A 228,575-nucleotide genomic window follows, 5' to 3' on the forward strand; every position below is an offset into this window, starting at 1 on the left:
CCTGTTTGGGGTTCGCCGGCCCCCCCCACGATCGCCTGCACCCGTTTACCGAGCGGGGCGAGGTCGAGATCGAGGTCACCGACCACCGTCACGCCGGTTTGCTGCTGGTATCCCGCCTTGAGCATGGCGCGGTAGGCACCCCACCGCAGCCGATGCCACACGCCCGGCTCTTCCAAGCCGACGCGCGGGAGGTGCCCCAGGAAGGCGGTCAGCACTTCGGACTCGATGTCGTGGCGCGCGGTGTTACTCGGTGTCGCGTATTCGCGTGCGGTTCGCGACAGCATCGGTGCGGCCAGTGCGGCGCACACCAGCATCGCGTCCTCGTCCTCGGCGCGGACTCGTTCAAGCAGCCACACCCAGATCGCGTCGACCTCATCCATCGGTGTCACCGGATCCCACAGCCGCTCGCGCAGCTGCGCCCACGTGCGCACCGGACCGGCGGCGGTGGCCTGCGCTGTTGGTACCGGGCGCGGATCGATGGGCAGCGCCTGCGCGGCGATCCGGTCGAAGCCCGCCCGGACTACTGCCAGCGGTGAGCCCGGCTTACCACCCGGTCCCGGATATTTCGCGACGTTCGAATTCGTCACCACAAATCTCCTTGCTCAATCGAAAACTTCCGACCTCGCAAGGACACCGGAGACCCATATCCAAAACGCACCCAAATCACCCCGAAACCACACCAGAAACACATCCGCATAACACCCAAAACGCACCCGCGCCGAGATGGCGAATATTTGGCTACCTGTCGCAACCCAATCACCACCTGAGTCGCCGCCGCCAAACGGAGGTGCATCTACCTGCGAATATGTATGCGCGGGTGTGGTTTGGGTGCGTTCCGGGTGTGGTTTGGGTGCGGCGCGGGTGCGGCTCGGATACACCTCCGTCCACCTTGGCAAACGGTCGTGAAAATTCTTGAAAAAAGTTTCGCCCAACCCTGATCCGGCGACCGTTTTCCGCTCAGGAAGTTCTCAGAAAATAATTGCTTTCGAGGTGTCCCGAAAACGGCTTTTTGGCGGAAGTAAGCGAGTACACACCGCTCTCTCGTCAGGAGGCCGTAATGACCCCCAGTTCCCGCCGACCCCGCTCCACCTCCGCGCCGGTGCGCGTCCCTTCGACCCTGTGGGCGCTCGGTCCCAAGCCGCTCGATCCCGACGACCGCTGGCCCGAACCGGTCCTGGCTCACACGATCGCCGAGTTCTCCGAGCCCGGTTCGCGGGTGATGCTGGTCGGTTGGCCTGCCCCCACCGCCCGAGGCAACCTCCGGGTGCTCGAGCCCGACACCGCTGCTGCTGTGGCCGAGATCGGTGATTTGGACCGCCACGGCCTCGACGCCCCCACCGACCGAAACCGGTCCGGGGAGCCGGTGGATCTGGTCATCGCGAGCCTGCTGGCCGAGCACTTCGACCCGATCGCCGCCGCCGAGCACGTCGCCGCACTCGCGACCGAGGTGATGGCGATGGGCGGTTTGCTCGTCGTTCTCTCCCGCTGCCGCCACAGCGACTCCGGAGTCCTGACCGACCCGGCCGGTTCGGTCGTGGCCGCCGCCCAGGCCGCCGACCTGCTTTACCTCCAGCACATCATCGCCGCGCCGGTCTCCGGGACCGCCGTCACCGCGCCGCCTGCCGACCCGGCTTCCTCCGGCACCGCGCCCCATGTCGTCGCGCACACCGACGTCTTCGTCTTCCTCCAGCCCGCCCATGGCTGAGCCGACACAACCCTCGCCCACCCGAACTCTCACGCGAAGGACGCCCGCATGACTCTCGATCCCGCCGCGACCAACACCACGAACCTCGACTCCGCGATTGCCCCACAGACCCCTCCGGCCGCGCGGCTGGTGTCGGTGTGGGCGACGGCCCAGAACGCCCCGGCCGCGCAGCGGCGGGGCCGCTATGTCCCCGACAGCGTCAAGCACCCGGCCAAGATGTTCCCGGCGATCGTGGCCCACGCCGTCGCCACCTACACCCGTCCCGGCGACCTCGTCCTGGATCCGATGTGCGGGATCGGCACCACTCTGGTCGAGGCCCTGCATCTAGGCCGCCGCGCGGTCGGCGTCGAATACGAGTCACGCTGGGCCGAGTTGGCCCGCGCCAACATCGCCCTGGCCCGTGACGCCGGGATCGATCTCGACGCGAACGTCTACCACGGAGACGCGCGCAAGCTGCCCGACTTGATCCCGGCCGAGTTGCGGGGCCGGGCGAGTCTGGTGATCACCTCTCCGCCCTACGGCGATTCCGTGCACGGCCACGTCCGCGCAAACCGCACGCAACCGGTGCTCAAGTCCAATCACCGCTACGGCGCGGTCCTGGACCGGGGCAATTTGGCCAACGTCGGACTCGGCCGCCTGCTCTCGGGATTCACCAAGATCCTCGCCGGGGCCGCCGAATACCTCGCCCCGGGCGGGTATGTCGTGGTCACCGCGCGGCCGTGGCGTCAGCACGCCGAGCTCGTGCCTTTACCCGCCCACTTGTTCACCTGCGCCGAGCTGGCCGGGTTGGTCCCGGTCGAGCGGTGCGTGGCGCTGCTCGGTCGCCTCAGCGAGGGCGAACTCGTCGCCCGCAGCTCGTTCTTCCAGCGCGACTTCATCGTCAAACAGCGCGCCGCCGGACTGCCGATGCACCTCATCGCCCACGAGGACGTCGTCATCCTGCGCAAGCCCGACACCACCGGTGTGGCTGAGCGGCGTCGCGCGAGCGGGGGGTTCCCCTTCGGCACCGTCGCGACGCTGCCGACCAGCGATGCCACCGGGACCGGATCGGTGGCCGCGTGAACACCACGCACAACCCCGAGCAGGGGTGGCTGGGCCGGGCGCTTCTCGCGCCCGGCACGGCCCTGCGCGATCTCACCGAGACGATCGAACACGCACTCGGGTCCGGCTCCGGGCTGGGCGTGATCGCGGCTGTGCTCGGGGTGCTCGCCGCGGTGCGGGTTCTGGCCCGGTGGCGTCGGCGCCGGCTGAGTGCGCGTGCTCGCCAGATCACCGTGCTCACCCCACCCGAGGTCGACGCCAAAGGCGCACTGGCCTTCTGGGCTCACCTGATCGGGCAGCTGCGCCCGGCCTGGGCCCGAACGCTGCTGGGACAGCCGCATCTCGGGTTCGAATACACCGTCACCCCGGAGGAGGGGGCCGCGATCCGGCTCTGGGTACCCGGCGCGATCCCACCCGGGCTCATCGAACGGGCCATCGCCTCGGCATGGCCGGGCGCGCACACCGACACCCTCGAACCCGCCCGACCTCCGCTACCGGCCCCAGTGAAGGGCGTGCGGCGGGTCGTGGCCGGAGGCGAGCTGCGACTCGGCCGCCGGGAGGGGTTGCCGTTGAGCACCGATCACTCCGGTGATCTCGTTCGGAACCTGATCACCGCCGCCGACGACCTCGCTCCCGGGCAGGCCGCGTGCGTGCAGATCCTCGCTCGCCCGGTCACCGGCCGCCGCGTCGCCCGAGCCACCCGCGCCGCGGCGAGCACCAGCACCCGGGCAGGCGTCGTGGCGGGGTTGCTGCGGGAGGCCCTGAATCTGCTCACTCCCGGCACGAGCACCGCCCGCGCCTCCCACACCGCCGCTGGTTTGGGAGGCGGGCGGGCCACCGACCGCCAAACCTCGCTGGAATACAGCGCCGCCGCCCGCGCGGCAGCGGCCAAAGCGCGTGGCGCGCACTGGGAAACGGTCGTGCGCTACGCCGCCTCGATCCCGGTCTCCACCGACCTTGACGACACCGACCCGAAAGCACAGGCGCGAGTCGTGGCACGCGGGCGCGCTGACGCGCTCGCCACCGTGTTCGGGGCGTGCACCGATCACAACTACTACCGGCGTCGGCGTCGCCTGCGCCTCGAGCGGTTGATCCGGCAGCGGCGTCTCGGGCGCGGGGATGTGCTGTCGGTGCCGGAGCTGGCGACGATCGCGCATCTGCCCACCGACGACGGGCTACCCGGCCTGCAACGCGCCGGGGCTCGCGCCTTGTCTCCCGCCCCGGAGATCCCTGTCGGCGGGGAGTTCACGAAACCATTGGGGATGGCCGACACCGGGACTCGCCGCCCGGTCGCGGTCAAGATCTCCGATGCCCGCCATCACCTGCACATTCTCGGCCCGACCGGTGTCGGCAAGTCGACATTGCTGGCTCGGACGATCCTCGATGATGCCGAGGCCGGGCGCGGGGTGATCGTGATCGACCCGAAGGGCGATCTCGTCACCGATGTGCTGTCGCGGTTGCCCTCGCGCATGGGTAAGCGGGTGGTGCTGTTCGACGCCGACTCTGCCGCCCCGCCGCCGTGCGTGAACCCCCTCGACATCGGCCGGATCGGTCGCGCGGGAATGGATCTCGCGGTCGACAACCTCGTGACGGTCTTTCACCGGATCTTTCACCAGTGGTGGGGGCCGCGCACCGACGACATCATGCGCGCCAGCCTGCTCACCCTGTGCGCCCAGCCAGGGACCGCAACCCTGGCCGATCTGCCCCGGCTGCTCACCGAGCCCGCGTTCCGGGCCCGGGTCACCCGCACTGCGAAAGACCCGGTCCTGCGGGGGTTCTGGGACAGCTACGAGACGCTGTCCGACACCGGCCGAGCTCAGCTCACCGGGCCGCTGCTGAACAAACTGCGGGCCTTCCTCTTGAGGCCGTTCGTGCGCTCGGCAATCGCGGGCGGCCCCTCGACGGTCGAGTTCGCCGACATCCTCGACAACGGCGGCATCTGCCTGGCCCGGCTGCCGAAAGGCTCACTCGGAGAGGAAACCTCGCGTCTGGTCGGGTCGCTGCTGGTGGCGCGGACGTGGCAGGCGGTGACCGCGCGGGCGCGGGTGCCCGCCGCCGACCGGCCCGACGCGGCACTCGTGCTCGACGAGGCGCAGAACTTCCTCAACCTGTCGACGCCGATCGAGGACATGCTCGCCGAAGCCCGAGGACTGCGCTTGTCGCTGCTGCTGGCGCACCAGAACCTCGGCCAGCTCTCCCGAGAGCTGCGCGACGGCATCTCGGCCAATGCCCGCAACAAGATCGTGTTCGCTGTCAGCCCTGATGACGCCCGGGACCTGGCCCGCCACACCGAGCCCTGGTTGTCCGAGCACGACCTGTCCCATCTCGACGCCTTCCACGCCGCCGCCCGCCTGCTAGTCGACGGCCGCAACGCACGCCCGTTCACCCTCACCACCCGTCCTCTGGACCCGCCGATCCCGGGTCGCGCCCGCGAGATCGCCGCCGCTGCACGCGCTCGCCTCACCACAGCACCGGGCAGCTCCCCGTCTCGTGGTGGCCCGTCCGACGACGACGGGCCGGACCCGGTCCGGCCGGATCCCCAGCTGCCCTAGCCCGAGATTTCCCGAGAAAGGTTCTTGCACCGATGATCTCCAATCCTGACCGGCAAGCCGACACCCGCACACCCCGCCCTGCCCGACCGCGAGACCCGAGCCCGGTAGTGCGGGGGTTGACCGGGCGTGATCGCTGGATTCTGCGGATGGTGCACGAGCACCGGGTCCTGACCACCGACCAGCTCGCCGCGCTGGCGTTCTCGACCGCCAAGATCGCGCGCCGCCGCCTGGCGATCCTGCACACCTACCGGCTCCTGGACCGGTTCCGGCCCCTGCGCATTCGGGGCAGCGCCCCCTACCACTGGACCCTCGCCCCCGCCGGAGCATCGATCCTTGCCGCCGAGGCCGGAACGAGCGTGCGCGAGCTCGGCTACAACCACCAAGCTGCGCTCTCGGTCGCCCACAGCCTGCACCTGACCCACACTCTCGGCGTCGCCGAATGGTTCACCGCCCTGGTCACCCACCCCCACGGCGGGCAGGTGTCGCGGTGGTGGTCCCAGACCCGATGCCAACGGCTCTGGGGCGACCTCGCACGTCCCGACGCCCACGGCCGCTACACCCACGGCGAGGACCTGCTCGACTTCTTCGTCGAATACGACCTCGGCACCACAGCCCTGTCCCGAGTCGCGGCCAAGCTGCACGGATTCGCCGAATTGGCCCGCACCACCGGGGTCATCACGCCGGTCCTGTTGTGGGTGCCGACGACCGCGCGAGAGGCCAACGCTCGCGCGGCTTTGCGCCGGACGTGGGAGCGGCTGCCCGATCCCGAGGCGGTGCCCGTCGCCACCGCCGCCGCCGAGTTCCTCGCCTCGGTCACCGCGGCGAGTCCGGCCGGTCAGGTGTGGCTGCCACTGGACACCGACTCCGGCCGCAGGCGCCTGCACGAACTCGCCGCCGTCTGGCCGAGGCGTACGCCGCCGTCCAGCGAGGTCGACCCGGAGCCGACCTGGGCACCGCTTAGCGGGGTCGTCGCCCTCGCCCCGCCCCCGCCCCAGCCACCGACCTCGGAATACCAGTGAGGTAGCGATGCTGGTCAAGGCACTCGGAGCGGGCTGCGCGGCGTTCGTGTTCTGCGTGGTCGTGATCGCGGCCGTGGTCAGCGCCGTCGTCGTGTTCGACCAAGCGCTCATCGCGCCCGCCCCGGGGACCTCGACCGGCACCGGCTCGACCCCGAGTGCCGAAGCGCAACAGGACATCCCGGCGGAGATGCTCGTGCTCTACCAGGCTGCCGCCGGGGACTGTCCCGGGCTGGACTGGTCGGTGCTCGCCGCGATCGGCAAGATCGAAACCGACCACGGCCGCTCCACCCTGCCCGGGGTGTCCTCCGGCGAGAACAGCTCCGGTGCTGGCGGTCCGATGCAGTTCCTGGCCTCGACCTTCGACTCGGTGACCGCGCGCCATCCTCTGCCTGCCGGTGGTGCGAGCCCGCCCTCGCGCTACAACCCCTCCGACGCGATCCACGCTGCCGCGTTCTACCTGTGCGACTCCGGCGCACCCGAGGACATGTACAGCGCGATCTTCGCCTACAACCACGCCGACTGGTATGTGCGTGACGTCCTGGACCAGGCGGCCCGCTACCGAGCCACCGACACCACCTCCGGCGGCGACTGCCACACCGCCTCACCACCGAACCCGACTGCCGCGCAAGTGATCTCCTTCGCCTGCGCCCAGCTCGGCCTGCCGTACGTGTGGGGCGGCAACGGACCCGAGGTCAACGGCGGCTGGGACTGCTCCGGGCTCACCCAAGCCGCCTACCGCGCCGCCGGAATCTCCATCCCCCGCACCACCTACGACCAAGTCCACACCGGCACACCGGTTTCCGAGGACCAGCTCGCCCCCGGAGACCTGCTGTTCTACGGCACCGATGCCGACGTCCACCACGTCGGCATCTACCTCGGCGGCGGCCAGATGGTGCACGCACCCACCTTCAACGAGCCCGTTCAGATCTCGTCCTACCGCTGGTCCGGCGACGACTACTACGCCGCCACCCGACCCACACCCGCCCAAAACGACTCCCGCGCCGCCCCGTGACCACCCGCCACGAGAACGGAGAAATCTCATGCACCGCAACCACACTCGAACCGCCCGCGCTCGGCGCGCCGCACACGCGGCACTGTGCGCGGCCATCGCCACCACCACCGTGACGGCCGGTGTCGCCGCCGCCGAACCCACCACCGGCCCGACCGGTACCCAGTGCCCGCGCTGGACCGCGCTGCTGGTACAGGGCACCTACGAGACAACTCCGACCACCGGCGAGGCTACCGCCGTGATCCTCACCCAGCTCGGGGAATCGCTGACCGCCCGCTACGGCAGCGACATCGAGGTCCGCACACTCGCCGCGCCGACCATAGGTGCCGGGTCCGTGAGCGGACAGGAGCTCACCGCGGCGGTCTCGGCGCTGTGCTCGGACACGCGAGTCGTTTTGGCCGGCTACGGCCAGGGCGCCGAGGTCGCCGGTGACCTCGCCACGAGCATCGGCAACAAGGCGGGCCCGATCCCGGCCTCGCGCGTCGTTGCCGTCGCGCTCGTCTCCGACCCTCGCCGAGACCCCGCCACCACCCAGCTCGGCACCCCGGTCTCGGGGCAGGGCGTCACCGGTCCGCGCCCGAAGAGCTTCGGCGACCTGACCGACCTGGTTCGTACGCTCTGCGCCGAGGGCGACAGCTACTGCTCGACCACCGCGGAGTCGTCTCCGGTGCTCGCCGCGGTGAGCCGCGCTCTCGCCACCGCCACCTCCGCCTCGGCCACATCCACCCCGGCCCCGACGCGGGCCTCGACCACGACCGCAGCCCCCACGACCTCGGCGAAGGTCCCCACCGCCACGACGAGCGCACCGGCCACGACCACCAGCACAACCTCGACCGGGCAGCTCAGTGCTTCGCAGGTTCTCGCGCAGGTGGTCACCGTGCTCAACGGGCTGGCCAGCTTCACCGCGAACGTGCCCGCGATCGTGGCCGACCTCGCCCAGCTGCCGGGCCTGCTCACCGCTGGGGACCTGCGTGGCCTGCACCGCGTCTCGGGCGACCTGAACAACCAGTTCGCCCCGCTGGTGCAGTTGGCGGCCGGACTCGACCTGCGCCTGGTGGCTCGCGCGCTGACGATCGCGGCCCCGCTGGACAGCTCCGGGGTCGCCACGATCGCCGCCGAGATCGTCGGTGTCCTGGCCGGTCTCGACATCACCCGCATCGCCACCGACATCGGCCACGCGCAGGAGATCGCCTGGACCGCCGCCGAAACCCTCGCCTACGGCGACCCCGTCGCCGCCGTCCTGGCGCTGACCGGACTGGCACCGATCGCCGCCGATCTCCTTTCGGCCACCGCCAGCGCGTTCACCGGCACCCAGTTCCCGATCCTCACCCAGACCTACAACACCGCCACCACCGCCGGGGCGGGCACCACCACGGGCACAGGCGTTGCTGCCCCGCAGAACGGCGACACGGCCGTGTTCCCGGCCACCGGCTACGACACCGCCGCGCCCGTGCTGACCCACTGGATCGTCGGGGCCATCGACCGCACGAAGTAGCCGCCGCACCGCCCCCGTACAGCGCACAGCGCACAGCGAAACGGCCGGTGGTGCCGAGCAATTCGCTCGGCACCACCGGCCGTTTCAGTGCGTGGGCGGGCTAGGAGATGAGCGGGGGCACGGTGGACCGGAACCGCCACGACGGCAACACCTTCCGCACCGCGTCGGTGTCGTCACTGGTGTCGCCCTCGGCGCGTCCGGTCACCGGGGCCGGGGTCGCGGCGACGACCGCGCGGGCGGCGGCATCGGGATCGGAGAACGAGGTGCCGGTCAGCGCCCCCGTCAGGATCCGCACCGAACCGGTGTAGGGGAAGAACTCGCCCTCGGTCCGGTGGAGCCGGTAGCGCAGCATCACCGGCACCCACGGCATCAGCGCCGGGGGAACGGGCATGCTGAGCTCACGCACGGCCACGTCGGCGATCTCGAGCCACAATGCGAGGCTGTCGGGTGCGTATGTGGAGTTGGCGAACACCTTGTGCAGGGACGAGGCCAGGATGGCCGGGGTGGGAGTGGAGTACATGGTCGGGCACCTTTCTCAGGAGATAGATTGAGTGGCGCGGTGTCGGACTCCCCGGAGGTAAGAGCTCCGGGGATTCCGGCATCGCCCCGTCGTCAGGACGCGAGGGTGAATTTCTTGGGGGCCGTGCTGGTCTGGTGAGCGGTCCCCTGCTTGGTCAGGGTGACCAGGGCGTTGTGGACCGCGCCGCTGGACCGGTCGAGGGCCTTGCCGATCTGGTGCGGGGTGAACTCCTTTCCGGGGTTGTCGCGCAGGAAATCCTCGACCTGTCCCCGCAACGCCCCGGCGGGCAACCGCTCCACCGCCGACTCCGCCTTGGCCGCTGCCGCGTCGTCGTCCGGGACCGGTGCCGCCGGGACAGGGTCGGCGGAATCGTCGCCCGTGGGGGCAGCTACCGCCGTCTCCGGCGCACTGTCCGGCACGGGGTCGGCCGGTGCCGCCTCCTCGGCGGAGGCGGCCGGTTCGGGCGAAACGGGTTCCGGCGCGGCGGGATCAGCCGGGGCGGGTTCCGGGGTGGCCGGTTCCGGTTCGGCGGGTTCGGGCGCGGCCGGTTCGGCGGCGGGTTCGGGGGCGGCGGATCCGGCGGTCCAGGTTTTCGCCGCCCGGGGCGATGCGGGGTCGGTGGCCGACCGCGCGGCCCCCGCGGTTTCCCACCCCGCCAGCACGCGCCGGGCAGTCGACACCCCGATGCCCGCCGCGTCGGCCAGCGCGGCGGGGTTGCTGCCGGGGTTGCTGCCCAGCGCCGCCCACAACGCCCGGTCTGTGTCGGTGCGCAGCACGGGCACACGCGCCGCCCCCGAACCGCTGTCCGGGGCAGCAGGGGCGGCATCCGGGGCGGGCGCGGCCGGTGCCGGGGGCGCGGTGGTGGTGTTCTTCTTTTTGGACATGGCGGATCCTTCCAACAATGGGTTTCGGTGAATTCGGTGATGTCCCGGTCGGGACGGAAACCACACCGATCGGGGCGTTTCCCCCGGGGGGTCGGTGCCGTTCCGGGTTCCATGGACGCTCGATACGGTGTGCGATGTCAAGCGGAACGTAGAAACAAATTCCGGCCCCGAATTCCTCTCGTCGAATTCCGGAATGCGAACAGCACGAGAGGAATTCGACTCGCGGGCAATTGTTGCGACAGTGCGAGGGCGACTCACGCCGGGCGGCCTCGCCGCGGGTCACGGCGGGCGAGCACACCGCGCAGAACGAGGGCGGTCGGTGGCGGTGTGCCGATCTGGTTCTGGCACACCGCCACCTCTCGCGCGGGTTGTGCCTGCCACGAGTCGGCCTCGGCGGTGTCGGCCTCGGCGGGCTGGGTACCGCCGGTGTCGGTTTCGGCGGTGTCGGCGATGGCGGGCGGTGTGTCGAGGGCTTTGCGCAGCCGTCGTCCGCCGCCGGTGAGGTCGTAGTGGACGTGGTGGTCGAGTTCCCAGCTGTCGGCGCACTCGACGCAGATGGTGTAGCCGTGGTTGCAGCGGTGGGGGTTCCACACCAGCAGGATCCGGCCGTAGGGGTCGTCGGTGTCGCGCAGCGTCACCATGACGTAGGCGTTGCCGCTGAGTTGGGCGTCGGGTTTGATCACGCCGTCCTCGTCGTGACTCTTGGTGTTCTTCATCGGGCGCATGTGGTTCGCCTGTTCGCGGTCCGGGTTCGAGTTCGGGTTCGGTTGTGTCGCTGGCGGGTTCATCGGGTCAGGTGCTCGTGGAGGGGGCCGGTGGTGCGGTCGAGCCACACGCTCACCGCGTGCCCGTGCCCGCCCCGGCGCATCCGGTCGACGGCACCGGTGGCGTAGGCGGCGATGTCGTCGGGGTGCACGAGGTGAATGCGCGGGGCGGTGTAACCGCCCGTGCCGCCGGTCACGTGGGCAACGGTGTACATGCCGCGCTCGTCGTGGGGGCCGGGGGCGTAGATGACGAACTGGTCGCCGGTTATGGCGTTGGCGATCACGTAGATCGAGTCGAGGGCGGCCGTGGTGGCGATCGGGTAGGCGGTGCCGGTCATGGTGTCGTTTCCTGTCGTTGCTGCCCCGGGTGGGGCGGGCAGTGGTGTTCGGTCCGGGTGCCGCCCCTCGCCGGTGGCCCGGGGCGGCACCCGGGGGGCTAGGAGGCGCGTACGGCGGCGGTGGCAGCGCGGCCGATGGCGGCGGCGGTGGCGGCCGGGTCGGTAACCAAGTGCAGGGTCACTCCGTCCAGCGGCTCCGGCTTTCTGTTGGCCGGTGCCAGCCACAGCACCGCGCATCCGGCCGCGCGCAGCGCGTTCACGCGGGCCTGGGCACGGCGACGGTTGCGGCCCCGGTATTGGCCGTCGGAGATGATCACCAACAGCCGGGTCGCGTCGGGCCGGGCCAGGTCGAGGGCACCGTCGAGGGCCTCGACAGCGGTATCGATGGCGTGGAGGTAGTCCGGGCAACTGAATTCGGTGACCCTCTTGGGCGCGGTGCCGGGGTAGGTGATCGGTTTGACCGAGGCCCCGAATGTCACGGTCGCGGTCGTAGCGGGCATGGTGGCCAGCTCGGCCGCGCGGGCGATGATCCACGCGGCCGAGGTCACCGGGGCGGCGTAGCTGCCCATCGAGGAGGACACGTCACACGCGACACCGACTCGCAACGGCGGCACCGGAGGGGTTTTGCGGGTGGTGCGGGTGAACGGTTCGGCGGTGGGGATCGCCCCGGCGGCGCGTTGGGCCTCCCGGGCCAGCGCGCCGCGCATCCGCAACCGGCCCGGCGGCAGCGCGGAAGTCGTTTTCACGGCGGTCCGTTCGCGGGTGGCGGCGGTGTTGAGGGCGCGGGCGAGCACCCGCGCGGCGGTGTGCTCCTCCGGGCGGGCGGTGCGTGTCCGTCGCGTGCTCGCGGTCCGGCCTCGGCCCGACCCGTCGCCGAACACCTTTCGTGCTTGCGTGGCAGCGTCTTTGGCGTCGCGTTCGGCGGCCCGCCGGGCGGCGGCGGCGATCTCGGCCGGGTCGGGGTCCACCGGCGAGGCGGCGACCGCGTTGCCGATGTTGGTCACGGTGTCGCCGATCGCGGCCCCCAGCGGCGAGGACGGCACGGGGTCGGTGTGGGGGTCGGGGCCGACGATATCGAGCCAGCGTTGCCCGAGCTCGAGCATGGCGGCGGCGTCGGTGTCGGCCAAGGTGTGGGCCTCGCGCCAGATGGCTCGCAACTGGTCGAGGGTGTCGGTGCCGAGGATGGCCTCGATCGCGGTGGCGGCGGGCGCGACCTCGGTCGCGTCGAGGATGCCGCCGTCGTGCCGTGCCAGGATGAGCGCGGCGTTGAGGGCGGCGTTGTAGGGAGTCGGGGGGATCTGGGCGGCGGCGATCGCGCCGCCGTTGTCCCCGATCACGATCTCGGTGGCGCTGGCGCGCAACCAGTGCCGGTCGTCGGGGCGGCGGCGAATCTGGGCGGCCTCGATGCGGGACTCCTCGAGCAGCATCGCGGCATCGACCACCTCCGGGTGCGCCACCGGCGGCGGGTCCCACGTCGAGTGCTTGGCGTGCGCGCATTCGTGTACCAGCGCGCCCCACACCGCCGGGTAGCGGTTGCGGTCGCTGTTGCGTTCGGGGTGGGCGGTGGCGGGGTCGATTTTCAGGCGGGTGCCGTCGATTTCGATGGCCGCGCGGCCCGGCATGAACACCGCCGGGTTCCCGAAAGCAGCGCCGGGGGCGATCATCACGGTCAAGTCCTCGCGGTCGGCGATCGGCGGGGCCTCGGCGGTCATGGCAGCCGAGAGCGTGGCCCACCCATCGGTGACAGGCACAGAGGCCGAGGCGGGGGTGGTCGTCGGGGCGGCGGGGGCCGGGGTGGTGATCACGTGGCCGGTCATGGCGGGTGGTCCCTTTCGTAGCGGGGTGGGTGCTCAGATGCGGGGGCCGAGGGCCAGCGGGGCGTGGTTGGTGCCGTACACGGTGCGCACCACGGCGGCCACGATGTCGCGGTCGTCCTCGGGTGCGGCCCCGATCAAATTGGCGGTGGCGGTGGCGGAGTCGGTGGCGGCGGCGATCTTGCGGAACGCCAACAGCTCGCGCAGCTGCGGTGCCCACCCGACCTCGCCTTTGGCCTGTCGGGCGGCCAGCTCCCGCGCCACCTTCACCGCCCCCCGTTCCACTCCGAGCTGGGCGGCGAGGTCGTAGTCGCTGCCCACCTGCACCTGGAACGCGAACCGGCTCGCCAACGCATCGGACAGGATCGCCCCGTGCACCCCCGGGTTGTGCCCGGCCACCACGAAAAACCCGGGCGCGGCTTTCACGATCTCGCTGCCGTGGGCTTTGATCACGATCTCGCGGCGGCCGTCCATGGCCGGGTACACCACCGACAGCACGGTCGGCGGGATGAGGGTCGCGTCATCGATGAACAGCACCCGGCCCTCACGCATGGCCCGGACCAGCGGGCCGTGCACGAAAACGAAAGTGCCGTCCGGGTTCTGGGTGTACTCGCCCACCAGATCGGCGACCGTGGTGTCCCCGTCGCCCTGCACGGTCAGCAGGTCACCGTAGGCGGCCTCGATGAGCGAGGTCTTCCCGGTACCGGGCGGGCCGTACAGCAGCACCGGCACCTCGGCCGCGCGCATGGTCTGCAACACATCGACATCGGCGCGCCCGGCCAACTTCCGCACGTGGTAGTCCTGTCCGTTCGGGCGGGCCACCGTGTTGCCGGTGCGCGCCGGGGCGGCCGGGGCGGTGGCCGCTTTCGGTGCCCGGCGGCGGCGCGGGGCCGGGTTCGCCGCCGTACCGGCCGCCGGGACCGCCGGGGCCGGGGCGGCGGTGGCGGCCGGGGCGGTGGCGGCGGTGGCGGTGGCGGCGTTGGCGCGGTAGCGGCGGGGGGAGGCCGAGGTGCGGTCGGCGTGCCCGGCGGCGGTCAGCGCCTCGAGGGCGTTGCCGACCGCACCGGACGAACGCACGAGGGTTTTCGCGATCTCCCGGGGGGACAGCTCCCGGCCCGCATTGGCGGCCAATTCGGCGGCCACCATGCGCCGCAATTCACCATTGCCCAAACGGGCACCGGACAAGGTCACCGGGGAAGTGCTGTTTGCCATTTCATCTCCTGAAACTACGAACCCAAAACGCAAAACCACGGCGGATCGTGGCATACGTGCGGCGAGGCTGCCAATGGGAATTCGGGGAATGTCCCGGCGATTTCCGGGAACGGCTCGACGCTAGCTCGACCGACAACGACCTCTCAACCCAATTCGCCGAAATTCCCCGAATTCGCCGCGAGTCCGCCTCGCGCGACAAGACAAGGCAGAAATGAAATGCGCACGACCCCGCCGAATTCACCTCGGCCTGGCACGCGACCAGCCGAAGCGTGAAGACAATTCAAAGAAATAGAAAGAGGAGAAAGAGGGGAACGGAACGATGGGGAGATAATGAAGCCGGAGCGAATGCCGAGTGAGACGATCGACCAGGACAACCGGCGGCGACGCATGTCTATATAGCTTTGTATATAGACAATCCTGGATGACACCCGGTCATGGGTGTGCCTTCCTAGCTGCGGGTATGCCTGGGTGCGGTGGGGCCTTTTGAGCGCCCCACGGATGGCCCTACACGTTTCCCCACAGAAAACCCCACGGATTGACCACGCCGAGATAGCCAACCGCCATCCGGCCGAAATAGAAGAGCACTCCGCACACTTCTCGATACGATTCGAGCCTCGCGGACATATTCATCGGAGACCGAGTAATTCGCATCGCCCGCCCGTGAATATCGCTGGCCGAATACGAATATTACCAGCAATGAAATGCATCGAATCCGATAACGCTGGCGATTTAGTTGCATTTCTCCACCGGGCGCGGTCAGGGGCCTGGCCGGGGAGTATTGCGGTCTTCTCCTCGGCGTAGGTATTCGAGGAGTTGGCGTGTTTCTCGGCTCGGGGTTTCGCCGATCTCGCCGAGTTTGCGGGTCAGGAGAGTGTAGGTGCGGGCGAGGGCGGCGTATTCGCCCAGGCGTGCGTGCTGGCGGAGGATGTCACGCCAGAGCGCTTCGTTGTAGGGGTCGGTTTGGGCGGTGGTCTCGAGGAGTTCGAGGGTGGCGCGGGGGTCGTGGTCGGCGTCGTGGGTGGCCAGCCATTGCAGGGCGTTGTGGGTGTCGCGGCGTGCCGATTCGCGTACCGGTTCGGTCCAGGAGTCGGTGAGGTCGGCGGCCAGGTCCGTGGTGGCGATCGCGGCGATCGCCCGGCACGCGGCGGTTCGCTCGCTGTCGTTGCTGGCGCGACGGCGCGCGGTGACGGCGGCGTTGAACTCCCAATAGTCGACACTCACCGCGGTCACGGACAGGCGGTAGTGCGCTCGGTCGTCGGCGAGGAGTTCGGTGATCTGGCCGCCGGTGGCCGCACCGAGGGAGGTGCGCAGTCGGCTCAGGGTGTTGGTGAGCACGCCTGATGCCCGCTCGATCGGGCGCTCGCCCCACAGCAGCTCGGTCAGCTGGCCTCGCGACAGCCCGTCCGGATGCAAGGCGAGCACCGCGACGAGTTCGCGGATGCGGGGCTGCAACTGCGAGGTGATCTCCACGCTCTCATCGGTTTCGGGCTCACGCCAGAAGATCCGTGTCGGCCCGAATACCCGCAATGCCAGGGCAGGTCCAGCCTGCTCCGGCATCGGGGCCGTTGGGGAGCCCGCGATCTCGGTCTCGGGGCGGAGGCTGGGCTCGGGCGCCGCAGCGAGGCCGCCCTCGCCGGGTTGGCCGGCATCCTCGGCCTCCACCACGAGCACAGGCTCAGAGGCGGGAGGCGGCGGGACGGGCTCTGCGGCTTCCACAACCACGGGCTCCGGTGTGCGAGGGCGTGGTGTGGGGACAGGCGGCTGCTCGATGCGGTAGATCCTGGGCCCGCCCTCGTCACGGCGTCTTGGGCGGTCCTGGCGGGCAGCGCGGGGTGTGGAGGGCTGGGCGAGGCGTTCGTGGCGGCCGTCGGCGCGGAGCTGGATTTCCACGGCGGTGGTGATGCGGCGGGCGGGCTGGGTCAGGTGCCGTCGTGCGCGGCGGCCCGTCAGCAGTGCCTGGGCTCCGGCGCGGGTGGCGGGCAGGGTGCCCACTACCGGGAACTTGATCGCGGCGACGTAGGCGCGGCTGCCGCCGATGACCACGATGCCCCGGGGGCGTCTGCGGCGGGTGAGGTCGAGGATGCGCTGTGCGGCGGGCTCGGGGTCGATGTGCTCGGCGCGCACGACGAACAGGGCGGCGTCGGCGGCGGCGATGACTGGATGTGCGGGCGAGTCCGGCTCGGGGACACCGCAATCGGCGAACACGGTCGCGCCGAGGGCTCGCCAGCCCGCGTGTGGATCGGTGAGCAGTTCGGCGGCCGGGAGGGCTTGCGTGGGGTCGTGGTGGGGTGGGGCGGCCAGAAGTGCCTCGCCTCCGGGTAGGTGCTGAACATGCTGGGCGAGCAGGTTCGGGGTGATGGGCTGGCCGGGGGTGGTCCGCCGGGCCAGGCTCGCCAGCCCGAGGTGGGGGTCCGCGCCGACCATGTCGGCGAGCTGTCCGCCTGCGGAGTCGGCTTCCACGATCAGGGCGGCTTCCGGGCCTGGCCAGGCGTGGGCGAGTGCAACGGTGGTCGTGGTGGTACCGGCGCGGGGACTCAGTCCGGCGACGGCGATCAGAAACGGCGCCTGCGAGCCTGTCCTCATCCTGATTCCTATCCCTGCTTCTGGAAGTTGGAGATCAGCAACGCGCTACCGGTATCGGCGGGGCGGGTGTTGATCAGCTGGAGGTAGTCGATCCGCTTGAGGTCCGGACGCACTTCGGCGATATGGACGTTCGCCGTGGTCGGGGTGATCGGGGTGATCGCCACGCAGTGCCGGGTGCCCGGCGGGATGGTCGCGATGCCCGCGGCGAGGCCCTCGGCGGTGATCCCGGTCTCGGGCGCAACCAACAACATCGCCTTCGAAGCGTCGCGGTCGATGTAGTAGGCCGCCTCGAAAGAAGCGATCACCCCGGCCAGGGTGGCGGGGTCCCCGGCGCGGTCGGTGACCACGGTGCCCGAGAGCCCGGCACACGGGCCCTGGGCTGTGGCGGTCGAGTTGGGTGGCGCGGCGGTGGCCTGCACATGCTGGGCGGTGCCGCCGGTGTCATCGGCGGCGACCACCACGACACCGATCAGGATGGAGATGGTGGCCCCCAGTGCGGCCCAGGCCCCGCCCGGCATCCGGTATCGGATACTGACCCACCATCGGGAGGGTGTGTCGGTGACGGACGTGTGGGGAGGCTCGGGGAACTGGAAGATCCAGTCGTCCTCGGGCGAGGGCGACTGGTCGGGATCGTTGACGTCGGGGCCGGTGCTGTGACCGAGGACGACCTGAAGGTCCGGCCGAGTCTGCGGCAGGTCAACCCATGCTTCGGCGTCGTCGTCATCGGACGGGTTGTTGTGGGGTACCTCGCCATTCATCTCGCCTCGGATCGGGTTGTCTCCGGGCCTGCCCGCACCCCGAGGGGGAAGGTGGGGGAGTCGCGGGGTGCGGGCAGGTTCCCCCGGAGGGGTCAGGGGTGGCTCACGCGCCCGGCCTCACCTCGGCGTCGGCTGACGCCGAGGTGGGTTGGGACACGGGGCCGTTGGCGATGTCCTCGGTGAGCCGGGCCAGGACATCGGAGAGGGCCCAGTGCGCGGTGCTGCGGTGATCGCCGTCGTACTCGTGCCAGTCGACCTTCGTGCCGCGTTGGCGGTAGGCGATGAGGGTGCGACGTCCCGCCGACACGGGAACGATGGTGTCGAGCCCGCCGTGGTAGAGGTGCAGCGGCATCCCGGGGCGGGTGTGGGCGAGGGTCTCCATCGCCAGTACCCGCCGCCACCAGTGATCGTTCCAGGGCTCGGGACGACGGCACCAGTGCGCCACCGGCTGCGGGAACTGTTGCAGCAGTTCGGCGGCGGTGAGGTGCTGGGCCTGCTCGACGGCGCGCGCCCCGTCCTCGGACAGCACCTGGCGCAGCGGCAGGTGCTCATAAGCGTGGGAGAGGCCGACCATGGCGGCGAGCCCGAGGCCGGTGGCCTCGCCGCGGTTGAACGCCGGTGCCAGGGCGGCGAGGTCGGAAGCCACGGCTCCGGCAGCGATACCGCACAAGTCCAGCTCCGGCGCATACCAGGGATGCAGCTCCCCGGCGGCGGCGACCGCCCGCCCGCCATCGGCGTATCCCCAGGCCACCACCGGTGCGACCGCGACACCGAGGTTCGCGCCCCGATACACCGCTCGCGCGAGGTCCAGCGCCACCCGGCCCCCGGCGCGCGCGGCGAGGAAGGTGTGCGGTCCGCCTCCGATGATGCCCAGGCCCTCCCCGTCGGGGATCGCCACCACCCACCCTCGCCGCAATGCGGCCTCGATCGCGGTGGTGTCGGGTTCGGCACCGATCGCCAGCAGTTGCGAGGGCGCACAGACACCGCCCAGGCCGCGAAACCCGGGGCAGTACACCAGGATCGCGGTCGTGCCCGGGGCGGCGACCGCCTCGGGGATTAGCACGATCCCCGAGGCGGCGATGGGTTCGGAGCGGGAATTGGCCGAGACGTAGACGACCTGCCACGCCCCCCGCGCCTGGCTCAGCTGGGCAACGAACACCGGCCGTGTGCGCACCAGGTCTCCGGGGCGGTGGCCGTCGAGGGTCGGCGGGTGGTAGAAGTCGCTGGTCATGGTTGGCTCCCGGCGAGGTCGTGGGCTAGTGCGGTCAGCCACGCGATGCCGCTGGCGAGTTGACCGGTGGCGGCGTAGCTGGTGTGGCGGCCGTTTATGTCGGCGTAGTTAAGCCACACAACGGGATTGGTCAGATCGGCGTTGTCGGCCATCAGCTGCCCCCAGGCACCCGAGAGTTGCCCGGCCAGTTTCGGCAAATGCCCGACCGGGTCGGAGGCCACGATCGCGGTGATCTGCCCCCACCGCGCTGAGGCGGCAGCGGTGGCGTCCGGGCCGGGTGGCGGGGTGCGGGGGTCGGAGGCGTCGATGAGGCGCTCGGCCAGACTCGCCGCGGGCGCGTAATCGACGAACCCGGCCCCGATCTGAAAGTCGTTGTTGACCACTGTGGTCCACGCCTCACCCAGCGCTCCCGACAGCAGGGTCTGGATCGAGCCGAGTGCGGCGATCGGATCACGTAGATCGGCTTGGGCGGCGAGCTGCGCGGCCATCCGGAGCAGGGCGGCGCGTTCGGGTGCCGCGCAGCTGAGGTCGCCTTCGACGCAGACGTCGGTCACCCGGCCGGTCAGCGCCCCGTACTCGACACCCGAACTGGTGGCGATCCCGCCGCCGGAGGCCGGGGCGGTGGTGATCGCCACCCCCGACACCGCCGCCCCGGACGTGCCCGGGGCCGGGTCGGGACTGAGTTGGCCTGGGCGGCCGGGGATCACCGGTGAGCCCGGGGCGCGGTCGGGATCGGAGTAGAGGGCGATCCCCGCTACCCGCTCGGGCGTGACGGGTCCCTCGCCCGCGCCGACAGCACGGGCGAATTCCGAGACCACCTGCGCGCCCTGGGAATACCCGACCACCGCCAACGCCGTGTCGGGGCAGTCAGCGGCGACCCTCTCCGCGGTCGCCTCCAGTGCGGCCAGGCCCTCGCCGACCGAGGACGTGTACGGGGCGCTGCCGCCGCCGGTGCCTACCGCGCCACCGAATGCTGCCGAGTACGGAATGTAGGTGCGTTGCACCAGATTCGGCACCGCCGCGACCACCGGGCCGAGTATCGCGCCCAGCATTCCGGTGTCGGCGGTCTCGGACGCGGCGGGGGAGGACTCGCCGGTGCCCTGCACCCCGAGGACCCACAACACCGGGCAGTCCGGCCCGGCCGGTGGTTGCGCCGACCCCGTGCCGGGCGCGCAGAGCGCGCTCATGCAGGCGGTCAGGACAGCGGCGGTCAAGACGTGGATGCGGATTCCGGTCACGGCTGACCCACCCCCACCCCGGCCCCGAAGCCCGCGCCCACGGTGCCACCGGCGAGCGCGCCGACCACGGCGGCGGGGACACCGGCGACCAATGCGCCCGCGACGGCACCGGCCGCTGCGCCGATCGCGGTTCCGGCGACACCGGAGGTGATCGTGCCGATGACCGGCACCGCCACCACCGTGCCGATCGCGGCACCGGCGATACCGCCGATCGTGCCCCCGGCCAGCCCGCCCACCACGGCACCGGCTGCCGCTGCCGGGGCACCCGCGAGCGCGCCGCCGATCGCGCCACCGGCCCCGGCCCCGGCGATCGTGGAACCGGCGACCCGGTCCGAGCGCCCGGCTGGGATCCCGACCGAGTCCAGGAACGTCGCCGCTTGGGCCTCGGCGTCGGCGGCGACGTCGTTGATGGTGTCGCGGACCTCCGGCGGGACCCAGTCCGGCGAGGGTGTCTGCCATTGGCCGATCCGGATCGTGTTGGGGGGTGGCTCGATCGGCGCGACCGGGGGCACGGGCTCCGGTGAGTGCAGCTCGATCACCTGGATCGAGGGGGCGGGACCCGGCTGGGGGGCCGGGCGCGGGGCCGGGCCGTTGCGGACCTCGGGCGGCTGCACCGCATACTCAGGCGGCTCGGGCGGCGGTGGGTCCGGTGGCGGGGGCGGGGCAGGAGCGGCGGTGCCGGGCTGGACCGGGGCGGTGACCCCGGGCTGGTCGGCGATCGGATCCAGCGTCACCGCAACGGCTTCGGGTGTGGTGATCATCATCACCACCGGTAGGACACCGGTAGCCAACATGCGGCCACCCCACAGCAGCCTCCCGCCGCACACCTGGCGGGAGTGACGGGTGTCTGGGCCGCAACCTCGCCCCGAAAGTGGGGCGGTCCGGGGTAGTTTCCCGTTTTCGGGCATGACGAATAACCCTTCGATCGAAGGAGAAAAAGGTGGGAGAGAAAGAGTCGGGGAATGCGCGTGAATATGTGTGAGAAATGCTGGGCGTCCCCGGCTGCCCGACCTCAGCCGGGGACCCGTGACCCTATTCCTCATCTGGAGAGGAATGGTGTGAGGTGTCAGAGGTAGGTCAGGACCAGACCCAGTCCCTGCGAGACGATCGTCAGCACGTTCGAGACCAGCGAGGCCCCGGCATCGAGTAGCGACAGAATGTTGTAGATATCCATGGGTTTGCCTTTCGGAGCAGGTGTGATTGCTCCACCATCACAGCCCCGAAAACCGCTGCCGCGCTACCCCTTCGAGGGGTAAGGATTGTGCTATCACTTTTCTTACCCCTCCGAATCGGTGCAGTGGCCTGCGCCTATGCGTGGAAGGGGTAAAGAAAGTGCTAGTCGAGAAAGTCTGCGGGTGCGTGTCCCCTCCGGCGGGCGAGCGCAGCGAATACTCCGCGCCGCCACCTTCGATGCCTTCGGCTATTCGTCGGCTAGCTCACGGAAAACGCTGTTTGCCGGGATGATCTCTCTCTGGTAGGAACGAATCATCTAGGGGGAGTGAACCTTTCACCGTACCCCACCCGGAGGGGGATACGGAATACCGTAGTAGGAGGGGATTTGGATGAACCCGACGACGAACCCGGCCCGCCGTCCACGACGACGCCGCCAGGACCGCACCGGGCCGGAGATACCCGACCTGGGCGGCTGGGCACGCCGGATCCGTGAGCGCCGCAAGCTTTCTCGCCCGCGCGCCGCCGCCCACCTCCACATCAGCAAGGAGCTGCTCAAGATGATCGAGCGCGGCGACGCCGGATGCACGGCGACAGTTCTGAACAACCTCGTCGCCACCTACCACCTCGATCGTGCTCAGGAACGCTACACCCGCGACCTCGCCCGCCCGCCGGTCCCGCTCTCACCGCTCGAGGAGCTGCGCGCCCGCACCCTCACCCCCGATCGCCGGGCGAAACTTGCTCGCCTGGACGACCGCGACGTCGCCGCCGCCTACATCGATCCCCTGTGGAACCTCGTGCTCGCGAACCAGCGTTTCCGCGCGGCTCTGCCCGGTGTCGAGCAGTTCGGCGACAACATCTGCTTGTGGTTCTTCCACCCCGAATCCGCCGCCCCGACCGCCGAACACCTCGTCGTCGACCACCACAGCGCCGCCACCTACCTCGTCGCGACCCTGCGCGGTGCACTCGGGCGCCACCGCGAGACCCCGCACGCCCGCACCCTCTTCCGGGATTTGCGCGGTTCAGCCCTGTTCAGCCAGATGTGGGACACCAGCATCGCGATCGCCTACGGCCGCCGCCCCGATGACCCCATCCACCTGCGCGACCCCACCACCGGCGAGCCTTACACCGCACGCATCCAACTCGGCGACGCCCCAGGCTCACCCGACGCCCGATTCTGCCTGTGCTACCGACAGCCCTACACCGGGCCTGAATCGCCCTGACCGCCCCGTCCCGATCCCCCAACCCGCACCACCGACAAGGAGTCCCCGATGCCAAGCAGTCCCCCCGAACACACCCGCCACCGCGACGTCGAACCGGCAGCTCGTCGTTCGCACGCTGGACAGATCGCACACGCGCTACCTCCGCACAGACGGGAAAGGTGAGATGCAGGAAGCACCCATCCTGGACGGGATGCCCGACTTCCACGACACGCTGGAATTCCTGCGCCTGCGCGATCGCCGCTCCCGCGCCGACGTCGCCAGAGTCGCCGACATCAGCACTTCCCACCTGGACAAGCTCGTCGCGAATCGAATCACCCCCGGCCCCACCAGCTTCGACAAGCTGACACATGCCTTCGACCTCGACCCCGACCAGCGCCGACACCTGCGCGAACTGTGGCAACCCTCCCGCGGCCTGCCACACGCCCACGAGCTACGCCAGCGCCTCACCAGCCAGAGCGTCCAAACCTACCTCGACGACCTCGACACCCGCGATGTCCTCGCCGTCTGCTTCGATCCCCTCCGGACCGTGCTGCAGGGCAACCAGATCTTCCACCGCACCGTGCCCGGCCTCGCCGAAGCCGACAACAACTACACCCTGTGGATGTTCTCCCCCGCCGCCCGCGACAACATCGACAACTGGGAGACCGAAATCCCTTACACCGTCGCCATCTTGCGCGGCACGCTCGGGCGATACCGAGACCTCCCCCGAGCACGATCGCTGTTCCGGAAACTGCGCGCCACCCCCGAATTCCCCCGCATCTGGGACTCCACCCCCATGCAGGTCGCCTACGAGTGCCGCCGCCTGGCCCCGATCAACCTGCACGCACCCTGGACCAACCAACCCCGCTCACTGAGCCTCGGGATCAGCGAATATGGCGAATCCCCCGACGTTCTCATCGGGTACGGCGTCTCCGACACACCCGCCATCGCCTGCTGAGAACACCACCCCCGGAACACAACCAAGACCAGGCCAGTCGCGGTGAGACCTGTGGGTTACGTATCCGAACGGTCTCACCGCACGACGCCGACGTCGACAAGGTCGTCGGCCGCACGGGGCGTGATCAGTAGGCTGAGCCGCGCCGCATAGTGCCGTGTCTCGCCGCCGCCTCGTTGCTGCCCCGGTGATTCTCGGATCCCACCAGTACCCGCACGCCGAGCCCACGCCGCACGGTGCACCTTCCCGACGCCTCCGGGGAGCCAGTTCGTCAAGCAGCCCTCCAGCTCACTGCCGAGGGCTGCATCTGTCAGTCCTGCCACACCGGATGGACACCTGCCCTGGAGGGGGCTGCCGGATTCCAGCGGCGGGTGTCCTGGAATGAACAGCCGGAGCCGGATCTAGCGGGGCGGATCCCGCCACAGCCATGGCGGCAGCGTGTACTGCTCGACCGCCTCGTCATCAGTCAGTTCCCCGTTGGGGCCGCGATATTCCGGCCTGTCGAGCATGATTGCCCGCAGCAGGCGCGCGAGCAACGTGCGGGTGCGGGCCAATACTGTTGGCTGCGAGGTCATTTGCCCTCCCCGCGCTGGGCGAGCCGCTGGTAATCGCGGAGCCTGTCGGCCAGCTGGACATCGAGTTCGCCGAACTCTGCCGCCGAAGACACGTCGGTGGCGGGCGGGTAGCCGTAGGCATCGTCGAGGGTGTCCAGAGCCCGGCCCTGGACCTGACATCGGGGTGGGCAGGCGTGATGCAGGCTCACTGCCGTGATCGCGGCGTCGGTGGTGAGTTCACCGGGATCGGTGAGGCAGTCGCCGAAGCCGGTCACCTCGTCGGGCTCTCGCGGGTGCCGGTGGGTCATGACACCACCTGCCCTACGCGGTCGTCTACGATTCGCCATCCACTCCATGGGCAGGGGCGGGCGTCCCAGGTCAGGTGTTCACGAATTCTGTTGTCGGCCACTGTGACCGACCCGCACAGCACGGCCGGGCATGCCACCGCAATCAGCCGGTCGGCGTCATCGAATCGCGCGCGTCCGCAATCGGCATACAGCCGCAGCCAGCTGGTCGCAGGCGGCAGCGCGGTGGCGGGGTCCGGGTGCGTGGGTGTGTTGAGCCAACGTCGCCAGTTCACGCGCGCACCGCCTCGTGCATCCAGTCGAGGAACCCGTCGTAGTCGACCTCGACGGACACCTCGATCGGTCGACCGTTGGGGTCGCGGTGCAGGCGGGCGTCGCGGCCGATGCGGATCGGTTCGCGGCCGAAGGTGACGAACGGCATTCCGAGGGCGGCGCTGAGGGTGAGCGGGTCGTGCATCCACGACCCGGGTCGGCGGGTGGACCACATGCGAAAGTGGGCCGCCAGCAGGCTCGCCCATGTCGGTGCGGTCGGTGCGGTCGGTGCGGACAGGCGGCGCACCAGCGCCCACTCGGGGGTGACGTGGATGAGTGGGGAGTTGGTGTGCTCGGACAGGACCAGCCGAGGCGCTGCCAGCATGCGCAGGGCGAGTCCCGCTGAGGTGGGGTCGGTGTGGAAGTTGTGCGAGGCGCGTGTCTGGTCGCGGTAGTGATCCAGCCATCCGCCCATCTGCGTCACCGTCAGACGCTCGGCCATGTCGGGGACATGGGAAAGGACGGCGTTGAGGTTGGACATCGGGCCCATCCCAACCCAGCGGATCGAGCCGGTCGCGGTCGTGCACAGTCGCGCGATGTCGTCGGTGAGCTGATCGATCCGGTCGTTGCGCTCCTCGCCCGTCGTGTCGGAATAGCGCGGGATTCCCGCACCATGATCGGCCAGGAACCGATGCTCGCCGCCGAGGTCGAGCCCGGCGATGACCGGGACATCGGTGCGGTCGAGCAGGTCCAACAGGTGGCGGGCCAACCGGGCTCGGCGTCCACGGGTCTCATCGGCGGTGACGACCGCGAGGTTGGTCACCGTGCGGGCCGCGATCACCACAGCCACCAAATCGTCAGGGTCGTAACCGATGTCGGTGTCCAGGATCACCAGAGCATCGGCCGAGTCGGTGTCAGACGGTGTGCGTTGTTCCGGTGGCTGAATACCGGGAATGTTCGTGTCATCGAACATGCGGTGCGTGCTCCATTTTCGCGCGATGTGTTCGGCCCAGCACAGGGGTGTGCCCGGTGGCTCAGTGCCCCATCCAGTGCCATGTGGAGTGAAATGTGTAGACAGCGAGCGGGTGTCGGGTTAACCGTTGGGGTGGCTGGTGGCCGAAGTCGTTCCGTCCCGGTGCCAGCTGTCGGGGTCGCAGTCCGGGAAGATCTGCCGGATTCCGCCGCGCGGGTCGGGCACGTCGTCGTGCCAGCGCGGGATGATGTGCAGGTGTAGGTGGGCGATGCTGCGCCCGGCGGCGGCACCGTCGTTGACGCCGATGGTGTAGCCGTCGGGGCGTAGGAGTTGCAGGTGTTCGCGCATGTCCTTGGCCAGGCGGTGCAGGTCGCGGACTTCGCGTGCGGTCAACTCGAAGAAGGACTCGACGTGCCGGAACGGGACGAGTTCGAGGTGGCCGGGGCTGGCGGGGAAGTTGTCCCAGCGGGCATATATCGACCTGCGGTGTTGAATCACCGTGTTCACCAGCGGGTCCGAAGGTCGGCAGAAGATACACGCGGAATCCGCCTGCTGCCGCCGCCCGCCCGGATAAGGGAGCCTTCGTCTCAGTTGCGTGAGAAGTGTTGGTGGAGAATTAGTTTGCCTGTTCATGCCATCAGCGGGTTGTGGCGTGCCGGGCACGCGGGTTGGGTCGGACATTGATCGTTGGCTCCGTTTCGGTGATGCGGGCACGGGGAGGGTCTATTCCCTGTGGCCCTGTGGCACTGCTCATGGGAAGGTCGTGGTCACGGGTAGTCGGCGGATGCCTTGGGCGAGTTCCTCGGCCAGGTCCTCATATCCGTCGGCGAGTTCTGCGAGGAAGTCGGTGGAGTCGTAGAACACCTCGTCGTGCGCGGCCGACAGCGCGGTATAGGTGAGGACGGTCAGCTGGGCGAGGCGGTCGATCACCTGTCCCATCGTGTGGGTATGCACTCGTGCCGCCGCGAACGGCACCGGCGTCACCATCCGCACCCAGCAATCGATGCTCGACATCAACCTCCCGCGATGCCCGTCGATGGCTTCCAGTTCGCAGATGGGGGTGTGCTCGCGAGTCCGATGCAGCACCGCCAGCTCGGCGGCGGCGTCGAGGATCGGGTCGTCTTCGATCGGCGGGAAGCCCCGGCAGGCGGCCAGGATCGCGTCCTTACTGGGAAGTCTCGACCCCATCAGTGATCGGCTCCCAGCGCGGGAAGCCGCCGCGCCCGCCGCATCACCTCGGTGGTCAGGTCGGTGTAGCCGTCGACCAACTCGGCCAGCCGATACCAGGCCGCATGCACCCGTGCATCGGCCGGATCGATCGTCATCAACAGGTGATACGCACGCACCTGCGCTTCGGCGAGCCGGTCGATCACCGTGCCGAGGGTTTCGGTGTGCAGCGTCGCGGCCGGATGCGGGTGTGGCAGATGCTCACCCACCCACACATCGACAGCGAGGATGAGTTCGGTTCTGCAGCAACGACACTCACGACCCGCACCGAGCAGCAGCCATTGCTGCATTCGCCCGAACTGACGCGCCAGCCGCGTCAGTGGGTGGCGCCCGAGGTGATGCCCGCGTATCGCCGACAACAACGCCTCCCCCGAAGGGAACAGCGTCTCCGGTGCCAGCCGGTCGCCGGTATCACTGGACTGGGGTGGGGTATCCATCGGTCAAACCCACGCCAAGGACATCCGTCGGCGTTCGAGCAGTCCACGAGCAGCGGAAATCAGCGTGGTACGCGCGGGAACCAGCTTCGCGTCCTGCGGCGGCGACACCCAAAACCACCCCGTCTGGTTATCGGTCATCGGAAGCCAGATCCGCTGACCGGACTCCAAGACCCGCACCCCGTGGTTCTCGAGGTCGGCAACCCGACGCGCGCGACCTGGCGAGAGCGGGCGGCCCCAGGCCGGGCCGACCAGGAACACCCACTCACGACGAGCCCGCGCATAACTCAGGATCGGCATCCCCTCGCTCCAGTCCTGCTCCTCCGCCAAGACCTCGCACACCTGCTTACCCAGCTCGGCAGGCATCGCCACCGCACCGAACCTGTCGTCGGCGACCAATGAAACCCGGTCGTGCGCGCACGACACCGCGAACCCCAACCGGCGATACACATACGCCACCTCAGTGACGGAATGGCAGCTCTCGAACATCACGGCTCCTTCCGGTGACGCCCACCAGACCCCGGCAGCGCCCGCAGAGGAGATATGGACGTCTGTCGCGACTCCGCCGCCGCGCGACGACCGCGTGCCGCGCCAGCACTGAACAACACGATCGTGCGAGCCCGAGCCAACGCCTGCTGATCGGTCACCTCGCAACCCCCAGCCACGAGGCAACGCGCGCGCCGAACCCACCTGCGGATGGTCGCGGGTTCAGCTCGTCGGAATGTCTCATGCGCGGGCCTCCCTGGTGACGCTTCCAACAACGAGGGGCGTCCGGCGGCTTTGCCACGGATTCCCCGAAAACGGGTTCTGGTTCAGATCGTGGCCCGCCAACAGCATTGGCAGGAACCGCACAGGGGTGGGGTGCCGTAGGCGTACCGTAGGTATTTCCCAGGTCAGGCACTGGAAGATAGGGGGCGGCGGTGATACGAGGGCGGGAATGGACCGGGTTCGAAGCTGCTGCGTTGCAAGAGGCAATGCGTGAGTCGATCCGAAAGTTCGCCGCACTGCTGGGCGTCGAGACGACCACAGCCAACAGTTGGCGCTCGGGCCTGAGCAGGTCAAACCCCGCGCTGTGACGCAAGCAATCCTCGACACGACCCACTCGACGTGCTGCTGAGGGCCGAAAGCATTGCGCCAGAGCACGTCCGGAACACGGATAGGGTGCAAGAGGTGGTCGGACAGAAGATGCGCAAAGCCAAACGCGGCCTCACGGCTGGCGATCTGGGCAAATGCGCTCAGCGTGTAGGTGTAATGGTGGCTTAGCTCGGGACAGATCCTGAGCAAGACTGCCATGATCGCACTGGCCCAAGCGGGGCAGGCAGCGCCTCACCACCCAAACACCTGCAGCCCGGCCGCCTACGAAGTATTGAATCCGTAAGACTTCCCGCGCGTCGAAGCTGGGCGCACCACTCGGGGGCGCGCGGGAGATGGGAGAGGAGTCCGGCCGCTGCAACCCGTGTCCGTGGGGCCGGACTCCTCTTTCCAAGCAGCTCGGATGTCGTTGCCCCGTTGGCCCATTCACACCTGGGCACTCTCGACCACCTCGCCTATCACTCGCGGGCCGGCGAGGGCCGAATGGGCGAGGCCAGCGGTGCCCACCGAGTCACGTTGTGCGTGCGGTGATTTACGTGGTGCACGGTTGCCATTGGTGCGCGCGATCGCGTACCGGTCAGGTAGTGTCGGGGTAACGCGCGTCATTACCAAGGTCAGGCGGCTAATGGTGAGGTAGAGGCATGGTCAGAGGGCGGGCATGGACCGGGTTCGAAGCGGCAGTTCTTCAAGAAGCGATGCGAAAGTCTGTCCGGGACTTCGCAGCCCTACTCGGGGTGGAATCCACCACGGTTACAAACTGGCGAGCGGGTCTGAGTTCAGTCAGGCCGCGCTCAAACACGCAGGCCATACTCGACACGACCTTTGATCTACGGGCTACGCCGGATGATAAGGCGCGATTCGAGCAGATCGTGTCCGAAGGAGAGGCGGCGTGGCGGAAAAGACACCGGCCACAAACTCGAAAACCAGCTGCGGTGATTAACGATCCCGGCGACTCAATTTCGGATAGCTCGGATAACGCCGGTCGCGAGGGCAATATGTTTCATTTGCGGCGGGTACTCATGGGATGCATTCCGAATACACCACCGGGCGCCAAGCCAGAGTTCACCTCCTCGGTAATGCACGTGTGGGATTTGTTCTTTTCGGCCCAGTTCAGCGAAATGGAGCGGACGCTCCCGACCGTTCTAGTGAGCGCATACAACGCCATTGAGGACAGTGGGGGCGAGTTACGACGGCAGGCCAGCATTTCACTGGCCCAATTATTGCATGCTTCATCCAATCTGTTGGGCTACGCGGGGCAGACGGACCTGGCATCGTTGGCACTTCTCCGCGCCGATATTCTTGCAGCGGAAAGCGGCGATGAACTGACCCGAGCCGCGATAAAAGGTTCGCAGTCATGGCTTTTGGCGAAAAATAGCATGTACGACGATGCGGCAGCATGCGCCGAAAATGCGGCTGCCGAAATAGAACCGCGTTTGTCCACGGCTACACCACGCCAGGTCGCCATCTGGGGCGAACTTCTGTGCTACGCGGCGTTCGCCGCCTCTCGATCGGGCGACTACCACGAAGCGCAAAGATATCTGCGTCTATGCGACGCAGCCGGGACGCAGTTGGATGACGAGTATGTAGGTAGGCCCGAGGTATCTAACGTGTTCGGTCGCACCTCGGCCGCTAGCTTTGGCGTTATCAATGAGACCGTGGCCAGTCGGCCGCGTGAAGCCCTGAAACTCGCGGCTGTTGTCAGTGGTGGTGGTGCTGGAATTCCGCCCACGCTGCAAAGCCGCAGGCTCATCAATGTTGCCCAAGCGCAGATCCACAATCGAGACGATGCGGAAGCTGTTGACACACTCCGCGACGCGTACTCGATGGCACCGGAATTCGTTGGCCACATTCCCCTTTTTCACACGCTGACCCATGAGCTGTTGACCCGCCACGGTCGACAACGACTGGACGGGCTTGTCGATGTTGTCAAATATCTCGGTGCATCCATCCAACCCGTAGGAATCCAACCTTGATTGTCAACCCCACCGCCTTTACTGTCCTCTGCTTTGGCGACTCCAACACCTTCGGACAGCCCGACGAAGGGCGCGGCCGGTGGCCAGCCGACGTGCGATGGACGGGGCGGCTACAACAACTCCTCGGTACTGGATACGCCATTATCGAGGAAGGTTTAGGTGGTCGCACCACCGACTTGAACGACCCCGATCGCGACGACCGTAACGGCCGTAAATACTTTCAACCATGCCTGCGCAGCCACTCACCCCTGGACATGGTGGTCATCATGCTTGGGAACAATGATCTAAAAACGAAATTTGGTCGAGAAATAGATGATGTCGCCACAGCACTTGAGGGCTACATAGACAACATCGAGCGCACAGCGTGGACCCGCACCGGCGGAGTTCCTGCGGTACTGCTGGTCAGCCCGATCCATCTTGATGCAAGCCAGCCTGCGTTTGCAGAGCAGAGTTCCGAATACGACGCCGACTCCGTGCGCAAATCGCGCGCACTTGGTGATGCCATACGCCGCGTCGCTGGCAGGCGCGGAGCTTTGTTCGTCGACGCAGCGACAGTCGCGCACCCGGGAATCGACGGCGTACACCTCAGTCATGAGTCACACGAACGGCTTTCAAAGTTGATCGCCCAGACTATCGCAGGCTGAGAACAGTTCGGCGAACGCTAACCGACGCGTCGGGCGTCCCCTGATGCGCTGGCCCGCACCGGTCGTTTCGGCGTGTATACGGGCTAGGAGATGAGCGGGGACACAGCGGACGGTGTCTGCGCCGGGCCGACTTTCTCATCGCCTGTTGCAGCGCGGAAGCTTCGACGCCGGTCCGTTCCCGCGCGCTCATATCATGCCGCGCCCTACTTTCCAGCGCCTGACCTGGGAAATGCCGACGGTACGCCTACGGTATGCCACCACTGTGCCGTTCCTGCCGATGCTGTTTGCGGGCCAAGATTTTCACCAGAACCCGTCTTCGGGGGAAGCCATGGCGAAGCCGCCGGACCGGCTTTCCCTCGTTGTTGGAAGTGTCATCTTGGAGGCCCGCGCAGAGACATCTCAACGAGCTGAACTCGCACCCGTCCGCGGCGGGGCGTAACCAGCCCGGCGACGAAGGCCAAACGGCCCGCGCCCGAGTGGTCTCCGCGCGCCGACCACCCGAGTAGCGCCACGACGTGGTGGCGCATCGATTGGCAATAGTTCGACCCCGTGCGGTCATCCGGTCGTTCGTCCCGGACCGACGGCGAGCATGATCGTGGCGCACAACTGATCTCGCCTCCCGCGCAGGGTCTCGCCCGGCTCTCGAGACTTCCAGTGGTAACTGAAATCGAAAGGTTGGAATCCATGATCCCCATGACCCTCGCCGAGGTCGCCCGCGCGGTTCGCGGTCGGCTCGACGGTGTCGATGATGCCCAGGTGACCGTCACCGCCCCGACTGCGTTCGATTCCCGCCAAGTCGAGCACGGCGGCCTGTTCGCCGCGCTGTCCGGCAACCGAGTCGACGGCCACGACTTCGCCACCGCCGCGATCGAGGCAGGCGCGATCGCGGTCCTCGCCTCGCGCCCGACCGGCACCCCAGCAGTCATCGTTGAGAACGTGGTGACCGCGATGAGCGATCTCGCCCACGCCGTAGCCACCAGCTACACCGGCCGGGTGCTGGCGATCACGGGGTCGGCGGGCAAGACTTCCACCAAGGACCTGCTCACTCAGATCCTGTCCCGCGAGGGCAGTGTCGTGGCCACCCAGCGGTCGTTCAACAACGAGATCGGGTTTCCGCACACCGTGATGCGGGTCCAGGCCGACACCGACTACCTCGTGCTGGAAATGGGTGCACGCGGACGCGGCCACATCGCCCACCTCACCGCCATCGCCCGCCCGCAGATCGGCGCGGTCCTGGGCATCGGCTCGGCCCACCTCGGCGAGTTCGGCAGCCGCGAGGCGATCGCGGTCGCCAAACGCGAACTCGTCGAAGCTCTCGACACTGCGGGTATCGCGGTCCTCAACGCCGACGACCCGCTGGTCTCGGCCATGGCAGGACACACCCGCGCCCAGGTCCTGCGATTCGGCACCGGCCCGGAGGGCGATGTGCGCGCCACCAACATCACCCTCGACGCCAGCGCCCGCGCGCAGTTCATCCTGCGCCACGGTGACGACGCCGCACAGGTCACCCTCGGCGTGGTGGGCGAGCACCATGTGACCAACGCCCTCGCCGCGGCTGCGCTGGCGTTGAGCGCCGGTGTCGGATTCGCCACCGTCGCCGAAGGACTCAACGGCGCGGCGCTGGTGTCGGGCAGCCGGATGGAGGTCACCGAACGCCCCGACGGGGTGACCGTGATCAACGACGCGTTCAACGCCTCACCGGAAAGCGTCGACGCCGCACTCCGGTCACTGGCCACCATCGCCGCCGCAACACGGCCCACCGTCGCGGTGCTCGGAGAGATGCGTGAACTCGGCACCACCGCACCGGCCCTGCACGCCAGGATCGGGCGTCGCGTCGCCGACCTCGGCATTGACACCCTGATCACCGTCGGCGGCCACCACGCCGAACTCATGGCCGCCGCCGCTCGCGAGGCGGGCTCCGCGCAGGTCACCCACGTCGAGACCAAGGACCAGGTGCTCGCGCTGATCAACGAGGGTCTGCGCGGGCGCGATGTCGTCCTGATCAAGGGCGCGAACTCCGCTGGCCTGTTCGAGACCGCCGCTGCCCTGGCCACCGGTCATTGACCCGAAGAAGCGAAACACCATGAGAAGCAAAGACATCGTGGCCCTGGCCCGAGCGGCCTGTACCCAGGCCGAGGTTCCCGCTGCCCGGATCGACCCGATCCGGTTGCGCGACAACGCCATGCTGCGCACCGACTCCGCCACCATCATCCGCGTGCACCAACGCGGGGAACTGGCCACTGCGGTCCGCGAGCTGCGCGCGGCGGACTGGCTGCGCTCTCACCACGTCCGCGCACCCGAACCCCTGGTCCCCGACCCGGTCGTGGTGGCCGAACGGCCGGTCACCTTCTGGGAAGACCTCGGATCCGGCGGGCCGGCAGAGGCCGCCGAAACCGGGACGATGCTCGCGCGGCTGCACTCACTGCGAGTACCCACCCACCTCGGGCTGCCGCGCTTCAGCATGCCCGACTTCACCGGCCGTATCGACCAATGCCTCACCGGCGACTCCGAGAAGGACTGGTTGCGTCACTACGCCGAAAACCTCGCGGAACGGTGGGACGCGCTGGATTGGCCGAGCCCGTGGTGCGTCATCCACGGCGACCCGTCACCGGCCAACACCATTGCCGCCGCAACCGGCGGTCACGTTGTGGACCTGGAACGCTGCTGCATCGGTCCACCGCAATGGGATCAGGCCACCGTCGCGTTCCAGTCCGACACCCTTTCGGACCCACCAGCACGGTGGGAGCAGTTCGCCGACGCCTACGGCTCCGACGTCACCGAGTGGCAGGGCTATCCGGTGATCCGCGATGTCCGCTCCTTCGAGCTGTGTCTGTTCGCACTACGCCATGCGGCCGTCTCCGACCACGCCCGCCGCCAGGCTGACTACCGGCTGGCCTGCCTGCACGGGCAACGGGGCGAACGGCCGTGGGGATGGGTCGCGCCCTGAAACGAGCAAACCGGGTCCGGTCCAAGTTGGAACCGGTCTCGGGTCCTCGAGACGACCACGCGGCACAACAGACCCACGCCCGCCCGCGCCGAGTTCGACACCGCGAATCGGCTGATCGCAGTGGCGTGCCCAGCGGTGCTGTACGGGTCGGTCTCCATGGCCGAGAACAGAATTCGTGAACACAAGGTTCGCAGAACGGGATCACCACCTCGCCGACTGGCTCCGCGAATATCACCGGCTCGCGGAGCGCGGAGGAAGCAAATGACCTCGCAGCCAACAACATTGGGGCGCACACGAAGGCTGCTCACACGCCTGCTTCAAGCCATCGTGCTCGACAGGCCGGAATACCGAGGCCCACGCGGCGAGTTCGCCGACGACGACGAGACCGCTCGGCACACGCTGCCCCCTAGTCTGTGGCCGGACGCTCCTGGGTGAGACCGACTCCAAAACCTAGTCCAGACCCCGAAAGCTGGCATCACAGCGCCGCAACGACGACTGGGCGGTACCCCTCGTTATCCGGTGTTATCTACCGCTCGACTCCATCGAGACAACCCTCGAGTCAGGAAACTATGCGAACGCCTTTGCCCTCGAAAGACATGGTCTTGAGCGCCTGCGCCGGGACCATCATCCTCGCCCACCCGATTCTGCATGCCGCTGAGCAGTTGGCCAGTCTGCACGAGGCACGAGACCGTTCAAACGCTGGCGTGCGCGACCGTGAGCGTGCGCGACTGGTGTCGCTGATCGATGAATGGGTGGCCGCCGAGAAGCCACCCGCCTTCGGTGCCGCGTACCTGCACTCCGAGACCGTCGGCATGATCATCGATCGCCTCGCCCAACTTTCCGTCGACGCCCGCGAGGCCGCCCAAGGGACGATCTCGGGGTCGGGGCTCCGTCATGCCCGGCATCGACTTACCGAACTTGCAAACGCCTACAGTGACCTCGCTTTCGAGATCGCGAGGGGAACTCGTCGACTGCCGGAGTTCTCACACCGACCGTTGCCAAATCCGCCATCGCAGTGACCGCCCAGCCTGGCCTGGACCGGGCTGGATGACGATGTCGCCGCTCAACGAGATCTCCGCCCCGCCGCCGATGGCGTAGCGATGCACCTGGGTGATGATCGGCACCCGGCATTCACGCATCGCGACGGCCACGCGCTGCATGCGTTCTAGCCTCGGTGCTGCTACGAACGAACAGAACCGTAGTGTCTGGTCCTGCCAGGCCGTATCCAGAATGGCTCGATGAGAGGTTGCCCAACAATCAGCCTCATCAGTGAGGCTCTGGGCGCATTGGTTCGAGCTACCGGTCCCGAACTGACTGGCTGATACCCTCGTTCAAGCACACTGGATTGGGGGTTCTCGATGGCACTAACCCAGCTCGACTACGGCGAAGCCGAGATCGCGGCATTCAACGAGGCGGCGCGCGCCGGGCTGATCCACTATGAGGAAGCGGCCGTCCGTGAAGCTGTCGGACTGTATGACGCAGCGATCCAATCTCTGCTGAAGGTGCAGGAACGAATACGAGCCGCGACCCAAGCCACAGGATTTGGGGGGTTTCAGTCAGGCAAAGAGCTCAACGATGGCTTCTCCAGGAAGGCCGAAGAGGGAATCGAGGTGATCAATCAACTCGTGCAGGGAGCGATGCGTCTGCAAGAGGCATACTTGCGTGCTGGAAACTTGATCACCGAGGCCGACCAGACGAATGCCGCCGCTATTCGATTCGCTACTCAGAACGCCGGATTGGATGACCCCCGCCCATGATCAGGAAACAGGCAGCGATTCAGATCGTTGCGGCCGTTCTGGCGCTCAGCGCTTGCGGAACCGACGCTTCCGTCAATCAGCCGACGACAACCGCAGCAACGCCGACAAGTCGGCCAAGCCTCGCTGTCTCGATATCGCCAGCGCCGACTCAAATAAATCGAGGCCGGCAACCAGTAACCTACGATCCATGCACTGAGATCGACGACGAGACAGTAGCTGAACTCGGGTACGATCCAAAGAGTCGCGAACGTGCGGACTTCATTTTCGAAACGTATTCATTTATTGGATGCAGATTCGCACGAAATGCCCAGGTCCGAAGCAAGCCAACAACGATAGGCTATCTGACTATATCGTCAACAAACATAGCTCTTGACGACTTCAAGATTCGGGACGGTGTCGAGTCAAAACAGATCACGATCAATGGACGCGATGCGCTCACCCGGGTTCAGCCGTCGGCCAGTGCATGCTATGTAACCGTCGGGAATACCGGTGGAGCCGTAGACATCTCCAAAACTGTGAGCGCAGTTTACTCGGACGAGCAGCCTTGCGAAGGTATTAATCGAATAGCCGAGACAATCGAATCCAAACTTCCTCAGCGTTAGTGGACGGAGCTGGACCAGCCCAGCCCTACAAGATATCTCCGCCGCCGGGATGCACGTGCGCCATTCAACCGTGCTGTCGAGCAACGATTCGCGGCGGTGAGCGGTCGCTGTCGCCGGTCGGGTCGATGGACCGGCATGGATCGAATCCAAGCCCGTCCAGTCCCCCAGCGGTAAGTCACGGCGAAGGCTCCAGCTCGTCCCGACATGCTGTTTGCGCTTCACATTCTGAAACCAAAAGGACCACTCACTTTCAGCTATCCGATGTCACCAATGTCACGCGCCCGAACAAATAGCAGCTTCGGACTACTTCCACGCTCCGGAGGAGCGGATCAGCTCGATGAGGAACTCGATACAAGCCTTGACCGCTTCGTCAGTTATCAAAATCGGGCCGCTTGGAGTGACCAAACCGTCGGCGTTTAAGGCCAAAGAGCCATGCCATCCATCTATTACAGCCCTAAACTGCCTTTCCGGGAGACTGATCCTCTCCCACACAGGCACCGAGAATCCCCGCACCACATTCCAGCCTGCGGGCTGAGCGACCGGCACGTCAGGGTCGAAATCCGGCAAACGTCGAAGCTCCGCTATCAGCGCCATGCCTTTGCCGCCGTCCGGTAGAGGGCGACTGACGACACAGTACGCTCTATCTCGGATCGGACGCTCGTCATCCTCGCCCTTAGATCGCGTAAGGTCGAGAGCGCCAAGGTTATCCCGGCCGAACGCAAGGACGCTGTCGCAGACGTCCTTTCCAGTCCGACTGGACTCGACTGGAGCCGGTACGCCTTCATCAGCGTTGCATCCGGCCACTAGAAGAACAACTCCGACGGCAGCCGCGGCGAGTCGTGCAGTATAAGGCGGCATCAGTTACCTCCGCCTGCTCCAGGCGTGTACTTGCCATCGAGGAAAGAATTCAACACGTCCTCGCCGGTAAAGAACTTATCCTCCGCCTGCTCTCCGTACGAAAGTGCAAAGGCATCATCGAAAAATGAAAATCCTCGGTCCTGGAATATCTCATTGGCCTGCGCTTGGCTACTAGCAGTAAGTGCCGTCCACGGCAACGGTCGTCCATCTTGCCCCAACAAACCGGGTGGCAGAGTACCGGTCGCCTGCCATTCGGCGGATAGGATTTGCGACTTCATGTTCTCGACTTGCGTGTTCCGGAGGTCTTCCCAGTTCTGGACCGCGACTGCTTTGTAGTCGGGTTCCTTGATGACGCTGTTTATTAGTGCATCAGCAGCTTCGCCGACGGCGATCGGGCCTGCAATCTCTCCTGCTGGCCCTAGACGTCTGAAGGGAATTGCTTCCTGGATAAGCTCGGATGCAATCTCGGCGCCCTTCATCTTGCTTTCGTATGAGGACGCCAAGCGGCCGTTCTCGTCAAGAATCCTCATGTGTTCCTGATAGAGCAGCGCGTTGTTCATTCCCGCGTCCACTCGCCCAGATAGCGTTCCGAGGTAGGTACCCACTTGCTGGTTGTAGCTCGAGTCGCCACTCAGCGCGTTGTTGATCATCTCCTGCTGCATCAGGTTCACTGCTGTCTGCAGACCGACGCGACCTTCTTCGCTTTGATTGGCAAGCATCAGCAGCCGGTCTGCCTCACTTGCCTGGAGCGTGACACGATCGGGTGCACCGGCTTCTGGAACGACATCGGTTATGGAGTACCCGTTCGGATTGTTGATATCTCCGAGCGCACCGAGGTTGCCTTGCAGCGCCTTGCTAAGCGCAGTCGCCAGTTCCGGGTTCTTCGCGAAGTTCTCGTTGTACTCCCGGAAGTCTTCCGTGAGCACGTTGTTCTCTTCTGGAGCAAGAAGCCCCGGCAGCTGCTCCAGCGCGGCACGTGCGCGGTCGGCCTGTAGTTCGTCCGTGCTGTGTGAGTCGGTGCCGATCCAGTCGAGCAACTGTGATGCGCCATGTCCCTGGTCGACGTTGCTCCAGTCGTTGCCGAGCAGGGCACTGACGGCCTTTTCGGGTTTGTAGTCGTCGGGCATGCCGTCCCCGGTCAGGATCTGGTACGCGGACTCCTCGTTGCGTCCGCCGACATCGACGAGACGCGCGGCGGTTGACTCGAACTGCTTTGAGACGTCACCAACGTACGGCACGCCCTTGAGGTCATCCTTGACATCCGACATCAGATACGCGGACTGCTCGATCATCTCGGTGCCCATCTTGGTCCCGGGCTGGTATCCCGGATTCGATTGACCGAGTAGATCCGATAGCGATGCGATCTCACCGAGGCGGGCTGATTCTGCTGGCTGCCGGTACGGCCGCGGGCCGTTCCGCGGATCTGCGTCGTCGTTCTCGGAGACTGGGAATCGTGTCTCGATCAGATCGCGTACCGGCTTGGGTACGTTCTCATAGCCACCGGGTGAGCGCAGTGTCCCGTCAGGGTTTCGGCCTGTTCCGATCTTCTCGTTCGATACCACAAGCAAGCCGTTGGCCAGCGCATCTCGCCGACCTGCGGCGAGTGGATTGCCGGGTTCTTCCTGTTTGCGTAGGTGCTCGTTCATCGCCAGAAGGCCGTCTTTACCAGCGTTCTGATAGAACTCGCGGTAGTAGTCCTGCACCGAGGCAGGCAATGTGGAGACCTCGCCGCCCTCAGCGAGAATCTTGAGATCGTTCTCACTGAGAATGCCCGCGGGTAGTTGACTGGCGATGCGATCCAGAACGGCTCTGTCGACAGTGCCATTCGGGTTGAGTGCGTCAGCGACGGCTTTACCGTCCTCGGCACCGAGCCTCCCGGCCTCACTGAAGTCGGTTGCCGGAGCGTCGATTCCGTTTGCCAGTTGATCACCACGGACACGGATCTCCTGCGAGGCCGCAGTGACGCTGGTCGCCGCCTCGCTGGCGGCGTTGACAAGGCTGTAGTAGGCCGCGTTGATCAGACCCTGGTGATGGTCGATCCTCTCCCTGACCTTTACGAGATCTTCCTCGCTGACGTTGCCTACGAAGACCAGGGTGCTCTCGACAACCCAGTTATCAGCGACCCGCAGTGTCAGTGGCGATGTCGTGTCTGCCTCGGCATCCGCGACCCTCCCGAGTAGCGCATTGCGCTCTACCGCGAGGCGAGCATCGGCCGCCCGCAGTGCCGTTGCGACATCGAGGATTTCTTGGGTAAGCCGTCGCCCCTGGTCGTGCTCTTCAGAGAATCGATCGGATGCGGCGTCTTTCGCCTTGCCGGACCAGGCGGTGTTGGTGAAGTGGACGAGCATGCGCCCCAGCTGGGCTTCATAGAGCTGGGTGGATTTCTCCAGCTCGCCGGCCCACTCCGACAGCTTCCCGAGCTGCCAGTCGTTGACCTGCGTGCGTGTCGGCATCAGAGCTCACCTCGAACCTGGAAGTCCATAGCCTTCAGGCGGAGTTCGAACTCCTCATCGGTCGTCTGGAAGACGGTGGTACTCAAGTTGACGATCGAGGAGAGTCGTTGCAGGCGTTCGGAAATCCGCATCCATGCGCCTTCGATGAACTCGCCCGATTGCACACATACCGGCCCGAGCGCACATCCGGGAAGAGCCTCCGGGATCTTGTTGCCATTGGTTCGGACATCGATCTTGTCGATCTCAGCCGCGACGCTGTCAACCGTGCTGACCAGCCAGCGCAGCTGCTGGATATCGGCTTCGAACATGATGCGCTTAATCCCCCTGAGGCGGTGCAAACTCCCGGCAGCGGGAGTGGCAGGCAACTGACGCCCGGGAGCAGCGGCTCGGGCTGCGGCCGATTCTGCCACACCGTCCACATTGGAGGCTTCCGGGTAGTGGACCAGTTGACCACCTGCGCTGCCGACGCCGGAAGTGGTTGCGCTGCAACGGAAACGCGCAAAGCCCTGGAAGGAACCGAAGAGCTCCTTCGACCGGGAGTGATAGGCTCGCCGAATCGAAGTCTGCGATTTTTCGAGGGGGATCCGGTGGGCGGAGCCAACGAGCCGACAGCGCCAACACTACCCGGGCAGGTGACGCTGCCACCCGGTCTCGCGGCCGTCGGACTTCAGGACACTACGGCAGCGCTGAACTCCCAGCAGGCGCAGCAGCGTGCGAACGACGCACAGACCCGCATCCAGAACACCGACGATCACCTCGATGACCTCGGATACGGATCCGACCCGGACTTCGCGAAGACCGAGGATCGCTTCGAGGGAATGACCCATGAGCAGCTGTATGCCGCGGTGCATGGCGAGGGCGGGTTGGACCCTGCGGGTCTCCAGACTCTTCGTAGAGTCTGGATAGACAGCTACTCCGATTTGGTGAACATTTCCACCGTGACATTGGGAATGGGCATGAGCCGAATCTTCGGCAACGGTCTCTGGAAGGGTGCCAGCGCCGACGCAGCCCAAGTTGCCTCCGAACAGTTCAAGCGCGTCACCAACCAGGTCGGGCAGGTGTTCAATTCGGTAGGGAATCGACTGGACGCGGCCGCATGGGCGGCCGAAGCGGTGCGGCTTGCGGTGCAGGCGCCGCCCGCCTCGGTAACGGACGTGACGCCTGATCCGGACAACCAGGTCGAGTCGATTCTGCCAGGACTGATCAACCCGGCGTTCGCCGATCAGGTCGCGACCGAGCGAGAACGCGCTCGGCAGGAGGCCATTCAGGCCCTGAACACCGTGTACAAAGGATCGATACCTCCCCAAGGATCCGGTGTCCCCAGCTATGCAGATGTCCCTCAATCGACCGGCGACAACGGCGTTCCGCCGACCGGCGATCGTCCTGTCTCGAGCGGACCAGGAACGAATTCGCCTACTGAGAACGGCCCGCAACCCCAGGATCCAACCGCCCCAGGAAACGGTCCAGACGACACCACCCCCGCCAGCTCTGCGCCGACCGCGACGACCCCGCCCGGCCTCGCGGGGCAACCTCCCACCACAAACACATCTCCTGTCACCACATCGACGACACCTTCGGCGACGAATACCGGTCCAGGCGGCCCAAGCCTGACCTCGCCCGGCCCGAGGCTCGGCGATGGGTCGAATGGGCCCGGCAACATCGGTTCACGCCCCGGTGGTCCGGGTTCATCCATCCCTGGTCTTCCCGGATCCGGCTTGCCCGGCGTCAACAGCCCGAATGCGACCGGTCCCGGTGCTCGCGGGGGGATGGGCGCTCGGGCAGGGATGGGCGGCTCGATGGGACCGATGGCTCCAGGTGCGGGTGCTCAGCGACGCAAGGAAGACGAGTCCGAACATCGTGCGCCCGACTACCTTCGCAGGGTGCACTCCGACTGGACCGACAACCTCGAGGTTCCAGTCGGAGTTGTCGGCGACGATCAGGTTCCTGGAGCCGACAACCCGTTCCCATCCGTCGGCTCGGCTACCTCACCTGCACCCAACGCTGTCGCGCCAGCCCGGTACGCGCATCAGTACGCCGACGATTACGCCACGCCCAGTTCGGCGAACTCATCGTCTGCACCTGCGGCGGAACCGAGCCGTCCAGTGCCTGTGATGTATCCAGGCAGCGCACAACCCGCACCATCGAATTCCGGCCTGCCGGAAGTCCGGCAACAGGGAGGTGCCGCCGACTCCCCCGGCCAGCACGGTCAGAACGACTCGGCCGGCACTTCGCACGGACCGCGACCGGCGGCGCTCAGCGGCAACGGACCCACGATGGACGACACCCCCGAGACAACCGAGAACACTACCGAGTCCCAGCCCATCAGGCTGTCGGGCACCGGACCAATCATGGACGACGACCCAGCCACGCCCGACAGCAGCAACCAGCCTCAGCCCGTGAGACTGTCAGGCACCGGACCAATCATGGACGACGATCCAGCGGCGGGCACCGGCCGGTGAAAACTCAAACCGTGTGGGAGTTCACTCCCGACGAGTTCGCATGGGTGTGGTCGGAAACCGGACTCGACACTTACCCATACCCCATCAGCATCATCGAAACTCCTACTACCGGAGACGAATACGCCCAGTTGCGCACCGAGATCAGCGCACGCTATCCACACGGAAGCAACCCTGATCTGACCGGCCCACTTCGCGTGCTTGCGAACCCAGACCTGCGTATCGTCTGCGCCGGACAGTTCCACAACTCCGTCAGGCGCCTTCGCTCCCTCGCAGCCGCCATCGGCGACCTCGGAGTTATCCTGTTCCAAAAATCCGGCGCCACAGCAGATTTCGGCGGTTCGATCAAGCTCGTCGTGACGCAACGCCACAGTCTCGGCAAACATATCGCCGCCACCATGCCAAACGTGTCGGCAGGCGCCGCCGGACACATGGTCGGCTACACACCACGAGTCCGCGGCGAACAGCCACCCAGCTCCTGGAAAACCGCGAATACCGGGCAGCAGCCGAGCGAGGAACGAATCCGAACGCTGCTGCGGCTACCGCGAACCGCCGAGGGATACTTTCGTATCGAGCAGTACCTCCACGACCGACGCCCCTACCCTCCAGCCCATGTGAGCTGGATCGACGTCACCGATGCCAATCCCGCCGCCGCCGGTCGGTACTTGATCGACGTCACCCACCACGACACGACGGTTACCCCCGCCTCCGCCGAAGTCATCGCACGGGAGTTGGAACGCCGTGCCGAATTGAACCACCTCTCGTGAATCCAATCCGAACATCAGCTGTGGCTATCTTTCGCACCGACGTCCCGTCGGCGCGGCCGATTTGACTGTGCGGTCAGCTCTCCCGGTACCGTGTGTTTCACCACCCGGACGAATGCATCGTGCATTCGGCGAGGGGACGCATGCAACCGAACGTGCAGCTCCAGCAGCGACGGGAAGCAACACCGTCGCGGGTGGCACCTGGTCAGGTGATGGGCCGCGCCGAGCTAACCAAGGCCGTCAACGCATACATCTGGCGCCAGTTCGGTCAGCGGCGCGAACTCGACGCCCGCACTATCGCCCGTTACGAACGCGGGACCGTCCGCTGGCCCAACAAGCTTTACCGGGAAGCCTTCCGCGCCTGTCGACGTTCACGATATTCCCGGCGCGTTCGTTCACGGAGTTGGGCAGGTGATGGGGTCCTGGGTGATGTTCTACCCGACCTCTTTCTTCGGTGTCTTGGATTCGTCTGCGCCGCCGGGGCGCTTGTTTGGCCGGTAGGACGGCCCGTTCATGAACACCTGATGACTGGTGTTGATCAACCGGTCCAACAGTGACTCTGCGACATCGGGATTCGGGACAGCGGATACCAGTCGACCGGTGATCTGTTCGAGGTCAGGATCAGCGATCCGCCCGAGGTCGACCGTTTGGAGATCAGCTCGTAGAGGTCATCGGCCTGGGTCGCGGTCAACTCCCGCATGCCAAAGTCGTCGAGGATCAACACCGGCGGGTGCACGAATTCACGCAACCGTTTGTCCCAGGTGCGATCGGCGTAACCACCGGCCAACATCGCCAGCAGCCGACTGGTCTTGGTGGACCTCACCTCAGCACCCTGACGGATCGCCAGATGTCCAAGTCCTTGCGCCACATGGGTTCTGCGTACTCCGACCAGGCCATACAGGACTACCGACTCGCCGACCGGCAGCCACCGCAGCGCCGCGAGATCACGGATCTGCGCCGCCGGGAGTTTCGGGCTGGCGGCGAAGTCGAATTCCTCCAACGTGACTTGCTGTTCGAAATGGGCGCGGCGGATCCGGCGGGCGATCGCTTGGGACTCGCGGCGGGCGATCTCGTCGTGACAGAGCACTTGCAGGAACTCGATATGCCCGAGGTCGCCGGTTGCGGCGACGTCGCTGCGTTTGACGATCTCGATGGTGTAACCGAGTGTGTGTTGGGCACGGGTCACGAGTTTGCCGGTTTCGAAGTTATCCCACGCAGGTGGGTGGTCGAGCGCACACTGGCCTGGATCTTCCAGCACCGCCGCTGTGTTCGCGACTACGAACGCCTGCCTGAACACCACGAAGCCATGGTCCAGTGGGCCATGATCATCCTCGGCCGTCGCCGATCATCACCAGCAGACACAGTTTCTCCTGCTCCAGACGGACTTGGTGTGGATGCCGTCGACTCATAGATGGACATAGTCCGTGCCCGACAGATCCCGGGCCGCGAAGGCACCGGCCTCGTCCTGCCACTGGCCGCTCATCCGGGTAATCGACGCCGCCGACAGCCCGGCACCCGAGCCCAGGAACTGTTCCAAGGCCGGGCCGAAGTCGCCGGTCGAGCGCCCGTGCAGATACAACAGCGACAGCACCTCGCTGATCTGCGGCGATTTGCGTGCCAGGCGGGCAGGATCGCCGAGGAAAACCGTTTACGCTCACCGGTTTCCGCGTCGGTGCGCTTGTCGTTCACGCGCGGCGCGCGGACGGTGACCGCGCCGGGCGGCGGTGAACACCTGCCGTTCGCCGTGGTAGCCGTTGCGCACCACCAGCCGGTGCCCGTTCGGGCGACGGTAGCCACAGCGGGTACACAACCGCCCAGGTGGCACCAGGCCGAACAGAATCCAGAACCAAAACGGGGGGTAAACGGGGGGCCCGACACAAAAACAGGTCAGGCCCGGTCTGAGACCGGGCCTGACCTGCTATTTCTGTGGAGCTAAGGGGACTCGAACCCCTGACCCCCACTCAGCAGTTCGGGTATCTCATGATCACCGCTGGACCAGCCTACAGTTGATAGTCGGCTTCGATCCTCAGCTGACCGCGCGAAAAACGCAGGTCGTCCCCGTTCCCATCTTCGATGTGCCCCGCCGAGGGCACCAACCCGCGCATCATTTGCGCAGGTCAGGGCAATGCAAGCGGAGTTTAGGTAACTGGACCTCACAAGAAACCCCAGGTCACGCGTCGCAGGTTCGAGCCCTAGGCGCGCACGACACACCGACCAAACTGCCATGACACGCCGATCAACCAAATCGCCTGCCTGGCCAGCACCGCCCGGATTCAGCTCACACCGCCGCCGTCTCCATGATCGCGGAGCCAGACCAACAGCTCGGCAATCGCCTTGGCCTGCACCGCGGCGAGGCGCTCTCCTTCCGCGCCGTCGACATAGCGAATCTCGAACGACGCCGAGACGCCACCGTGCGCACCAGGTAGCTCGCCCAGACAACCACGACTGACATCCTGGCCTTCCGCTCTTGTGGTACCAGCCAACCCCTGACTCGGCGATACTTCCGACCCCGATGTCGTCGAGTCGGCGGGATCGACCTGTTCCTCGCCAGCCATACCGACAATTGTCGGCCATCCACGCACCGAGCGCGGGCAACTACACGAACGTTCTCGCCGACAAGCTCACACAACGCGGTCCGACTACCCACACTTCGCGACGGCAGCCGATGACCGTCGTGAACCCGGCTCCATGCAAGTAACCGAACTCGACGCTGTGCTGAATGCCTGGAGTAGACCAGGCTTTCGACGCTCGCGGCCATCCACCGAAGGCCCTACGATCAGCGGCACGGGTTGCGTGCCGCTTCGCCTGTGGCAGGCGAACCAGGGATGCACGAGGGGAGCCCACTGTGGAGAACATCGACATCGAAGCCCTGCGGTCGGCATTCCGGAGCACCGTTGGTGACGAGGCAGATCCGGTGCTATTTGCCGCAGCAGCGATCGCTCAACGGGCGTGGCGCAACTCCGAGGTCGAGCTCGCTCACGCCAGTGGCGGATTCAACCGGATCGGCGACGGCGAGATGTTCGCCGCGAACGTCGTGATGTTCCGGATCGTGCGTGATCATCTGGGCATGCCCGGGAGTGAGTGGTCAGAGCTGGCATTGGAATTGATTCGGACAGACAGAGTGATCGCTGGCCGCACGGTCGCCGACCTCCTCGGCACCCTCTACGAGCCTTGGACCCACACCGTCACCAGCGTGTTCGACACCTGTTCGCAGATCGAGTGCCAGCACGGACGCGACTACTTGATCGCTATGAACGCCGCGCTGGCGTCCGTCAGCGTCCGTGACACGGACTGGGGGATGCCGCGATGGCCCGCTGTGGTCGAGGCTTTCGTCAACGACCTCGACAGTACGCCGCCAGTGAACACTGAGGATCTCCGTCGCGGGTTACTGACGGCTCCTGACACGCTTGGAGGCACAGTTCTTCAGTGGTGTATCGACAAAGGAATCGGATTCACCCGTACCTGAGACCCGCGCGGGGCACTCACATCTTCGGCGCAGTGAACCCGCGCGCCGATGCGCGCGCTTCGGGCAGATGGTGCGGGCCTTGCGGATTCCCCTTGACGACTGGCAATTCTGCCTCCGAACGGCGCCGCCTGGGGCATCGGCTCGGGGTGCAGCAGCGTTTCGCGGTGAGCAAGTGCCCTTTTCGGGCTCGTACGGCTCAGTCATGGCGAACTCCTGAAAAGGGGATCCAGGGAGGGAGGCACTCAGGCGACGTCGGTGTTGACCATGCCCAAGGGCGTCGGCCCGGCGCTGATGGTGAGGGCGGTGACCGCTTCGGCGAGCACCAATTCGACCTCGGTCGCGAAGTCGGTCACGGTCTTGTCGATCTTGGTGGCCTCACGCCGAATCAGGTCGGCGGATTTCTTTGCGATAGCGAGCTTTTCAAGCTTGGACAGTGCGCTCTGCACCTTCTCGGCAGCGGTCGCCAACTGTTCGCCGCCACTGCGCGCGACCACCGTCACGCTCGCTGTGCGCATCAGCAACACACACGCGCGCAACAGGTCCGGCTCGTCCGTGTCGGGATCGAAGGCGAGCACCACCCGACGCGGGCCGAGCACCCGCAGCGTCTCGCCGCCGTTCTGTTCCGGCGACCGCACGATGCCCAGGGATGCGGCGGCCTGGCGGTTGCGTTCGGCTTCGACGAGGTAGTCGCTCCAGCCCGACCGCAGGGAGTCGGTCATCTCGACCACCACGCGCGCGCCCTCGGCGGTGGTCAGCAGGCCATCGCCCTTCTTGCAGCGCGGCAGCGCTCCGACCATCGCGCCGGTGTCGTAGTACTCGTCACCGAGACCGGCCGCGATGGGTTCCATGAACCGGTGAATTCCCGCGGCGAACGAGTCGCCCTTACGCGGGGTCATCGAGATGAGAGCCGCTTTCGCCTCCCGCACCTTCAGCGCGGCTGTCATCTCCTCGAACCGCTTGGCCAGGTCGGCGTGGTTGGCCATCAGCAGATCGCTCATCTGGAGCTGGCGAGCATCGAGCGCGGCCGTGTGCTTGGCGATCGGCGAAGTCGGGTCATTCAAGTCGAACTGCTTGGTCGCGGTCGTGATCAGTTCCTGAGTGCCGACGGCGGCTTTCATCGTCAGATCGGCGCTGAACTGCTTGAGTACCGGTTCCAGGCGAGCAACCAACTCCGGATCCGACCCGCCAAAGAGCCGATTGACCTGATCGGTGATGTTGGCGGTGGCTGAGTTGACGGTTGCCACCATCTCCTTGCGGCAGTTCGCATCAGCCTCGGCCAACGCCTTCTTGGCGGAATCGACTGTCTTGGTCATCACCGCCGAGGCGTCCTTGGCGGCCTGGCCGGTCAACTCCGCCGCCCTGGCCGCCGATGCGGCGGCTTTCTCACCCACCTCGGCGATCATCCGTTCGAGTTCCTTGGCATCGCTGGCCTGACCGGTGGCGGCGAGCGCGACGGCTCCGCATTTGACCACCTCGGTGATGAACGCCGACAGGTCGGCGGCGGCCAGGGTCTCGGTGTCGTCGACGATCGGACCGCGATGCCCGCTCGTCCAGCGCTGAGCCTCACGCAGGACGTCTCGATCACGCAGGATCAGCTGCTCGATGGCCAGGGCGGTGTTGTTGTCGGTGAAGTGCGCGTTGTGGTTCATGGTTCTCCTCGCGAGGGCGCGTTGGGGAGCGGCGCGACTGGTTGTCGCACCGCACGGTGATAAGCGGGCTTCTCGATCTAGGACAGGCCGAGGGTGAATGTTGTTCTTAGACTGAATCTTCCGTCGCTGCTGCCTGACCATGGCGGTCCTGGCTGGTGAGATGCCAGCCCTGACACAGCGGGCACGGATAGACCCGCTGTTCGCGCCGGTTTGGGTTCGATGCGTCGATCCCGGCGAGCGCGAGGTCGGCGTCGGCGAAGGTGAAGTACTTCAGCTTCCCCGACCCACATCGAGCGATCCGGACCAGCGGCGGCAGCTGCGCCAGATCCGCGCCGGTGTGCAGGTCGAGCTTTCGGCGCACCGCCGCCAATCGGGGCGGGTACTGCCGACAGGGACGGTATGCGCGATGTCCGCTCATGGTGACCTCCTCGCTCGGTGTGCGGTGTGAGATCACCATCAGCTGGCCCACAACAATTGTCGATGCATTTCACTGATAAGCCCATTTATCAGCGCTATAGCTCGATACCGTTCATTGCAGAGGCGTAGTTTCGGTGCCGATCCACGAGGAAGTGAGGGGTACCCATGGACCAGCCGACCACCGAACCAACGCTCACGCTGCAAGACATCGCCGACCTGGCAAAAGTCGAGCGGGCTGTGGTGTCGATGTGGCGTAACCGGGAGTCGGTTCGTGGGCAGCTCATCCCGTTTCCGCAGCCGGTTGCCGAGGTCGGCGGCATCGCTCGCTTCGACCGATCCGAGGTGGTCGACTATCTCGAACGCACTGGCCGGGGCAAGAACGCCGAAGCCCGCTTGGACGCCGCGACTGTCGGCGCTCCCGAAGGCTGGTCCTTGGAAGACCTGGTGACGTTGCTGTGCGTGCGACACCTGGTCGGCGACCTGGCCCACCTGACCGACGAGGAATGCGTCGACCTCGCCCAGGAGCTCGATCCCGCCGACGAGTCATTCGCCAGCGAGATCGCGGCCCTCGCCGACACCGGCGCGGCACGGGTGTTCATCGACGGCTTGATGGCGGCGAGCTTCGGTGGGGTGGACGCCCTCGCCAAGCTCGAATCCTCCCGTGCCGGACGTGAACTCGCGCTTCGGGACCTCACCTCGGACACGATCGAACTGCTTGGCACCATTATCGGCGCGTGTCGAACCGAACTGGGTACCGACGGTGTGCACCTGGTCTCCGGCGGTGACGCACCGACGATGGTACTGGCTCTGTCCGACGCGGACCCCGAACTTGAGATCCACGCGATCGGCGACAGTCACGACGCACGTGCTTTGCGACGCCGCATGGTGATTCGCGAACAGGAACACACCATCGAGGTCGGTCCCCGAGTCCGGTTGCTGTCGGTGGTCGGCACCGAGTCAGCTCAGGCCATCGACGACGTCGACTACACGCTCCTTGGGCTCGAGTACGATGAGATCGCGGTGATCATCGGCTCGGCCGCAGTATTGTGCGACGCGATTCCGCGCGTCGGGAAACGGCAGAACACCCTGGAGGGTAAGCGGGCGGAAACCCTAGGTTCTGGTGGCCTGATCGCCGCGTTCAAGCTGCCCCGCGGGCTGTGGAAGGAGGCTCACCGGCAAGCACTCGGCGTCTGGGTATTCCACGGTGGCGCCAAGACCAGCCTTCCCACCGTCGCCGACCTCAGCACCGTGCGGCCAACTGAGCTCGACCACGACGCTCTCGCCGCTGACTTGGCCGCAGCGTTCGGCGATCGCACCGACCGGGAAGCGCGTGCCTACCGTTACGGCAAGGAAGTCCCGCTCAGCGACATCCGAGCCGGACACGCGGTGGTGGCACCGGGTGCTTTGGCGGGGCGACTGCGCGCGCCTGAGACGATCGACGACCTGAACCGCGTCTATACCGCCACCTTGGTCACCTCCGAACCCGATCCGGGTTTCGACGTGCACGCCCGCGCCGCGGCGAGCTCACGCGAGATCGTCCAGCGACCACTCAGTGAGCTGTCGAGACTTGGACTGGTACACCTTCGCACCGGCAATCGGATCGACCCGTCACACGGCAGCCCGGAAGGCACTATGACAGTGTTGTCAGCACACAACGGCGTCGAAGCGTTCCGGCTCGACCCGTTGGATGCGCAACGTCTCTATCCGCGCGCGAACCGCACCGAACCCGGCGATGTCGTCTTCAGCGATCACCCGCCGCGCGCGATCGTCGACCCTACTGGCGGAAGTCGGGTGCTGTCACCGTCGCGGATCCTCCGACTGGCACCGGGGGCCGGGATCGGGCCGTATACCTTGGCCGCGCTCATCAACGATGTGCCAGCCCACCACACCGACTGGCGTGCCTGGGCGGTGCCACGTCTGCCCGACGAGGAATCCGAGCGTCTGGAGTCGGTGCTCGCCGAGGCCGCCGATTACACCAGACGCCTGCGCGCGCGGCAGGATGCGATGGAGGATCTGTGCCGCGCCCTGATCAGCGGGATCGGCGCTGGCACGGTGAGCCTGGATGTCCCGGCAACAAAGGCTGGAACCCGGGCATGAAAGACATTGTCGGACAACGAGGAGAGGAGTCCCGGGTGCCCCCGAGGACGAGGAAAACCGATGTGGCGCAAGCACCGTCGACCATGAAGGAGCTCAAGGACACGCTATGGAAGGCGGCCGACAAGCTCCGCGGGTCGCTGTCGGCGGCGCAGTACAAAGACGTGATCCTCGGTCTGGTGTTCCTCAAGTACGTCTCCGACGCCTACGACGAACGTCGTGAGGTCCTGCGTACCGAACTCGGCGGCGACAATGCCGATCCCGTACAACTCGAGATGGACCTCGACGACCCCGACGAATACCAGGGCTACGGGGTGTTCCTGGTGCCCGACAACGCGCACTGGGACTACCTGTCGAAGTACGCGAAGGGCCGCAACGAGCCCGGCGAGTCGCCGAAGTCGATCGGCCTGCTCATCGACGAGGCCATGGACGCGATCATGGGAGCCAACGAGTCGCTGCTCGGCACCCTCCCCCGCATCTACAACCGCGACAACATCGACCAGCGACGCCTGGGCGAGCTGGTCGACCTGTTCAACAGCGCCAAATTCAGCCGCCACGGCGACCAGAAGGCCCGCGACCTGATGGGCGAGGTATATGAGTACTTCCTCGGCAACTTCGCCCGCGCCGAAGGCAAACGCGGCGGCGAGTTCTTCACCCCACCCAGCGTGGTCCGCACCATCGTGGAAGTACTCGAACCGAGCAGTGGCCGCATCTACGACCCGTGCTGCGGATCGGGCGGCATGTTCGTGCAGTCGGAGAAATTCGTCGAATACCACGAGGGCGACGCCCAAGACCTCGCCGTCTACGGCCAGGAAGCCATCGAGGAAACCTGGCGACTGGCGAAAATGAACCTCGCCATCCACGGCATGGACAACAAGGGCCTCGGCGCCCGCTGGGGCGACACCTTCGCCCGCGACCAACACCCCGGCGTAGCCATGGACTACGTCATGACCAACCCCCCGTTCAACATCAAGGACTGGACCCGCAATATCGAAGACCCCCGCTGGGTCTTCGGCGTGCCACCAGCCAATAACGCCAACTACGCCTGGATCCAACACGTGCTCTACAAGCTCGCCCCGAATGGGTCCGCCGGCGTGGTGATGGCGAACGGGTCGATGTCGTCGAACTCGAACGGAGAGGGCGACATTCGCGCTCGCATCATCGAAGCCGATCTAGTGTCGTGCATGGTCGCCATGCCAACCCAGCTGTTCCGGTCGACCGGGATTCCGGTGTGCGTGTGGTTCTTCGCCAAGGACAAGAAGGCGGGGCGTAGCGGGGCCGTGGATCGGCGCGGGGAGGTGCTGTTCATCGACGCCAGGGAGCTCGGGTACATGGTGGACCGGGCCGAGCGGGCGTTGTCGGAGGAGGACATCGCGAAGATCGCGGATACGTATCACGCTTGGCGCGGGACGCAGTCGGCGATAACCAAAGGCCTGACGTACGAGGATGTGCCGGGGCTCTGCAAGTCGGTGACGACCGACGACATCAAAACCGCCGAGTACACCTTGACTCCCGGACGGTACATCGACGTCGCCGACGATTCAGCTGATGGCGAGCTGATTGACGTGAAGATCGACCGCCTGAAGCGCGAACTAATCACCGCACTGGATCACTCCGAAACGATTTCTGGTGCTATTCGTGATCAGTTGGAGCGTATCGATGCCTGATCGATCAGTTCGCCTTTCTGAACTGGCACAAAAGAACTGGATTGAAGTTGGCGCAGGTCGGCCTAGGTCAGCTGTTCTGGATGGATACTCACTACCGATACTTCGGGTTGCGGATGTCCTTGACGGCACTATAGCTGCGACCCTCCGAGGCGCGGAAGACATACCTGAAGAACGGCTGAGCAATCCGAAGATTTCCCGCCCAGGCGATGTCGTTTTGACCGTCAAAGGAACTGTGGGCAGGGTTGCTATCATGCCCGCTGAAGGCGTGCATTTTGCTTACAGTCCGCAACTATGCTACTTCCGCCCATCGAATGACGGGCCGTTGATAGCGCGGTACCTGTACTACTGGTTCAAGAGCACTGAATTCTGGAAACAGGCCAACGCATTAAAGGGGCAGACTGATATGGCGGACTATATCAGCCTGTCGGATATTCTGTCACTAAAGATTTCGCTCCCGAACATTTCGGAGCAGCGGGCGATTGCGGAGGTGTTGGGGGCGCTCGATGACAAGATTGTCGTCAACAATCGCACTTCCGGCATCGCATCCGATCTAGCTGCATCCCTGTTCCAATCGACGATCGGCGAGCCGGATGCCACCACGCAGTCCAGCATCCGCGCACTTGCCACCGAGGGATTGCTGACTTACGGCGATGGCTACCGCACGAAACGACCCGAACATGGCCAGCCGGGAATGCAGATTATTCGTGCTGGCGACGTCCGCGATGGACGTTTAGTTCTCAGTGGTGACGACTTCGTCAGTAACGACTATTCGGACAAGGTCCGAGCAAAGATATGCCATCCCGGCGATATTGTTCTGACAACCAAGGGAACAGTTGGACGCGTCGCTACCGTGCAGGACAATATTCGCCCCAGCGTGTACAGTCCTCAGCTCTGCTACTTCCGAGTTGCCAAAGATCATAGCTGGCTACAGCCGTGGCTTGCGGAGTGGTTTCGCAGCGCTGACAGGGTTCGCCAGACCGATATCGCGATGCACAAGAGCGACATGGCTCCGTACGTCAACCTTCAGGATGTCGGCTCTCTTCAAGTCCCAATGCCCGCTGAGGGTCCCCATGAGCCAGTAATCGAGCGGCTGAGTTCCCTGCAAAGCCTGGGTCACGTTATCGCGCGAGAAAATGAAGTCCTCGCGACCACTCGCGATGAACTCCTCCCCCTACTCATGTCCGGAAAACTCCGCGTCAAGGATGCGGAAAAGAAAGTGGAAGCGATAGCCTAATGACCGAAAATGTCGGTGTCAGTGAGAACCAGCTCGAGCAGATGATGGTCGAGCGGTTGGGGGATATACACGGGTGGCAGCCGTTGGCTGGCACCGACATTGCCCCGGGTAAAGATTTGGGCCGGGAATCCTGGCAGGATCTCGTGCTGCAGGGTCGACTGTTGGAGCGGATGCGGCTGCTGAATCCTGGTGTGCCGGTCGAGTTTCTGGAGCAGGCGCGGTCGGAGGTGTTGGCACCGAAGTCGCAGGGGGCGATCGAGGAGAACTTCCGGCTGCATCAGATCCTGATCAACGGGTACACCGGGATCAGCTATGTCGATCATCGTGGGGTGGAACAGAATCCGACCATCCACTTCATCGGTGGGCAGGTCGAAGACAACGAGTTCCTCGCGGTCCGGCAGGTCGATGTGCGGTCGCGTGAGCACCGGCGGCGATTTGACGTGGTGCTCTACCTCAACGGTCTGCCGGTGGTGATCGTCGAGTTGAAGAACCCCGGTGCGCAGGCGGCCGACCTGGCGTCCGCGCACGCCCAGCTGGCGACCTATCTCGACGAGTTCCCGATGGCGTTCCGGTTCACTGTGCTCACCGTGATCAGCGACGGTGTCACCGCCCGCTACGGCACCCCGTTCACCCCGTTGAACCACTATTCGCCGTGGAATGTCGACGACAGCGGGGAGCCATTGGCATTCGGCACGCGCATCGAGGACGAGGACGCGGGCATCCAATTGGAGTACCTTGTCGACGGGGTGCTGCAGACCGAACGGTTCCTGCAATTGCAGCGCGACTACGTCGCCTTCGACAAGACCCCGCAGGGCCTGCTGAAGCGAATTGCCAAGCCGCACCAGTACTTCGCGGTTTCCAAGGCTGTCGGCTGCACCATCGAGGCGATGCGCAGCAACGGCAAGGCCGGGGTCGTGTGGCATACGCAGGGCTCGGGCAAGTCGATGGAGATGGAGCTCTACACCCATCTCGTCGGCACCAAGCCACCGTTGAAGAATCCGACCATCGTGTTGGTCACCGACCGCACCGAACTCGACGGTCAGCTTTTCGCCGCGTTCTCGAAATCCGCACTGTTGCAAGAGGAACCGAAGCAGATCAGCAGCCGGGCGGAATTGCGGACCGCGCTGGCGGACCGGCAGACCGGCGGAATCCTGTTCACGACCTTGCAGAAGTTCGGGTTGTCCAAGCAGGAGAAGGAATCCGGGCTCGAGCACCCGCTGCTCTCGGACCGACGCAACGTCATCGTGATCGTCGATGAAGCCCACCGCAGCCACTACGACGACCTCGACGGGTACGCCGCGCACCTGAAGTCGGCGCTGCCCAACACGACGCTGATCGCGTTCACCGGCACCCCGATCTCGTTCGAGGACCGCAACACTCGCCATGTCTTCGGCGAGTACATCGACATCTACGACCTCGCCCGCGCCGTCGACGACGGTGCGACAGTGCGGGTTATCTTCGAACCACGGCTGCCCGAGGTGAAAGTTGCTGCCGAGGTCACCGATGCCGAGATCGACGGTGCCGCCGACGCCGCGGTGGTCGGCTTGGACGACATCGAACGCCGACGCATCGAACAGTCGGTGACCGTGCTCAACGCCCTCTACGGGGCACCCGAACGGTTGAAGAAGGTCGCCAAAGACCTCGTCGAGCACTGGAAGAACCGCCGCGCGGTCATGGACGAGTACATCGGCGGCAACGGCAAAGCGCTGATCGTGTGCGCTACCCGTGAGATCGCGGCGAATCTCTACGAGGAGATCGTCGCGCTCGAACCCGAGTGGGAATCCGACGCGCTGGACCAGGGCGTGATCAAGGTCGTGTACTCCGGCAGCGCCAAGGACCCGCAACCGATCCAGAAGCACGTGCGGCGCGAGTCGCAGAACAAGGCGATCACCAACCGACTCAAAGACGAGAACGACCCCCTCGAGCTGGTGATCGTGCAGAACATGCTGCTCACCGGTTTCGACGCCCCGCCCCTGCACACCCTCTACCTCGACCGGCCGATCCAAGGCGCGCTACTCATGCAGACCCTGGCCCGGGTCAACCGAACCTTCGCCGGAAAACAGGACGGCCTAGTCGTCGCCTACGCGCCAATCGCCGACAATCTGGAAGCCGCGCTCAAGGAGTACACCCGCACCGCAGGCCGCGAACAGCCCGTTCAGTCGACACCCGATCAAGTCGTCGAACTCACCCGGCAACTAGTCGCCCAAATGGACGCTCTGTGCGCCGGTTACCCGTGGTGGACGAAACTCGTCGAAAAGCCCGGACAATTCATGCGCGTCGTCACCAGCACTCTCGAGTACCTTCGATCCCCCACCACACCTGGCAACCAGGTCCCCGCCGGTGACCCGACCCTCGCCGACCGGTTCCGCGATCTCGCCAACCAACTCGGCCGCGCCTGGGCGGTGAGCCGAGGCTCGGAAACCCTGACCGACCTGCGACCCAAAATCCAGTTCTACGAACAGGTTCGGGTCTGGATGGCCAAATACGATGCCGAACAACGCAAAGCCGAAGGCCGACCGTTGCCCGCCGACATCAAACGCGCCCTCGACAAGCTGCTCGCCGACTCGACCGCCTCCGGCCAGATCATCGACATCTACGCAGCGGCGGGCATGCCAAAACCGTCGCTCACCGACCTCACCATCGACTTCGAGCAGCAGGCACGCGAAGCCGAACATCCCCACCTGGCTATCGAGGCTCTCCGCGACGCTCTGACCGCTGAGGTCGGCCACAGCACCCGCAACAACCTGGTCCGACAGAAGGCTTTCTCCGAACGCCTGCGCGAACTGATGAACAAGTACACCAACCAGCAACTCACCTCCGCTCAGGTCATCTCCGCGCTGATCGAGCTGGCCCGGGAAGCGGCGAAAGAGCGCGACCGCGGGGCGACCTTCAACCCACGCCTGGACGAAGACGAACTCGCCTTCTACGACGCCGTCCACGAAAACGAGTCCGCTGTCATCGAATTGGGCGACGATGTTCTTGGCGATATCGCCCGAGAACTGGTCGCCGTGATGAAGCGTGACGTGAAGACCGACTGGACCGTCCGCGACGACGTCCGCGCCAAACTCCGCTCGACCATCAAACGCCTACTCCGCAAGTACGGCTACCCGCCGGACAAGCAGCCCGCCGCCATTCGCCAGGTCATCGACCAAATGGAAGTACTGGCACCGAAGTACGTCGAGGACAAGCGCCTGGCGACGCCATGAGGACCCAAGAGCGCGGCGGGTCAGCGGGCGTGATGACCTCAAGGCTGCGGACGACGATCACGGCGCGTAACAACTACGCCTGTAGGCACTGCTCCATCTCGCTCGCAATCGAGTCTCACCTACTGCTCGAGGTTGACCACATCATGCCGTGTCCAAAGGCGGATTGACTGCGCCCGACAACCCTCCAGCCACTGTGCTGGCGGTGCAACCGCAGCAAGTCGAACAAGGTCATCGCCAGCTGATCATTGACCGACGCGGCAAGCTATCGCGCACCGCTCGACAGAGTGCCACGCAAGGCCCTTCTCGCTGCTGGTGACACCATGACGTGCCGTGCAGGGGTCGATTTCATATCGATGATCGCCGGTAACGTGCTGTACTGATCACTCGATGGGCTTGACGAACGGCGCGATGTCTACCGAGCGCCTCATCCGACCGGGGGGAGGTTACTGCCGATGTCTCAGGGCACAGCCACAACGGCCGAAGCGTCACCCGCTGGAGTGCCTGCTGGCGAGGCACGCATCAACTTCGCTGCACATCAGGTTCGAGCAAACACGCATGGTGCCCGGCAGGACTTCGAGGAGATGATCGGTCAGCTCGTCAAAGCAGTCCGGCCGGGGGTGGTAGCGCCGCCCAGGGTTGTTGCGGCGAATCCAGGCGACTGGGGCGTCGATGTCTTCGTCGGGGATCTTGGCGGGGCGGTGACGGTGTGGCAGTCGAAGTACTTTTTCCCCGAAACGACCAAAAACCATCAAACGCAGATCCGTGAATCCTTCAGCTCGGTAATAAAAAACGCCGCCAAGGAGGGGTTCACCCTGACACAGTGGATCCTGTGCGTTCCATCGAGCATGGATGCTCCCACCACGAAATGGTGGGACACCTGGAAGAAAAAGCAGGAACGCGCGTTTCAGATCGTGATCGAGTTGTGGGACGAAACCGAGTTGCGCAGTTTGCTGATCTCGCCCGATGCCAATGCGGTGCGCAGGTATTACTACGAGCCAGCTCAGCTGGCGCGGCCCTGTGCTGAAGTCATTGGCCTTGCTGACGAGGATGCTGATCGGTTGGAGACGGCTCTGTTCGTCCGCCAGCTGCGGGAAGCTGGCCACGTTGAGGTCACGACGTCCAAGCAACAGTTCTTCAACGCCGAACTCATGGCACGGGAGATTGTGGACAAGGGCGTCCCCGGCGAAGTCGCAGCACTCTCGTCAGCCGACGCCGTGGTGAACGGTCTGTGGGAGGATCATTTCAACGAGGCGTGCCAAACCCACGAAGGTGCACATCTGCCTGGTTTGCACAGGTCAGTGATGGGCGAAATCCGGGCGCAGCACGCCACTTTGGGGGCTGGCCTCCCCGGCGGTCCTGTACACACCTGCGGACTGATGCATCGCGTGGTCGACAACCGCAGGGCGGGGTGGGTAAGGCACTGGCGTCAGGTCGCCGACGAACATGAGCGTCCCGACGAAACTCAGCCACCCGCTGACACCACCAGCGCGTCCACATCGACTGCGACGGAGACGTCATGACGCCACCTCACGTTCTCGCCGAGGACACCTGTCCCACACCGGTCGTCGTGCCCGAGGACGACGTCGTCTTCCGCCTTGCGCAGTTACTTCTTCTGCTCGCCTCGCTGCAACATCTGCGCCAGCCTGGTATCTCGCTGGAACGGTTGGGTTGCTACGACTTCTTGGTCGCCAACCCACTTCTCGTGCTCACTGACGAGAACGACGCAGATCGTAAACGCCTTCTGCTGGCCGGTTTCGATGGTCGTGCACTCAGCTACGCGAGCCCGGCGCACCGTTTCACCACCCGCCGAGAACGTCTCCAGCACGATCTGGCGCTGCTCATCGCCTACGGCTTGGTCGCGCCCACCGTCGACAAACACGTCCTATATCTGGTCACTCCGGCAGGGGAGGATCTCGCAGGAAGGTTCACTGCCGTTTATGCACGTTCCTACCGCTTGTCGGCGGACCTCCTCATCCGCAAGCTGGCACGCTTGAGCGACAAGCGACTTCGCGAAGCAGTCCGTGCATGGACCACCGTAGAAGCCAACGGCCCACGACCTGAAGCGCTCAACCTCCTCGACGCCGTCGACCTGATGCATGACCGCCGAGAGATCGAGCCGCAGCTCGAAAGCACGGCAGCGTCAAACTCTGTCGACGGACAGATCACATGAGCACGACAGACGAGCCAGCAGAGACCGAGGCAGAGCCAGCTCCCAGCACACAGCAGGAACCGGGTCAGAAGCGGGGCATCCGAGTGCTACGACTTCGCCTGAAAGGCATCGATCGGGACTACGAGGTCGACTTCCAGGACAAAGAGGTGGGAGGACCGAAGGCCCTTTCAGTGATCGCTGGGGCGTTCAGTACAGGCAAGTCCTCCGTACTGGAGTTCATCGCCTACTGCCTCGGTACCGGAAGCCACCCGCAGCACCCCGAAATCCTGCGCAAAGTCAGGTCAGCATTGCTTGAGGTAGAACTCAGCGGCCAACCACACGTCATCGAGCGCGCTGTTGGTGAACCCTCGACCGCCGCCTTCGTCCGGCCAGGACGTCTTGGCGAAATAGAAACGCCGCCGATGGAAAAGCGTGTGCTCAAACCCGTCGGCGATCCCCAGAGTCTGTCCAGTCTGCTGCTTTCCTACTGCGGCCTGGAGGGAGTCCAGCTGCGAGAAGCACCCAAGCAGGCTGAGTCGGGTACCGACCCGCTGAGTATCCGAGACCTGCTGTGGCTGTGCTTCATGCCCAACGAACGCCTCGACGACAAGAACCTCTTGTTCGAGAAAAGCGCCCACATGAAACGGTTCAAGTTACGCCAGGTTGTGGACGTGGTATTCGGGGTTCACGACGACAAAGCGGTCGAACTCGGTCGGCGCATCAAAGAGTTGGAAACGCGGCTGAGCCGCGCGCGAAATGAGCACCTCACGGCCCAGAATTTCCTCGACGAGCAGGAACTCGGCACTCGTATACAACTCGAACTGACCCGCGACGAAGCCGAGAGAGCGTTCGCAGCAACGATCCGCGCGCTCAGTGATCTGGATAGTCGGGTGCGCGCCGCGTCAACTTTCGCTACCGAGTTGCGCGCGCGGCACCGCGACGCCGCGCGCCGCGCGCAACGCTCTGCTGCCCTGCTCCGTGACCGGGAGACACAACTACGCAGATTCATCCCCCTACGCGCTCAGTACGCCGACGACATCACCAAACTCACGATGCTCGCCGAAGCGCGGATGCTGTTCGACCCGCTTCTGGTCAAGGTGTGTCCGGCGTGCCTGACCACTCTTCGGGATGCACCCCATATCGCCGAAGGGCACTGCACACTGTGCACCTCCGATGTCACAACCCAGCAAACCGATCAAGTCGAACCGGACAACGCCCACAACGGGAACGCCCCGGCAACCCACACCGGCTCTGACCGCGCTGTAACGGAGGCCAAGTTCGATGTCTCGTCGGAACTGAGAGCAACGAAGAACCGTCTGACAGAAATCACTCAATACGTAGGGGAACTCAACGCAGAGCTAGGCAACCTGCGGACCGCAGCCGAGGAAGATGATGCCGCCGAGGCCGAACTCGCGCGGGCAGTCGACTCGGCCACCAACGAGACCGTCAGCCCGTTCCTCAGCCAACGCGATGACCTGATGCGTCAACAACAAGCCGCAGCCACCAACCTGGAACGAGCACGAACAGCGATCAAGATGCTCGACAGCCTCGACCGCCGCGCGATGGCTGTGACACGACTCGAAAACGCCCTACGTGCCCTCCGCGGCGAGCTGGACCAAGCCACAGTGCAACCCGACCGCAATGACGTCATCCACCGCATCAGCGATCGATACGCCGCGATCCTGTTGTCTTGGCGGTTCCCCAAACTCGAACAGGCTTTCATCGACAACAACCTCGTCCCACACATGCGGGGCCAAAGCTATATCCACACCTCATCGGGCGCGCGCACCTTGATCTCCCTAGCCTGGATCTTGGCCGTCTTCGAAATCGCCTGGGAAACCGGCAGCGCACATCCCGGTTTCCTCATGATCGACAGCCCGCAGAAGAACCTCGGCCAAGGCGGCGACCGTGACGCCGAATTCGCTGACAGCGTCGCTGTGACGGACTTCTACAAGCACCTACACGACTGGCTGACAGGGCCAGGCGAAGGCGCTCAAATCCTCGTCGTCGACAACGCCCCACCGGCCACCGCTGATGACGACATCGTCGCCCGATTCTCACGACGAGCCGACCAACCACCGTATGGGCTGATCGAAGACGAGGTGGCCTGAGCAACCCACACTTGCGCGTCCTGCCCGAAACGAGCGGATGAGATCACTCCGACTTCGGATATCCGAATCCAGCTTCGATCGTCAGCGTTCCCCAGCAAAATCGCTGTTCAGCGCCGGTCCCATCCTTGTGGTGCCCCGCCGAGGGCTCGAACCTGCGACGCAACCCCCGTGCACCCCAGGCCGCGCAGGAGTGCACGATCTCGTCGGGCTTGTCCGGTTTGAACCTGGACGTCGCGCAAGTCGAAACAATGCGGTGGCCGCCAGGTTTCGTACCTCTGCCGAGCAGTGCCGACCTCCGAGAACCGCACAGGCTACCGGCGGTCAGTCCGATGTCGGCGCGAGCGGTCACGTCTGTGATTGGTGAGCCTGATTCAGTGAGCGAGATTTGGACGGCCTCCATCGGCTATGCTGGCAGACAACGAGTTTGCGTGCGTATGCCGGATCAGGGTTGGGACCGAATTGGGACCACACGGAATGCGCGGTAGTGAACGACTAGCGCATAAGGCGCGAGAATAGCTGCGGCACATCGTTTTGCACGTGCGCAAATGCCAAATTCCCGCAGCTGGGGGTCAAGTGGTCGCAGGTTCAAATCCTGTCAGCCCGACAGAGAAAACCCCTTCCGACCAGGTCGGAAGGGGTTTTCTGTTGTTAATGCCACGGCTGTGATTCGAGACCACTCCACAGGTAAGTCACATTTTGGCTGCTCACCAACCTCTGGCCCATCGTTCGAGCACCTCCCTGCTGTAGGGCACGGTCTCGGGGGTGTCTCCGGGCGATCGCCTCGGTGTTGCCCAGTTGGCGGGTGGCCCGGCTCGGGTCGTCGTAGGCGTGGTCGACCTCGGTACCTGCGCCTCGGCGGACCGAACGCCGTCAGCCTGCACCAGGACCAACCCACCGGCAGCCAGCGAAACAGTTGGCCCGTCATCGTCACCGGACTCGAACAACGCGCCCACACCACCCGCGTCCGCCTCGACGGCAGCCCACCGATCCTCGCCGACTTCACCCCCGCGACCGTCGCCGAACTCCGCATCCAACCGGGCGCCCGCCTCTGGGCTTCCCTCGAAGCCGCCGAAATCCACACCTACCCCGCTTGATCGGACCGAGCGGACCCCAAGCTTCGCGAAGGCTCCTTGCACACAGCCGCCCCGGCGCTCACCTGTCCACGGATCGGGAGCCGATCACACGTCCCCGGCCCCGGGACGTGCGGTGATGGGCTTCGGCAGGCGCGCATGAGTTTTCGTACTCGATCGCCCGATGTCGGTCTGCGTTAAGTGCCCCGTCAAGCCGTGTTCACGGCGTATTTACGATGTCCGAATGCTTATTCACGACGCGCACGGCAGTTCGACCTCACCCCCGGAGCCAGCGGGAGTTGAGCGACTCCAGGAGCGTCGATTTCGGCCGTTCGTGGTGTGGGGCGGCATTGCCGCCGCGGTGCTGGTGCTTGTCGCGGGTCAGCTCATGGCCGTTCACATCCATGCTCTCGGCCCATTGACCAGCCTCTTTCGCGACTACGCCGGGACACCCAAGTCGGCGACGACACCGTGGGCGGGTTTCCTGCTGGCACTGATCGGTGTCACTGTCCGGGTACGGGTGAGCGCCCTCGCCGCCGCGGTCGCCATCGATCTGATCTTCGTGGCGGTTCGGACATTCGACGGTCGGCCGTTCACCGTCGGCAACGGACCGACGATTGTGCTGACGGCGCTGGCGGTGATCGCCGCCCTACGGTGGAGCGGTGTGCGACGCCAGACGGCACTGCACACGATCGCGCTCGGAGCGCTGCTCATCCTCGCGACGAAGGTCGGCGAAATCTGGTTGGACATCACGGCTTGGTCCTGTCCGCAGGTCCTCGACCCGTATGTGGAGCTGGCCGATCGAGCGCTCGGCAATCCGTCCTGGGTCGTCGGGCATGCGCTCGATCTGGCTGGGCCGGTACCGGTGGGGCTGGTGCGCTGGGTGTACTTCGAGCTTCCGGTGGCGGCCATCGTCGTCGCCATCTGGCAGTTGCGCGGTGTGACCACGGGTTCGTGGCCGCGGCACCACTTGGTGCGCACGTTCTTGGTACTCGGCCTCATCGGCCCGATCTTTTACGTGATCTTCCCGGTGGTGGGGCCTGTGCTCGCGTTCGGACCGCAGGGGCACGGCATGGAACTCGCCGACGTCTGGCCGAATCTCGTTCCGGCGCTTCCCGCCTCGGTCGAATCGATGCCCTTCGACGGCATCACACCGCGCAACTGTATGCCGTCGCTGCATACGGCGTGGGCACTCGCGCTGTTCATCCACTCACGACGCGGGCCTGGCTGGTTGCGCTGGGGCGGTGCTTTCTGGCTGGTGTGCACTCTCATCGCGACGCTCGGCCTCGGGGCACACTACGGCGTCGACCTCGTGGCGGGCGCCGCACTCTGCCTGACGATCGAGTCCGCCCTGCGCGACCCCGACCGAGGCTGGGACCGTCCGCGTGTGCGGGTGGTGGCGATGGGGATCGCCACGTTCGCGGGAGTGCTGCTGTGCATCCGCTACTTCGCGATGCCGATGGCGACCTACCCGGTCCCCTTCGGCATCGCGATCCTCGGCATTCTCACCGCACTGTCTGTCGTGTTCTACCGAACCTGGTTCGCTCCGCAACGTCCAGAAGTCGTTGCCCGCGAGGCCGAGCAGGTCGAACTCGAGCGTTGCTGAAGCGAGCGGCCACTCAACCCCTGATCACCAGAACCACACCCGCGGCGAGCGCCACAATTCGGCGCGCTGCCGCTCCGACCGAGCCCGCCTCGGCGTCCACGCTCTGGTCCTTCTCGAACTCCGGTGTCACGGTGGAATCCGCCGGTGGGCGTGAATACCGCTTCGGCCGAACAGCTTTCGGAGGCGGGCCCGAGGCCGCGTGACCGCACCTCGGGCCCGGGGCCGGAAGCTCGATCGGGGATTCCGAGCGACGTGCCCGCCGATTCCTTGCGCTTGGCGCGGGTTCTCACTGTCACAGCGGCCGAGGGTCCGAGCCCGTGTGCCCGCACCACGCCCCGACCTCGGCAAACCCGCCGAACAACCGGTCACCACAGACCAAGCGGGAGGTTGAATCGAACGACAAGTCGAGCAATCGGCCGAAAGCCGGGGTAGCCCCAGGCGCCGAGTGGCCCGCGGGTGATTCCTGGTTCCCGCTGGGGTGGGGATTTCCGCACCCAAGGAGTGGTGTCGGCGTGACGGCATGCAGGAGACGATTGAGCAGTTCGTCGATGCATCGATAGCGGTCGATACGAGGAGTTGGAGATGTCGAATATGCCTGTTGTGGTAGTAGGTGCCGGACCGCAGGGGCCGGCCGCGGCGTCGCACCTGCTCGAGCACGGGTTGCAATTCTCGGCATCGTCGACGGAGCAGTCGTACCGATGAGTATTCCGACACCCGACGACGCCATCGTCATCGGCGCCGGCCAATCCGGTCTCGCCGCGGCATGGGCGCTGCGGCGGCGCGGATTGCACCCGGTGGTGCTGGAAGCCCATGACGAACCGGGCGGGTCGTGGCCGCGCTACTACGACAGCCTCACCCTGTTCAGCCCCGCCCGCTACAGCGCCCTGCCCGGCTTGCCCTTCCCCGGCGACCCGGACCGCTATCCGCACCGCGACGAGGTCACCGACTACCTACGCAGCTACGCCGACCGGCTCGACGTCGGAATTCGCACCGGTTGCCATGTCACCGCTGTCGAGCAGCATGGGGACCTGTTCGCGGTCACCACCGCCGACGGCGAGCAGCTGTCTGCACCAATCCTCATCGCCGCCTCCGGCGGCTTCGGAAACCCCTACACCCCAGCACTTTCCGGGCTCGATACATTCACCGGACAGCTGTTGCACGCCAGCCGATACCGCGAGCCCCGTGCCTTCGCCGGGCAACGGATCGTGATCGTCGGAGCCGGGAACTCGGCGGTGCAAATCGGCGCCGAACTCGCCGAGGTCGCCGACGTCACCATCGCCAGCCGCACACCGGTCAGGTTTGTGCCGCAGCGCCCGCTGGGCCGCGATATGCATTTCTGGTACTCCGTCACCGGCGTGGACACTGCACCCGTGGGGCCGTGGCTGCGGCGTGCGCCCACCGCCCCGGTCTTCGATGAGGGTCGCTACCGTGGCGCCCTGCGCGCTGGGCTGCCCGATCGGCGACCGATGTTCGGTCGCATCGACGGGGATACCGTGGTGTGGCCGGACGGCTCGCGAGAACGCGTCGGCACGCTGTTGTTCGCCACCGGCTACCGACCCGCCGTGGACTACCTCACCCACCTGGCTGCGTGCGACGAGACAGGTACGCCACGGCAGCGCCGCGGCCTGTCCACCACCCACCGCGGGCTGGGCTACGTCGGGCTGGAATGGCAGCGCTCGCTGTCGTCGGCATCACTGCGCGGAGTCGGCCGCGACGCGGCCTACGTCGTCGACAAACTGCTGCACCACAACGCTTCTCGACGCAGGGCGCCGGCACGAGCCACGTGACGTCGCTGGTACTGCGGCTCGAGACGCTGCGAGGATCCGGCTCATGTCGATCCTGCCGACCACCGGGCTCACATCGCCGCGTTGGAGGCGTTACGCGGCGGCTTGGTCTTCTGCTGCTGAACGTAGCGGGGCATTACAGGCAAATAAAAAGCATCATCGAGAAGGAGTAGTTCTATGAGAACGTTCGTTGCAACCGATTCGTCGTCGGTGTGGACGCCGACCGACTTCCCCGACGAGACCACCTGGTCCTTCGACCTGTCCGCCGATGACCGGCAAGCCTTGATCGACTACGGTCGTGGCGGGGCGAGCCAAGTCCTGTCCCACCAGTTCGGCCCCGCGGTGGCCCGTTGGACGGATCTGCTCAACGACGGACCGGGGTTTCTCCGGCTGCGTAACTTCCCGACCGACGCACTCACCGAACCCGAGATCGAACACGCATACCTCGGACTGGGAACACTGCTCGGCCAACCCGTTGGGCAGGACCGCGACGCCAGCATCATCACGCACATCCGCGACGAGCGAATCACGCCGGGACCCGGCGTGCGTAAGTACCGGACCAATCTGCGACAGGACTTCCACAGCGACGGATCCGACCTCGTCGGACTGCTGTGTCTACATCCGGCCAAGACGGGCGGCGAGTCGAAGATCGTCAGCGCGCACGCCGTCTACAACGAGATGCTGCGCCGAGCCCCGCACCTGGTCGACGTCATGTACCAGCCGATGCCATGGTCACGCAACGGCGAGGAGAGCCCGGGGCAAGCACCGTTCTTCGAGCTCGCGCCGTTCACTGATATCAACCGGGTGCCCCGGCTCTTCTTCATCGCCTGGTACATCCGTGACTCGCAACACCATTCGAGTGCGCCCCGGCTCACCGATGACCAGTCAGCAGCGCTCGATCTGGTAGAGACCATCGCCAACGATCCGGCCTTCTATATCGAAATGGACTTCCATCCAGGTGATATTCAGCTGCTCAACAACAGCACGGTGCTGCACTCGCGCGAACAGTACACAGATCATGACGACCCCGTTCGCCGACGGCATCTACTTCGACTCTGGCTCACCACAGACACACCCTCGGCGCATGAACTCCTCCGAGGCGGCATCCCGAGGCAGAACGCACGCTAGGGTCGATGCCGCGCAGTCCCCTGCCTCCCCGGGGGAGGTCGCCGACTGGATGTGGGTGGGACCGCGCAAGGAATCAGCTGGCTCGCGGCAGGCTCGAGCGTGCGCCGACTGCCCTGGCGATCCGTTGGGCTCAGTGCGCGACGAAGTGCCAGCGCGCACGTGAGAGGGGACTGTGGTTGGTCGATCCGCGTTTCGCCCGTTTATCCGCCGCAAGGCGCACACCACTCGGATCGATCACCCGCTCCAGGGCTCGCAGGTCGGCCTCCAGCGCGCGGAACAGCAGGTAGGCGGCCACGAACGCGACGATTCCGCCGACGCAGACCACGCGGACCGCGACGATCACCGCTGGAATATCCGTCGGCGGCAGGAATGTCGCGCCGGCCACCGTCAGCAACGGCACCGATGCCGCGATCGCCAGGTAGCCGGTGCACCGCTGGTCCAAGTGGCGCAACCACCCGACATCCTCTGCGCTGATGTCCCCATGTTGGAGGAACACCGGATAGATGCTGCGCACCACGTAGAACGTCACCAGGAAGAACGGGTACGCCACCGCGATGCCGCCGCACACCGCCAGCGACACGAGGAAGTGCACGACGGCGTTTGCCGGAATGTGGCCTGCTGCCAGTTGCAGGCTGATCGGGAAGGTAATGCCGGACACTGTCCATAGCGAGAACCCCACGACCACGATCCGTTCGCTCAGGGCCAGCGCATCGGCGCGGGCCCGTTGCAGTGTTTGCGGGTCGTAACTTCTGCCCTTGCGCAGTCCCCGCGGAACCGAGATCACATACCGGGCCAGGTAGATGATCACAGCCGTGCCCAAGGGGAAGAACACCGCATTGATGACCGCCCGGTCGACCAGGAACGCGTGTTGCGCGTCCGCGGTGAGCCGGCTGGTGATCAGCGACTGGTTGTGCTGGATGTTGTACAACGAGGCAATCGCATTCGGCAGCCCGACGGCCAGCACCAGCACCGGAATCAGCCACGGCCGCAGTCGCAGCCGCCAGCTGCGTGCGGGCGGGTCGACCAGGTCCCGAGCTCGCTCGTCCAGGCACACATGGAGCTGTTTGGCCAATAGTCCGCCGTTGTCCCAGCGTGCTTCGCGCTCCGGCGCCAGGCAGGTCAGCAGCACGCGGCGCAGCGCGGCCGGGCACTCCGGGGGCACCCGCTCCTGCGCCTGCACCCCACCGCGCCGGCGCTCCAGCATCGCCTCCAGGGTCGTCTCGTCGCTGCGTCCGTCCGCGCCCGCAGTACTGTCGTCGAACGGCTTCGCTCCGGTGAGCAATTCCCACAGCACCACCCCCAGTGAGTAGATGTCGGAGCGAGTGTCCAGGTCGGCGGCGTCGCGGTGGTGACGGGAATGGCAGGCCTCCAGCTGTTCGGGCGACATGTACGACAGCGAGCCACCGAAGTACGCAACGGGGCTGGTGCCCTCGACGTTTCGGCTGAAGCTGATGTTGAAGTCGGCCAGTTTCGGCACCGCCTCCGCGGTGAGCAGCACGTTCGCCGGCTTCACATCGCGGTGCAACACCCCGCGCGCGTCCGCGTACTCGAGCGCCTCGGCGAGCCGGCGCCCCAGCCACGCAACGGTTTCCGGCCAACTCAATGCCGCGATCTCGGCGCGCATGCTGGAATCGGTCGGACGGATCTCGCCCTTCTCCTCCATCGCCGCGTCGACCGCGTCCAGCAGCAGTTGCCCGCTGCGCTCGGCGGGCGAGGTCGTGCGCACCCAGCGCAGCACGTCGAGCAGTGTGCCGCCGGGCAGGAATTGCATGTAGAGCAATCGCAGCCGCCGGGCCGAAGCCCCGCCGAGAGTCGCGCCGGCCAGCAGCCGCTGGTCGAAGACCCGGACGATGTAGTCATGGTCCAGCTGCGCGAGGGTCTGCGGTTCGGTGCCGTGGTCGGCGGAAATCTTCACCGCGACCATCCGCTGGAGGGACCGCTGCCGGGCCAGGAAGACTCGGGCGAAGGCTCCGCTGCCCAGGTTGGTGAGCAGATCGAAATCCTCGATTCGCTGACCGACATCGATGCGGTCGAGTGTCTCGTCGATGCCGGGCGCGGTGCCGATCGATGCGGTGAAGTCGGAGGTATCCCGAGTCTCGTCCGCGCCGACGGTGACGTTGCCCTGTGCCACGGTGCGGTCCGGGAGGGCGAACATCACCGAGGAGTCGTCGGGTGTCGCACGGCGGGTGCTCTGGCCCTCGCCGTCCGCGTCGAGCATCTCGCTCAGCTCATCTGCCTGATACGGATACTCCTGCAGGTAGGTCCGCGGATCCACCCGCTCGCCGCTGCGCCGGCGGATCGCGAACTCTTCGAACACCAGCCCGGCCGGAATGCTGCGCACATCGAGTTCCGCAAATTCGGCACAGTAGTCGATCAGCCTCTTGCACAGTGCGGGCTGTTCGCCCACCGGCAACGCCTGCCGCCTCGGGCCCAGCCAGCGATGCCGCATATCCGCCCGGATCAATTCGATCAGCGCGGCTACTCGCAACGTGCGCTCATCGGGCATGTACGCGGCGATCTCGGGCGGATGCGCGCTGGTTTCCCAGGCGGTGTCGAAGGCGGCCACCGCACCGAGTTCGATTCCGTTCGCCGACCGACCTCCGCCGGAGGCGCTGGAACTCAATTCGGACCTGGAACTCATTGTTCGCACCTATCCGGCTCGGCACGGATGCCGGAGACCGCATTGGCCGGTCGCAAGGCGGAGCGGATACAAATCTGCCACACCCGACACCACCATTATCCCCCGAGCGGTTGCGAGCCAATCTCACTGGCCGTTGTCACAGCACCGTCGTCCGGAACCACCAGGTTTGTGGCGGCCGTCAGTACGGGGCGTCATGCCCTGCGAGGACGCGGTGACCTTCAGGAAGTCGTGCGCAGGCGTGGGCGGATCGTGTGCATCTTGCTCGGACTGCTCGTCACCGGCTTCGCCGAAGGCTTCGTTCTAGTTGAAGTAGACCGCGAGTTCTCGGCGGAGTGTGGTGTCCTCGTTGAGGGCGTTCCGTCGCAGCTCGATCACGTACACGGTGAGCCAGCTCGGCGCCGCCGCGCTTCGTCCCTCACGGAACTCAGAGGGTGAGGCCGACGAGGATCAGCACACACCCGGCGATGATGGACACTGCCACTGAGATGAGCAATATGCGGATCACGCGCTCCTGTGATGCGCTACCCATGCGGTCTGCCGCAGCGATCGGCATCAGCGGGGCCCCGGCACCCCAGGCCGCTGCGAGCAGCGTGGCCAACCAGTTGGCGTATGCGGCGTACACAACGAGCCAGAAGGTCACAATCAACCACGCGTGCGACAGCTCGAGCCGCGACCAGATCAGACCGACAATCACCAGGAAGGTGCCGTTCATGGCTCCTTCGAGGTGGCTGGACAAGCCCATTCGCGGGTTCTTCAGTTTCGGCACGGCCAGTCCGGTGAGCAGGCCGAGCAGGAACAGCAGGATGCCGAGTCGAATCAGGTGCATATCCATTGCCGGCTCCGGGTCCGTTGGTGTAACGAGGGTACGCCTCGGGCGGGCGCTCAGGCCATTGCTTGGAGGTCGCACTCGTCAGAGTGGCCGCGCCAAGATGTTCATTCAGGACCTGATCGCGGGCAAACCCGATGTCGAGCATGCGCGGACCGCCGCCGAGGCTGAATCGACGCGGAAGGTGGTACCGGCCCCGCTCTCGCTGCATCTGCCGTGGGAGCCGGAGTGCAAGTCCGACCGCTGACCATCGACAGCGCGAATATGCCGGTCGCGAGATGTGTTGTGTATCACGGATTTCGGGTGCGTGTTCACACTTTCGGCGCGCCGCCCAATTACGAGAGAGCGCGTCGTGGGGGCGCGCAGTGTGGAGAAGGGATATCCAAGGTGCGCTACGAAGATGTGCGCGAGGTTGTGCGGGGCCGGGTGCTGCTGGCCGGGGATGCGGGATTCGAGGCCGCCGCCATGCCGTGGAATGTGACGGTCGCGCAGCCGGTGGCTGCGGTGGTCGAGGCCCTGGATGCGGTCGATGTGGCGGCGCTGGTCGGCTACGCGAGGCGGGCCGGACTCACCGTCGCGACCCAGCCCACCGGTCACGGTGCCTCCGGCGACGTCGACGGTGTGATCCTGTTGCGCACCGGTCGCCTCGACGACATCGAAATCGATGCCGAACGGCGGGTGGCGCGGGTCGGTGCGGGCGCGAACTGGGCGCAGGTGCAGGCCGCGGCGGGTGCGCACGGACTCACCGGCCTGCCGGGCAGCAGCGCGGTGGTCGGGGTGACGGGTTATGTCCTCGGCGGTGGGCTCAGCTGGTTCGGCCGCGCGCACGGCTTGGCCTCGGATGCAGTGCGCGCCTTCGAGATCGTGGATGTGGACGGCAATGCCGCGCGCGTCGACCCCGGCACCGACCCGGAAATGTTCTGGGCCCTGCGTGGCGGCGGCGGCGACTTCGCGATAGTGACCGCGCTGGAGCTCGACCTGTTCGCGGCCCCCGGTCTGTACGGCGGCCGGGTGCTGTGGCCGGGCGACCGGACCCGCGATGTATTCGATGCCTTCGTCGCTCTCGCCGCGACCGCGCCCGACGCGCTGTCCCTCTGGTTCCAGCGGGTCCAGTTCCCGGACGCGCCGCCCATGGTGGGCATCGACGCCGCCCATCTCGGCGATCCGGCCGAGGGTAAGTCCTTGCTCGCCGCCCTGGACACCCTCGGCGGCGCGGTGCTCGACACGCGCGGCGTGTTGCCGGTCGCGAGTGTCGGCGATATCTGTGCCGAGCCTACCGATCCCAGCCCGGCGCTGTGTCGCGGCGCCCTGCTCAGCGACCTCGGCAGTACGGTCACCGATCTCCTGATCGACGGCCCGGTCGCCCCGCTCACGGTCATCCAAATCCGCCACCTGGGCGGTGCTTTCGCCGAACCGGCAGTGGTCCCGGGCGCGCGTGGCCCGATCGGGGAGCCGTTCGTTCTCAATCTGCTCGGCCTCGGACTTCCACATCTCACCGACGCGGTGCTGGCTCGGCAGGGCGAGATCCTGGGCGAATTGCGCGGCCACATCGGTGCCACCAAGCCACTCACCTTCCTCGCCCCGGGGGAACGGGCGGCCGAGGCATTCGACGAGACGACTCTGGCCCGCCTACGTGAGCTCAAGCGAGTTCGCGACCCGCACAACATGTTCCGATCGAACTTCCCGGTCCTCGGTTAACGCGAGCTCGACGCGGGGTCGGACACCGGTCGGGAAGCATCCCGGAGGCCTCGACGCGATCGCCGCGGAACTCAACCACCGGCCCCGCAAGATCCACGGCTACCGCAATCCCGCGGAGGTCTACAGTGGACACCTCAACAGCGTTGATGCGCTGAGCATTTGAGCGCAGCACCATCCGCCGAACTCGGCGGGCGCGAGCGCCTGGCTACGTCGCGGCGTTCGCAAGCTGCCGATAGAGCCGTGCCAGTTTCGCGGCGTCCTTGCGATCGACCCCGAACCCCTCGTCGATCTCGCGGGACAGGAGTTCGAGCCAGTCCGCGATCGCCGCGTGCTGTGCGGGGCGGAGGCCGCGCAGGGTCGTCTCGTCGTCTCGTCGCGCACTGCCGAGAAAGCTGCTGAGATGGATCCAGAGCTCGAAGTCGGACGGTTGGATCAGCATCAGCTTCAGCACCGCCGGGAGGTAGTACTCGACGGCCTGCGCGGTCATGTACGCGAAGTCTTCCATGTGCAGGCCGGGCAGAAAGCTCGAGCGGTCGATGTCCGCCCGCGAGCGGCCGTGAAAATGCGCGATGACGTAGGGCGCATCGATGCTCGGCGGTGCGAGTTCGTCCTCGGTGAGCGGCATCGAGCCCGTGAACACCTGATCGATGCGGTGCGTGATTTCGTCGCGACTCCTCATTGCCGCCACAGCCTACCTCGCCATTGCTGCAGGCCGGCAACACATTTGGTGACCAGTCTCGGTGGTGAGCTGGCCGGCGTGGCCATCGCTATCCAGCTTCGACGAACGATGCCGACCCATGAATCCACAGTGATGAACGCGTTGTCGGACGCTTTGAACCCGTCGATCCGCGCCTTGCTGTTTCGGCGAAGGTGTTGCTCGCGCGATCCGCATGGCAAGCCGAGCAGGCGGTCTGTTGGGATCTCCGGATCGCTTCTCGGCTACGGCTGTCCCGGATTTCCAGCTGATGCTCCCGACCCGATAGCCGTCGGCGGGCAGTGTGATCCTTCAGTCGAATTGGGCGAATCGGATAGTGATCCGCCATGATTCGTCGGGTTCATATCCGCCCTTCATGTTCACAGAGGAAAGTGCTTGATGAAGCTCATGGGTAAGACCGCCGTCGCTGTCGCGGCAGTGGGTCTTGCGACCGGGTCGGTGATCGGTGCAGCCACGGCGAATGCGGCCGGTCTCCACGGGGCGATCGCGTTCAGTGCCGAGGACTGGAGCTACAGCACCAGCATCGATGCGTTCAGCCGCGACGAGGCCGTCGACGAGGCGATCGCCGCGTGCAGTCTGGACGGCGCCTCCGACTGCGTCGTCTTGGTGGACTGGTCGGACGGCTGCGGCGCGCTCGTCTACAGCGATGACGCGGTGGGCACCGGTGCGGGCCCCGACCGCTCGACCGCGCTGGCCTATGCCTACGCCAGCCTCGCCCAGTACCACCCGCCGGCGATGCTGGCCAATGTCGGTTCCGCGGACAAGTCGGGAACGGAGATCAGCGAAGTGCTCTGCACCGCCAACGTGTACTGACCGGCCCGTGGGGTCCAGGCGGACCAGAAGTCACCGAGAAGCTCGCATCCGATTACAGGGATTCCTACCATCCGATCGATTCGGAACATCGTCTACCGCAGATAGTCTCGGTGCAGATGCCCTGGCGTGTTCAGCCGAGTCGACACGAGAGTTGCCGCAGATGGTGGAGTCACGATCTGCGGTAACTCGTCAGCGTGACTCTCGCGAATGTTCCCCGACCTGGCTAGGAGGTGAATGTCGATGTCGTTTGTCGGTGAATCCTGTTGTCGTCGACCGGCTTCGGGGTCGCGTTGTGTCGGTGGAAAGTGATGTCACCTGCTCGGCGTGTCGCAGACCTCAGGCTTTGAACGAGTGCAGGCTGGCCAGGCACAGGGACTGCTCGGCGTCGAACCATTCGAAGGTGCTGACGGGCTGGAATCCCAGGCGGACCGCGAGTCTGAGTGAGCGTTTGTTGGCCGTCTGGGTCGCGATGAGGACCGGCTGGTCGGGGAGTTCGTCTGCGGCTGAGCGTAATACGGCGGTGGCGGCTTCGAACGCCAGTCCCGCGCCCCAGGCGTCGGGCCGCATCAGGTAACCCAGTTCCAGTTCCTCGCCGTCTTCGGTGACATGACCGGGCTGGTCGGCGGCGCGCCGTTTGAGCTCGAATGTTCCGAGGAGGTCGTCGGTGGTTTTGTCGGCGATGACGAAGGTGCCGGGAGTGGCGGTGGCGTTGGCTGTGCCGCCGATCGCGTCGAGGAACTGCTCGACATCCTCCCGCAGACGCGGGCCTCCGATGTAGGTCCCGACCTCCGGGTCGGTGCGTAGCTCGATGAGTCTTTCCCGATCGGCGTCGCGCGCCTTGCGCAGCAGGACCCGGTCGGTTGCGATCTGGACGGCGGACAGCATCGGCAACTGGTTCATGTGGCCCTCCCCTTGCTGGACGTTGATCCATCAGATCATGTCGTCGCCTCGTGGACACCTTCGACGATGCGGTTGATGCCGGCCGCAGTGAGTGCGCCGTGCTGGCACTCGGGATGCTGATCGCGAGTAGAGGGTCTCGTGAACGATCGTTGGCGAGGCACCGCGCGGTGCGCTGTTCCGGGTGCGGGCGGATGATCGGGCGGTGCTACTCGGTCACTTTTCCCAGACTGGGATCGGTGGCAGCCCTCGCTCTGCGCGTGCTCGGTCGGTGAGTTCTTGAATGAGTCCTGTCTTCGCCCGCGCATAATCTTGCGGTGGGATGCCCGCGGCCACGATGCGACGTTTCAGGTCGGCGTACCGCGCAGCGTCTCGCGGGTGTTCACGCAGATAGTCGCGCAGTAGGCGCTGATTTCGATGTGGCCAGCTCACGAGGTCGACGACATGCAGGATATGGGTCCGAACCCCCGCGCGGGTTCGCACATACAGCATCCTGTCCTTCATGCCGTTGCGGTGGCGCCGATAGCCCAGTGCCGCGAGTTCGGTCTCTCGGTTTTGCACCTCGGTCAGATCGACAACCGCGGCCATGAGGTCGATGACAGGCTTTGCCGCCAAGCCGGGGACCGCGGTCGAACCGATGTGCTCGACTTCGCTCAACAGGTCGGGCCACACGGCGCACAGCTCCGAAATCGCTTCTGCCGCCTGCACAGGCCACGACGGGTCGTAGTCGACGATACTGACACGCTCGATGTGCACCACTTGATCATGCCGACATACCGATCCATGAGTTCGGCCGACTAGGGGCCACGGGTTGCATGACTACCGGCGAGTTCGGCCCCACTTGGCGGGCTCGGTCGAGGACTCGGCGTAGGTAGGATCCTCGGCGATGATGGGAGTCGGATGTCGGAGGTTGTGCACCTGACGGCGGTTGATTCTGCGGGCGTGCTCTGGCCGGTCGTGCTTCGTCTGGGTGAGCCGTCGGTGACGCGGGTGGAGTTGGCGGGGCAGGGCGCGTTGCCAACCCTACGCGCGGCATCCCTCTGGCCGGATTGCAAGACGGGGTCGACATCGGGTTCGAGGTCATTGCCGACCACGCGAGCGCTGACAGTGCGCGGGAAATCTGGGAGAAGGCGGTAGCAGCGCCCGTCTGGCAGGGCGCGCCGCTGTGGCTGCACGGTGACCTGCATCCGGCGAACGTGATCTTCCGGGACGGGTTGCTCGCCGGGGTGATCGACTTCGGCGAAATGTGCGCGGGCGACCCCGCGACCGATCTTTCAGCCGCCTGGATCCTGTTGCCTGCCGCAGCGGCGAGCCGGTTCTTCGACGCCTATGGACAGGCCGACGAAGCGACCATCACCCGGGCCCGTGGCTGGGCTGTCCTGCGCGCCCTGGGCCTGATCAGGATTGGGCAGAACGGTAGGCGTGGTCTGCCCGGGGGCAAACCGACCTGGGAGCCAGCAGGCTACGCAACGCTCGAGCGGGTAGCTCCTCCGGCTCGAACCAGCTGCCCAAACCTCCACGGCCACCGCGACATTGCCTCTGGGTGAAGGTCGGGTGAGCGCGGCCGCAGCGAAGGCCACCTCCCGGCGCAGCGGGAGGTGGCCTTCGGCATTTCGAGGTGGGACGGACAGCTGCTACGGCTGTGGGGCTAGCTGCTGCCGAACGATCCGGTGGGCGGGAGCGCCTGCCGGAAGATGCGGGGGCCTGGGCCGGGGAAGCCGGGGTCCGGCCCGCGGAACTCCACCCGCGGTCCGCCCGGGCCAGGGTGGCCGGGGAATTCGTGGGGCCCCGGATGCGGACGGCTGACGTCGTCCAGCGCGATGCCCTCCGACACTTGCGTGACTTGCGTATCGGCGGGCGCTTCGGCACTGGCCGTCGCGGCCACGGCGGCCATCGGAATCGTCACCAGGGCACCGGCCACGGCGACCCGGACCGCTCCTCGGCGCATGTTCGTCTTGGAAAGCACTCGGAATCCCTTCTCTCGGAGCGTGAGTCGCGGTGACTCACGCCTTCTATCGAAGGCCGCAGTGCTGTGACCGCGGTGCGACGAGTCTGGTAGTCGGCTGTGAGCGGCGGGCTTTCCTGCGAATCAGCGGCCCATGGTGCGCGGCAACAACATATCCCACACATGCCCCCGTTCTCGTTCACTGGCCATCGAACGACTCGGCGCCGCGACTGGTGAAGTCGAAGGATCCGCCGTCGATGCCCCAGGAGATGACCCGTTCGGGGTGAATTCGGATGACCGCACGTTCCTGGTGTTGGAACGGTGGCTCCTCGTCATCGAGCGCCTCGGCCGTGCCGCGTATCTCGATGCCGCGAATCACGTATGGCTCCAATGAAACCTGTTGGTCGATGACGAACGACACCCGGCTGCCCGCCTCGACATTGCGGTACTTTCGACTGGCACGCATCCGCATGCCCCCGATGTCGATCGTGCCGTCGGCGTTCACCCGATAGCTGGTCGGGTTGTTCTGCACAACGCCGTCGGGCGACACCGTGGCCAGCCGACCGATCCCGGCCTCCGCGAGGAACTGCTGTTCGTTGATGGTGAAGGTCATGTCAGTTACTCCTCGGTGAATTCGATATCGGTTCTGAGATCAGAACAGGATCAGTGCGGCGCACAGTCCGGCGATGGCAATGAACTGCAGGGTGACCCGGTATTTCAGGATGCTGTCCCACTTGTCTTGCAGCGCACGGGCATTGGCCGGGATGATGCCGCTCTGGGCGGCGGCGGTCTGCTGGGAATTGATCGGCTTGGCGATGCGGACGTAGAAGGCGAGCCAGGTGAGCAGCGCCGCCACCGTGATCCCCGCCGCGACAGCGGCGCCGATCTGCCCGGCCAACACTGCGATCAGCAGCGTGAGCACTGCGGTGACCACACCGCCCGCACCGACAACCGGCATGCGCTTGTCGCCGTAATAGTGACCCCATCCCGCGCTGATGGTCACGGTCGCGTCATCGAGCTTGCGGTACACGGACCGGGTGATCACGGCTCCGCAGACATCGGTGCCATAGACGACGGCATTGGCGAGAACGGCGGCGGCGGCAATGATCTGGCCGGTGACAATGAGCATTTTCGGCTTCCCTTCCAAAATCTAGCATCGCTAGAAACTGGAGCAACGATAACATCCGCCCGCTAGCCTGTCTAGCGTTGCTAGATTTCGGATCGCTACCGCGGGATCGCGCTCGAATCGGCAAGCTGCACATGCCCGTTCCGGCCGGGCGGATGCTGATCACGGCCTCGACGAGCCTGTCGGCCTGTGCCAGGCATAGGGCCCGGAAGGAAAGACAACGTTGGTACAGCCCCAGATGCAGGGCGCCCGTGAACCCTCCCGTGGCGTGGCGGCCCGCGGCGCAGGACGCCTCGCACTATGACAGCACCTGCTCGACGTCGACTTCGTCTTCGGGCAGGCTGAGTTCGATCGCCAGCCCCAGATAGAAGGTGGCGATCCTCGCCATGACCTCTGAATGGAGGGTCGTCGTGAACGGCGGCCGCCGTAGATCGATCACATGACGGATCCGGTCGGCTATGGCGAGGGCCTGATCCACCTCGCCCTCGGGGTATCTCGCGCCGAGCGGGACGCGGTCGAGCCAATCGAGGAGCGAATAGTAGTCGTAGAGGTGCTTTCTCAGCCACGAGACGCTGACCACTGAAGTCACAGCGAGCCACACGGAGGGCCCGACAACCAACGCGCTCACCACGGCTACGGGCCAGAACCAGGGCGATCCGCCCAGAAGCTCGCTTGCCACCGCGACGGTCACCGCAATCCCGGCCAGGATGAACATCCATCCGGCCAGCACGGCCACCCGGCGTCGCTCGGCCGCCAGCACGTACCAGACCGGGGGTCGGATCCGGCCCACCAACCAGAGACCGGGCACCACCGTGAGGGCATACCACGCATTTCCGGTCACCATCACAAGCGGTACGACGAGAGCGCTGACGACGACGAGGTTGATCACAGGTGCGCCGGAACCGCCAGGACTGCGATCGGTCATAGACCCGACCATTGCATGGAACCTTCACGCCTGCATCGATGTTCGGCTATTTGTCTGCCTGCTGAGGTTCGATTCGGAGTCGGCTTGCTCCCCGCCTCCTGCAGGGAAGCCGGCGACCTAGCGCAGTTCGAAGGTGTGCTCGGGGCGGACGTCGACCGCTTCGTAGCGCCCGGATGGCCCGATCGTCCGCGATCAGAATGTGCGGGCGGGCAGTGGCTTGATCAGCGGGGCCAGCAGGATGCTGGACTGCTCGATCGTGAGCACCTCCGACGGGTCGAGTTCGATGATCTCGCGCTGGGATTCGTCGATCTCCCACACGTCCTCTCCGACCAGACGGCCCTGGTCGTCGTAGGGCCAGATCATGTGCTCGACGTTCTTGACGAGATAGGTGGCGTCCGTGTTCACGTCCGCGCCGGCCTCGGCGAGGATGACGCCGGGTGTCTGCTGATAGATCGCCGCGGTCGAGCAGATCGTGTTGTCGCCGACCGCGAGCTTTTCGTCGTCGACGTAGAAGACGCACTGTCCGGTGGCGGCCCATTCGTTGTAGACGGCCTGTACTGCTTCGGCCCCGTCCAAGACGGTGTTGATGCCGAACACGTTGAAGTGGTAGACGGGGTGCGCGACGGTCATCTCCGGGTCGAAGATCTCTTTCCAGCGGCCGGCCATCTCCAGGTAGCGGTGCCGGTTGTAGGCGTGCAGCAGGTACAGGTGGCGCGGGTTGTCGGTGATCTCGATCAGCCGCTCCACAGCGAGGTTGGTCTTGGTGATGTCGAACCGGCTCATGTCGTGGTTCCTTCCTGCCACCGATCAACGGCGTCATGCGAGGGTCTGCGGGCCGCAGGACATCTGCGTGAGACCTTCGAAGAGAACGTGACCGATCGGCCACGACACGCCACAGTAGGAGACGCAGTTCGCAATCCGCTCGTTGCGGGAAAACAATCTTCCCGATGTAAATTGTGCTCGCATCACACATCCTGCTCGCAAAACCACATCTGTCCACATACAGCGCCAAGAAGCTCGCCGTCCTCGGCCTATCCGGGAAATTGTGAACCGAACTTCGGAGCGGCGCACGAAGGAAATCGAGCTGCTGCCGGTGCCGATGCCCAATCCGCTGGCTTGTGGCGCGGGCACAACGTTGGCGCCGAATTTTGGCGCAAAGCGCCGAGACAATTGGTATACGGCCACCTACCTTCGGGTCGGCGGCCAATAGCCGCCGTGAAACAGAAGCAAGGAGAATTCGATGCATATCGTGGACAAGCCTGCCGACCTGGTTCGGCCATGCTGACGCTGCGCACCCCCGAGGAGCGGTTCGCCGAGCTGCCCGACTTTCCCTACCCTCCTCGGTATTGCGAGGTCGACGACACCGAGGGTGGATCGTTGCGTATGGCGTGGGTCGAGGCCGGCCCCGAGGACGCAGACCCGGTCCTGATGCTGCACGGCGAGCCGTCGTGGTCGTTCTTGTACAGGCGAATGATCCCGATCGTGGCTGCGGCCGGTCATCGGGTCATCTGCCCCGATCTGGTCGGCTTCGGTCGCTCCGACAAACCGGCCCGCCTCGAAGATCACACCTACGCCCGGCATGTCGAATGGGTGCGCGCGCTCGCCTTCGACACGTTGGACCTGCGTAACGTCACCCTGGTCGGCCAGGACTGGGGTGGATTGATCGGGTTGCGGCTGGCCGCCGAACATCCCGAACGGTTTTCGCGCATCGTGACCGCCAACACCGGTCTGCCGACCGGTGACTTCCCGATGCCCGAGATCTGGTGGCAGTTCAGGAAAGCCATCCAGAGCCAACCGGCAATTGATGTCGGCGGATTCATCCAGTGGGGTTGCACCCAGGTGATGCGCGACGAGGTACGCGCCGCATACGACGCGCCGTTCCCCGACGACAGCTACTGCGCGGGCCCGCGGGCGATGCCCGGCCTGGTGCCCACCTCACCCGATGACCCGGCCGCGCCTGCCAACCGGGCGGCCTGGGCGACGCTGTGCCAGAGCGCCACACCGATGTTGGTGGCGTTCAGCGACTCCGATCCGATCACCGGCCCGATGGGGGGCATCCTGCAAACCGAGATGCGTGGCGCTCACGGCATCGAACACCCGGTCATCCGTGGTGCGGGCCATTTCCTGCAGGAGGACGCCGGTGAGGAACTCGCCAGGCACGTCGTCGAGTTTTTGGCGACCGTTTCATCAGCCTGACCACCATCCCGCCGTGAGCTCGACATCAAACAATAATCCGGCACAAAGGAATCGATAAATGAGCCGCTTCGATATCACCCAGACCAACATCGCCGTGGAGCGACTGATCGAGACCACGGAGAACCCCCGCCACCTGTACCTGCTGCACGCCTACAACCGGCACCGATATTTGGAGATGGCGGGCCGCTTCGAAGAGATCTTCGCCGCCGACATGACGGTCGAGGAGCCCGTCTACCACTTCAACTTGTTCGGCATGAACACCACGCTCGTCGGAGCCGAGGCCGTCAAAGAGGTCTATCGCGACTGGACCGGCACGGCGCAGTGCGTCTTCTACACCGGGGGCGACGAGAAATTGGCGGTAAGCGACACCATGATCGTCTCGTCGGCCACGCTGTACCAGCAGACGCCGGGCAGCATCCTCCAGGCCGCGGGCGTCCCAGCCGACCCCGACGCCACCTATTTGATGAAAACCCGGGAGCACATGATCTGGCCCTACGACGACGAGGGCCGGTTGGTCGGCGAGGACGTCTGGGAATACGACGAGTCGCTGCGCGAAGTCATCCCGCTCGACCCGAGTGAGGTCCTCACCGTCGAGCAGTCCGGCAGACTGCTCGCCCCGCTCATCAAGCCACTCCCGGCCTACAATCCCTTCACCGGCCGGACGCAACCACTCGCGTCGTAACCGAGGCCGGGTTCGGGGCCGCTTCTTTTCGTGAGGCGGATGGTCGCCATCCTGTCGAAGCGCTACCCGCCCGAGATTCGTGAGAAGGCCGATCGTTTGGTCTCGAGGCGCCTGAATGAGTTCCGTGCGCTCGTGCGATCGGCCCGCGAATTTCGGGGCGGAGCACTCGTGTGCCGGCGTGGTCACGGCTGATTGTCGTGGCGCGACAACGGTGACTATATTCGGCCGTCATGGAGGTCGAATGGCCGCCGGCGCGTGAGCCGTCTGCGCAGCGGGTCTGGCGGGAGGTGTTGCGGCCGATGGCGGCGCAGATGCGTGCGTCCGCCAAGGACCTCGCGCAGCGGGCGGTCGCTCGGATGCAGACCGAGTTGCCGGAACTGTTCCCGGATCTGCAGAACGTCCAGGAGAACCTCGTCAGCACGGAGGCGAGCCTGCGGCAGCTGGCTCAGATCATCGAACTCGCAGGCGACCCCCGGCAGGTCGAATTACCGCCGTCGACTCTGGCCATCGCACGGTCAGCTGTGCACCGACAGGTCGCGCTCGCGGATTTGATGCGGCTCTACCGGCTGGCTCAGGAACGGGTGTGGCAGTGGATGTTCGCGCACATTGTCGACAAAGCGTCGGACGCAGCCGATCAGGCGGTAGGGCTGGATCTGGCCACGGGGTGGCTGTTCGCCTACGTCGACGAGGCGATGGTCCGAGTCGAGAGAGCGTACGAGGTCGAGCGCGACGCCTGGCTACGCAGTGCCGCCGCGGTCCGCGCGGCCGCGGTCGAGGAGATTCTGGCCGACCGTGAGCGCAATGAACAGCGGGCATCGAAACGACTGCGCTACGACGTGAATCGGCGTCACGTCGGGGCCATCGCCTGGGTCGAGCAGGCTTCCGAAGGCGGCGAAACCCACGCAGCTCTGGGCGAGGCTCTCACGGGGCTCGCCCACACGCTGGGCGCCGAGACCACCCTCATCCATTCCCTGGGCTCGCTTGCCGTCGCGGGCTGGATGAGCCGCAGGGACTCCTTCACCTCCGACAAGCTCGATGCTGTGGGTCGTGGTGACCGGGTGCCGGGTGTGAAGCCCGGTGTCAGGATTGCCGTGGGCGAGCAGGGCCGCGGCCTGGAGGGCTTTCGCCGCACCCATCTCGAAGCAGACCACGCGCGGCGGGTCGCGTCGCTGGCGGGGCCGCGCGGGGCAACGATCACTTGCTACCGCAGCGTCGCCGTTGCGGCGCTCGGCATCGCCGACCGCGATCACGCACTGTCGTTCATCACCCGGGTGCTCGGGCCGCTGGCCGCCGACGACGAAGCCACATTCCGGCTGGCGATGACGCTGTCGGTCTATCTCGACGAAAATCGCAGCCGCAGTCGCGCTGCCGAGCGGCTCATGGTTCATCCCAACACGGTCAGCTACCGAGTCCACCAAGCCGAGGCACTGCTCGGACGCAGCGTCGCCACCGACTTCTTGGACGTTCAGGTCGCGCTGGCGATGCTCCCCGCTCGCCCCGGCCTCGCGCGTCCCCGTCCCGACGAACTGTGACGTGAGCACAACGAGTGAGGTGGGAATCCTGTTGGGCGCATTGGCAACAGCCACGATGCTGTTGTCACGCACTGCGGCCGATGTGGCGTGGGAGCGGGCCACCGCGGTAGAACTTCTGCGGTCGACCATTCACCGGAATCGGCCCCGGCGATGGTTCGCCGGGGCCGGGGATGTTCCTCTGTCGTCAGCGCGCAGAACCGGAGGACGACCCGGTGCGGATGCCGCTCGCGGACCCGCTCGGTAACCGCAGGTTGGCGTCGGGGATGACGACGCCATCCGGTGTGTTCACCGTGCTGTCGGCGTAAGGACTCTGCCCGGGCGGTGACTGAATGGTCGTGAGGTACTTCCACAGGCCGTCGGCCAGCGCGACGCCGCCGCCGACCAGCGTGCCGGCCACCCCGCCCGCGGCGGCGAAAGCCAGCGCGGCCGCCGGGACGGTGGCGAGGCAGGCGGGTCCGACGACGAGGCACGAGGCGGCGCCGATCGCCGCGCCGACCACAGCGCCGACCACGGTCCCCACCACTGTTCCGAGCAGTGGGCCGCGGGTGAGCGAGTTGGACAGTTCGGTCAGGGCGCGCTGTTCCTCCAACGGGGACGCGACGGTTCGTGGCGCACGTTCGACCTGGCTCACATCGGGTCTCAGCGTCAGGGTGCGCGCGTCGTCGGAGATCGACTCCGCAAGGGGATGAACCACACCGTCGATCGAATAGGCCATCGGCAGCGACTCCAGCACTCGACCGGCGGAGTCGCGCAGTTCGATCTGGTGACGACTCTCCGCGACAGCGAAGTGGGCGTTGTCGACCGTGGTCATCACACGGTCGCCCACGACCTCGATGCGGTACTGCACCGATGGCGGCGCCGGTGCCTCGGCGAGTGCGGGCGGTGCGGCGATCCCCGAAGCGACGACGGCCATCAGGACACCCAGCCAACACGCGCGTTGTGAGACAGGGTGCCCCTCGTTTCGCGCGATCATCGCGTGGCTCCTGTTGTGGCTGAGGGGGATTCGGCACGAGCTTGCAGGTCCGGTGCGTACTTGCTGGTTCCAGGCGGGGCGTTGAGTGTGGTGAGGTACTGGTACACCGCGATCGCCGTCGTCGGACCGCCGCCGAGGACGAGGCCCGCCATCCCGCCGACGCCTCCGGCGAGGGCGACGATGGGCAGGACGGCGACAACACATCCGAGGCTCAGCACCACACAGGACGCGCCCGCGAGCGCGACGCCGACGCCCACGCCGAGAACCGCTCCGACGGCGGTGCCGATCAGGCTTCCCACCGACGTGCCGATGCTGACGGCATTGATGAGGTCGTTCATCGCAAGCTGATTCTCGACCGGTGACGCCACGGGTTTCAGTTCGTCGCGTCGAATTGCGGCGACGTCCGGGGTCAGCGTGAGAGTGCGACCGTCAGGCGCGATCAGGTGCCGGACCGGTAGCGTTTGGTCGTCGATTCGGACCCGCAACGGCAGAGCGTCCAGGACGCGTCCCGCAGTGTCGAAGACCGAGACCGCGCTGCCATCGTCCGACAGCGCGAAGGTCCCGTTCTCCAGGCTGGTGACCACCGATCGGTCGGTTGTCAGTTGTGCCCGGTACGACACCGCGGGAATGTCGGTCGGCGCGGCTGTCGCGGTCGCTCCTGTCAGCGCGATGCCGACGACTGTCGAGGCGGCCCCGAGGGCTGACCATCGGATTCTCATTGCTTGTTTCCTCATCTTGGATCGGAGGGGTCGACGAAGGCGGGCGCCGCGGCGGTTGTCACCGTGCCGCCCGATGCCTCTGTGGGGGGATCTGATGAACGAGTGCGAACGCGCACCCGTGACGTTCAGCGCTCGGCGACTACTGCCGGGCCATGGCCGCGCGCAGTTCGCTTGCGGCATCGCTGATCGGCGTGCCGGAGATGTCGACGGTCACGCTGTGCAAGGTGCCGGTGAATCGGAACGGCGCGCGGTACTCGGACGTCACCACCGACCCCGGGTTGGCGCCGCAGCGCAGGCCGCCCGGGTTGAAGATGATCGGTGTGGTGACCGGGAAATCGGCCTGGCCGACAAGGCGGTCGTCGAGGTACAGCAACGCACGACCGGGCGCGCCTTTACCTTGCGTGAAGTCGGGGAGTCCGGTGGGTTGGAACTCGAAGCCGAGCCTGTGACGCCCGGCCGGAATCTCTTCCTCGGAGGACACGGTGAGCCAGGACCGGCGCACATAGTTGTGCGTGTAGTGCAGTCGGCCGTGCTGCAGGTAGAACGACCAACCGCCGGTGTAGCCGCCCTCGCACAGCAGCACTCCCTCCGCCCCGTCGGTGGAGATGGTCACCTCGGCGGTGATGCTGTGCGGCCGGTTGAACAGCCGGGGTGCGACCGCCGCGGGCAGCATCTGGGTGCCAGGCCGGAGGGTGTAGCTGGTGCGGTTCTCGGTGAGTTGAGGTCGCTCGTCGAGCAGTCGGGCCATCGCTCTGCCGTCGACGGGAAGGACCTGGTACTTGCCTGCCTCGGCGTACCACAGCCGGATCAGTTCGGCGAGCTTGTCGGGGTGCTGGGCGGCCACATCGTGGTTCTCGGCGAAGTCCTCGGCCACGTGGTACAGCTCCCAGTGTCCGGCATCCAGGTCGGTGAGGTCCTCGGCCGTGATCGGGGTGCCGAACGGTCGCTCGGACTCGGCGAAAGACGGACCGGGCCAAGGACATACCGCTCGCCAGCCGTCGTGATCGATCGCGCGGTGGCCGAGCATCTCGAAGTACTGGGTGTGGCGGCGGGTCGGCGCGGTGGGATCGTCGAGGGTGTGGGCGAAGCTGATGCCGTGCAGCGGGGTTTGCCCCACACCGTTGATCGTCTCGGGCGGCTCGAGGTCGAGCAGGTCGAGCACGGTGGGCACGATGTCGATCAGATGCGCGTACTGGGTGCGCACCTCGCCGCGAGACGCGATGCCGCGCGGCCAGTGGATCAGGAACGGGTCGCTGGTGCCGCCGCGGTAGGTCTCACGCTTCCACCGCCGGAACGGGGTATTGCCCGCCCAGGTCCAGCCCCACGGATAGTGGTTGAAGGTGGCGGGGCCGCCGAGTTCGTCGATGTCCCTGAGGCTTTCCTGGAGTGTCTCCTGCGCGTTGTTGAAGAACTGCAGCTCGTTGGTCGTGCCGGTGACACCGCCCTCCGAGCTGGCGCCATTGTCGGAAACCACGGCGACGATCGTGTTGTCGAATTCGCCGATCTCCTTCAGGAAGTCCAGCACGCGGCCGATGTGGTGGTCGGTGTGGGTGAGGAACCCGGCGTACACCTCCATCATCCGGGCTGCCAGCCGGCGCGCGTCGGGACTCAGTGAGTTCCATTCCGGCACATCGGGATCCCGTTCGGACAGCTCGGCATCGGCGGGGATGACGCCCAGTTGCTTCTGCCGGTCGAACACCATTTCCCGATAGGCCTCCCAGCCCTCGTCGAATCGGCCCTTGTAGCGGTCGGCCCACTCCCTGGGCACATGGTGCGGAGCATGTGCGGCGGCAGGACAGAAGTAGAGGAAGAACGGCTTGTCCGGTGCGGCCTGTTTGGCGTCGGCGACGAACTGGATTGCCTTGTCCGCCAAGTCCTCGCTCAGGTGGTATCCCTCCTCGGGAGTGCGTTCCGGCTCGACCTGGTGGTTGTCGTGGACCAGATCCGGGTACCACTGACTGGTGTCGCCGCCGAGGAAGCCGTAGAAGCGTTCGAAGCCGCGTCCCAGCGGCCAGCGGTTGTAGGGGCCTGCGGCCGATTCCTGGTCGGCGGGTGTCAGATGCCACTTGCCGACCGCGTACGTGTTGTAACCGCGCGCCAGCAGCATCTCCGAGAGAAACCCATTGGAGAACGGGATGTTTCCGTCGTATCCGGGGTATCCGGTGGCGAACTCGGTGACCGCCGCCATCCCGTTGGCGTGATGATTGCGTCCGGTGATGATGCACGAGCGCGACGGTGAGCACAGCGCGGTGGTGTGCATGTTGCTGTAGAGCAGGCCATCGGCAGCCAGCGCATCGAGGTGGGGCGTCGCGATCGGGCTGCCGTAACACCCCAATTGTCCGTAGCCGACGTCGTCGAACACGATCAGCAGCACATTCGGTGCGCCCGGAGCGGCACGGACCGGCCTCGGCCAGGCGGGACTCGATTGGTCGATGGTGGTTCCGACCGCTCCCGGAAAGGCGGTGCCAGGGGTGTACTCGTTCAATGCCATTCATTGCTCCTCTGGTCAGCGCTGGCGAAAACGCTGTCGAAATGGGTTCTTTGCGCGATGGGCGCGTCAGTCGACGGGCCGAACCGGGTGCTGACGATCCGTGCGACTGTCCGGCGTCAGTTCCCGCCCACTGGGACCGCGCTCTCGGAGTCGGCATGTTCATCGGACCGTTCGAGGGAGCCGCTCGTCGACTCCCCGAGGGACACCATGACCATGGCGAGGATGAACATGAGGGCAGCGATGAAGTAGAAGACCGCGGGGATTCCCCAGTGATCCAGAATCGCTGTGATGGCGAAGGCGCCGACGATGTTGCCGATCCGGGCCGAGGCGCTGGCCCAGCCCGAGCCTATCGATCGGAAGCGGGTGGGGAAGACCTCGGCCGAATACGTCTGCGTGAGCGGTACGACCAACTGGAACAGGACCTGGAGCACGCAACCGATTGCCAGGACGTAGGAGGTCGAGCTTCCCGCGGTGAACAGCAATGCGACTACGCCCAACACGGTGCCGACGACGGCGAGGGAATACTTGCGTTGCCAGCGATCGGTCACCACGGTGCTGGCGAAGAATCCCAGCAGGCCGACGGTGGTGACGACCGCGGTGATCAGTGTTGATTGACCGAGGTCGTACCCCTGCAGTTTCAGCAGCGTCGACAGCCATCCGGTGAACCCGAAGTAGGCGACCACACCGAGCGTCCACAGTGCGCCGGTGACCACGAATCGTCGGCCGTGTCCCTCCCGGAAAAGCGCCCGAATTCCGCTACCGCGATCGTCTACCTGGGTGGAGGTCGCACTCTTGGCGGGCGCAGGTGCAGGCACGGGCGCGATCGTGTGTCCGGCTGCGCGCACCGCTTCCTCGATGTCGTTCATGATCGAATCGGCGCGGGCCAGGTGCGCGCGGGACTCGAGCCAGCGCGGTGATTCCGGCAGGTGCCGAAGGAAGGGGACCACCAGCACCAGCCCCAACCCACCGAGGACGAACAGCGCACGCCATCCCCAGTCGAAGTTGGGTACCAGGGCGAATGCGAGCCACGCGAGCAACGTAGGACCGACTCCGGCGATGGTGATCACCCACGCGATGGCGCGGCCACGCACCCGGCCGGGGACGAGCTCTGTCAGCAGGACCGCACCGACCACCGTCATCCCCTGATACCCGATTCCGGTGAGGAACCTCAGGACCAGGAACCACTCGGGTGCCGAGACTGCGGCGTTGATCAATGACGGCGCCGAGAACAGCACCAGGCAGGCGACGAGTGCCGGTTTGCGGCCGAACCGACCGGCCGCCCATCCACCGGCGAACGCTCCGACGAACGAACCGATGCCGGTGGCGGCGGTAATGGCGCCGACATCACGCACCGTGAATCCATGGTGCTCGATCAGTGCCGGCGCGCTGAACGCGAACGAATAGAGGTCGATCAACTCGAACATGAAAGCGCCGATCATCAGGGCACAGACCATGTAGTGCCAGCGACATACCGGCAGACGTTCGAGCCGATCGGATACCGAAACACGCAGGGGCGGAGAGGAGATCGGTCTCACTGCGCGCTCACTCGGCGACGGCGGCGAGCTTCGCCGCGACCCATCGGGCCACCGGCGGGGTGGCACGGGACAGCGCGTACATGATGTGGGCCTCCGCGGCGACCGGGGCGACAGCGCGGTTGCGGTCGACGGCGCGCAGGATGTTGCGAGCGACGCGCTCGGCGGTGTAGCCGCGCTTCCGGTAGACCGCGGCCATGTTCTTGCGCCGCTCATCGGCGTCTCCACCCCGGATCGGGCTGGTCTGGGTGATCGCCGTGTCGATGACACCGGGACAGATCGCGGTAACCCCGATTCCGTGCGGCGCGAGTTCCATGCGCAGCGCCTCGGACAGGCCGAGGACAGCGAATTTGGTTGCGCTGTAGGCAGAGAGCTGGGGGTTGGCGAGCAAGCCCGCCGCCGACGAGAGGTTGACGATGTGGCCACCGCGGCCGCGGTCGACCATCGACGGCACGAATGCGTGGCAGCCGTGCACGACGCCCATCACGTTGATCGAGACCAGCCACTCCCAGTCCTCGAGGCTGGTGTCGAGGAACCCGCCGACGAGACCGACCCCGGCGTTGTTGACCACCATGTCCACGCCACCGAAATGGTCGTCGGTGGCTTCGGCGAACGTGGCCATCTGCTCGGCGTCGGCAATGTCCACCCGGCTGGTGAAGACCTCACTGCCGGCGGATCGCACCGCGTCGGCGGTGTCGACAAGCCCGGCCTCGTTGATGTCGCACAGCGAGAGGTACGCGCCGCGGGCGGCGCACAGTATGGCGAGCTCACGCCCGATTCCGCTGCCGGCTCCGGTGATGGCCACGACCCGGCCGGACAGGTCCGGGGCTTTGGTTCGCGAAGGTACCGTGATCATGGTCACAAGTTAGGGTGGGTGTGCGGGGGAGCGCTCGTGAGCGCGCGCCAACGTGTGCGCGACTCGTTGTGACCGCACGACAAAGGTGAGTAGGTTTTCCCGGCATGAAGATCGAGTGGCCGCCGGCTCGGGAGCCATCAGCACAGCGGGTGTGGCGGGAGGTGTTGCGGCCGATTGCGGCCGAGATGCGATCGTCAGCCGCGGACCTGGCCGAAAGCGCAGTCGCCAGGATGCAGGAGGAACTGCCCGAGCTGTTCTCGGATCCGCAGACCGTCACGGAGAATCTCGTCAGCACCGAGGCGAGCCTGCGACAGCTCGCGCAGATCATGGAGCTCGGCGCGGATCCGCGCGGAGTGGAGCTGCCGCCGTCGACTCTGGAGATTGCCAGGTCCGGGGCGCGTCACCACGTCGCGCTCGCGGATCTGATGCGGTTCTATCGGCTGGCTCAGGAACGGGTGTGGCAGTGGGCGTTCGGCCGGATCACCGCCACCGCGCGGGATTCGGCAGAGCAGGCTGTTGCGGCCGAACTGGTCACGGGATGGATCTTCGCCTTCGCGGATGGGGCGATGGTGCGGGCCGAGCAGGCGTACGAGGTGGAGCGCGAGGCGTGGGTGCGCAGTGCCACAGCGGCCCGCGCCGCGGCCATCGAAGAGGTCCTCGCCGGCCGGGAGCGCGACGGGCAGCGAGCGTCGAGGCGGTTGCGGTACGAGGTGAATCGGCATCACATCGGGGCTATTGCCTGGGTCGACCGCGCCCCGGACAGCGGCGACGCCCTCGACGTGCTCAACGAGTCCATCGCCGAACTGGCCCGCACCTTGTCGGCCGAGAGCACCCTCAGTCAGCCGTTGGGGTCGCTCGCCGTGGCGGCCTGGGCCAGCCGTCGCAGCGCCTTCACCGCCACTGACCTCGACGCTGTCCGTCCGCGCCGAGGTCGGCGCACCGTGACGCCCGGGGTCACTATCGCCATCGGCGAGCCGGGCCGGGCGCTGGACGGATTTCGTCGCACCCATTTCGAGGCGGCCCACGCGCGCCGAGTCGCCTCGATGGTTCTGTCTCGCGGGGAGGCACTGACGCGATACCGCGACATCGCTGTCGCCGCGCTCGGCACCGCGGACCGCGATCACGCGCTCGCATTCGTCACCCGTGTACTGGGGCCCCTGGCTGCCGACGACGAGACCACCTATCGGTTGGCGATGACATTGGCGGTGTATCTCGACGAGAACTCCAGTCGCATCCGCGCCGCCGAACGGCTCACCGTCCATCCCAACACGGTCACCTATCGGGTTCGTCAGGCCGAAGCGCTCCTCGGTCGGAGCATCGGCTCCCAGACGCTGGAGCTGCGGGTCGCGCTGGCGCTGCTGCCCACCCTGCCCGGCCTGACGCATTCCCGGCCCACGGAATTGTGACGTGACGACAATCCGTGCTTCGAATGTTGGCGCGGAGCGCCGAGAGAATGTGATCCGGCTCTCCTAGCGTGACGTGGCAGTGGCCCGCCGGTCCGCAGCCTTCCCACGCAACGAGGAGCCCTCCGTGCAGACCCAGCAGATCGATGCTCTGACCATGGACGATTACCCACTCACGCTGACCCATGTGGTCGAGCGCGCCGAGCGGTTCCACGGCGGGAGGGAGGTGATCTCGCGACGGCCCGACGGCAGCATCGCCCGGACCACCCTCGGTGCCTGCGCGAGGCGGGCGCGGCGGTTGGCGTCCGCGCTGGCCGGGCTGGGCGTCGGCGACGGAGATCGAGTGGCCACCCTGCTGTGGAACCAGGCCGAGCACCTCGAGCTGTACTTCGCGGTCCCGGCGATGGGGGCGGTGGTGCACACACTGAACCCGAGACTGCACCCGGACGGGCTCGCGTTCATCGCGGCCGACGCGCAGGACCGGGTCATCGTGGTCGACGAGTCTCTGCTCGAGGTCTTCGCAGGCTTCGGCGATACGCACCCCTTCGAGCACGTCATCGTCGTCACGCACGGCGGGGCGGTGCCCGACGGGATGGCGGACTACGAGGACTTGATCGGCAGGGGGGCGCCGGTGGCGTGGCCGGTGCTCGATGAACGACGCGCCGCCGCACTGTGTTACACCTCGGGCACCACGGGCAGGCCGAAGGGGGTGATCTATTCGCATCGCGCTCTGGTGCTGCATTCGATGGCGGCGGCGTTGCCCGACCAACTGGGCGTGTCGGCCCGCGACACGCTGCTGCCGGTGGTGCCGATGTTCCACGCCAACGCATGGGGTCTGCCCTATGCGGCGGCGCTGATCGGGGCCCGGCTGGTGCTGCCCGGGCCGCGCCTCGATCCGGGCAGCGTGCTCGATCTGCTTGCCGGCGAACGGGTTACGGTGACCGCAGGCGTCCCGACGGTGTGGATGGGAATGCTGGCCGCTCTCGACGCCGAGCCGCGGCGATGGGACCTCGGTCGCCTCGACCGGCTGATCGTCGGCGGCGCCGCGGTGCCGCGCAGCCTCCTGGAAGGGTACGACCGGCATGGCCTCACGGTGATCCAGGCGTGGGGCATGACCGAGACGGCGCCACTGGGCAGCGTCGGCCGCCTGCCCGAGGATCTCGACGCCGGGGAATCGGATGAGCGGTACGCGTTCCGGGCACGTCAGGGGATCGCTGTGCCGTTCATGGATATCCGCGCCCGTGATGACGACGGCGAGCTGGTCGCGTGGGACGACACGGCGATGGGCGAGCTCGAGGTGCGTGGTCCCTGGGTGGCGGCGGCCTATCACAACGGACAAGCCCCCGACAGCTTCACGCCGGACGGATGGTTCCGCACCGGCGACATCGTCCGCATCGACCACCGCGGCTGCCTGCGCATCTGCGACCGGGCCAAGGACCTCGTCAAGTCCGGTGGGGAGTGGATCTCCTCGGTCGATCTGGAGAACCACCTCATGGCGCATCCGGCGGTGGCCGAGGCCGCGGTGGTGGCGGTACCCGACGAGCGGTGGGGTGAGCGTCCCCTGGCGGTTCTGACGCTGAAGGACGGGGCGCGGACCGATCCCGAAGAACTACGTGAGCATCTGGCCACCGACTTCGCGCGATGGCAGCTGCCGGAACGCTTCGAGTTCGTCGATGTCATCCCGCGCACGGCCACCGGCAAGTTCAAGAAGTCCGTACTACGCGAACGCTACTCGGCCACCCACCTGGAAGATCACGATTCGAACGGCCATGGACCCGACGGCGGCTCAGACCTACTGTGAGGATGTGATCGTGGCAGATACGCCTCTCGCCGAACACAATTCGCGACCGGATGAGCGCTTCACGCTCGCCAGCGAGCGGACCTTTCTGGCCTGGATTCGCACCTCGCTCGGTCTACTCGCCGGTGGGATCGCCATGGTGCATCTGGTCCCCGAATTCAGCACCGGGTGGGCACGGACCCTGCTGGGTACCATGATGATCCTGCTGGCGGTCGTCGCGCCGATCGCCGGTTTGCGCCGGTGGTTGCAGGTGCGGCAAGCCCTGGAATCCGGTGCCGAGATGCCCGATGAGCGCGACCTGTGGGTGCTCACTGTCGGTATCACCGCTGTCGCGATCCTCGCAGGCACCGTCACCGTCGTCGGCGCTCTACACTGATTCGCCGCGTCACTGATCCGCCGTGTCCGGGCGCGAGCTCCCTCGTTGCGGAGGACCCTCGCGAAGGTCGCGACAACCCGTTCCCCTCGAAACACCTGTGACGCAGGAACTCTCGGATCGACCAGGTTGTCTCGAGGTCGACGAGACGGGACGCTCGTGCGTCCCGGAGCGGGTCGCCTGCGGTCGGAAGCCAGTGGGGTGTACTGGTTTTCGGCCGCAGGCGGGTCTCCGGATCGGTCGGGTGGATCGCGGCTCGCTCGGTTGATACGTGCGACCGGTCCTAGCGGGCGAAAACCTTCGCGTGGGCGGCGGTGAGCAGGGTGGTGAGTTCCGTGCTCGCGGCGCCGTCGAGGACGGCGAAGGCGGGGGCGATGAGGGTGTCGGTCAGGGCTTCGGCGCGTTGCCAGCGGTCGTGCACCGTGGGGGTGAGGTCTTCGAAGGGTTCGGGCCAGCCGTACCAGCGGGCCTGGCCGGGGCCGTCGTTGAACGGGGAGCCCGAGATCAGGACAGCTTGCAGCGGGGTGATGCCGCTGGCGCGGATCGCGAGCAGGTGCAGTCCGCCGCGGAGTTCGCGCAGGATGTGCGTGAGTTGCGTGACTCGCGCGGGCGCGTCGGTGGCCAGCGGCAGGGCGCGCCAGCCGGCGAACAGTGGCAGACCGGCCGGATCGGCCGCGGCGACAACGACTTCCAGCAATTGCGCGAGACGATCGGCCTGCTCGAAATCGCCGAGTTTGCGGCGGCCGAAGTCCTGACAAGCGGCCAGGTAGCCGTCGGCGGCCTTGGCGGCGGGCATGGGGACCGACTCCCAGGCCTTGCGGATGGAATGGGCGGGGAAGAAGCCGAAGGCCGCGGTGACGACGTCGGCGTCCACGTCGCCGAGCACGCCGCCCCTGCCGCGGGTGTACGGACCGAAGAACCCGTCGACTCCGGTGCTGTGCCCGAATTCCTTGGTCTCCCGGGAGAACATGAATCCCCCGCCGAGTTCCTGGACCTGCTTCTTGACCGCGGCGGCGACCGACACGTGCGCTTCCTTTCGACGGACTGTATCCGCCGCCACACTATGCGATTCTTACACCGTACGGAACACCCGTGTCACACTCCGGGAAGAACCTGGCGCAAGAAGTCGGTCTGGTCGGCGAGGACCTTGTCGCGGTGGTACGGGCGGTAGATTTCGAAGTGGCTGAAGGGGAGGTCGGCCCAGGGGTGTTTGGCGCGACGCCGACCGGTAACCCGGTAACTGAGCGAGGTGTCGAGGAGAGAACCGTGAACGGTGTGCGCGCCGTATCGACCGAGACCTTCGCCGAGACCGTGCTCGGTGCCGGTAAGCCGGTGCTGGTCGTGTTCTCCGCGCCGTGGTGCGGCCCATGCCGTCGGTCGACGCCGCGGCTGCGCCTGCTCGCCGACGAGCTCTCCGATCAGCTCGTCGTCGTCAGCGTGAACGTGGAAGAGCACCCCGAGCTGGCCGAGCGGTACCGGGTGCGGGCTTTCCCCACCCTGGGCCTGTTCGTCGGCGGCCGCCTCGTCCACCACAGTGTGGGCGTCGACCCGGTACCGGACTTCCTGGACGAGTTCGGGGACTACCTTCCCGGGTGCTGACCGGGGCCCGATCGCCACAGCCTCGCGATCGCTGAGCGTCGCCTGATTGCCGAGTGCCGTCCGGTTGCTCGATACCGCCTGCGGTAGTAGCCCTTTCGGCACGGGCGGACATCGTGGTGATGAGGGCGATCTTTCCGCCGCGCCCGCCGCGGCCGGGTATCCCGACCGCGACGGGCCTCGATCAAACGAACCGCTGGACGAACCGCAACGCCGTCTCGGCGACCTCGCGCCACCCGGAATCGATCGTCAACGCGTGACCCCGCCCCGGCAGCTCGACGAACTCGGTGACGCCGGGATTGCGCTTCTGCTTGACGTATTCGGCATGCGTGATCGCCCGTGGCACCGTGTTGTCCTTCTCGCCCGAGAGGATCAACAGCGGTCCCCGCTCGGGATTCTCGGTATCGACCCGGGTCTCCGACCACGGGTTGAGGTTCGCGGCCGCGGCCTGGAACAGCGGCGCCCCCGGCGCGGCGACGGCGTATATCTCGAACAGGCTCCTGGCTTCGTCCTCGTCCACCGCATTGGCGAAGCTGTAGCGGAACTGTTCGTAGGTCAACGGCACCGCGCGGCGCCGATTCGCCGGATTGCTCAGCACCGGCGCGGCGGCGCGCAGCGAAGAGATCGGCAGCGCAAGGACCCCGCGGAACGGTGCGGCGTCGATGGCCACCGAAGCCGCGGACAGCCCGCGCCCGGCCAGGATCTGGGTGAGCAACCCGCCGAAGGAATGCCCGATCACCGCGGGCTTGCGGTCGAGTGCGCGAATCACCGATGCATAGTGATCGGCGACCTGGCCGACGGTCTTGCCCGCGAACACCTCGGGATGTTCACGCGCCTCCGCCACCGTCCGCGGGTCGTCGGGCCAGCCCGCGGTCACCGGCGCGTAGCCAGCGTCGGCGAAGACCGCGGCCCAGCGGTCCCAGCTGCCTGCGAGCAACCACAGCCCGTGGATGAACACCACCGGCGTGCGCCCGCTCGCATTGGCCTGGTCGATCTGGGCGCGGGCCTGCTCGTCGATGGAGGTCGAGGCAGTCGACATCGTGAATCGTCCTGTCGATCGAAAGGATTCGGAAGTCGTGGCGGATGCCGCGACTCAGCCGTGCAGCGCCGCGGACAAGGTCGCGACGGCTTGGGCGATCGCGGCCTTGGCCGCGTGGGTGTCGTGCAGGGCGTTGACCATCACGAAGTCGTGGACGATCCCGCCGTAGCGGGTCTGCGTCACCGGGACGCCCGCCCGGCGCAGCTTGCCCGCGAAGGCCTCGCCCTCGTCGCGCAGCACGTCGGCCTCCGCGGTGATGACCAGCGCGGGCGGCAGTCCGGCCAGCTGTTCGGTGCTCGCGCGCAACGGCGACGCGGTGATCTGCGCCCGATCCGCTTCGCTGGTGGTGTACTGATCCCAGAACCAGCGCATTCCGTCCAGGGTCAGGAAGTACCCCTCGGCGAACTCGCGGTACGAGCCGGTATCGAAGTTCGCGTCGGTCACCGGGTAGAACAGCACCTGCTGCACGAAGGAGACGTCGCCGCGCTCCTTGGCCATCAGCGTCAGCGCGATGGCCATATTGCCGCCGACCGAGTCGCCCGCGACCGCGAGGCGCGAGGAATCCAGGCCCTTCGCGCCGCCCGCCGTGGTGATCCACTGGGCGACCCGGTAGGACTGTTCGTTCGCCACCGGGTAGCGCACCTCCGGCGAGCGGTCGTACTCGGGGAACACCACGGCGGCGTTCACCCCGACCGCGAGGTCACGCACGAGCCGATCGTGGGTGTGCGCGTCACCGAAGACCCAGCCCGCGCCGTGCGTGTAGAGGATGACGGGGAGCGGTCCGGTCGCGCCGACCGGTTTCACGATCCGCACCGGGACCGAGCCGGTGGGGCCGCCGTCGACGGTGATCCACTCCTCGTCGATCTCCGGCTTGAAGATCGGGCTGTCCTGGACGCCGTCGACCGCTTTGCGGCCCTCTTCCGGGGGCAGCTGGTACAGGAACGGCGGTTCGGAGGTCGCGTCGACGAACTCCTGGGCGGCCGGCTCCAGCGATAGACCGAGGGGGTTCCCTGCCATGGTTCCTACCTTTTCGGCGTCGTTGTTGAGGGGAGCCTCCAGTTTTCGTGAACCGGGCGTCCGCGCGCCCCACCCATCGGGCCAAGTATCCGCACGATTTGAGACACCGGACAGCAAATCCGCGACCGGGATCAGCCGCCGGTCGCGTACGCCGTCGAGCGGAAGCGCTGCTGGTACTTGCGCGGCGAGACGCCCAGGCGCGCGATGAAGGCGCGGCGCATCGCCTCGCCGCTGCCGTATCCGGCGGCCATCGCGGCCTCGGTCACGCTGTAGCCCGCGTCGAGTTTGTCTCTGGCGTAAGCGAATCGGACGAAGGCGACGTACTCCGCGGGTGTGCTTTCCAGTTCCGCCCTGAACAGCCGGGTCAGGTGTCGCGGGCTCACCCCGGCGTGTGCGGCGAGCGTTCGCACCGTGTACGGCTGGGCCGGATCGGCGCAGATCAGGTTGGCGACCGCGCGGACGAGCGGGCTGCGCGGAACCGGTCCGCTGAGCGCCGCCGAGAATTGCGACTGGCCGCCGGCCCGCTGCATGTACACCAGCAACGACTGGGCGACCCGGCGCGCCACCGCGGCGCCGTGGTCCTCCTCGACGAGCGCGAGCGCGAGATCGATGCCCGCGGCGACGCCCGCGGAGCTGTAGATGTGCCCGTCGCGCACGAAGATCGCGTCGGGGTCCACGTCGACCGCGGGAAACTGGCGGCCGAGATCCTTGACGAATTTCCAGTGCGTGGTGGCGCGGCGTCCATCCAGCAGGCCGAGGTGGGCGAGGATGGCGGCCCCGCTGCAGATCGACGCGAGCCTGCGGGTGTGCTCGGCGAGATGGCGGGTGGCCCGCAGCACCTCCGGCGTCACGAACTCGGCGGCGGGCAGCTCGCTGCCGGGGATGACGACGGTGTCGAAGCGGCCCGCGTCCGCCGCCGCGTGCGCCACGGCGACGCGCGCGCCGATCGAGGTCTGCACGTCGTTGCCGTCGGCCGAGACCAGCACCACGTCGTAGGCGGGCAGCGACTGATTCGCCTCGACGAACACCTCGGCCGGACCCGCGAAATCGAGCATCTTCACGCCGTCGAAGACCAAGATCCCGATCCGCCGCCGCGACGAGGTGACCGCTCTGGAATTCATCCGCCGATTATTGTGGAGGCGCGACTCCATAATCAAACGAGGCGGCCCGCGTGTGCCGCGTTTCATGCTCGCTCGGGCCTCGCGCGCGGTCTAGTGATGGCGTTGCTAGCGTGGACGAATGGGGCGTCCACGGCAGTTCGACGAGTCGGCGCTGCTCGACGTCGCCATCGAACTGTTCTGGACCGACGGGTTCGACAGCACTTCGGTGGAGGGCGTGTCCAGCGTCTCGGGTGTCGGCAACGGCAGTATCTACGCCGCCTACGGCAGCAAGATGGGCCTGTTTCTCACGGCTTTCCGCCGATACTGCGAGCGGCGAGCCGAGTATGTGCACGCCGCGCTGCACGCCGCTCCCGGCCCGCCGCGCACGGTGGTGCGCGCGTTCTTCGACGCGGTGATCGCCGACTGTCTCGCGTACCCGAACCGGCGCGGGTGCCTGATGATCAACAGCGTCGCCCAGCTGGGGCATCGGGTCCCCGAGGTCGTCGCCATCGGCGACCGGACGACCGCGCGGATGGAGACCCACGTCGCCGAACGGCTCGGCGCCGATATTCCGCGAAAAGTCCTGGACGAGAACGAACTAGCGACGCTCAGCGCTCACATCGTGCTGGTGTCCCAGGGGCTGATCCAGCTGAGCCGCCTCGGCGCGTCTCGGCAGCGTCTGCACGATGTCGCCGAAATCTCGTGTGCCGCTGTCCCGCAATGACTACGCGACATCGCCGGTAGCGTCGTAGGGCCGAACGGTCCGGCGGCGGATCGCCCAGGGAGATCGAAAATTTTCCGGCTTGTCCGGAAAGTTCCGCGCGGTCGCGTTTCACATCGCTATAACAGGTTCCAATCAAAATCTCGATGAGGAGCCTGCGTTGCCTGTTCGCACTCATGAAATGCCTGTTGGTAATCGGTCCTGGGGGGTGAGCAGGCGCGGATTTCTAGCTGCAACAGGTTTCACCTTTGCTGGCGCGCTGGTGGGGAGGTCGATGGCGCGGGCAACCGCGGCACCGCTGGCGGATGGGGAGAAGGTTCCCGCGCTCGTCATCGGCAGCGGATACGGGGGATCGGTCGCCGCACTGCGGCTCGCGCAGGCGGGTGTGGAGGTGACCGTGGTGGAGATGGGCAGGTCGTGGACGACGCCCGGCTCCGACGGCAAGATCTTCTGTCCCGTGCTGAAACCCGATGGGCGGTCCTACTGGCTGCGCGACCGCACCGATCAGCCGGTCGGCTACTTCGCGGGCAGCAGCTACAACAAAGACATCGAAAGGTACACGGGCGTCTTGGATTCCGAGCGCTTCAGCGGGATTCGCGTCTACCAGGGCCGGGGCGTCGGCGGTGGCTCGTTGGTCAACGGCGGTATGGCGGTGACGCCCAAGCGGGAGAACTTCGCGGCCATCTTGCCCTCGGTGAACGCCGATGAGATGTACGACATCTACTACCCGCGCGCCAATGCCGGTCTCGGCGTGAACAATATCGACCAGACCTGGTTCGAGAGTGCGGAGTGCTACCAGTTCGCCCGCGTGGGGCGCAAACACGCGGAACGCTCCGGCCTCGGCTGGACCTTCGTGCCGAATGTCTACGACTTCGAGTACATGAAGAAGGAACAGGCCAAGCAGGTCACCCGGTCGGCACTGGCTGGTGAGGTCATCTACGGCAACAACCACGGCAAGCGGTCGCTGGACAAGACCTATCTGGCCGCGGCCACCGGGACCGGCAAGGTGCGTATCACGCCCATGCATATCGTCACCGCCGTATCGCCCGCGGAGGGCGGCTATCGGGTGGAGATGAACGAGATCGACACCAGCGGTGCCACGGTGGCGACCAAAGCCGTTGTGGCGCAGAAGGTGTTCTTCGCGGCGGGCAGTATCGGCACCTCGAAGCTGCTGGTGGCCATGAAGGCGCAGGGCAAACTGCCGGACCTGCCCGATGCCGTCGGCAAGAAGTGGGGCAACAACGGCAATGTGATGGTGGGCCGCGCCAATCACATGTGGGACGGCACCGGCGTACTGCAATCCAGCATGCCGTGCCTGGGTATCGACAACTGGGCCGATGCGGGTGGCCCGGCCTTCGCCGAGGTCGCGCCCTTCCCTGCGGGGCTGGAGACCTACGTCAGCCTGTACCTGGCGATCACCAAGAACCCCAATCGCGGGCAGTTCACCTTCGACTCCGGTACCGGCAAGGTCGATCTGAGCTGGCAGACCGCGCAGAACCAGTACGCCATCGATGCCGCCAAGCGCATCTTCGACAAGATCAACAAGAAGGAGGGGACGATCTACCGGACCGACCTCTTCGGCGTCTACAAGACCTGGGGCGACGACTTCACCTATCACCCGCTCGGCGGTTGCGTGCTGAACGAGGCGACCGACAACTACGGTCGGCTCCCCGGCTACACCGGGCTCTACGTCATCGACGGTTCGCTGATCCCGGGCAATACCAGCGTCAATCCATTCGTCACCATTACAGCTCTGGCGGAACGCAATATCGCGAACATCGTCGCAGGCGATCTGTAGCCTCGGCGTCGAGGGCGTGGCGGCAGGCGTCATCGATCCCCGGCTGGCCGTCGATGCGAACAAGGCCGAGCAGCCGATAGAGCTGCAGTGTCTTTCGTTTAGGGCAAATGAAGGCTCCGACATGTCCGGATGCCTTGCAGTGCAAGGTATCCGGACACGTTGGCGAGTAGGCTCAGCCGGCCACGGATGCCTACCCTGTCGCCGCCGCGGACGACGCTTCCGCAGCAGCCGATTGGGACCAAACCCCCGACCACCGCGGAGCGCGGTGGTCTCGGCGGCGGATCCAATGGCGGCAGCGGCAGCTGACTGGTTGGAGGACTTACTCGTTCAGGAGAGTCGCTCGAAGACGGCGGCCAGGCCTTGTCCGCCGCCGATGCACATCGTCTCGAGGCCGTATCGCGCCTCGCGCCGGTCCATTTCGCGCAGCAGGGTCGCGAGGATGCGGGCTCCGGTCGCGCCGACGGGATGGCCGAGGGAGATGCCGGAACCGTTGGGGTTCAGGCGGGGATCGTCGGGCTCGACGTCCCACCGGCGCAGTACGGCGAGCACCTGGGCTGCGAAGGCTTCGTTCAGTTCGATGACATCCATATCCGCGAGGGTGAGCCCGGCCTGGGCGAGAGCCCGCTCGGTCGCGGGAACCGGACCGATTCCCATGGTGCGCGGCGCGACGCCCGCCACCGCCCAGGAGGCCAAGCGGGCGAGGGGGCGCAGACCGAGCTTGCGGGCGTGCTCCGGGGTGGTGACGAGGCACAGTGCCGCGCCGTCGTTCTGGCCGCTGGCATTGCCCGCGGTGACGGTGGCGTCGGGGTCGACGGAGGCTCGGATCGGACGCAGTGCGGACAGCGCCGCGACCGTGGTGTCGGCGCGTGGGTGCTCGTCGGTGTCGACCAGCAAAGGTGCCGAGCGGCGCTGTGGAACAGGAATTCCGACGATCTCGTCGGCGAATCGTCCTTCGCCCTGGGCGGCGACGGCGCGGTGATGCGAGAGCGCGGCCAGCTCGTCCTGATCCGCCCGGCTGATCGCGAATTCGGCGCGCAGGTTTTCCGCGGTCTCGATCATGCCTCCCGGCACAGGGAAGTCACGTCCGCCCGCGGTGACGCGCGCCCGTGCGAGCCGGTCCGCGAGCGCGACGCCGTCGCCTTTGACGCCCCACCGCATTCCGGTCGCGTAGAACTCGGTCTGGCTCATCGACTCCACGCCGCCCGCCAACACGAGATCGCTTCCGCCGGAACCGACTTGCAGGCACGCCTGGATGACCGCCTGGAGTCCGGAGCCGCAGCGCCGGTCGACTTGCAGGCCGGGCACATCGATGCCGAGGCCCGCGTCGAGCGCGGCGATCCGGCCGATGGCGGGCGCCTCGCCGTTGGGCGAGGCCTGCCCGAGAATCACGTCGTCGACCCGGCTGCCGTCGATGCCGGTGCGCTGCACCAGTTCCGCGACGAGCGTGCTGGCGAGCTGTTGCGGCGGAATGTCTTTCAACACGCCGCCGAAGCGGCCGACGGGAGTGCGGAGCGGTTCGCAGATGACTGCGTCGGGCATGGGTTGTCCTTCGGGAGTGGCGGTCACATCGCGTCGACGCCGGTGAGAGCGCGGCCGATGATGAGCTTCTGGAGCTGGCTGGTGCCTTCGTAGAGGGTGAGCACGCGCGCGTCGCGCAGGTACTTGCCCACTGGGTACTCATCGATGAAGCCGTAGCCGCCGAACACCTGCAGGCAGTTGTTGCTCACCCGCACGGCGGTCTCGCCCGCGGCGAGCTTGGCCATGGACGAGGCGAGCTGCACCTCCTCCCGCGACGCCCCGGCGTCGACCAGCGCGGCGGCCTTCCAGGTCAGCAGGCGCGCCGATTCGATGTCCACCGCGGAGTCGGCGAGCAGTTCCTGCACAAGCTGTTTGGCGGCGATGGGTTGTCCGAACTGGATGCGCTCGGTCGAGTAGCGCACCGCGGCGTCGAGGGCCGCCTGCGCGACACCGACGCTGCCCGCCGCCACGGAGATGCGGCCTTTGGCCAAGGCGCCCAAGGCGATGCCGAGACCCTTGCCCACCGCGCCGAGCCGCGCCGAGTCGGGCACCCGGACGTCCTGGAGCGTCAGCGCCGCTGTCGCTTGCCCGCGCAGTCCGAGTTTGCCGTGGATGGTCGTCGCCGTGAAACCCGGTGTGTCCGTGGGGACGAGGAAGGCGGTGAGGCCTTTGCCGCCGTCGGCCGAGGTGCGCGCGAAGACCAGGGCGACCTCGGCCCAGGTGCCGTTGGTGATGAACATCTTCTCGCCGGAGAGCACCCAGTCGTCGCCGTCGCGCACCGCCCTGGTGCGCAGCGAGGCCGCGTCGGAGCCGCTGTCGGGTTCGGTGAGCGCGAAACAGCCGAGCGCGCGTCCCGCGGTGAGCCGCGGAAGCCAGGCGCGTTTCTGCTCCTCGGTGCCGTGCGCGGCGATGGACTTGGTGACCAGGCCGAGCGACACCGAGACGATGCCGCGCACGGCTGAATCGCCCCGTCCCAGTTCCTCGCAGACCAGGACGTAGGAGAGCATGTCGACCTCGGTGCCGCCGTATTCCTCGGCGATGCCGAGCCCGAGGAATCCGAGCTCGCCCAGCTGTTCGACGATGGACAGGTCGACGCTTTCGGCGAGGTCCCAGTCGCGGGCGCGCGGGGTGATCTCGCTGTCGACGAAATCGGCGGCCATCGCCCGGATTTCGCGGTGCATGTCATCGAGAACGAACATCGGTTCCTCGGTTCGGGAGCAGGTCTTCGGGGCGGGTGCCCCTGGTGTGCAGGGGAATTCGCTGCTCGGCGCGGGCGCGCAGCCAGCTGCTCACCCGATAGCGTGGATCGCGGGTGTAGGCGTAGAGGCCGTCGAGTATCGCGGTGACGCGCTCGCTTCCGGTGGATTCGCCGAGTTCCAGCGGTCCGATCGGGTAGCCGAGGCCGAGGCGCGCGCCGCGGTCGATGTCCTCGGGGGTGCCGATGCCGTGTTCGGCGAGGGCGCAGGAGAGGTTCACGATGGCGGCCAGAATCCGTTGCGCCACAGGGGCGGTGACGTCCGCAGTCGGCGTCGGGAGGTAACCGGCGGCGGCCAGGACGCGCAATACGGGCGCGGCGACGACCGGGTCGACAGCGCCGGGCACGATCACGGTGAGGCGGCGGCGATCGATCCCGAGCGGATCGATGCCGAGGGTGCGGGCGGGGTCGAGACCGTAGCGGGCGGCGACCCGATAAGTCGGTTCGCCGATCGGCAGGACGAGGGAAACCGCCTCGGCATCGGGAGATTCGAGCACCGTCGCGCCGGATCGGCGCAGCGCCGCCGCGAAATCGGGGTGATTGTGGACGTGGACCGGGGTGGCCTCGGCATCCGGCACGATCAAGGGCTCGGCGGGCAGCGCAGGCGCGCCGTCCTGGTAGCGGTAGAACCCTTCGCCCGTTTTGCGGCCGAGCAGACCGGCGGCGACGCGGGCGGCCGCGATCGGGGAGGGCCGCAGCCGCGGATCACCGTAGAACCCCGCGGAGACGGTCTCCATCACGGTATGGCTGACGTCCAATCCGGTGAGATCCATCAGCTCGAACGGGCCCATCCGCAAGCCGAGCGTGTCGCGGACGATGCGGTCGATATCGGCCGGCGCGGCGATCTGTTCGGACAGGATGGCCAGCGCCTCGCTGGGCAGGGCGCGCCCGAGGTGGTTGACGAGGAACCCGGGGGTGTCTCGCGCCAGGATCGGGGTGTGGCCCAGGCGTGTCACGAAAGACGTTGCGGTGTCGACCAATTCGGGCGCGGTGCGCAGGCCGGAAACGACCTCCACCAGCGACATGAGCGGCACCGGGTTGAAGAAGTGCAGCCCGATCAGCCGCGAGGGGTCGTGCAGCGCCGACGCGATCGCGGTGATGGACAGCGAACTGGTGTTGGAAGCGAGCACGGCGTTCGGCGTCGCGGTCTCCAGTTCGGCGAAGATCGCCTGCTTCACCGGAAGTCTCTCGACCACGGCCTCGATCACCAGATCGATGTCGGCGGCGGGTGCGGTCGGGGCCGCGCCCGCCGTGAGCCGTGCCAGGATGGCCGCGCCCTCGTCGGCGTCGCGTATGCCTTTGTCGACGGACCGGTGAATCATCGCCGCGACGAACTCGAGCGCGGCGCGCACCGCGGCGTCGTCGGTGTCGGTCAGCTCGACTCGGTATCCGGCGGTCGCGGCGACCTGCGCGATGCCGCGGCCCATCGCGCCCGCGCCGACGATGCGGATGCGTTCGATCGGTTCCATCAGTGTCCTTCGTAGGTCGGGGAGCGTTTGCCGAGGAAGGCGGCGATGCCCTCGGCGTGGTCGGCGGTGTCGAACAACACCTGAAAAGTCGTGCGTTCCAAAGCGATCGCGGTGTTCAGCGGGGCGTTCTCCGCGTGCCGCGCCACACCGCGAATGGCGCGGATGTTCAACGGGGGCTGACGCAGGATGGTCGCCGCGATGTCGACGGCGGCGTCGAGCGCGGCGCCGTCGGGCACGATGTCGGCGACGATCCCGATCTGCTGCGCGGTGACGGCGTCGATCGGCTCGCCGGTCAGCACCATGCGCAGCGCGCGGGCGCGTCCGGCTCGCTGCACCAGGCGGCTCAGCCCGCCCGCGCCCGGGATGAGCCCGACCCGGATCTCCGGCTGCCCGAACCGCGCCGACGCGCCGGCGACCACGAGATCGCACGCCATCGCGAGTTCGCATCCGCCGCCGAACGCATAGCCTTCGACGGCGGCGAGCACCGGCGTGCCGAGCTCGTCGAGCACCGAGAACACCTTGCCGGTCTCGCCCGCGAGCAGATCGGTGGGCCGGTACGTGCTCATCTCCTTCAGGTCCGTTCCGGCGACGAACACACCGGCGTCGCCGGTGAGGACGATGACGCGCACGGCCGGATCCGCGTCGGCGTACGAAAGCTCCTCGGCAAGAAGGATTTTCGTGGCAGAGTTCAATGCGTTGCGGGCCTGCGGCCGGGAGATGCGCAGAATGCGGATGCCTGCGTGCTCGCCGGACAGATCGGTGCGCAGGACGGTGGATTCGTTCATCGGAGATACACCCTGGTCGGATCGATGGTGGTGCGCAGCAGATCGAGTTCCGCCGCGGTAGGTGGTGCGGTGACGGTGACGGTGTCGCCGACGCGGAGCGGCCAGCCGGTGGCATCCAGCACCCGGTCGACGGAGACGCCGGGATGGACTGCGCCGAGCCGCAATTCGCCGTCGGCGTCCGCGGTGAGCACGCCGAGCGGGGTGATCACGGTCGCCACGCCGCGGCCGCGGGTGCGTACCCGCGGTTCGGCCCGGCGCGCCACCGCGGGCGCCGGGCTGGTGGTGAAATCGAGCCGGTCGACGAACGATCGCCGGTCGTGGCGCCGCAGCACCACGAAGACCTCGTCCGCGTTCGCCATCACCTCGGCGGCGCCGCCCGCGCCGGGCAACCGGGCGGCCGGGGCCGCGTAGTCGCCGATCACGGTGCTGTTGAGGCTGCCGAAGCGATCGATCTGGGCCGCGCCGAGAAAGCCGACGTCGATATAGCCGCCCTGCAGAACGTATCCGAAGAGCGCGTGCATCCCGAGGATCGCCTCGGCCCCGGTGGCCAACGGGGCGTCGCCGATGGTCTGCGGCAGGCGCGGGGGATGCGCGCCGCAGACGCCGGATTCGTACACCTGCTCGAGGTCGGGCGAGGTGGTCGCCTGCGCGAGCGCGACGGCGAGGGTCGGCAGGCCGATACCGGCGAAGACTCGCCGTTTGCCGTGCAGGTGGCGGGCGCTGAGGACGGTGAGCAGCTCGCTCGTGGTGTGGGCCCGATCGGTGGGGCGCGCGGTCGTCACAGTGTGCATCCGTAGTCGACGGGGTGGGACATCGCGGGCTCGGGAACCAGGCGGTCGAAGTAGCCGGGGCCGAGCTTGTCCAGGTAGGCGGCGTGATCGGGCAGGTCGTGGATCCATTCGTGCAGCCAGCGGTCCAGCGCGGCCGGATCCTTGCTGATCGCGGGCCAGGACCGGTAGAAGTCGTTGTCGCGGTCGTAGTAGCCCTGCACGAAGGAGGGATGCGCGCCGCGCGGGCACTCCACGACCGCGTCGACCGCGAAGCCGGGGATCACGGTGCGGTTCGGGTCGGCGCGGATCACCTCGTCGTCGACGATCTCCTCGACCACCACGATGGTGCGGGTCGATGCGAACGCCACCTCCTGCAGCGGGCCGAGGATGCCCCACGCCTGGACGTTGCCCGCGCGGTCGGCGCGCTGCGCGTGCAGGATCGCGACATCGGGCCGGATCGGCGGCACCACATAGATCTCCTCGACCCCGCCGTCCGGTGCGGGGAACGGCGACACCACCTTGGCGATGCGTGGATTGTGCGCGGGCAGATCGCTGCCCGCGTACGAATGCAGCGGGTAGAAGGGAAGATTCGCGGCTCCGGCGAGATAGCGGGTGAGCAGGCCGAAGTGGCTGTACTCCTCGATCTCGATGCCGCGCGGTTCACGGTGCTCCACGGCCCGGCGGATGGCGTGCAGCGAGCCGACCGAGCTGTTGCCGGTGAACGAGAAGATCATCTTTCGTGCCGCGCCCGCCGCGATCAGCTGGTCGAAGACGATATCGGGCGTCATGCGGACCAGCGTCAGATCTCGCCTGCGCTGGCGAATCAGCTCGTGACCAGCGGCGACCGGGATCAGATGGGTGAATCCTTCCAAGGCCACGGTCGCGCCGTCGTCGACGAACGCGGCGACGGCCTCGCGCATCGTCAGCTGTTTGGACCGGGGCATCGGGCTCCTTCGCTCGGAACTGTCCTCACCGTGCCCTGTTCGACCGATATAGTCCAATACTCAATTCGCAATGCAGTGATACCGTTTCTTACCGAATGGGGACGTCGTGGAGTTCCGTCATCTCGCCGGGTTCGTCGCGGTCGCCGAGGAGTTGCACTTCGGCCGCGCGGCCGAGCGCCTGCACATGGCCCAGCCGCCGCTGAGCCAGCAGATCCGCGCGTTGGAGAAGGAACTCGGGGTCGCGCTGTTCGAGCGGAACACCCGCTCGGTGCGGCTCACCGCCGCGGGCGAGGTGCTGTTGCCGCACGCGCGCAAGGTGCTCGACGACCTCGAGCTGGCCAGGCGGGCGGCGGTCGCCTCCGGCCGCGGCGAGGTCGGCCGGGTCTCGATCGGCTTCGCGGGCGCCAGCAGCCACGAGTCGCTGCCGACGCTGACCAGGGCGGTGCGCGCGGCGCACCCCGGCATCGAGGTGCGCCTGCGCGGCCAGACCTACGCGGGCGCCGCGCTGAACCTCGTCGCGGCGCGCGAGCTGGATCTCGGCTTCGTCCGGCTGCCGGTGCGGCGCGAGGGCGTCGCTGTGCGGGTGATCCAGTACGAGCGGCTGGTCGCGGCGCTGCCCGCGGAGCATCCGCTCGCCGACGCCCCCGACATCGATGTCGCCGACCTCGCCGACGACGCCTTCGTCACCTTCCCCGGCACGCAGGGATCGAGCGTGCGCGACCACCTGGTGCGCACGGCGCTCGACGCCGGGTTCACACCGCGCATCGTGCAGGAGGCGCCGGACTCGTACACCATCCTCGACCTGGTCGCCGCCGGCGTCGGCGTGACGTTGACCGTCTCCTCGGTGCAGCACATCCACCGGTCCGGCATGGTCTACAAGGAATTGCGCGGCGATGTGCCCGCGCTCGCCTCCGCATTGGCCTGGCGGGCCGACAACACCTCGCGCGCGCTGGCCGCCGTGCTCGAGGTGGCCGAAGAGGTGCTGCCGACCCCGCCCGAGCCGACGGCGGGCGCGCGCTGAAAACCGTTACAGACCCATGTCTTTGGCGATGATCATGCGCATCACCTCGCTGGTCCCGCCGTAGATCCGGTTGACGCGGTTGTCGGCGTAGAGCCGGGCGATCGGATACTCGGTGATGTAGCCGTAGCCGCCGTGCAACTGGAGGCAGCGGTCGATCACGCGGGAGGCGGTCTCGGTGCAGAACAGCTTGGCCGAGGCGGCGTCGGCGGGGGTCAGCTCGCCGCGGTCGTGCGCGGCCAATGCCCGATCGACGACTGCTTCGGCTGCGTCCACCTCGGCGCGGCAGGCGGCCAGCTCGAACTTGGTGTTCTGGAAACTGGCCACCGGCTTGGCGAATACCAAACGGTCCCTGGTGTATTGGTGCGCGAAGCGCACGGCGGCCTTGGCCTGGGCGTAGGCGCCGACGGCGATGCTGAGCCGTTCCTGCGGCAGGTTCTGGCCCAGGTAGGAGAAGCCGCGGTGCTCCTCGCCGAGCAGATCCTCGACAGGCACCCGGACATCGGTGAAGGTCAGCTCGGCGGTGTCGGAGACCTTCAGGCCCAGCTTGTCCAGCTTGCGGCCGACGGAGTAGCCGGGCGAGGCGGTGTCCACCACGAGCAGAGACAGGCCGTAGCGGCGGTCCTCCGCCTTGGTCGGAGCGGTGCGCGCGCACACGATGACCCGGTCCGCGTGCACGCCGCCGGTGATGAAGGTCTTGGAGCCGTTGAGCACGTAGTGCGTGCCGTCCTCGGACAGGGTCGCGGTGGTGCGGATGCCCGCGAGATCCGAGCCGGTGCCCGGTTCGGTCATGGCGATGGCGAACATGATGTCGCCGCTGACGAATCCGGGCAGCCAGCGCTGCTTCTGCTCCTCGGTGGCCAGTGCTTTCAGGTACGGAAGGCACAGCGACACATGCACGCTGGAGCCGCCGAAGGACACCGCGGCGCGCGCGATCTCCTCGGTCAGGACCGCCTGGAAGGAGAACGACTCGATCCCGGCGCCGCCGTATTCGGTGGGGACCTCGATGCCGAACACGCCGAGTTCGCCGAGCTTGCGGTAGAAGTCGCGCGGCACGATGCCGTCGGCGTACCACTTGTCGTACTCCGGGACGACCTCGGATTCGATGAAGGACCGGACGGTCTCCCGGAACGCCTCGTGGTCGGCCTCGAAAACTGTTCTGCGCACGATGATTTCCTTCCTCGTCGGGCGGCGCCTGGCACCGCCGCGCAGGCCTGCCCGGTTGTGCGCCGGACAGGCCTGCGGGATCTTTTCTTGCGGTGTTACTTCGGGGGAGCCGGAACCGAGGGGTCCTTGCAGTAGGGCAGTTCCGCCGGGCAGGGGGCGATGATGGTGGAGAAGTACTGGAACGCCGAGAACAGCGCGATCGGACCGCCCACCGTGATCAGACCGACCATGGCGCCCACCGCGCCCAGCGTCGCTGCGCCGAGCACGCACCCGGCGATGGTGGCGCCGACCCAGGGGAGCAGCAGCGCGATCACCGGGCTGGCGACCGTCGCGCCCGCCGCGCCGCCCAGCAGGCAGCCGACGCCGCCGCCGAGCACCGCGCCGACGACGGCGCTCACCGCGGCGCTGATGGTCATCCGCTGAGCGAACACGCCGAGCGCGGATTGGTCACGCGGGGTGAAGGATTCGGCGACCTGCTTGGCCGCTTGATCCGTGCTGATGACCTCGTTCGGCGACACGGCGGCCACCGGCGTTCCGCCCTCGCGGGACGGCGTCAGGATCGCGCGGTCACCCTCGACCCGCGCCGCGATCGGGTACGCCATGGCGTCCATGCGGTAGGTGAGCGGCACGGCCGCGACCGGGGTGTCGTGCGTGTCGGTGACCACCAGCTGGTCCGCGACGACGCGCAACTTGCCGTCGCCGATGGTCACCACGGCGGAATCACCCTGGCGGGTGACCTCGTAGCGCACCGCAGCCTGTTCCTCGGCGGGCTGGGCGTTGGTGACGCCCGCGCCGCAGACACCGACGGCAACGGCCGCCATAGCTGCGGTCACGACGCTGTTTCGCAGTTTCATTGTTGATCCTCATCGATCGGTTTTCTTCGTGCTTGCCGACGACGCCGGAGTGCGCCGCGGCACGTAGTGGGGGAGTGTTACCTGCCGGTGTTGATGACGTCGCCGGTCAGCACCCAGTGGTCACCCTCGAACCTCTGGATGCGCAGGGACTCCATCGGGAAGGCGTCGCCTTCGCCGGTCTTCAGCGTGATGCCGGGCAGCAGCAGGTCGATGCCGACATCGTTCAGCGAGCGCATGGCGTCCCGAAGTCCCTCGCGGGTGGGGCATTTCGCGGCTTCCATCGTCTTGTGGAAGCTCTCGGCGGCCGACCAGCCGACCAGGGTGTACTGGTTGGTCGGGTCGGCGCCGGGCGCGTACTTGGCCAGCTTCTCCTGGTAGCCGCGCATCGCGGGGTCGCCGGCCCACTGCGGGTCGGACGGGTCCTTGGTGAACGCCGCCGACACCACGCCCTGGGCGTTCTCCAGGCCGACCGGCTTCAGCGTGCTGACGGTGTTCGCGACCTGGGTCAGGATGTGCAGCGGGTTCCACTCGGCGTTGCGACGCTCGGCGGCCAGCGCCTGCGAAGCGAACTTCGGTGTGGAGAAGTTCAGCAGCACATCGGCTTTCGAGCTGGCCAAATTGCGCACCTGCGGTTCCACGGTCGGGTCGGTGACTTCGTAGCTCTGCTCGGCCACCACCCGGACGCCGCTGCCCGCGACGGCCTCGGTGAAGCTGTTCAGCAGATCTTTGCCGAAGTCGTCGTTCTGGTAGAGCACCGCCACCGTCGCGTCGGCGCGCTGCTGCCTGACGTACTGCGCGAAGGCGCGGCCTTCGGCGCGGTAGCTGGGCTGCCAGCCGATGGTCCACGGATGCTTCTCGTCCGCACCCCACTTCGTCGCACCGCCCGCGACGAACACCTGCGGCACCGTGCGCTGGTTCAGGTAGTCCCACACCGCGGAGGAGGTGGGGGTGCCCAGCGTCTGGAAGACGGCGAACACCTGGTCCTGCTCCACCAGCCGCCGGGTTTCCTCGACGGTCTTCGGCGGCTGGTAGCCGTCGTCGCGAACCAGGTACTCGACGGTGCGGCCGCCGATGCCGCCGTGTTCGGCATTCAGGTAGTCGAAGTAGGCGCGGACGCCCTTGGGCAGTTCGCCGTATGCCGAGGCGGGTCCCGACAGTGGGTAGACCCCGCCCAGCTTGATGCTGCTGTCGGTGATGCCGGTGGTCTGCTGACCGCTGCACTCGCCCTGCCCGACGGTGCTGCCCGTATCGCCGCGGCCGCCGCAGCCGGAGACCGCGAGTAGGACGGCGACCGCGACGCCGGCGGCGCGGATTGCCTTAGTACGCATTGTTCTTCCCTTTCCGAACGAGACGTTCGAGCCAGCGCGCCGTGCGGCCGAGGAGTCCGGCCAATCCGTTCGGCGCGAGGTACATGACCGCGATGATCAGCAGTCCGAAGATCACTCCCGGTGCGGCCTGGTTCAGGTCCTGGGCGAAGCTCGGGACGTACATCACGAACAGCCCGCCGAGGAGCGGTCCCCACAGGCCGCCGAGCCCGCCGACGACCAGTCCGGCCAGCAGCGTGATGGACAACCCGACGGCGAAGGAGTCCGGCGAGACGAACCCGATCACCCAGGTGTAGACGCAGCCCGCCGCTCCGGCGAGCATGGCGCCACACGCGAAGGCGAGCGTCTTGTAGAAGGCCAAGCGCACGCCCATCACCTCGGCGGCGATCTCGTTGTCGCGGATCGCGTGCAGCGCACGGCCGACCCGCGACCGCAGCAACCCGGCCACCAGGAGGAAGCTGACGACGGTGACGAGCAGCGCCAGGAAGTACAGCCACTGATCCTCGGCCAGTTCGGTCCACGCGGGCGGCGCGGGTTTGGTCAGCGTGAGTCCCATGGAACCGCCGGTGAGCGACTCGAAACGCTTGAGCAGCGGCACCAGGAAGATCGCGATCGCGAGGGTGACCAGTGCCAGATACAGTCCGCGCAGCCGCAGCGCCGGGATGCCGAGGGCGAAGCCGAGCGCGAAGGCCACCGCCGCCGCGACCGGCAGCGTCGCGAAATACGGTGTGTCCCAACGGTCGAGCAGCACGGCGCTGGTGTACGCGCCGACGGCGAAGAACGCGCCGTGCCCCAGCGAGATCTGGCCGGTGTGCCCGACCAGCAGGTTCAAGCCGAGCAGTGCGACCGCGTAGATCATCGCGAGCGCCAGCTGGAAGGTGCGGAACGGCACCAGCTGGAACGGTGCGAGACAGGCGAGCAGGAGCAGTGCTCCGATCCCGAGCCACGACCAGTGCGGCAACGGAAGACGCCGCGACGCGGTGCGCGAGGGGGCTTCGGGCGTCGGAGTCGCTTCCTCCGCCGCGAGTGCAGTGTGTTGAGTTCCCATGTCACTCATACCCGTTCCACCACCGCGTGACCGAAGAGACCCTGCGGCCGGAGCAGCAGGACGCCGAGGATGATCACCAGCGGCACGCCGATCTTGAGTTCGGTGCCGATGACGTCGAGATAAGCGCCGGTGAGGGTTTCGGCGACGCCGACGATCAGTCCGCCCGCCACCGCGCCGCCCGGGCTGTCGAAGCCGCCGAGCGTCGCCGCCGCGAAGGCGTAGATCAGCACGCCGCCCATCATGTTCGGCTCGAGGAACAGCAGCGGCGCCGACAGCACGCCGGACACCGCGCCGACCAGTGCGGCCAGGCCCCAGCCCAGCGCGAGCACCGTGCCCACTTTGATGCCGACCAAGCGCGCCGACTGCGGGTTGCAGGCGACCGCCCGCATCGCCAGGCCGATCTTGGTGTAGCGGAACAGCAAGTACAGCAGCCCCATCACCGCGGCGACCACCGCGAGCACGCCGATGCTGCCGTACCCGGCGGTGACCCCGCCTGCGCGGAAAGCGCCCTCCGGGAACGGGTTCGGGAAGGACTTGACCTGATAGGACCAGATCCAGCCCGCCGCGGCGTTGACGAAGAAGAACAGGCCGACGGTGACGATCACCAGCGTCAATTCCGGCGCGCCCTCGACGGGCCGGATGATCACGCGTTCGATCAGCATGCCGCCGAGGAACGACACCACCAGTGTGGCGGGCAGCGCCAGCCAGAACGGCAATCCGCTCTGGACGAACTGCCAGGCCAGGAAGGCCGAGAACATGGCGAGCTCGCCCTGTGCGAAATTGACGATGCCGGTGAACCGATAGATGAGCACGAGCGCGAGAGCGAGTCCGGCGTAGATCGCCCCGGTCGTGAGGCCTTCGATGAGTTGTTGCAGAAATCCGGCCACGGTCACACCCGATATCCGAGATAGGATTCGGCGACCTGCTTGTCGGCCTTGATCTGGGCCGCGGTGCCGGACAAGACGATTCGGCCCGTTTCCAGGACGTGCGCCCGGTGCGCGGTGCCGAGCGCGAGATGCGCGTTCTGCTCGACGACGATCACGGTGGTGCGCTCCTCTTCGTTGATGGTGTGCACGATCTGAAAAAGCTCCTGGGTGACCAGCGGCGAGAGGCCGAGCGATGGCTCGTCCAGCAACAGCAGCCGGGGCCGCGACATGAGCGCCCTGCCGATCGCCAGCATTTGCTGCTGACCGCCGGACAGTCCGCCCGCGGTCTCGCGCAGCTTGTCGCGCAGGATGGGGAAGAAGTCGAAGACCCGGCGCAGGTCGGCCTCGGTGCGGACGCGGTCGCGGTGCTGATAGGCGCCGAGGCGCAGGTTGTCCTCAACGGTCAGCGGCAGGAAGGTGCCGCGGCCCTCGGGCACGTGCGCGACGCCGAGGCGCGCGATCGCCTCGGGGGTGCGGCCGGTGATCTCGGCATCGTCGAGCCGGACCGCCCCGCGGACCCGGATCATCCCGCACAGCGCGCGCAACAAGGTGGTCTTGCCCGCGCCGTTGGGACCGAGGATCGCGCAGACCTCGCCGCGGGCCACCGAGAAGCTCAACCCGTGCAGCACCTTGGCGGCGCCATAGCCCGCGCGCAGGTCGGTGACGGTGAGGAACGCTTCGTCGCTCATGCCGCCGTCCCCAGGTAGGCCCGGATGACCGCCGGATCGCGTTGCACCGCTTCGGGTTCGCCCTCGGCGATGACCTTGCCGAACTCCAGGCAGATCACGCGGTCGCAGGTGCCCATCACGAATCCCATGTGGTGTTCGACGACGATCACCGTCAGGTCGAACTCGGCGCGCAGGGCGCGCAGGCGTTCGGCGAACACGTCGACCTCGCCGTGGCTGAGTCCATTGACCGGCTCGTCCAGCAGCAGCAGTCGCGGTCCGACGGCCAGTGCGCGCGCCAGTTCGATCCGCTTGAGCGTGCCGAACGGCAGTCCTTCGGCCGGATGGTCCGCGACGTCGGCGAGGTCCAAGCGCTCCAGCAGGGCGTCGACCTCGGCGCGCAGCCGCCGCTCCTCCCGGCGCACCCCCGGCAGGCGCAGGCTCGCGGAGACGAAACCGGCGCGGGCCCGGTGGTGGGCGCCGACCAGGACGTTGTCCCGGACCGACATGCGGGGGAACAGGCCGAGGTTCTGGAAGGTGCGGGCGATGCCGAGCCCGGCCAGCGCGTCGGGACGGACCGTCAGCAGGTCGTCGCCCCGGTAGCGCATGGCGCCTTCGGTGGGCTGGTAGCGCCTGGTCAGGCAGTTGAACAAGGTGGTCTTGCCCGCGCCGTTCGGACCGATCAGGCCGACCATCTCGCCCGGCGCCACGGCGAAGCCGACGTCGTGCAGGGCGGTGATGCCGCCGAAGCGAACGGTCAGGTGGGATATCTCGAGCATGCGTCCTCCGACCCGCGTCCGAGACGTGGGTGAAAAATTCCGAGCGGGTCGGCGCAGTCTTCGCAGACTGGCCTGTGGATCGTGGTCAGCGTAAAGACGCTGGTCAGGGCGCACATCGGACGCGGAGGCCCAATCTCGGCCGTCCGGTTTGTCCGGCGTGGACAGGGGTGGATGTCTCGTTCGGGCCGGTTGACACCCCCGACGAGGGCCGTGGAGTATGCCGGGTTATGTCAGCTGGATCACATTCGATCGGGGTTTCCGCACCGGTCCACGCCGAGCGCACGCGGATCGTCGGCAGCGTCTTCGAGCACGCGCACGACATCGCCGACGCGGGCATGTCCGCGATCCTGGCGCAGGTCCCCGGCTACGCGGCGCGCGACACCGCCTTCCACGCCGACGTGCACGACCAGCTGACCCGCCTGTGCCGGACCGGGCTCGGCGCGCTGCTGGACAAGCGCCGCGTCACAGCCGCCGACATCGCCTACGCCAGGCGGGCCGCGGCGCGCCGGGCGCAGTCGGGGCTGACGCTGGTCGACTACATCTCCGCGTTCCGGCTCGGACAGCAGGCGATCTGGAAATCGCTGGTCGCGCACGCGGGCGATTCGGAGGCCGGGCGCGACGCCGCGCTCTCGATGGTCGTTCCGCTCACCCGCTACTGCGATTTGATCAGCACCCAGGCGGCCAACGCCTACCTCGAATTCCAGCAGTACCTTTCCGCCGAGGCCGGTCGCGACAGCCGGGAGCTGGTCGAGTGCCTGCTGGACGGCGTCCTGCCCGACCGGGGTCCGCAGCTGGCCACCGCGCACGCGCACGGCCTCGGCACGGAGCGGAACACGGCCATGGTGGCGGTGACGGCGGTCGTGTTGCGGACGGCGGATCGCGGGCAGCCGGGTGATTCCGAAGCGGCGGCCAGGCACATCGCCTCGGCCGCGCTGGCGCGCACCGGGGTCAACGGGCTGCGCACCCTGTCTGTGGTGCGCGGGCCGGAGATCGTCGCGATTCCCGCGCTCGGTCGCGACGGCGCCGCCGACGAGCTGTGCGCGCGGTTGCGGCGGACCCGCGACAAACTGCACGCCGAGGGCATCACCCTGGCCATCGGCATCAGCACCGCGTTCACCGAGGTCGCCCAGCTACCGCGGGCCTACCAGCAGGCCCGCTCCGCGCTGGACCTGCTGCCCGAGGGCGGCGGCGTGCTGGCCCTGCCGCATCTGTCGCCGTTCCGATACCTCATGCTGCGCGCCGACGACACCGTCCGTCAGCTGGTGGATCCGCGGATCGCCGCCGCGCTGGCCGAGGACCGGATGCGGGGCGGGATGCTGGCCGACACCATCCGTGCCTTCGCCGCCGCCGACATGAACCTGCGCGAAGCCGCCGACGCGCTGCGCATCCATCACAACACCGCCAAGTACCGCCTGCGGCGGATCCAGGAACTCACCGGCCGCAACGTCCGCAGCGTGCACGATCTGGTCGAGTTGCTCGTCGCGATCGAGCTGCACGCCGCCCCGAAGTAACGCGCCAAAGAGAAACTTGCACCGCTAGTTTCACTGCTCTACGGTGGCAGAAACTTGCATCGTTAGTTTTGGAGGTGGCATGAACGCCACGCTGTCGTTGGCGAGCATTCTGGCCGAGCAGGCGCGCCGCCGCCCGGACCGGATCGCGTTGATCGAGGGCCCGCAGCGCATCACATTCGCCGAATTGTGGGCGCAGGCCCGCGAACAGGCCGGCGCTCTTGTCGAACTCGGGGTACGCCCCGGCGATCGCGTCGCGCTCATGTGCCCCAACACCGCCGAGTTCCCCCGCGCCTACTACGCCATCCTCGCCGCGGGCGCGGTGGTGATCCCGGTGCATCTGCTCCTGACGGCCGACGAGACCGCGCACGTGCTGCGCGACAGCGGGGCGACGCTGCTGGTGTGCCACGAGCAGTTCGCCGGTGTCGGGCAGGTTGCGGCGGCCGCGGCGGGCATCGGCTGTCACGATCCGAATACCCTTGTGGCGGAACCGATCGGCTCGTTCGTCTCGCGCGCACCTGGCGACCCGGCCGTGGTGTTCTACACCAGCGGCACCACAGGCAAGCCGAAGGGCGCCGAGCTCAGCCATCTGAACATGGTCATGAACGCGACGGTGAACGCCTTCGACGCGAACGATGTGCGGAGCGACGATGTGGCGCTCGGCGCGCTCCCGCTGTTCCATATCTTCGGCCAGACCGTCTCCATGAACTCCACCTGGCGCGCGGGCGCGACGCTGGTGTTGCAGCCCCGCTTCGACCCCGACGCGGCGATCCGGCTGATGCACGCCGAGGGCGTCAACACCTTTCACGGCGTGCCGACGATGTACGTCCGGTTGATCACCGCCGCCACGAAACTCGGTGCGCCGCACCTGCGTTTGTGCATCTCGGGCGGTGCGTCGCTGCCGCAGCCGGTGCTGGAGACCTTTCACGACCTGTTCGGCACCCGGATTCTGGAGGGATACGGGCTCTCGGAGACCTCGCCGACCGCCGCGGTGAACCAGCCGGACTTCGGTCCGCGCGCGGGCACCGTCGGGCACGCGGTGTGGGGCGTGGAGGTGGAGATCGCCGACCCCGGAGTGCCGGACGAGATCGTCCTGCTGCCCAGCGGAGAACTCGGCGAGATCGTGATCCGCGGGCACAACGTGTTCAACGGATACATCGGCAACCCGGGCGCCACCGCCCGCGCCGTGGTGCAGGGCTGGTTCCGGACCGGCGATCTCGGCGTGAAGGACGCCGACGGGTACGTGACCATCGCCGACCGGATCAAGGACATGATCATTCGCGGCGGCTTCAACGTGTACCCCAGCGAGGTGGAAGAGGCGCTGCTGTACCACCCCGCGGTCGAGGCGGTCGCGGTGATCGGCCTGCCCGACGAGACCTACGGCGAGGAGATCTGCGCGGTCGTCGTCGCAGGCGGACCGCTGACCGCGGAGGAGGTCGTCGCCTTCGGCCGCGAGCGCCTGGCCAAGCACAAATATCCGCGCCGCGTGGAGTTCGTCGACCAGTTGCCCCTCGGCCCGAGTCACAAGGTTCTCAAGCGCGAACTCGTGCGTCGCTACGGCTGAAACCCCCTGGTAGCCGGATGTCATCCGAAGGCATGTCCGTTACCGATCCGGGTAGGCGAGGAGCGGGTGGAGGATGACGCCGGAGAGGAGGTGTTCGCCGTGATGATGGACATGTTCGGGCAGCTGATCGAGATGCTGCGCGGATTGTGGACCGACATGTTCCCCGGCATGCCGATGATGATGTGACGCAGCGTCGAAGAAGGGGGTCCATGACGAAGAAGGGGGTTCATGACGGGTTGGCAGCCGAACCGCAGGGGGATCCCAGGGGGTTTCCAGCAACGGCCCCGGCGAGCAAGCGCAGGTAGACAGGTCCTTCGCCGCAACAGGTGAAAGTCGATCGGCTACCGGCCTATGCTTGGAGCACAACAAAGGAGGGCGGCCGGGGCCGCGGATCGTGGCTACGATCGCGCGACGCCGAGGATCGAAGGACAGGACCGGCCGCAGGCTGAGATCTTCAGACGAGCACAGTTCCACGCGGTTCTCGGGCGAATCGCACCGACCAGGTGACGCCGTTCGACGGCGCCGTTCGGTCGACAGGTGGGACACCATCCCGTTGGGAGGTTCTGCGATGTCGACGAAAATCGTTGTGCGGTCCGGCGTCGGGCGAACGCACCACCACATGCGCGACAAGCGGCGGCCTGGGGGACGCTCGGTGGCCATGCGCGGCAATTGCGTGGTGATGGTGGTGGACGGCGAACTGGATCTCGCCGGGCTTCCCGAACTGTGCGCCGCGCTCGACGCCATTCCCGAGCGTGGCTGTAGCGCGGTCGTAGTCGACTTCCGTGCCACTCGTTTCGTCGGGATACGCGCCGCCCTCGCGTTGGGGGAGTACAAGCGACAGCTCGCCGAACAGGGCATCGACCTGCGCCTGGTGTCGGGTCACGCCGAGATCGACCGGGTGCTCGACCTGGTCGGAGTGCGCGCGCTGTTCTGCTACTACGTCAGTTTGGACGAAGCACTCGGATCGTGAGTCGCCCGCGCTGAATCCCTCCGGGCGCATGCGCTTCGTTTTCTGGACAGCGTCCCGCCGCGACTTCGTTCTCTGTGTTGTGGGCTCCGATCACGCATTGACAGGCTTGACTTCGGTGGTCGAGCCGCGTCGTCGGCGCGGTGGTCGCCGACAGTCGATCCCGCGCGGCCCAACGCTCGGGCGTGCGAAGGAGTTGCCATGCTCGAGACGAGCTTGTGGGCGTCCGAGCCCACCGCCGCGCAGCCCGTCGAGCAGCCCACGGCGGCGGTGCGGGATCTGCATGCGGTTGTCCGGGAACTGGCCAAGGCCTTTCCCGCGGGTGTACTCGCCGGGCTCACCGTCCGCTCGGGTGGCGAGATCGGGGTCAGGGCGTGGTCGTCACCGCGGGCGAAGCTGGCCGAAGAAGCGCAGCTCATCAGCGAGTCCGCGCCGAATCGGCTGGCGCTGAACGAGGAATCCGCCGTGATCGTCGCCGATCTGGAGGCCGAGACCCGCTGGAGCGAGTGCCGTGCGCAGTTGCGGCTGCTCGGTCTGCGGTCGCTGCACTGCCGCAGGGTGCCGGGAGCGAACGGCCGGGTCGCGGTGCTCGCGCTCTACGCCGACCGGGTGAACGTCCTCGACGGAGACCTGGACGACGCGGTGGAGCGCGCCTGCCGCGAGATCGCGGCAATGCTGGACGGCGGCGCGTGACCCCTCAGTTGTGCAACGTCGTCTGCGGCGAGACGCCGTAGGTCTGGCGGTAGGTGCTCGCGAACCGGCCGGGATGCGCGAAACCCCAGTCGGCGGCGACGCTCGTGACGGTGTGCCCGCTGCCGGGCGCGGCCGCGAGCAATTGCTCGTGCGCGCCCGCCAACCGCACCATTCGCAGATACGCCATGGGCGTCGAGTCCAGGTGCCTGCGGAAGGCGAGCTGGACGGCACGGATCGTCACGTGCGCGCCCGCCGCGATGTCGGCCACGGTGATCGGCTCGGTGGCGTGCGCATCGATGTAGGCGATGGCGCGGCGCAGGGTGTCCGGGTGGGCATCCCTGCGATCGACGATGGTCGGATCCGGCGACGCGTTGTTCGGGAAGGCTTGCAGCACGCTCGCGGCTAGGCACTGATCGGCCGAGGCAGCGATGAGCGGCGATTCCCGCGCCTCGGGCACGGTGAGGACGTGCTGGTGCAGCCACCGGATCACCTGGCGCAATTGGGCGACCGCGGTGTCCGAGACCGGACGATGGTGCAGCAAGCGCACCGGCTCGGCGCCGCGGCCGGGGATCGCCGCGGCCACCTGGGCGAGCAGTTTCGGGTCGAACATGGTGAGCCGGTAGCGCGCCCGGCGCACCACGCCGGAATACGGTTCGTCCGGCGGCGCGATCAGCGCGAAGTCGCCGGGCACGAAGGTGTCGGTCGCGCCGTCGGCGAAGGTTTCCTCGATGGCGCCGCTTTCCATGTCGCACAGGCACACGCGCCCGAGCGGATCGGCACGGTAGGCCATGTCGAATCCCAGCTCCAGCTGGTCGACGCTGATCGTGCCGAGCACGTCACGGGCCAGCTGCGCGCGCGTCCGCTCCTGACTGCTGCCGATCCGCATCTTCGTGTAGGCCGCGTTCAGCATGGCTTCGGTCGCGGCGAGATCCTCGCTGTCGAAAACGAACGTGTCCATCGCTGCTCCGCCTCGGCCGTGCCCGCTGGGGGCGACTGCGTCGAATCATCGCCCGCAGCGGGTCGTCGCGCGATCGCACCGGGGTGAGACCCACCAATGTAGTCCGATTCTGGTGCGGCCGTGCCGAAGCGTGGACGGGTCGGCGGATGTGTCAGGGTTGCGGGTTGTCCGGTGGGGCCGGGCGCGGGAGTTTGGGGCGAGGGGTCAGGACGTCCTCGTCGGACGGTTCGGGATCGCGCCATTCGTCGGCGTGGTTCGACGGGCTGGCGTGCAATGCGCCGTGTAGCTCGCGGACGAGTTCGTCATCGCGCTTGGGTCCGTGCTTGCTGTTTCCGCGTTCCATCGTGTCCTCCTCTCGCGCTGGCCGATGGTGCCGCAGCGGTACTTCGCCGGTTACCCAGCGTCGCGGCAGCGAATCCGGCGGACCGGATCCCGGCGATCTAAGTCGTTCGAATTGATGGATTAAGCGAAGTCGCTTAACGTCGGTTCATGAACGACAGGTATTCACGAGCCGACCCGACGATCGAACACAGGACCCGGTATGGGTTTCAGTGAGGGACCGATCACCCAGATCGCGTGGGTGACCGCCGATATCGAGAAGGCGGAACGCTTCTTCGTCACGCATTTCGGCGTGCGGAAATGGACACGCATCCCCGGCGTCGAATTCGGCCCGCGCACGTGCACCTACCGGGACCGTCCCGCCGATTTCACCGCGCACATCGCGCTGTCGTATCTCGACGACATGCAGCTCGAATTGATCGAACCGGTACGCGGGGAGAGCATCTACGCCGACTTCCTCGCCCGCTGCGGTCCCGGCCTGCACCACGTGTGCTTCGAGCCGGACGACTTCGACGCCGCCGTGGACGCGGCTGCCCGCGACGGCCTCCCGGTGTTGCAGAGCGGCGACATGGGCGGGGACATGCGTTTCGCCTACATCGACGGCGCCTCCGAGGGCGTGCCGTATATAGAACTGGCCGCCATCGGAGACGGCATGCGCGCGTTCTTCGACGAGGTGAAGCGCTCGGCGTCCTGACTCAGAGCCGCCAGCCCGCGCGCACCGATCGGCGGCAGCGCGTCCGCTCGTCGCCGGCCGCGACGAACAGGGCGGTCAGCAGGGGAACGCCGTTCGCCAGGGTCGCGCGCGGGAGCGGGCCGGTGGCGACGAGCGAAGCGAGGCCGTGGCCTATGGTCCAGCTCTGGGTGGCCAGCTCCAGCGAGTCGACGCCGGATCGGAGGCGGCCCACGTCTTTCGCGCGGTCCACGGCGACCACCAGGCGATGCAGCGTCTCGTCGGCGGCGGCCGAATCCTCCAGTTCGAAGCCGGCGTCGAACATGACGCGATAGAGGTCGGGATTCTCCAGGGCGTTCACGACATAGGCGGCGCCGAGCGCCGCGAGATCCCGTACCGGATCCGATGTCTCGGCCACCTCGGCGAGGGTGGCCGAGAGTCGGGTGAAGCCCTCCTGCCGCAGCGCGCGCCACAGGCCGTCCATGCCGTCGAAATAGGTGTAGACGGCCATGGTCGACACGCTCGTGCCCGCCACCAACCCGCGCAAGGTGACCGGCTCCCGCCTGCGGAGCATCTGCGCGGCGCGCTCGAGCAGCATCGACCGCACGTGCGGATTCTTGGTGCGCGCCATGGCGCAACAATACATAGCATTGTTATGGTTTGGTCGGCCGCAGCCGCGGAACCGAACGACGTGGAGGAGTAGCCATGGCCGTGACGCTGGTCAATCCCGAGGGGTTGCCCAAACCCGAGGTGTACCGCCAGCTTTCGATCGCCCAGGGCAGCAGGCTGGTGTTCCTGGCCGGGCAGGTGGCCCGAGACGCCGAGGGCAACAAAGTGGGAGAGGGGGATTTCGCGGCGCAGGTCGAGCAGGCCTACCTCAATGTGGCCATCGCGCTCACCGAGATCGGCGGCTCGTTCGACGACGTCGCGAAGCTGACCATCTACGTGGTCGACTGGAATGAGGAGAAATACCCGCTGCTCGGCGAGGGCGTGGCGCGGGCGGCGGCGAAACTGGGTATCGACCCGGTCAAGCCGATCACGCTGCTCGGTGTCGCCGCGCTGGGCGAGCCCGACCTGATGGTCGAGGTCGAGGCGACCGCCGTCCTCGACTGACCCGCCGTGCGCGCCACATCGGCGCGCGCGTCCGGCAACATCGACCCCGGGCACTGTTTCGATCACGGCGAATCGGGAAATCCGCGGGCACCGGCTGCTCGTAGGGGGCGGCTAGGACCCGGAGGTGATGCCCATGACGCCTGCACGGTCGGGAACTGCGAGCTGGTCGCGCGGGACGGTGGCGTGGTTCGACGCGCCGAAAGGGTTCGGTTTCATCGAACCCGCGTCGGACCCACGCGCATTGGTGTACGTGGACTATTCGAGTATCGAGATGGTCGGCTATCGCACCCTCGTGGAGGGGCAGCCGGTCGCGTTCATCCGATCGCGGGAACGGCCCGAGGCCGTTGTCGTGCGTGTGCTGGCCGAGGGCGTCCGCAAAGGGCGAGTGGCGGCCTGAACGCGAGCGCTCGGACGGGCCGGCGGCAGTGGCCGGCCCGTCCGAGCGTTCGCGTGTGCGGTCAGGCTCGCGCTACCTGCGCGTTGCTGTAGCGCCGCCGGTATCCCGGCGGGCGGGCGCTGTCGAACAGCCGGTTCGACCGCTCGGTGACTCCGACGCCTCGGCGGCCGGGACGCGAACCCGGTCGCTGATTTCGATGCGGCCGACCAACTCTCGACATCGCCGTTCCCGTATTTCCCCTGGTAGCGGCTGTAGCGTCGGGGATAGCACTCGGCAATCGAGTGGCGAACCGGGCCGACACGCCGCGCTTGCGGGCGGGCTCCGATTAGCTCGATCATTGCCGTCGCTGCCCGTTATTCTGCGAGGCAATCGGTCGCCCAGCCGGTTCGACGCCGGTGCACCGCGGTGCCCGACGTGCCCGGGAGGATTGCTGTGGTCGAACGGCCGAGCGGAGACGGCGACCGGCATACGGTGCGCCCGCCGACATTCGGTGGATGGCTTCGGCAGCTGCGCGACGATCGCCGCATCTCCCGGGAGAAGCTCGCCACCGTCACCGGCATGAGCGCCAGCTACGTCACCCACCTGGAGAAGGGCGAGCGCGATCACCCGACGCGGTCGGTCGTCGAGGCGCTGGCCCGCTCGCTGGACGGCGTGTGTGCCCTGAGCCGAGCCGAGCGCAGGCATCTGTTCGATCTGGCGGGGCTGGCCGACACCGTGATTCCCACGGTGGCCCAGTTGCGCGCCGACATCACCCCGGCGATGCGGCGCGGGCTGGAGCTGCACGACCCCAATCCGGCGGGCTATGTCGACTCCCGCTGCAATCTGTTGGCCTGCAACGCCGTCGCCTCCGCCATGCTGCACGACCTGCCCGAGGGCGCCAATCTGCTGCACTGGATCTTCGGCGACCCGGTGGCCGAAGACGTCCTCGTCGACTGGGAACAAGCCGCGCGACTGTCGGTCGCGACGCTGCGGGCGCGCATGGGCCGCACACCGCCCGGCGAATGGTCGGCCGCGCTGCTCGACGAGCTCGGCAGGTATCCGGACTTCCGCCGCATGTGGGGCGACGGCGTGGTGGATTTCGCCGACGCCTCGGCGGTCCTGCGTCTGCGTGAGCGCGTGACCCGCCGGCCGATCGTCGTCGACTTCCAGATGTACGAGGTGGACACCGGAGGCTATCCGGGGTGGGTTCGCTTCTTCGTCGGCCTGCGCCGCGCGGCCTGACGGGCGGCGGACCGAGTCCGCCCGCGCACTGTGGGTGCGCGGGCGGAGCTACGCCAGTGGCGCTTTCCGGTGCGAGGCTGTCGGTCAGCTCGGCGTCGGCGGCTGGCCGACGGCGCGAGTCGGATCGATGACCGCGAACACCTCGCCCTGCTGTCCCCGGAGCACGCCCATCCTGCCGAAGGGACTGTCGTCGGGTCCCGCCAGCACGGCGGCGCCGAGCTCGGCCGCCTTGGCGAGCGCGGCGTCGGTGTCGTCCACCTGGAACCAGGCCAGCCAGTGCGGGGGCGCTTCGGTCTGCCGCCCCTTGGTGTCGTCGTTGATGCCGCCCGCGACGTCGCTGCCCGACGGCACGGTGAACGTCGAGTAGACGAAGTTCTGGCCGTCGCCGATCTCCTGGTAGGTGTAGCCGAACACCGAGGAGTAGAACTGCTGCGCCTGCTGGTAGCCGGGGGTGTGCAGCTCGTTCCAGCAGTACGCGCCGTGCTCGTTGTAGATCCGCGCGCCGGTGTGCTGCTTGGCTTCCCACACGCCGAAGGCCGCGCCGGTCGGGTCGGTGGCGACGAACATGCGGCCGACATCGAGCACGTCGAACGGCGGCATCAGGACGGTGCCGCCCGCGGCGGTCACCTTCTGCGCCACATCGTCGGCGCGATCGGCGGCGAAGTAAGTCGTCCACACCGAGGGCATCGCCATGTTCTCCGGCTTGGGTCCGATGCCCGCCGCCGCGGATCCGTTGCGCATCGCCATCAGATAACCACCCGCTTCCGGCGGGCCCTCGTCGATCTCCCAGCCGAACAGCGCTGAGTAGAACTCCTTGGCCCGAGCGGGGTCGTCGACCTGGCAGTCGACCCAGCACGGCGTGCCCTGCGGCCAAGCGGTGTCACGAGTAGGCATATCCGTTCCTCCTACTGATCGAAGATCAATGAGTGGATGTCAGCATTGCCTTGGCAACCGGTCAGTCACCCAGCGTAAACCGATCCGTCGCGCCGGCTGGCGCGAATGCCGGGGGAGGAATCGCCGGGAGCGGCCGGACTCTCGCCGCGAACCGAATCCATACCCAGCTGGATCAGGCAGGCAGCTCCAGGCCACGCGCCAGTACCGGCCAGGACAGCTTCAGCGCGTCGAGCCAGTAACCCCAGGAATGTGTTCCGGTCGGCGGGAAGTCGTAGGTCGCCGGGATGCCGAGCGAATTCAGCTTGGCTTGCAGATTGTGGCTGCAGTAGTTGACGCCCGCCTCGATCAGGCCGCCGAGGAGCACCTGGTTCGCCAGTCCGCCCACGCCGGGCAGCGCGAACGGGCCGTCGAGCGTCTCGTAAGGGCCGGGCAGCCCGCTGCCGCTGGAGATGAACAACTCCACCCCGCGCAATTTCTCGGCGTTCACGTACGGGTCGTTGGCCGCCCACATCGGATCGCCCTCCGGGCCGTACATGTTGTCGGTGTTGCCGCCGCCCCACACCCCGACGGACAGGTTGACGAACGAGTACCCGATCGGATCGCTGATCTGCGCGCATCCGCTGTAGGCCGCCGCCGCGCGAAAGAGACCGGGCGCCGCGATCGGCAGTTGCAGCACCGAGGTACCCGAAGTCGACAGTCCCGCAATCGCATTGAGACCGTTGGTGCCCAGCGCGCCGTCGATCAGCGGCGGCAGTTCCTGGGTGAAGAAGGTCTGCCATTTGTTCACACCGAGCTTCGGATCCGGCTCCCGCCAATCGGCGTAGTAGCTCCACGCGCCACCGATGGGCTGCACGACGTTGACGTCCTTGGTGCCGAGGAATTCCAGCGCCTGCGGTGTGCGGTGATCCCAGTTCGCGGTGCCCTCGCCGCCGTCCGCGCCGGAGAGCAGATACAGCGTCGGGCGCGGTACGGACGTGTCGGCCGGTCGCTGCACGGTGATGGTGACCGGCTTGTCCATGGCCGCGGAGTACACGCTCAGCGTCAGGTGCCGGTCGTCCACGACGGTGTAATCCACTATGCGCGAACCGCCCGCCGCCACCGGGTGCGCGAACAAGACGTGGTTCGCCGTGATCGGATCGGTGTTCTGGGCGTGCGCAGTGCCGGGGACGAGCGTGCCGACCGTCGCCGCGGCGACCGCCGCAAGCACGATCGCGGGCCTGCCGAGCGCTCGCCGCGCCATGGTGTACCTCCGTGACTCGTCGGTGGTCCGTCGCACACGTTCAGGCACACCGTACTGGCTATCGAGTAACCACTCGGCTATCTCCGCGCGGCGTGCCGCACCGTCTCAGTGCTCGGTGAGGCAGTCGACGAACAGAGCGGTGGCCGGTCGCGTGTCGTCGCGGCGCCACGCGACGGCCAGCTCGGCCGGATCGAGACCGTCCACCGGGCGATACACCAGGCCGGGCCGTCGATACAGGTCGGCGTTGCCCGCCGCCACCAAGGCGACGCCGAGCCCCGAGGCGATGGCCTCGAACGTCTCGTCCGCCCCGGTGGTTTCGGCGCCGATGCGGACCGGATGCCCGCCGCGTGCCTCGATCGCCAGCCAGTGATCGCGCAGCGACCCGGCTGCGCTCGGCAGCGCGACGAACGGTTCGTCGAGCAGATCGGTGAACGCGATCGTGGCGAGGTCGGCGAGGGGGTGACCCTCGGGCAGCATCACGCCGCGGGATTCGCGACGCAGGATTCGGGTGCTCAGCCCGTCGAGCGGGATGGGCAGCCAGACGATGCCGACATCACTGGAGGCGTCGGCGAGCCCGGCCGTCGGATCCGACCAGCCGACCAGGCGCAGCGAGACGGTCCAGTCCGGCGCGGTCGCGCGGAACCGGGTGATCGCGCGGCGCTGCAAGTCCCGTCCCACCGCAGTCTGCATGCCGACCACGAGGGTCCGCGGGCGGCCGATCGCCTGGGCGCGCGGGTAGGCGCGGTCCCATCGTTCGAGGATCTCGCGCGCGGCAGGCAGGAGTTCGGCGCCCTGCGCGGTGAGCGTGACGCCGCGCGGCGTGCGGTCGAAGAGGTCGAAGCCGAGGCGGCGTTCCAGTGCCCGGATCTGCTTGGACAGCGCGGGTTGCGAGACGAAGACGCGTGCCGCGGCCCTGGTGAAGTTGGCCTCCTCCGCCACCACGACGAGGTAGCGCAGGTCCCGCAGATCGACGTCCATAACGGTTGGTTATACCAACATGACTTGGACGGCGCGGTGCGTCGTCGGCGAGAGTGGTGTCATGACCAAGATCCCCGTGCGCCACCTCGGCGAAATCCCGGTATCCGCAGTCGGTTTCGGCGCAATGGTGCTCTCGCCGGGCATGTACGGAGCCGTCGACGACGACCGCGGCCGCACCGCGCTCCGGCACGCCTTCGACCAGGGCGCCACGCTCGTCGACACCAGCGACGGCTACGGCGCCGACGGCCACAACGAACAACTGATCGGTCGCGCGCTCCGCGGCCGCCGCGACGAGGTCACCGTCGCCACCAAGTTCGGCTTCCGCATCCCCGAAGGCGCCGCGGCGCACAAATTTCCGGTCGGCTTCGCGTTCGGCGAGCTGGCCGTCAACGCCGAGCCACGCTACGTGCGCGGCTACGCCGAGCAGAGCTTGCGCAATCTCGGCACCGACGTGATCGACCTGTACTACCCGCACTTCCCCGATCCCGAGGTGCCGATCGAGGACACCGCGGGCGCGGTCGGTGAGCTGGTGGCCGACGGCCTCGTGCGCTATCTCGGCCTGTCCAACGTCACCGCCGAGCAGTTGCGCCGCGCGCACGCCGCGCATCCGGTCCAGGCGGTGCAGGCGGAATGGTCCATGTGGCGTCCGGTCGATCCCGAATTGCTCGCGACCGCACGGGAATTGGGTGTCGGTGTGGTCGCGTGGAGCCCGTTGGGCGCCGGATTCCTCACCGGCACGGTGGATCGTGTCGGCGACGACGATTTCCGCGCCAATCTGCCCCGGTTCGACGCGGCCAATCTCGCCGCGAACAACGATTCCTACGCCGCGCTGCACGCGATCGCGACCGAGCTCGGCATCAGCCGGAGTCAGTTGGCGCTCGCCTGGCTGCTGCACCAGGATCCGCACGTGGTCCCGATTCCGGGCAGCCGCACTCCCTCCCATATCGAGGACAATCTGTTCGCGGCGAACATCGGCCTGCACGCCGATACGCTGCGTCGCGTCGACGAGGTCCTCGGCGGCGTGCAAGCGGTGGGTGCGACGCTGCTGGAGAACTGATCTCGGCAGAGCGGTCGATCTTCGTGGACCGCGCGCCCGCGGACATCTCGGTGGCGGTTCCGCGTCAGCGCGAGCGCGAACGCGCCGTCCATGATTCGATGGGACATCCTTATCCCCGTCGTGTCGGACCCGGCGCGCCGACTGGATTCGCGACGCGGCAAATCTATAGTTTTGCTGGCAACGACGCATCGACTATGAATGTGGGGTGTTGTTCACACTCGTGATCACTTGCCTGCCATCGGATCTCCACGGTCGGAGGTCGATTTGACCATAGAGCACCCCATCGAGGACGAGGTCACGCAGCTGGCGCGACGGGTCGAAAAGGCCCGCGGACGGCTTGCCTATCAGTTCGACCCGGCTCTGACCGAGGCGTTGTCCGAAGACGAACTACACGCCGAACGCGACCTCGCCGAGCGAATTCGCGAACAGGACCGTGGACAGCGGTGGAAAGAGGTACAGGCCGCCGCGGTCGCCTCCGACCGCGCCAGGCACACGGCGGAGGAAATCGCGAAGGCCGATATGCGAGATCTGTTGCTCGCCCGCAAGGCGATTGCCGCGCAGCGGCGCGAATCCAGTCCGCACGCGAAGCTCGCCTCGCTGTACCGACACCGCGCCTGGTCGCTGCGCGCGCTGGCCGGTGTGGTCGGTGCGGGCATGCTGTGGTCCGCGGTCAACGTGCAGCACAATATCGCGCCGGGCGGAGCGAAGGATCCGCTCTACTGGTTCAGTTATCTGCTGGAAGGGATGATCAGCGTCTGTCTGATCATCATCATGATCGGCACCAACAAGGTGGCCGAGTGGGGCGTCATCGACAACCGGCGTCAGGTCGCCGCCGCCGAGATGGCGCTGCTGACACTGACCGTCGGTCTCAACACCTACCCGTACCTGCGGGGCGGCCAGTGGTACGAGGTGGCCGTGCACGCGATCGCCCCGGTGATGATCGGTGTGGCTCTGCTGATTCACGACGCCGCCAGCGCGCGGTACGGCCTCGCCATCCATCGGGCCACCGAACAGGTCCGCGAACTGCCCGATCCGGCCGAGCAGATTCGGCGCAGCTTGCCCGCGGTCGTCAATCTGCGGGCGGCTGCGGCGGCCGCGGCAGCGGGTGCTCCCGTGGTGCACGTCGCCGAGCGGGAGATCGTCGAGGAGCAGTACGCGCAGCCCGAGGTCGACGTCGAGCAGATCGTGCCCGATGTCGAGGACGCCTTCGCCGAAGCCCCGCGGGCCGCGAGCGGCAACGGGAAGGTATCGGTCAACGGGGTGGCAGCCCCGGCCCTGACCCCGAAGAAGCCCGAGCCGAAGAAGGTCGAAAAGCCCGCCGCGGCAGCGAAGGTGACCAAGCCGGTGGCCGAGCCCACCCCGGCGCGGACGCCGGAGCCGGTGGCCGCCAAGGTGGTCGTCCGGCAGACTCCGCCGCCGCCGACCAAGCCGATCGAGATCGACAAGCCGACCGCGGCGCGCCCGGTCAAGGAGAAGGCGAGCGCGAAGGAGCGCAACGCGGCGCCGCCGGATCCGGACGGCGCCCTCCACGAGGTGGTTCGCTCGTCGGGCATCTACGACACCGGCCAGTTCCGCATCGCCGAGGCGCTCGAACAGGAGCTCGCCGAGATGCAGGAGGCACGGCGGCGGGCGCGCGCAACCGCGAGGCGCTCGGCGCTCAGCTCGGACTAGCGGCGGGGGTGAGCGAGCGGCGCAGCTTCTCGTCGAGTTCGTCGCGATAGAACTCGAGGAAGCCGTCCGGGTCCGGTCCGGCGTTCTGGAGGACGAGATGGTCGAATCCGGCGTCGGTGTAGGCACGGACGGCTTCGACGTAGCGCTCCGGATCGGAGCCGCAGGTGAAGTGGTCGCGAATGTCCTCTTCGCGCACGGTGGCGCTGGCGGCGGCGAAGTTGACCGGATTGGGTAGTTCGCTCATGACCTTCCAGCCGGACAGCGCCCAGCGGGTCGTCTCCAGCGCGGCCTGCGCGCCGGTGTGCTCGTCGGGGGCCCAGGCCAGCGGCACCTCGGCGTAGCGCGGCCCCGTGCCGCCGTTCTCGCGGTAGTGCCGGACGATCCCGGGGTCGGCGGTGGTCGCGAAAAGGCCGTCGCCGAGTTCGGCCGCGAGCTTGGCGGACGACGAGCCGCCCGCCGCGACCGCGATCCGCGGCGGCTCGTCGGGCAGATCGAAGATCCGCGCGTCCGAGAGATGCAGGTACTGGCCCTCGTAGGACCGATAGCCGCCGCTCCAGAGCAGCCGGATGATGTCGAGCGCCTCGCGCAGCATGTCGTGGCGCACCCGCACCGAGTCGGGGAACTCCAGGCCGACGATGTGCTCGTTGAGCCGTTCGCCCGAACCGACGCCGAGGGTGAAGCGTCCGTCGGACACCAGCGCCATGGTGGCGGCGGCCTGCGCCACGATCGCCGGGTGGTAACGCAGGATCGGACAGGTCACGCCGGTGGCCATGCCGATGCGGTCGGTCCGCGCCGCGATGGCGCCGAGCACCGTCCAGGCGAACGGGGAGTGGCCCTGATTGTCGAGCCAGGGGTGGAAGTGGTCGCTGATCTCGACGAAATCGAAGCCGGCGCGCTCGGCCTGCACGGCCTGGCGGATCAGCTCGGCGGGGCCGAATCCCTCTGCCGCCAGCTTGTATCCGATCTGCATCGCTGCCTCCTCGGCTCGGTGGTGTCGCTGGTGGACCACCGACCGCCTACCCTCGTCCGCTTTCGGCAAACGAAGCGCCGAGGTCAGCGGGGGCGAACGTGATCTAGGTTTGTCCCGCCCGCAGCCGGGTAGATCCGCATCATCGCAGGTAACAGCAGTTCCGCCGGGAGGTCCGATGGCCACAACGGAAACCGGCGCGTGGCCCACCGGACAGTGGAGGGCCACGTGATCGGCTACTACATCCACCATCACGGCTCGGGTCATCTGCTCCGCGCTCGCCGTATCCGCGCCTGCCTCGCCCAGCCGGTGACCGCGCTGTCCGCGCTGACCGTGTCCGGCGACGAGGTCTTCGACGACGTCGTCCACCTGCCCGCCGACAACCCCGCCGCGGTGACCGCCGACCCCACTGCCGCCGGGGTTCTGCACTGGGCACCCCGCCACGACCGGGGGCTCGTCGAGCGGATGGCGACGATCGCGGCGTGGCTCGCCGACACCCGGCCGGATGCGGTGGTGGTGGACGCGTCCGTCGAGGTCGCGCTGCTGGCCCGGCTGCACGGCGTGCCTGTCGTCTGCATGGCGCTGCCCGGCGCCCGCGGTGATCCCGCCCACCAGCTGATGTACCGCGTCGCCGACCGGTTGATCGCCGGGTGGACGCGCGATCTCTACGATCCGCTGTGGCTGCGCCCCTACGCGGACAAGACCCGCTACGTCGGCGGCATCACCCGATTCGACGGCCGCCCCCCGGCGTTCCCGCCACCCGACGGGCGGCCGACCGTGCTGGTCGTCGGCGGTGCGTGCGGCGGGGCGTTCACCGCGGCGAAGGTGCGCGCCTGCGCCCTGCGGCACCACGAATACCATTGGCGCAGTGTCGGATTGGGTGATCTGGTGGACGATCCGTGGCCGGAGCTGTGCCGGGCCGACGTTATCGTGACGCACGCGGGGCAGGGCGCGGTCGCCGATGTCGCCGCCGCCGCCAAACCCGCCGTCGTGGTGCCCGCGCCGCGCCCGTTCGGCGAACAGGAAGCCATTGCGCACACGCTCGCCTCGGCCGGGATGGCGATCACGGTGGACGGCTGGCCGGATCTCGACGACTGGCCCGCCCTGCTGGCACGGGCGCGCGACCTGGACACCGGCCGCTGGCGTGCGTGGCAGACGCGTGGCGCGGCCGTGCGGGCCGCCACGACGATCGCCGAAGTCGCCGCCGAGCGGCTGCGCTGCGTCTCGTGACAACCGCTGCGTCTCGTGATGTCTGAAGGGTCCAGGCAGCGTCACTACTGGGCGATAACCGCCGCCCGAGCCGGGTAAGCGACCAGCATGACAGCGATCGTGGCCCCGGAAGCCCTCCCTCTGCCCGACCCGCGCGGTGATCTGTCCGCGGCGGTGGTCGATCTACTGCGCGGTGCGCCGGGGCGGGCCGCACCGCGGCCGGGGCCGGTCGATCCGTTCGGCGAGGATCTGCTCCTCGCGCTGCACACCTGCTACGAGCTGCACTACTACGGTTTCGCGGAGGTCGATCCCGGCTGGGAGTGGGATACGGCCCTGCTGGCGTTGCGTGCGGCGATGGAACAGCGACTCCTGAACGCGCTGCGCGACGCGGTCCCCGGCGGGACGGATCTCGAAGCAGAACTCGAACAGCTGCTCGTCACGCCGGTGGAAGCGCGCGGGCCCAGCCAGTTCCTGCTCGATCGCGGCGAATGGTGGCAGATGCGGGAGTACCTGGTACACCGCTCGCTCTATCACCACAAGGAGGCGGACCCGTACGCCTGGGCGATTCCCCGCCTGCGCGGCCAGGCGAAAGCGTCGCTGGTCGCGGTCGAGTTCGACGAGTTCGGCGGCGGGCGCGGCGAACGGGTACACGCCCGGCTGTACGCGGACCTGATGGCCGCGGCGGGCCTGAATCCGGACTATCTGCACTACCTGAACGTCATCCCCGCGCCGATGTTCGCACTGATGGACACGATCTCGTTGTTCGGTCTGCACCGGTCCCTGCGCGGGGCCTTGGTCGGGCATTTCGCGACCGTGGAGATCAGCTCGCCGCCGGGCGCGCAGCGGATGGTGCAGGCACTGCGCCGCCTCGACGCCGACCCGGCGTGCACCCTGTTCTACCGCGAGCACGTGGAAGCCGACGCGGTGCACGAACAGGTCATGCGCCGCGACGTGATCGGCGATCTGCTCGCCCAGGAGCCCGCGTTGACCGAATCGGTGGTGTTCGGCATCCAGGCGACGAACCTGCTGGAGGACCAGTTCGCCGATCATGTGCTCGACTGTTGGGAGGCGGGGCGCAGTTCGCTGCGCGACAGTGAGCGGGTTTCGGCGACGCGGGCCGATTAGGTCGGCGCGATCCGGCTACCCGCTGTACGTGATGTTGATTCGACCGCCCTGGGTGTACCGCCCGCAATCGGACACCTGGCTGCTGGCCAGGGCGCTGAGCGAAGCGGGCGTCCCGCGCGGTGGGCACGTGCTCGACGTGTGCACGGGCAGCGGGGCGCTGGCGATCGCCGCTGTGCGTAGCGGAGCCGCGGCGGTCACCGCCGTGGACATCTCGCGCTCCGCCGCGGTATCCGCGTGGTTGAACTGCCGTGTGCGGGGGATAGGGGCGGAGGTGATCCGGGGCGACTTCGCGTCGGTGCTGGGTGGACGCCGCTTCGATCTCGTGCTGGCCAATCCGCCCTACGTCCCCGCGCCGCAGCGGGAGCGCCGCGGTGCGGCGCGGGCCTGGGATGCGGGCGAGCACGGTCGCAACGCCCTCGACCGGCTGTGCCGGATGATGCCGGGTCTGCTGAATCCGCGCGGCGCGGCGCTGGTCGTGCACTCGATGCTGTCCGATCCGGACAGCACGCTGTGTCAATTGCGGGACGCAGGCTTGAAAGCCGCGATCGTGGCCCGTCACACCGTGCCGTTTGGACCCGTGTTGCGCGGGCGCGCCGATTGGCTCGCCTCGGTCGGGCTCATCGAACCGGGGCAGGACAGGGAAGATCTGGTGGTGATCCGTGCCGACCGCATCCGAAAATGAGCCGAGGCGAGTCACTTTCACCGCCGACGGTCCCGCCCTCGTCGAGGGGCCGGTCGAACTCGTGACTGCCGACGGGAAGACCATCCGCTGTGACCGCTTCCAAGTCGCGATCTGCCTGTGCCGCCGTTCGAAGAACTACCCCCTATGCGATACCAGCCACCGAAAACATCGCCGCGCCACCGCTTAGGAGGCCGGGCAGCCCAGTGACGCACGGACAGGGAGGAACCATGGCCCAACAGGTCGGCGACTACGTCGTGCGGCGACTGCGAGAATGGGGTGTCGAGCAGGTCTTCGGCTATCCAGGTGACGGCATCAACGGCTTGGTCGCCGCTTTCGGGCGGGCCGACGACGATCCCGCCTTCATCCAGGCCAGGCACGAGGAGATGTCGGCGTTCGAGGCCACCGGCTACGCCAAATTCAGCGGCAACGCGGGCGTCTGCACCGCGACCTCGGGGCCGGGCGCGATCCATCTGCTGAACGGCCTCTACGACGCGAAACTCGATCACGTGCCGGTGGTGGCGATCGTCGGGCAGACCGCGCGCAGCGCGATGGGCGGCAGCTACCAGCAGGAAGTGAACCTACAGAACCTGTTTCAGGACGTCGCCGACTACGTGGTCGAGGTGAACGTCGCCAGTCAGTTGCCCAACGCGCTCGATCGCGCATTCCGCGTTGCCATTTCGCGGCGCGCGCCCACGGCGGTGATCATTCCCTCCGATCTACAGGAGGAGGAGTACGAGCCACCCGGGCACGCGTTCAAACAGGTGCCGTCCAGCCCGCCGGGTGCGGTGCCGCCCGCACAGGTGATTCCCGCGCGGGACCAGATCCGCCGCGCCGCGGAGATACTGGACGCCGGTTCGCGCGTCGCAATCCTGATCGGCCAGGGCGCTCGCTCGGCCGCCGAGGAAGTGCTCGAGATTGCCGACCGCACGGGGGCAGGCGTGGCGAAGGCATTGCTGGGCAAGGATGTGCTTCCGGACGATCTTCCCTTCGTCACCGGGCCGATCGGCCTGCTCGGCAGCAAGCCGAGCTACGAGCTGATGCGCGACTGCGACACCCTGCTCATCGTCGGCTCCAACTTCCCGTACTCGCAGTTCCTGCCCGAGTTCGGTCAGGCACGGGCGGTGCAGATCGATATCGACGGCACCATGATCGGGATGCGGTACCCGACCGAGGTCAATCTGGTCGGGGACGCCAAATCCACACTGGCCGAGCTGATTCCGCTGGTTCAGCGCAAGACCGATCGGTCGTGGCGGGAGACGGTGGAGAAGAACGTGGCCCGCTGGTGGGAGACGCTGGAACGGCAGTCCATGCTGGACGCGCGGCCACTGAATCCGATGCGGGTGGTCTGGGAGCTGTCCGAGCGCATTCCCGACAACGCCATCGTCACCGCTGATTCGGGCTCTTCTACCAACTGGTACGCCCGGTGCCTGCGCTTCCGCGGCCAGATGCGCGGTTCGCTCTCCGGCACGCTGGCGACGATGGGGCCGGGTGTCCCGTACGCCATCGGCGCCAAGTTCGCCCATCCGGGCAGACCCGCGATCGCGCTGGTCGGCGACGGCGCCATGCAGATGAACGGGCTCGCCGAACTGCTCACCATCGCTCGTTACCGGCACCGGTGGTCGGATCCGCGGCTGGTGGTCTGCGTATTCCACAACAACGATCTCAATCAGGTGACCTGGGAGCTGCGCGCGATGGGCGGCGCGCCGAAATTCGAGGAATCCCAGTCGCTTCCCGATGTGTCCTACGCGGACGTCGCCCGGGTCATGGGGCTCGCCGCGATCACGGTCGACTCCGCCGACGAGCTCGGACCCGCCTGGGACCGCGCGTTGAGCGCCGACGGCCCGGTGCTGCTCGACGTGAAATGCGATCCCGAGATGCCGCCCATCCCGCCGCACGCAACCTGGGAGCAGTTGAAGGACACCGCCGAAGCCGTGCTGCGCGGCGATCCCGATGCCATGCACCTCATCGCCCAGGGTGTGAAAGCCAAAGCGCAGGAATTCATGAGGAGGAGTTGAGCAGCTACATCTCCGGTGCGCGGCTCGCGGTGACCGGCGGGCGGCCCATCCTCTGATGCCGTGGCGGGAGATCGTCGGCGCAGGTGATCGGCGATTGTGCGCCATCACGTTTCGATAACGGAGAGGCGGGTACCCGATCAGTAGTCGAATTCGGTTGGAAACGAGGTACATCGGATGAAACAGGAATCGACGGTGCGCGCCGCGGACGACGACATCGCCCGGACGGACACCTACGACAACGTCGAGCCGTGGTTCGAGAAGCTGGCGAGCCTGGACGAGAACGACCCGAACCGGCAGCGGGTGCGGGAGGACATCGTGCGGATGTGCCTGCCGCTGGCCGAACACATCGCGCGTCGTTTCGCAGGCCGCGGCGAGGCGTTCGACGACCTGCACCAAATCGCCCGGCTCGGGTTGGTGCAGGCCGTGGACCGCTTCGACGTCTCCCGCGGCAGCTCGTTCCTGTCGTTCGCGGTGCCGACCGTGATGGGGGAGGTGCGGCGGCATTTCCGCGACCGCACCTGGTCGGTGCGGGTTCCGCGGCGGCTCAAGGAGATTCAGCAATCGATCGGGCCCGCGACCGACGTCTTGGCGCAGCGGCTCGGCCGTATGCCCACCGCGCGCGAACTCGGGGCCGAGCTGGACGTGGAGCTGAGCGAGATCACCCAGGCGCTGGTAGCGAGCAACGGCTATCAGTCGAGCTCGCTGGACGCGGCGTACCGCGACGGCGACGACGACGGTTCCGCGCGGGCCGCCGTGGACGTGCTCGGCGCCGAGGAACCCTGCTACCGGCTGCTGGAGGACGCGATGGCGGTGCGTCCGCTCATCGCCGACCTGCCGGAGCGGGAGCGGCAGGTGCTGGTGATGCGGTTCTTCGAGAACAAGACTCAGACGCAGATCGCGGAGCGACTCGGGGTGTCACAGATGCAGATCTCGCGCATTCTCGCCAAGACGCTGAAGACGCTGCGCGAACGGGCGCTCGGCGAGGAGAGCGCGCACCTGGCGGCCTGATCACCCTCACCCGCCTGCCGAGTGGCCGTCGGGCACCCGGCAGCCCACGGTCGCGGCGATCGTCATCGACCGCGCGTCGGCGTAGATCGACAGCTCGGTGTTGCTGTCCCACTTCGCGCCGTCCCAGCCCTCGAAGGTGACGTACCGGTCCGGCGACGAGTCTGCGCCGGGCAGCATGTCCGTCGCGCCGACGGACGCGGCCAGCGCGCGGGCCGTCTCCTGGAACCCGGGCCACGCCCCGTTGGGCAGCGAACCGTCGGCTCGGTAGTGCGGCAGGACGACGCGCCTGCCGCCGGTGTGTTCGTATGGTCCGTAGCAGGGGCCGAGCGCGCGGTCCTCGGTTCGGCTCCAGCGCAGTGCGGGAGCGATCGCCGAGGCGGCCGCCGCGATCTGGTCGACGACGGCCGTGAGCTGCCGCTCGGCCACCTCGGAAGACGGCAAATCGGTCAATTCGGCTGTGGCGGCCGCGATCTCGTCGGCCGAGGGCGGCGGCGCGGGCTCACCGAGCAAGGTCGCGCAGCCACCGGTTGTCAATACCACTACCGCGAGTGCGGCGAGCCGGCGCAAGGCGGCGGTCGGCCGTCGCGGTCCGGTCATTGTCGTCTCCCACGTTCCCCGCGGCCGCACGGATCGTGAGCGCGCTTCTCCGGCAATCCTATTCGCGATCGGCAGTGCGCGAGCAAGATCGCGACGCGCCGTGGGCGCGGGTCCGCCACCCCGTAGCGACCCGTCGTAGATGTCGATTCCCGAGACATCCGCCGATGTTTTGGATAGTTTGACCCTCGTTCAGTGAAGATCTGGCAAACACTATCCCCGGCCCGGTGGCGACGGAGTTTCGCGCGCCGCGCGGCCGACTAGGAAGGGATGGGCGGTGACGGGGAAATCCGAGGCGGGCGAACATATCGGGAGCCCGGCGCAGGGCAGGGAGGGACCGAGAAAGTGGTGACCATCGCGCAGTTGCGGGCCGTCTTGGCGATACTGCACGTCGACCCGGACAACAACCTGGACCCGCCCTTCGACGGGCCGCGGGATGTCACCGCCGAGCGCGCGCTGTTGGTCGGTCTCCTGCAACACGTGGTCGGTGGTGAATCGGGTCAGGTGAACACCGCACACGAGGACGCGGCCGAGCGAATGTGCGCCGACGCCGTCGAATTGCACGACCGCATCGACGCGATGGCCGCCGACGCCACCGCCGAGCCCGCGCCTGCGCTGCTCGCCGCCGCGGTCCGGTCGGCCGACGCCACCGCCGCGCTGCTCGAACTCAGCCGCAGCCCCGTGGGCGGCGAGGCCGAATCCCGTTGGCGGCGTGCGCTGACCGATCTCGGGCAGGCCTATCACCTGCTCAACGACGAGTACGTGGGCCGATCGAACACCCAAACGGCCCCGCTGCGCTGAGGGGCCGGGTGTCGGAGCCGGGTGGTGCGCGGGCGAGCGCCGGTCAGGCGGGACGGGCCGCTCGGCGGTCGCGCCACACCAGGACGGGCTCGACCACGCGCGCCGCGATCGGACCGAGCACGGCCATGAGCAGCACATATGTGGTGGCCAGCGCCGCGAACTCGGTCGGCACCGCGCCCGCGGTGACCGCCAATCCCGCGATGACGATGGAGAACTCGCCGTGCGCGACCAGTGCGGTGCCCGCGCGCGCCCGGCCGTAGCGCGAGCTCCCCGCACGTTTGGCGGCCCACCAGCCGGTGGCGACCTTGGTGGCCGTGGTGACCGCGGCGAGCAGGCAGGCCCAGCCGAGCACCGGCGGGATGGTCGCCGGATCGGTGCTCAGCCCGAACAGCACGAAGAACAGCGCGGCGAACAGATCACGCAGTGGCTCCAGGATCTTGGTGGCGTTGTGCGCCGTCGAATCCGAGATCGCGATGCCGAGCAGGAACGCCCCCACCGCCGCCGAGACCTGAAGCGCGGAGGCGAGTCCGGCGACCAGCAGGGCGGAACCGAGCAGCTTGAGCAGGAAGATCTCGCGATCGTCGCTGTCCACGATCATCGAGACGTATCGTCCGTAGCGCAGCGCGACCACGAGCACCACGGTGACGGCGAGCAGCGCGATCCCCAGCGTGGTGAGACCGGCCACGAATCCGGCGCCCGCCAGCACCGCCGTCAGCACCGGCAGATAGCCCGCCATCACCAGATCCTCGAACACCAGGATGGACAGGATCGTCGGCGTCTCCCGGTTGCCCAGCCTGCCGAGATCGTTGAGCACCTTGGCGACGATGCCCGAGGAGGAGATGTAGGTGACGCCCGCCATCGCGATGGCGCCGGCGAGGCCCCAGCCGAGGAAGAGGGCGACCAGGACGCCGGGGGTGGCGTTGAGCGCGAGGTCCATCACACCGGCGGCCCAGGATCGGCGCATGCCCGTGACGAGCTCGGCGGCGCTGTACTCCAGGCCGAGCAGCAGCAGGAGCAGGACGACGCCGATCTCGCTGGCCAGGTGAATGAACGAATCGACGTGGTCGAGTTCGACGAGACCGCCGGTGCCGAACAGCAGGCCGCCGACCAGATAGAAGGGAATCGGCGACATGCCGATGCGGGCGGCGACGCGCCCGAGCAGACCGAGACCGAAAAAGACCGCGCCCAGCTGAATCAACGCGAGCGCGGTTTCGTGTGCCACCATGCCTCAGCCGTCCGTGAGGATACCGGCGGCGGCGGTTAGGCCGTCCGCGGTGCCGACGACGATCAGGACGTCGAAGGCGTTGAACACGAAATCCGGTCCGGGCGAGGCGATCGCGTGCCCGGCGCGCACGACCGCGACGATGGACGTCTTCGTGCGAGTACGCATCTGGGTGTCGCCGAGTGGCCTGCCGTCGTAAGGGGATCCGCCGCGCACGGTGAGCTGGCGGGTGGTGACACCGTCGAATTCGCGGTGCTCCTCCTGCAATTGCGCCTCCAGTTGCGGCGCGCCGAGCAGGGTGGCGAGCAATGCCGCTTCGCGCTGGGTGAGCGCTATCTGGTCGGTGACGTCGGGGTTGTCGGGCTTGCCGATGATCAGGTCCAAAGTGCCGTCGCGGTGGTCGATCACGCCGACGCGCCGGTTGTTCTTCAAGGGAAAGTCTTTGCGTACACCAATACCCGGCAAGGGTGTTACCTCTACGTTCACGGCTCCACCCTATCCGGACAATTCGGACTCGCTTCGCCGTCGCCGGACGCATACCCCGCGCGCGGTGGCGAATCAGTGGCGATCGGGCTGTGCGGCGCGGACGGCGCGGTAGCGGTCGGTGAGTCCGTCCAGCAGGGCTCGGAGCCCGACCTCGAAGGCATCCTCGTCGATGCGGTGTTGCCGGTCGGCGAGCAGGTGGGCCTCGCTCAGGTGCGGATAGTCGCCGCCGTAGACGGTGGCGTCGGCCGGGAACCCCGCGGCGAACGAGGCGAGCGCGGAGCCGGTGACGAAGTAGCGCATCAGCGCGCCGACGGTGGTCGCCTCGCGGCGCGGCCAGCCGGCCGCGACGAGGCCGCCGAACACCGCGTCGGCGATCCGCAGCGCATTGGGGCGGTGTCCCGGCCCGCCCGCCAGCGCCGGGACGATGTTCGGATGGGCGGCCATGGCGGCGCGGTACGAGTGGGCCCAATCCCACAGCGCCGTACGCCAATCCGGATTCTCCACGCCGAGCGCGGCGAACATGCCGGTGTCGACCTCGCCGAGCACCGCGTCGGCAACCGCATCGATGAGTTCGTCCTTGGTGCCCACGTGGTTGTAGAGCGAGGGGCCTTGTACGCCGAGCTCGGCGGCGATTCGCCTGGTAGACACCGCCGCCATGCCCTCGGCGTCGAGTAGTGCCAGCGCGGTGGCCACGATGCGCGCGCGCGTGAGCAGCGGGTGGCGGGGTCGGGCCACGAGTTTGCCTCCTTGTCCTGTCGCAGCATTGTCGCAGGAGACAAAAACTTGCACTGCTAGTTTATCGCCCTTACGGTGAATCGGAAACTTTCATCGCTAGTTTTGGAGCGTGATTCATGCGGGTTGTCTCTCTGGCCCGAGCCAGGCACAGACCCACCGAACGACTACGCGGCGTGCTCGCGGCGACGATCGTCGCGGGTGTGACGGTGCTCGGCACGACCCACGTCGTCGGTCCCGCGTCGGCCGCGCCCGAGCCCGCCTCGACCGAACAACAGCTCGCGGATCTGGTCGGTGCGGGGCTGCTGCCCGCGCCGGACGGCAGGCAGGTGCAGCCCATCGTGGACACCGGTAGCGGCTCGGGCTCGGCCGGGCGCAGCCAGGCGACCCGGGTGGCAGGCGAGGGGCCCGAGGTGTCGGCCTACCTCGCGGCGTTCGTCAACGGACTGTCCCATCCCGATGCGGCGCCCCCCGGCGCGAATCAGCCGAATTGTCGTCCCAGCGCGGAACATCCGCGTCCGGTGGTGCTGGTGCACGGCACCTGGCTCAACGCCTACGACACTTTCGCGTACTTCTCGCCGCGGCTCGCGCGCGCGGGATACTGCGTCTTCACCTTCAACTTCGGCCGCGTCGGCGTGCTGGAGGGCGGCGGCCTCGGACCGCTCCTGCCCGGCCGCTACGGTGTCGGTCCGATGGAGGATTCGGCCCGTCAGCTGAGCGAGTACGTCGACACCGTGCTGGCCGCCACCGGCGCCGAGCAGGTCGACCTGGTCGCGCACTCGCAGGGCGGCCCGGTCTCCAGCCAGTACCTGAAATTCGAAGGCGGTGCGGGCAAGGTCGGCAAGCTCGTCTCCTTCGGCGGCACCAACCACGGCACCTCGCTGATGGGCATGGCGACCCTGGGGCGGCTCATCACCAACCTGGGCATCAACATCCTCGGCTTCTACCGGCCGCTGATCGGCCAGGCCAACATCCAGCAGGTCGTCGGCTCGGAGTTCTACGCCAGGCTGAACGCGGACGGCGACACCGTGCCCGGCGTCGAGTACACCGCGGTCGGCACCAGGCACGACCAGATCTCGAACCCGTTCGAATGGACGTTCCTGCAGCCCGGTCCGGACGCCCCCGTGCAGAACATCACGCTGCAGGACGGCTGCGAGCAGGACATGTCCGATCACCTGACGCTCATGTACTCGCCACGCGCCGCCGCGATCGCGCTGCGTGCCTTGGACCCGCAGGCGTCCGTCGACGTGCCGTGCACGTTCAACCCGTGGATGATCGGCGGCGGCGGTTCGCTCTGACGCCCGGTGCGACACTCGGAAAAGACGAAAGGGACGCCCGGCCGCAAGGCGGGGCGTCCCTTCGGGTTCGGTCGATCAGCAGCTGGTGGGCACCGGGTCGCCGCGGAAGCGGGACTCGACATAGTCCCACGCGTCGGTGAAACCGGCGACCGCCGCGGTCATGTGCTCGGCGATATCGTAGGGCACCAGTTTCACCGGAGCACCCGCCTTGCAGTACCGGTCGGCGGTCTCGGCCAGCGAGTTGAACGGCGTCAGCGTGTCGTAGCGACCCTGCCACAGGTAGGTCGGCACCGTCGGCACGCCGGGGAACAGGCGAAGGCTGTTCTCGTGCAGCACTTCTCGCGCCTCGGGGCTGTCCATCAGGCTCTTGGACGCGGCCATCTGCTCCGCGCTGCGGAAGGCGCCGTGGAACAACAGGAAGCGGCGGCACGCGTCGTGGGTGAACTCGCGGAACCACAGGCCGTTCTCGTTGAGCTGATCCGAGATCGGCAGCCGCTCCGGGTATTCCCGTTCCAGGCCCATCGCCGCGGCGAAGGCGAGGCCGAAGCCCGGATGTGGCTCGAAGCCGAGGCCGAGCGCCATCTCCTCGAGGTCGGCCGGGACGCCGCCCGCGACGGCTGCGGTCAGCTTCAGATCGGGGGCGTACGTCGGCTGGAGCGCGGCCGCCCACGCGGTGGCCATGCCGCCGCCCGAGTAGCCCGCGATCGCGACCGGCGAACTGCCGAGGCCGAGTTCGGCGACCTTCTGTACCGCCTTCACGCTGTCCAGCGTGATCATCCCGCTGAGCTTGGCGGCGCCGTAGGCGACGGTCGGCCCCAAGTAGTCGGGCATCGAGATGGCCCAGCCGCGGCCGATCGGCAGCATGGCGCCGACCGCGTCCTGCAGTTCACCGTTGAACAGCGAGCGCGAAGGGTTGCACCGGGAGCCGAGCGAATTGATCAGCGCTTGGTAGGAGACCAGCGGTGGGTTGCTCACCCCCGCGGGCAGGAAGACGGTGGTGATGGCCATGATCGGCTTGCCGCCGGAATTGGTGGAGCGGAAGGCAACCTGCCAGCCTTCGGTCCCGCCGTAGAGGGTGGTGTCGATCCTGCGGGTGCGGACGACGTCGCCTGGTTGCAGCGCGGCCAGTTCGGCGGGCGGACTGTAGAACGGATCCGGATCCGGTTCGGGGTACAGGGGGCTGGCTTGCGCCGGCGCGCCCATCACACCTAGGGACAGGATGCTCAAGACGAGGATCAGTATTCGAGTCGCGACTTTGGACACGGTCTTTCTTTCCGGCATCGGGCATCGCCGATGGACGACCGTGGGATGAGGGTCCGCGGCGGCCACCGGTGGGCTGGTTGGCAGTGTGGGAACGACGCGGTGGAACTACTTCGGTCACCGCGTGAACAGTTGTCGATCGGGACGGGTCGCTGGAGACGCACCCACGCCATCGCCGTCGTGGCGAATGGTCGTGGCAGGCTGGCACACCTCCTTCGTCTCCGTAGCTGCCCAGGGCCGCGGGCGGCGGCACCAATTCTCGGCGAACATATCGCAACCAAGATCATAGCGATGATTACGACACACCGAACTTAGTGATTCTCACAACGAATCGGCGCGTCGGCCGTGTCGTGTCACACGGTTGTCGCGGTCGGCGTTTGCTGCTGTTGCCTGCGGGTACGGCCCGAAGAGTGTTGTGCCCGAGGAGAATTCGTACCCAACATAGCTTGGTTGCGCAGCTCGTCGAACCCGCCGTGATCAGTGGTGATCATCGCGACAAGGGGTGTTTACGCGCGCGGAACGAGCGGTAGCGATCATCCAGCATCGCGGAGTTGCTGGCGAGTGGCGGAGGTGACCATGATGACGGTCATGGCGACGGAAGGGAAGAGGAGCAGCCAGGCGTTCGGGATCCACCATGCGGGATCGAATTCGCAGCGCACCGCGTAGAAGTTCAGCGCCATCAGGCCGGCGGCGGCGGTCGCGGTCAGCGAGACCAGCATCATCCGCTCGGCCAGTGGCGGCTGCCTGCGCGCCACAGCGAGACTCGCGAGGCCTATGCCGATGGCGGCGAGATCGAGCCCGAGGAACGACCAGTTCCATTGCCGCAGAAAGGGATCCGTCCCGACACTGACCGCGCCGAGCGCCGTCGCGACCCAGTAGGCCAAGAAGCCGAGATCGGTCCACAGCATGATGCGTTTGGTGCGGGCGAAGCGGGCGTCGGCCATGCGACATGCCTCCTGGGGCGGGCCATCCGAGCGGGCGCGCGCAGGTGGGCGCCCGGTGGCGAGCCTAGCGCAGACGGATACCGGCGCCGCTCTCGAACGTGCTGCGACGCAGGCGGACACGCCCGTCGCACCGCGGGCGTTACCGATCGCCGCGCGCCGTCACCGGAGCGGCATCCGGCGACGGCGGCGGATCTCGATCAGGGAGTGGCGAAGCCGATCAGTGCGCCGATGCCCGCGCCGATCGGGACGGTGACCAAGGCGCCGACGCCGCCGAGGAAGAAGCCGATCACCGCGCCGATGCCCGCGCCGATCAGCGCGCCGACCGCGGCGTTGTGCTGCTTGCGCGCGACGGTCTCGTCGTATTCGACGAGTTGACGCAGGTGCTGGGTGGCGGCCACCGGTGCGCCCGCAGGTGTGAGGGTGAGCGTCCGGCCCGCGTCGGTGATCCGCGGTGTCAGGCCGAAGGTCTGGCCCTGGGCGGTGAAGCCTGTCGGCAGGGTCGCGACGATGCGGCCCGTGGCGTCGGTGAGGCTGACCGTTCGTGCGTCGGCGGCCAGGCTGAACGCGCCGTCGTCGACGGTGGTGACGATGCCGCTGCCGTCCGACGTCGGTCCGGTGGTGTAGCCGATGCCGTGGTCGACGCCGCGCACGGACACCTCGGCGGCGGGGTCGGTGGGCGCGGCGTCTGCCGTGCCCGCGGATATTCCGATGGCCCCGATCGCGAGCAAGGCGGAAGCGGCGAATTGATTGACTCTCATCGTGTTTCCCTACGTGTTTCGTTCGGGCAAGACAGCCGATGCGTCCCCAAGAGGCCGTGATCGGCCGTCTTCATCCTACGTCCGAACGTGCGAAACGGGCCGTTTTGCGAAATCTCCACCGGGAAAACGCATTCCGGGTATCGCGTTCGTCTGCCTCGCGACGTCTGCCATCGCGGCGGGCATGCGATGCGGAGTTCGACAATGTAGGCGGCGTTGTTGTCCGCGAACGCCTTTCAGCTATGCACAGGCGCACCGGCGGCGCCGCCCGAATATCGGCATCGAAATACCTTGGGAAATCGGCGTGATCGGTCGGAACGGAAACCGCCTTCAGGGCTCCGGATTCGAGACGGGGTCGGTGCGCTGCGCCGGGTGGACGGTGTAGACGACCGACCACGGCCCGGCCGGAGTTTCGGGGGCGGGCGCGGGGAGCGGCGCGGCTCCTTCGGTCAGAACCGCGGCGGCCACCTGGGCAAAGCGTGGCGCCGCCGGGTGCGGCGAGGTGTCCGGCCATACGGCGCCGACGCGCAAACGCAGCGGTCGTCCGGCGAGGGGACGCCAGGCCACCCGTGGCTCGCGCCTGGCCGGCTCCTCCCGAGTGAGGGCGACGCCGTTGCCCGAAAGGACCAGCCCGAGCAGGAATTCGGGATTCCGGGCATGCCGGACCCGATCGGGAACGAATCCGTGCGCGCGGCACACCTCGAGCAATTCGTCGTGCCTGCCCGGCGCGGTGGCGCGGGGGAAGAGGATCAGCTCGTGTCCGGCGAGGTCGGCGAGGCCCACCTCGCGCAGGCGCGCCAGCGGAGACGTGCGGGGCAGCGCCACACCGAGTGGCAGTTCCGCGCTGGGTCCGTGCTGTAGATCGGGCGCGTCGACCGGATGTTCCACCAGCCCGACGTCGAGCTCCGCGGTAGCGAGCAGGCGGAGCTGTTCGGCGGTGGTGAGTTCGTGCAGATCCACGGTGAGCCCGGCGGATTGCTCGGCCAGTTCGCGCAGCAGTCGGTGCAGCACCGCGGCGGGCGTGTCCGGCGGGACGCCCGCTCGCAGCGTCCCGAGGCTGCCGTCGCCCGCCTTGCGGGCCACCGTGCGCAACCGCTGCTCGGCCGCCAGCACGGCCCGCGCCTCCGCGATGAGCAGCTGACCCGCCGTCGTGAGCTGCACGGTTCGCCGCGAGCGGTCGAACAGCGCGACGCCGAGCTCGCGTTCGAGCCGCTGAATGGACTGGCTCAACGGCGGCTGGGCCATGCCGAGCGCCTCGGCCGCCCTGCCGAAATGCCTCTCCTCGGCCACCGCCAGAAAATGACGCAGGTGCCGGGCGAGATCCATCGCTCGACGATATGCGATCGGATATCGAGGACTCCGGCGCGGGCCGACTACCGTGTGCCGTTGTGTCACCCGAGGAGCGCATCCGCGAGATCTTTGCCGAGCTGCCGGTGCGCGGCCGGTTGCACGCTGTCGACCTGGCCGACGGCCGTGAGCTCGGCATCGGCGCCGACGATCAGGTGGTGATCGCCTCGATCTTCAAGATTCTGCTGATCCTGGAGTTCGGCAGGCAGGTCGACGCGGGCCAGCTCGATCCGACCGAACGCGTGCTGGTGCGCGCCGCGGACCGGCTCGGCGGCTGGGGGACCGCGGGCTGCGCGGACGACGTGGAGATGTCGCTGCGCGACCTGGCCTACTTCACGATGTCGGTCAGCGACAACACCGCCGCCGATCTGCTGCTGCGCCGGATCGGTCCGGACACGCCCGGGCTGCTCGCGGCCGAACTCGGGCTCGCGGCCACCCGAGTGATCGGCGGACCGCGCCAGCTGTTGGAGACGATGTTCGCCGACGCCGGCGCACGCACCGCCGCCGAGTTCGCCGCGACCTTCCCGAGCCTGTCGCGCGAACAGGTGGCGAGCATGCGGGTGTTCCGGCCCGAGCACACCACCTCCAGCACCGCGCGGGAGATCACCCGGCTGCTCGGCATGATCTGGCGCGACGAAGCGGGCAGCCCCGCGGCCTGCGCCGCGACCCGGGACCTGTTGCGGCGCCAGATGTTCTGGACCCGGCTGGCGGCCGGATTCCCGGACGAGGTGCTGGTCGCCTCGAAGACGGGCACGCTGCCCGGCCTGCACATGGAGGCGGGGGTGGTGGAGTACCCGGACGGCGGGCGCTACGCGGTGGCGGTGTTCGCGCGCAGCGACGAGCTCGGCACCCGTCGCATCGATGTCGACCTGGCCATGGCGGGGTCGGCGCGCTTGGCAGTGGACAGCCTCCGCGGTAGCTCCGACCTGGCCTGATATTCGATCGCCTATCGGCCGAACGGCTTTTCGATCTTGGACGCGGCCCCGTGTCGCCTGCTTGTCTCGTCGCCATGACATCTCCACGGATCAACCGCCGCACTATGTTCCGCACCGCCGCCGCGGGAGCGGGGGTCGCGGCCGTCGGCGCGGCGGGCGCGGGCGTGCTGCTCTCGGGCCGGGAATCCGGCGAGCCAGTTCGCCTACCCGGCGCGGGGAACGCGGAATTCCGCTGGCTGGGCGTCTCCGGTTGGCGCATCGACATCGGCGGGGACACGCTGCTCATCGACCCGTATCTGACCCGCTTCCCGGTGGGCCTCGCCGCGGGCGCCTTCGAGGCGAACGCCCCGCTGCGGGTCGATCCCGCCGCCATCGACCCGCACGTCGGCAACCCGAAGTACGTGTTCGTCACGCACACCCACTGGGATCACTTCAACGACGTGCCGCACATCGCCGCGCGCAGCGGCGCACGGGTTTTCGGCACCCTCACGACCTATCACGTGGCGCAGTCCTACGACCTGCCGCCCGCGCAGTTGAGCGTGGTGAAAGGCGGCGAGGTGCTCGATTTCGGCGGCTACACCGTGGAGGTCGTCGGCTCGCTGCACAGCCGCACCGGCCAGTACTCGGTCACCTTCCCCGGCGTGCGGACCAGCACGCCCGCGCGTCCCGCCACCATCGCCGACCTGCCCGAGGGCGACACCCTGGCGTTCCTGCTCCGCGTCGACGGCGGACCATCGGTATTCTTCATGGGCGCAAGCGATTTCGTCGAACGCAACCTCACCGGCGCCGCGCCCGACGTCGCCGTCGTCGCGGTCAACTCCAGCAACGCCACCCACGACTACGCCACGCGGCTGCTACGCGCACTGGATCACCCGCGCACCGTGGTCCCGGTGCACTGGGACGATTTCGAGTCCCCGCTGGCGAACCCGCCGCGCACCGACGACAAGAGCGCGCGGCAACGCGACGCGCTGATCGCCGCGGTGCGCGCGGAGAGCCCGCGGACGGAGGTGATCGTGCCGGAGTACCTGAGGCCGTACCGATTCGGGTGAGCCCCACGGAACGCCGCCCGGTTTCGGGGCCTGGGGGACGGGAATGACGGCAAACGAGTCACGTAGCCCGAACGCGAGGCCGACATCCTCGAGTCCTACGAGGAGCATCACGTGGCCGATCTGCTCGTCATGGAGCTGGCCGCCATGAAACCCGAGGACGAGCGCTTCACCGCCAAGACCACCGTGCTCATCGAGAACGTCGATCACCACATCGATGAAGAGGAGAACGAATGGTTCCCGCAGGTGCGCGAGCATCTCGGCCGTAAGCAGCTGCAAGAGATGGGCGCGCGGATGATCGAGCTGCGGAAGAAGGCGCCCACGTCGCCCGCCCACCCCTCGGCGCTGAAGAAAGCCGTCGACGCCGTCGTCTCGTGATCGGCGTGTGACGCCGCGGGACCGGGGTATGCGGCGAGCATGGCTACTACAGCTCCGCTTCCCGAAGAACGTGTCGGCGCGCCGTTGCGCGCCGTGGTGACCGGGTCGGACTCCGGCATCGGCGCGGCCGTGGCGGTCGCGCTGGCCGGTGGCGGCGCCGACGTGGGCATCACCTACCACACCGACGCCGAAGGCGCCGAGCGAACGGCCGAGGAGGCGCGCGGGCGCGGTGTCTCGGCGGTCGTGCGCAGGCTCGACCTCGGCGACTTGCCTACTTCGGCCGCTGTCATCGATGAACTGGCAGACGAGCTCGGCGGCTTGGACGTTCTGGTCAACTGCGCGGGTACGGGCTCTGCGCAGAAGGCCATGGACATGGATTTCGACACCTGGCGTCACGTGCTCTCGGTCGATTTGGACGGCGCGTTCCTCTGCGCTCAGCGCGCTGCCAAACACATGATCGAGGGTGGTCACGGGGGCCGCATCGTCAACATCACCAGCGTGCACGAGCACGCGCCGCTGGTCGGCGCCGCGCCGTACTGTGCCGCGAAAGCGGGTCTCGGCGCCTTGACCAAGGTGCTGGCCCTGGAACTGGCCGAGTACGACATCACGGTGAATTCCGTTGCGCCGGGGGAGATTTCGACGCCGATGACCGGTCAGGAAAATGTGGACCCGCGCTCGGAACCCCGCCCCGGCGTGCCGCTCGGCCGTCCCGGACACGCGCGGGAAGTCGCGTCGGTGGTCGCGTTTCTCACGACGCCCGCGGCGGGATACGTGACGGGGGCGTCGTTCGTGGTGGACGGTGGGATGCTGCTCATGGGGCCGCAGGCCAGTGTGCTTCTCGGCGACGAGAAGTGGCGGCGGGTCTGAACCCGCGGGTGGATAAGCCAGGTTGCGTTGCCTTCTGGGCCGAGCTCGACGGGTCGCGTATGCGGGCCGAGCTGGGTTGAACCGCAGAGCTTTTGGTGTGATTGGGCAAGGCGCCCGCCTCGTCGCTGCGGTGACGGCGCTGCGCCGGGGCGTCGAGGGCGCTCGGTGAGGTGTGCTCGGGCGAAGTCGGTTGGACGACTCGGGATGCCGCGTGGGGAACCGAGGAGTCGATCGGCTACTGTCGAGCTTCTCCGGCCGACCCGCGACAGCGTGCTTCCGTGGCCGCGAGGCGGCGGGACGGTCGCCATCCCATTCTGCAGGACTCGATATGCGGGATTGCGCCCCGAATTGTTCGTGAAACCGGGTTCAGACCATATGATCTCGCCCATGAGAAAACTCGCACACCGCCGGATCACCTTCCTCGCCGGAGCCGTCATCGCCGCCGCGCTCCCCATGGCGGGAGCCGGGTACGCGTTCGCCGCGGACCCGGCCACGGACGCCTACCTCCAGGCGGCGAAGGAGGCCTGCGAGTCGGCGGGCTTCCAGCTGAACACGAACGTGGCGGCCGCCGGCTTCCGCTCGGCGACCGCGCCGTGCGTGGACTCGCGCACGCTGGCCGTGGTGCAGGTGCCCGTCGCGAACGGGACGGCGTGCTCGATCCTGGACGGCATCGTCACCCGTGAGGGCACCGCCTTCGACGGCGTCTGCCGGTAATCTTCCGATCTCGCCGAACACGGCCCTCCGCTGCCGCGCGCACGGAGGGCCGTCGTCGTATTCGGAACCGCCGGACGAGACGGTGCCTCGCGGCCTGCGCCGACCCCGAATTCGCCGACGGAGAATGCGAAATCCCCACACCGGGCTCGGCGCCACGATTACCTTCGGCTCTATGACGAACAGTTCGTCGGAACGACGCTACGACAGCCGAACCAAGGCGGTCCGGCTGCAACTCCAGGAGCTGATGCTCGCCTACTCTCCCGTGAGCCAGAACTCCTCGAACCGAGCCGCCTTCGCCCAGGACGACCAGCTGGTCTTCGCCCAGCACGTGCCCGTCGGCGGATATGGCAGCGCGCGTGCTGCGGGCGCCGCTGGCCTTGCCCTCGGGTCGAATCCCTGCGCGACGCCGGGCATTACATTCGCTGACCCGCAGCGGCTCGGTCGGGGCTCGGGCCGTTCACCCGGCAGGTAACAATTGAATACCGGGCGGTCTTCTTTTATGATCGCCGACGGTCAGGCGAGGCGGTGCTCTTCGACGGGAGTGCTCAGGATAATTCCGTTGAGGTCGAGGTAGAGCAGGCGCTCGGTGACCGAGAGGGTGACGGTGTTGCGGCGTTCGACGGCCGCGACGGCGGAATCGATGAAGGCGCGGTCGAAGCTGTAGACGGGGATCGCGTCGGCGCGGTGGATGCGTTTGCCGGTGAGCTGGGCGAGGACCTTCGCGGGATCGCGATGGGTGTAGACGGCGACGCGTTCGGCCAGCTTGCTGCCTCGGTGCAGGCGCTCGGCGTCGGGTGCGCCGACCTCGATCCAGGCGGTCAGGCGGCCGGTGAGGTCGCGCACCAGCACCGCGGGCTCGTCGGTGGACGACACGCCGCCGTCGCTGAAGGTGATGCCCTCCTCGTACTCCAGGCAGTAGGCCAGCAGTCGCGTCAGCATGAACTCCGCCGTTTCGGACGGGTGACGCGCGACGCGCAACTCCAACTCCTGGTAGACGCCACGATCGACATCGGCCAGGTGAACGGTGAAGGTGTGCAGTGTCGCGCTGAGGGCCATAGAAGCAGAAGCTTAATCGCCCCGCCGACCGGCGATGCTCGGCCGCACCCGGCTTCGCACGCCGCGCAGCGGCAGCGCATCCACAAGGCATTCGAAAAGATCCAGGGCAAGGGTAGCCATTGGTAAGTCAATAGACTTCTGTTCATGGGGAATCGGCAGGCCAATGGGGTGGCGGATCTGACGCACCTGCGGACCTTTCTCGCGGTGTACCGCGCGGGGTCGATCACCGCGGGCGCCGCGCAGGTCGGGTTGTCGCAGCCGACGGTGACCACGCAGTTGCAGACGCTGGAGCGGCGGCTCGGGCGTCCGCTGTTCGATCGGCTGCCGCGCGGCGTGGCGGCGACGGCCGCCGCACACGAGCTGGCCGCCAGGCTGGCCGGGCCGATGGACGCGTTGGAGGCGATCGCGGGCGGCGCCGAGCCGGAGGCCGCCGTACCCGAACCTCCGGTGCTGCTGGCCGGTCCCGCCGAGCTGCTGGCCACCAGGGTGGTGCCCGCGCTGGCCCCGCTGGTGTCCGACGGCGTGCGGCTGACGATCACCGCGGGGCTCACCGACGACCTGCTCGCCGGTCTGCGCGCCGGAACCTACGACCTCGTCGTGGCCACCACCCGCCCGCGCGGCCGCACGGTGCTCGCCGAGCCACTCGCCGACGAGGAATTCGTCCTCGTCGCCGCGCCGGACATCGCGCGACGCATCGACACGGCCCGGCTGCGCGCGGGCGACCCGTCGGCGCTGTCCGCACTGCCCCTGCTCAGCTACGCCACCGATCTGCCGATCCTGCGCCGCTACTGGCGCCACGTCTTCGACACCCGCCTCGTGGCCGAACCGGCGCTCGTCGTCGGCGACCTGCGCGCGGTGCTCGCCGGGGTGGTCGCGGGCGCGGGCGTCAGCGTCGTGCCACGCTATCTGTGTGCGCGCGAACTCGCCTCGGGCGCGATCACGGCGCTGCTCGAACCGGACGATCCGCCGATCAACACCGCCTTCCTTGCTCGCCGCCCCGGCGGCTCCCCGCGCCGCCACGTCGATCTCGTGCGCAGCCATCTGCTGGGCGCGGCCAAGGAGTGGTGATTCCGCCGCAGTCGTGCGGGGCTGGGGGTCCGTCGCATCCTTCACCCGGCAAGCGGCGAGGATCGTTCCGCCCGGAATCATCGAGTTTCCCCGTAAGTCGGGGAAACCGCTGGTTCTTCCGTCGAAGAAGTGTCAGTCTTAACCGGTGACCCAACCTCCGGATATTCAGGCAGCGGGACCAGATCCGTCCTCGGACAAACTGGACGCCGCGGTGTTCAAGGTGGCGGGCGTGGTCGTGCTCGGCGCGATCATGTCGATCCTCGACATCACCGTCGTGACCGTCGCGCTGCCGACCTTCCAGATCGAATTCGGCACCAGTTACGCCATCGCCGCGTGGACGATGACCGGCTACACGCTGGCGCTCGCGACCGTCATCCCGCTGACCGGATGGGCGGCCGACCGATTCGGCACCAAGCGCCTCTACATGGCGGCGCTGACCTTCTTCGTGCTCGGTTCGCTGCTGTGCAGCACCGCGTGGAACATCGAGTCGCTGATCGCGTTCCGCGTGATCCAGGGCATCGGCGGCGGCATGCTGATGCCGCTCGGCATGACGATCATGACCCACGCGGCGGGACCGCAGCGGGTCGGTCGCGTGATGGCGGTGCTGGGCGTGCCGATGCTGCTCGGTCCGATCGGCGGCCCGATCCTGGGCGGCTGGCTGATCGACGCGTTCAGCTGGCACTGGATCTTCCTGATCAACCTGCCGATCGGCATCGTCGCGCTGGTGCTGGCTTACCTCGTGTTCCCGGCCGACCAGCCGGAGCCCTCGGAGTCGTTCGACTTCCTCGGCATGCTGCTGGCCTCGCCGGGTCTGGCGTTGTTCCTGTACGGCGTCTCCTCGATTCCGGAGGCGGGCACCGTCACCGCGCGAAAGGTTCTCATCCCGGCCGCGATCGGTCTCGTGCTGCTGGTGGCGTTCGTCTTCCACGCGCTGCGGGCCAAGCATCCGCTCATCGACCTGCACCTGTTCCGCAACAAGGCGCTGACCGCCTCGGTGCTCACCATGGTGCTGTTCGCCATCGCGTTCTTCGGCGCGGGTCTGCTGCTGCCGAGCTACCTGCAGCAGGTGCGCGGTGAGTCGGCGCTGGCGGCCGGTCTGCTGATCGCGCCGCAGGGCTTCGGCGCGATGCTCACCATGCCGATCGCGGGCCGCTTCGTCGACAAGTACGGTCCGGGCAAGATCGTGATGATCGGCATCGTGCTGCTCTCGGCGGGCACCGCCTTCTTCACCCAGCTCGAGGCGGACACGTCCTACGTCGTCATGTGCCTGGCGCTGCTGGTGATGGGTCTCGGCATGGGCTGCACCATGATGCCGATCATGACCGCCGCGATCCAGACGCTGACCCACCAGCAGGTGGCGCGCGGCTCGACGCTGATGAACATCATCAACCAGACCGCGGGCTCGATCGGCACCGCCACCATGTCGGTGGTGCTGACCAACCTGCTGAAGGACCAGCCCCTGGCCGGACCCGCGATCGTCGCGAACTCCGATCCCGCCATCGCGCAGCAGCTCGGACCCGACGCCATCGCCACGGGTCTGGATCAGGCCGCGCAGGCGTTCAGTGACACCTACATCGTGGCGCTGGTCCTCATCGTGCTGACCCTGGTTCCGGCGTTCTTCCTGCCGCGGACCAAGCCGGCGACCGCGCAGGACGCCGACGCGAAGGTGCTGGTGCATTGAGCGCGAGGCTGGTGCATTGAGCGCGCAGGCGCTGGCGCACTGAGTTCGCGGCGCTGCCAATCGATTCGGGCCCACGGCGAATACGCCGTGGGCCCGAGTCGTTTCCCGGCCGAAGCCCTCAGCCGTAGAGCGCGACGAACTTCTCCAGCGAACGCTCGATATCGCCCTTCACCGCGCGGGCCACGCCCGCGCCGATCGGCCCGAACAGCGGCGCCCCGCCGAGCTCGATGTCGACGGTCACCTCGGATCCGGAACCCTTGGGGGCGACCAGAAGTCCCAGCGAGAACTTGGTGCCGCCCTTGCCCGAGCCGTTCAGCACCAGCTTGCGCGGCGGCTCGGCGGTCTTGACCTTCCATGTCACGCGGTTGCGCAGACCCTTCACCGACGCGACACCCACCAGCTCGGTCCCGACGGTCAGCTGCTCCGGGACCTCGCCGCGCCACGACTCGTGCATGGTCAGCCACTTGTCCAGCTCGGACAGATTGGCGGTGTGCGTCCACGCCGCTTCCGGGCTGATGGGGACGTCGACGGAGACCTTCAGCTTTGCCATGCCGCGCATGTTATCCGGTACCGGCGGTTCGGCCTATCGTCGATCGCGGCCGTCGGCTGTGAGCCCTGTCACTGCGGAATAGGCTGCGGCGCACTCCGGTTACTATGGTTGCCAAGTCAACCAAATGAGCTCGAGGAGGCCTCGTGCAGTTCGGAATCTTCACCGTCGGTGACGTCACCGCGGATCCCACGAACGGCCGCACCCCCAGCGAGGCCGAGCGGATCAAGGCGATGGTGACGATCGCGCAGAAGGCCGAGGAGGTGGGACTCGACGTGTTCGCCACGGGCGAGCACCACAACCCGCCGTTCGTGCCGTCCTCACCGACCACCATGCTCGGCTACATCGCCGGGCGCACCGACCGCATCCAGCTGTCCACCGCCACCACGCTGATCACCACCAACGACCCCGTCAAGATCGCCGAAGACTTCGCGATGCTGCAGCACCTCGCCGACGGACGGGTCGACCTGATGCTCGGCCGCGGCAACACCGGACCCGTCTACCCCTGGTTCGGCAAGGACATTCGCGACGGCATCGCGCTCGCGATCGAGAACTATCATCTGCTGCACCGGCTCTGGCGCGAGGACGTGGTGGACTGGGAGGGCAAGTTCCGTACGCCGCTGCAATCCTTCACCGCCACGCCGCGCCCGCTCGACGATGTGCCGCCGTTCGTCTGGCACGGATCCATCCGCAGCCCCGAGATCGCCGAACAGGCCGCCTATTACGGCGACGGCTTCTTCGCCAACAACATCTTCTGGCCCAAGGAGCACTTCCAGCGGCTGATCGAGCTGTACCGCCGCCGCTACGAGCACTACGGGCACGGCGCCGCCGACCAGGCGATCGTCGGTCTGGGCGGACAGGTGTTCCTGCGCAAGAACTCCCAGGACGCGGTGCGGGAGTTCCGCCCGTACTTCGACAACGCGCCGGTCTACGGTCACGGTCCCTCGCTGGAGGAGTTCACCGAGCAGACCCCGCTCACCGTCGGCAGCCCGCAGCAGGTCATCGACAAGACGCTGACCTTCCGCGAGCACTTCGGCGACTACCAGCGCCAGCTCTTCCTGATCGATCACGCCGGGCTGCCGCTGAAAACCGTGCTGGAGCAACTGGATCTGCTCGGCGAGGAGGTGGTTCCGGTGCTGCGCGAGGAGTTCGCCGCCCGCCGTCCCGCCCACGTGCCCGACGGGCCGACGCACGCGTCGTTGCTGGCCGCGCGCACCGCGGCGCAGGAGGTGATCTCGTGACGACCGATCCGTATCGCGACACGACGCCGTTCGAGGACCTGCTTGCGGGACGTCTGCCGAGCTGACGGGGGATAGTCGTTGCGCACCGGCCCGGTGCGCAAGAACAGGGCGGCGCCGAGGATGTCGCGCCCGATCATCGTAGTAATTGAAAGTTCTACCAACTCCAAGGAGTGCACCATGACCACCGGAATCGCCAAGGGACTGACCGCGGGCACCTGGGTCGTCGACCCCGCCCACTCGACCGTCGGCTTCTCGGTACGCCACCTGATGGTGAGCAAGGTCCGCGGCCGGTTCACCGACTTCGGCGCCACGCTCGTCATCGCCGAGGACGGCACCGCGTCGGCCGAGGCCGAGATCCGGGTGAACTCGCTGACCACCGACAACGAGCAGCGCGACGCCCACCTGCGCACCGCCGACTTCTTCCACGCCGAACAGTTCCCGGTGATGACCTTCAAGTCGACCGGATTCCGGGCGAGCGGTGCGGAATTCGTCGTCGACGGCGAGTTCACCGTGCGCGGGAACACCAAGCCGGTCTCGCTGAAGGTCGAATTCCTCGGCGTGAACGCGGGCATGGGCAACGGCCCGGTCGCCGGTTTCGAGGCCACGACCGTGGTCTCCCGTCGCGAGTTCGGCCTCGACATCGACATGCCGCTGCCGGATGGCGGCGCGGTCATCGGTGACAAGATCACCCTGACCCTGGAGATCGAGGCCGGCCTGCAGGGCTGAGGTCGGGCCCGGCCGAGGGGGATCGGGGCGCGCGCCATCTCGCGAGCGCGGCGCGCGGCCCGTCGATCGCCCTCGGCCGCCGAGCCGATCGGGTCCTTCGCCACGACGCGGATCAGATCGGATCGAATGCGCACAACCGCCAGGAGCCGCCGGACCAGTCGCGGTACTCGGCCCGGTAGCGGATGTCGGGGTGCCGCTGGTAGCGCACCGTGACCACGGCGCTCGCCGCGCTCGGCAGCATCGGATCGCCGAGCCATCGGAAACTCGTGATCTCCACGACCCGCCCGACACCGCGGGTCTCGGCGTCGGCGGCCATCGCCTGGCGCAGCCGTTCCCGCTCGTCGGCGGGAACGGCGAAATCGACGCGCTCGCCCAATTTCCCGCACGCGACGCCCCGCAGCGCCGCAGGATCGGCGGCCCCGAACGCGTGGACCGCCTTGCGTGTCGCCAGCCGGACCGCGTCCACGACCGGCGGAATCGGCCCGCCGCCAGTCGATTTCTCGGCCGCGCATGGCGTGGTCGCGACGACCGACAGATAGCGCTTGCCGTCGGTGTCGCGCACCTCGAAGCCGATCTCGAATCCCCTTCCGTCGCGCCGATACCCGCCGCGGCGGCCGGCGAGCGCCTTGTCGACGGGCGCGGTGAACCCACGCTCGGCCATCGACGTCAGTGCCGTTTCCGTCGCATCGACCAGCTCCGGCGACGGGTCGGTGAAACGGTCGCCCGCCGACAGCTTCCACAGCGGGCCGACGGTTCGCGCCGACGCGTTGGTCGCGCACCCGTGTCGCGTCACCTCTGCCCCGTAGGAGCGGGCCGGATGGGGTGAGAGGGCGAGCAGGTTGTCGAACAGGGCGTATTCCGCCTGTTCGACGGTGAGACCCGTCGACTGCAGGATCTCGGCGTTGTCGGGGCCGCGGCGGTAAGGATCGCAGGCCGTCGCCAGAGCAGCCAGCGCGAGCGCGATCAGCAGTCGGCGGCACCTCATCGCCGGACACATCGGCGCGGGCCCGGCCTGCCGGACGCGGCGATTTCGTTGTCGGGCGTACGGGCGTCCACGGTGCTCGGTTCTGGATCCATGATTGCTTTCCCCCGGTTCGGTTGTGCTGGTCGGAGCGTTCGTCTACTCCGACGCAGCGGCGGTCCGCGCGGTTCCCCCGGCGGGCCGGAATTCACCGAACAGCGCGTGATTCCACCGGTCGATCTTTCCGGCGCAATGGCTCGTCTGCGGGCACAATCGGCTGCGCTACTTTCGTTTTTCGACGTCGGAAATCCATGCGCCCCCGAAAAATGAAGCCGGTCACCGGGATACGTCGAGACTTCGTTGAGATGCTGCTAGGGTGGGCGAGTCGTCGGGTTCGGGCTGGTCGGAGTCGCTTCGGTCAGCCGGCGGTCTATTCGCTGATCGCCTGTCCTGCAGGCACTGTGAGGTGTGCGGTGAGCCTCCGGTCGGTGTCTTCGGGGTGCCGGATCCACCGACGTGCAATGGATCCGATCGAGCGTCATGCGATCGGTGTCGTGAGGAATAAAGGTAAGACGGAGATCTGTAGTGACAGGGTGCTGGTTCAGGCGCGGACCGTAGCGGGGCGGGGCATCGGGGGAGGCACGATCCCGTGAACGACGAGAGAACTGATGAATCTGGATATCGCCGTACTTGTTCCATGGATCCTCGCCGCGCTGCTGATCGCCGCGGTCGTTTATCTGATCACCGCGCTACGCGGAGCGCAGGGCAAAGCCGAGTCCCTGCTGGAAGACCAGCGTAAACGCGACGAAGCGCTGGAGCGCTTCGCCGGACAGACGATCCCCTCGATCACCGACGCCGTCCGGCGCTTCGAAGCACCGACCGGAACGATCGAAGTGCCGACGGGACTGCAGAATTCGCGGCTGGCCCAGTGCCTGCAGTGGATCGGCGACCGCTACGCCGATGACCTGCGCCTGGTGCAGACCGAGGCGAGGGACCGGGCCATGCTCGAGGCCGACGCGCATGCCAGGCAGGCGATTCAGGCTGCCGAGGACGCGGTGCGCGCCGAGGTGGGTGGCGCCGCGCGCGACGCGACCAGCGGCGCGGTGCGCTCCTTCGGCACCTCGGTGGTGAGCCTCGGCGCCGACGCCAGCCAGGTGGTGAGCGCCGCGCTGCGCGCGCACCGCAACGACGACGTGTACGCCACCCTCACCCGCATCGACCACACGGTTCAGCAGATGATCCGCCAGGCGCAGTCCTACGTGATCGTGTGTGGCGGCCTGCCGGGCAGGCGCTGGCCCGCCCAGTCGCTCACCGACGTGGTCGGCGGCGCCACCGGCCGCGTGCGCGACTACCTGCGGGTGCGCACCACGCAGCTGGACCGCGTGGTCGTCAGCCGAGCGGTGGAACCGCTCGTGCACACCCTGGCCACCCTGCTCGACAACGCGCTGCGCTACTCGCCGCCGACCTCCTTCGTGGACATCAGCTTCCAGGAGGGGCACCACGGCGTCACCGTCATCATCGACGACGCGGGCGTGCGGATGAACGCCGAGCAGATGGAGGAGGCAAGGCAGGTGCTCGCCAGCGAGCGCCCGGTCGACATCCACCAGCTCGGTCCGTCGCCGAAGGTCGGTTTTCCCGGTGTGGCCGCGCTCGCGCGTCGCTACGGGTTCACGGTCTACATCGACGGGCCCAACGCCTACGGAGGCATGCGCGCGATGGTGTACATCCCCGAGGCCCTGCTCGCCGCGCCGAGCGGGAGCGACGCGACGGCCGTGGCCACCCCGGCCGTGGCTCCCGCGCCCGCGCCCGAACCGGCGCCCGCACCGCGCCAGGAAGAGCCGGAGGACACCCGGTTCGCGGTGCACGAGATCACCGAGGGCGGCCTGCCGAAGCGGCGCCGCCGCGAGGTGGCGCCCGCGATCGGAACGCGAGCCAGGAATTCCGGCTCCGAGCCCGCGCTCGGCAGGCCCGATATCGCCGCCGCATGGCACACCGGTTCCAAGAGCGGCCGCGCCGCCGCCGAACAGACGGAAGGGATGACTCCTTGATGGGCACACCGACTACCGCCATGGCCGATAGCAGCAACAAGCTCGGCTGGCTACTCGAGGATCTCAACATTCCAGGCGTCCGGTTCGCGGTACTGCTGTCCGACGACGGACTGCGCATCGCGCACTCGAAAGGCATCGCTCGCGACGACGCCGAACGTTTCTCCGCGGCCGCCTCGGGACTGCGGTCCCTGGGCAAGGCGCTCGGCGAGTTCTGCGGCGGTCTGGAAACGGGCTTGCGCCAGAACATGACCGAATACGACGACGGGATGATCTTCATCACCGCCGCGGGGGAGGGCGCGCTGCTCGGCGTCTCCACCACCGCGGACATCGACGTCAGCCTCATCGCGCACCGGATGAACGAGCTAGCCGGTCGCGTCGGGCACGAGCTCGGCAGCCAGTCTCGGCAGAGGACAGACAGCAGCTTGTCATGACCAGGTCCCGCCGCGACCCCGACCTAGTCAGGGCCTATGTCCGTACCGGCGGGCGTTCGCGTCCCACTCGCCAGCTGGATCTGGTCACGCTCGTGGTCGCGGCACTGGCGCCGCCGCCCGGCGCGGGCCCGGACGCCCGCCGCGTAATGAACCTGTGCAGCGGTCGCGGCGTCCTGTCCATCGCGGAGATCGCCGCGTACCTGGACCTGCCGCCGTCCGTGGTGAAGATCGTCGTAGCCGATCTCATGGACGGCGGCCATTTGACCACACCGACCCCGGCCGAGAACTTGCCGGAGATAGCCCTGTTGGAGGAGGTACTGAATGGGCTCCGCGCTCTCTCGGCCTGAACGTGTCGTCGACTATGTGCCGGAGACCGTGACCCGATCGGTCAAGCTACTGGTGGCAGGCAATTTCGGCGTCGGCAAGACCACGTTCGTCAGCAGTATCTCCGAGATCAAGCCGCTGCGCACCGAGGAGACCATCACCGAGGCCAGCATCGGCATCGACGACATGGCGGGCCTGCCGGGGAAGACGCAGACCACCGTCGCGATGGACTTCGGCCGCATCACGCTGAATCCGCAACTGGCCCTGTACCTTTTCGGCACGCCGGGTCAGCAGCGCTTCGTGCCGCTGTGGGAGGAACTGGCCCGCGGCGCGCTCGGCGCGCTGGTGCTGGTCGACACCCGGCGCATCGAGAAGGCCGACGAGGTGCTCTCGGTGCTGGAGGAGCGCGGCGTGCCGTATTCGGTGGCGGTCAATCAGTTCGAGGGCGCCAAGCAGTATCCGCTGGAGGAGGTCCGCGACGCGCTGGACCTCACCGAGGGCACGCCGCTGACGATGCTGGACGCACGACATCGCGGCACGTGCCTGCAATCGCTGATCACGCTCGTCGAATTCTTGTTCCACCGTTTGGAGTCCCGACTTTGACAACGCCACCGCACGCGCCGCCCGCCGGTGTCTGCCCCGTCCCGCACGGCTCGCCGATCGACACCAACGGTCCGCGAGTGCCGCTCTACACCGAGGAGTTCGCCGCCGACCCGCACCGCGCCTATCGGCAGATGCGCCGCCAGTACGGTTCGCTGGTGCCGGTCGAACTGTCGCCCGGCGTGCCCGCCACCCTGGTGATCGGCTATCACACCGCGCTACGAATCCTCAACGATCCGGAGCACTTTCCGGCCGACCCGCGCACCTGGCAGCAGAACGTGCCGGGCGAGTGCCCGATCCTGCCGATGCTGGAATGGCGGCCCAACGCTTTGCGCAGCGCGGGCCTCGAGCACCTGCGCTACCGGCAGGCCAACCTCGCCGCGGTCGCCGAGGTCGACCTGCACGCCATGCACGCGACCATCGAGCGGGTCGCGGTCCCGCTGATCAACGCCTTCTGCCAGGACGGCGCGGCCGATCTGATCAGTCAGTACGCCTTCCCGCTCGCCTTCGCCGTGCTCAACGAGATGCTCGGTTGCCCATCCGATATCGGCCAGCAGGTGGCCACCGGCATGGCGGCCATCTTCGAGGGCGTGAACGCCGACAAGGGCAACGCGATGCTCACCGACGCGCTGCTCGAGCTGACCACCCGCAAGCGCAAGGAGCCGGGCGACGACATCGTCTCCCGGCTGATCGGGCACGGGGCCGGACTGGACGACGTGGAGATGATCCACCAGCTGGTCACCCTGTACGGCGCGGGCATCGAGCCGGAACAGAACCTGATCGTGAACACGCTGCTGCTCATGCTCACCGACGACCGGTTCGCCGGAAACCTGTTGGGCGGCAGCCTGTCCACCCGCGACGCGCTGGACGAGGTGCTGTTCACCGACCCGCCGATGGCGAACTACTGCGTCTCGTACCCGAAGCAGCCCATCCTGATCGACGGCGCCTGGCTGCCCGCGCATCAGCCCGTGGTCATCAGCATGTCGGCCTGCAACAACGATCCGGCGATCGATGCGGGCGACTACACCGACAACCGTTCGCATCTGGCGTGGAGCGCAGGCCCGCACGCCTGCCCGGCGAAGTCGGCAGCGTACCTGATCGCGCAGGACGCCATCGATCAGCTGCTCGACGCACTGCCCGAGTTGCGGCTCGCGGTGCCCGTCGATCAATTGACCTGGCGGCCCGGGCCTTTCCATCGAGCTCTGGTGTCCCTTCCGGTCACCTTCCCGAAATCCCCCCCGCTGAACCTGTATTAAAGGAGAGTGCCCCGATGGACAGTCAGCCCCTTGTCCTCGACCCCACCGGTGCCGATATTCAGGGTGAGTCCGCGCGCCTGCGTGAACGCGGACCGGTCGTTCTCGTCGAGCTGCCGGGCGGTGTGCGTGCGTGGTCGGTGACCGATGCCGAACTGTTGAAGCAGCTGCTGGTCGATCCTCGAGTGTCCAAGGACGCGCGCCAGCACTGGCCCGCGTTCATCAACGGCGAGATTCCGCAGGACTGGCCGCTGTTCCTGTGGGTGGCGGTCAACAACATGTTCACCGCCTACGGCACCGACCACCGGCGACTACGCAAGCTGGTGGCGCCCGCGTTCACGCACCGCCGCACCGAGGCCATGCGCCCGCGCATCGAGGCGATCACCGCGGCCCTGCTCGACGAACTCGCCGCGGCCCCGGCCGGGGAGCCGGTGGATCTGCGCGAGGGCTTCGCGTATCCGCTGCCGATCCAGGTGATCTCGGAGCTGATGGGTGTGCCGGAGTCGCTGAACGCGGGACTGCGCACCTGTGTGGACGGCATCTTCGACACCTCGCTCACCCCCGAGCAGTCGCAGGCCAACTACATGGAGATGTACCGCATCCTCGGCGAGCTCGTCGCCTACCGGCGCGAGCATCCCGGCGACGACATGACCAGCCTGCTCATCTCGCACCACGACGAGGAGGACGGCGCCCAGCTCACCGATCAGGAGTTGATCGACACCCTGCTGCTGGTGATCAGCGCGGGCCACGAGACCACGGTGAACCTGCTGGACCAGGCAATTCACGCGCTGCTGACCCATCCCGAGCAGCGCGCCGAGTTGATCGAGGAGCGGGCCGCGTGGTCCGATCTGATCGAGGAGGCGCTGCGGTTCGAGGCTCCGGTCGCGCACCTGCCGCTGCGCTACGCGGTCGACGACATCGAACTCGACGGCGGCGGCCGCATCGCGAAGGGCGAGCCGATCCTGGCGTCCTACGTGGCCGCCAATCGCGACTCGAAGGTGCACGGCGACACCGCAGGCGAATTCGACGTCCACCGCGCCAACAAGGATCACCTCGCTTTCGGCTACGGTGCCCACCACTGCCTCGGGGCTCCGCTGGCGCGCATGGAGGCCGCCGTTTCGCTGCCCGCGATCTTCGCGCGGTTCCCGAACATGCGGCTGGCCGCCGAGCCGGAGGAACTCGGCACGGTGCCCAGCTTCATCTCCAACGGTCACCACCGCCTGCCGGTGTACCTGAACCCGTAATGAGTCGTCCGCGGGGGAGGGCCGCGCGAGCGACCCTCCCCGCGCTCAGATCTGGGACATCAGGCCCGCGAGCAGCGTGAGGGCGGGCAGTGTGCCCTGGATGAAGGCGGCCTTGACGAAACGCCGATCGGTCGCCACCAAGACGCCCGCGGCGGCGATCATCGACCCGCAACCGATCAGCAGCAGCGCCCAACCCGCCTGCGGAAGCGTGGGCAGCAGCAGCGCGCCGATCAACGTGCCGATCGCGAGGAACAGGTTGTACCAGCCCTGGTTGAAGGCCCAGGGCTGGACGGCCGCCAAGTCGTCACGCTCGACGTGGAACGTTGCCGCGTAGACCTTCGGCTCGGCGAATCGCAGCGATTCGAGCACGAAGACATAGCCGTGCAGCAGCGCCGCGAGCACAGCGAGTATCTGGACGACCGTGAGCAAGATGCCCCTCCTCGGTGGGCGCCGACGCGGCGACGCGGTGTACCGGACGAATTCGAGCTTTTGCTTCCAGCACCGTAGCGTCGGCGCGGCGAACGGCTCGCCGACGCGCCGTCGCGCCACGCGCGCGAATCACGCCTCGCCGGGCTCGTTCCAGTTGTAGGTGAGCTCGGCGGCACGAGACCAGCGGCGGTACTCCCGCTCCCTGCGCTGCTCCGGCATCGTCGGCAGCCACCGGCTCGCGGTGCTCCGATTGCGGCGCAGCCCAGTCATATCGGGCCACAGGCCGACCGCGAGGCCCGCGGCGTAGGCAGCGCCGAGCGAGACCGTCTCGGAGAACAGCGGCCGTTCCACCGGCACCCCGAGCGCGTCCGAGATCTGTTGCATGAGCAGGTTGTTGGAGGTCATGCCACCGTCGACGCGCAGTTCGGCGAGCGCGTAGCCGGTGTCGGCGTTCATCGCGTCGACCACCTCCCGTGTCTGCCACGCGGTGGCCTCGAGCACCGCGCGGGCGAGATGCCCCTTGGTGATGTAGGAAGTGAGCCCGGCGATCACTCCGCGCGCCTCGGACCGCCAGCGCGGCGCGAACAGGCCGGAGAAGGCGGGCACCACGTAGCAGCCACCATTGTCCTCGACGGTGCTTGCGAGAGTTTCGATTTCGGGTGCGGCCTCGATGAGCCCGAGCCGGTCGCGCAACCATTGCACCAGCGTCCCGGTGGCGGCCATCGAACCCTCCAGCGCGTACCGGGCGGGTTCGCCGCCGATCTGGAACGCCACCGTGGTGAGCAGTCCGTGGGTGGAGCGCACCGGCGTCGTGCCGGTGTTGGTGAGCAGGAAACTGCCGGTGCCGTAAGTGCATTTGGCCTCGCCCGCCGCGAAACAGGTCTGGCCGAACAGGGCCGCCTGCTGATCGCCGAGCGCGGCCGCGATCGGGATGCCAGCGGCGGTGCGGCCGTACACCTCGGCGTTGGACCGTATGTCGGGCAGCATCGCGCGCGGGATGTCGAAGAAGTCGAGCAGCCGGTCGTCCCAATCCAGGGTGCCGAGGTTCATCAGCATGGTGCGCCCGGCATTGGTCACATCGGTGACGTGCACGCCGCCGCGCGGACCGCCGGTGAGGTTCCAGATCAGCCAGCTGTCCATCGTGCCGAACAGCACCGCGCCACGCTCGGCGCGTTCCCGCAGCCGCTCGTCCCGGTCCAGCAGCCACCGGATGCGCGGCGCCGCAAAGTAACTCAGCAGCGGCAGGCCGCAGCGCCGGATCACCTCCTCGGCCTCGGGGCGGCGGGCGAGCCGGGCGACGAGTTCCTCGGTGCGGGTGTCCTGCCAGACGATCGCGTTGCCGATCGGTGCGCCGGTCTCGCGGTCCCACAGCACGGTGGTCTCGCGCTGGTTGGCGATGCCGATCGCCACCACTTGGTCGGCGGCCACGCCCGCCTTGGCGATGACCCGGTCGACCAGTGTCGCGACGTGGCGGCGGATCTCGGCGGCGTCGTGCTCGACCCGTCCGGCTGCCGGATACAGCTGCCGATGCTCGCGCTGGGCGATCGAAACCAGTTGTCCCGCTGCGTCGTACAGGATCGACCGGCTGGAGGTGGTGCCCTGGTCGATGGCCATCACATAGCGGCCGCGGCCGCGTTCGACGTTCATCGGCCCACTCGCGGCCGTTCGGCGCTCAGATCGCGGGAGACGGCGCCCGCGGTGGTGCGCACCAGCTCGACGAGCCGGGGCCGGACGCCGGGATCGGTGATCCGGTCGACGGCCCCCACCACGCCGAGCGCGCCCACCACGCGCCCACCCGCGTCGCGCAGCGGCGCCGCCACCGAGGCACGCTCGAAGGCGAACTCGGCGACGTCCTCGGCATAGCCCTGGGCGCGCACCCGCGCGATCTCGGCCTGCACCGCGCGCGGCGTCGTCACGGTGCGCCGGGTGTAGGCGGGCAGCGGCGCGCCCGCGACGCGTTCGGTCAGGCCGGGCGTGTAGGCGAGCAGCACCTTGCCGAGTGCGGTCGCGTGCAGGGGAAGTTCGATGCCGACGCGGAGGGTCTGCTCGGTGCCGTCGGGCCGGAACACGTGGTGCACGACCGACACGCCCTCGCCCCGCAGGGCTCCGATCCGCACCGATTCGCCGGAGCGCGCGGCCAGGGTGTCGGCCCAGTTCATCGCGTAGGAGCGCAACACGTTGGTGTCGAGCCGGGCGTCGGCGAGCCCGAGCGCAGTGGCGCCGATCAGGTACTTGCCGGTGCTGTCGTCCTGCTCGATGTAGCCGACGCGTTGCAAGGTGCGCAGCAGGCCGTGCGCCGTCGCCTTGGGCAGGCCGAGCGCGCCGGCGAGCTCGCCGACGCCGACGCCGAAGGGCGCCTCGGCCACCACGCGCAGGATGGCGGCGGCGCGTTCGATGGACTGGATCGGTCCCGGCACGGAGTCGACTCTACAGCCGAGGATCAGCAACGTTCGACAATGTCGAACGTGCCCCGTTGTCGCGGCACTGCCCCCTGCCTACCTTCGGCATGGCGCACCGGCTGCCACGCGCGCCGGGCAACGGACAAATGGAGAGACGCATGCCAGACCTCATCGGTGCGGTCGACCAGGGCACCACGAGCACCCGCTTCATGGTCTTCGACCACGCGGGCGCCGTCGTCGCCCAGCACCAGCTCGAACACGAGCAGATCCTGCCGCGTCCCGGCTGGGTCGAGCACAACCCGGTCGAGATCTGGGAGCGCACCTCGGCCGTCATCCAGACGGCGCTGAACTCGCACGGCCTGCGCGCCGCCGACCTGGCCGCGATCGGCGTGACCAACCAGCGTGAGACCACCGTTGTCTGGGACCGGCGCACCGGACGGCCGTACCACAACGCCATCGTCTGGCAGGACACCCGCACCGACCGGATCGCCGCCGAGCTGGAATCCCGTGCGGGCGAACTGATCCGGCAGCGCACCGGGCTGCCGCCCGCCACCTACTTCGCGGGCGGCAAGATCCGCTGGCTGCTGGAGAACGTCGACGGCCTGCGCGCCGCGGCCGAGCACGGCGAGGCGCTGTTCGGCACCATCGACTCCTGGCTGCTGTGGAATCTGACCGGCGGCGTGCACGGCGGCGTGCACGTCACCGACGTGACCAATGCCAGCCGCACCATGCTGATGGACCTGGAAACCCTGGACTGGGACGACGAACTGCTGGCCCTGTTCGACATTCCGCGCGCGATGCTGCCGACCATCCGGCCCTCCGCCGTGCCCGAGGGCTACGGTCGCGCCACCGCGCGCGGCCCACTGGCAGGCGAGGTTCCGGTCGCGGCGGCCGTCGGCGATCAGCAGGCGGCGATGATCGGGCAGGTGTGCCTGTCCGCGGGCGAGGCCAAGAACACCTACGGCACCGGCAATTTCCTCCTGCTCAACACCGGGGGCACGCCGGTGCGGTCGAAGAACGGGCTGCTCACCACGGTCTGCTATCAGTTCGCCGGACAGGACCCGGTGTACGCGCTGGAGGGCTCCATCGCTGTCACCGGCTCGGCGGTGCAGTGGCTGCGCGACCAGCTCGGCATCATCCAGGGCGCCTCGCAGAGCGAGACTTTGGCGGGCGAGGTCGCCGACAACGGCGGCGTGTACTTCGTCCCGGCGTTCTCCGGACTGTTCGCGCCGCACTGGCGCTCCGACGCACGCGGCGCGATCGTCGGGCTGACCAGGTACGCCACCAACGCGCACATCGCGCGGGCCACCCTCGAGGCGATCTGCTACCAGACCCGCGACGTCGCCGACGCGATGTTCAAGGACTCCGGGGTGGCGCTGGAGGTCCTCAAGGTGGACGGCGGAGTCACCGCCAACAACCTCTGCATGCAGATCCAGGCCGACGTGCTCGGCGTGCCGGTGAGCCGTCCGGTGGTGTCGGAGACCACCGCGCTCGGCGCCGCCTACGCCGCGGGCCTCGCCGTCGGATTCTGGGGCGGCACCGACGAATTGCGACAGAACTGGCGCGAATCCGCGCGCTGGCGACCGGAGTGGACCGAGGAACAGCGGGCCGCCGGATACGAGGGCTGGCAGAAGGCCATCGGCCGCACCCTCGACTGGGCGCCGACGCGATGAGCGGCACCACTCACCGACCACTTGCGCACGCGCGCACCACTTTTCGAACACAGAAGGAGACCGACATGGTCGACCGTTCTCTCACTTCACCGGTCGCGATGAGCCCGGCCGAGCGTAGCCGCGCCCTGGACGCCATGGCGAGCACCGAACTGGACGTGCTGGTCATCGGCGCGGGCGTGGTCGGCGCGGGCGCGGCGCTCGACGCGGTGACCCGCGGCCTCAGCGTCGGCCTGGTGGAGGCGCGCGACTACGCCTCCGGCACCTCGAGCCGGTCGTCGAAGCTGGTCCACGGCGGCCTGCGCTACCTCAAGCAGCTCAACTTCGCCCTGGTCTTCGAGGCGCTGCGGGAGCGTTCGCTGATCCTGGAGACCCTGGCGCCACATCTGGCCAAGCCGGTGGAGTTCGTCTACCCGCTGGAACGCCCCGGCCTCGACCGGGCCTGGGTGGGCGCAGGCGTCGGCGTGTACGACGTGCTCGGCGCGGGACGTGGTGTGCCGCAGCATCATCGGCATCTGGGCAGGCGGGCCACGCTGGCCCGCTTCCCCGGGGCCAAGCGCGGCACGGTGCGCGGCGGCGTGAGCTTCTACGAGGGCCAGCTCGACGACGCGCGCCACACCATGATGCTGGCGCGCACCGCCGCGAGCCACGGCGCGCTCGTCGCCTCCAGCGCCAGGGTCGTCGACTTCCTGCGCGAGGACGGCCGGATCGTCGGCGCGCTCGTGCACGACCTGGAGAGCGGCAGGCACATTCCCGTTCGCGCCAAGCGCACGGTGAACGCGGCCGGTCCGTGGACCGACGAGATCCAGGAGATGCTCGGCGGGACGAGCGATTTCCGGATCCGCACCTCCAAGGGCGTGCACATCGTCGTCCCGCGCGACCGGATCGACTCGGCGACCGGCCTGATCACCGAGACCGAGAAGAGCCTGCTGTTCGTGATCCCGTGCCCGTGGAGCGAGGACCACTGGGTCATCGGCACCACCGACACCGAATGGGACCACGACCTGGCCCACCCCGCCGCCACCCGCGCCGACATCGATTACATTCTCGCCCAGGTGAATCGGCTGCTGGAACAGCCGATCGACCACGACGACATCGTCGGCGTCTACGCCGGGCTGCGGCCCCTGCTCGCGGGCGCCTCCGAGCAGACCAGCGCGCTCTCGCGTGAGCACACCGTGGCGACGCCGGTACCCGGCCTGGTGATCGTCGCGGGCGGCAAGTACACCACCTACCGCGTGATGGCCAAGGACGCCATCGACGCCGCCGTCGCGGATCTGCCAGGGCGGGTGGCCCGGTCGTGCACCGAGCGGGTGCCGCTGGTCGGCGCCAACGGATACCGTGAGCTCTCGCTCTCCCGCGCCCGGTTGGCCGACGAGTTCGGCGTCGACCTCGCGACCGTGGAGCACCTGCTCGGCCGGTACGGCAGCGCCGTGGCGGAACTGCGTGAGATCGTCGCCGCGCAGCCGGAACTCGGCGCCCCGCTGGGCAATTCCCGGTACCTGCGGGCCGAGATCGTCTACGCGGTGACCCACGAGGGCGCCCTGCACCTCGACGACATCCTCACCCGCCGCACCCACCTGTCGGTGGAGACCGGCGACCGCGGGGTCCTGGTCGCGGCCGAGGTCGCGCGGCTGGTGGCCCCGTACCTGGGCTGGGGCGGTGAGCGAGTCGAGCGCGAGATCGAGACCTACCGGGTCCGCGTCGAGGCCGAACTGCGCGCCAACGAGCAGCCCGACGACCGGTCGGCCGATGTGGTCCGGCTCAGTGCGCCGGACTCGCGCGGGATCGCGGGGGCGCCGGAAGAGGACCGGGTCTCGGTGTAGCCGGTGTGGGCGCGGCCTCCGCGCCCGCGCCCGGTCCGAACCGGTCGAAGATGATTCGACCGGACGGCCGCGGTGACCGACCGTCTCGTCGATCACGTATATATACGACCCAATCTGAGAATTATCTTCGGATATCTGGATCTGATCTCGCAGAATTTTCATACTGAGACCTGTCGCGATCCCCATCAATAGGGATTCGCTCTGACTCGAAAGCCGACGAGACGACAGGAGTGCTGATGAAAATCGGGATCCCCCGCGAGGTCAAGAATCACGAGTACCGGGTGGCGTGCACACCCGCCGGTGTGCGTGAACTTGTCGCTCGCGGACACGAAGTGTTCCTCGAGGCCGGGGCGGGCGCCGGATCGGCGTTCGAGGACGCGGCCTATGGATACGTCGGCGCGCGCGTGCTGCCGACGGCCGACGAGGTCTGGGCCGCCGCGGATCTGGTGTTGAAGGTGAAAGAGCCGGTGGCCGAGGAGTATTCGCGGATGCGCGCCGGGCAGGTGCTGTTCACCTATCTGCACCTGGCCGCGTCAAGGGAGTGCACCGACGCGCTGCTGGCCTCCGGTGTCACCGCCCTCGCCTACGAGACGGTGACCGGCCGGGACGGCAGCCTGCCGCTGCTGGCGCCGATGAGCGAGGTCGCGGGCAGGCTCGCGCCGCAAGCGGGCGCGTACCACCTGATGCGCAGCGAGGGCGGCCGCGGCGTTCTGATGGGCGGGGTGCCCGGGGTGCGGCCCGCGAAGGTCGTGGTGCTCGGCGCGGGAGTGGCGGGTCGCAACGCGATCGCCGTCGCGGTCGGGATGCGCGCTGAGGTCACCGTGCTGGATGTGAACATCGGCCGGTTGCGCGAGGTCGACGAGCAGTACCGCGGGCACGTGCGCACCGTCGTCTCCAATGCGCTCGAGGTCGAGAATCTGGTGCGCGAAGCGGATCTGGTGATCGGCGCGGTGCTGGTGCCGGGCGCGAAGGCGCCCGAACTGGTGTCGCACGACCTCGTCGAGCAGTTGAAGCCGGGATCGGTGCTGGTCGACATCGCCATCGACCAGGGCGGCTGCTTCGCCGATTCCCGTCCGACCACCCACGCCGACCCCACCTACCGGGTGCACGATTCGGTGTTCTACTGCGTCGCGAACATGCCGGGCGCGGTGCCGAACACCTCCACGGTGGCGCTCACCAATGCCACCCTCCCTTACGTCATCGCGGTGGCCGAGCACGGCTGGCGCGCCGCGGCGGCCGCCGATTCCGGCCTGGCCGCGGGGCTGAGCACCCACGAGGGGATGCTGCTGTCCGAATCCGTCGCCGCCGCACACGGTTACACCGCGGAGCGGCTCGTCGCCGCGTGAGGTCCGAACGCCGCGCACCGTGCGGGGCGCGGCCGCGCTCAATGCCCGGGCACCGGTGTCTGCGGACGTAGGTGCTCGAAGATGAGGATCGTCTCCGTCGAGGACACCGCCGGGTTGGCGCTCAGGTGCTCCAGCACGAAACCCCGCAGCTCGTCGGTGTTCTCGGTGGCGACGTGGATCAGATAGTCGTCAGCGCCCGCGATGAAATACACATTGAGCACTTCGGGCAGCGCCGCGAGCCGATTGCCGAACTCGGCGAGGCGCTGGCGCGAATTCCCTTGCAGCCGTACCGCGATCATCGCCTGCAAGCCGCGCCCGAGGGCGGCCGGGTCGATATCGGCGTGGAAGCCGCGGATCACGCCGCGCTCCACCAGCGCCCGCACCCGCCCCAGGCAGGTCGACGGCGCGATACCGGCCGCCGCGGCGAGCGCGTTGTTGGTGATCCGGCCGTCGCGCGCCAGGTGGTCCAGCAGGACGCGGTCGACGTCGTCGAGGGGGACCGGCGCGCGACTGCGACTCGAGGAGGCCCGCGGCGGGGAGTCGGCTGAATCCTTGCTGGTCATCGACCCCATCTTAGCGAATTGGATTCGATTCCGAGCCCGATCGTCCGAACAATCGTCGATCGGATGCATCTGGCCTTCTTCACCACATTCCTGGCCTACCGGCTCTTCGGATACGGTCTGCGGCACACGCCGGTGGAGGTGGCCACCACGCTGACCCTCGCCGAGCCCGCCGTCGCCGCGATACTCGGCGTGGTGATCGTCGGCGAGCGTCTTCCGCTCGTATCGTGGTGCGGCCTGGCGGTTTTGGGCGTGGGGCTCGCGCTGCTCACGCTCGCGCCGGGCCGGTGGAGCCGCGGGGAGTGAACTGTCGCGGGTTCGGGACCGCGTGCGGTGCCGAACCCACGCCGGTCGGGAGGTCGAATCGCGGAATTGCGGGCCGGTCGAATCGACTCGAGTGATAATGGCTTGCGCTTTTGGATTGTCGTTCGTGTCCGAGAAATGGTGGCGGTGGTCCGGGAAGTACCTCGACGAGTGCCGTGCGAATTTCGCACCGAGTGTTTTCCGGGGAAGACGTAAAGCTCTCTACATGCGATGGAGGGTGTCTTGCGAATTCTGTTGGTGGCCAATGCATTCAATAGTCTCACCCAGCGCGTCCACGCCGAACTGCGTGCCCGCGACCACCACGTCGGCGTCGAATTGGCGCTCGGCGACGAATTGTTGCGGGCGGGGGTGGCGGCCTTCCAGCCGGAATTGATCCTGGCGCCGATGCTCACCACCGCGATCCCCGAGGACATCTGGTCCGCGCACACCGTCCTGATCGTGCACCCGGGACCCATCGGTGACCGCGGGCCCTCCTCTCTCGATTGGGCAATTCACGACGGCGAACGCGAGTGGGCTGTGACAGTGCTTCAGGCGGTGGCGGAGTTCGACGCGGGACCGATCTGGGCTTCGGTGCCGTTCACCGTCGCGGCCTGCGGCAAGAGCGAGCTCTATCGCACCGACGTCGCCGATGCCGCGGTGCGGGCCGTGCTGCTCGCGCTCGCCCGGTTCGCAGGCGGCCGTTTCCAGCCGGAGCCACTGGGCCGCGTCCGGTCCGATGCCAGGGGACGGCTTCGGCCCTATCACGATCAGCGATACCGCCGGATCGACTGGGCTTCCGACGACACGACGGTCGTGCTGCGGAAGTTACGCGCCGCCGATTCGCAACCGGGCGTCCTGGACGAGCTGTGCGGCCAGGAGTTCTACCTGCACGGTGGCCATCACGAGGATCGGCTGCGTGGCCGTCCCGGCACGATCATCGCCACCCGTGCCTGCGCGATCTGCCTGGCGACCGTCGACGGCGCGGTGTGGGTGCCGCAGCTACGTCCGCGCCGGGAGGCAGGCGGCCCGCCGACGTTCAAGCGGCCCGCGACCGACGCGCTCGGTTCCGGGTTGCCCGCGTCGGTCAGGGAAGTGCCCGTGTCACCCGCGGCGGCCACGATCCGGGACACCTGGTCCGAGCTGCGCTACTGGGAGGACAGTGCCGTCGGCTACCTCGAGTTCTCCTTTCCCGGCGGCGCGATGAGCGCCCGCCAGTGCCGCGCGCTGCTGTCGGCCTACCGGCAGGCCTGTGCGCGACCGATCGACGTGCTCGTGCTCGGCTCGCCGCGCGACCTCTTCTCCAACGGCATCCACCTGAACGTCATCGAGGCGGCCGACGACCCGGCGGTCGAATCCTGGCTCAACATCACCGCGATGAACGACGTGGTGGAGGCGATCCTCACCACCACGGACAAGGTCGTGATCTCGGCGCTGGCGGGCAACGCGGCGGCGGGCGGCGTGATGCTGGCATTGGCCGCGGACGAAGTGTGGTGCCGAGAGTCGGTGGTGTTGAACCCGCACTATCGGCTGATGGGCCTGCACGGCTCGGAGTACTGGACCTATCTGTTGCCCCGGCGCGTCGCCGCGACCGAGGCCGATCGCCTGATGCGGGAGGCGCTCCCGGTGGGAGCCGGTGCGGCCGCGGCACTCGGTCTGGTGGACCGCGTCGTACCCGGCGATGCCGAGACCTTCTCGGACTCGACACGGCGAGAGGCAGCGCGTCTGGCGGGCGGCGCGGAGCTGGCGCAGCGCCTTGTGGCGAAGAAGCAACGCCGCGCCGCCGACGAGATGACCAAACCGTTGGACGCCTATCGCGGCGCGGAGCTGGCCAGGATGCACCGCAACTTCTTCGCTCCTGGCGAGCCGTATCACGCGCTGCGGCGGGACTTCGTGCGCAAAGCGCCTCCGGCCGTGACCCCGCCGCATCTGCTCGGATGACCCGCGCGCGGCAGGCTCGCCTCGGACGGGCAGGCTACGCCCGAGCGTGCTCGCCGGCCGGCGGCGGCGCGGCGGGACCGGTCTGCTGGAGCTTGGAGTGGGTGCGCGAGTACCCGAAATAGATCACCAGGCCGATCACCAGCCAGACCCCGAAGCGCACCCAGGTCTCCCACGGCAGCGACAGGATCAGCCACACCGAGAACACCACGCCGACGATCGGGACGACCGGCATGAACGGCAGCCGGAAGGTGCGCGGCACCTCGGGCCGGGTGTAGCGGAAGACCAGCACGGCTACACAGACCACCACGAACGCGCTGAGGATGCCGATGTTGGTGAGCTCGGCGACCAGGTCGATCGGCAGCAGTCCGGCGAGGACGGCCGAGCCGACGCCGACGATCCACGTCACGCGGGTCGGCACTTTGCGCTCCGGATGGGTCTTGGCGAACCATTCGGGCAGCAGGCCGTCGCGGCTCATCGAGTACCACACCCGGGTCACCCCGAGCATGAAGGTGAGCACCACCGTGATGATGCCGACGATGGCGCCGACCGCGATGACGTTGGCGATGCCTGGCATGCCGACGGACTCGAAGGCGGTGGAAAAGCCGCTCTCCGGATCGATTTCGGTGTACTTCTGCATGCCGGTGAGCACCAGGGTGGCCAGCACGTACAGCACCATCGCGATGGCCAGCGAGTAGAGGATCGCCTTGGGCAGGTGCTTCTTGCCGTCGACCGACTCCTCGGCCGCGGTGCTCATGGCGTCGTAGCCGAACACCGCGAAGAACACGGTGGCCGCGCCGGTCATCACCGCGCCCGTGCCGTACGGGAAGTAGGGGGTGTAGTTCGCGCTGTCGATCTGGAAGACGCCGAGCACGATGATCAGCAGCACAAGGGCGACCTTGATGCCGACGGCCACCGTCTCGAACCGGCCGACGCTGCGGATGCCGCGGGACAGCACCCACGCCGTGCCGAGGCAGAACACCATCGCGAACACGTCGACTACGTGGCCTTCGCCGGTCCCGGAGGCGCCGAGCATCCAATCCGGCAGCGTGATGCCCACCTGATCGAGCAGGAATCCGAAGTATCCGGAGACGCCGATCGCGACGACCGCCGCGACGGCGATGTACTCCAGCAGCAGATCCCAGCCGATGAACCAGCCGACGAACTCGCCGAGCGAGACGTAGCCGTAGGTGTAGGCCGATCCGGCCTTGGGCACCATGCCGGCGAATTCCGCGTAACACAGCGCCGCCGCCGCGCTGGCCAGGCCCGCCACCAGGAAGGACAGCAGCACGGCCGGACCGGTGGTCTTGTTGGCGACGCTGCCCGCGAGGGTGAAGATGCCCGCGCCGATGATGCCGCCGACGCCGATCGCGGTGAGCTGCCACACGCCGAGGTGTTTGGCCAACCGTTCGTCGGTGGGCGTCTCGTCCTCGACTTCGACGAGGGGCTTGCGGCGCAACATCTGGTGGCGCAACTCCGCGAGGGACATGCGGCTTCCTTTCTCCGCTGCGTTCGGCTCGGCACGCCCCGGGTCGCGGGGCGTGCGCCGTAACGCGGATCACACTGGTGGCTGTCAGCTAATCGGACCACGAACGCGGTGTGATCGGTGAGTTGGATAAATAATGTTCGACCAGGCTTGGCCGATCGGACAACGCCGGGCGGGGCGCGGCGGGCTCAGCGCCGGTTGGCCGGAGCCAGCGCGCGCAGGAAGAACGCCAGGTTGGCGGGCCGTTCGGCGAGCCTGCGCATGAAGTAGCCGTACCACTGGTCGCCGTAGGGCAGATAGACGCGCACCTGGCGCCGGTCCTCGGCGAGGCGGCGCTGCTCGACGTCGCGGATGCCGTAGAGCATCTGGAACTCGAACTCGTCCGCCTTACGGTCGACAGTGTCGGCGTAGCGCTGCGCGGCCTCGATCATCGCCGGGTCGTGGGTGGCCACCATCGGATAACCCGCGCCGTCCATCAGGATGCGCAGGCACCGCAGGTAGGCGGCGTCCACCTCGGCGGCCGACTGATACGCCACCGACTCCGGCTCCCGGTACGCGCCCTTGCACAGCCGGATCCGCGAACCCGGCCCCGCGAACTCGCGGCAGTCGGCCTCGGTGCGCCGCAGGTACGCCTGTAGCACGGTGCCGGTGCCGGGAAAGTCCGCGCGCAGGTCTCGCACGATCGCCAGCGTCGAATCGGTGGTGGTGTGGTCCTCGGCGTCGACGGTGACCGCGACGCCCGCCGCGTCGGCGGCGGCGCAGATCTCGCGGGCGTGGTCGAGGGCGATCCGGTGGCCGTCGTGCGGCAGGGACTGACCGAGCGCCGAGAGCTTCAGCGAAACCTCCAGCGGCCGAGCGGTTCCCGGCTCCGCGGCGGCGAACGCCTCAGCGAGCGCCGCGAACAGTTCGCGATAGTGTGCCACGGTGTTGCGCGCCTGGGCCGGGTCGGTGGTGTCCTCGCCCAGGTAGTCGATGGTGACGAACCGGCCGGAGCTCCGGAGCGCTTCGGCCGCGGCGATGGCTTGCGGTTCGGTCGACCCGGCCACGAAACGATCGACCAGCGAGCGGGTGGCGCGCATCCGCGTGACGCCGCGCTCCAACCGCGGCGAGCGAGCGGCCGCGAGCAGCGCGGGCCGTAGCCGTCCGGCGGGCATCACTGCACCTCCGTCTCGGTGCCGGGCGTCGGTGCCTGGTGCGGATAACGGTGCTCGGTGGGCGGCACGAAGGTCTCCTTGATGGTGCGAGCAGAGGTCCAGCGCAGCAGGTTCTGCGGTGATCCCGCCTTGTCGTCGGTGCCCGACGCGCGGGCGCCGCCGAACGGTTGCTGGCCGACCACCGCGCCGGTGGGTTTGTCGTTGACGTAGAAATTGCCCGCCGCGAAGCGCAGCCGGTCGGTGGCCGCGGCGACGGCCGCGCGGTCGTCGGCGACGATCGAGCCGGTGAGGCCGTAGGCCGTCCCGCGGTCGACGAGTTCCATTGCCGCGTCGAAGGATCCGGGCGCCGAGTCGTCGTAGACGTGCACGGCCAGGATCGGTCCGAAGTACTCGGTGCGGAACGCCTCGTCGGCCGGATCGTCGCCGAGCAGCACGGTTGGATCGACGAAATAGCCCACGCTGTCGTCGGTTCGGCCGCCCGCGGCGATGGTCAGCCCCGGCGTCGCCTTCGCGCGGGCGATGGCGTCGGCGTTCTTGTCGAAGGCGCGCCGATCGATGAGCGCGCCGCCGAAATTGCCGAAATCGGTGACGTCGCCGTAGGTCAGCGCGCCGACCTTGTCGATGAAATCGACGCCCATCCTCGCCCACACCGAGGCGGGGACGAACGCGCGCGAGGCGGCCGAGCACTTCTGGCCCTGATAGTCGAACGCGCCGCGGATCAGCGCCGTGGTGAGCACGTCCGGATCGGCGGAGCTGTGCGCGAGCACGAAGTCCTTGCCGCCGGTCTCGCCGACCAGGCGCGGATATCCTTGGTAGCGCTCGAGATTCGTCGCGACGGTGCGCCACAGGTGCCGGAAGGTCGCGGTGGATCCGGTGAAATGCACACCGGCCAGGCGCGCGTCGGCCAGCGCCACCTCCGAGACCTCGGGGCCCGCCCCGTGCACCAGGTTGATCACGCCGGGCGGCAACCCGGCCGCCTCCAGCAGCTTCATGGTCCAGTACGCGGCCACCGCCTGCGTCGGCGCGGGCTTCCACAGCACGGTATTGCCCATCAGCGCGGGCGCGGTGGGCAGGTTGCCCGCGATGGCGGTGAAGTTGAACGGGGTGATCGCGTAGACGAAGCCCTCCAGCGGACGGTATTCCAGCCGGTTCCAGACGCCCGGCGTGGAGATCGGCTGCTCGGCCAGGATCTGGCGCGCGAAATGCACGTTGAAGCGCCAGAAGTCCACCAGCTCGCACGGTGTGTCGATCTCGGCCTGGTACGCCGTCTTGGATTGGCCGAGCATCGTCGCGGCGGCGAGGGTTTCGCGCCACGGCCCGGCGAGCAGATCGGCGGCGCGCAGGAATACCGCCGCCCGGTCCTCGAACGACAGCGCGCGCCAACCCGGCGCGGCCGCGGTGGCGGCCTCGATGGCGTCCTGCACATCGCGGTGCTCGGCGAACGTGACGGTGCCGAGTACCGAGGCGTGCCGATGCGGCTGCACCACCTCGACGATCGGGCCCGCCGTGCGGCGGTGTCGGCCGCCGATGACGTGGTGCACCTCGGTCGGTGTCGCCGTGAGCCGGGCCAGTTCGGCGCGCAGCCGCTCCCGTTCGGGTGTACCGGGGGCGAAGCTGCCGACCGGTTCGTTGACGGGCGTGGGCGTGGTCGCGATGGCGTCCATGGATCCTCCTGCCTGGTCGGAGCTGGTCAGCGCAGTCAACTCCGGGAAAGCCCGGCGCAGGATCGGCCGATAGGACAAAGATGGAACCGAGTTGTTGTCCGATCGGCCGAAGCCGAGCGGAACGAAAGGTGTGAGCGTGGTCACCGAGGAACCGGGCCGGCGGGAGGGCGTGCCGCTGCGCGAACTGCTCGACGCGCTCGACAGCACCGTCATCGATCTGGTCGAGGCGCCCGACGGCGACGCGGTCGGGATCGGCTCGGTGGCGCTGCTGGACAGCGACGATCTCGGCGAGACGCCCGCGACGCCGGCGGACATGGCGTTGCTGGTGGGTGTGCGGGAGTCGGCGGTGCGGCGCTGGCTGGGGGAGCTGGCCGCGCGCCCGCCCGAGCAGCGCCCGCGCGTAGTGCTGCTCAAATCGACCGCCGAGTCGGCTTCGGTGCGCGGCGCCGCCCGCCGGTCGCGAGTCGCGGTGGTCGTGGTGCACCACAAGGCGCGCTGGGACGCGGTGCTGGCGCAGGTCCGCCGCGTCCTCGACCGGGCGGCGGGTGGCGGGCCCGCCGACGACCCGCTCACCACCGACACCGACCTGTTCGGGCTGGCCCAGATCGTCGCGCAGAACGCGGGCGGCATGGTCTCCATCGAGGACCCGCATTCGCACGTGCTCGCCTATTCGGCCTCCGACGACTCGGCCGACGAACTGCGCATCCTGTCGATCCTCGGCCGCGAGGGCCCGCGCGACTACCTGCGGGTGCTGCACGACTGGGGCGTGTTCGACCGGCTGCGCCGCAGCGACGAGGTGATCGACCTGCCCGCACACGAGGAGCTGAACATCAAGCGCCGCTTGGTCGTCGGCATCCACGCGACGGCCGTCGACGGCGGGTCGCGCACACTCGGCTCGATCTGGTTGCAACAGGGTGACCGGCCGTTCAAGCCGGACGCCGCGGAGGTGCTGTGCGGAGCCGCCGCCATCGCCGCCCGCATCATCGCGCGCGCCCTGGACGCGCCGTCCACCGAAACATTGCTGCTCCAAAGGCTTTTCGGTGCGCACGGCGCCGGTGTCGACATACCGTCCGTGGCGGGCGCGCTGCGCGTCCCCGTGCACGGGCCTGCGGCCGTCGTCGGATTCGCCGTGCATGCGCCCGCGAGGGAACGGCATTCGGCGCTGGGCAGCGTGATCCGGTTGCACGCGAGTTCGTTTCGTCCCGACTCGATCGCGACCGTGCTCGGCGACCGCGTCTATGTGCTGCTGCCCGGATACCGGTCCGCGCCGTCGGTCATCGCGTGGACCCGGCAGCTGGTCGACCAGCTGGAGGCCGGCCGCGGCGCGGTCCTGCGCGCGGGCATCGCCATTCCCGTCGCCGACCTCACCGAGGTGGCCGCCGCCCGCGCCGAGGTCGATCGGGTGCTGGACAGCACCGCCGCCACCTTTCCGCGCGGCCGGGTGACCACCCTCGCCGAATCCCGCACCGCCGTGTTGCTCGGGGAGATCCTCGATCTGCTCGCCACCCGCGACGATCTGCGCGACCCCCGCGTGCGTGCCCTGTTCGACTACGACCGCGACCACGGCTCGCAACTCGGCGAGAGCGTCGAGGGCTATCTGCGCGAGCACGGCGACGTGCGCCGCGCGGCCGCCGCGCTGCGGGTACACCCGAACACGCTGCGCTACCGCCTGCGCCGCGCGGAGTCCATCACCGGCATCGGCCTGACGGACCCCGCCGACCGACTGCTCCTCGAGCTCCAGCTCACCCTGCACCGCCGCGGGAATCGCCCGGCGTGAACTGACCTTCCGGGTCGGCGATCTCAGTGCGGCCGGTGCGGGTGCAGTCCCGCGGCCGTCGCCGCCTCGGCGAGCACCTGCTCCAGCATCGCCGGGGTCAATCGTCCGGTGAAAGTGTTCTGCTGGCTGACGTGGTAGCAGCCGAACAGTTCCAGTTCCGCGCGGTTCGCGACAGCGGGCGCCAGCGTGTAGCGCACGCCGTGGCCGAACTTCGGGCGCGGGCGCGGCACCACCCAGCCTGCCTCGGCGAGCGCGGGCAGCGCCGCCTGCCACCCGAACGCGCCGAGCACAACGACCGCACGCACCGTCGGCGCCAGCAGTCCGAGCTCGAGGTCGAGCCAGCCGCGGCACCGATCGCGTTCGTCGGGAGCCGGTTTGTTGTCCGGCGGCGCGCAGTGCACGGGCGCGGTGACCCGGGCGCCGAGCAGCTCGAGCCCGTCGTCGCGGCGCACCGAGGTCGGCTGGTTGGCGAGGCCGACGGCGTGCATGGCGGCGTAGAGCACGTCCCCGCTGCGGTCGCCGGTGAACATGCGCCCGGTGCGATTTCCGCCGTGCGCCGCGGGCGCGAGGCCGATGATCAGCAGCCGGGCGTCGTCCGGACCGAAGCCGGGAACCGGTCGGCCCCAATAGGTTTCGTCGCGGAAGGCGGCGCGCTTCTCGCGCGCCACCCGCTCCCGCCATGCCACCAGGCGCGGGCAGGCGAAGCAATCGGCGACCGAGGCGTCGAGTTCGGCGAGGGTGCGGCACATGGGTACCACTCGATCACGGCCGTCGCCCGGCCGCGGCGGAACAGGCCCGGTGCCGGTCGCCATGCCAGCAGGATAGGTCCGCCCGGCACGTAGCGGCCGATTAGCCCGTATCGACTTGATCACGAACCGCGCGGTTGCCAGCCCCTGTGAAACGGCGGTACGTTGCCAGGGAGCGCGCGCTCGATTTCCCGTGGTCGCACCGGCGTCAGCGACGCGATGTGAACGAGCGCGAACCGTGAGCAGTCCAGTGGGGTGCCATCTCGTCCGGCGCCGTCCGTTATCCCGTTGGCGCACAGCGTGCGCCGCGACGCAGCGAGGTGGACATGACCGAGGGTTGGCCCAGTTCGATCAGTTCGTTCGACGACATCTTCCAGCGGTTCTTCGGCTCGGGGATGATGTCCCAGCCACCCGTGCAGCGCACCGGTCTCGGGCGGCTGATGACCGACAACGCCAAACTGCTGATCGCCACCGCGCGCGAGACGGCCCGGGACTGGGGCAATCACGAGGTCACCCCCGAGAATCTGTTGTACGCGGCCACCGAGGCGGAACCCGGTCGCAGCATCATCGCCGAACTCGGCCACGACCCCGACAAGGTTGCCAACCAGATGCGGGACGTCAGCGACACCGGCGAACCCGCCGAGGAGGCCGACGAGCCGGTGACCCTGAGCCCGGCCGCCAAGCTCGCCCTGCGGGCGGCTCAGCGCCGCGCGGCCGAAGCGGGCAGCAGCTATATCGGACCCGAGCACGTCCTGCTCGGTATCGCCTCCCTCACCGACAGTCCGGCGGCCCACGTGCTGCTGTCCGGCGCGAAGCCCGCCCCCACCGGCCGACCGGCGAAAAGCGAGACGCCGACGCTCGACGAATACAGCCGCGATCCGACCGCGGAGGCGCGGGCCGTCATCAACACCAGCAACATCGGCTCCGACCTGATCCTCTCCGCGCCCGAAGGCGATGTCGACGCGATCACACCGCAGCTGATGGATCGGCTGAGCGCGCACTTCCGCCCCGAGTTCCTCAACCGGATCGACGAGACCATCGTGTTCCACCGTCTCGACCGGCAGGAACTGCGCAACATCGTGGATCTGGTGCTGGACGGCACCCGCCGCCTGCTGCACGCACAGGACATCGACCTCGACATCACCGATCCCGCCGTGGACTGGCTCGCCGAGCACGGCTACCAGCCCGAGTACGGGGCCCGCCCGCTGCGCCGCACGGTGCAGAAAGAGCTCGACAACAAGCTGTCTCGCCTGCTGCTGGACGGAAAGCTCGGCCCGGGTGATGCGGTGCGCGTCGACGCCGACGACAGCGGGTTGATTCTCGGCGCGATCGAGCATCGCGGCGGGCAAACCGTGGAAGCCGGAGTCTGAGCGGTGGTCCCTTCCGTGCGGTACTATCGCGACGCCTATCCGGAAAGAGCCGGAGAGATGGTGGAAACCGCTGGGGGAGTGGGACATTGGGCGAACACGAGCGGATGGTGGCGCACGTGAATTCTCGCGAGGATCTGCTGCGCAGGATCAGGGACGCGCTGGTCGAGCTACCCGATGACGAACGGGTGGTACCGGTGCCGCGCGCCACCGCCCGCCCGGGCTCCGGCCCCGAGCGCGGCGACCTGGCCGAGCTGGTCGATCTGCTCGCCGAGCGATTGGCACAGCACGGTGCGCAGCTGCGCCGAATCACCGCCGCGGCCATCCCGGACCGGGTGGACGCCGCGCTGCGTGAGCACGGCGCGCGCTCGGTGATCGCCCCCGACGGATTACCCGGTGAATGGCTGGCTCGGTGGGCGGCCGCGGAAGGGCACCGCATCGTTCCCGACAGTCCGCTGGCGACGGCGAGCGAGACGGAACAGGTCGACGCGGTGGTCACCACCTGCGCGGCCGCGGCCGCCGATATCGGCGTCCTCGTGCTCGACGGTGGTGAAGGGCAGAGCCGCCGTCCCTCGACCCTGGCGCCCGACTGCCACGTCTGCGTGGTGCGAGCCGAACAGATCCAGCCGTCGCTGCCGGAGGTCATGGACCGGCTCGACCCGCGCCGCTCGACCATCCTGGTCAGCGGCCCGTCGGCGACCGCCGACGCCGTGGCGCCCGGAGTACACGGGCCGCGCAGACTGATCGTGCTCGTCGTGGAGTGAACCGGATGGCACAGCGGAAGGACGCGAACGTGAGTGAGTTCCGGACCAAGCGGATCTACGAGGACCCGAGCGACGACGACGGCCGCCGCGTGCTGGTCGACCGGCTGTGGCCGCGCGGCATCAGCAAAGAGCGGGCCCGAATCGACCTGTGGGACAAGGAGATCACTCCCTCGAACGAGCTGCGCACCTGGTTCCACCACGACTCCGCCGCCGACTTCGCCGAGTTCGCCCGGCGTTACGAGGCCGAACTGTCCGGCGAACCGCAGCGGCGCGGTCTCCAGGAGCTGCGCGAGCTGGCGGCCGAGCATCCCGTCACCCTGGTGACCGCGGCGAAGGACCCGTCGCACAGTCACGTCTCGGTGCTGCTCGACCAGCTACGCGGCGACTGAGGTCGATCGGCGAAGATCAGCGCAACTCCGCGGCGCCGGTGACCGCGTCGCCCTCGACGCGCGGCCGCGCACCGAATCCGGTGTGGATGAGCCGCCGCGCCGCGGCGTTGTCCGGCGTGGTGACGGCGGTGAGGCGGTGAGCGCCGGTTCCGGCGGCGAGCTCGCGCAACCGAGCTACGACCCGACCGCCGACGCCCTGGCCGCGATGCGAACGGCCGATCCACACGCCCGCCTCGACCTCCTCGCCGTGCGGTTCGAGCCGCGCCGCGCCGACGACCCGCCCCCCGGCCGTGATGACGAAGGTGCGTTCGTTCGGGCAGGTGGGGTGCAGCGCGCGGTCACGGTGAAAGGCGAGGAATGCCTGCTTCCGCTGTTCGGTCCAGCCGGGCGGACCTGGCACCGGCGCCATGACCTCGAGCGGGTCGGCGTCGGCGACGGCCGCGTCGAGCAGGAGCGGGAGGTTGTCCTCACTGAGTTCGATCAGCTCGACAACCGGTGCGATGCGCTCGCACCGGATCGTGTCGGCTCGCTCGAGATGCTTCGGCGACCAGAAGGCGGCCCAGTCGGCGTCCTGGCCGAGCCCGCGGCGAATCGACAGCACCCGATCGACGAGAACGACCAGATCGGCGAGGGCGCGCTCGCTCTCGGCGCGGTCCACGAAGCCCATGTGAACGGCGGAGTCGCGCACCGTGACGATCCGCGCGAGCAGTTCCTCCGGTAGGCGAACGTCGGCGGGTGTGGCGCGGTTCAGCACCTGCGCGGCCTCGATCGCGCCCACGGTCCACATGTCGGGCAGCGGCCGGTCCGGATGCTCCGGCAGCCCCGCCAGCGTCAGCGTCGTCTCGATGCCCGCCGACTGCCCGCGCACGAGGTGGATGTCGATCGCGGCGAGGACGGCCTTGAGCAGCGCCTCGGCGCACGCGCCGATCGAGACGGCCTGATCGATCAGCGCGAGCGGTTCGCGCGAATCGGTGCTGGCCAGCGCCCTGCGCGCGTGCGCGCACGCCAGCTGATCCAGCGCGGCGGGCAGCCGATCGTAGTCGACCGCGCCGAAAGCGGTGGGCCACTTGCGAAGTGCCATCGTCGGCTCCCGAAGATCGTGGGTGCGGATGTCGGGTTGTAGATTGCCACACCGCGCCCGGCCCGGCTCGGGCTTTTCACGGGCCCACAGACCATTTCGACGCCGCACAGCGCCACTGTCGCTCCGCGGCATGGCGGACGGCCCACCCGCGTGGGTTCGGGTCGGTGTCGCGGGCGCGGATCAGGCGGGGGCGCCGGATTGCTCGGTGAGACCGAGCAGCACCGACTGCACCTCGCGCAGCCGGTCCACGTCGTTGCGGATGCCCGCGGCGGTGTCGGTGTAGAGGAACGCCTCGCCCAAACGAACCAGCGTGTACGCCAACAGCTCTCGTTCCAGGAGTGGGCGGTAGCCGTCCTCCTCCTCGACCCGGGCGATGAGTTCGGTGACGGCCGCGACCGCGCGCGGCTGGACCGGTCCGTCGCTGGCGGTGAGGATGCGCAGGCCCGAGATCGGTTCGTTCTCGAAGTAGCGCCGGAAGGGCTCGTTCACGGCCTCCCAGCGGGCGACGCGGTCGAGCACCTCGAGGATGCGCTCCGCGCCACTGGTCCGCCGCTTGGCGTCGGCGCGGGCGATCATCTGCTCGTATTCCTGGAGCAGCATGGCGCCGAGCAGACCGTCCCGCGAGCCGTACCAGCGGTAGACCGAGGCGCGGCTGAGCCCTAGCTCGGCGGCGATCGCCTGCACGTCGACGCGTTCACCGGCCAGGAAAGCACGGCGGGCGAGTTCGATGACCTGCTCGCGGGTGGCCGAAGCCGGGCGTCCGGGGGAGCGGGTGGCGGTGGGCCGCGAGGAAGTGGTCACCACGTGAATCGTACAGCCGCCGCCATTTCATTGGAGACGCAGTGGTCGAGTTGTATTTTATGGATGTCCCCTCGAATCGGGACCACCCTCGACAGTCAGGAGAACCATGAGCGCCCCGACTTCTCGCACGGCCATCGTCACCGGTTCGGCCCGCGGCATCGGCGCCGCCACCGCACGCAAGCTCGCCGCGGACGGGTTCGCGGTCGCGGTCCTCGATCTGGACGAGGCCGCCTGCAAGCCCGTGGTCGAGGAGATCGAGGCCGCGGGTGGCAAGGCGCTCGCGGTCGGCGTCGACGTGTCCGACGAACAGTCCGTCGGAGCCGCCGTGCAGCGTGTCGCCGACGAACTCGGCGCGCCGACGGTGCTGGTGAACAACGCGGGCATCACCCGCGACAACCTGCTGTTCAAGATGAGCGTCGCCGACTGGGACTCGGTGCTGAGCGTGCACCTGCGCGGCTCGTTCCTGATGAGCCGCGCCGCGCAGAAGTACATGACCGAGGCCAAGTGGGGGCGCATCGTCAACCTGTCGAGCACCTCCGCGCTCGGCAACCGCGGCCAGGCCAACTACTCCGCGGCGAAGGCAGGCATGCAGGGCTTCACCAAGACACTGGCCATCGAGCTCGGCAAGTTCGGCGTGACGGTCAACGCCATCGCCCCCGGCTTCATCGAGACCGATATGACCGCCGCCACCGCCGAGCGGCTCGGCGTGACCTTCGAGCAGTTCCGCGAGGCGGCCGCCAAGCAGATCCCGGTCGGACGCACCGGCAAGCCGGAGGACATCGCCAACACGGTCTCCTTCCTGGTCGGCGAGGGCGCCGGATTCGTTTCCGGGCAGGTCATCTACGTGGCGGGCGGCCCCACCGACTGACCGCAGCGCCGCGGCGCGCTCGCCGGAGCGAACGGCCACCATGATCGGCGGATGGCGCAATCCGCCGGTGTCGGAGCGATACCATCGGAAGGGGCCGGCGTCCCGGAAGGGGTACAGGATGATCGTTGACCGCGATACTCGTCGGCGGCCGATTCGCGCCACCGTGATGGCGAGCGCCTGTGCGGGCGCCGCCGCGATCGCCGTGGCCGCCGCGCCCTCGGCGGGCGCCACGGCGACCGGAGTCGGTGTTCTGCCCGACCTCGGCTACGGCCTCGCGACCAATTTCGGCACCGGCTGTAGCTACACGATCGAGGCATTCCTCACCGACGCCGTCTCGCCGGTGTACTTCTACGACAACGGTATTCCGCTCGCCACGGTGCGGCCGACCGGCGGGGTCGCGCTGCTGAAGTGGGTGCCCGCGACGCCGGGCAGGCACACGATCAGCGTGGTGCAGGCGCCCGACGACGTCATCACCGCCGACTACGCGGTGTCCGTCGGCACCGGCGTGCACGTCGGCCACGGGTGTGCGGTGTTCGGCGGCTGATCCACGGCTCGCGCGGCACGGGGCCGCGCCGCCGTCCGGGAGCGATGCGCGTCACGGAGGATCGATATGACGAACCAGCGCAGACTCGAGGTCGGATCGGAATTCGGGCCGTACCGGCTGGTCCGGCTGATCGGTCGCGGCGGCATGGGCGAGGTGTTCGAGGCCTACGACACCGGCAAGGATCGCGTCGTCGCGATCAAGGTGCTGCCCGAGCGGCTCGCCGAAGACCCCGTCTACCGCGAACGGTTCCGGCGCGAATCGCACGCCGCGGCCCGGCTCAAGGAACCGCACGTCATCCCGATCCACGACTACGGCGAGATCGACGGGCACCTCTTCATCGACATGCGCCTTGTCGAAGGCGAGAACCTGCGCGCGGTACTGCGGCAACACGCGCCGCTGGAACCGGCCGTCGCGGTCGAACTGATCAAGCAGGTGGCCGCCGCTCTCGACGCCGCGCACGGTGACGAGCTGGTGCACCGTGACATCAAGCCCGACAACATCCTGACCACGCCCGACGGCTTCGCCTATCTCGTCGACTTCGGCATCGCGCACTCCAGCACCGCCGAGGGCCTGACCGCCGACGGTTCGGCGATCGGTTCGTTCCATTACATGTCGCCGGAGCGGTTCACCTCGCGCGTGGTGACCCAGTCCGCCGACATCTACGCCCTCGGCTGCGTGCTCTACGAATGCCTCACCGGCGCCAGACCCTTCCCGGCCGAGACCGACGGCGAGATCATGCGGGCGCACATGAACGAGCCGCCGCCGCGGCCGAGCACGCTCCGTCCGGAGATCCCGTCGGCCATGGACACCGTGATCGCCAGGGCGCTGGCGAAGGACCCCGACGCACGGTATGCCAGCGCGGGGGAGTTCGCGGCCGCCGCGCAGGAGGCGCTGCGGGGCGAGGCGGAGGTGGCACTGCCGGTGCTCCCGACTCAGGAAGCGGCCATCGGCGATGACACCGTCACGAGCGCGGAAGCCGTTGTGCCGCAGGGCGCTACAGCCGGAGACGGGCCGCGAATCCGGCCGCTCGCCGAAGACGGCGGTGCGCGGTCGCTCGGGCCGCCGAAGCGGAACTTGCGGCGGACGGCGCGCCGGTTGGCCGTCCCGGCGCTGATCGCCGCCGTGATACTCGCGGCGGCAACGGTTCTCGTCGCCTGGATGGCCTCGGGCAGGCCCGCCGACGGCACCGCGGTTCCCGACCGCGCCGCCTTGAACCCGGCGGATGTGGAGCTGGTGGCCAGCGCGGGCCTGATCGGCTACAAGCGCACCAATTGCGTGCACCGCGAGCCTGCCGCCGACACCACGGCGATCGTGTCCTGCGACGCCAACGACCGGACGGACGCCCCCGCCGCCCGCCTCTTCCGATTCCGAACCCTCGACGGCCTGCGGGACTACTACCGGCATTTCGTCGTCGAGGCATACGACGCCACGAACTGTCCGAACGATCCGCCGGGCGACGACGGCCCCCTCGTGGTGGACGGCAAGCCCGCGGGGCGGGACGCATGCCTGACCAGCCGCGTCGACGACCCGGCGACGCCCAAACCGGTGCTCGCCGTGGCCGACGAGGACCAGCTCTCGCTGGGTATCTACATCTGGGCGGACCCGAGTGACCAGCCGACGCGCGATTACGTTGCGTCGCACCATCTCTACCATTTCCTGCCGCAGGAGAAGACGGTCGACCCGGACTTCTTCACCGCCGCCGATCGGCGTGTCCTCGATCACCTGACCGGCGATTTCGGACCCTCGACCTGCAAGCACATGGACCTGCCCGCGGGTAGCACGGCGGAAGCGGCGATCCACTGCGCCACCCACCGCGGCGACCCCGCTCCCACGTTCTTCGGTTTCCCTGACCACCGGACGATGACCTTCGGATATCAAGCCGGGCTGGGGCAGGTGTCGGGACACGCGTGCGGTGGCTCCGGCGCGGACGACGTGTGGCGCAAGGCATCCGGCCCCGTCGGCCGCTTCTTCTGCTACACCGACGAGAACGCCACGTTCGGCGCGCGCCCCTGCCTGCTGGCGGTGCACGACGAATTCCGGCTCATGGTCGATGTGTGCGCCCTGGCCAAGGACGATCCGGACGAGGGCGTGAAGTCGGAAGCGGATCTGTTGGGGTGGTTCCGCACCAATTTCGGCTAGCTGCAGGGGTTTACGGTCCGGCCGTTGTTCCTGGCAGGCGAAGAAGTCGATCCCGCAGGTTTCGAGTGGGTGACCGACGACCGCCTCACGAACACCCCCGCCGATGCCAGGGTCACCCACGTAACCCTGGTCCCCTGCAACGAACCGCACTATGCGGAGGTGATCACCGAGGTACGCCTGTCCGGACCATGGCCCGGCACCGCACAGGCCTTTCAACAGTCCGAACGCCTCTGTATGGACGCCACGATAGCGATCCTGACCAACAGCACCATGCTCGATCAGCTTCGCAACCTCGTCCTTACCCGGACCAGACCCGCTGGACCCGCAAGGGCACGGCCACCTGCTTGGTAATCAACGGTTACGGCCCACAACTCACCACCGCAGTACCGCGCTGACCGATCCGCCCATAGCGCGCCCAGCGGTATGGGCGTGCGTATGGCATTTATCGATGGATCGGCGTGGTGGGCGGTTCAGTGTCGGTTGAGATGGCTCGGGGCGGGCGTGGTCGCCGCAGTCGTGACACCCGCCGTTGCGACGGCGCGGGGTCGGGACCGAACACCGCGGGCAGCTGTGTGGTGACCGGATCGGTGACCGGTGTCGTGCGGATCAGATCCACCGGGTTGGCGTTACGAGGGTGCGCGTCGTCGAGGACAGGTTCGCCGAGCCCGGCTTTCTGTTGAATGCGTTTCATCCATTCTGGCGCCCACCAGCAGTCGTCGCCGAGCAGTTTCATGGTCGCTGGGACCAGCAGCATGCGCAGGACCGTGGCATCGATAATCAGGGCCGCGATCATGCCGACGGCGATGTACTGCATCATCACCAGATCCGAGAACGCGAATGCGCCGACAACCACGAGCAGGATCAACGCGGCGGCGGTGATGATGCGCCCGGTGTGCGCGGTGCCGATGCGCACCGCCTCGGTGGTCGATGCCCCCTGCGCGCGGGCTTCGACCATGCGTGAGAGCAGGAAGACCTCGTAGTCGGTGGACAGGCCGTAGATGATGGCCACGATGACCACCAGCACCGGCGAAGTGATCGGTTGCGGGGTGAAGTTCAGCAGCGTCGCGCCGTGGCCGTCGATGAAGATCCAAGTCAGGATTCCGAGGGTGGAACCGAGGCCGAGCGCGCTCATCAGTGCGGCCTTGATCGGCAGCACCAGTGATCCGAAAGTCAGAAACATCAGCACCGTCGTGATAAGCACGACCAGGGTGACCATCCACGGTATCCGGGATAGCAGGGTATCGACACTGTCCTTCTGCAGGGCGGGCATACCACCGACGAGCATGCGCACGGACTCGGGCTGGGGGAGGTCACGCAGGTAATCGATGGCGGGCCCGGCGTTGCTCGAGTTGGTGAGCACGGCGGTGGTGCGGAAGACCTCGGGCTGTGTGGTCGAGCGGGCCGGCACACCGAACGCTTCGGCCAGGCCGGGTGCGGCGTTTGCTTGTTTCCACAGCGCGCCAATGGCGTTGGTGTCCTCGGAGACGAAAATCAGTTCGATCGGGTCGGATTTGCGAAGCGGGAAGAGCTGGTCGAATTCCTGTTGGGCCAGACGGGTCGGATTGTCCGGTGGCAGGTATTTCTCGCTGAGTCCGCCGAATGCCAGGTTGCCGATGGGCAGGATCAGCAAGACGAGCCCGAGCACGAGCGGGACCAAGACCTTGATCGGATGGCGCATGACCCAGCGGGTGCTGCGTCCCCAGAACCCGTTCTCGACCTCTTCAGCCGACCTCGTTTTGCGGAATCGCTTGATACCCAGCATGTCCACCCGCGGTCCGAGGACCGCCAGCATCGCGGGCAGGATCGTGATGGCGGTCAGCGCCGCCATCGATACCGTCGCGATCGCGCCATAGGCGAAGGATTTCAGGAATCCTTGCGGGAACAGCAGCATTCCGCCGACGCTGGCGACGATCATCGTCGCGGAGAAGACAACGGTGCGGCCCGCGGTCATCACGGTGCGCCGCACGGCGGCAGGAGTGTCATAGCCTTCGGCGAGTTCTTCGCGGAACCGGCTGACGATGAACAGTCCGTAGTCGATGGCAAGGCCGAACCCGATCATCGAAACAACAGCGGAGACAAACGAGTTGACCTCGGTGAACTCGGTGAGGAACTTGACGATGCCGAAGGCGCCGAAGACCGTCAGCCCGCCCACGACCAACGGCAGCGACGCGGCGACGAGACCGCCGAAGATGAAGAACAACAGCAGCCCGACGACGGGGAAGGCCAGCAGCTCCATCCGGTGGATATCTTCGGCAATGGTGTCGTTGAGTGCGCTGGCAACCGGCTGCAACCCGCCCACCTGCACATCGACGCCAGCGATGTCGAAGGCGCCCTTGACAGCCCGGTAGTTGCGGATCATCGACGTGTCGTCGTCGCCGTGCAGGGCGATGGCCGCGAAGGCGTGTCTGCGATCGTCGGTCGCGAGCCGGGGGCCACTGATTTTTCCGGTTTCGGTGCGCCAGTAGGCGGCGGTGATCCCTGAGATCTGCTCCGGGTATCGTCGTGGCAGATCGTTGAGGCTTTCGACGACCTTGCCCGAGAACTCGGGATCGTCGACGGTCTTCCCCTCGGGCGCGGTGTAGAGGACGAGCACATCACCGTCGTGGTTGCGCCCGAACGCCGTATCAGCCAGCCGCGCGGCTTCCGAGGACTCCGAGGTCGGGTCGAACATCCCGCCCGAACTCAGATGATCCGCGAGCCCGGCCCCGTAACCGGCCAGACCGAGCATGCCCGCGGCCACCACCCCGATGACCACGAACCGGATCCGCGAGACCAGGCCACCCCACCACGCAAACACTCACACCACCGCCACAATGCGCGCGGCGGTTAGGCGTGGGGTGAGCGTCTCGGTCTCGGTGATGGCTTCGGCCAACTGGACGATCGTGGCACCGCGGTAGTCGGGGTGTGCGCGGATCTGCTCGATGCCGAGGGTGTATCCGTCGTGCCAGCCGATCGGACAAGGCAGGCTCGCGGCACCCCTCACCGGCCACCGTGATGCGACTGCTGCGCGACCACGACCAGCACACCCGACCGATTGCCGATCTGGGACAAGGCGGGCACCGATGACCAACTCACCAGCTGTATTACGCCACGGCGCTGACGCCGCCGCATGGCAGAGATTCGGTGCGCGCCTGCGGGCGCTGCGCCGCGAAGCACGCAAGACCCAGGACGACATCGCGGCGGCCCTCTCGATCCCACGCGGCGCGGTATCCGAACTCGAACGCGGAAACCGCAAGCTACACAGCGGCGAACTCGCCCGCTTGGCCCGCTTCTCCGACATCTCGGCCGACGAGATTCTCGACCTCCCTGTGCAGACCAGCACGCTGCTCGGTGTCGACCTGCGCCCGGCCGACTACCGAACGGTGCTGTCCTACGCCGAATACCTGCGCTACCAATGCGATCGCGTCGAACAGGACAGTGCGCCGACGCCGTGAGCTGGGCACTGAACTATTCGCGCGGCGGGCCGCGGCGCGCGAATCTGTCACCGAAGCGTTCAGTAAACGCCGTCGCCACTGGGCTTCAGCCGATGCACAACGACCTTGACCTGCGCATTGCACTGAAGCTGACAGGCACTGAACTGTGCACTGCCCTGTTCGTTGAAAGACTGTCCTTTTGTCTGACGTTTCGCGTGTTCGCGAGCGTCTAGATCGCCGCTGGGTGCGAGTTCCCACCTCGATGTCAGCGTTCAGTCACAGACGGGGGAGTGACTGAGTCCGCCTCGTGCAGGAAGCGTTCGATGGTCGACCGCCACTGTTCGCGCGCGTCGATGTGTGTCATATGTCCGGCTCCGTCGAGCACTACTGCCTCGGCAGAGGGAATCGACATCGCGGTACGTTCGGCCGTAGGCAGGCCGTTCAGCAGAAGCGGATCAAAGTACCCAGGGCCTGCCGCATCCAGCCCTGTTGTCGGCCGCCCGGGGGCCATCAGATGGTGAACGAGCTGTCCGGCCCGCCGATCCGGCGGATCGCCTCCAGGGGATACGGGGTCTGTCTGCTCTCGAAACGGAACTCGCGGTAGTAGTCCGTCATTACTGCGGCGACCGGTGCGTGGCGGGTGAGGATCGCCGCGATCTGCGGCGGAATTCCCGTTGGAGGTTCCCCTCGTGCGCAGGCGTGCACGAACGCGATGCACTCGTCCCGCTCGACCCGTACAGGGCGACGACGAGCCACTGCACCAGGTGGGTGAGGGTGTAGCAGCGGTCATAGGTCTGGTGGTCGGCGAAGAAGTCGACCTCTTCCTTGGACAGGTCGAACCGGGAGGAGATCGCGAGGCCGTAGTCGGTGAAGAACAGCCGCTTGCCGTCGGTGAGGATGTTCTGGAAGTGGCCATCGAAGTGCAGGAGCCCGCGGGCGTTCATGAAGGAGATTCCGGCTTCGAGTTCCTTCGTGACCATGGTGCATGCCTGCTCGGCGGTCTCGTCGTCGGCTTTGACCTGAACGTCCAGCCAGTCGTGCAGGTTCTGCGGGATGTACTCCAGGAACAGTGTGACGCTCGCCGAGGAGTCCCGCAGCGCCTCGATCCGGTGGCGCACCTGTGGTCCGCCTCCCCAGTAGGCGACAACTTTCTCCACATCGGCCAGTTCCTCGGGCAGCGCCTGCCCGGTGTGGGGCAGCACCCGCCAGTGGTACATCAAGGGAAAGCCCTCATGGTCCTGTGCGAGCACCCAGTTCGTCGTCATGGTGTGCACGGCCAACTCCCGCCAGGCCCCCCATCCCGGGCTTCCGGGGACCCCGAGGCCGGGATGGCAGAAGACAGGTAGCCCGAAGAGGTTCGCCGTGGACCGGACGTGCTCCGGCTGCCTTTCCAGATCGGTCAGCGGCAGCCGCTTGACGAAGACCGGGGTCCCGTCGACCTCCAGCAACGCCGAAGTCCCGCCGATGCCAGAACCCATCGGCGCAGCCGTATCCACTAGGTCGCGCAGTTCGCGATCACTGCACAGCGCCAATGATGTGGAGACGGCACTGTAGGCAGCCAAACGCGCACCACGCGATGCGTCGAGCTTCTCGACGGCTACCTCCACCAGGGCACCGACCTCTCTGCGATACTCGAGTCCGTCCAAAGGGCGCGCACACACGAGGGATAGCCCGGCGGCGCGCCCGCTGGGACGGGCGGACGGCATCCGGGACCATGTTTGTGAGGCCGATCCAAATACCCTTTGGCCGCACTGTACGAACCGCGCCAGCATGGTGTTCAACAAATGCGTCGAAAACAGTTGGTGTTCAACAAATTCTGTCAGACCTTTCTCGGACAGCCACGGCTATGATCGCGACGACCGACCGACCTGATGCGGTCGTGCTCGACGGCGACACCCTCGATCCGATCGTCGGAGGTGGTGCGCGAAGCCCTCGACACCACTACACCAGGCGGCCGCCTCGTCTTCATGTGTTCGCCGCCCTCGCCGAGTTCATCCGCGACCTGATCGTCGACGGGACCAACGAGGGTCCGGCTGCCACATCGTCGCGGCTTGGTGGAAGGAGTCGTGGTGTGGGCATCGTGCGAGATCGCCACCGACTTGTGCAGTCCCAGTACTGTTGCGGTACAGCGCTATGGCCGATCGCCTGGCGCTCTCGGCACAGTTCTCGAAGGGCCCCGTATGGACAACTTTCTTGCCGTGTCCGGTATGGCCGGAACCGCCGTCGGTATCGCCGGGCTCATTTTCGCGATCATCGCATCGCGGCGGACGGCACGCGCGCGGCGGCGCCGCCAGGATCTGCTTCAGTGGGCGATCGACCGAGCCAACCACGCGAAAATGGAACACGAGATCCTCGATGACCTCGTGGCGACGAACAATGATCCCCTGCTCGCCCGCTGGCTGTGGCTGAGCCACCAGAGCGGAACCGACATGTACCTCGCCCTCGTCGACGAATACCTGTCCGGAGAGAAGAAATTCACCTACGCCGACCTGAACAAGATCGCCGACACTGGTCTTGTCGGTGGCGCCTGGCAGTACCGGTACTGGCTGTCGAAGATCGTGCTGAGGCCGGAGAACCGCGGCGAGGATGCTCCCGCAGCGCCCCAGTTCACCAGCACGCGCGTGCGGCGCCACAACGAACTCCGTCGGCTCGAAGCCGAAGGCGGCAACGCAGCCCTGACTGCTCTCAACGCGGACCCCGCAAGCGAATCGGGAAAGGCCAGCCACCCGCTCGGCCGAAAACCGGCGGATGATTGACACATCGCCCGTAGGGCGCTGGCGATCCAGGGTGGCATCAACCAACATTCCCGTGCTGCCTCGCATTCAGTTGGACAATCTCGCTCCAGTCACTTGACATCTATAACTGGTGGAGTGCACTTATTTGCGGTCTGCACTGATCCGATGGTCCTGGCCGTCCTGAGTGCCGATGAGCGAGTGATCCGGGGTGTGCTGCCGAATCTCATACGCCCTGCTCGGCTGGGGTGACTCCCAGACGTTCGGTCATGTGTGGTGTTGGTCGTATTGCTGTCGTGCGGCGGTCACATCAGCGGCGTGGAGGCGGACCCATGCTACGAATGGCTGCAGGGACTCGGTCAGGCTGTGTCCGAGGGCGGTGAGTTCGTAGCTCACCCGTGGTGGGGTGGTGGGTTCGACACTGCGTACTACCAGCCCGTCCCGTATCTGGGTGCGCAGGGTTTGCGACAGCATCTTGTCGCTGATCCGATCGATCGCGGCCTGCAACTCGGAGAATCGTAATGGACCGTCCCGCAGCGCATTCAGAATGTGGCCGCCCCATCGGCTGGTGACGTCGACTACCTCGCGTGCGGAGCATTCGATGTTAGGTGTGTCACTCGCGCCCGATGCGGTGGGGTGGAAGACCTGCGACCGTACCGTCATTTCGGCAGCTTACCTGCAGGTAGGTACTTACCCGAGGCAAGTTCTCGGTTCTACTGTTCCGGCCATGTTGACAGTTGTTTTCGGAGCGAGTGGAAACGTCGGCCGCCACGTGGCGGCAGGGTTGAATTCCGCTGGTGCGCACGTCCGTCTGACCAGCCGCAACCCCGACACGGCGCCGCTCCCGCCAGGAGCCGACGTGGTGGCGGCCGATCTGGAACACCCCGCAACCCTTGCCTCCGCACTCGAAGGTGCCAACAAGGTGTTTCTCTACGCCAGACCCGCGGGGATCGACGGGTTCGTAAGAGCCGCCGAATCCGCTGGCGTGCAACATGTTGTGCTGCTCTCGTCGGTGGCCGTCCTGGACCTCGACCCCAGCACCAACCCCACTGCCTGGATGCACACCCAGGTCGAATCCGCCCTCGAGGCATCGGATCTGGAGTGGACATTCATCAGACCCGGGATGTTCGCCACGAACACCCTGTGGTCGTGGCAGCGGTCCGTTCGGGACGTGGGCGCGGTCCGGCTGCCGTATCCCGACGCGAGGACCGCACCTGTTCACGAAAAGGACGTCGCGGCGCTCGCGGTGGCGGCATTGACCGAGCCATACCACCGCGGCCGCGCCTATGTTGTGTCCGGACCAGAGGCGCTCACCCTGCGTAGCCAAGTGCAGCACATCGGCGAGGCCCTCGGCCGTGACATCGCCATCGAGGAATCCTCCGTCGACCAGGCACGCGCGGAATTGGTCGCGACCGTGCCACCCTTCGTCGCCGACGCGATCCTGGAGGGATGGCAGGCCGCGGCGACGACACCGCCACCGGTGTCGACCACGATCGCCGACATCCTCGGTTGTCCCGCAAGGACATTCGCGCAGTGGGCCCTCGACCACGAAGCCGACTTCCGTTGAACGACTGCTCGCCAAGCAACACCATGCTCAGTCGCGTGCATGAGTTATGACCCTCCTTCCCTTCCTTCCGATGTTCTGGCACAGGGAGCGTGGAGTCCAGGTGAGGTGGCGTCCCTTCTGTCGGTTCGAGCTGCTCGGGAGTTCGTGCCGAGGGCAAGTCGGTCGAGGCATCGTCCGTGTCTGGGTCGTGCAGGTATCGACGGCGATGTAGCGACGGAGTGGACGCGCGGCGATCACACTGTCGCGCCGACCGCGGCGGCGAGGCGGTCGATGTATTTCTCCGCCGAGGTACCGGTAACCGACTCCAGGAGTTGGCACAGCGGCCATCGGCACTACCCTCGGCCGCTGCGCTTCATCGCTCATCAAGCAACATCGTCGGGCCCGAACGGCGGACAGAACAGCTCATCGCTCGAGAGGATCCGCAAGCCCGGGTTCACCCGGATACTGTCGAGATCCACATGCGTATCCGAGTAGAGCGTCAGGTCGGTCAGGTTGGGAAGCGGTGGCAGCGAAACAGATTCGCCGTGCAGGTCGAGAATCAGCGACTTCAGCCCGGTCACGTCACTGAGGACATCGAACGTCTCGACAGCGACCAAGGACAGGACCAGATGGCGCACCGGAACTCCGCTGAGTTGCCCGAGATCCACGTGCGCAGGCCCACCCAGAAGAAGTCGATCCCACGACCGAACCTCGCCCTCGTCAGTCCGTGTCAGCGGTCCTAGATCCATGCCGTTCTCATCCCACAGCAGGGCCTCGCGCACCGCCGGCAGACAGGTCACCGGCTCCAAATATCCGACCCATTCGAGGTCGGTCGTGAGCCGTCGCCGACCGAGTATCGATGCCGCGTCAGGTGCGGCCTCTGACGCGGTGCCCGCGATAGCCCGCTGCCACGGCACGCTCAGGCTCTCCCAGAAGGAGTCCCATGATAGGTCGAAACGCGACTCCCACTGGGTGACCAGCGATGCAGTACCGTCCACCCACCCACCCTACGTTCGAACGCGGTCGCCCACTGCGATCGGTGAACGAAATACGGTTCGGTGCAGCACATTCCACAACGCCGAAGTGTCTGTGCCAGCTGCCGCTTGTGTCGGGTCGCCCTATGATCGAACCGGCCGCACTCGACAACACGCCGTAATGCCGCCTATTGCGCGGTCACGAACGTCCGCTTCTGCCGATGAGCGTGCATCTGGTCGTACCGCTTGTGTACACCGCGACCTCGAAGACTAACCCCAACGGGTCAGCGCACGCCTACATTGCCGTGCTGGGGAAAATCGCGACCGCACCGTCGATCAGCACATAGAGGGTGTGGGTCTTCGAGTCCACGGCGAGGCTGTGTGGATCCTCGACGCGCAACGTGCCGGTGCTTGCGCCGGTCACTGTGTCGATCATCTTGATCTCGTCGGTGTCGTCGGAGAATGCGTTACCCGCGACGTACACGGTGTGCGTAGCAGGGTCAAGCGTTGCCGTGTACATCAGATCGAGGCCCTTGGAGTCTTTCCGCTTTCCGAAGCCGACATGCCTCCTGAACTCCGCCATGGTGGAGTCGGCGACAACGAGATCGCCTTCTTGGTTCACAACAACGAGTTTGCCGGTGCCGGAATCGAACAGGGCGATCTCGGCCCTGGCGGATTCGCCGTAGGGCAGGCGGCTCGTCCTGGTTCGGGAGTGTGTCACCAGGTCGATCATGTCCACCTCGCCATCCACTACAAAAGCGGTGTTCGACCTGGCCTCGACAGCGATGTCCTTACCGTAGCCGACGGCCACCGGCACCGCAGCCGTGACTGACGTGGCACCCTCCGGGAGTGCCGACATGGTGCTGTTGTAGTGCAGCCCGTCGACATCCTCGACCGTACCTTGGCTGAGAATGTATGCGGTGTGGGTGTTTTCATCGACGTCTACCCGCATCGAGTACGTTCCCGTGTGAACGTTGGCGGTGATGGCGTTGGTCTTGCCGTCGATGACCGTGAGCAGCCCACGACGTTCCCGACGGTCCAAAGCGCTGACGACGTAGAGGCTGCGCGTAGTCGAGTCGAATGCGATATCCGAGGGGTAGGCGGGAAGCGGGATCACGGAGCGGGCAGCCTTGGACGTCATGTCGATCACTGACAGCGTGTAAATGTTGGTGCGGGGATCGTCGCGATCGGAGGCGATAGTGGCGGCGTACAGCGTGCCCGATGCAGGGTCGATGGCGAGTTCGCCTGCAAATACGTTGTCACCCAGAGGGATTGTCGAGATGACAGCGTTGCCCTTGATCGTTGCCGAGCAGCCGCTAGCGGGTATCGCGATACCCGCGACGCTAACCGCTGTCACGAACAGGCGGAACCATCCTGTCCGTGACAGCAGTGAAAAATGGGCTTGGTGCACCCGTCCCCCCGAGTATCGATCTTGATCGCCATACTACCTGGCACGACCTTATTGGTCGGGGCTACGGCGGTTGTCACTGCTGAGGGTGCAGCAACAGTTCGGCGATGGCTTGTATGCGGGCGAGGGTGATGCCGGTCCGCTGTTCCACGGCCAGTGGGTGGTCGGTGGGTTCCAATTCCACTGTCGGGCGGACACCGACGGGCTGGCTGTGCACCTTCGTCTTCAAGTTCAGGGTCGTCGGTTCGTATGTGGACAGCTCGGTTGAGAGCCAGCCGAAATACGGTGGCTCCTGTACCCGCTCCGGACTGGTCCACAACTCCGTCGCACGTGCGAAGTTCGCCTTGCTCAGCGAAATCCACACGCCCCATTCGAAGTCCTTCTCCGAGTCCAGGACCGGCAGGATCAGGCGGGCACGGAGGAAGAAGTGCTCGTCGGCGATCACGCACTGGTCGTCGCCGAGGACATTGCCCGAACCGCCTTCCATGCCCTCGTTCCAGTACGCGGGCGCGACCGTGCCATAGGTGAATGGCAGGCCATCGTGTTCCTGACCGCAGTGAGAGCAGAGGAACGCCAGATCTGTCGACATGCCTGACAGCATAGAAACCGGACATCGCGCTCTCGTGATCGCAGAGTCGCTCTTGGTCCGGAAGACGCCGTGGAGAATCTTTCGGCGGGTTCGGGTCTGCGGACACCCGCTCTCCCGCGCGCCGATGGCTCCGGCGTGGCGGGAGAGCGGGTGTCCGCGGCGGCGTGGGCGGCTCAGCGCCTCGCGGTGGGGACGAGTGTGGCCAGGGCCGCCGCTGTTTCGGGATGCCGGGTGACGAGCGCCGCGACCTCGGTGTGCGGGGTCGCGGCCGGGCGCTGCCATTCGCCGCTGTGGCCGAGCAGCGCGCCGAGCGCGTCGCAGGCCGCAGGGTGGGCGAACAGCAGATCCGTGACCGGTCCGCCCGCCGCCGCGAGAGCGGGCGCGGCCGCGGGTTGCGGCGTGCCGGTCCACGGCGGACTCCAGCTGTCCACGGCCGCAAGACCGGACGGGAAGGTGCGACCCGCCTCCCTGGTGAGCGCCGGAATCAGTTCACCGGCCTGGCCGCGCAGGGTGGTGATCAGCTTCGGCAGCCAGGGCAGCAGCACGCTGTCCGGCAGGCGGCCGAACGCCTTCGACAACAGCTCCACCACAAAGGGTTTCAAGGACGGCACCGGATCCATGGCCTGCACGAAACCGCTCAGATACTGCGGGAACGCAGGCACAACGAGCGGGTTGGCCAGCATGTCGTCGCAGCGGGTGCGCAGTTCCGGCAGCGTGAGCAGACCGAGTTGCAGGCGTGTCGCCCACAGCAGCGCCACCTTCGCCGGTGCCTCCGGATGCGACTGCAACACCGCCAGCTCGAGCTGGGTGTGGTCGCAGCCGAGCGACAGGGCCAGGTTCTCCATGCCGAACAGGAAGCCCAGCATGGCGGCGACCGGTCGCACGCCGGTGTTCTCGTCGGTGAAGGCGGTCGGCAGCAGCGTGCAGTAGTGGGCATAGCCCGCGGTGACGAACCGGCCGCACCAGTCGGGGAGACCGTCCTCGGTCGATCGGAAATAGTTGAGCAGCAGCCGGATTCGGCGCAGGACCTCGGGTGCGTCGTCCACCGATCGCTCGGCGGCGAGCAGTTCGACGGCGCGGTGGCCGAGTTCGTCGGCCAGCCGCGGCGACTTCAGGTACAGCAGCGCGTCTTCCACCGTCGCCAGCGCTACCGCGGCCGTCGCGTCGGCCGCGGACACCGCCATGCGCAGCCGTTGCTCGAGCACCTGCTCGATGGTCACGCCTTCGTAGCCGAGCTCGACCAGGGCCCGCTGGTGTTTGCCGAGCGCCAGATCCCAGCTTTCCTGGATGGAGCTCTCACCGAGCGTGCGCGACCCCATGATCGGCCGCACCGCGTCCGACGGCAGCAGCCTGCGCAGGATCCACAGCAGATCCGAACACGGCCGCAGATGCGGGTCGGCCCGCAGGTCCAGCAGCGACCGCTGCACGGTGCGCTTGCCGGTGTCGATGCCGAGCGGCGCCAGCCGATCGAGCACGTCGCGCGCGAGCGGCGGCAGGGCCGCGTAGCCCACCTGGCCGATGCGATCACCGCCGAGCAGGATCTCGCACAGCTTGCGCACGTCGCGGCGACCCGGGACGTGGTCCTTCTCGATGCACGTGATCGCCGCGTCTTGGAAGTCGTACGGCGTCGGGCGGGCGCGATTGCGCACGCCCGCCAACAGGATCGAGGTCTCGAACACCGCGATCGCATCGGCGGTGCTCGCCAGGTAGCCGTTGCGCCGGGCCAGCCGGACGATGTCCACCGACCAGTCGAGCAGCTCGGCCTCGTCGAGCGAGTCCAACCGCGGCGGCGTGGACAGAAACCCCGTCAGCTGGTCGGCCACCGCGGCGGTGGTCACGACGGGCGGCGTGCGCTTGCTCGTCTTCTTGCTCGCGGACTTCTGGCCCGCGAGCTGGAACGGCTTCACACCGCCCCGCCGCAATCCCTTCGACCAGGTCGCCGCGGCGATCGACACCGACCCCGAGGCGAGCCCGAACTGCTCCTCGATGGCCGACTGGCTGGACGGGATGAGCCCGTACTGCCAAGTGGTCTTCGACCGCGGCGTGATCTCGTAGGGCGCGGCGTCGGCGGGGAGGCCGAACTGCTCGACCCTGCTGGCTGCGTGGAACGCCCCGCACACGTAGAGGCAGTCGGCAGGGTCGGCGCCGGTCGCCTCGAGATGTTCGCGCATCCGCGTCCACATGTAGCGCTCGCGGTTCTCGTCCTCCTCGACGCCGGTGCGGCGCAGCCGGCGGAACAGGCTGCCGATCAGCACCATGACTTGGCGGTAGGTGTCGTAATCGGCTCCCGCCAGCGGTTGTTCGACGTACTGGTCCCACCACTCCGACCAGTGCCGCACCTTGCCGTGGTGCAGCAGGTGCTCCTCCAGCTCGGCGAAATGCGGTCGCAGATCACCGATGTCGATGCCGACGGCGTCGCCGTGCAGCGCGCCGTCCTCGGTGGGCTCCGGCGTCTTGTCGGCGGGTGTGTCACCGTCCGGCGTGCCGCCGTTCGGCGCCCACTGGAAGACGTGGTCGGTGGAGCGATCGACGAGCACGAGTTCGACGCCGGGAGTGTCGAGCGCGTAGGAGATCGCCTGGTATTCCGCCGACGCCTCGGTGATCGGCGCGACCACCGACAGCGGCGCCCAGGTGGTAGGGAAGCCGTCGAGTTCACCGGCCCACGCCTGCACCGCCACCGGCAGCTTGCAGTTGCGCAGCTCGTCCAGGATCGGCCGCAGGTCCTCGCACAGTTCCAGATAGACGACCTTGGGTCGCTTCTCGTGCAGTCGCCGCACCATCGCCAGCCCCGAGGCGGGCGAATGATGGCAGACCGGGAAGATCTCGAGCTCGACCGCCAGCGCCCGGTCGACGTCGTCGACGATGCCGGCCAAGATCTCCGCGACCGCGCCGGGCTGGGCCGCGAATCGGGTCGCGGCCTCGGCCAATTGCTCGCGCAGCGCGCCGAACGGACCGGTCACGAGAGCCTCGCGATCGCCGCCCGGCCGCCCTCCAGGAACTCCGACCAGTCCCCGCCGGCGTCCTTGCTGCGCGGTTCGACCACGCCATGCCAGAACTTGTTGAGGATGGCCAGATCCTCCGGCGCCCGCCGGGCGAGCGAGCCGACCAGCGAACCCGCGAGCGTCTCCGCCCGCAACGTGCGGTCGCCGAAGAACTGGCTGTGCAGAATCGCGTCCTCCAGCACGCCGATCTGCTCGGCGGTCGACAGCGCGGACTCCAGCTTCTCGTCGTCGCTGGTCGCGGCGGCGGCCGCGGAGCGGAGATCGGCGAAGCTGTCGAGCAGGATGTCGAGCAGCGTGGGCGGCAGCTCCAGCTCGATCTGGTGCCTGCGCAACAGTTCCGCGGTGCGGAAGCGCACGATCTCGGCCTCGCTGCGCTTGTTGGTCACCACCGGGATGCGCACGAAGTTGAAGCGCCGCTTGAGCGCCGAGGAGAGGTCGTTCACGCCGCGGTCGCGGCTGTTGGCGGTGGCGATGATGGAGAAGCCCGGCTTGGCGAACACAACGTTGTCGTCGTCGAGTTCGGGGATGGAGACGTACTTCTCGGACAGGATCGAGATGAGCGCGTCCTGCACATCGCTGGTGGAGCGGGTCAGCTCCTCGAAGCGGCCGATCACGCCCTGCTCCATCGCGGTCATGATCGGCGACGGGATCATCGATTCCCTGGACTGCCCCTTGGCGATCACCATCGAGATGTTCCAGGAGTACTTGATGTGATCCTCGGTGGTGCCCGCGGTGCCCTGGACCACGAGCGTGGAGTTCCGGCTGATGGCCGCGGAGAGCAGTTCGGCGAGCCAGCTCTTGCCGGTGCCGGGATCGCCGATCAGCAGCAGCCCGCGGTCGGAGGCCAGCGTGACGATGCTGCGCTCGACGAAACTGCGGTCGCCGAACCACTTCTGGTCGATCTGCCGGTCCAGGCCGTCGGAGCGCTCGGAACCGAGGATGAACAGCCGCACCATCTTCGGGCTCAGCCGCCAGGCGAAGGGCTTGGGGCCGTCGTCGATCGACTCCAGCCAGTCCAGCTCCTCGGCGTACTTCAGTTCGGCGGGGGCGCGCAGCGTGGTATCGGTCATGGTCTGAGGTCTCCTAGTCGAGAAAGTTCTTGAGTTCGAACACGAGTTTCTGGATGCGGCCCGAGATCACCGGCGTGCCCATGGCCTTGAAGCGTTCCCGGAACCAGGGATTCACGCTCTGGTGCCCGGAGCTGTTGACCGAGCCGACCGGGATGAGCTTCACGCCGTTGCGATGCACGGCCTGCATGCTCTCGTACAGCGGCTGGGAGCGGTCGAACTCGTAGAAGTCCGAGATCCACACCAGCACGGTGTTGGTCGGGTCGACGATCTTCGGCTGGGCCATCGCCATGGCGACGGGGCCGTCGTTGCCGCCGCCGAGGTTGGTGCGCAGCAGCACCTCGAACGGGTCGTGCACCCACGGCGTCAGGTCGATGGCGCGGGTGTCGTAGGCGATCAGGTGCACGTCGACCTTGGGCAGTCCGGCGAAGATCGAGGCGAGGATGGTGCAGTTCACCATCGAGTCCACCATCGAACCGGACTGGTCGACCACCACGATCATCCGGGCGGGCACGGTGCGCTTGGCGGTCTGCCGATAGAACAGGCGGTCCACATAGAGCCGCTCGTCGTCCGGATTCCAGTTGGTGAGGTTCTTCCAGATCGTGCGGTCCACATCCAGATTGCGCAGGATGCGCTTCGGCGGCACCGAGCGGTCGACGGTGCCCGCGGTGGTCTGCTGCACCTGGGTGCGCAGCACCTCGGCGACCTGTTCGACGTAGCGCCGGATGAGCGATTTGGCGTTGGCCAGCGCGACGCCGGACAGATTCGCCTTGTCGCGCAACAGCTGTTCGAGCAGCGACATGCTCGGTGTCAGCTGGGACGCCAGCGCGGGATCGGCGAGCACTTCGCGCAGCCGCATCCGCGAGACCAGGTCGGCCTCGAGATCGGCGAGCACGCCGCGCACCTCGCCGCCGCCCTCTGCGCCGAGCATGCGCCGCAACCAGCCCGCGTCGCGCTGCCAGCCCGCGAGCTGGGTCGCGCTGACCGTGCCGCCGCCCGTCGCGAAGACGTTCAGCAACAGCTTGGACACCAAGGCGGCCGAACGCACCTCGCCCGCGCCGATGACCGCGTCGGCCTCCGTATCGACGGGATCCCGCTGGTCTCCGGCTTCGGTTGCGTCCCGATCCGGCTCGTCCGCTCCTACGACGCCGGTCATCGATTCCGCGGCACGCACGTGCACGCCGAGGCCGTCGAATTCGGACCCCAGATCCGGGAAGCGTTGCACGACATTGTCGATCGAGACGCCGGGGTCGAGCAGTGCCGCGGGCAGGCCGAGGTCGTCGACGATCGCGACGCTCGACGTCTCCAGCGCGGGCTGGGCTTCGCTGTCGAAAATGCCCGCCAGCAGCCGCCAATAGAGGATCTGCCGTCGAGTCTCGTTGCTGTCGGTCATTTTCTCAGCAGCCGTCCCGCTCGTTCCCTCAGCACCGCCACCGCATCGCCCGACTTCGCTTGCGCCTTGACCACTTTCGGGTCGGTCGGGCCGCAGGCCCAGTCGCCGCCGTGCACGTCGACCTCGACGCCCTTGGTCTGCTTGCGCACCGCGAGCGGTCGCAGCGACCACCGCCCGGCATCCCAGCGCAGCATGCCGAGGCAGGTCGAGGAGCTGTTCACCGCGGCGGGTGTGAGCGGACCGCAGGTGGGCAGCCGATCCAGTTCGAGGGCGAGCCGGTGCCCGTCCAGCTCGATGGCGCCGTCCTCGACCTTGTAGCCCTCCAGTAGGACCGGTTCGCACAGGTGCACCGGATCGCGATCGAGCGGGGGAACGGCGGGCGCGAGCGCGCCCGCGAGCCCCACACGCGCCGTGGCGAACGGATCGGCGCTCGCGCCCAGACGAGCCGACTCGTCGTGCCAGATCAGGTCGCCGCCCGCGGTCATCGGCATGCCGTCGATATCGAGGCTCAGCCGTTCGGCGATCGCCTTCATCAGCTGCGGATGGTCGGTGAACAGCTGCCAGATCGCGGGGCCGACGATCGTGTCGACCTTGGCCGCGGCGACGCTGACCCGCACCCGGCGCGTCGCTCCCGCCGCCGTCTCCAGCAGCGCGTACAGCTGAACCTGCACCGCGGTGCCGTGCTCGTGCACGTCGACGCCCAGCGGCAGCAGCCGCCCGGACACCGCCGTCGTCTCCGCGAATCCGCCGGTGCGCCAGGACAACAGGAGCGCTCGCGCCCACAGGTCCGCCCAGCGGCGCTGCGGCAGCCGATCCAGCGTCGCGACCGGACAGCTGGCGCGCAGCTCGGCCGTCAGGCCGTCGAGCAGCACGGCGAGCCTGCGCAGGGCGGGTTCGGCCAGCAGCGCCTCGACGGTCTTGTCGGCGGCGGAGACCAGGTCGTGGTCGACGCCGCGCCATCCGGTGATGGCCACCTCCTGCAACCAGGAGCGGCTGCCCACCGCCAGGTTGTGCGGTGTGTGCGCGGGCTCGGGCTGTTCCCAGGCGGCGCGCTCGCGACCCATGGCCGTGTCCACACGGTCGAGCAGCGCGTCGTGCACGGCGCCGAGCAGCGCGGCCCGCCCGCCGGCCAGCGCCGAGAGCTCCTCAGGGCCGATCGAACCCGCGCTCAATTTCGCGACCGCCTCGGCGATCGCGGGCCCGAGCGGGGATCCGCCGGTCGCGGCGGCGAGGTTCGCCAGCGCGGCCGTGTGTTCGTCGGTGAGCCGCGCGAATCCGTGAGTCAGCGCGGTGTCGAATCCGGTCACCACATCGAGCGCCTCCGCCACCCCCGGCAGCGGCTCGAGCAGTTCGGCCATCTGTACGCCGAGCATCAGCGGCTCACCCCCGTCGAGGGGAACCACTGCAACTCGGGGATCGGCGCGGTGCCGCCCGGCAGCTCCAGGTACGCCAGATGGCGCAGGAAGCGGCTGAACACGACCGCCGCGGGCGCGGGCTCGTGCGAGCAGTTCAGCGCGTGGTACAGGCTCGCGCCCTCCGCGATCTCGACTCCCAGGTAGCGGGCCACCCGTTCGACGCCGTACTGCACGACCGCCTCGTCGAGCAGCGCGTCGATGTGCTTGCACGGATAGGCGCCGCGCAGGCCGCCGCACGGCCGATTGTTGTTGGTGCTGCAGCTGAGTCCGTGCGTCTTCGCCGCCACCGACGAGACGTACACCCGCGCGATGTCCGATCCGCTCGACACCACGCCCTGCAACCGCCCGTCCGCCATTTCGACGAAGGGCACCTTGGCCAGCTTGCGCGGCGCCACGACGGGCAGCGTCTGCACCACCGCCGCCCGCTCCCACTCGCGGTCACCCGAGTCCATCGCGTTCCCTCCCGTTTCTCTTCATGACCGAAAACCTACGCGAGCCCACCGACAAGTTCGCCGTCCTGTTGTTGATCTTGTGAATACCGACAACGACTGTCGCGCAGTACTTTTCGACAGAGACGATGTTGTCGGTACCGGCTGCTAACCTCGCGCTGGGCGACGCTGTGCCCGGCCGTGGAACCGGCCTTCGGCCACTCCTCCCAGCCGGTCTCGAGCAGCCCGGCGGCGCGTCGGCGCGCCGGGTCGGGGCGCGGCCGTGGTATCGAGGACGGATGACGCCGACGCGCTCCTCCTATGACGTCGTTGTGGTCGGCGGCGGCCACAACGGCTTGGTCGCCGCCGCGTACCTGGCGCGGGCCGGTCGGTCGGTGCTGCTGCTCGAACGGCAGTCGCACACGGGCGGCGCGGCCGTGTCGGAACGCCCGTTCCCCGGTGTCGACGCGCGAGTGTCCCGGTATTCGTACCTGGTGAGCCTGTTGCCTGCGAGCATCGTGCGTGATCTGGGTCTGCGGTTCCTGACCCGCCGCAGGCGGATCTCCTCCTATACCCCGGTCGGCGACGCAGGGCTGCTCGTCGACACCGGATCCGAGGCGCGCACCAGGGCGAGCTTCCAACGGCTGACCGGTTCGGAGCGGGACTTCGAGGCGTGGCAGCGGTTCTACGCGCGCACCGGCGCGATGGCGCGGCGTGTATTCCCCACCCTGACCGAACCACTGCCGACGCGGACGGAATTGCGCCGGACCGTCGCGGACGACGAGCTGTGGGACGCGGTGTTCGAGCGGCCGCTGGGGGAGACGATCGAGCAGACCTTCGCCGACGACACCGTTCGCGGTGTGGTGTTCACCGACGCGCTGATCGGCACCTTCACCCACGCGCACGATCCCACGCTGCGGCAGAACCGCTGCTTCCTCTACCACGTGATCGGCGGCGGCACGGGCGACTGGGACGTGCCGGTGGGCGGCATGGGCGCGCTGACCGACGCGCTGGCGGACGCTGCCCGCGCGGCGGGGGCGGAACTGATCACCGGATGCGCGGTGACCGGTGTCGACAGCGACGGCGTCGCGGCGCAGGTGCGCTACGAGGGCGGCGCCGTCGGCGCGCGGCACGTCCTGGTGAACGCCGCGCCGCACGAGCTGACGCGACTGCTGGGCGGGCCGGAAGAGCCGAAACCCGAAGGCTCCCAACTGAAAGTGAATATGGTGCTGCGGCGCCTGCCGCGCCTGCTCGACACCGCGACGGATCCCGCCGAGGCGTTCGCCGGAACCTTCCACATCGCCGAATCGTATGCCGAGCTGGAGCGGTCCTATCGGGAAGCGGAGGCGGGACGGATTCCCGCGGCGCCCCCGTCCGAGATCTACTGCCACACCCTGACCGATCCCTCGATCCTGTCCGACGACGCCGCGGCTCGCGGCATGCACACCCTCACGCTCTTCGGTTTGCACACTCCCGCAAGACTTTTCCGTGACAACCCCGACGCGGCCCGGACGGCTGCGGTGAAAGGCGTGCTCGCGCAACTGGATCGGGTGCTGGCCGAGCCCATCGCCGAATGCCTCGTCGAGGATGCCGACGGCGCGCCCTGCCTGGAGGTGAAGTCTCCGCTCGATCTGGAGCGCGAGGTCGGGCTGCCCGGAGGCCATATCTTCCACCGCGATCTCGCTTTTCCCTACCGCGACGACGGCAGCGCGACCGATCCCGCCGTGCGCTGGGGCGTCGCCACCGAAGTGCGCAATGTCTTCCTCTGCGGTTCGGGCGCGGTGCGCGGCGGCGGCGTGAGCGGCATCCCCGGCCACAATGCCGCGCGGGCCGTGCTCGAATCGTGAACCCGCCCGCCGGACATCATTCAGCGATCCGCACCGATCTGCCCGCCATGCCCACCCGGTGGACAACATCAGCGAACTTTCGGATACCGCAACGCGATCGGCTGTACAGTCACCGCGACCTCGCTCGAATTTCGTCCAGGAGCCACCATGGCAGACAAGCGCTCCGTCCGTACCGACATCCCGCATTCGGCGCGAGTCTGGAACTACTGGCTGGGTGGCCGCGACTACTACGAGGCCGATCGGATGGCGGGCGAAGCCGGTGTGGCGGTGTATCCCGAGATCAAGACGATGGCGGTCCAGTCGCGGCAGTTTCTGATCAGGGCGGTGCGATATCTGGCCGCCGAAGCGGGAATTCGCCAGTTCCTCGACATCGGCACCGGACTGCCCACCATGCAGAACACCCACGAGGTGGCGCAGTCGGCCGCGCCCGACTCCAGGATCGTCTACGTGGACAACGATCCGCTCGTCCTCGCCCATGCCAGAGCGCTGCTGGTCAACACCACCGACGAGGGTGTGACCACCTATCTGGAGGCGGATTTCCATCGGCCCGAGGTGATTCTCGCCGACGCGCGCAACGTGCTGAACTTCAGCAAGCCGATCGCGATCATGTTCATCGGCGTGCTGGGGCACGCGCGCAGCTACGACGAGGTGCGGCGCGTGGTGAGCGCCATGATGGACGGTGTGCCCTCGGGCAGCTACCTCGTCCTCAACGACGGCGCCACCGACGACAGGGCGTACGTGCGGATGTGCGAGAACTATGCCAAAACCGGTGGGGATCCGTACAACCCGCGCAGCTCCGCCGAGATCACCGGCCTCTTCGAGGGACTGGAGCTGGTCGAGCCCGGTGTGGTGCCGATCAACCATTGGCGTACCGACGAGGCCGCCGGAGGCGTGCGCGACGTCTCGGCGTGGGGCGGCGTCGGCCGGAAACCCTGACCGTCGGCATCTTCACGAAATCTCCACCGAGTCACCCCGGTATCGGCGCAGCATGCTCCTAGGGTGGCTCGCATGGTGATCGAGCAGCTCGCATCGCACGAATTCCTCCGCTGGACACGGGAATTCGAGGCGAAGGCGCGCGCGAGGGCGGCGGCGGGCGATCCGGATTGGAGTCGCGGCGCCCGGCTGCATCCGGCCATCGCGCGCAGCGTGCAGCGGTTCCAGGTCGGCGAGAGCGGCGACGGCGCCGACCTCATCGCCAAAGCCGAACGCGCGGGGGACCCCGTGTACACGGCGGCGGTCCGATTGTTCGTCGACGAGGAACGCAATCACGCCCGCCTGCTCGAGCGGCTGCTGCACGCGGCAGGGCAGCCGACCATCGCGAACCACTGGACCGACGCCGTCTTCATCCGATTGCGCCGAGCGCTGGGGTTGCGCCTGGAACTGATGGTGCTGATGGTCGCCGAAATCGTTGCCCTCCAGTACTACCGGGCGCTGCGCGACGGTACGAGCGACCCGCTCACCACCAGCGTCGCCGCCCTCATCCTCGACGACGAACGCAGGCACGTCCCCTTCCACACCCAGCGACTCCGCGCGGCCTTCGCGGGCGTTCGACTGCCTGCCCGCCTCGCCGCCCGCGCCTTCTGGTGGATCCTGCTCACCGGCGCCACCCTCGTCGTCGCGCACGACCACGGCCGCGCGCTGCGCCAACTCGGCTGCTCCCGAACGGAATTCGTCCGCGCATCGTTGGGCCTCTTCGCGACGATCGCGCCGACCGCGATCCACGGTCGGCGGTGATCACTGGCTCTCGGATCCGTTCGTGGGCTTCTCGACGATCGCGTGCGCGGGATTCACTCGGGTCGCTTCGTGGGCGCGGGCCGACTTCAGGGTGACACTCATTTGTACGGACCGTCCCGACTCGAGATCCGTTACCTGCATGTGCACGAGCCTGTTCGAGTCGATATCGACGGTCACCTCGATATCGGCGGCGCCACGCGGCTGGGGCGCCAACCCCCCCAGCTCCAGCACCCCGATCTTCCGATTCCGTGACGCGAGCCTGCTCTCCCCTTCGAACAGCTGCACCTGGACGTGCCGTTGGTCGTCGGCGACGGTCGTGAAGTTCAGAGATCTCTTGGTGGGCGCCGTGGTGTTGCGCTCGATGATCGGCACGATGCGCCCGTTGACATCCGCGACGCCGACAGTTGCCGCGCTGACGTCGAGCAACAGCGTGTCCTTGAAGTGTCCGAGTATCACGCCCGCTTGGAGCGTCGCGCCCAGCACGACACCGTCGGGAATCACCTCTCTGCGCGGCTGCCGACCGGTGATGTCCTTGACCAGGTCGACGATCGCAGGCATCCGGGTGGCGCCGCCGACGAGCGCGATCTGTTGCAGCTGGGCTGTCGTGAGGTACGCCTCGGTCACCGCGCGCTGGATCAGCGTCCTGCACCGGTCGATCAGGTCCCGCGTCAGCTCTTCGAATTCCGCCCTGGTGATGGGCAGTTCCAGGTCCAGCGGTCCGTCCGGGCCGACGCAGATCGTGGGAAGCACGATCTCCGTGGAGATCCGGGAGGACAGCTCGATCTTGGCGCGCTCGGCCGCTTCGCGGAGCCGCGCCGTCGCCCGCTGGTCTGTCGACAGGTCGATGCCGTGTTGCCTGCGAAAACGTCCGGCGGCATGTTCGAGGAGCCGATCGTCCCAGTCCACGCCGCCGAGCCGGTTGTCGCCGCCGGTGGCGAGTACCTCGACGACGCCGTCGCCGATCTCGAGGACGGAAACATCCAGCGTCCCCCCGCCCAGGTCGAACACCATGATCGTTTGGTCGGTTTCCGTATTCGCGCCGTAGGCCAGTGCCGCCGCGGTCGGTTCGTTCAGTAGACGCAACACGTTCAGTCCGGCGAGGGCGGCGGCCTCGACGGTGGCCTCCCGTTGGATCAGATCGAAATGCGCCGGGATCGTGATCACCACGTCCCGCACCATGGCTCCGAGAAATCTTTCTGCGGCCGAACGTAATTCGGCCAGTATCGTCGCCGCGACGCCGACGGGGGTGTAGGTGCGGCCGAACGCGCGAAAGCGCTTCTCGGTGCCGAGCGCCAGTTTGACCCGGGAGAACGTGCTCGCCGGATTGATCGTCGCCCGCCGCCGTGCTTCTTCCCCGACGACCCAGTTTCCGTTCTCGGTCACGGCGGCCACGCTCGGCATCGTCCGGTCACCGATCGCGCTGAGCACGACCCGGACGTCGTCGTCGGTGAACACCGCGATGGCGGAGTTGGTCGTGCCGAAGTCGATGCCCACCGCGTGCCTGGTCCGCGGACGATCAGCGCCCGGCAGCCGCGACACCCCGCGCTCGTCGCCGACGGGCAATTCCCCGAGTCCGCGCGAAAACCACAGCTGCTGGGCGAGTTTCGCCACCGCCGGATCAGGATCCGCCACCAGCGCGGTCAAATCCGCTCGCGCGGCGTCTCGAACCTCGGGCCGCCAGCTGCCGAGCAGGTTCTCCAGCTCGTGCAGCGCGCCTATCCGCTGCCACGGCAGCTTGCTGCGCAGCGCGTCCCGAATGTCGCCCGGCACGTGCTGCGGCCGGGCGGCGACATTGCGGGCGAGATACAGCGCGCCCTGAACGCTCGCGACGCTGCGCGTCGGAGTCTGGTTCGGTGCGCGACGGCGCACGGTCTCGTGCACGTAGCCGTACAGGTCGTCGATGCTGATCCAGCCGTCGCCGTCGAGATCGGCGGCGCCGGAACGCAATCCGTGCACAACCGCGCTAGTGAACACCGAGGGTTCCGCCGTGGCGCGGCTCGTCGCCTGGGACTCGTGGCTGAACTGCAGCGCGGTCGACGCGGTGATGACCACGCGGCCGCGGCCGGAGAACGGCTCGCGCACGTCGACCGACTCGGCGGCCGACCGGGTGCGCAAGCCGCGGGAGAACGCGCCGCTGTAGCAACAGTCGAGCATCAGGACGGTCTTGCTGGAGCGGCTGCCCTCGATCTGGTCGCTGATGAAGGTCGAGTCGATGCCCGTCGAGGCGACATAGGCTTTCTCGGTATCGGTGCCGACCAGATAGAGGCGATTGTGCAGGTCCTTCTGGCCGTGGCACGAGATGTGCAGCAGCAGAAGGTCGTCGCCACTCGCACTCCGGAAGAAGGTCTCGATCGCCTTCCGGCACTGCGCGGCCGTCCCGTCGCGCAACACCTGCACGTCGAATCCGGCGATATCCGGGTCGGAGAGGACCGCTTGGAGTTCCGCCGCGTCGCGCGCGGCCCCGGGCAGTTCGGGATAGGCCGGATCGTCGTAGTGCTGGTTGGCGATGATCAGACTACGGTTGACCATCGCCGTCCGCTCGCCGCCCGGCGAGGAACCGCTCGACGAGCGCGCGTTCCTCATCCTTTGCGACGCTGCTGATTTCGAGTTCGTCCTCGCCGAGCCTGATGCGGATCGAGCCGCGTTGGCGGCGCACCAGCCAGCTCTTGGCGACCTCGGTGGCCATCTGCAACACGGCGGGCGAGGACACGATGGCCACGATGGAGGCGACGGTCGTCACGTCGCCCGCGCGCGTGCCCGCCGGGGCGGTGCCGATCACCGGGCGATCGAGATCCTCGAGGCCGAGTTCGTGTAGTTCGGCGAGCAGCAGGCTGCTGTCGTTGCTGAGCAGTTCCGGGTCGTCGCCGTCTTCGACGAGACGGAATTCGATCTGTTCGCGCATCGAGATCCCCCGGGTATGTCGTCGCTGCTTCGGACCCTCAATATAGGTCCTCGCGGGGCCGGCCGCGGCGGATACCGGTTCGAACGCGGCGATGCCGGGTCCGTGGCCGTGCTCGGCGCAGAATGGAACCATGCCGGATATCGCGTCGCAGTCGGCCGTGATCATCGATGGGCCGCTGACCAGGGCACAGGTCGTCGCTGTCGCGCGCGACGGTGTTCAGGTTCGGTTGAGCGCCGCCGCCGAGCAGCGGCTGATCGCCGCCCGCGGGCACGTCGACGCCTTGGCCGAGGCGCCGACGCCGACCTACGGCGTCTCCACCGGATTCGGTGCGCTGGCGATCCGACCCATTCCGCCGCAGCGCCGTGCCGCGCTGCAACGGTCATTGATCCGCTCCCATGCCGCGGGCGCGGGCCCCGCCGTCGAGCGGGAGGTGGTGCGCGCGCAAATGGTCCTGCGGCTGCGCACCCTCGCCTCGGGATATACCGGAGCCCAGCCGGTGACCGCGCACGCGCTGGCCGCCATGCTCAACGCGGGCATCACCCCCGAGGTGCCCGAGTTCGGCTCGCTCGGCTGCTCCGGCGACCTCGCGCCGCTGGCCGCGGTCGGGCTCGCGCTCATGGGCGAAGGCACCGTGACCGATGCCGAGGGACGGGCGACCGAAGCGGCAGAAGCCCTGCGCGCCAGCGGAATCACTCCGGTCGTGCTGGCGGAGAAGGAGGGGCTCGCCCTCACCAACGGCACCGACGGCATGCTGGGCATGCTGGTGCTCGCGCTCGCCGACCTGCACCGGCTGCTCGATGTCGCCGACGTGACTGCCGCCATGAGCGTCGAAGCGCTGCTCGGCACCGATCGCGTCTTCGCCGCCGATCTGCAAGCCCTGCGGCCCCACCCGGGCCAGGCGCTGGCGGCGGCGCGGATGCGGGCCGCGCTGACCGGTTCCCAGATCGTGGCCAGCCATCGGGATTGTCATCGGGTGCAGGACGCCTATTCGCTGCGGTGCGCGCCACAGGTGCACGGCGCGGCCCGCGACACCGTCGCCCACGCGGAGACGGTGGCCGATCGAGAGTTGGCCGCCGCCATCGACAATCCGGTGGTACTGGGCGACGGACGCCTGGAATCCAACGGCAACTTCCACGGCGCGCCCCTGGCCTACGTGCTCGACTTCCTGGCCATCCCGGTCGCCGATGCCGCGAGCATGGCCGAACGCCGCACCGACCGCATGCTGGATGTCGCTCGCTCGCACGGACTTCCGCCGTTCCTGGCCGCGGATCCCGGCGTCGATTCCGGGCACATGATCGCCCAGTACACCCAGGCCGCCCTGGTCGGCGAACTGAAGCGGATCGCGGTCCCCGCCTCGGTGGATTCCATTCCGAGCAGCGCCATGCAGGAGGACCACGTGTCCATGGGCTGGTCGGCCGCACGGAAACTCCGCACCGCGGTGGACGGGCTCACCACCGTGCTCGCGGTGGAGTACCTCACCGCCGCCCGCGCGCTCGAACTGCGCGCCCCGCTGCGACCGGCGCCCGCCACCGCCGCCGCGGTCGCGCTGTTGCGCACCAGGGTCGAGGGGCCGGGCCCGGATCGGCACCTGGCTCCCGAGATCGCCGCCGCCGCGGACCTGATCCGCGACGGCGCGTTGCTCCACGCGGTCGAACCTCACCTGGCCGCGGACTCGGCACCCGGCGAACGGAGGCAGCCATGACCACAGAGCATCCGACCGTGCGGGCGGCGCGCGGCACCCGACTGACGGCCCGCACCTGGCAGACCGAGGCCGCGCTGCGCATGCTGCACAACAATCTCGACCCCGAGGTCGCCGAACGCCCGCACGACCTGGTGGTCTACGGCGGCACCGGCAAGGCGGCCAGGGATTGGGCCAGTTTCGACGCGATCAGCCGCACGCTGACCACGCTCGCGGCGGACGAGACGCTGCTCGTGCAATCCGGAAAACCGGTCGGTGTGCTGCGGACGCACGAGTGGGCGCCGCGGGTGCTGATCGCGAACTCGAACCTGGTGGGGGACTGGGCGACCTGGCCGGAGTTCCGCAGGCTGGAGGCGCTCGGGCTCACCATGTACGGGCAGATGACCGCGGGCTCCTGGATCTACATCGGCACCCAGGGCATCTTGCAGGGCACCTACGAGACCTTCGCCGCCATCGCGGACAAGCGATTCGGCGGCACCCTCGCGGGCACGCTGACGCTCAGCGCCGGCCTCGGCGGGATGGGCGGTGCGCAACCGCTGGCGGTGACCATGAACGGCGGCGCGGCGCTGATCGTCGAATGCGATCCCGCGCGGGCGCGGCGGCGGCTGCACGACGGCTACCTGGACGAGATCGCCGACGACGTCGACGACGCGATTCGCCGGGTCACCGCGGCGTGTGCCGAGCGAAAGGCGTTGTCGGTCGGCCTGATCGGCAACGCGGCGGAGCTGCTGCCGCGACTGGCCGCGGCGGACCTGCCCGCCGACATCGTCACCGACCAGACCTCGGCGCACGATCCGCTGTCCTACCTGCCTCGCGGTGTCGATCTGGCCGACTGGTCCGACTACGCGGCACGCAAACCCGACGAATTCACCGAGCGCGCCAGGGAATCCATGGCCGAACACGTCGACGGCATGCTGCGCTTCCTCGACCGCGGCGCGGAAGTCTTCGATTACGGCAACTCGCTGCGCGGTGAGGCCCGCCTCGGCGGATGCGACAGGGCCTTCGATTATCCGGGTTTCGTGCCCGCCTACATCCGGCCGCTGTTCTGCGCGGGCAAGGGACCGTTCCGCTGGGCGGCGCTGTCCGGAGATCCCGCCGATATCGCCGCGACCGATCGCGCCATCCTGGACCTGTTCCCGCACAACGAATCCCTGCGCCGGTGGATCGCTCTGGCCGGGCAGCGCGTGGCATTCCAAGGGCTGCCCGCGCGGATCTGCTGGCTCGGCTACGGCGAGCGGCACCTGGCCGGGTTGCGGTTCAACGAGATGGTCGCGAGTGGCGAGCTGCGTGCGCCCGTCGTGATCGGCCGCGACCACCTCGATTCCGGCAGCGTCGCCTCGCCCTACCGCGAAACCGAGGCGATGGCAGACGGTTCCGACGCCATCGCGGACTGGCCGCTGCTGAACGCCCTGGTGAACACCGCGTCCGGGGCGAGCTGGGTGTCCATCCACCACGGCGGCGGCGTCGGCATCGGGCGGTCGATACACGCCGGGCAGGTGTGCGTGGCCGACGGCACCGAGCTGGCCGGGCAGAAGCTCGAACGCGTGCTCACCAACGATCCGGCGATGGGCGTGCTGCGGCACGTGGACGCCGGATACGAGCGGGCCAGGTCTGTCGCGGAGGCGGAGGGACTGCCGATTCCGTTGCGGGACAACGGCTGATCGTCGGGCGTCAGCGCGCGGGGAACCGGAGGATGCGATCGTCGCCGTGGCGTACGTCGCCGCGGCCGTCGGTGTTCGAGGTGGTGACCCACAGTGCTCCGTCCGGCGCCACTTCCACGGTGCGCAGGCGGCCGTAGCGCTCCTCGAACATCGCTCGCGGCGTACCCGCAGAACCGTTCATCAGCGGCACGGTCCACAGCCTTTCACCGCGCAGCGCCGCGACGTAGAGGGTGTCGCCCGCGATGGCGATGCCCGATGGCGACGCCTCGGCCGTGGTCCAGGTGACGACGGGATCCACGTAACCGCGGCCCGCGCCGCCACCGCCTTCCACGGCGGGCCAGCCGTAATTGCGGTTCGGTTCCACGAGATTGATCTCGTCGAGGCGATTCTGACCGAACTCGGCGGCGAACAACCGTCCCGCCCGATCCCACGCGAGACCCTGCACGTTCCGGTGGCCCAGGCTGTAGACCGGCGAGTCCGGAGTCGGATTGCCCGGCGCGGGCCTGCCGTCCGGTGTCAGACGCAAGATCTTGCCGTTGGGCGAGGCCGGATCCTGGGACAAAGCGCTGCGTGCCGCATCGCCGGTGCCGACGTAGAGCATGCCGTCGGGCCCGAACGCGATCCGTCCGCCATTGTGGTTGCCCGCCTTGGCGATTCCCTCGAAGACGACCTCCGGCGGTCCGTCGAGCCGGAACCGAACGATCCGGTTGTCCGTACTCGCGGTGAAATAGGCGTACACGTAGCCGTTTTCGGCGTACCCGGGCGACACCGCGAGACCGAGCAGGCCGCCCTCGCCGCCTGCGACGACCCCGGGTACGTCGTACACCGCTTCCGGCGGCCGTCCGGGCGCCACGCGCAGGATCTTCCCGGTGTCGCGCTCGGCGACCAGCGCCGTGCCCTCGGGCAGGAACGCCAGACCCCACGGCACATCGATCCCCTGCGCCACTTCCTCGGGCGCCGCGAGGTCGGGCATGCCCGACGGACTGCTCGCGACGGTGCTCGTCACGACCGGCGCCGTCGTCTCCTCGGTCTCGGTGCGCTCCGCGCCGCAGGCGGCGACCATGGCGAGAGCGAGCAAGGCGGCACAGGCCGTTGCCCTACCCTTCACTCGCACAGATCCCATGATTGCGCTCCCTGTTCATTCGACCGGCGCGGTCCTCGAGTTCGACGACCGAACCGAGCCCGCGCCCGCTCGTGAGCGTGCACCCCGAGCCCGGATCCCGCCGTACCGGAACCCACTCTTCTCGATCATGCCCTGTGCCAGGACGGGGAGAAACCCCGAGTAGTCACAGGCCGCCGAGCGCGGCGAGGACTTCGAAGGCGGCGTCGGCGCTGCGCCAGAGGAGGTCCATTTCGGCGCGGACGGCCGGGGCCAGCGCGGGATCCTGAAGGGCGAGGCCGTTGCCGAAGATCACGACGTTGGCGCCCGCGTCGGCCAGACGGAGCAGGGGACCGGTCGCGACGCCCGCGCCGAGCACGGCGTCGAGGCCCTCGCCGACGAAATAGAAGCGCCAGAGCGGGCCGAGGTCACCGCCGTAGACCGCCTCGGTGACGTCGACGATGCGAAAGCCCTCGATGGCGATGGCGTCGACGATCCTGAAGTAGTCGGGTCCGTTCGCGGGGGTGCCGCGCAGCGCCGCCACCGAGAGCGAGAGATCGATGGTGAGGTGTGCGTTGTAGCCCGCCATCGCCACCCGGGCGGGGGACAGCAGGCACTGTTTCGTCAGGGTGAAGTAGTGCGCCCAGTGGGGTTCGGTTGCGCCGCCGGTGAATTCGGCGTGCAGGTTGCGCAGGAAGCGGGACAGCAGGTCGAGGCTGATCCGGTGTGACCAGTCCGGGTCGTCGAAGACGGCCTCGCTGCGCTGGAGCGGCATCACCGCCGCCTGTTCGATGGCGTCGAGTCCGATCGCGAATACGCCGCGCCGGTCTCGGTGCTCGGCGAGGATCTCGACGATCCGGCGGTGGTTGGCGACGCCCTGTTCGAGCCGTTGCATGGCGGTGCCGGTCAGCGTGGTCGTGTCGGAGAGTTCGACGATGGTGTCCACCTCGGCGGCGGACAGCGGTGTGCCGCAGGCGGTGTCGAGGTCGGCGGCGCGTGTGGGCGGTGCGCTCACGCCCGCCAGCACGACGAGCAGCGCGAAGGTGATCGCCAGAACTCGTGCGACGTGCGCGGGACTGTTCAGGTGCGGGACACGCGTGCCTGCCGAATTCATCGGTGCTCCGTTGTCTCGAAGAGGGGTTGTCTCGAAGAGGGGTTGTCTGGAAGAGGGATTGTCTCGAGGCGGCTCGGGGCGCGTGCCCCGTGGGTACTCGTCGAAAGATCGCGTGCCCGTGGGTAATCGCTGCGGTGCGTTGGGATCGGGAGGCGTGTCGGCGCGCGGGCCAAGCCTAACCGACTCGACCCGCCGCGGCCGGTATCGGCGTCAGCCGCGGCGCAGCGTGCCCGCGATGGTGCCGCCGAAGACGCCCGGCGTGCTGTAGGACAGCGACCCGTCCGGTTGCAGCCGCACCGTCGAGGTGGCGCCCCCGTCGGTGCAGTCGGTGGGGCTGTCGGCGCTGAGCCGGGCGACGAAGGTGAGCTGGTTCTCGGTGGCGGCGGTGAGCCGTTCGATCCGCGCGCAGCGCTGCTGGGACAGCTTGCCGGTGTTGGCCGAGGTGGCCACCTCTTGGCCGACTTCGCCGTCCTTGACGGTCAATTCGATGTCGAAGGTGACCAGGCCGTCCGCGGCGGTGCCGCGCCAAGTGCCGACGAAAGCCTTCGGCACCCTCGTCACGGCCGTGCCCGTGTCGGTACCGGGAGCGCCGGTGACCGGAGCGGCCGACGCGGAGGCCGCGCTTCCCCCGGTATCGCCGCCGGACCCGCGCAGCTGGGTGCCGATGACGAACGCGCCGATCGCGACCACCACGCAGGCGATCAGCAGTCCGGCCAGCAGCGGTCCGCGGCGAAGACCCCGCGCGGTGGTTGTGCCCGCATACTGGGCTTCCGGGGCGGCATTCCGCGCTTCGGCAGGCCCTTGCCGCTCGGGCCGCCACTGCGTGTTCGGCCCCGATTCCGCTTGCTGCCATGGTGTTCGGCTCGGGGACGATGCCCCGAGCTGCCACTGCGGGGGAGTCGCGGGCGCCGCCGGATGGGGTCGCGGCGCGGCGTCGCTACCCGTACTCTGCGTCCAGGGTGATCGGCTCGCAGGCGTTTCGGTGTGCCGCCACTGCGTGGCCGCATCGGCTCCTGTGGGCGGAACCGACTGCTGGCGAGGCGAACTCGTCGCATCGACGTCGATACGAGAGGCCGGTCCGTGCTGCGCAGGCGGATACGCGGCCCACGGCTCGCTCCGCTGGCTGGTCCGATCCTGCGGCGGGGTCGCACCGGCGTTCGTCGGCCGACCGAGATCCGGCCCACTGTGCGCAGGCGCGGCCGGGCCGGGAGATCCGCTCAGGTCGGCGGGTAGGTCCACCGGCCCGGAATCCAGGTCGAGCAACCGCACCGCGCGCATGCTCACCTCCTCCAGCACCGGCGGCGGCAGCCACCCCGCGCGCTCGGGCACCCCGAGCGCGGCCAGGTCGTCGAGCAGCCTGCGCGGCGTCGGCCGGGCGGCGGGATCCTTGGCGAGGCAGGACGCGACGAGGGGCCGCAGCCGATCCGGCACGGCGTCCAGGCGCGGGTCCTCGTACACGATGCGCCATAGCATGTGCATCGTCTCGCCGACCCCGAACGGGCCGTGTCCCGCGGCCGCGAAGGCCAGCACGCCGCCGAGGGCGAACACATCGCTCGCCGGACCGACCGTCCCGCCGGTCACCTGCTCCGGACACATGAAACCCGGTGAGCCGATGACCTTTCCGGTGGTGGTCAGCGCGGTGTCCTCGACGGCGCGCGCGATGCCGAAATCGATCACCTTGGGTCCGTCCACGGCGAGCAGCACGTTGGACGGTTTGAGATCGCGGTGCACCACCCCGGCCTCGTGCACCGCGACCAGCGCCTCGGCCAAGCCTCGGGCCAGCACCAGAAGCGTGGCCTCCGCGAAGGTGCCGAACCGCTCCACCGCCTCCGACAGCGCGAACCCCGCCACATAACCGGTCGCCAGCCAGGGCGGATCGGCGTCCACGTCGGCGTCGAGCACCGGGGCGGTGAAGCGCCCGCCGACCCGCCGCGCTGCCGCCACCTCGCGCCGGAACCTGGTTCGGAATTCGTCGCCGCCCACCAGATCCGGGCGGATCACCTTCACCGCGACGGTGCGACCGCCCGCGTTGCGCCCGAGATAGACCCGCCCCATTCCGCCTGCCCCGAGGACGCCGAGAAGCCGGTAGTCGCCGATCCGTCGCGGATCGTTCGTGCCGAGCGGTTCCATCGCGCAGTCGGTTCCCTTCGAATGATCGAACATCGAAAGGCTACCGACCCGGACCCGGTCACACCGAGCGGCGCGACGACCCCGGTTCGAGGGGCAGCCGCGCCGCGCGGTGTCAGAGCTGAGACTTGACCTTGTCCGCGATGAGTTCCAGGTGTGCGAGGTCGTCGAGGTCCAGGATCTGCAGGTAGATGCGGCCCGCGCCGATCTCGGCGTAGCGGCCGATCTTGTCGGCCACCTCGTCCGGCGTGCCTGCGAGACCGTTGGTCTTCAGCTCGTCGACCTCACGGCCGATGGCGGCGGCGCGACGGGCGACCTCGGCGTCGTTGCTGCCGACGCAGGCGACCAGGGCGTTGGAGTACACCAGATCGTCGGCGCGGCGCCCGTACGACTCGGCCGCGGCGCGGACCCGCTCGAACTGGCGGGCGCTGTCCTCCAGCGAGGCGAAGGGCATGTTGAACTCGTTCGCGTACTGCGCGGCCAGCCGCGGTGTGCGGGTGGCTCCGTGGCCGCCGATCAGCACCGGCACCGGGTCCTGCACCGGCTTGGGCAGCGCGGGGGAGTCGGTCAGCCGATAGTGCTTGCCGTCGAAGCTGAAGGTGTCGCCGGGCTTGGTCGCCCACAGCCCGGTGACGATCGCGAGCTGTTCCTCGAAGCGCGCGAACTTGTCCGAAGGGAACGGGATGCCGTACGCGGCGTGCTCTTCGGCGAACCAGCCGGTGCCAAGGCCGAACTCGACGCGGCCGCCCGACATTCGATCGACCTGCGCGACTTGAATCGCGAGCGGGCCGGGCAGCCGGAACGTCGCGGCGGTGACCAGCGTGCCCAGCCGGATCCGGCGGGTCTCCCTGGCCAGACCGGCGAGGGTGATCCAGGCGTCGGTGGGTCCGGGCAGACCGTCGGAGCCGCCCATGGCGAGGTAGTGGTCGGAGCGGAAGAACGCGTCGAACTCCAAGTCCTCGGCCGCTTTCGCCATGGTCAGCAGGGTGTCGTAGTCCGCGCCTTGCTGCGGCTCGGTGAAGATACGCAGTTTCATGAAGTCCATCGTGCCCGAGGGATCTCGGTGATTCGCGCCGTGCGCCCCGGGGAGTGGCCGATGCCACTAGGGTCGGCTGCGATCACATCGGCGCACGCCCGTCTTCGAGGAGGACCCCGTGACCGCAGCCCCCGTTCCGCGCGTCGTCGTCATGGGCGTCTCCGGGGCGGGCAAGTCGACCATCGGCGGCAGGCTCGCGCACGCCTTGGGCGTCCCGTTCGCCGAGGGCGACGACTTCCACCCGCGGGCCAACGTGGCCAAGATGCGAGCGGGTGAACCGCTCACCGATGCCGACCGCGTCCCGTGGCTGGACAGCATCGCCGCTTGGCTGGCCGAACGGGCGGTCGGGGGCGGCGTCGTCAGCTGTTCGGCACTGAAGCGCGACTATCGGGATCGGCTGCGGGCGGCCGCGCCCGATGTGCTGTTCCTGCACCTGACGGCCTCCCGCGAAGAGCTGGCCAGCCGGATGTCCACGCGCCGCGACCATTTCATGCCCGCGAGCCTGCTCGACTCCCAGCTCGCGACTCTGGAACCGCTCGCGGCCGACGAACGCGGCATCGCCGTCGACGCCACCCGTGCGCCCGCGGACCTGGTCCGCGAGACGATCGCGGTCCTGAACAGCGCCCGCCCCTCCTGAGCCCGGAAGGCCCACGCGGGCGGCTATCCGGCAGCAGTGACGGGAGTGCGCGCAGTGTTCACCCGACGATGTGGGTCCAGTCGCCGAATCCGGACATGTCGGCGAGGTTGACGAATTTTCCGTTGCCGTTCAGTTGGCCCGAGGCGGCCGTCCGGCTCGCGCGGTTGTAGAAGAACAGCCGTCCATCCACGGGCACGACGTGGGTCCAGTCGCTGAATCCGGACATGTCGGCGAGGTTGACGAAGTTTCCGTTGCCATCGAGTACGCCCGAGGCCGCCGTCCGGCTCGGACGGTTGTAGAAGAACAACCGTCCATCCACGGACACGATGTGGGTCCAGTCGCTGAATCCGGACATGTCGGCGAGGTTGACGAAGTTTCCGTTGCCATCGAGCTCGCCTGACGCGGCCTTCCGGCTCGAGTTGTTGTAGAAGAGCATGGTTGCCACCACCTGGTGTCGGAGCTGATTTGGAAGGTCACACCATGGTCGACCGGCGCGGGTGGTGCGCCTAGGGTAGTGCGCTACCCGAAACTCGAGGGGCCCTCATACGCATCGCCGATCGCCGGAACCGGCAGCCATGACGACCGGCAGCCTTCCCCCCTGGTCAGGACGAAGAAGATCGAATCGCCTCCGTCTGTCGTAGCGCCGCAGGCAATCTGCTACGAGATGGATTGCGGGCATTCGCCGGAGACCACCGGCAGACAGATCCCCGTCGCATCCGACAGCATCAGTCCGCCGCCCACCAGCAGCGCGGCCAGCGCGATCGCCCCGAAGAAGAGGACCCACAGCAGCGCGGGTATGTGGGTCAGGCGAGCCAGTTGATCGGCGTCGGAGTCGACATTGCCGGGCTGGCGCCAGCGGTGCACCCGCCCGCGTTGCATCTCGATGACGGGGCGCAGCCCGGCCAGCAGCAGGAACCACGCGGCGAGGTAGGCGAAAGCGGCCTGCGCCGTGTCCGTTCCGAACCAGGACACCGCGAACACCGTGGCGCCTAGCGCGAACACCGTGCACAGGCCGTAGATGTTGCGGACCTTGATCAGCACGGCGGCGAGCAGCGCGATGGACGTCCAGAGCATCAGCGTGATGCGGTCGGCGCCGAGCAGGGCCGCGAAGCCCAGGCCGAGCAGCGGCGGCGCGGGGTAGCCCGCCATGGCGGTGAAAATCATGCCTGGTCCGTAGGGTTTTCCGCTGGAGACGGTCAGCCCCGAGGTGTCCGAATGCAGCGTGATGCTGTTGAGCCTGCGACCGGTGAGCAGCGCGGTGAACGCGTGGCCGCCCTCGTGCGCGATGGTGACGACATTGCGGGTGATGCGCCACAGCGGGCTGTAGCCGATCAGCACCAGTGCCGCCACCCCGGTGACGACGACCAGCTGCCAGGGCGGTGGGGTCTGCGTGGTGGTGAGCCGATCCGCGATGGAGGCGCCGCGGTCGACCAGTTCGGCGGTGTTCACCGCCGCACCCTATCGGTCGCGCGCGGGAATCGCACCGGGGGCGAATCCCCGCGGGCGTCCGGTCAGGTGAGTGGTACGGGCGTCCCGGAGGCGGACGAGCGCCGCGCGGCCTCGAGCACCCGCAGCGCCGCGACGGCGTCGCGTGGATCCACCGGCACGGGTCCGCCGTCGAGGATCGTGGCGGCCATCTCGGCGTAGAAGGCGGGATAGTCGCCCGCCAGCGTCGGATACGGCGACAGGTCCGGTTCGGCGCCGAGCAGTCCCCAGCGTTCGGATTCGACAGCACCCCACTCGTCCGCACGCGGGTCACGGCCCGCACGGAGCGCCTCTTCCTGCGGGTCGAGGCCGTAGCCGACGTAACCGGCATCCGCGCCGAGCACACGGAAGCGCGGGCCGAGCTGGGGCGTCACCGCGCTCATCCACAAGTGCGAGCGGACACCGCTCGCGTGGGTCAGCGCGAGGAAGACGTCGTCGTCGGTCTGGACGCCGGGGCGGCGGCGGTCCAGCTCGCCGTACACCGAACGAGCCGGACCGAACAGGGTGAGCGCCTGATCCACCAGGTGGCTGCCGAGATCGAAGAGCAGTCCGGCGCCCTCGGCGACGCTGCCGACCTCCCGCCATCCGCCCTTGGACACCGGACGCCACCGCTCGAACCGGGACTCGAAGCGCCGCACCGCGCCGAGCCTGCCGTCCTCGACCAGTGCGCGGATCGTCCGGAAATCGCCGTCCCAGCGCCGGTTCTGGAAGACCGACAGCACGACGCCCGCCCGCTCGGCCCGCGCCACCAGCTCCTCGGCCTCGGCGACGGTGACCGCGAACGGCTTGTCCACCACCGTCGGAATCCCGGCGGCCAACGCCCGCGCCGCCAGCGGCGCGTGGGTTCGATTGGGCGTTGCCACGACCACGAGGCCGATGCCGCGGAGGTCGGCGAACAGCGCGTCGGCGTCCGGGAACACCCGCACCCCGTCGTGCGCGCGGCGGGCCTGCTCGGCACGCTCCGCCGACCCGGTGACCACCGCCGCCACCCGCATTCGCGGTTCCGCGGCAATCAGCGGCGCGTGGAACACCGCGCCCGCCAGGCCGTATCCGACGATGGCCACCTCCAGGCTGCTCATGTCGCCGACGCTACCGCCCGGCGGCCGCGCGCCCGCGCAGCGGCACGGAGCGCTCGACGCGCGGATACCGCTCAGCGCGCGGTTCCGCGCGAAAGTGGTTCGGTCGGTGAGCAATGCGACCGAGGTGAGCGGCCAGGCGCCGACCGCGACCACCAGCAGCAGCCTGCCGAGCAGCCGCAGACCCGCCACGTCGATCGCGACGCCGGTGGAGAACGCGGCGACCGCGGTCATACCGAGTGGGAAGACGGTGGCCCAGCGCCGGATGTCGTAACGCGGCCGCGGCCGGACGGCCTCGGCCAGGAGCAGCACCGCATAACCGAACAGGTTGAGCCCCAACACGATCAGTGTGGTCACGCGGAGGATGTTTTGCGCGACGCGGTGTGTCGGCCTCGGAGGTCCAGCGGGGCCGGTCGCGCACGAAGCGGGTGACGAAGTCGATCGCGAGCAGCACCCACACCGCGGCCGCGAGGACCAGCCAGATCCACGACAGCACTGCGAATCCGGTGAGATGCAGCCCGACCGACACGATGCCGGTGGCCATCACGAACGCGCCCGCCGCCGGGGGCAACTCCTGCCACCATCGCTGTGCCACCCGGCTATCACAACCGGAAAGCGATCGGGGGTCAAGCAACTCGACGGCTATCGGCTCGGCGAGGCGGCTGCGCAGATCGAGGGCAATGGATTTGCATGGACTCCGGTCAGTCGCCTGTCCGGTGATCGGCGGGAGCGTCGGAATGGGCGGTCCGCCGCGGAGCGTGTCCGGACCACGATCGGCTTGTCCTCGCCGGGGCGAGGGCCTGCGGCGTGGGGGTATCGGTGGACCGGAAGTGCTCGGTGAGGACGAGTCCGATTGCGCGGAGTGCGTCCGGGTCGGTCATCCGTTCGTGCCGGGCCGGAATGCGGTGTTCGGTGATACGGCCGGTGATGTGGTTGTTCCATGCGAGAGCCGGAGGGGGGCCGTCGTCTCTGTGGTCCGCGATGGAGCTGAAGTAGATCAGGTCACCGTCGAAGGATGCCGGCCGGTGGTTCCGGGTGAGGTCGACGAGCCGGGTGTAGTCGCGGTGCAAGGTCACGAGATGCTCGGGGGTCAGGGCGGTGAAGAGGCCGCCCTGCCGGTGCAGCAACTCGGCCGCGACCTCGAAGGTGAGGTCGGCGGGGAGCTCGGAAGCAGCGAGGCCGCCGAACTCGGTCAGCAAGTCCACGGTGGTGGGTGTGGGAGTGCTGACGCTGCGGTCGGTGACGACTCGGGTGTCCATCATGGCCAGGGTCGCGACATGGTCACCGTCGCGGCGGAGCTGGACGGCGATCGCGTGGGCGATGGTGCCGCCGAGCGAGTAGCCGAGCAAGTGGTAAGGGCCGTGCGGCTGGACGGACCGGATCTCCCGTACGTAGCGGGCGGCGAGTTGGTCCAGCGTATCGAACCGCGCGGTGGGGTCGGTCAGCGTCGGGGATTGCAGTCCTTGGACGGGACGGTCGGGGTCGAGGTGTTGCACGAGTCCGCTGAAACCCCAGGCCAATCCGATGGCCGGGTGGACGCAGAACAGTGGTGGGTCGGCGCCGGCGGCACGCAGCGGGAGCAGGACCGACAGTGCGTCGCGGGGATCCTGTTCGTCGAGGCCGCGCAGGCGGGTGTCGACGCGGCGGGCCAGCAATTGCGGTGTCGGGTCGGTGAATACCCACTGAATCGGCACCGTGGCACCGGTCGATTCCTCCAGCCGCGCCACCAGTTGGGTGGCGGCCAGCGAGTTGCCGCCGAGGGCGAAGAAGCCATCGTCGACGCCGACTGGTTCGATGTCGAGAGTCCGGGTGAAGGCGTCGCAGACCGTGGCCTCGAGCGGGGTGGACGGCGGCCGGAATCGGGAGTGTCGCCGGTCGGGTGCCGGCAGGGCTTTGTAGTCGAGTTTGCCGGTGGAGGTGAGGGGGATCCGGTCGAGGGTGAGGATCGTGGTCGGGATCATGTGGGTGGGTAGCCGGGTCGCGAGGTAGGTGGTCAGTGCGAGGGTGTCGGATGCGGTGTCCGGGGTGGGTACGACGTAGCCGGTGAGTTGGTCGGTGCCGTTGGGTTGGGTGTGGATCGTGACGGCGGCGTGGGTGATGTCGGGGTGGCTGCGTAGCGCGGCTTCGATGTCGCCGCGTTCGATGCGGTGGCCGTGGATCTTGAGTTGGAGGTCGCTGCGGCCCTGGTATTGCAGCGTTCGGTCGGCGGTCCAGGTGACCAGGTCGCCGGTGCGGTACATCCGTGTCCCGGGCGGCCCATAGGGGTCGGGGACGAATCGGGATGCTGTGGTTGCGAATTGCTTGTGGTAGCCGCGGGCGAGGCCCGGTCCGGACACGTACAGTTCGCCGACTACTCCGGGTGGGACGGGGCGTAGTCTGCGGTCGAGTACGACGGCGGTGAATCCGCGGGTCGGGCCGCCGATTGTTATCGGACCGTTGGTGGTCCATGGTGCGCCGGCGCAGCTCATGACGGTGGATTCGGTAGCCCCGTAGGAGCTGATCACCGTCCGGCCCGGTATCCACTGTTCTGCCAGATCCGGTGGGCATATCTCGCCGCCGACCATCAGGGTGCCGAGGGTGTCGAGTTCATTGGGGGGCAGCGATGCGAGCACTGTCGGGGTGAAGGCGGCATGGGTGACGTTTCCGGCTTCGATCACCTCGGCCAGTTCGGTGCCCGCGACTACCGCTGCGGGTGCGAGGACCAGTGTGGCGCCTGCGGCTGCGGCGCTGAGCAATTCGAGGACCGAGACGTCGAAGGTCAGTGCAGCGGCGCCCAGCACTCGTGCGGCCGGGGTGAGGCCGAACCGTTCCCGTGTTTCGGCGGCAAGGTCCGCTATCCCGCTGTGGGTGACCACGACACCTTTGGGAATCCCGGTGGAGCCCGAGGTGTACATCAGGTAGGCCGGGTGGTGTGGCCGTAGCGTGGTCGTGCGGTCGTGGTCGGTGATCGCGGCGGGAGACGCCGACGCTGTCTTCGCGGCGAAGGAAGGGTCGTCGAGGGCGAGCCATCCGGTGGTGTCCGGCAGCTGGTCTCGGTGGATCCCGAGTGTGAGCCCTACGGCGGCACCGGAATCGGTGAGCATGCTGGCGATCCGGTCCCGGGGATGGGTGGGGTCGATCTGGACGAACGCGCCACCGGATTTGGCGACCGCCCAGACGGCGATCACGGCGTCGATGGAGCGCGGTAACGCTATGGCTACCAACGATTCCGGTCCTATTCCTGTCTCGATCAGTACCCGCGCCCACCGATTCGAGGTCTCATCGAGTTCGCGGTAGGACAGTCTTACGCCGTCGCAGACCACCGCTTCCGTGTCCGGAGTCATTGCGGCCGTCAACACCTGCGGCAATACCGACATCACCGCGCCGGGCCGGCCGCGAACGGGCACCAGCGTGGCTCGTTCGACCGGCGACAGCAGCTGCAGCTGGGTCAGCGGGAGGTCGATGTGTTCGGCGATGGTGCCGAGCACTCGCAGCATTCGGTCGGCGATGGCGTCGATCTGGTGTTGTGTGAACAGTTCCGGCAGGTATTTGAAGGTCAGGTGCACTCGGGCGTCCTGGTGGACGACCAGGCCGAGCGGATAGTGCGCGGCGTCGCGTCCGTGCACGTCGAGGACATGCATGCCCGCGATGTCGGTGTCTTCGGACAGCCCGGCCCGGTCGACCGGGTAGGACTCGAGGACGGTCACGGTGTCGAACATCGCGCCGGGACCGGCCACGCGCTGGATCTGGGCGAGCCCGAGGTGGTGATGGTCGAGCAGCGAGGCTTGTTCGGTTTGGATTCGCCGGAGTAGCTGGGCCAGGGTTTCGCGATGAT

The 228,575-nt window shown here is 67.9% G+C and carries 204 protein-coding genes and 5 pseudogenes (1 of these 209 running past the window's edge); 99 read left to right on the top strand and 110 right to left on the bottom strand.

Features of this window, described 5'->3' with window-relative positions:
* A partial coding sequence (locus tag AC3ERS_RS19965; protein WP_431969551.1) for a hypothetical protein occupies window positions 1-587 on the bottom strand: 587 nt, incomplete at its 3' end.
* Window positions 588-1,057: 470 nt separating this feature from the next.
* Here AC3ERS_RS19965 and AC3ERS_RS19970 point away from each other — a divergent pair.
* The 6 genes from AC3ERS_RS19970 to AC3ERS_RS19995 are packed head-to-tail and all read left to right on the top strand — an operon-like array spanning window position 1,058 to window position 8,821.
* On the top strand, window positions 1,058-1,705 hold the full coding sequence (locus tag AC3ERS_RS19970) for a hypothetical protein (RefSeq protein WP_431969552.1): 648 nt from the start codon (window positions 1,058-1,060) through the stop codon (window positions 1,703-1,705).
* Between the two features lie 48 nt (window positions 1,706-1,753).
* A complete protein-coding gene (locus AC3ERS_RS19975) occupies window positions 1,754-2,767 on the top strand; it encodes a TRM11 family SAM-dependent methyltransferase (RefSeq protein ID WP_431969553.1) in 1,014 nt (337 codons plus the stop codon).
* Window positions 2,764-5,298 carry a type IV secretory system conjugative DNA transfer family protein gene (locus AC3ERS_RS19980; RefSeq protein WP_431969554.1) on the top strand — a complete coding sequence of 845 codons (2,535 nt, stop codon included), beginning with the start codon at window positions 2,764-2,766 and terminating at the stop codon, window positions 5,296-5,298. Before AC3ERS_RS19975 ends, AC3ERS_RS19980 begins: the two co-directional genes overlap by 4 nt.
* 32 nt (window positions 5,299-5,330) lie before the next feature.
* Complete coding sequence (locus AC3ERS_RS19985) at window positions 5,331-6,317, top strand: replication-relaxation family protein (protein ID WP_431969555.1); 987 nt, start codon at window positions 5,331-5,333, stop codon at window positions 6,315-6,317.
* 7 nt (window positions 6,318-6,324) lie between these two features.
* Window positions 6,325-7,329 (top strand): C40 family peptidase, encoded by a 1,005-nt coding sequence (locus AC3ERS_RS19990; protein WP_431969556.1) that lies wholly within the window; start codon window positions 6,325-6,327, stop codon window positions 7,327-7,329.
* 28 nt (window positions 7,330-7,357) lie between these two features.
* The gene (locus AC3ERS_RS19995) at window positions 7,358-8,821 is read left to right on the top strand and encodes a cutinase family protein (protein WP_431969557.1); all 1,464 of its coding nucleotides are present in this window, start codon (window positions 7,358-7,360) and stop codon (window positions 8,819-8,821) included.
* A 100-nt stretch (window positions 8,822-8,921) separates the two neighbouring features.
* Here the strand turns inward: AC3ERS_RS19995 and AC3ERS_RS20000 are convergent, their stop codons facing one another.
* The 11 genes from AC3ERS_RS20000 to AC3ERS_RS20050 form a co-directional block, all read right to left on the bottom strand.
* Window positions 8,922-9,341, bottom strand: coding sequence for a hypothetical protein (locus AC3ERS_RS20000; RefSeq protein WP_431969558.1), 420 nt, complete (start codon window positions 9,339-9,341; stop codon window positions 8,922-8,924).
* 92 nt (window positions 9,342-9,433) lie between these two features.
* A complete protein-coding gene (locus tag AC3ERS_RS20005; RefSeq protein WP_431969559.1) occupies window positions 9,434-10,225 on the bottom strand; it encodes a hypothetical protein in 792 nt (263 codons plus the stop codon).
* 254 nt (window positions 10,226-10,479) lie between these two features.
* Window positions 10,480-10,941, bottom strand: coding sequence for a hypothetical protein (locus AC3ERS_RS20010; protein WP_431969560.1), 462 nt, complete (start codon window positions 10,939-10,941; stop codon window positions 10,480-10,482).
* 68 nt (window positions 10,942-11,009) lie between these two features.
* Window positions 11,010-11,327, bottom strand: coding sequence for a hypothetical protein (locus AC3ERS_RS20015; RefSeq protein WP_431969561.1), 318 nt, complete (start codon window positions 11,325-11,327; stop codon window positions 11,010-11,012).
* A gap of 98 nt (window positions 11,328-11,425) precedes the next feature.
* Complete coding sequence (locus AC3ERS_RS20020) at window positions 11,426-13,144, bottom strand: VWA domain-containing protein (protein ID WP_431969562.1); 1,719 nt, start codon at window positions 13,142-13,144, stop codon at window positions 11,426-11,428.
* 33 nt (window positions 13,145-13,177) lie between these two features.
* Complete coding sequence (locus tag AC3ERS_RS20025; protein WP_431969563.1) at window positions 13,178-14,353, bottom strand: AAA family ATPase; 1,176 nt, start codon at window positions 14,351-14,353, stop codon at window positions 13,178-13,180.
* A gap of 756 nt (window positions 14,354-15,109) precedes the next feature.
* On the bottom strand, window positions 15,110-16,936 hold the full coding sequence (locus AC3ERS_RS20030) for an AfsR/SARP family transcriptional regulator (protein ID WP_431969564.1): 1,827 nt from the start codon (window positions 16,934-16,936) through the stop codon (window positions 15,110-15,112).
* Window positions 16,937-16,944: 8 nt separating this feature from the next.
* Window positions 16,945-17,694: a DUF8176 domain-containing protein gene (locus AC3ERS_RS20035; RefSeq protein WP_431969565.1), complete on the bottom strand. Its 750-nt coding sequence runs from the start codon at window positions 17,692-17,694 to the stop codon at window positions 16,945-16,947.
* Window positions 17,695-17,797: 103 nt separating this feature from the next.
* On the bottom strand, window positions 17,798-18,925 hold the full coding sequence (locus AC3ERS_RS20040) for a lipase family protein (RefSeq protein WP_431969566.1): 1,128 nt from the start codon (window positions 18,923-18,925) through the stop codon (window positions 17,798-17,800).
* Window positions 18,922-20,163, bottom strand: a complete 1,242-nt coding sequence (locus AC3ERS_RS20045; RefSeq protein WP_431969567.1) for a cutinase family protein — start codon at window positions 20,161-20,163, stop codon at window positions 18,922-18,924. Before AC3ERS_RS20045 ends, AC3ERS_RS20040 begins: the two co-directional genes overlap by 4 nt.
* Window positions 20,160-20,957, bottom strand: coding sequence for a hypothetical protein (locus AC3ERS_RS20050; protein ID WP_431969568.1), 798 nt, complete (start codon window positions 20,955-20,957; stop codon window positions 20,160-20,162). Before AC3ERS_RS20050 ends, AC3ERS_RS20045 begins: the two co-directional genes overlap by 4 nt.
* 768 nt (window positions 20,958-21,725) lie before the next feature.
* Here AC3ERS_RS20050 and AC3ERS_RS20055 point away from each other — a divergent pair.
* From AC3ERS_RS20055 to AC3ERS_RS20065, 3 genes and pseudogenes are all read left to right on the top strand, one after another.
* On the top strand, window positions 21,726-22,556 hold the full coding sequence (locus tag AC3ERS_RS20055; RefSeq protein ID WP_431969569.1) for a helix-turn-helix domain-containing protein: 831 nt from the start codon (window positions 21,726-21,728) through the stop codon (window positions 22,554-22,556).
* A gap of 163 nt (window positions 22,557-22,719) precedes the next feature.
* Window positions 22,720-23,493: an MmyB family transcriptional regulator gene (locus AC3ERS_RS20060; RefSeq protein ID WP_431969570.1), complete on the top strand. Its 774-nt coding sequence runs from the start codon at window positions 22,720-22,722 to the stop codon at window positions 23,491-23,493.
* 233 nt (window positions 23,494-23,726) lie between these two features.
* A pseudogene (locus AC3ERS_RS20065) lies at window positions 23,727-23,816 on the top strand (DUF7340 domain-containing protein); the annotation flags it as partial.
* A gap of 75 nt (window positions 23,817-23,891) precedes the next feature.
* Here the strand turns inward: AC3ERS_RS20065 and AC3ERS_RS20070 are convergent.
* The 7 genes from AC3ERS_RS20070 to AC3ERS_RS20100 all read right to left on the bottom strand — a co-directional run bounded on the left by AC3ERS_RS20070 (window position 23,892) and on the right by AC3ERS_RS20100 (window position 27,724).
* Window positions 23,892-24,065: a hypothetical protein gene (locus AC3ERS_RS20070; RefSeq protein ID WP_431969805.1), complete on the bottom strand. Its 174-nt coding sequence runs from the start codon at window positions 24,063-24,065 to the stop codon at window positions 23,892-23,894.
* Window positions 24,062-24,352, bottom strand: coding sequence for a hypothetical protein (locus tag AC3ERS_RS20075; protein ID WP_431969571.1), 291 nt, complete (start codon window positions 24,350-24,352; stop codon window positions 24,062-24,064). The genes AC3ERS_RS20070 and AC3ERS_RS20075 overlap by 4 nt, the downstream gene beginning before the upstream one ends.
* 268 nt (window positions 24,353-24,620) lie before the next feature.
* Window positions 24,621-25,574, bottom strand: a complete 954-nt coding sequence (locus tag AC3ERS_RS20080; RefSeq protein WP_431969572.1) for a nucleoside hydrolase — start codon at window positions 25,572-25,574, stop codon at window positions 24,621-24,623.
* A 120-nt stretch (window positions 25,575-25,694) separates the two neighbouring features.
* The gene (locus tag AC3ERS_RS20085; protein ID WP_431969573.1) at window positions 25,695-26,255 is read right to left on the bottom strand and encodes an HIT family protein; all 561 of its coding nucleotides are present in this window, start codon (window positions 26,253-26,255) and stop codon (window positions 25,695-25,697) included.
* 69 nt (window positions 26,256-26,324) lie between these two features.
* On the bottom strand, window positions 26,325-26,762 hold the full coding sequence (locus tag AC3ERS_RS20090) for a DUF4254 domain-containing protein (RefSeq protein WP_431969574.1): 438 nt from the start codon (window positions 26,760-26,762) through the stop codon (window positions 26,325-26,327).
* A complete protein-coding gene (locus AC3ERS_RS20095; RefSeq protein WP_431969575.1) occupies window positions 26,762-27,238 on the bottom strand; it encodes a DUF4254 domain-containing protein in 477 nt (158 codons plus the stop codon). The genes AC3ERS_RS20090 and AC3ERS_RS20095 overlap by 1 nt, the downstream gene beginning before the upstream one ends.
* A gap of 3 nt (window positions 27,239-27,241) precedes the next feature.
* Complete coding sequence (locus tag AC3ERS_RS20100; RefSeq protein WP_431969576.1) at window positions 27,242-27,724, bottom strand: hypothetical protein; 483 nt, start codon at window positions 27,722-27,724, stop codon at window positions 27,242-27,244.
* A 1,535-nt stretch (window positions 27,725-29,259) separates the two neighbouring features.
* Between AC3ERS_RS20100 and AC3ERS_RS20105 the strand changes: the two genes are divergently transcribed.
* The 7 genes from AC3ERS_RS20105 (at window position 29,260) to AC3ERS_RS20135 (ending at window position 36,250) form a co-directional block, all read left to right on the top strand.
* Window positions 29,260-30,300, top strand: a complete 1,041-nt coding sequence (locus AC3ERS_RS20105) for a hypothetical protein (RefSeq protein WP_431969577.1) — start codon at window positions 29,260-29,262, stop codon at window positions 30,298-30,300.
* Window positions 30,297-30,944: a GDSL-type esterase/lipase family protein gene (locus AC3ERS_RS20110; RefSeq protein WP_431969578.1), complete on the top strand. Its 648-nt coding sequence runs from the start codon at window positions 30,297-30,299 to the stop codon at window positions 30,942-30,944. Before AC3ERS_RS20105 ends, AC3ERS_RS20110 begins: the two co-directional genes overlap by 4 nt.
* A gap of 684 nt (window positions 30,945-31,628) precedes the next feature.
* Window positions 31,629-33,008 (top strand): UDP-N-acetylmuramoyl-tripeptide--D-alanyl-D-alanine ligase, encoded by a 1,380-nt coding sequence (locus tag AC3ERS_RS20115; protein ID WP_431969579.1) that lies wholly within the window; start codon window positions 31,629-31,631, stop codon window positions 33,006-33,008.
* A gap of 19 nt (window positions 33,009-33,027) precedes the next feature.
* The gene (locus AC3ERS_RS20120; protein ID WP_431969580.1) at window positions 33,028-33,891 is read left to right on the top strand and encodes a phosphotransferase enzyme family protein; all 864 of its coding nucleotides are present in this window, start codon (window positions 33,028-33,030) and stop codon (window positions 33,889-33,891) included.
* A gap of 596 nt (window positions 33,892-34,487) precedes the next feature.
* Complete coding sequence (locus AC3ERS_RS20125; RefSeq protein ID WP_431969581.1) at window positions 34,488-34,910, top strand: DUF4254 domain-containing protein; 423 nt, start codon at window positions 34,488-34,490, stop codon at window positions 34,908-34,910.
* A gap of 339 nt (window positions 34,911-35,249) precedes the next feature.
* The gene (locus tag AC3ERS_RS20130) at window positions 35,250-35,648 is read left to right on the top strand and encodes a hypothetical protein (protein WP_431969582.1); all 399 of its coding nucleotides are present in this window, start codon (window positions 35,250-35,252) and stop codon (window positions 35,646-35,648) included.
* On the top strand, window positions 35,645-36,250 hold the full coding sequence (locus tag AC3ERS_RS20135; protein WP_431969583.1) for a DUF3558 domain-containing protein: 606 nt from the start codon (window positions 35,645-35,647) through the stop codon (window positions 36,248-36,250). The genes AC3ERS_RS20130 and AC3ERS_RS20135 overlap by 4 nt, the downstream gene beginning before the upstream one ends.
* A gap of 303 nt (window positions 36,251-36,553) precedes the next feature.
* Here the strand turns inward: AC3ERS_RS20135 and AC3ERS_RS20140 are convergent, their stop codons facing one another.
* The 3 genes from AC3ERS_RS20140 to AC3ERS_RS20150 all read right to left on the bottom strand — a co-directional run bounded on the left by AC3ERS_RS20140 (window position 36,554) and on the right by AC3ERS_RS20150 (window position 39,869).
* Window positions 36,554-36,844, bottom strand: coding sequence for a hypothetical protein (locus tag AC3ERS_RS20140; RefSeq protein ID WP_431969584.1), 291 nt, complete (start codon window positions 36,842-36,844; stop codon window positions 36,554-36,556).
* A gap of 263 nt (window positions 36,845-37,107) precedes the next feature.
* Window positions 37,108-39,561: a TPR repeat domain-containing protein gene (locus tag AC3ERS_RS20145; RefSeq protein ID WP_431969585.1), complete on the bottom strand. Its 2,454-nt coding sequence runs from the start codon at window positions 39,559-39,561 to the stop codon at window positions 37,108-37,110.
* Window positions 39,561-39,869 carry a hypothetical protein gene (locus AC3ERS_RS20150; RefSeq protein ID WP_431969586.1) on the bottom strand — a complete coding sequence of 103 codons (309 nt, stop codon included), beginning with the start codon at window positions 39,867-39,869 and terminating at the stop codon, window positions 39,561-39,563. Before AC3ERS_RS20150 ends, AC3ERS_RS20145 begins: the two co-directional genes overlap by 1 nt.
* Window positions 39,870-40,193: 324 nt before the next feature.
* Here AC3ERS_RS20150 and AC3ERS_RS20155 point away from each other — a divergent pair, with 324 nt between their 5' ends.
* Both AC3ERS_RS20155 and AC3ERS_RS20160 read left to right on the top strand, forming a co-directional pair.
* Complete coding sequence (locus tag AC3ERS_RS20155; RefSeq protein WP_431969587.1) at window positions 40,194-42,020, top strand: hypothetical protein; 1,827 nt, start codon at window positions 40,194-40,196, stop codon at window positions 42,018-42,020.
* An 11-nt stretch (window positions 42,021-42,031) separates the two neighbouring features.
* The gene (locus AC3ERS_RS20160; protein WP_431969588.1) at window positions 42,032-42,784 is read left to right on the top strand and encodes an ESX secretion-associated protein EspG; all 753 of its coding nucleotides are present in this window, start codon (window positions 42,032-42,034) and stop codon (window positions 42,782-42,784) included.
* 431 nt (window positions 42,785-43,215) lie between these two features.
* Here the strand turns inward: AC3ERS_RS20160 and AC3ERS_RS20165 are convergent.
* From AC3ERS_RS20165 to AC3ERS_RS20175, 3 genes and pseudogenes are all read right to left on the bottom strand, one after another.
* Window positions 43,216-43,898, bottom strand: a pseudogene (locus AC3ERS_RS20165) (ATP-binding protein); the annotation flags it as partial.
* Window positions 43,899-44,112: 214 nt separating this feature from the next.
* Window positions 44,113-44,561 (bottom strand): annotated as a pseudogene (locus AC3ERS_RS20170) (transposase); the annotation flags it as partial.
* A 493-nt stretch (window positions 44,562-45,054) separates the two neighbouring features.
* Window positions 45,055-45,336 carry a hypothetical protein gene (locus AC3ERS_RS20175; protein WP_431969589.1) on the bottom strand — a complete coding sequence of 94 codons (282 nt, stop codon included), beginning with the start codon at window positions 45,334-45,336 and terminating at the stop codon, window positions 45,055-45,057.
* 290 nt (window positions 45,337-45,626) lie between these two features.
* Here AC3ERS_RS20175 and AC3ERS_RS20180 point away from each other — a divergent pair, with 290 nt between their 5' ends.
* Window positions 45,627-46,247 (top strand): hypothetical protein, encoded by a 621-nt coding sequence (locus AC3ERS_RS20180; RefSeq protein WP_431969590.1) that lies wholly within the window; start codon window positions 45,627-45,629, stop codon window positions 46,245-46,247.
* A 242-nt stretch (window positions 46,248-46,489) separates the two neighbouring features.
* Here the strand turns inward: AC3ERS_RS20180 and AC3ERS_RS20185 are convergent, their stop codons facing one another.
* Both AC3ERS_RS20185 and AC3ERS_RS20190 read right to left on the bottom strand, forming a co-directional pair.
* Complete coding sequence (locus tag AC3ERS_RS20185) at window positions 46,490-48,037, bottom strand: Fis family transcriptional regulator (protein WP_431969591.1); 1,548 nt, start codon at window positions 48,035-48,037, stop codon at window positions 46,490-46,492.
* Window positions 48,003-48,266, bottom strand: coding sequence for a hypothetical protein (locus AC3ERS_RS20190; protein ID WP_431969592.1), 264 nt, complete (start codon window positions 48,264-48,266; stop codon window positions 48,003-48,005). The genes AC3ERS_RS20185 and AC3ERS_RS20190 overlap by 35 nt, the downstream gene beginning before the upstream one ends.
* 479 nt (window positions 48,267-48,745) lie before the next feature.
* Here AC3ERS_RS20190 and AC3ERS_RS20195 point away from each other — a divergent pair, with 479 nt between their 5' ends.
* The 11 genes from AC3ERS_RS20195 to AC3ERS_RS20245 all read left to right on the top strand — a co-directional run bounded on the left by AC3ERS_RS20195 (window position 48,746) and on the right by AC3ERS_RS20245 (window position 66,362).
* Window positions 48,746-50,410, top strand: coding sequence for a hypothetical protein (locus AC3ERS_RS20195; protein WP_431969593.1), 1,665 nt, complete (start codon window positions 48,746-48,748; stop codon window positions 50,408-50,410).
* Window positions 50,411-50,445: 35 nt separating this feature from the next.
* Window positions 50,446-52,074: a class I SAM-dependent DNA methyltransferase gene (locus AC3ERS_RS20200; protein ID WP_431969594.1), complete on the top strand. Its 1,629-nt coding sequence runs from the start codon at window positions 50,446-50,448 to the stop codon at window positions 52,072-52,074.
* Window positions 52,067-53,308: a restriction endonuclease subunit S gene (locus AC3ERS_RS20205; RefSeq protein ID WP_431969595.1), complete on the top strand. Its 1,242-nt coding sequence runs from the start codon at window positions 52,067-52,069 to the stop codon at window positions 53,306-53,308. Before AC3ERS_RS20200 ends, AC3ERS_RS20205 begins: the two co-directional genes overlap by 8 nt.
* Entirely contained in the window at window positions 53,308-56,514 is a 3,207-nt protein-coding gene (locus AC3ERS_RS20210; protein WP_431969596.1) for a type I restriction endonuclease subunit R, read from the top strand. The genes AC3ERS_RS20205 and AC3ERS_RS20210 overlap by 1 nt, the downstream gene beginning before the upstream one ends.
* Window positions 56,515-56,966: 452 nt before the next feature.
* Window positions 56,967-58,034, top strand: coding sequence for a hypothetical protein (locus AC3ERS_RS20215; protein ID WP_431969597.1), 1,068 nt, complete (start codon window positions 56,967-56,969; stop codon window positions 58,032-58,034).
* Window positions 58,031-58,684 (top strand): ABC-three component system middle component 2, encoded by a 654-nt coding sequence (locus AC3ERS_RS20220; protein ID WP_431969598.1) that lies wholly within the window; start codon window positions 58,031-58,033, stop codon window positions 58,682-58,684. Before AC3ERS_RS20215 ends, AC3ERS_RS20220 begins: the two co-directional genes overlap by 4 nt.
* A complete protein-coding gene (locus AC3ERS_RS20225; RefSeq protein ID WP_431969599.1) occupies window positions 58,681-60,774 on the top strand; it encodes a hypothetical protein in 2,094 nt (697 codons plus the stop codon). Before AC3ERS_RS20220 ends, AC3ERS_RS20225 begins: the two co-directional genes overlap by 4 nt.
* Before the next feature lie 545 nt (window positions 60,775-61,319).
* Window positions 61,320-61,868 (top strand): TOBE domain-containing protein, encoded by a 549-nt coding sequence (locus tag AC3ERS_RS20230; RefSeq protein ID WP_431969600.1) that lies wholly within the window; start codon window positions 61,320-61,322, stop codon window positions 61,866-61,868.
* 220 nt (window positions 61,869-62,088) lie between these two features.
* Window positions 62,089-63,450 (top strand): phosphatase PAP2 family protein, encoded by a 1,362-nt coding sequence (locus tag AC3ERS_RS20235; protein ID WP_431969601.1) that lies wholly within the window; start codon window positions 62,089-62,091, stop codon window positions 63,448-63,450.
* A gap of 698 nt (window positions 63,451-64,148) precedes the next feature.
* Window positions 64,149-65,237: a flavin-containing monooxygenase gene (locus tag AC3ERS_RS20240; RefSeq protein WP_431969602.1), complete on the top strand. Its 1,089-nt coding sequence runs from the start codon at window positions 64,149-64,151 to the stop codon at window positions 65,235-65,237.
* Between the two features lie 174 nt (window positions 65,238-65,411).
* Entirely contained in the window at window positions 65,412-66,362 is a 951-nt protein-coding gene (locus AC3ERS_RS20245) for a TauD/TfdA family dioxygenase (protein WP_431969603.1), read from the top strand.
* A gap of 130 nt (window positions 66,363-66,492) precedes the next feature.
* Here the strand turns inward: AC3ERS_RS20245 and AC3ERS_RS20250 are convergent, their stop codons facing one another.
* Entirely contained in the window at window positions 66,493-69,003 is a 2,511-nt protein-coding gene (locus tag AC3ERS_RS20250; protein WP_431969604.1) for a serine/threonine-protein kinase, read from the bottom strand.
* A gap of 424 nt (window positions 69,004-69,427) precedes the next feature.
* Window positions 69,428-69,835 (bottom strand): styrene oxide isomerase, encoded by a 408-nt coding sequence (locus AC3ERS_RS20255; protein WP_431969605.1) that lies wholly within the window; start codon window positions 69,833-69,835, stop codon window positions 69,428-69,430.
* A gap of 97 nt (window positions 69,836-69,932) precedes the next feature.
* On the opposite strand from AC3ERS_RS20255, the gene AC3ERS_RS20260 reads away from it, so the two are divergent.
* A complete protein-coding gene (locus tag AC3ERS_RS20260; protein WP_431969606.1) occupies window positions 69,933-70,076 on the top strand; it encodes a hypothetical protein in 144 nt (47 codons plus the stop codon).
* Window positions 70,077-70,216: 140 nt separating this feature from the next.
* The gene (locus AC3ERS_RS20265; RefSeq protein ID WP_431969607.1) at window positions 70,217-71,527 is read left to right on the top strand and encodes an FAD-binding oxidoreductase; all 1,311 of its coding nucleotides are present in this window, start codon (window positions 70,217-70,219) and stop codon (window positions 71,525-71,527) included.
* Window positions 71,528-71,732: 205 nt separating this feature from the next.
* Here AC3ERS_RS20265 and AC3ERS_RS20270 read toward each other — a convergent pair whose 3' ends face one another.
* The gene (locus AC3ERS_RS20270; protein ID WP_431969608.1) at window positions 71,733-72,206 is read right to left on the bottom strand and encodes a hypothetical protein; all 474 of its coding nucleotides are present in this window, start codon (window positions 72,204-72,206) and stop codon (window positions 71,733-71,735) included.
* 414 nt (window positions 72,207-72,620) lie between these two features.
* Between AC3ERS_RS20270 and AC3ERS_RS20275 the strand changes: the two genes are divergently transcribed.
* On the top strand, window positions 72,621-73,055 hold the full coding sequence (locus AC3ERS_RS20275; protein ID WP_431969609.1) for a DUF4189 domain-containing protein: 435 nt from the start codon (window positions 72,621-72,623) through the stop codon (window positions 73,053-73,055).
* A 336-nt stretch (window positions 73,056-73,391) separates the two neighbouring features.
* Here AC3ERS_RS20275 and AC3ERS_RS20280 read toward each other — a convergent pair whose 3' ends face one another.
* Window positions 73,392-73,955, bottom strand: coding sequence for a GNAT family N-acetyltransferase (locus AC3ERS_RS20280; protein ID WP_431969610.1), 564 nt, complete (start codon window positions 73,953-73,955; stop codon window positions 73,392-73,394).
* Between the two features lie 213 nt (window positions 73,956-74,168).
* Complete coding sequence (locus AC3ERS_RS20285; protein WP_431969611.1) at window positions 74,169-74,708, bottom strand: GrpB family protein; 540 nt, start codon at window positions 74,706-74,708, stop codon at window positions 74,169-74,171.
* 293 nt (window positions 74,709-75,001) lie between these two features.
* On the opposite strand from AC3ERS_RS20285, the gene AC3ERS_RS20290 reads away from it, so the two are divergent.
* Window positions 75,002-75,499, top strand: a complete 498-nt coding sequence (locus AC3ERS_RS20290; RefSeq protein ID WP_431969612.1) for a phosphotransferase — start codon at window positions 75,002-75,004, stop codon at window positions 75,497-75,499.
* A 101-nt stretch (window positions 75,500-75,600) separates the two neighbouring features.
* On the opposite strand, the gene AC3ERS_RS20295 is transcribed toward AC3ERS_RS20290, so the two are convergent.
* The 5 genes from AC3ERS_RS20295 to AC3ERS_RS20315 form a co-directional block, all read right to left on the bottom strand.
* The gene (locus AC3ERS_RS20295; protein WP_431969613.1) at window positions 75,601-75,918 is read right to left on the bottom strand and encodes a hypothetical protein; all 318 of its coding nucleotides are present in this window, start codon (window positions 75,916-75,918) and stop codon (window positions 75,601-75,603) included.
* Window positions 75,919-76,096: 178 nt separating this feature from the next.
* Entirely contained in the window at window positions 76,097-76,510 is a 414-nt protein-coding gene (locus tag AC3ERS_RS20300) for a PPOX class F420-dependent oxidoreductase (protein WP_431969614.1), read from the bottom strand.
* A 39-nt stretch (window positions 76,511-76,549) separates the two neighbouring features.
* Window positions 76,550-77,026, bottom strand: a complete 477-nt coding sequence (locus AC3ERS_RS20305; protein WP_431969615.1) for a DUF1772 domain-containing protein — start codon at window positions 77,024-77,026, stop codon at window positions 76,550-76,552.
* Window positions 77,027-77,321: 295 nt separating this feature from the next.
* Complete coding sequence (locus AC3ERS_RS20310) at window positions 77,322-77,948, bottom strand: hypothetical protein (protein WP_431969616.1); 627 nt, start codon at window positions 77,946-77,948, stop codon at window positions 77,322-77,324.
* Between the two features lie 192 nt (window positions 77,949-78,140).
* Window positions 78,141-78,731, bottom strand: a complete 591-nt coding sequence (locus tag AC3ERS_RS20315) for a hypothetical protein (protein ID WP_431969617.1) — start codon at window positions 78,729-78,731, stop codon at window positions 78,141-78,143.
* Window positions 78,732-79,226: 495 nt separating this feature from the next.
* On the opposite strand from AC3ERS_RS20315, the gene AC3ERS_RS20320 reads away from it, so the two are divergent.
* The 3 genes from AC3ERS_RS20320 (at window position 79,227) to AC3ERS_RS20330 (ending at window position 82,358) form a co-directional block, all read left to right on the top strand.
* Window positions 79,227-80,144 carry a haloalkane dehalogenase gene (locus AC3ERS_RS20320; RefSeq protein ID WP_431969618.1) on the top strand — a complete coding sequence of 306 codons (918 nt, stop codon included), beginning with the start codon at window positions 79,227-79,229 and terminating at the stop codon, window positions 80,142-80,144.
* 58 nt (window positions 80,145-80,202) lie between these two features.
* Complete coding sequence (locus AC3ERS_RS20325; RefSeq protein ID WP_431969619.1) at window positions 80,203-80,826, top strand: hypothetical protein; 624 nt, start codon at window positions 80,203-80,205, stop codon at window positions 80,824-80,826.
* A gap of 230 nt (window positions 80,827-81,056) precedes the next feature.
* Complete coding sequence (locus AC3ERS_RS20330) at window positions 81,057-82,358, top strand: PucR family transcriptional regulator (RefSeq protein ID WP_431969620.1); 1,302 nt, start codon at window positions 81,057-81,059, stop codon at window positions 82,356-82,358.
* 184 nt (window positions 82,359-82,542) lie between these two features.
* Here AC3ERS_RS20330 and AC3ERS_RS20335 read toward each other — a convergent pair whose 3' ends face one another.
* From AC3ERS_RS20335 to AC3ERS_RS20355, 5 genes are all read right to left on the bottom strand, one after another.
* The gene (locus tag AC3ERS_RS20335; protein ID WP_431969621.1) at window positions 82,543-83,271 is read right to left on the bottom strand and encodes a DUF8020 domain-containing protein; all 729 of its coding nucleotides are present in this window, start codon (window positions 83,269-83,271) and stop codon (window positions 82,543-82,545) included.
* Window positions 83,272-83,327: 56 nt separating this feature from the next.
* Window positions 83,328-84,050, bottom strand: coding sequence for a DUF8020 domain-containing protein (locus AC3ERS_RS20340; RefSeq protein ID WP_431969622.1), 723 nt, complete (start codon window positions 84,048-84,050; stop codon window positions 83,328-83,330).
* Between the two features lie 139 nt (window positions 84,051-84,189).
* The gene (locus AC3ERS_RS20345) at window positions 84,190-86,541 is read right to left on the bottom strand and encodes an arylsulfatase (RefSeq protein WP_431969623.1); all 2,352 of its coding nucleotides are present in this window, start codon (window positions 86,539-86,541) and stop codon (window positions 84,190-84,192) included.
* A gap of 116 nt (window positions 86,542-86,657) precedes the next feature.
* A complete protein-coding gene (locus AC3ERS_RS20350) occupies window positions 86,658-87,965 on the bottom strand; it encodes an MFS transporter (protein WP_431969624.1) in 1,308 nt (435 codons plus the stop codon).
* A 118-nt stretch (window positions 87,966-88,083) separates the two neighbouring features.
* Window positions 88,084-88,929 carry an SDR family NAD(P)-dependent oxidoreductase gene (locus AC3ERS_RS20355; RefSeq protein ID WP_431969625.1) on the bottom strand — a complete coding sequence of 282 codons (846 nt, stop codon included), beginning with the start codon at window positions 88,927-88,929 and terminating at the stop codon, window positions 88,084-88,086.
* 185 nt (window positions 88,930-89,114) lie between these two features.
* Here AC3ERS_RS20355 and AC3ERS_RS20360 point away from each other — a divergent pair, with 185 nt between their 5' ends.
* The 3 genes from AC3ERS_RS20360 (at window position 89,115) to AC3ERS_RS20370 (ending at window position 92,506) form a co-directional block, all read left to right on the top strand.
* Window positions 89,115-90,335, top strand: coding sequence for a PucR family transcriptional regulator (locus AC3ERS_RS20360; RefSeq protein ID WP_431969626.1), 1,221 nt, complete (start codon window positions 89,115-89,117; stop codon window positions 90,333-90,335).
* A gap of 154 nt (window positions 90,336-90,489) precedes the next feature.
* The gene (locus AC3ERS_RS20365; RefSeq protein WP_431969798.1) at window positions 90,490-92,133 is read left to right on the top strand and encodes a long-chain fatty acid--CoA ligase; all 1,644 of its coding nucleotides are present in this window, start codon (window positions 90,490-90,492) and stop codon (window positions 92,131-92,133) included.
* Entirely contained in the window at window positions 92,102-92,506 is a 405-nt protein-coding gene (locus AC3ERS_RS20370) for a YidH family protein (protein WP_431969627.1), read from the top strand. Before AC3ERS_RS20365 ends, AC3ERS_RS20370 begins: the two co-directional genes overlap by 32 nt.
* 280 nt (window positions 92,507-92,786) lie before the next feature.
* Here the strand turns inward: AC3ERS_RS20370 and AC3ERS_RS20375 are convergent, their stop codons facing one another.
* Window positions 92,787-93,527 carry an SCO6745 family protein gene (locus AC3ERS_RS20375; protein ID WP_431969628.1) on the bottom strand — a complete coding sequence of 247 codons (741 nt, stop codon included), beginning with the start codon at window positions 93,525-93,527 and terminating at the stop codon, window positions 92,787-92,789.
* Window positions 93,528-93,769: 242 nt separating this feature from the next.
* On the opposite strand from AC3ERS_RS20375, the gene AC3ERS_RS20380 reads away from it, so the two are divergent.
* A complete protein-coding gene (locus AC3ERS_RS20380) occupies window positions 93,770-94,102 on the top strand; it encodes a thioredoxin family protein (RefSeq protein WP_431969629.1) in 333 nt (110 codons plus the stop codon).
* 181 nt (window positions 94,103-94,283) lie between these two features.
* On the opposite strand, the gene AC3ERS_RS20385 is transcribed toward AC3ERS_RS20380, so the two are convergent.
* The 3 genes from AC3ERS_RS20385 to AC3ERS_RS20395 all read right to left on the bottom strand — a co-directional run bounded on the left by AC3ERS_RS20385 (window position 94,284) and on the right by AC3ERS_RS20395 (window position 97,276).
* Window positions 94,284-95,138 (bottom strand): alpha/beta hydrolase, encoded by an 855-nt coding sequence (locus AC3ERS_RS20385; RefSeq protein ID WP_431969630.1) that lies wholly within the window; start codon window positions 95,136-95,138, stop codon window positions 94,284-94,286.
* A 54-nt stretch (window positions 95,139-95,192) separates the two neighbouring features.
* Window positions 95,193-96,155 (bottom strand): alpha/beta hydrolase, encoded by a 963-nt coding sequence (locus AC3ERS_RS20390; RefSeq protein WP_431969631.1) that lies wholly within the window; start codon window positions 96,153-96,155, stop codon window positions 95,193-95,195.
* A 131-nt stretch (window positions 96,156-96,286) separates the two neighbouring features.
* Window positions 96,287-97,276: a GlxA family transcriptional regulator gene (locus AC3ERS_RS20395; protein WP_431969632.1), complete on the bottom strand. Its 990-nt coding sequence runs from the start codon at window positions 97,274-97,276 to the stop codon at window positions 96,287-96,289.
* Between the two features lie 118 nt (window positions 97,277-97,394).
* On the opposite strand from AC3ERS_RS20395, the gene AC3ERS_RS20400 reads away from it, so the two are divergent.
* Complete coding sequence (locus AC3ERS_RS20400) at window positions 97,395-97,979, top strand: TetR/AcrR family transcriptional regulator (RefSeq protein ID WP_431969633.1); 585 nt, start codon at window positions 97,395-97,397, stop codon at window positions 97,977-97,979.
* Between the two features lie 271 nt (window positions 97,980-98,250).
* Window positions 98,251-99,774: a GMC oxidoreductase gene (locus tag AC3ERS_RS20405; protein WP_431969634.1), complete on the top strand. Its 1,524-nt coding sequence runs from the start codon at window positions 98,251-98,253 to the stop codon at window positions 99,772-99,774.
* Between the two features lie 327 nt (window positions 99,775-100,101).
* On the opposite strand, the gene AC3ERS_RS20410 is transcribed toward AC3ERS_RS20405, so the two are convergent.
* The 6 genes from AC3ERS_RS20410 to AC3ERS_RS20435 are packed head-to-tail and all read right to left on the bottom strand — an operon-like array spanning window position 100,102 to window position 106,515.
* Window positions 100,102-101,313: an acetyl-CoA C-acetyltransferase gene (locus AC3ERS_RS20410; protein ID WP_431969635.1), complete on the bottom strand. Its 1,212-nt coding sequence runs from the start codon at window positions 101,311-101,313 to the stop codon at window positions 100,102-100,104.
* A 23-nt stretch (window positions 101,314-101,336) separates the two neighbouring features.
* Window positions 101,337-102,491 carry an acyl-CoA dehydrogenase family protein gene (locus AC3ERS_RS20415; RefSeq protein WP_431969636.1) on the bottom strand — a complete coding sequence of 385 codons (1,155 nt, stop codon included), beginning with the start codon at window positions 102,489-102,491 and terminating at the stop codon, window positions 101,337-101,339.
* Complete coding sequence (locus AC3ERS_RS20420; protein ID WP_431969637.1) at window positions 102,475-104,016, bottom strand: 3-hydroxyacyl-CoA dehydrogenase; 1,542 nt, start codon at window positions 104,014-104,016, stop codon at window positions 102,475-102,477. The genes AC3ERS_RS20415 and AC3ERS_RS20420 overlap by 17 nt, the downstream gene beginning before the upstream one ends.
* Window positions 104,016-104,801 carry an enoyl-CoA hydratase-related protein gene (locus tag AC3ERS_RS20425; RefSeq protein WP_431969638.1) on the bottom strand — a complete coding sequence of 262 codons (786 nt, stop codon included), beginning with the start codon at window positions 104,799-104,801 and terminating at the stop codon, window positions 104,016-104,018. The genes AC3ERS_RS20420 and AC3ERS_RS20425 overlap by 1 nt, the downstream gene beginning before the upstream one ends.
* Complete coding sequence (locus tag AC3ERS_RS20430; RefSeq protein ID WP_431969639.1) at window positions 104,798-105,592, bottom strand: CoA-transferase subunit beta; 795 nt, start codon at window positions 105,590-105,592, stop codon at window positions 104,798-104,800. The genes AC3ERS_RS20425 and AC3ERS_RS20430 overlap by 4 nt, the downstream gene beginning before the upstream one ends.
* Complete coding sequence (locus AC3ERS_RS20435; RefSeq protein WP_431969640.1) at window positions 105,580-106,515, bottom strand: CoA transferase subunit A; 936 nt, start codon at window positions 106,513-106,515, stop codon at window positions 105,580-105,582. The genes AC3ERS_RS20430 and AC3ERS_RS20435 overlap by 13 nt, the downstream gene beginning before the upstream one ends.
* A gap of 106 nt (window positions 106,516-106,621) precedes the next feature.
* On the opposite strand from AC3ERS_RS20435, the gene AC3ERS_RS20440 reads away from it, so the two are divergent.
* Window positions 106,622-107,536 (top strand): LysR substrate-binding domain-containing protein, encoded by a 915-nt coding sequence (locus tag AC3ERS_RS20440; protein WP_431969641.1) that lies wholly within the window; start codon window positions 106,622-106,624, stop codon window positions 107,534-107,536.
* A 6-nt stretch (window positions 107,537-107,542) separates the two neighbouring features.
* Here the strand turns inward: AC3ERS_RS20440 and AC3ERS_RS20445 are convergent, their stop codons facing one another.
* From AC3ERS_RS20445 to AC3ERS_RS20475, 7 genes are all read right to left on the bottom strand, one after another.
* Window positions 107,543-108,700 (bottom strand): acyl-CoA dehydrogenase family protein, encoded by a 1,158-nt coding sequence (locus AC3ERS_RS20445; protein ID WP_431969642.1) that lies wholly within the window; start codon window positions 108,698-108,700, stop codon window positions 107,543-107,545.
* Window positions 108,701-108,795: 95 nt separating this feature from the next.
* Window positions 108,796-109,554, bottom strand: a complete 759-nt coding sequence (locus AC3ERS_RS20450; protein ID WP_431969643.1) for a DUF8020 domain-containing protein — start codon at window positions 109,552-109,554, stop codon at window positions 108,796-108,798.
* 77 nt (window positions 109,555-109,631) lie between these two features.
* Complete coding sequence (locus AC3ERS_RS20455; protein WP_431969644.1) at window positions 109,632-110,882, bottom strand: ABC transporter substrate-binding protein; 1,251 nt, start codon at window positions 110,880-110,882, stop codon at window positions 109,632-109,634.
* Complete coding sequence (locus tag AC3ERS_RS20460) at window positions 110,872-111,927, bottom strand: branched-chain amino acid ABC transporter permease (RefSeq protein ID WP_431969645.1); 1,056 nt, start codon at window positions 111,925-111,927, stop codon at window positions 110,872-110,874. The genes AC3ERS_RS20455 and AC3ERS_RS20460 overlap by 11 nt, the downstream gene beginning before the upstream one ends.
* 5 nt (window positions 111,928-111,932) lie before the next feature.
* The gene (locus AC3ERS_RS20465) at window positions 111,933-112,820 is read right to left on the bottom strand and encodes a branched-chain amino acid ABC transporter permease (protein WP_431969646.1); all 888 of its coding nucleotides are present in this window, start codon (window positions 112,818-112,820) and stop codon (window positions 111,933-111,935) included.
* Window positions 112,817-113,542, bottom strand: coding sequence for an ABC transporter ATP-binding protein (locus AC3ERS_RS20470; protein ID WP_431969647.1), 726 nt, complete (start codon window positions 113,540-113,542; stop codon window positions 112,817-112,819). The genes AC3ERS_RS20465 and AC3ERS_RS20470 overlap by 4 nt, the downstream gene beginning before the upstream one ends.
* Entirely contained in the window at window positions 113,539-114,297 is a 759-nt protein-coding gene (locus AC3ERS_RS20475; RefSeq protein ID WP_431969648.1) for an ABC transporter ATP-binding protein, read from the bottom strand. Before AC3ERS_RS20475 ends, AC3ERS_RS20470 begins: the two co-directional genes overlap by 4 nt.
* 227 nt (window positions 114,298-114,524) lie before the next feature.
* On the opposite strand from AC3ERS_RS20475, the gene AC3ERS_RS20480 reads away from it, so the two are divergent.
* From AC3ERS_RS20480 to AC3ERS_RS20495, 4 genes are all read left to right on the top strand, one after another.
* Window positions 114,525-115,808, top strand: coding sequence for a PucR family transcriptional regulator (locus AC3ERS_RS20480; protein WP_431969649.1), 1,284 nt, complete (start codon window positions 114,525-114,527; stop codon window positions 115,806-115,808).
* 79 nt (window positions 115,809-115,887) lie between these two features.
* Complete coding sequence (locus AC3ERS_RS20485; protein WP_435590742.1) at window positions 115,888-117,369, top strand: long-chain-fatty-acid--CoA ligase; 1,482 nt, start codon at window positions 115,888-115,890, stop codon at window positions 117,367-117,369.
* Window positions 117,370-117,937: 568 nt separating this feature from the next.
* Window positions 117,938-118,339 carry an STAS domain-containing protein gene (locus tag AC3ERS_RS20490; protein WP_431969651.1) on the top strand — a complete coding sequence of 134 codons (402 nt, stop codon included), beginning with the start codon at window positions 117,938-117,940 and terminating at the stop codon, window positions 118,337-118,339.
* A gap of 198 nt (window positions 118,340-118,537) precedes the next feature.
* Window positions 118,538-119,029: a hypothetical protein gene (locus AC3ERS_RS20495; RefSeq protein ID WP_431969652.1), complete on the top strand. Its 492-nt coding sequence runs from the start codon at window positions 118,538-118,540 to the stop codon at window positions 119,027-119,029.
* Window positions 119,030-119,033: 4 nt separating this feature from the next.
* Here AC3ERS_RS20495 and AC3ERS_RS20500 read toward each other — a convergent pair whose 3' ends face one another.
* Both AC3ERS_RS20500 and AC3ERS_RS20505 read right to left on the bottom strand, forming a co-directional pair.
* Window positions 119,034-119,987: a helix-turn-helix transcriptional regulator gene (locus AC3ERS_RS20500; protein ID WP_431969653.1), complete on the bottom strand. Its 954-nt coding sequence runs from the start codon at window positions 119,985-119,987 to the stop codon at window positions 119,034-119,036.
* Window positions 119,988-120,138: 151 nt separating this feature from the next.
* Window positions 120,139-120,330, bottom strand: a complete 192-nt coding sequence (locus AC3ERS_RS20505; protein ID WP_431969654.1) for a hypothetical protein — start codon at window positions 120,328-120,330, stop codon at window positions 120,139-120,141.
* Between the two features lie 198 nt (window positions 120,331-120,528).
* On the opposite strand from AC3ERS_RS20505, the gene AC3ERS_RS20510 reads away from it, so the two are divergent.
* On the top strand, window positions 120,529-121,020 hold the full coding sequence (locus AC3ERS_RS20510) for a VOC family protein (protein WP_431969655.1): 492 nt from the start codon (window positions 120,529-120,531) through the stop codon (window positions 121,018-121,020).
* 1 nt (window position 121,021) lies between these two features.
* On the opposite strand, the gene AC3ERS_RS20515 is transcribed toward AC3ERS_RS20510, so the two are convergent.
* Window positions 121,022-121,627: a TetR/AcrR family transcriptional regulator gene (locus AC3ERS_RS20515; RefSeq protein ID WP_431969656.1), complete on the bottom strand. Its 606-nt coding sequence runs from the start codon at window positions 121,625-121,627 to the stop codon at window positions 121,022-121,024.
* Between the two features lie 74 nt (window positions 121,628-121,701).
* Here AC3ERS_RS20515 and AC3ERS_RS20520 point away from each other — a divergent pair, with 74 nt between their 5' ends.
* The 3 genes from AC3ERS_RS20520 to AC3ERS_RS20530 all read left to right on the top strand — a co-directional run bounded on the left by AC3ERS_RS20520 (window position 121,702) and on the right by AC3ERS_RS20530 (window position 123,727).
* A complete protein-coding gene (locus AC3ERS_RS20520; RefSeq protein WP_431969657.1) occupies window positions 121,702-122,109 on the top strand; it encodes a RidA family protein in 408 nt (135 codons plus the stop codon).
* A 133-nt stretch (window positions 122,110-122,242) separates the two neighbouring features.
* A complete protein-coding gene (locus tag AC3ERS_RS20525; RefSeq protein ID WP_431969658.1) occupies window positions 122,243-122,506 on the top strand; it encodes a cold shock domain-containing protein in 264 nt (87 codons plus the stop codon).
* A 432-nt stretch (window positions 122,507-122,938) separates the two neighbouring features.
* Entirely contained in the window at window positions 122,939-123,727 is a 789-nt protein-coding gene (locus tag AC3ERS_RS20530) for a helix-turn-helix transcriptional regulator (RefSeq protein WP_431969659.1), read from the top strand.
* Window positions 123,728-123,811: 84 nt separating this feature from the next.
* On the opposite strand, the gene AC3ERS_RS20535 is transcribed toward AC3ERS_RS20530, so the two are convergent.
* From AC3ERS_RS20535 to AC3ERS_RS20545, 3 genes are all read right to left on the bottom strand, one after another.
* The gene (locus AC3ERS_RS20535; RefSeq protein WP_431969660.1) at window positions 123,812-124,621 is read right to left on the bottom strand and encodes a VOC family protein; all 810 of its coding nucleotides are present in this window, start codon (window positions 124,619-124,621) and stop codon (window positions 123,812-123,814) included.
* A 172-nt stretch (window positions 124,622-124,793) separates the two neighbouring features.
* Entirely contained in the window at window positions 124,794-125,861 is a 1,068-nt protein-coding gene (locus tag AC3ERS_RS20540) for an alpha/beta hydrolase (RefSeq protein WP_431969661.1), read from the bottom strand.
* Window positions 125,862-125,966: 105 nt separating this feature from the next.
* Complete coding sequence (locus tag AC3ERS_RS20545; RefSeq protein ID WP_431969662.1) at window positions 125,967-126,839, bottom strand: LysR family transcriptional regulator; 873 nt, start codon at window positions 126,837-126,839, stop codon at window positions 125,967-125,969.
* 61 nt (window positions 126,840-126,900) lie between these two features.
* Between AC3ERS_RS20545 and AC3ERS_RS20550 the strand changes: the two genes are divergently transcribed.
* Together AC3ERS_RS20550 and AC3ERS_RS20555 are read left to right on the top strand one after the other, a co-directional pair.
* On the top strand, window positions 126,901-127,896 hold the full coding sequence (locus tag AC3ERS_RS20550) for an aldo/keto reductase (RefSeq protein WP_431969663.1): 996 nt from the start codon (window positions 126,901-126,903) through the stop codon (window positions 127,894-127,896).
* Between the two features lie 264 nt (window positions 127,897-128,160).
* On the top strand, window positions 128,161-129,567 hold the full coding sequence (locus AC3ERS_RS20555) for a hypothetical protein (RefSeq protein WP_431969664.1): 1,407 nt from the start codon (window positions 128,161-128,163) through the stop codon (window positions 129,565-129,567).
* Here AC3ERS_RS20555 and AC3ERS_RS20560 read toward each other — a convergent pair.
* Window positions 129,554-130,537 carry a TIGR03557 family F420-dependent LLM class oxidoreductase gene (locus AC3ERS_RS20560; protein ID WP_431969665.1) on the bottom strand — a complete coding sequence of 328 codons (984 nt, stop codon included), beginning with the start codon at window positions 130,535-130,537 and terminating at the stop codon, window positions 129,554-129,556. The two genes, AC3ERS_RS20555 and AC3ERS_RS20560, sit on opposite strands and share 14 nt — an antisense overlap.
* Before the next feature lie 225 nt (window positions 130,538-130,762).
* Between AC3ERS_RS20560 and AC3ERS_RS20565 the strand changes: the two genes are divergently transcribed.
* The 6 genes from AC3ERS_RS20565 to AC3ERS_RS20590 all read left to right on the top strand — a co-directional run bounded on the left by AC3ERS_RS20565 (window position 130,763) and on the right by AC3ERS_RS20590 (window position 136,573).
* The gene (locus AC3ERS_RS20565; protein WP_431969799.1) at window positions 130,763-131,764 is read left to right on the top strand and encodes a glycosyltransferase; all 1,002 of its coding nucleotides are present in this window, start codon (window positions 130,763-130,765) and stop codon (window positions 131,762-131,764) included.
* A gap of 87 nt (window positions 131,765-131,851) precedes the next feature.
* Complete coding sequence (locus tag AC3ERS_RS20570) at window positions 131,852-132,868, top strand: iron-containing redox enzyme family protein (protein WP_431969666.1); 1,017 nt, start codon at window positions 131,852-131,854, stop codon at window positions 132,866-132,868.
* A 31-nt stretch (window positions 132,869-132,899) separates the two neighbouring features.
* Complete coding sequence (locus AC3ERS_RS20575; RefSeq protein WP_431969667.1) at window positions 132,900-133,550, top strand: HemK2/MTQ2 family protein methyltransferase; 651 nt, start codon at window positions 132,900-132,902, stop codon at window positions 133,548-133,550.
* Window positions 133,528-133,737, top strand: a complete 210-nt coding sequence (locus AC3ERS_RS20580; RefSeq protein ID WP_431969668.1) for a CDGSH iron-sulfur domain-containing protein — start codon at window positions 133,528-133,530, stop codon at window positions 133,735-133,737. Before AC3ERS_RS20575 ends, AC3ERS_RS20580 begins: the two co-directional genes overlap by 23 nt.
* A gap of 40 nt (window positions 133,738-133,777) precedes the next feature.
* Window positions 133,778-135,565, top strand: coding sequence for a thiamine pyrophosphate-requiring protein (locus AC3ERS_RS20585; RefSeq protein ID WP_431969669.1), 1,788 nt, complete (start codon window positions 133,778-133,780; stop codon window positions 135,563-135,565).
* A 174-nt stretch (window positions 135,566-135,739) separates the two neighbouring features.
* Window positions 135,740-136,573, top strand: coding sequence for an RNA polymerase sigma factor SigF (locus AC3ERS_RS20590; RefSeq protein WP_431969670.1), 834 nt, complete (start codon window positions 135,740-135,742; stop codon window positions 136,571-136,573).
* Window positions 136,574-136,579: 6 nt separating this feature from the next.
* Here the strand turns inward: AC3ERS_RS20590 and AC3ERS_RS20595 are convergent, their stop codons facing one another.
* Entirely contained in the window at window positions 136,580-137,170 is a 591-nt protein-coding gene (locus AC3ERS_RS20595) for an LppA family lipoprotein (RefSeq protein ID WP_431969671.1), read from the bottom strand.
* Window positions 137,171-137,512: 342 nt separating this feature from the next.
* Here AC3ERS_RS20595 and AC3ERS_RS20600 point away from each other — a divergent pair, with 342 nt between their 5' ends.
* The gene (locus AC3ERS_RS20600) at window positions 137,513-137,968 is read left to right on the top strand and encodes a hypothetical protein (RefSeq protein ID WP_431969672.1); all 456 of its coding nucleotides are present in this window, start codon (window positions 137,513-137,515) and stop codon (window positions 137,966-137,968) included.
* Between the two features lie 43 nt (window positions 137,969-138,011).
* On the opposite strand, the gene AC3ERS_RS20605 is transcribed toward AC3ERS_RS20600, so the two are convergent.
* From AC3ERS_RS20605 to AC3ERS_RS20615, 3 genes are all read right to left on the bottom strand, one after another.
* The gene (locus AC3ERS_RS20605; RefSeq protein WP_431969673.1) at window positions 138,012-139,193 is read right to left on the bottom strand and encodes a cation:proton antiporter; all 1,182 of its coding nucleotides are present in this window, start codon (window positions 139,191-139,193) and stop codon (window positions 138,012-138,014) included.
* A 3-nt stretch (window positions 139,194-139,196) separates the two neighbouring features.
* Window positions 139,197-139,676 (bottom strand): cation:proton antiporter regulatory subunit, encoded by a 480-nt coding sequence (locus tag AC3ERS_RS20610; RefSeq protein ID WP_431969674.1) that lies wholly within the window; start codon window positions 139,674-139,676, stop codon window positions 139,197-139,199.
* 72 nt (window positions 139,677-139,748) lie between these two features.
* Window positions 139,749-140,411, bottom strand: coding sequence for a TetR/AcrR family transcriptional regulator (locus AC3ERS_RS20615; RefSeq protein WP_431969675.1), 663 nt, complete (start codon window positions 140,409-140,411; stop codon window positions 139,749-139,751).
* Window positions 140,412-140,527: 116 nt separating this feature from the next.
* On the opposite strand from AC3ERS_RS20615, the gene AC3ERS_RS20620 reads away from it, so the two are divergent.
* A complete protein-coding gene (locus AC3ERS_RS20620; RefSeq protein WP_431969676.1) occupies window positions 140,528-141,706 on the top strand; it encodes an esterase/lipase family protein in 1,179 nt (392 codons plus the stop codon).
* 75 nt (window positions 141,707-141,781) lie between these two features.
* On the opposite strand, the gene AC3ERS_RS20625 is transcribed toward AC3ERS_RS20620, so the two are convergent.
* From AC3ERS_RS20625 to AC3ERS_RS20640, 4 genes are all read right to left on the bottom strand, one after another.
* Window positions 141,782-142,909, bottom strand: coding sequence for a lipase family protein (locus AC3ERS_RS20625; protein WP_431969800.1), 1,128 nt, complete (start codon window positions 142,907-142,909; stop codon window positions 141,782-141,784).
* Between the two features lie 590 nt (window positions 142,910-143,499).
* Window positions 143,500-143,910 (bottom strand): DUF5360 family protein, encoded by a 411-nt coding sequence (locus AC3ERS_RS20630; RefSeq protein WP_431969677.1) that lies wholly within the window; start codon window positions 143,908-143,910, stop codon window positions 143,500-143,502.
* Between the two features lie 197 nt (window positions 143,911-144,107).
* On the bottom strand, window positions 144,108-144,668 hold the full coding sequence (locus AC3ERS_RS20635; RefSeq protein WP_431969678.1) for a DUF8020 domain-containing protein: 561 nt from the start codon (window positions 144,666-144,668) through the stop codon (window positions 144,108-144,110).
* Window positions 144,669-144,995: 327 nt separating this feature from the next.
* Window positions 144,996-145,991, bottom strand: coding sequence for a LysR family transcriptional regulator (locus AC3ERS_RS20640; RefSeq protein ID WP_431969679.1), 996 nt, complete (start codon window positions 145,989-145,991; stop codon window positions 144,996-144,998).
* A gap of 62 nt (window positions 145,992-146,053) precedes the next feature.
* Between AC3ERS_RS20640 and AC3ERS_RS20645 the strand changes: the two genes are divergently transcribed.
* From AC3ERS_RS20645 to AC3ERS_RS20670, 6 genes and pseudogenes are all read left to right on the top strand, one after another.
* A complete protein-coding gene (locus AC3ERS_RS20645; RefSeq protein WP_431969680.1) occupies window positions 146,054-146,947 on the top strand; it encodes a serine hydrolase in 894 nt (297 codons plus the stop codon).
* Between the two features lie 74 nt (window positions 146,948-147,021).
* Window positions 147,022-147,996: an MBL fold metallo-hydrolase gene (locus AC3ERS_RS20650; protein ID WP_431969681.1), complete on the top strand. Its 975-nt coding sequence runs from the start codon at window positions 147,022-147,024 to the stop codon at window positions 147,994-147,996.
* Between the two features lie 66 nt (window positions 147,997-148,062).
* Window positions 148,063-148,371, top strand: a pseudogene (locus AC3ERS_RS20655) (hemerythrin domain-containing protein); the annotation flags it as partial.
* A gap of 39 nt (window positions 148,372-148,410) precedes the next feature.
* Window positions 148,411-149,238 carry an SDR family oxidoreductase gene (locus AC3ERS_RS20660; RefSeq protein WP_431969682.1) on the top strand — a complete coding sequence of 276 codons (828 nt, stop codon included), beginning with the start codon at window positions 148,411-148,413 and terminating at the stop codon, window positions 149,236-149,238.
* Window positions 149,239-149,625: 387 nt separating this feature from the next.
* Window positions 149,626-149,952 carry a hypothetical protein gene (locus AC3ERS_RS20665; protein WP_431969683.1) on the top strand — a complete coding sequence of 109 codons (327 nt, stop codon included), beginning with the start codon at window positions 149,626-149,628 and terminating at the stop codon, window positions 149,950-149,952.
* Window positions 149,953-150,124: 172 nt separating this feature from the next.
* The gene (locus AC3ERS_RS20670) at window positions 150,125-150,424 is read left to right on the top strand and encodes a hypothetical protein (RefSeq protein WP_431969684.1); all 300 of its coding nucleotides are present in this window, start codon (window positions 150,125-150,127) and stop codon (window positions 150,422-150,424) included.
* 41 nt (window positions 150,425-150,465) lie between these two features.
* Here AC3ERS_RS20670 and AC3ERS_RS20675 read toward each other — a convergent pair whose 3' ends face one another.
* Window positions 150,466-151,008, bottom strand: a complete 543-nt coding sequence (locus tag AC3ERS_RS20675; RefSeq protein ID WP_431969685.1) for a YaeQ family protein — start codon at window positions 151,006-151,008, stop codon at window positions 150,466-150,468.
* A 144-nt stretch (window positions 151,009-151,152) separates the two neighbouring features.
* Here AC3ERS_RS20675 and AC3ERS_RS20680 point away from each other — a divergent pair, with 144 nt between their 5' ends.
* Both AC3ERS_RS20680 and AC3ERS_RS20685 read left to right on the top strand, forming a co-directional pair.
* Complete coding sequence (locus AC3ERS_RS20680) at window positions 151,153-152,076, top strand: LysR family transcriptional regulator (protein WP_431969686.1); 924 nt, start codon at window positions 151,153-151,155, stop codon at window positions 152,074-152,076.
* Between the two features lie 145 nt (window positions 152,077-152,221).
* Window positions 152,222-153,757, top strand: coding sequence for a DHA2 family efflux MFS transporter permease subunit (locus AC3ERS_RS20685; protein ID WP_431969687.1), 1,536 nt, complete (start codon window positions 152,222-152,224; stop codon window positions 153,755-153,757).
* A 118-nt stretch (window positions 153,758-153,875) separates the two neighbouring features.
* Here the strand turns inward: AC3ERS_RS20685 and AC3ERS_RS20690 are convergent, their stop codons facing one another.
* On the bottom strand, window positions 153,876-154,307 hold the full coding sequence (locus tag AC3ERS_RS20690; protein WP_431969688.1) for a type II toxin-antitoxin system Rv0910 family toxin: 432 nt from the start codon (window positions 154,305-154,307) through the stop codon (window positions 153,876-153,878).
* A gap of 143 nt (window positions 154,308-154,450) precedes the next feature.
* Here AC3ERS_RS20690 and AC3ERS_RS20695 point away from each other — a divergent pair, with 143 nt between their 5' ends.
* Both AC3ERS_RS20695 and AC3ERS_RS20700 read left to right on the top strand, forming a co-directional pair.
* Complete coding sequence (locus AC3ERS_RS20695) at window positions 154,451-155,545, top strand: LLM class flavin-dependent oxidoreductase (RefSeq protein WP_431969689.1); 1,095 nt, start codon at window positions 154,451-154,453, stop codon at window positions 155,543-155,545.
* Window positions 155,546-155,722: 177 nt separating this feature from the next.
* Window positions 155,723-156,271 (top strand): YceI family protein, encoded by a 549-nt coding sequence (locus AC3ERS_RS20700; RefSeq protein ID WP_431969690.1) that lies wholly within the window; start codon window positions 155,723-155,725, stop codon window positions 156,269-156,271.
* A 112-nt stretch (window positions 156,272-156,383) separates the two neighbouring features.
* On the opposite strand, the gene AC3ERS_RS20705 is transcribed toward AC3ERS_RS20700, so the two are convergent.
* Window positions 156,384-157,256, bottom strand: coding sequence for a hypothetical protein (locus tag AC3ERS_RS20705; protein WP_431969691.1), 873 nt, complete (start codon window positions 157,254-157,256; stop codon window positions 156,384-156,386).
* A gap of 644 nt (window positions 157,257-157,900) precedes the next feature.
* Between AC3ERS_RS20705 and AC3ERS_RS20710 the strand changes: the two genes are divergently transcribed.
* The 6 genes from AC3ERS_RS20710 to AC3ERS_RS20735 are packed head-to-tail and all read left to right on the top strand — an operon-like array spanning window position 157,901 to window position 163,132.
* Window positions 157,901-159,280 (top strand): ATP-binding protein, encoded by a 1,380-nt coding sequence (locus AC3ERS_RS20710; protein ID WP_431969692.1) that lies wholly within the window; start codon window positions 157,901-157,903, stop codon window positions 159,278-159,280.
* Window positions 159,280-159,711, top strand: coding sequence for a roadblock/LC7 domain-containing protein (locus AC3ERS_RS20715; RefSeq protein WP_431969693.1), 432 nt, complete (start codon window positions 159,280-159,282; stop codon window positions 159,709-159,711). Before AC3ERS_RS20710 ends, AC3ERS_RS20715 begins: the two co-directional genes overlap by 1 nt.
* Window positions 159,708-160,058: a DUF742 domain-containing protein gene (locus AC3ERS_RS20720; RefSeq protein ID WP_431969694.1), complete on the top strand. Its 351-nt coding sequence runs from the start codon at window positions 159,708-159,710 to the stop codon at window positions 160,056-160,058. The genes AC3ERS_RS20715 and AC3ERS_RS20720 overlap by 4 nt, the downstream gene beginning before the upstream one ends.
* A complete protein-coding gene (locus AC3ERS_RS20725; RefSeq protein WP_431969695.1) occupies window positions 160,033-160,638 on the top strand; it encodes a GTP-binding protein in 606 nt (201 codons plus the stop codon). The genes AC3ERS_RS20720 and AC3ERS_RS20725 overlap by 26 nt, the downstream gene beginning before the upstream one ends.
* Window positions 160,635-161,891: a cytochrome P450 gene (locus AC3ERS_RS20730; RefSeq protein WP_431969696.1), complete on the top strand. Its 1,257-nt coding sequence runs from the start codon at window positions 160,635-160,637 to the stop codon at window positions 161,889-161,891. Before AC3ERS_RS20725 ends, AC3ERS_RS20730 begins: the two co-directional genes overlap by 4 nt.
* Window positions 161,892-161,905: 14 nt before the next feature.
* Window positions 161,906-163,132, top strand: a complete 1,227-nt coding sequence (locus tag AC3ERS_RS20735) for a cytochrome P450 family protein (RefSeq protein WP_431969697.1) — start codon at window positions 161,906-161,908, stop codon at window positions 163,130-163,132.
* A gap of 45 nt (window positions 163,133-163,177) precedes the next feature.
* Here AC3ERS_RS20735 and AC3ERS_RS20740 read toward each other — a convergent pair whose 3' ends face one another.
* The 3 genes from AC3ERS_RS20740 to AC3ERS_RS20750 form a co-directional block, all read right to left on the bottom strand.
* Window positions 163,178-163,561 (bottom strand): DUF1304 domain-containing protein, encoded by a 384-nt coding sequence (locus AC3ERS_RS20740; protein ID WP_431969698.1) that lies wholly within the window; start codon window positions 163,559-163,561, stop codon window positions 163,178-163,180.
* A 129-nt stretch (window positions 163,562-163,690) separates the two neighbouring features.
* Window positions 163,691-165,208: a glycerol kinase GlpK gene (gene glpK, locus AC3ERS_RS20745; RefSeq protein ID WP_431969699.1), complete on the bottom strand. Its 1,518-nt coding sequence runs from the start codon at window positions 165,206-165,208 to the stop codon at window positions 163,691-163,693.
* Window positions 165,205-165,978 (bottom strand): IclR family transcriptional regulator, encoded by a 774-nt coding sequence (locus AC3ERS_RS20750; RefSeq protein ID WP_431969700.1) that lies wholly within the window; start codon window positions 165,976-165,978, stop codon window positions 165,205-165,207. The genes glpK (AC3ERS_RS20745) and AC3ERS_RS20750 overlap by 4 nt, the downstream gene beginning before the upstream one ends.
* Window positions 165,979-166,118: 140 nt before the next feature.
* On the opposite strand from AC3ERS_RS20750, the gene glpK (AC3ERS_RS20755) reads away from it, so the two are divergent.
* The 3 genes from glpK (AC3ERS_RS20755) (at window position 166,119) to ald (ending at window position 170,799) form a co-directional block, all read left to right on the top strand.
* On the top strand, window positions 166,119-167,633 hold the full coding sequence (gene glpK / locus AC3ERS_RS20755) for a glycerol kinase GlpK (RefSeq protein ID WP_431969701.1): 1,515 nt from the start codon (window positions 166,119-166,121) through the stop codon (window positions 167,631-167,633).
* Window positions 167,634-167,698: 65 nt separating this feature from the next.
* Window positions 167,699-169,453, top strand: coding sequence for a glycerol-3-phosphate dehydrogenase/oxidase (locus tag AC3ERS_RS20760; protein WP_431969702.1), 1,755 nt, complete (start codon window positions 167,699-167,701; stop codon window positions 169,451-169,453).
* A 236-nt stretch (window positions 169,454-169,689) separates the two neighbouring features.
* A complete protein-coding gene (ald, locus tag AC3ERS_RS20765) occupies window positions 169,690-170,799 on the top strand; it encodes an alanine dehydrogenase (RefSeq protein WP_431969703.1) in 1,110 nt (369 codons plus the stop codon).
* Between the two features lie 38 nt (window positions 170,800-170,837).
* Here the strand turns inward: ald and AC3ERS_RS20770 are convergent, their stop codons facing one another.
* Window positions 170,838-171,362, bottom strand: coding sequence for an Lrp/AsnC family transcriptional regulator (locus AC3ERS_RS20770; protein ID WP_431969704.1), 525 nt, complete (start codon window positions 171,360-171,362; stop codon window positions 170,838-170,840).
* Between the two features lie 63 nt (window positions 171,363-171,425).
* Between AC3ERS_RS20770 and AC3ERS_RS20775 the strand changes: the two genes are divergently transcribed.
* The gene (locus AC3ERS_RS20775) at window positions 171,426-171,665 is read left to right on the top strand and encodes an EamA family transporter (protein ID WP_431969705.1); all 240 of its coding nucleotides are present in this window, start codon (window positions 171,426-171,428) and stop codon (window positions 171,663-171,665) included.
* Between the two features lie 240 nt (window positions 171,666-171,905).
* On the top strand, window positions 171,906-173,600 hold the full coding sequence (locus tag AC3ERS_RS20780; protein WP_431969706.1) for an enoyl-CoA hydratase-related protein: 1,695 nt from the start codon (window positions 171,906-171,908) through the stop codon (window positions 173,598-173,600).
* Window positions 173,601-173,634: 34 nt separating this feature from the next.
* Here AC3ERS_RS20780 and AC3ERS_RS20785 read toward each other — a convergent pair whose 3' ends face one another.
* The 3 genes from AC3ERS_RS20785 to pruA form a co-directional block, all read right to left on the bottom strand.
* Window positions 173,635-175,086 carry an amino acid permease gene (locus tag AC3ERS_RS20785; protein WP_431969707.1) on the bottom strand — a complete coding sequence of 484 codons (1,452 nt, stop codon included), beginning with the start codon at window positions 175,084-175,086 and terminating at the stop codon, window positions 173,635-173,637.
* A 185-nt stretch (window positions 175,087-175,271) separates the two neighbouring features.
* Window positions 175,272-176,237: a proline dehydrogenase family protein gene (locus AC3ERS_RS20790; protein WP_431969708.1), complete on the bottom strand. Its 966-nt coding sequence runs from the start codon at window positions 176,235-176,237 to the stop codon at window positions 175,272-175,274.
* Window positions 176,237-177,901 (bottom strand): L-glutamate gamma-semialdehyde dehydrogenase, encoded by a 1,665-nt coding sequence (gene pruA / locus AC3ERS_RS20795; protein WP_431969709.1) that lies wholly within the window; start codon window positions 177,899-177,901, stop codon window positions 176,237-176,239. The genes AC3ERS_RS20790 and pruA overlap by 1 nt, the downstream gene beginning before the upstream one ends.
* 136 nt (window positions 177,902-178,037) lie before the next feature.
* Here pruA and AC3ERS_RS20800 point away from each other — a divergent pair, with 136 nt between their 5' ends.
* Complete coding sequence (locus AC3ERS_RS20800) at window positions 178,038-179,678, top strand: PucR family transcriptional regulator (RefSeq protein ID WP_431969710.1); 1,641 nt, start codon at window positions 178,038-178,040, stop codon at window positions 179,676-179,678.
* Between the two features lie 23 nt (window positions 179,679-179,701).
* Here the strand turns inward: AC3ERS_RS20800 and AC3ERS_RS20805 are convergent, their stop codons facing one another.
* Window positions 179,702-180,427, bottom strand: coding sequence for a uracil-DNA glycosylase (locus AC3ERS_RS20805; RefSeq protein WP_431969801.1), 726 nt, complete (start codon window positions 180,425-180,427; stop codon window positions 179,702-179,704).
* Window positions 180,428-180,750: 323 nt separating this feature from the next.
* On the opposite strand from AC3ERS_RS20805, the gene AC3ERS_RS20810 reads away from it, so the two are divergent.
* From AC3ERS_RS20810 to AC3ERS_RS20820, 3 genes are all read left to right on the top strand, one after another.
* Complete coding sequence (locus tag AC3ERS_RS20810; protein ID WP_431969711.1) at window positions 180,751-181,794, top strand: Clp protease N-terminal domain-containing protein; 1,044 nt, start codon at window positions 180,751-180,753, stop codon at window positions 181,792-181,794.
* Window positions 181,795-181,910: 116 nt separating this feature from the next.
* Complete coding sequence (locus AC3ERS_RS20815) at window positions 181,911-182,555, top strand: LutC/YkgG family protein (protein ID WP_431969712.1); 645 nt, start codon at window positions 181,911-181,913, stop codon at window positions 182,553-182,555.
* A 5-nt stretch (window positions 182,556-182,560) separates the two neighbouring features.
* Window positions 182,561-182,944 carry a DUF488 domain-containing protein gene (locus AC3ERS_RS20820; protein ID WP_431969713.1) on the top strand — a complete coding sequence of 128 codons (384 nt, stop codon included), beginning with the start codon at window positions 182,561-182,563 and terminating at the stop codon, window positions 182,942-182,944.
* Between the two features lie 16 nt (window positions 182,945-182,960).
* Here the strand turns inward: AC3ERS_RS20820 and AC3ERS_RS20825 are convergent, their stop codons facing one another.
* Window positions 182,961-184,025, bottom strand: coding sequence for a GNAT family N-acetyltransferase (locus AC3ERS_RS20825; protein WP_431969714.1), 1,065 nt, complete (start codon window positions 184,023-184,025; stop codon window positions 182,961-182,963).
* A gap of 180 nt (window positions 184,026-184,205) precedes the next feature.
* A complete protein-coding gene (locus AC3ERS_RS20830) occupies window positions 184,206-184,826 on the bottom strand; it encodes a QsdR family transcriptional regulator (protein WP_431969715.1) in 621 nt (206 codons plus the stop codon).
* 106 nt (window positions 184,827-184,932) lie between these two features.
* On the opposite strand from AC3ERS_RS20830, the gene fabG reads away from it, so the two are divergent.
* The 3 genes from fabG (at window position 184,933) to AC3ERS_RS20845 (ending at window position 188,377) form a co-directional block, all read left to right on the top strand.
* Entirely contained in the window at window positions 184,933-185,694 is a 762-nt protein-coding gene (gene fabG / locus AC3ERS_RS20835) for a 3-oxoacyl-ACP reductase FabG (RefSeq protein WP_431969716.1), read from the top strand.
* A gap of 118 nt (window positions 185,695-185,812) precedes the next feature.
* Window positions 185,813-186,238: a hypothetical protein gene (locus tag AC3ERS_RS20840; protein ID WP_431969717.1), complete on the top strand. Its 426-nt coding sequence runs from the start codon at window positions 185,813-185,815 to the stop codon at window positions 186,236-186,238.
* 66 nt (window positions 186,239-186,304) lie between these two features.
* Window positions 186,305-188,377: a serine/threonine-protein kinase gene (locus AC3ERS_RS20845; protein WP_431969718.1), complete on the top strand. Its 2,073-nt coding sequence runs from the start codon at window positions 186,305-186,307 to the stop codon at window positions 188,375-188,377.
* A 442-nt stretch (window positions 188,378-188,819) separates the two neighbouring features.
* Here AC3ERS_RS20845 and AC3ERS_RS20850 read toward each other — a convergent pair whose 3' ends face one another.
* Together AC3ERS_RS20850 and AC3ERS_RS20855 are read right to left on the bottom strand one after the other, a co-directional pair.
* On the bottom strand, window positions 188,820-191,174 hold the full coding sequence (locus AC3ERS_RS20850; RefSeq protein ID WP_431969719.1) for an MMPL family transporter: 2,355 nt from the start codon (window positions 191,172-191,174) through the stop codon (window positions 188,820-188,822).
* Window positions 191,175-191,360: a hypothetical protein gene (locus AC3ERS_RS20855; protein WP_431969720.1), complete on the bottom strand. Its 186-nt coding sequence runs from the start codon at window positions 191,358-191,360 to the stop codon at window positions 191,175-191,177.
* Window positions 191,361-191,439: 79 nt separating this feature from the next.
* On the opposite strand from AC3ERS_RS20855, the gene AC3ERS_RS20860 reads away from it, so the two are divergent.
* The gene (locus AC3ERS_RS20860; protein ID WP_431969721.1) at window positions 191,440-191,811 is read left to right on the top strand and encodes a helix-turn-helix domain-containing protein; all 372 of its coding nucleotides are present in this window, start codon (window positions 191,440-191,442) and stop codon (window positions 191,809-191,811) included.
* A 593-nt stretch (window positions 191,812-192,404) separates the two neighbouring features.
* Here the strand turns inward: AC3ERS_RS20860 and AC3ERS_RS20865 are convergent.
* Window positions 192,405-193,268, bottom strand: a complete 864-nt coding sequence (locus AC3ERS_RS20865; protein WP_431969722.1) for a protein kinase family protein — start codon at window positions 193,266-193,268, stop codon at window positions 192,405-192,407.
* A 729-nt stretch (window positions 193,269-193,997) separates the two neighbouring features.
* Here AC3ERS_RS20865 and AC3ERS_RS20870 point away from each other — a divergent pair.
* The gene (locus tag AC3ERS_RS20870) at window positions 193,998-194,546 is read left to right on the top strand and encodes a hypothetical protein (protein WP_431969723.1); all 549 of its coding nucleotides are present in this window, start codon (window positions 193,998-194,000) and stop codon (window positions 194,544-194,546) included.
* Window positions 194,547-194,789: 243 nt separating this feature from the next.
* Here AC3ERS_RS20870 and AC3ERS_RS20875 read toward each other — a convergent pair whose 3' ends face one another.
* On the bottom strand, window positions 194,790-195,185 hold the full coding sequence (locus tag AC3ERS_RS20875; RefSeq protein ID WP_431969724.1) for a winged helix-turn-helix transcriptional regulator: 396 nt from the start codon (window positions 195,183-195,185) through the stop codon (window positions 194,790-194,792).
* Between the two features lie 64 nt (window positions 195,186-195,249).
* Here AC3ERS_RS20875 and AC3ERS_RS20880 point away from each other — a divergent pair, with 64 nt between their 5' ends.
* Window positions 195,250-196,089: an NAD(P)H-binding protein gene (locus tag AC3ERS_RS20880; RefSeq protein WP_431969725.1), complete on the top strand. Its 840-nt coding sequence runs from the start codon at window positions 195,250-195,252 to the stop codon at window positions 196,087-196,089.
* A gap of 362 nt (window positions 196,090-196,451) precedes the next feature.
* Here AC3ERS_RS20880 and AC3ERS_RS20885 read toward each other — a convergent pair whose 3' ends face one another.
* The 8 genes from AC3ERS_RS20885 to AC3ERS_RS20920 all read right to left on the bottom strand — a co-directional run bounded on the left by AC3ERS_RS20885 (window position 196,452) and on the right by AC3ERS_RS20920 (window position 206,368).
* Complete coding sequence (locus tag AC3ERS_RS20885) at window positions 196,452-196,985, bottom strand: hypothetical protein (RefSeq protein ID WP_431969726.1); 534 nt, start codon at window positions 196,983-196,985, stop codon at window positions 196,452-196,454.
* A gap of 352 nt (window positions 196,986-197,337) precedes the next feature.
* Window positions 197,338-198,453: a YncE family protein gene (locus AC3ERS_RS20890; protein ID WP_431969727.1), complete on the bottom strand. Its 1,116-nt coding sequence runs from the start codon at window positions 198,451-198,453 to the stop codon at window positions 197,338-197,340.
* Window positions 198,454-198,526: 73 nt separating this feature from the next.
* Window positions 198,527-199,039 carry a DUF2199 domain-containing protein gene (locus AC3ERS_RS20895; RefSeq protein ID WP_431969728.1) on the bottom strand — a complete coding sequence of 171 codons (513 nt, stop codon included), beginning with the start codon at window positions 199,037-199,039 and terminating at the stop codon, window positions 198,527-198,529.
* A 173-nt stretch (window positions 199,040-199,212) separates the two neighbouring features.
* Window positions 199,213-201,999, bottom strand: coding sequence for a DUF5682 family protein (locus tag AC3ERS_RS20900; RefSeq protein ID WP_431969729.1), 2,787 nt, complete (start codon window positions 201,997-201,999; stop codon window positions 199,213-199,215).
* Entirely contained in the window at window positions 201,996-203,111 is a 1,116-nt protein-coding gene (locus AC3ERS_RS20905; protein WP_431969730.1) for an ATP-binding protein, read from the bottom strand. The genes AC3ERS_RS20900 and AC3ERS_RS20905 overlap by 4 nt, the downstream gene beginning before the upstream one ends.
* 13 nt (window positions 203,112-203,124) lie before the next feature.
* Window positions 203,125-204,501: a VWA domain-containing protein gene (locus AC3ERS_RS20910; RefSeq protein WP_431969731.1), complete on the bottom strand. Its 1,377-nt coding sequence runs from the start codon at window positions 204,499-204,501 to the stop codon at window positions 203,125-203,127.
* Complete coding sequence (locus AC3ERS_RS20915; RefSeq protein WP_431969732.1) at window positions 204,498-205,874, bottom strand: hypothetical protein; 1,377 nt, start codon at window positions 205,872-205,874, stop codon at window positions 204,498-204,500. Before AC3ERS_RS20915 ends, AC3ERS_RS20910 begins: the two co-directional genes overlap by 4 nt.
* The gene (locus tag AC3ERS_RS20920; RefSeq protein WP_431969733.1) at window positions 205,874-206,368 is read right to left on the bottom strand and encodes a hypothetical protein; all 495 of its coding nucleotides are present in this window, start codon (window positions 206,366-206,368) and stop codon (window positions 205,874-205,876) included. Before AC3ERS_RS20920 ends, AC3ERS_RS20915 begins: the two co-directional genes overlap by 1 nt.
* A gap of 275 nt (window positions 206,369-206,643) precedes the next feature.
* Between AC3ERS_RS20920 and AC3ERS_RS20925 the strand changes: the two genes are divergently transcribed.
* The 3 genes from AC3ERS_RS20925 (at window position 206,644) to AC3ERS_RS20935 (ending at window position 209,925) form a co-directional block, all read left to right on the top strand.
* The gene (locus AC3ERS_RS20925) at window positions 206,644-208,191 is read left to right on the top strand and encodes a phytoene desaturase family protein (RefSeq protein ID WP_431969734.1); all 1,548 of its coding nucleotides are present in this window, start codon (window positions 206,644-206,646) and stop codon (window positions 208,189-208,191) included.
* 147 nt (window positions 208,192-208,338) lie between these two features.
* Complete coding sequence (locus AC3ERS_RS20930) at window positions 208,339-209,127, top strand: SAM-dependent methyltransferase (RefSeq protein ID WP_431969735.1); 789 nt, start codon at window positions 208,339-208,341, stop codon at window positions 209,125-209,127.
* Window positions 209,128-209,199: 72 nt separating this feature from the next.
* On the top strand, window positions 209,200-209,925 hold the full coding sequence (locus AC3ERS_RS20935) for a ferritin-like domain-containing protein (RefSeq protein WP_431969736.1): 726 nt from the start codon (window positions 209,200-209,202) through the stop codon (window positions 209,923-209,925).
* On the opposite strand, the gene AC3ERS_RS20940 is transcribed toward AC3ERS_RS20935, so the two are convergent.
* Together AC3ERS_RS20940 and AC3ERS_RS20945 are read right to left on the bottom strand one after the other, a co-directional pair.
* Complete coding sequence (locus AC3ERS_RS20940; protein ID WP_431969737.1) at window positions 209,926-212,454, bottom strand: caspase, EACC1-associated type; 2,529 nt, start codon at window positions 212,452-212,454, stop codon at window positions 209,926-209,928. It lies immediately after the preceding gene.
* Window positions 212,441-212,827, bottom strand: coding sequence for a hypothetical protein (locus AC3ERS_RS20945; protein WP_431969738.1), 387 nt, complete (start codon window positions 212,825-212,827; stop codon window positions 212,441-212,443). Before AC3ERS_RS20945 ends, AC3ERS_RS20940 begins: the two co-directional genes overlap by 14 nt.
* A gap of 130 nt (window positions 212,828-212,957) precedes the next feature.
* Here AC3ERS_RS20945 and hutH point away from each other — a divergent pair, with 130 nt between their 5' ends.
* Window positions 212,958-214,529, top strand: a complete 1,572-nt coding sequence (gene hutH / locus AC3ERS_RS20950) for a histidine ammonia-lyase (RefSeq protein WP_431969739.1) — start codon at window positions 212,958-212,960, stop codon at window positions 214,527-214,529.
* Complete coding sequence (gene hutU / locus AC3ERS_RS20955; RefSeq protein WP_431969740.1) at window positions 214,526-216,187, top strand: urocanate hydratase; 1,662 nt, start codon at window positions 214,526-214,528, stop codon at window positions 216,185-216,187. The genes hutH and hutU overlap by 4 nt, the downstream gene beginning before the upstream one ends.
* A gap of 10 nt (window positions 216,188-216,197) precedes the next feature.
* Here the strand turns inward: hutU and AC3ERS_RS20960 are convergent, their stop codons facing one another.
* The 4 genes from AC3ERS_RS20960 to AC3ERS_RS20975 all read right to left on the bottom strand — a co-directional run bounded on the left by AC3ERS_RS20960 (window position 216,198) and on the right by AC3ERS_RS20975 (window position 221,563).
* Window positions 216,198-217,310, bottom strand: a complete 1,113-nt coding sequence (locus AC3ERS_RS20960) for a PQQ-dependent sugar dehydrogenase (RefSeq protein ID WP_431969741.1) — start codon at window positions 217,308-217,310, stop codon at window positions 216,198-216,200.
* A gap of 163 nt (window positions 217,311-217,473) precedes the next feature.
* Complete coding sequence (locus AC3ERS_RS20965) at window positions 217,474-218,400, bottom strand: DUF5995 family protein (protein ID WP_431969742.1); 927 nt, start codon at window positions 218,398-218,400, stop codon at window positions 217,474-217,476.
* Between the two features lie 210 nt (window positions 218,401-218,610).
* Window positions 218,611-220,563, bottom strand: coding sequence for a serine/threonine-protein kinase (locus AC3ERS_RS20970; RefSeq protein ID WP_431969743.1), 1,953 nt, complete (start codon window positions 220,561-220,563; stop codon window positions 218,611-218,613).
* Window positions 220,564-220,642: 79 nt separating this feature from the next.
* Window positions 220,643-221,563 (bottom strand): LLM class F420-dependent oxidoreductase, encoded by a 921-nt coding sequence (locus AC3ERS_RS20975; protein ID WP_431969744.1) that lies wholly within the window; start codon window positions 221,561-221,563, stop codon window positions 220,643-220,645.
* 151 nt (window positions 221,564-221,714) lie between these two features.
* On the opposite strand from AC3ERS_RS20975, the gene AC3ERS_RS20980 reads away from it, so the two are divergent.
* Window positions 221,715-222,200: a gluconokinase gene (locus AC3ERS_RS20980; RefSeq protein WP_431969802.1), complete on the top strand. Its 486-nt coding sequence runs from the start codon at window positions 221,715-221,717 to the stop codon at window positions 222,198-222,200.
* A 58-nt stretch (window positions 222,201-222,258) separates the two neighbouring features.
* Here AC3ERS_RS20980 and AC3ERS_RS20985 read toward each other — a convergent pair whose 3' ends face one another.
* From AC3ERS_RS20985 to AC3ERS_RS21005, 5 genes and pseudogenes are all read right to left on the bottom strand, one after another.
* The gene (locus AC3ERS_RS20985) at window positions 222,259-222,636 is read right to left on the bottom strand and encodes a hypothetical protein (RefSeq protein WP_431969745.1); all 378 of its coding nucleotides are present in this window, start codon (window positions 222,634-222,636) and stop codon (window positions 222,259-222,261) included.
* A gap of 221 nt (window positions 222,637-222,857) precedes the next feature.
* Window positions 222,858-223,649, bottom strand: coding sequence for a M50 family metallopeptidase (locus AC3ERS_RS20990; protein ID WP_431969746.1), 792 nt, complete (start codon window positions 223,647-223,649; stop codon window positions 222,858-222,860).
* Window positions 223,650-223,711: 62 nt separating this feature from the next.
* On the bottom strand, window positions 223,712-225,127 hold the full coding sequence (locus tag AC3ERS_RS20995; RefSeq protein ID WP_488186258.1) for an SLAC1 family transporter: 1,416 nt from the start codon (window positions 225,125-225,127) through the stop codon (window positions 223,712-223,714).
* Window positions 225,128-225,149: 22 nt separating this feature from the next.
* Window positions 225,150-225,356: pseudogene (locus tag AC3ERS_RS21000) on the bottom strand (SLAC1 family transporter); the annotation flags it as partial.
* Window positions 225,357-225,462: 106 nt separating this feature from the next.
* On the bottom strand, window positions 225,463-228,575 hold the end of the coding sequence (locus AC3ERS_RS21005; protein WP_431969748.1) for an amino acid adenylation domain-containing protein. Its footprint extends 14,158 nt past the window's final position; the window shows 3,113 of its 17,271 coding nt (coding positions 14,159-17,271); its start codon lies beyond the right edge, outside the window; the stop codon is at window positions 225,463-225,465.

The sequence above is a fragment of the Nocardia sp. bgisy134 genome (genome assembly GCF_057708325.1).

Bases quoted from the DNA above. Each gene is read 5' to 3' on its own strand.
- AC3ERS_RS20210 (WP_431969596.1), top strand. From the start codon at position 53,308: ATGACCGAAAATGTCGGTGTCAGTGAGAACCAGCTCGAGCAGATGATG.
- AC3ERS_RS20915 (WP_431969732.1), bottom strand. From the start codon at position 205,874: ATGCTCGGCGTACAGATGGCCGAACTGCTCGAGCCGCTGCCGGGGGTG.
- AC3ERS_RS20805 (WP_431969801.1), bottom strand. From the start codon at position 180,427: ATGTGCCGCACCCTCGCCGAACTCGACGCCTCGGTCGCCGATTGCTTC.
- AC3ERS_RS20030 (WP_431969564.1), bottom strand. From the start codon at position 16,936: ATGAGGACAGGCTCGCAGGCGCCGTTTCTGATCGCCGTCGCCGGACTG.
- AC3ERS_RS20060 (WP_431969570.1), top strand. From the start codon at position 22,720: ATGCAGGAAGCACCCATCCTGGACGGGATGCCCGACTTCCACGACACG.
- AC3ERS_RS20015 (WP_431969561.1), bottom strand. From the start codon at position 11,327: ATGACCGGCACCGCCTACCCGATCGCCACCACGGCCGCCCTCGACTCG.
- AC3ERS_RS20095 (WP_431969575.1), bottom strand. From the start codon at position 27,238: ATGGATACCCCACCCCAGTCCAGTGATACCGGCGACCGGCTGGCACCG.
- AC3ERS_RS19985 (WP_431969555.1), top strand. From the start codon at position 5,331: ATGATCTCCAATCCTGACCGGCAAGCCGACACCCGCACACCCCGCCCT.
- AC3ERS_RS20370 (WP_431969627.1), top strand. From the start codon at position 92,102: ATGGACCCGACGGCGGCTCAGACCTACTGTGAGGATGTGATCGTGGCA.
- AC3ERS_RS20135 (WP_431969583.1), top strand. From the start codon at position 35,645: ATGATCAGGAAACAGGCAGCGATTCAGATCGTTGCGGCCGTTCTGGCG.
- AC3ERS_RS20275 (WP_431969609.1), top strand. From the start codon at position 72,621: ATGAAGCTCATGGGTAAGACCGCCGTCGCTGTCGCGGCAGTGGGTCTT.
- AC3ERS_RS20140 (WP_431969584.1), bottom strand. From the start codon at position 36,844: ATGGCGCTGATAGCGGAGCTTCGACGTTTGCCGGATTTCGACCCTGAC.
- AC3ERS_RS20500 (WP_431969653.1), bottom strand. From the start codon at position 119,987: ATGGACACGTTCGTTTTCGACAGCGAGGATCTCGCCGCGACCGAAGCC.
- AC3ERS_RS20345 (WP_431969623.1), bottom strand. From the start codon at position 86,541: ATGGCATTGAACGAGTACACCCCTGGCACCGCCTTTCCGGGAGCGGTC.
- AC3ERS_RS20635 (WP_431969678.1), bottom strand. From the start codon at position 144,668: ATGAGAGTCAATCAATTCGCCGCTTCCGCCTTGCTCGCGATCGGGGCC.
- AC3ERS_RS20220 (WP_431969598.1), top strand. From the start codon at position 58,031: ATGACGCCACCTCACGTTCTCGCCGAGGACACCTGTCCCACACCGGTC.
- AC3ERS_RS20055 (WP_431969569.1), top strand. From the start codon at position 21,726: ATGAACCCGACGACGAACCCGGCCCGCCGTCCACGACGACGCCGCCAG.
- AC3ERS_RS20490 (WP_431969651.1), top strand. From the start codon at position 117,938: ATGTCGACGAAAATCGTTGTGCGGTCCGGCGTCGGGCGAACGCACCAC.
- AC3ERS_RS20625 (WP_431969800.1), bottom strand. From the start codon at position 142,909: ATGGGCGCGCCGGCGCAAGCCAGCCCCCTGTACCCCGAACCGGATCCG.
- AC3ERS_RS20505 (WP_431969654.1), bottom strand. From the start codon at position 120,330: ATGGAACGCGGAAACAGCAAGCACGGACCCAAGCGCGATGACGAACTC.
- AC3ERS_RS20575 (WP_431969667.1), top strand. From the start codon at position 132,900: ATGTTGATTCGACCGCCCTGGGTGTACCGCCCGCAATCGGACACCTGG.
- AC3ERS_RS20535 (WP_431969660.1), bottom strand. From the start codon at position 124,621: ATGCCTACTCGTGACACCGCTTGGCCGCAGGGCACGCCGTGCTGGGTC.
- AC3ERS_RS20540 (WP_431969661.1), bottom strand. From the start codon at position 125,861: ATGGCGCGGCGAGCGCTCGGCAGGCCCGCGATCGTGCTTGCGGCGGTC.
- AC3ERS_RS20400 (WP_431969633.1), top strand. From the start codon at position 97,395: ATGGGGCGTCCACGGCAGTTCGACGAGTCGGCGCTGCTCGACGTCGCC.
- AC3ERS_RS20770 (WP_431969704.1), bottom strand. From the start codon at position 171,362: ATGACCAGCAAGGATTCAGCCGACTCCCCGCCGCGGGCCTCCTCGAGT.
- AC3ERS_RS20560 (WP_431969665.1), bottom strand. From the start codon at position 130,537: ATGCAGATCGGATACAAGCTGGCGGCAGAGGGATTCGGCCCCGCCGAG.
- AC3ERS_RS20255 (WP_431969605.1), bottom strand. From the start codon at position 69,835: ATGGATATGCACCTGATTCGACTCGGCATCCTGCTGTTCCTGCTCGGC.
- AC3ERS_RS20435 (WP_431969640.1), bottom strand. From the start codon at position 106,515: ATGCCCCGGTCCAAACAGCTGACGATGCGCGAGGCCGTCGCCGCGTTC.
- AC3ERS_RS20310 (WP_431969616.1), bottom strand. From the start codon at position 77,948: ATGACCGATCGCAGTCCTGGCGGTTCCGGCGCACCTGTGATCAACCTC.
- AC3ERS_RS20315 (WP_431969617.1), bottom strand. From the start codon at position 78,731: ATGAGCCGGTTCGACATCACCAAGACCAACCTCGCTGTGGAGCGGCTG.
- AC3ERS_RS20895 (WP_431969728.1), bottom strand. From the start codon at position 199,039: ATGTCGACAGATCTGGCGTTCCTCTGCTCTCACTGCGGTCAGGAACAC.
- AC3ERS_RS20350 (WP_431969624.1), bottom strand. From the start codon at position 87,965: ATGTTCGAGTTGATCGACCTCTATTCGTTCGCGTTCAGCGCGCCGGCA.
- AC3ERS_RS20590 (WP_431969670.1), top strand. From the start codon at position 135,740: ATGAAACAGGAATCGACGGTGCGCGCCGCGGACGACGACATCGCCCGG.
- AC3ERS_RS20420 (WP_431969637.1), bottom strand. From the start codon at position 104,016: ATGGAACCGATCGAACGCATCCGCATCGTCGGCGCGGGCGCGATGGGC.
- AC3ERS_RS19975 (WP_431969553.1), top strand. From the start codon at position 1,754: ATGACTCTCGATCCCGCCGCGACCAACACCACGAACCTCGACTCCGCG.
- AC3ERS_RS20215 (WP_431969597.1), top strand. From the start codon at position 56,967: ATGTCTCAGGGCACAGCCACAACGGCCGAAGCGTCACCCGCTGGAGTG.
- AC3ERS_RS20875 (WP_431969724.1), bottom strand. From the start codon at position 195,185: ATGACGGTACGGTCGCAGGTCTTCCACCCCACCGCATCGGGCGCGAGT.
- AC3ERS_RS20520 (WP_431969657.1), top strand. From the start codon at position 121,702: ATGGCCGTGACGCTGGTCAATCCCGAGGGGTTGCCCAAACCCGAGGTG.
- AC3ERS_RS20620 (WP_431969676.1), top strand. From the start codon at position 140,528: ATGCGGGTTGTCTCTCTGGCCCGAGCCAGGCACAGACCCACCGAACGA.
- AC3ERS_RS20415 (WP_431969636.1), bottom strand. From the start codon at position 102,491: ATGTTCGTTCTCGATGACATGCACCGCGAAATCCGGGCGATGGCCGCC.
- AC3ERS_RS20325 (WP_431969619.1), top strand. From the start codon at position 80,203: ATGAGCCGCTTCGATATCACCCAGACCAACATCGCCGTGGAGCGACTG.
- AC3ERS_RS20980 (WP_431969802.1), top strand. From the start codon at position 221,715: ATGGGCGTCTCCGGGGCGGGCAAGTCGACCATCGGCGGCAGGCTCGCG.
- AC3ERS_RS20570 (WP_431969666.1), top strand. From the start codon at position 131,852: ATGACAGCGATCGTGGCCCCGGAAGCCCTCCCTCTGCCCGACCCGCGC.
- AC3ERS_RS20925 (WP_431969734.1), top strand. From the start codon at position 206,644: ATGACGCCGACGCGCTCCTCCTATGACGTCGTTGTGGTCGGCGGCGGC.
- AC3ERS_RS20050 (WP_431969568.1), bottom strand. From the start codon at position 20,957: ATGTTGGCTACCGGTGTCCTACCGGTGGTGATGATGATCACCACACCC.
- AC3ERS_RS20100 (WP_431969576.1), bottom strand. From the start codon at position 27,724: ATGTTCGAGAGCTGCCATTCCGTCACTGAGGTGGCGTATGTGTATCGC.
- AC3ERS_RS20675 (WP_431969685.1), bottom strand. From the start codon at position 151,008: ATGGCCCTCAGCGCGACACTGCACACCTTCACCGTTCACCTGGCCGAT.
- AC3ERS_RS20365 (WP_431969798.1), top strand. From the start codon at position 90,490: ATGGACGATTACCCACTCACGCTGACCCATGTGGTCGAGCGCGCCGAG.
- AC3ERS_RS20720 (WP_431969694.1), top strand. From the start codon at position 159,708: ATGACCAGGTCCCGCCGCGACCCCGACCTAGTCAGGGCCTATGTCCGT.
- AC3ERS_RS20585 (WP_431969669.1), top strand. From the start codon at position 133,778: ATGGCCCAACAGGTCGGCGACTACGTCGTGCGGCGACTGCGAGAATGG.
- AC3ERS_RS20230 (WP_431969600.1), top strand. From the start codon at position 61,320: ATGCCAAATTCCCGCAGCTGGGGGTCAAGTGGTCGCAGGTTCAAATCC.
- AC3ERS_RS20390 (WP_431969631.1), bottom strand. From the start codon at position 96,155: ATGGCAGGGAACCCCCTCGGTCTATCGCTGGAGCCGGCCGCCCAGGAG.
- AC3ERS_RS20280 (WP_431969610.1), bottom strand. From the start codon at position 73,955: ATGAACCAGTTGCCGATGCTGTCCGCCGTCCAGATCGCAACCGACCGG.
- AC3ERS_RS20760 (WP_431969702.1), top strand. From the start codon at position 167,699: ATGGTCGACCGTTCTCTCACTTCACCGGTCGCGATGAGCCCGGCCGAG.
- AC3ERS_RS20080 (WP_431969572.1), bottom strand. From the start codon at position 25,574: ATGTTCGATGACACGAACATTCCCGGTATTCAGCCACCGGAACAACGC.
- AC3ERS_RS20670 (WP_431969684.1), top strand. From the start codon at position 150,125: ATGACGAACAGTTCGTCGGAACGACGCTACGACAGCCGAACCAAGGCG.
- AC3ERS_RS20630 (WP_431969677.1), bottom strand. From the start codon at position 143,910: ATGGCCGACGCCCGCTTCGCCCGCACCAAACGCATCATGCTGTGGACC.
- AC3ERS_RS20250 (WP_431969604.1), bottom strand. From the start codon at position 69,003: ATGAGTTCCAGGTCCGAATTGAGTTCCAGCGCCTCCGGCGGAGGTCGG.
- AC3ERS_RS20270 (WP_431969608.1), bottom strand. From the start codon at position 72,206: ATGAGGAGTCGCGACGAAATCACGCACCGCATCGATCAGGTGTTCACG.
- AC3ERS_RS20120 (WP_431969580.1), top strand. From the start codon at position 33,028: ATGAGAAGCAAAGACATCGTGGCCCTGGCCCGAGCGGCCTGTACCCAG.
- glpK (WP_431969699.1), bottom strand. From the start codon at position 165,208: ATGAACGTCGAACGCGGCCGCGGCCGCTATGTGATGGCCATCGACCAG.
- fabG (WP_431969716.1), top strand. From the start codon at position 184,933: ATGAGCGCCCCGACTTCTCGCACGGCCATCGTCACCGGTTCGGCCCGC.
- AC3ERS_RS20985 (WP_431969745.1), bottom strand. From the start codon at position 222,636: ATGCTCTTCTACAACAACTCGAGCCGGAAGGCCGCGTCAGGCGAGCTC.
- AC3ERS_RS20710 (WP_431969692.1), top strand. From the start codon at position 157,901: ATGAATCTGGATATCGCCGTACTTGTTCCATGGATCCTCGCCGCGCTG.
- AC3ERS_RS20715 (WP_431969693.1), top strand. From the start codon at position 159,280: ATGGGCACACCGACTACCGCCATGGCCGATAGCAGCAACAAGCTCGGC.
- AC3ERS_RS20245 (WP_431969603.1), top strand. From the start codon at position 65,412: ATGAGAACGTTCGTTGCAACCGATTCGTCGTCGGTGTGGACGCCGACC.
- AC3ERS_RS20725 (WP_431969695.1), top strand. From the start codon at position 160,033: ATGGGCTCCGCGCTCTCTCGGCCTGAACGTGTCGTCGACTATGTGCCG.
- AC3ERS_RS20940 (WP_431969737.1), bottom strand. From the start codon at position 212,454: ATGGTCAACCGTAGTCTGATCATCGCCAACCAGCACTACGACGATCCG.
- AC3ERS_RS20525 (WP_431969658.1), top strand. From the start codon at position 122,243: ATGACGCCTGCACGGTCGGGAACTGCGAGCTGGTCGCGCGGGACGGTG.
- AC3ERS_RS20425 (WP_431969638.1), bottom strand. From the start codon at position 104,801: ATGAACGAATCCACCGTCCTGCGCACCGATCTGTCCGGCGAGCACGCA.
- AC3ERS_RS20960 (WP_431969741.1), bottom strand. From the start codon at position 217,310: ATGGGATCTGTGCGAGTGAAGGGTAGGGCAACGGCCTGTGCCGCCTTG.
- AC3ERS_RS20920 (WP_431969733.1), bottom strand. From the start codon at position 206,368: ATGGACTCGGGTGACCGCGAGTGGGAGCGGGCGGCGGTGGTGCAGACG.
- AC3ERS_RS20910 (WP_431969731.1), bottom strand. From the start codon at position 204,501: ATGACCGACAGCAACGAGACTCGACGGCAGATCCTCTATTGGCGGCTG.
- AC3ERS_RS20005 (WP_431969559.1), bottom strand. From the start codon at position 10,225: ATGTCCAAAAAGAAGAACACCACCACCGCGCCCCCGGCACCGGCCGCG.
- AC3ERS_RS20945 (WP_431969738.1), bottom strand. From the start codon at position 212,827: ATGCGCGAACAGATCGAATTCCGTCTCGTCGAAGACGGCGACGACCCG.
- AC3ERS_RS20000 (WP_431969558.1), bottom strand. From the start codon at position 9,341: ATGTACTCCACTCCCACCCCGGCCATCCTGGCCTCGTCCCTGCACAAG.
- AC3ERS_RS20660 (WP_431969682.1), top strand. From the start codon at position 148,411: ATGGCTACTACAGCTCCGCTTCCCGAAGAACGTGTCGGCGCGCCGTTG.
- glpK (WP_431969701.1), top strand. From the start codon at position 166,119: ATGCCAGACCTCATCGGTGCGGTCGACCAGGGCACCACGAGCACCCGC.
- AC3ERS_RS20690 (WP_431969688.1), bottom strand. From the start codon at position 154,307: ATGGCAAAGCTGAAGGTCTCCGTCGACGTCCCCATCAGCCCGGAAGCG.
- AC3ERS_RS20680 (WP_431969686.1), top strand. From the start codon at position 151,153: ATGGGGAATCGGCAGGCCAATGGGGTGGCGGATCTGACGCACCTGCGG.
- AC3ERS_RS20150 (WP_431969586.1), bottom strand. From the start codon at position 39,869: ATGTTCGAAGCCGATATCCAGCAGCTGCGCTGGCTGGTCAGCACGGTT.
- ald (WP_431969703.1), top strand. From the start codon at position 169,690: ATGAAAATCGGGATCCCCCGCGAGGTCAAGAATCACGAGTACCGGGTG.
- AC3ERS_RS20410 (WP_431969635.1), bottom strand. From the start codon at position 101,313: ATGCCCGACGCAGTCATCTGCGAACCGCTCCGCACTCCCGTCGGCCGC.
- AC3ERS_RS20735 (WP_431969697.1), top strand. From the start codon at position 161,906: ATGGACAGTCAGCCCCTTGTCCTCGACCCCACCGGTGCCGATATTCAG.
- AC3ERS_RS19995 (WP_431969557.1), top strand. From the start codon at position 7,358: ATGCACCGCAACCACACTCGAACCGCCCGCGCTCGGCGCGCCGCACAC.
- AC3ERS_RS20395 (WP_431969632.1), bottom strand. From the start codon at position 97,276: ATGAATTCCAGAGCGGTCACCTCGTCGCGGCGGCGGATCGGGATCTTG.
- AC3ERS_RS20320 (WP_431969618.1), top strand. From the start codon at position 79,227: ATGCTGACGCTGCGCACCCCCGAGGAGCGGTTCGCCGAGCTGCCCGAC.
- AC3ERS_RS20090 (WP_431969574.1), bottom strand. From the start codon at position 26,762: ATGGGGTCGAGACTTCCCAGTAAGGACGCGATCCTGGCCGCCTGCCGG.
- AC3ERS_RS20860 (WP_431969721.1), top strand. From the start codon at position 191,440: ATGACCAACTCACCAGCTGTATTACGCCACGGCGCTGACGCCGCCGCA.
- AC3ERS_RS20455 (WP_431969644.1), bottom strand. From the start codon at position 110,882: ATGCGTACTAAGGCAATCCGCGCCGCCGGCGTCGCGGTCGCCGTCCTA.
- AC3ERS_RS19990 (WP_431969556.1), top strand. From the start codon at position 6,325: ATGCTGGTCAAGGCACTCGGAGCGGGCTGCGCGGCGTTCGTGTTCTGC.
- AC3ERS_RS20205 (WP_431969595.1), top strand. From the start codon at position 52,067: ATGCCTGATCGATCAGTTCGCCTTTCTGAACTGGCACAAAAGAACTGG.
- AC3ERS_RS20845 (WP_431969718.1), top strand. From the start codon at position 186,305: ATGACGAACCAGCGCAGACTCGAGGTCGGATCGGAATTCGGGCCGTAC.
- AC3ERS_RS20550 (WP_431969663.1), top strand. From the start codon at position 126,901: ATGACCAAGATCCCCGTGCGCCACCTCGGCGAAATCCCGGTATCCGCA.
- AC3ERS_RS20385 (WP_431969630.1), bottom strand. From the start codon at position 95,138: ATGTCGACTGCCTCGACCTCCATCGACGAGCAGGCCCGCGCCCAGATC.
- AC3ERS_RS20235 (WP_431969601.1), top strand. From the start codon at position 62,089: ATGCTTATTCACGACGCGCACGGCAGTTCGACCTCACCCCCGGAGCCA.
- AC3ERS_RS20595 (WP_431969671.1), bottom strand. From the start codon at position 137,170: ATGACCGGACCGCGACGGCCGACCGCCGCCTTGCGCCGGCTCGCCGCA.
- AC3ERS_RS20225 (WP_431969599.1), top strand. From the start codon at position 58,681: ATGAGCACGACAGACGAGCCAGCAGAGACCGAGGCAGAGCCAGCTCCC.
- pruA (WP_431969709.1), bottom strand. From the start codon at position 177,901: ATGGACGCCATCGCGACCACGCCCACGCCCGTCAACGAACCGGTCGGC.
- AC3ERS_RS20785 (WP_431969707.1), bottom strand. From the start codon at position 175,086: ATGTCCCTCGCGGAGTTGCGCCACCAGATGTTGCGCCGCAAGCCCCTC.
- AC3ERS_RS20475 (WP_431969648.1), bottom strand. From the start codon at position 114,297: ATGCTCGAGATATCCCACCTGACCGTTCGCTTCGGCGGCATCACCGCC.
- AC3ERS_RS20450 (WP_431969643.1), bottom strand. From the start codon at position 109,554: ATGAAACTGCGAAACAGCGTCGTGACCGCAGCTATGGCGGCCGTTGCC.
- AC3ERS_RS20965 (WP_431969742.1), bottom strand. From the start codon at position 218,400: ATGAATTCGGCAGGCACGCGTGTCCCGCACCTGAACAGTCCCGCGCAC.
- AC3ERS_RS20355 (WP_431969625.1), bottom strand. From the start codon at position 88,929: ATGATCACGGTACCTTCGCGAACCAAAGCCCCGGACCTGTCCGGCCGG.
- AC3ERS_RS20775 (WP_431969705.1), top strand. From the start codon at position 171,426: ATGCATCTGGCCTTCTTCACCACATTCCTGGCCTACCGGCTCTTCGGA.
- AC3ERS_RS20130 (WP_431969582.1), top strand. From the start codon at position 35,250: ATGGCACTAACCCAGCTCGACTACGGCGAAGCCGAGATCGCGGCATTC.
- AC3ERS_RS20075 (WP_431969571.1), bottom strand. From the start codon at position 24,352: ATGACCCACCGGCACCCGCGAGAGCCCGACGAGGTGACCGGCTTCGGC.
- AC3ERS_RS20260 (WP_431969606.1), top strand. From the start codon at position 69,933: ATGTTCATTCAGGACCTGATCGCGGGCAAACCCGATGTCGAGCATGCG.
- AC3ERS_RS20470 (WP_431969647.1), bottom strand. From the start codon at position 113,542: ATGAGCGACGAAGCGTTCCTCACCGTCACCGACCTGCGCGCGGGCTAT.
- AC3ERS_RS20360 (WP_431969626.1), top strand. From the start codon at position 89,115: ATGCGATCGTCAGCCGCGGACCTGGCCGAAAGCGCAGTCGCCAGGATG.
- AC3ERS_RS20790 (WP_431969708.1), bottom strand. From the start codon at position 176,237: ATGCCCGCCGGACGGCTACGGCCCGCGCTGCTCGCGGCCGCTCGCTCG.
- AC3ERS_RS20330 (WP_431969620.1), top strand. From the start codon at position 81,057: ATGGAGGTCGAATGGCCGCCGGCGCGTGAGCCGTCTGCGCAGCGGGTC.
- AC3ERS_RS20340 (WP_431969622.1), bottom strand. From the start codon at position 84,050: ATGAGAATCCGATGGTCAGCCCTCGGGGCCGCCTCGACAGTCGTCGGC.
- AC3ERS_RS20025 (WP_431969563.1), bottom strand. From the start codon at position 14,353: ATGGCAAACAGCACTTCCCCGGTGACCTTGTCCGGTGCCCGTTTGGGC.
- hutU (WP_431969740.1), top strand. From the start codon at position 214,526: ATGACCACAGAGCATCCGACCGTGCGGGCGGCGCGCGGCACCCGACTG.
- AC3ERS_RS20085 (WP_431969573.1), bottom strand. From the start codon at position 26,255: ATGTCCGACCCAACCCGCGTGCCCGGCACGCCACAACCCGCTGATGGC.
- AC3ERS_RS20640 (WP_431969679.1), bottom strand. From the start codon at position 145,991: ATGGATCTCGCCCGGCACCTGCGTCATTTTCTGGCGGTGGCCGAGGAG.
- AC3ERS_RS20185 (WP_431969591.1), bottom strand. From the start codon at position 48,037: ATGGTCAGGCAGCAGCGACGGAAGATTCAGTCTAAGAACAACATTCAC.
- AC3ERS_RS20125 (WP_431969581.1), top strand. From the start codon at position 34,488: ATGGTCTTGAGCGCCTGCGCCGGGACCATCATCCTCGCCCACCCGATT.
- AC3ERS_RS20430 (WP_431969639.1), bottom strand. From the start codon at position 105,592: ATGCACACTGTGACGACCGCGCGCCCCACCGATCGGGCCCACACCACG.
- AC3ERS_RS20970 (WP_431969743.1), bottom strand. From the start codon at position 220,563: ATGTTCGATCATTCGAAGGGAACCGACTGCGCGATGGAACCGCTCGGC.
- AC3ERS_RS20485 (WP_435590742.1), top strand. From the start codon at position 115,888: ATGAACGCCACGCTGTCGTTGGCGAGCATTCTGGCCGAGCAGGCGCGC.
- AC3ERS_RS20650 (WP_431969681.1), top strand. From the start codon at position 147,022: ATGACATCTCCACGGATCAACCGCCGCACTATGTTCCGCACCGCCGCC.
- AC3ERS_RS20840 (WP_431969717.1), top strand. From the start codon at position 185,813: ATGATCGTTGACCGCGATACTCGTCGGCGGCCGATTCGCGCCACCGTG.
- AC3ERS_RS20870 (WP_431969723.1), top strand. From the start codon at position 193,998: ATGGCCGGAACCGCCGTCGGTATCGCCGGGCTCATTTTCGCGATCATC.
- AC3ERS_RS20040 (WP_431969566.1), bottom strand. From the start codon at position 18,925: ATGACCAGCGACTTCTACCACCCGCCGACCCTCGACGGCCACCGCCCC.
- AC3ERS_RS20240 (WP_431969602.1), top strand. From the start codon at position 64,149: ATGAGTATTCCGACACCCGACGACGCCATCGTCATCGGCGCCGGCCAA.
- AC3ERS_RS20115 (WP_431969579.1), top strand. From the start codon at position 31,629: ATGATCCCCATGACCCTCGCCGAGGTCGCCCGCGCGGTTCGCGGTCGG.
- AC3ERS_RS20820 (WP_431969713.1), top strand. From the start codon at position 182,561: ATGGCACAGCGGAAGGACGCGAACGTGAGTGAGTTCCGGACCAAGCGG.
- AC3ERS_RS20010 (WP_431969560.1), bottom strand. From the start codon at position 10,941: ATGAAGAACACCAAGAGTCACGACGAGGACGGCGTGATCAAACCCGAC.
- AC3ERS_RS20175 (WP_431969589.1), bottom strand. From the start codon at position 45,336: ATGGCTGGCGAGGAACAGGTCGATCCCGCCGACTCGACGACATCGGGG.
- AC3ERS_RS20975 (WP_431969744.1), bottom strand. From the start codon at position 221,563: ATGAAACTGCGTATCTTCACCGAGCCGCAGCAAGGCGCGGACTACGAC.
- hutH (WP_431969739.1), top strand. From the start codon at position 212,958: ATGCCGGATATCGCGTCGCAGTCGGCCGTGATCATCGATGGGCCGCTG.
- AC3ERS_RS20930 (WP_431969735.1), top strand. From the start codon at position 208,339: ATGGCAGACAAGCGCTCCGTCCGTACCGACATCCCGCATTCGGCGCGA.
- AC3ERS_RS20700 (WP_431969690.1), top strand. From the start codon at position 155,723: ATGACCACCGGAATCGCCAAGGGACTGACCGCGGGCACCTGGGTCGTC.
- AC3ERS_RS20460 (WP_431969645.1), bottom strand. From the start codon at position 111,927: ATGGGAACTCAACACACTGCACTCGCGGCGGAGGAAGCGACTCCGACG.
- AC3ERS_RS20665 (WP_431969683.1), top strand. From the start codon at position 149,626: ATGAGAAAACTCGCACACCGCCGGATCACCTTCCTCGCCGGAGCCGTC.
- AC3ERS_RS20020 (WP_431969562.1), bottom strand. From the start codon at position 13,144: ATGACCGGCCACGTGATCACCACCCCGGCCCCCGCCGCCCCGACGACC.
- AC3ERS_RS20335 (WP_431969621.1), bottom strand. From the start codon at position 83,271: ATGGCCGTCGTCGCTTCGGGGATCGCCGCACCGCCCGCACTCGCCGAG.
- AC3ERS_RS20880 (WP_431969725.1), top strand. From the start codon at position 195,250: ATGTTGACAGTTGTTTTCGGAGCGAGTGGAAACGTCGGCCGCCACGTG.
- AC3ERS_RS20510 (WP_431969655.1), top strand. From the start codon at position 120,529: ATGGGTTTCAGTGAGGGACCGATCACCCAGATCGCGTGGGTGACCGCC.
- AC3ERS_RS20515 (WP_431969656.1), bottom strand. From the start codon at position 121,627: ATGGCGCGCACCAAGAATCCGCACGTGCGGTCGATGCTGCTCGAGCGC.
- AC3ERS_RS20865 (WP_431969722.1), bottom strand. From the start codon at position 193,268: ATGGGTTCTGGCATCGGCGGGACTTCGGCGTTGCTGGAGGTCGACGGG.
- AC3ERS_RS20495 (WP_431969652.1), top strand. From the start codon at position 118,538: ATGCTCGAGACGAGCTTGTGGGCGTCCGAGCCCACCGCCGCGCAGCCC.
- AC3ERS_RS20810 (WP_431969711.1), top strand. From the start codon at position 180,751: ATGACCGAGGGTTGGCCCAGTTCGATCAGTTCGTTCGACGACATCTTC.
- AC3ERS_RS20935 (WP_431969736.1), top strand. From the start codon at position 209,200: ATGGTGATCGAGCAGCTCGCATCGCACGAATTCCTCCGCTGGACACGG.
- AC3ERS_RS20070 (WP_431969805.1), bottom strand. From the start codon at position 24,065: ATGACCTCGCAGCCAACAGTATTGGCCCGCACCCGCACGTTGCTCGCG.
- AC3ERS_RS20905 (WP_431969730.1), bottom strand. From the start codon at position 203,111: ATGACCGATACCACGCTGCGCGCCCCCGCCGAACTGAAGTACGCCGAG.
- AC3ERS_RS20545 (WP_431969662.1), bottom strand. From the start codon at position 126,839: ATGGACGTCGATCTGCGGGACCTGCGCTACCTCGTCGTGGTGGCGGAG.
- AC3ERS_RS20405 (WP_431969634.1), top strand. From the start codon at position 98,251: ATGGCGCGGGCAACCGCGGCACCGCTGGCGGATGGGGAGAAGGTTCCC.
- AC3ERS_RS20480 (WP_431969649.1), top strand. From the start codon at position 114,525: ATGTCAGCTGGATCACATTCGATCGGGGTTTCCGCACCGGTCCACGCC.
- AC3ERS_RS20305 (WP_431969615.1), bottom strand. From the start codon at position 77,026: ATGCTCATTGTCACCGGCCAGATCATTGCCGCCGCCGCCGTTCTCGCC.
- AC3ERS_RS20605 (WP_431969673.1), bottom strand. From the start codon at position 139,193: ATGGTGGCACACGAAACCGCGCTCGCGTTGATTCAGCTGGGCGCGGTC.
- AC3ERS_RS20300 (WP_431969614.1), bottom strand. From the start codon at position 76,510: ATGACCTTCACCATCAACGAACAGCAGTTCCTCGCGGAGGCCGGGATC.
- AC3ERS_RS20035 (WP_431969565.1), bottom strand. From the start codon at position 17,694: ATGAATGGCGAGGTACCCCACAACAACCCGTCCGATGACGACGACGCC.
- AC3ERS_RS20145 (WP_431969585.1), bottom strand. From the start codon at position 39,561: ATGCCGACACGCACGCAGGTCAACGACTGGCAGCTCGGGAAGCTGTCG.
- AC3ERS_RS19970 (WP_431969552.1), top strand. From the start codon at position 1,058: ATGACCCCCAGTTCCCGCCGACCCCGCTCCACCTCCGCGCCGGTGCGC.
- AC3ERS_RS20825 (WP_431969714.1), bottom strand. From the start codon at position 184,025: ATGGCACTTCGCAAGTGGCCCACCGCTTTCGGCGCGGTCGACTACGAT.
- AC3ERS_RS20705 (WP_431969691.1), bottom strand. From the start codon at position 157,256: ATGAGGTGCCGCCGACTGCTGATCGCGCTCGCGCTGGCTGCTCTGGCG.